This is a genomic window from Paraburkholderia caledonica NBRC 102488 (genome assembly GCF_000685095.1).
Lineage (GTDB): Bacteria > Pseudomonadota > Gammaproteobacteria > Burkholderiales > Burkholderiaceae > Paraburkholderia > Paraburkholderia caledonica.
Map to the genome: position 1 here is coordinate 229,562 of NZ_BAYE01000004.1, position 229,104 is coordinate 458,665.

Annotated in this window: 203 protein-coding genes, 1 tRNA gene, 1 pseudogene and 4 riboswitches; of the genes and pseudogenes, 126 read left to right on the top strand and 79 right to left on the bottom strand. The window is 62.6% G+C overall.

The annotated features are described in order from the left end of the window. Positions 1-55 precede the first annotated feature (55 nt). From mnmE to BCA01S_RS38470, 3 genes are all read left to right on the top strand, one after another. Entirely contained in the window at positions 56-1,450 is a 1,395-nt protein-coding gene (mnmE, locus tag BCA01S_RS10555) for a tRNA uridine-5-carboxymethylaminomethyl(34) synthesis GTPase MnmE (protein ID WP_027776860.1), read from the top strand. A 168-nt stretch (positions 1,451-1,618) separates the two neighbouring features. After that, positions 1,619-2,830 (top strand): tyrosine-type recombinase/integrase, encoded by a 1,212-nt coding sequence (locus tag BCA01S_RS10560; RefSeq protein ID WP_027776861.1) that lies wholly within the window; start codon positions 1,619-1,621, stop codon positions 2,828-2,830. 242 nt (positions 2,831-3,072) lie between these two features. Next, positions 3,073-3,234 carry a hypothetical protein gene (locus tag BCA01S_RS38470; RefSeq protein WP_167455746.1) on the top strand — a complete coding sequence of 54 codons (162 nt, stop codon included), beginning with the start codon at positions 3,073-3,075 and terminating at the stop codon, positions 3,232-3,234. A 90-nt stretch (positions 3,235-3,324) separates the two neighbouring features. On the opposite strand, the gene BCA01S_RS10570 is transcribed toward BCA01S_RS38470, so the two are convergent. Then, positions 3,325-3,669 (bottom strand): hypothetical protein, encoded by a 345-nt coding sequence (locus BCA01S_RS10570; RefSeq protein ID WP_027776862.1) that lies wholly within the window; start codon positions 3,667-3,669, stop codon positions 3,325-3,327. A 114-nt stretch (positions 3,670-3,783) separates the two neighbouring features. Next, positions 3,784-6,519: an alpha-ketoglutarate dehydrogenase gene (gene mdeB, locus BCA01S_RS10575; RefSeq protein ID WP_027776863.1), complete on the bottom strand. Its 2,736-nt coding sequence runs from the start codon at positions 6,517-6,519 to the stop codon at positions 3,784-3,786. 150 nt (positions 6,520-6,669) lie between these two features. Between mdeB and BCA01S_RS10580 the strand changes: the two genes are divergently transcribed. Both BCA01S_RS10580 and BCA01S_RS10585 read left to right on the top strand, forming a co-directional pair. Next, positions 6,670-7,197 carry an Lrp/AsnC family transcriptional regulator gene (locus BCA01S_RS10580; protein WP_027776864.1) on the top strand — a complete coding sequence of 176 codons (528 nt, stop codon included), beginning with the start codon at positions 6,670-6,672 and terminating at the stop codon, positions 7,195-7,197. A 128-nt stretch (positions 7,198-7,325) separates the two neighbouring features. Further along, positions 7,326-7,751 carry an HIT family protein gene (locus BCA01S_RS10585; protein WP_027776865.1) on the top strand — a complete coding sequence of 142 codons (426 nt, stop codon included), beginning with the start codon at positions 7,326-7,328 and terminating at the stop codon, positions 7,749-7,751. Positions 7,752-7,825: 74 nt separating this feature from the next. Here BCA01S_RS10585 and BCA01S_RS10590 read toward each other — a convergent pair whose 3' ends face one another. After that, positions 7,826-8,005 (bottom strand): hypothetical protein, encoded by a 180-nt coding sequence (locus tag BCA01S_RS10590; RefSeq protein ID WP_020067360.1) that lies wholly within the window; start codon positions 8,003-8,005, stop codon positions 7,826-7,828. 502 nt (positions 8,006-8,507) lie between these two features. Between BCA01S_RS10590 and sap1 the strand changes: the two genes are divergently transcribed. Then, positions 8,508-8,846, top strand: a complete 339-nt coding sequence (gene sap1 / locus BCA01S_RS10595; RefSeq protein WP_020067361.1) for a surface attachment protein Sap1 — start codon at positions 8,508-8,510, stop codon at positions 8,844-8,846. Between the two features lie 274 nt (positions 8,847-9,120). On the opposite strand, the gene BCA01S_RS10600 is transcribed toward sap1, so the two are convergent. From BCA01S_RS10600 to BCA01S_RS10620, 5 genes are all read right to left on the bottom strand, one after another. Then, the gene (locus BCA01S_RS10600; RefSeq protein ID WP_020067362.1) at positions 9,121-10,854 is read right to left on the bottom strand and encodes an IlvD/Edd family dehydratase; all 1,734 of its coding nucleotides are present in this window, start codon (positions 10,852-10,854) and stop codon (positions 9,121-9,123) included. 50 nt (positions 10,855-10,904) lie between these two features. Next, positions 10,905-11,909, bottom strand: coding sequence for an L-arabinose ABC transporter permease AraH (gene araH, locus BCA01S_RS10605; RefSeq protein ID WP_020067363.1), 1,005 nt, complete (start codon positions 11,907-11,909; stop codon positions 10,905-10,907). Between the two features lie 104 nt (positions 11,910-12,013). Next, on the bottom strand, positions 12,014-13,576 hold the full coding sequence (gene araG / locus BCA01S_RS10610) for an L-arabinose ABC transporter ATP-binding protein AraG (RefSeq protein ID WP_027776866.1): 1,563 nt from the start codon (positions 13,574-13,576) through the stop codon (positions 12,014-12,016). A 92-nt stretch (positions 13,577-13,668) separates the two neighbouring features. Continuing rightward, complete coding sequence (locus tag BCA01S_RS10615) at positions 13,669-14,673, bottom strand: arabinose ABC transporter substrate-binding protein (RefSeq protein WP_020067365.1); 1,005 nt, start codon at positions 14,671-14,673, stop codon at positions 13,669-13,671. 136 nt (positions 14,674-14,809) lie between these two features. Then, a complete protein-coding gene (locus BCA01S_RS10620) occupies positions 14,810-16,258 on the bottom strand; it encodes an aldehyde dehydrogenase family protein (RefSeq protein ID WP_027776867.1) in 1,449 nt (482 codons plus the stop codon). A 149-nt stretch (positions 16,259-16,407) separates the two neighbouring features. On the opposite strand from BCA01S_RS10620, the gene BCA01S_RS10625 reads away from it, so the two are divergent. Then, entirely contained in the window at positions 16,408-17,385 is a 978-nt protein-coding gene (locus BCA01S_RS10625; RefSeq protein WP_020067367.1) for a LysR family transcriptional regulator, read from the top strand. A 143-nt stretch (positions 17,386-17,528) separates the two neighbouring features. Beyond that, complete coding sequence (locus tag BCA01S_RS10630; RefSeq protein ID WP_027776868.1) at positions 17,529-18,083, top strand: YaeQ family protein; 555 nt, start codon at positions 17,529-17,531, stop codon at positions 18,081-18,083. 37 nt (positions 18,084-18,120) lie between these two features. On the opposite strand, the gene BCA01S_RS10635 is transcribed toward BCA01S_RS10630, so the two are convergent. Then, complete coding sequence (locus BCA01S_RS10635; RefSeq protein WP_027776869.1) at positions 18,121-18,546, bottom strand: VOC family protein; 426 nt, start codon at positions 18,544-18,546, stop codon at positions 18,121-18,123. Positions 18,547-18,941: 395 nt separating this feature from the next. Between BCA01S_RS10635 and ada the strand changes: the two genes are divergently transcribed. The 4 genes from ada to BCA01S_RS10660 all read left to right on the top strand — a co-directional run bounded on the left by ada (position 18,942) and on the right by BCA01S_RS10660 (position 23,730). After that, positions 18,942-20,117 carry a bifunctional DNA-binding transcriptional regulator/O6-methylguanine-DNA methyltransferase Ada gene (ada, locus tag BCA01S_RS10640; protein WP_027776870.1) on the top strand — a complete coding sequence of 392 codons (1,176 nt, stop codon included), beginning with the start codon at positions 18,942-18,944 and terminating at the stop codon, positions 20,115-20,117. After that, complete coding sequence (locus BCA01S_RS10645; protein ID WP_027776871.1) at positions 20,114-21,031, top strand: DNA-3-methyladenine glycosylase family protein; 918 nt, start codon at positions 20,114-20,116, stop codon at positions 21,029-21,031. Before ada ends, BCA01S_RS10645 begins: the two co-directional genes overlap by 4 nt. Positions 21,032-21,372: 341 nt before the next feature. Beyond that, positions 21,373-22,989 carry a glutamate--cysteine ligase gene (gshA, locus tag BCA01S_RS10650; protein ID WP_027776872.1) on the top strand — a complete coding sequence of 539 codons (1,617 nt, stop codon included), beginning with the start codon at positions 21,373-21,375 and terminating at the stop codon, positions 22,987-22,989. A 225-nt stretch (positions 22,990-23,214) separates the two neighbouring features. After that, entirely contained in the window at positions 23,215-23,730 is a 516-nt protein-coding gene (locus BCA01S_RS10660) for a hypothetical protein (protein ID WP_027776873.1), read from the top strand. A gap of 19 nt (positions 23,731-23,749) precedes the next feature. Here BCA01S_RS10660 and BCA01S_RS10665 read toward each other — a convergent pair whose 3' ends face one another. Continuing rightward, entirely contained in the window at positions 23,750-25,336 is a 1,587-nt protein-coding gene (locus BCA01S_RS10665) for a DHA2 family efflux MFS transporter permease subunit (RefSeq protein ID WP_027776874.1), read from the bottom strand. A 137-nt stretch (positions 25,337-25,473) separates the two neighbouring features. Continuing rightward, complete coding sequence (locus BCA01S_RS10670; protein ID WP_027776875.1) at positions 25,474-26,016, bottom strand: MarR family winged helix-turn-helix transcriptional regulator; 543 nt, start codon at positions 26,014-26,016, stop codon at positions 25,474-25,476. A 260-nt stretch (positions 26,017-26,276) separates the two neighbouring features. Here BCA01S_RS10670 and BCA01S_RS10675 point away from each other — a divergent pair, with 260 nt between their 5' ends. Then, positions 26,277-26,648: a hypothetical protein gene (locus tag BCA01S_RS10675; RefSeq protein ID WP_027776876.1), complete on the top strand. Its 372-nt coding sequence runs from the start codon at positions 26,277-26,279 to the stop codon at positions 26,646-26,648. A 212-nt stretch (positions 26,649-26,860) separates the two neighbouring features. Next, positions 26,861-28,462 (top strand): efflux transporter outer membrane subunit, encoded by a 1,602-nt coding sequence (locus BCA01S_RS10680; protein WP_027776877.1) that lies wholly within the window; start codon positions 26,861-26,863, stop codon positions 28,460-28,462. A 33-nt stretch (positions 28,463-28,495) separates the two neighbouring features. On the opposite strand, the gene BCA01S_RS10685 is transcribed toward BCA01S_RS10680, so the two are convergent. Genes BCA01S_RS10685 through gspG form a run of 8 tightly spaced genes read right to left on the bottom strand, consistent with a single transcriptional unit; the run spans position 28,496 to position 34,534 of the window. After that, positions 28,496-29,275: a type II secretion system protein N gene (locus BCA01S_RS10685; RefSeq protein WP_027776878.1), complete on the bottom strand. Its 780-nt coding sequence runs from the start codon at positions 29,273-29,275 to the stop codon at positions 28,496-28,498. Positions 29,276-29,297: 22 nt separating this feature from the next. Then, the gene (locus BCA01S_RS10690) at positions 29,298-29,801 is read right to left on the bottom strand and encodes a type II secretion system protein M (RefSeq protein WP_027776879.1); all 504 of its coding nucleotides are present in this window, start codon (positions 29,799-29,801) and stop codon (positions 29,298-29,300) included. After that, complete coding sequence (gene gspL / locus BCA01S_RS10695; protein WP_027776880.1) at positions 29,798-31,198, bottom strand: type II secretion system protein GspL; 1,401 nt, start codon at positions 31,196-31,198, stop codon at positions 29,798-29,800. Before gspL ends, BCA01S_RS10690 begins: the two co-directional genes overlap by 4 nt. A 28-nt stretch (positions 31,199-31,226) precedes the next feature. Then, positions 31,227-32,417 carry a type II secretion system minor pseudopilin GspK gene (gspK, locus tag BCA01S_RS10700; protein ID WP_027776881.1) on the bottom strand — a complete coding sequence of 397 codons (1,191 nt, stop codon included), beginning with the start codon at positions 32,415-32,417 and terminating at the stop codon, positions 31,227-31,229. 1 nt (position 32,418) lies between these two features. Continuing rightward, on the bottom strand, positions 32,419-33,096 hold the full coding sequence (locus BCA01S_RS10705; RefSeq protein ID WP_027776882.1) for a PulJ/GspJ family protein: 678 nt from the start codon (positions 33,094-33,096) through the stop codon (positions 32,419-32,421). Next, positions 33,074-33,487: a type II secretion system minor pseudopilin GspI gene (gene gspI / locus BCA01S_RS10710; RefSeq protein WP_020067383.1), complete on the bottom strand. Its 414-nt coding sequence runs from the start codon at positions 33,485-33,487 to the stop codon at positions 33,074-33,076. The genes BCA01S_RS10705 and gspI overlap by 23 nt, the downstream gene beginning before the upstream one ends. A gap of 1 nt (position 33,488) precedes the next feature. Further along, on the bottom strand, positions 33,489-34,079 hold the full coding sequence (locus tag BCA01S_RS10715) for a GspH/FimT family pseudopilin (RefSeq protein ID WP_084166853.1): 591 nt from the start codon (positions 34,077-34,079) through the stop codon (positions 33,489-33,491). Then, positions 34,070-34,534 carry a type II secretion system major pseudopilin GspG gene (gene gspG / locus BCA01S_RS10720; RefSeq protein WP_027776884.1) on the bottom strand — a complete coding sequence of 155 codons (465 nt, stop codon included), beginning with the start codon at positions 34,532-34,534 and terminating at the stop codon, positions 34,070-34,072. The genes BCA01S_RS10715 and gspG overlap by 10 nt, the downstream gene beginning before the upstream one ends. A gap of 157 nt (positions 34,535-34,691) precedes the next feature. Between gspG and BCA01S_RS10725 the strand changes: the two genes are divergently transcribed. Further along, on the top strand, positions 34,692-35,105 hold the full coding sequence (locus BCA01S_RS10725; RefSeq protein ID WP_027776885.1) for a type II secretion system protein N: 414 nt from the start codon (positions 34,692-34,694) through the stop codon (positions 35,103-35,105). 94 nt (positions 35,106-35,199) lie between these two features. Here the strand turns inward: BCA01S_RS10725 and gspF are convergent, their stop codons facing one another. Genes gspF through gspD form a run of 3 tightly spaced genes read right to left on the bottom strand, consistent with a single transcriptional unit; the run spans position 35,200 to position 40,329 of the window. Further along, positions 35,200-36,417, bottom strand: a complete 1,218-nt coding sequence (gspF, locus tag BCA01S_RS10730; protein ID WP_027776886.1) for a type II secretion system inner membrane protein GspF — start codon at positions 36,415-36,417, stop codon at positions 35,200-35,202. Between the two features lie 4 nt (positions 36,418-36,421). Continuing rightward, positions 36,422-37,981 (bottom strand): type II secretion system ATPase GspE, encoded by a 1,560-nt coding sequence (gene gspE / locus BCA01S_RS10735; RefSeq protein ID WP_020067388.1) that lies wholly within the window; start codon positions 37,979-37,981, stop codon positions 36,422-36,424. Beyond that, on the bottom strand, positions 37,978-40,329 hold the full coding sequence (gene gspD, locus BCA01S_RS10740) for a type II secretion system secretin GspD (RefSeq protein WP_027776887.1): 2,352 nt from the start codon (positions 40,327-40,329) through the stop codon (positions 37,978-37,980). Before gspD ends, gspE begins: the two co-directional genes overlap by 4 nt. Positions 40,330-40,846: 517 nt before the next feature. Between gspD and BCA01S_RS10745 the strand changes: the two genes are divergently transcribed. Next, positions 40,847-41,293: a lytic transglycosylase domain-containing protein gene (locus BCA01S_RS10745; RefSeq protein ID WP_027776888.1), complete on the top strand. Its 447-nt coding sequence runs from the start codon at positions 40,847-40,849 to the stop codon at positions 41,291-41,293. 194 nt (positions 41,294-41,487) lie between these two features. Continuing rightward, complete coding sequence (locus tag BCA01S_RS10750) at positions 41,488-42,825, top strand: GTP-binding protein (RefSeq protein WP_027776889.1); 1,338 nt, start codon at positions 41,488-41,490, stop codon at positions 42,823-42,825. Positions 42,826-42,965: 140 nt separating this feature from the next. On the opposite strand, the gene BCA01S_RS10755 is transcribed toward BCA01S_RS10750, so the two are convergent. Further along, positions 42,966-43,244: an HU family DNA-binding protein gene (locus BCA01S_RS10755; protein ID WP_006050811.1), complete on the bottom strand. Its 279-nt coding sequence runs from the start codon at positions 43,242-43,244 to the stop codon at positions 42,966-42,968. A 413-nt stretch (positions 43,245-43,657) separates the two neighbouring features. Between BCA01S_RS10755 and mnmC the strand changes: the two genes are divergently transcribed. From mnmC to BCA01S_RS10790, 7 genes are all read left to right on the top strand, one after another. Continuing rightward, the gene (gene mnmC / locus BCA01S_RS10760; protein WP_027776890.1) at positions 43,658-45,637 is read left to right on the top strand and encodes a bifunctional tRNA (5-methylaminomethyl-2-thiouridine)(34)-methyltransferase MnmC2/FAD-dependent 5-carboxymethylaminomethyl-2-thiouridine(34) oxidoreductase MnmC1; all 1,980 of its coding nucleotides are present in this window, start codon (positions 43,658-43,660) and stop codon (positions 45,635-45,637) included. Between the two features lie 864 nt (positions 45,638-46,501). Beyond that, complete coding sequence (locus tag BCA01S_RS10765) at positions 46,502-47,707, top strand: cation:proton antiporter (RefSeq protein WP_027776891.1); 1,206 nt, start codon at positions 46,502-46,504, stop codon at positions 47,705-47,707. A 97-nt stretch (positions 47,708-47,804) separates the two neighbouring features. Beyond that, positions 47,805-48,920, top strand: coding sequence for a YbdK family carboxylate-amine ligase (locus tag BCA01S_RS10770; RefSeq protein ID WP_027776892.1), 1,116 nt, complete (start codon positions 47,805-47,807; stop codon positions 48,918-48,920). A gap of 537 nt (positions 48,921-49,457) precedes the next feature. After that, on the top strand, positions 49,458-50,096 hold the full coding sequence (locus tag BCA01S_RS10775) for a MarR family winged helix-turn-helix transcriptional regulator (protein WP_027776893.1): 639 nt from the start codon (positions 49,458-49,460) through the stop codon (positions 50,094-50,096). A gap of 125 nt (positions 50,097-50,221) precedes the next feature. Beyond that, positions 50,222-50,935 carry a glutamine amidotransferase gene (locus BCA01S_RS10780; protein ID WP_027776894.1) on the top strand — a complete coding sequence of 238 codons (714 nt, stop codon included), beginning with the start codon at positions 50,222-50,224 and terminating at the stop codon, positions 50,933-50,935. 194 nt (positions 50,936-51,129) lie between these two features. Next, positions 51,130-52,242, top strand: coding sequence for an NADH:flavin oxidoreductase/NADH oxidase (locus BCA01S_RS10785; protein WP_027776895.1), 1,113 nt, complete (start codon positions 51,130-51,132; stop codon positions 52,240-52,242). 254 nt (positions 52,243-52,496) lie between these two features. Next, on the top strand, positions 52,497-53,027 hold the full coding sequence (locus BCA01S_RS10790) for an SET domain-containing protein (protein WP_027776896.1): 531 nt from the start codon (positions 52,497-52,499) through the stop codon (positions 53,025-53,027). 63 nt (positions 53,028-53,090) lie between these two features. On the opposite strand, the gene BCA01S_RS10795 is transcribed toward BCA01S_RS10790, so the two are convergent. After that, positions 53,091-54,593 carry a sensor histidine kinase gene (locus BCA01S_RS10795; protein ID WP_027776897.1) on the bottom strand — a complete coding sequence of 501 codons (1,503 nt, stop codon included), beginning with the start codon at positions 54,591-54,593 and terminating at the stop codon, positions 53,091-53,093. 132 nt (positions 54,594-54,725) lie between these two features. Beyond that, positions 54,726-55,412, bottom strand: a complete 687-nt coding sequence (locus BCA01S_RS10800) for a response regulator (protein ID WP_013590077.1) — start codon at positions 55,410-55,412, stop codon at positions 54,726-54,728. Between the two features lie 170 nt (positions 55,413-55,582). Here BCA01S_RS10800 and BCA01S_RS10805 point away from each other — a divergent pair, with 170 nt between their 5' ends. Then, positions 55,583-55,807: a DUF3717 domain-containing protein gene (locus tag BCA01S_RS10805; protein WP_020067401.1), complete on the top strand. Its 225-nt coding sequence runs from the start codon at positions 55,583-55,585 to the stop codon at positions 55,805-55,807. Between the two features lie 92 nt (positions 55,808-55,899). Then, positions 55,900-56,391, top strand: a complete 492-nt coding sequence (locus BCA01S_RS10810; RefSeq protein WP_027776898.1) for an Lrp/AsnC family transcriptional regulator — start codon at positions 55,900-55,902, stop codon at positions 56,389-56,391. 27 nt (positions 56,392-56,418) lie between these two features. Here BCA01S_RS10810 and BCA01S_RS10815 read toward each other — a convergent pair whose 3' ends face one another. Both BCA01S_RS10815 and BCA01S_RS10820 read right to left on the bottom strand, forming a co-directional pair. After that, positions 56,419-56,955, bottom strand: coding sequence for a class IV adenylate cyclase (locus BCA01S_RS10815; protein ID WP_027776899.1), 537 nt, complete (start codon positions 56,953-56,955; stop codon positions 56,419-56,421). Positions 56,956-57,199: 244 nt separating this feature from the next. Further along, a complete protein-coding gene (locus tag BCA01S_RS10820; protein WP_027776900.1) occupies positions 57,200-58,099 on the bottom strand; it encodes a LysR family transcriptional regulator in 900 nt (299 codons plus the stop codon). Positions 58,100-58,239: 140 nt separating this feature from the next. Between BCA01S_RS10820 and BCA01S_RS10825 the strand changes: the two genes are divergently transcribed. The 26 genes from BCA01S_RS10825 to BCA01S_RS10960 all read left to right on the top strand — a co-directional run bounded on the left by BCA01S_RS10825 (position 58,240) and on the right by BCA01S_RS10960 (position 88,675). Then, positions 58,240-59,778, top strand: coding sequence for a CoA-acylating methylmalonate-semialdehyde dehydrogenase (locus BCA01S_RS10825; protein ID WP_027776901.1), 1,539 nt, complete (start codon positions 58,240-58,242; stop codon positions 59,776-59,778). A 101-nt stretch (positions 59,779-59,879) separates the two neighbouring features. Beyond that, on the top strand, positions 59,880-61,592 hold the full coding sequence (locus tag BCA01S_RS10830; protein ID WP_027776902.1) for a GMC family oxidoreductase: 1,713 nt from the start codon (positions 59,880-59,882) through the stop codon (positions 61,590-61,592). 322 nt (positions 61,593-61,914) lie between these two features. After that, the gene (locus BCA01S_RS10835; protein ID WP_027776903.1) at positions 61,915-62,694 is read left to right on the top strand and encodes an ABC transporter ATP-binding protein; all 780 of its coding nucleotides are present in this window, start codon (positions 61,915-61,917) and stop codon (positions 62,692-62,694) included. Continuing rightward, positions 62,691-63,449, top strand: coding sequence for an ABC transporter ATP-binding protein (locus BCA01S_RS10840; RefSeq protein WP_027776904.1), 759 nt, complete (start codon positions 62,691-62,693; stop codon positions 63,447-63,449). The genes BCA01S_RS10835 and BCA01S_RS10840 overlap by 4 nt, the downstream gene beginning before the upstream one ends. Before the next feature lie 55 nt (positions 63,450-63,504). Next, on the top strand, positions 63,505-64,719 hold the full coding sequence (locus BCA01S_RS10845; protein ID WP_027776905.1) for an ABC transporter substrate-binding protein: 1,215 nt from the start codon (positions 63,505-63,507) through the stop codon (positions 64,717-64,719). Positions 64,720-64,885: 166 nt separating this feature from the next. Then, positions 64,886-65,770, top strand: coding sequence for a branched-chain amino acid ABC transporter permease (locus BCA01S_RS10850; protein WP_020067410.1), 885 nt, complete (start codon positions 64,886-64,888; stop codon positions 65,768-65,770). After that, positions 65,770-66,741, top strand: a complete 972-nt coding sequence (locus BCA01S_RS10855; RefSeq protein WP_027776906.1) for a branched-chain amino acid ABC transporter permease — start codon at positions 65,770-65,772, stop codon at positions 66,739-66,741. The genes BCA01S_RS10850 and BCA01S_RS10855 overlap by 1 nt, the downstream gene beginning before the upstream one ends. A gap of 516 nt (positions 66,742-67,257) precedes the next feature. Next, entirely contained in the window at positions 67,258-68,424 is a 1,167-nt protein-coding gene (locus BCA01S_RS10865; RefSeq protein ID WP_027776907.1) for an ABC transporter substrate-binding protein, read from the top strand. Positions 68,425-68,811: 387 nt separating this feature from the next. After that, entirely contained in the window at positions 68,812-69,972 is a 1,161-nt protein-coding gene (locus BCA01S_RS10870) for an ABC transporter substrate-binding protein (protein WP_027776908.1), read from the top strand. Between the two features lie 199 nt (positions 69,973-70,171). Then, positions 70,172-71,227, top strand: coding sequence for a branched-chain amino acid ABC transporter permease (locus BCA01S_RS10875; protein WP_027776909.1), 1,056 nt, complete (start codon positions 70,172-70,174; stop codon positions 71,225-71,227). Positions 71,228-71,231: 4 nt separating this feature from the next. After that, positions 71,232-73,016, top strand: coding sequence for a branched-chain amino acid ABC transporter ATP-binding protein/permease (locus BCA01S_RS10880; RefSeq protein ID WP_052369456.1), 1,785 nt, complete (start codon positions 71,232-71,234; stop codon positions 73,014-73,016). A gap of 11 nt (positions 73,017-73,027) precedes the next feature. Beyond that, the gene (locus BCA01S_RS10885; RefSeq protein WP_174447031.1) at positions 73,028-73,780 is read left to right on the top strand and encodes an ABC transporter ATP-binding protein; all 753 of its coding nucleotides are present in this window, start codon (positions 73,028-73,030) and stop codon (positions 73,778-73,780) included. Between the two features lie 160 nt (positions 73,781-73,940). Next, positions 73,941-75,899, top strand: coding sequence for a tRNA uridine-5-carboxymethylaminomethyl(34) synthesis enzyme MnmG (gene mnmG / locus BCA01S_RS10890; RefSeq protein WP_027776912.1), 1,959 nt, complete (start codon positions 73,941-73,943; stop codon positions 75,897-75,899). Further along, positions 75,896-76,579 carry a 16S rRNA (guanine(527)-N(7))-methyltransferase RsmG gene (gene rsmG / locus BCA01S_RS10895; protein WP_027776913.1) on the top strand — a complete coding sequence of 228 codons (684 nt, stop codon included), beginning with the start codon at positions 75,896-75,898 and terminating at the stop codon, positions 76,577-76,579. The genes mnmG and rsmG overlap by 4 nt, the downstream gene beginning before the upstream one ends. Positions 76,580-76,657: 78 nt before the next feature. Continuing rightward, positions 76,658-77,449 (top strand): ParA family protein, encoded by a 792-nt coding sequence (locus BCA01S_RS10900; RefSeq protein ID WP_020067419.1) that lies wholly within the window; start codon positions 76,658-76,660, stop codon positions 77,447-77,449. Between the two features lie 18 nt (positions 77,450-77,467). Then, positions 77,468-78,355, top strand: coding sequence for a ParB/RepB/Spo0J family partition protein (locus BCA01S_RS10905; RefSeq protein WP_027776914.1), 888 nt, complete (start codon positions 77,468-77,470; stop codon positions 78,353-78,355). Positions 78,356-78,939: 584 nt separating this feature from the next. Further along, positions 78,940-79,479 (top strand): ATP synthase subunit I, encoded by a 540-nt coding sequence (locus BCA01S_RS10915; RefSeq protein WP_027776915.1) that lies wholly within the window; start codon positions 78,940-78,942, stop codon positions 79,477-79,479. Positions 79,480-79,637: 158 nt separating this feature from the next. After that, positions 79,638-80,489 (top strand): F0F1 ATP synthase subunit A, encoded by an 852-nt coding sequence (atpB, locus tag BCA01S_RS10920; protein ID WP_027776916.1) that lies wholly within the window; start codon positions 79,638-79,640, stop codon positions 80,487-80,489. A gap of 81 nt (positions 80,490-80,570) precedes the next feature. Next, positions 80,571-80,840 (top strand): F0F1 ATP synthase subunit C, encoded by a 270-nt coding sequence (gene atpE, locus BCA01S_RS10925; RefSeq protein WP_007180033.1) that lies wholly within the window; start codon positions 80,571-80,573, stop codon positions 80,838-80,840. 138 nt (positions 80,841-80,978) lie between these two features. Beyond that, positions 80,979-81,449: a F0F1 ATP synthase subunit B gene (locus tag BCA01S_RS10930; protein ID WP_027776917.1), complete on the top strand. Its 471-nt coding sequence runs from the start codon at positions 80,979-80,981 to the stop codon at positions 81,447-81,449. A gap of 2 nt (positions 81,450-81,451) precedes the next feature. Further along, positions 81,452-81,991, top strand: a complete 540-nt coding sequence (locus tag BCA01S_RS10935) for a F0F1 ATP synthase subunit delta (RefSeq protein ID WP_027776918.1) — start codon at positions 81,452-81,454, stop codon at positions 81,989-81,991. Positions 81,992-82,049: 58 nt separating this feature from the next. Then, entirely contained in the window at positions 82,050-83,591 is a 1,542-nt protein-coding gene (gene atpA, locus BCA01S_RS10940) for a F0F1 ATP synthase subunit alpha (RefSeq protein ID WP_027776919.1), read from the top strand. Between the two features lie 138 nt (positions 83,592-83,729). Beyond that, positions 83,730-84,614 carry a F0F1 ATP synthase subunit gamma gene (gene atpG / locus BCA01S_RS10945; protein ID WP_027776920.1) on the top strand — a complete coding sequence of 295 codons (885 nt, stop codon included), beginning with the start codon at positions 83,730-83,732 and terminating at the stop codon, positions 84,612-84,614. Positions 84,615-84,729: 115 nt separating this feature from the next. Further along, complete coding sequence (atpD, locus tag BCA01S_RS10950; protein ID WP_020067427.1) at positions 84,730-86,124, top strand: F0F1 ATP synthase subunit beta; 1,395 nt, start codon at positions 84,730-84,732, stop codon at positions 86,122-86,124. A 160-nt stretch (positions 86,125-86,284) separates the two neighbouring features. Beyond that, entirely contained in the window at positions 86,285-86,710 is a 426-nt protein-coding gene (locus BCA01S_RS10955; RefSeq protein ID WP_020067428.1) for a F0F1 ATP synthase subunit epsilon, read from the top strand. A 234-nt stretch (positions 86,711-86,944) separates the two neighbouring features. Beyond that, the gene (locus tag BCA01S_RS10960) at positions 86,945-88,675 is read left to right on the top strand and encodes an AMP-binding protein (RefSeq protein ID WP_027776921.1); all 1,731 of its coding nucleotides are present in this window, start codon (positions 86,945-86,947) and stop codon (positions 88,673-88,675) included. Positions 88,676-89,562: 887 nt separating this feature from the next. On the opposite strand, the gene BCA01S_RS10970 is transcribed toward BCA01S_RS10960, so the two are convergent. After that, a complete protein-coding gene (locus BCA01S_RS10970) occupies positions 89,563-90,360 on the bottom strand; it encodes a transporter substrate-binding domain-containing protein (protein WP_027776922.1) in 798 nt (265 codons plus the stop codon). Between the two features lie 217 nt (positions 90,361-90,577). Here BCA01S_RS10970 and hemE point away from each other — a divergent pair, with 217 nt between their 5' ends. Together hemE and BCA01S_RS10980 are read left to right on the top strand one after the other, a co-directional pair. After that, positions 90,578-91,678, top strand: a complete 1,101-nt coding sequence (hemE, locus tag BCA01S_RS10975; RefSeq protein ID WP_027776923.1) for a uroporphyrinogen decarboxylase — start codon at positions 90,578-90,580, stop codon at positions 91,676-91,678. Positions 91,679-92,153: 475 nt separating this feature from the next. Next, on the top strand, positions 92,154-94,400 hold the full coding sequence (locus tag BCA01S_RS10980; protein WP_027776924.1) for a primosomal protein N': 2,247 nt from the start codon (positions 92,154-92,156) through the stop codon (positions 94,398-94,400). Positions 94,401-94,777: 377 nt separating this feature from the next. On the opposite strand, the gene BCA01S_RS38475 is transcribed toward BCA01S_RS10980, so the two are convergent. After that, a complete protein-coding gene (locus BCA01S_RS38475; RefSeq protein WP_167455745.1) occupies positions 94,778-94,948 on the bottom strand; it encodes a hypothetical protein in 171 nt (56 codons plus the stop codon). A gap of 303 nt (positions 94,949-95,251) precedes the next feature. Between BCA01S_RS38475 and putA the strand changes: the two genes are divergently transcribed. Further along, positions 95,252-99,190 (top strand): trifunctional transcriptional regulator/proline dehydrogenase/L-glutamate gamma-semialdehyde dehydrogenase, encoded by a 3,939-nt coding sequence (gene putA / locus BCA01S_RS10990; RefSeq protein WP_027776925.1) that lies wholly within the window; start codon positions 95,252-95,254, stop codon positions 99,188-99,190. A gap of 170 nt (positions 99,191-99,360) precedes the next feature. After that, positions 99,361-100,509: a branched-chain amino acid ABC transporter substrate-binding protein gene (locus tag BCA01S_RS10995; RefSeq protein ID WP_027776926.1), complete on the top strand. Its 1,149-nt coding sequence runs from the start codon at positions 99,361-99,363 to the stop codon at positions 100,507-100,509. A gap of 98 nt (positions 100,510-100,607) precedes the next feature. On the opposite strand, the gene BCA01S_RS11000 is transcribed toward BCA01S_RS10995, so the two are convergent. The 8 genes from BCA01S_RS11000 to BCA01S_RS11040 form a co-directional block, all read right to left on the bottom strand. After that, entirely contained in the window at positions 100,608-102,326 is a 1,719-nt protein-coding gene (locus BCA01S_RS11000; protein ID WP_027776927.1) for a thiamine pyrophosphate-binding protein, read from the bottom strand. 254 nt (positions 102,327-102,580) lie between these two features. Continuing rightward, a complete protein-coding gene (locus BCA01S_RS11005) occupies positions 102,581-103,969 on the bottom strand; it encodes an L-serine ammonia-lyase (protein ID WP_027776928.1) in 1,389 nt (462 codons plus the stop codon). Between the two features lie 27 nt (positions 103,970-103,996). Further along, complete coding sequence (locus BCA01S_RS11010; protein ID WP_027776929.1) at positions 103,997-105,127, bottom strand: alginate lyase family protein; 1,131 nt, start codon at positions 105,125-105,127, stop codon at positions 103,997-103,999. A 116-nt stretch (positions 105,128-105,243) separates the two neighbouring features. Then, positions 105,244-108,180, bottom strand: coding sequence for an aminomethyl-transferring glycine dehydrogenase (gene gcvP, locus BCA01S_RS11015; protein ID WP_027776930.1), 2,937 nt, complete (start codon positions 108,178-108,180; stop codon positions 105,244-105,246). A gap of 160 nt (positions 108,181-108,340) precedes the next feature. Continuing rightward, a complete protein-coding gene (gene gcvH / locus BCA01S_RS11020) occupies positions 108,341-108,721 on the bottom strand; it encodes a glycine cleavage system protein GcvH (RefSeq protein ID WP_020067442.1) in 381 nt (126 codons plus the stop codon). Positions 108,722-108,799: 78 nt separating this feature from the next. After that, a complete protein-coding gene (gene gcvT, locus BCA01S_RS11025; RefSeq protein ID WP_027776931.1) occupies positions 108,800-109,918 on the bottom strand; it encodes a glycine cleavage system aminomethyltransferase GcvT in 1,119 nt (372 codons plus the stop codon). 80 nt (positions 109,919-109,998) lie between these two features. Continuing rightward, a riboswitch (glycine riboswitch) is annotated at positions 109,999-110,151 on the bottom strand. Positions 110,152-110,193: 42 nt separating this feature from the next. Next, a riboswitch (glycine riboswitch) is annotated at positions 110,194-110,293 on the bottom strand. 81 nt (positions 110,294-110,374) lie between these two features. Next, the gene (locus tag BCA01S_RS11035; protein WP_027776932.1) at positions 110,375-110,725 is read right to left on the bottom strand and encodes a hypothetical protein; all 351 of its coding nucleotides are present in this window, start codon (positions 110,723-110,725) and stop codon (positions 110,375-110,377) included. A gap of 182 nt (positions 110,726-110,907) precedes the next feature. After that, positions 110,908-111,957, bottom strand: coding sequence for an oxidoreductase (locus BCA01S_RS11040; RefSeq protein WP_027776933.1), 1,050 nt, complete (start codon positions 111,955-111,957; stop codon positions 110,908-110,910). A gap of 407 nt (positions 111,958-112,364) precedes the next feature. On the opposite strand from BCA01S_RS11040, the gene BCA01S_RS11045 reads away from it, so the two are divergent. Further along, positions 112,365-114,473, top strand: coding sequence for a UvrD-helicase domain-containing protein (locus BCA01S_RS11045; RefSeq protein ID WP_020067448.1), 2,109 nt, complete (start codon positions 112,365-112,367; stop codon positions 114,471-114,473). Positions 114,474-114,633: 160 nt separating this feature from the next. Beyond that, positions 114,634-115,203, top strand: a complete 570-nt coding sequence (locus BCA01S_RS11050; RefSeq protein WP_027776934.1) for a hypothetical protein — start codon at positions 114,634-114,636, stop codon at positions 115,201-115,203. 122 nt (positions 115,204-115,325) lie between these two features. Here the strand turns inward: BCA01S_RS11050 and BCA01S_RS11055 are convergent, their stop codons facing one another. Continuing rightward, positions 115,326-116,252, bottom strand: a complete 927-nt coding sequence (locus tag BCA01S_RS11055) for a c-type cytochrome (protein WP_027776935.1) — start codon at positions 116,250-116,252, stop codon at positions 115,326-115,328. Between the two features lie 293 nt (positions 116,253-116,545). Here BCA01S_RS11055 and BCA01S_RS11060 point away from each other — a divergent pair. The 4 genes from BCA01S_RS11060 (at position 116,546) to BCA01S_RS11075 (ending at position 119,806) form a co-directional block, all read left to right on the top strand. Further along, positions 116,546-116,621, top strand: a tRNA-Arg gene (locus BCA01S_RS11060). 131 nt (positions 116,622-116,752) lie between these two features. Beyond that, positions 116,753-116,933: riboswitch (yybP-ykoY riboswitch) on the top strand. An 89-nt stretch (positions 116,934-117,022) separates the two neighbouring features. Next, complete coding sequence (locus tag BCA01S_RS11065; protein ID WP_027776936.1) at positions 117,023-118,033, top strand: sodium:calcium antiporter; 1,011 nt, start codon at positions 117,023-117,025, stop codon at positions 118,031-118,033. A gap of 225 nt (positions 118,034-118,258) precedes the next feature. Next, a complete protein-coding gene (locus BCA01S_RS11070; protein ID WP_027776937.1) occupies positions 118,259-118,921 on the top strand; it encodes an acetyltransferase in 663 nt (220 codons plus the stop codon). Between the two features lie 147 nt (positions 118,922-119,068). Next, positions 119,069-119,806 (top strand): LbetaH domain-containing protein, encoded by a 738-nt coding sequence (locus BCA01S_RS11075; protein ID WP_027776938.1) that lies wholly within the window; start codon positions 119,069-119,071, stop codon positions 119,804-119,806. A 97-nt stretch (positions 119,807-119,903) separates the two neighbouring features. Here BCA01S_RS11075 and BCA01S_RS11080 read toward each other — a convergent pair whose 3' ends face one another. From BCA01S_RS11080 to BCA01S_RS11100, 5 genes are all read right to left on the bottom strand, one after another. Then, positions 119,904-121,049: a DegT/DnrJ/EryC1/StrS family aminotransferase gene (locus BCA01S_RS11080; protein ID WP_027776939.1), complete on the bottom strand. Its 1,146-nt coding sequence runs from the start codon at positions 121,047-121,049 to the stop codon at positions 119,904-119,906. A gap of 42 nt (positions 121,050-121,091) precedes the next feature. Then, the gene (locus BCA01S_RS11085; RefSeq protein WP_027776940.1) at positions 121,092-123,467 is read right to left on the bottom strand and encodes a tetratricopeptide repeat protein; all 2,376 of its coding nucleotides are present in this window, start codon (positions 123,465-123,467) and stop codon (positions 121,092-121,094) included. Between the two features lie 355 nt (positions 123,468-123,822). Beyond that, positions 123,823-124,122, bottom strand: a complete 300-nt coding sequence (locus BCA01S_RS11090; RefSeq protein WP_027776941.1) for a flagellar protein FliT — start codon at positions 124,120-124,122, stop codon at positions 123,823-123,825. Between the two features lie 18 nt (positions 124,123-124,140). Beyond that, positions 124,141-125,667: a flagellar filament capping protein FliD gene (gene fliD / locus BCA01S_RS11095; RefSeq protein WP_027776942.1), complete on the bottom strand. Its 1,527-nt coding sequence runs from the start codon at positions 125,665-125,667 to the stop codon at positions 124,141-124,143. Between the two features lie 136 nt (positions 125,668-125,803). Further along, positions 125,804-126,976 (bottom strand): flagellin, encoded by a 1,173-nt coding sequence (locus tag BCA01S_RS11100; RefSeq protein ID WP_027776943.1) that lies wholly within the window; start codon positions 126,974-126,976, stop codon positions 125,804-125,806. 267 nt (positions 126,977-127,243) lie between these two features. On the opposite strand from BCA01S_RS11100, the gene BCA01S_RS11105 reads away from it, so the two are divergent. Further along, entirely contained in the window at positions 127,244-128,185 is a 942-nt protein-coding gene (locus tag BCA01S_RS11105) for an aldo/keto reductase (protein ID WP_027776944.1), read from the top strand. A 357-nt stretch (positions 128,186-128,542) separates the two neighbouring features. Further along, entirely contained in the window at positions 128,543-128,755 is a 213-nt protein-coding gene (gene rpsU, locus BCA01S_RS11110) for a 30S ribosomal protein S21 (protein ID WP_006050883.1), read from the top strand. A 154-nt stretch (positions 128,756-128,909) separates the two neighbouring features. Here the strand turns inward: rpsU and BCA01S_RS11115 are convergent, their stop codons facing one another. Next, positions 128,910-129,335, bottom strand: a complete 426-nt coding sequence (locus tag BCA01S_RS11115) for a hypothetical protein (RefSeq protein WP_027776945.1) — start codon at positions 129,333-129,335, stop codon at positions 128,910-128,912. 352 nt (positions 129,336-129,687) lie between these two features. Then, positions 129,688-130,284: a DNA-3-methyladenine glycosylase I gene (locus tag BCA01S_RS11120; protein ID WP_027776946.1), complete on the bottom strand. Its 597-nt coding sequence runs from the start codon at positions 130,282-130,284 to the stop codon at positions 129,688-129,690. A gap of 136 nt (positions 130,285-130,420) precedes the next feature. Here BCA01S_RS11120 and BCA01S_RS11125 point away from each other — a divergent pair, with 136 nt between their 5' ends. Continuing rightward, the gene (locus BCA01S_RS11125; protein ID WP_027776947.1) at positions 130,421-131,311 is read left to right on the top strand and encodes a glucosamine kinase nucleotide-binding domain-containing protein; all 891 of its coding nucleotides are present in this window, start codon (positions 130,421-130,423) and stop codon (positions 131,309-131,311) included. A gap of 126 nt (positions 131,312-131,437) precedes the next feature. Beyond that, entirely contained in the window at positions 131,438-132,259 is an 822-nt protein-coding gene (locus tag BCA01S_RS11130) for a Cof-type HAD-IIB family hydrolase (protein ID WP_027776948.1), read from the top strand. 115 nt (positions 132,260-132,374) lie between these two features. Here BCA01S_RS11130 and BCA01S_RS11135 read toward each other — a convergent pair whose 3' ends face one another. Next, the gene (locus BCA01S_RS11135) at positions 132,375-132,686 is read right to left on the bottom strand and encodes a PXPV repeat protein (protein WP_027776949.1); all 312 of its coding nucleotides are present in this window, start codon (positions 132,684-132,686) and stop codon (positions 132,375-132,377) included. A gap of 464 nt (positions 132,687-133,150) precedes the next feature. Beyond that, positions 133,151-133,891 carry an aquaporin Z gene (gene aqpZ / locus BCA01S_RS11140; protein WP_027776950.1) on the bottom strand — a complete coding sequence of 247 codons (741 nt, stop codon included), beginning with the start codon at positions 133,889-133,891 and terminating at the stop codon, positions 133,151-133,153. Between the two features lie 294 nt (positions 133,892-134,185). Here aqpZ and BCA01S_RS11145 point away from each other — a divergent pair, with 294 nt between their 5' ends. Further along, positions 134,186-134,488: an H-NS histone family protein gene (locus tag BCA01S_RS11145; RefSeq protein WP_006050891.1), complete on the top strand. Its 303-nt coding sequence runs from the start codon at positions 134,186-134,188 to the stop codon at positions 134,486-134,488. A gap of 313 nt (positions 134,489-134,801) precedes the next feature. Here BCA01S_RS11145 and BCA01S_RS11150 read toward each other — a convergent pair whose 3' ends face one another. Further along, positions 134,802-135,866 (bottom strand): glycosyltransferase family 4 protein, encoded by a 1,065-nt coding sequence (locus BCA01S_RS11150; protein ID WP_020070722.1) that lies wholly within the window; start codon positions 135,864-135,866, stop codon positions 134,802-134,804. A 701-nt stretch (positions 135,867-136,567) separates the two neighbouring features. Here BCA01S_RS11150 and flhD point away from each other — a divergent pair. The 20 genes from flhD to BCA01S_RS11250 all read left to right on the top strand — a co-directional run bounded on the left by flhD (position 136,568) and on the right by BCA01S_RS11250 (position 158,761). Beyond that, positions 136,568-136,888 (top strand): flagellar transcriptional regulator FlhD, encoded by a 321-nt coding sequence (gene flhD / locus BCA01S_RS39025; RefSeq protein WP_013340869.1) that lies wholly within the window; start codon positions 136,568-136,570, stop codon positions 136,886-136,888. 45 nt (positions 136,889-136,933) lie between these two features. Beyond that, positions 136,934-137,494 carry a flagellar transcriptional regulator FlhC gene (flhC, locus tag BCA01S_RS11160; protein ID WP_027776951.1) on the top strand — a complete coding sequence of 187 codons (561 nt, stop codon included), beginning with the start codon at positions 136,934-136,936 and terminating at the stop codon, positions 137,492-137,494. 227 nt (positions 137,495-137,721) lie between these two features. Beyond that, complete coding sequence (motA, locus tag BCA01S_RS11165) at positions 137,722-138,582, top strand: flagellar motor stator protein MotA (protein WP_006050895.1); 861 nt, start codon at positions 137,722-137,724, stop codon at positions 138,580-138,582. A 19-nt stretch (positions 138,583-138,601) separates the two neighbouring features. Continuing rightward, entirely contained in the window at positions 138,602-139,609 is a 1,008-nt protein-coding gene (gene motB / locus BCA01S_RS11170) for a flagellar motor protein MotB (RefSeq protein ID WP_027776952.1), read from the top strand. Positions 139,610-139,694: 85 nt separating this feature from the next. Then, positions 139,695-140,072, top strand: coding sequence for a response regulator (locus BCA01S_RS11175; protein WP_027776953.1), 378 nt, complete (start codon positions 139,695-139,697; stop codon positions 140,070-140,072). An 87-nt stretch (positions 140,073-140,159) separates the two neighbouring features. Next, entirely contained in the window at positions 140,160-142,454 is a 2,295-nt protein-coding gene (gene cheA, locus BCA01S_RS11180) for a chemotaxis protein CheA (RefSeq protein WP_027776954.1), read from the top strand. Positions 142,455-142,517: 63 nt separating this feature from the next. Beyond that, complete coding sequence (locus BCA01S_RS11185) at positions 142,518-143,048, top strand: chemotaxis protein CheW (RefSeq protein WP_020070727.1); 531 nt, start codon at positions 142,518-142,520, stop codon at positions 143,046-143,048. Between the two features lie 42 nt (positions 143,049-143,090). After that, positions 143,091-144,953 (top strand): methyl-accepting chemotaxis protein, encoded by a 1,863-nt coding sequence (locus BCA01S_RS11190; protein WP_027776955.1) that lies wholly within the window; start codon positions 143,091-143,093, stop codon positions 144,951-144,953. A gap of 201 nt (positions 144,954-145,154) precedes the next feature. Further along, positions 145,155-146,087, top strand: coding sequence for a CheR family methyltransferase (locus BCA01S_RS11195; protein WP_027776956.1), 933 nt, complete (start codon positions 145,155-145,157; stop codon positions 146,085-146,087). After that, a complete protein-coding gene (gene cheD / locus BCA01S_RS11200) occupies positions 146,084-146,881 on the top strand; it encodes a chemoreceptor glutamine deamidase CheD (RefSeq protein ID WP_027776957.1) in 798 nt (265 codons plus the stop codon). Before BCA01S_RS11195 ends, cheD begins: the two co-directional genes overlap by 4 nt. A gap of 5 nt (positions 146,882-146,886) precedes the next feature. Further along, complete coding sequence (locus tag BCA01S_RS11205; RefSeq protein WP_027776958.1) at positions 146,887-147,975, top strand: protein-glutamate methylesterase/protein-glutamine glutaminase; 1,089 nt, start codon at positions 146,887-146,889, stop codon at positions 147,973-147,975. Between the two features lie 59 nt (positions 147,976-148,034). Further along, positions 148,035-148,430 (top strand): chemotaxis response regulator CheY, encoded by a 396-nt coding sequence (cheY, locus tag BCA01S_RS11210; RefSeq protein ID WP_027776959.1) that lies wholly within the window; start codon positions 148,035-148,037, stop codon positions 148,428-148,430. Between the two features lies 1 nt (position 148,431). Further along, the gene (cheZ, locus tag BCA01S_RS11215; RefSeq protein ID WP_027776960.1) at positions 148,432-149,142 is read left to right on the top strand and encodes a protein phosphatase CheZ; all 711 of its coding nucleotides are present in this window, start codon (positions 148,432-148,434) and stop codon (positions 149,140-149,142) included. A gap of 261 nt (positions 149,143-149,403) precedes the next feature. Continuing rightward, the gene (locus BCA01S_RS11220) at positions 149,404-149,940 is read left to right on the top strand and encodes a DUF2844 domain-containing protein (RefSeq protein ID WP_027776961.1); all 537 of its coding nucleotides are present in this window, start codon (positions 149,404-149,406) and stop codon (positions 149,938-149,940) included. Between the two features lie 15 nt (positions 149,941-149,955). After that, positions 149,956-151,272 carry a DUF3443 domain-containing protein gene (locus tag BCA01S_RS11225; RefSeq protein WP_027776962.1) on the top strand — a complete coding sequence of 439 codons (1,317 nt, stop codon included), beginning with the start codon at positions 149,956-149,958 and terminating at the stop codon, positions 151,270-151,272. A gap of 217 nt (positions 151,273-151,489) precedes the next feature. Beyond that, a complete protein-coding gene (flhB, locus tag BCA01S_RS11230; protein WP_027776963.1) occupies positions 151,490-152,695 on the top strand; it encodes a flagellar biosynthesis protein FlhB in 1,206 nt (401 codons plus the stop codon). After that, positions 152,692-154,794, top strand: coding sequence for a flagellar biosynthesis protein FlhA (flhA, locus tag BCA01S_RS11235; RefSeq protein ID WP_027776964.1), 2,103 nt, complete (start codon positions 152,692-152,694; stop codon positions 154,792-154,794). Before flhB ends, flhA begins: the two co-directional genes overlap by 4 nt. 359 nt (positions 154,795-155,153) lie before the next feature. Beyond that, positions 155,154-157,136, top strand: a complete 1,983-nt coding sequence (gene flhF, locus BCA01S_RS11240; protein WP_027776965.1) for a flagellar biosynthesis GTPase FlhF — start codon at positions 155,154-155,156, stop codon at positions 157,134-157,136. Then, positions 157,129-157,998: a MinD/ParA family ATP-binding protein gene (locus tag BCA01S_RS11245; protein ID WP_027776966.1), complete on the top strand. Its 870-nt coding sequence runs from the start codon at positions 157,129-157,131 to the stop codon at positions 157,996-157,998. The genes flhF and BCA01S_RS11245 overlap by 8 nt, the downstream gene beginning before the upstream one ends. Positions 157,999-158,026: 28 nt before the next feature. Then, positions 158,027-158,761, top strand: a complete 735-nt coding sequence (locus tag BCA01S_RS11250) for an RNA polymerase sigma factor FliA (RefSeq protein WP_020070741.1) — start codon at positions 158,027-158,029, stop codon at positions 158,759-158,761. Between the two features lie 72 nt (positions 158,762-158,833). On the opposite strand, the gene BCA01S_RS11255 is transcribed toward BCA01S_RS11250, so the two are convergent. From BCA01S_RS11255 to flgA, 5 genes are all read right to left on the bottom strand, one after another. Continuing rightward, positions 158,834-159,244 (bottom strand): type II toxin-antitoxin system HicB family antitoxin, encoded by a 411-nt coding sequence (locus BCA01S_RS11255; RefSeq protein WP_027776967.1) that lies wholly within the window; start codon positions 159,242-159,244, stop codon positions 158,834-158,836. Next, positions 159,241-159,423: a type II toxin-antitoxin system HicA family toxin gene (locus tag BCA01S_RS11260; protein ID WP_027776968.1), complete on the bottom strand. Its 183-nt coding sequence runs from the start codon at positions 159,421-159,423 to the stop codon at positions 159,241-159,243. Before BCA01S_RS11260 ends, BCA01S_RS11255 begins: the two co-directional genes overlap by 4 nt. A 331-nt stretch (positions 159,424-159,754) precedes the next feature. After that, a complete protein-coding gene (locus BCA01S_RS11265; protein ID WP_027776969.1) occupies positions 159,755-160,201 on the bottom strand; it encodes a flagella synthesis protein FlgN in 447 nt (148 codons plus the stop codon). A gap of 94 nt (positions 160,202-160,295) precedes the next feature. Further along, positions 160,296-160,649, bottom strand: a complete 354-nt coding sequence (gene flgM / locus BCA01S_RS11270; protein WP_027776970.1) for a flagellar biosynthesis anti-sigma factor FlgM — start codon at positions 160,647-160,649, stop codon at positions 160,296-160,298. Positions 160,650-160,802: 153 nt separating this feature from the next. Next, positions 160,803-162,359: a flagellar basal body P-ring formation chaperone FlgA gene (gene flgA, locus BCA01S_RS11275; protein WP_027776971.1), complete on the bottom strand. Its 1,557-nt coding sequence runs from the start codon at positions 162,357-162,359 to the stop codon at positions 160,803-160,805. Between the two features lie 216 nt (positions 162,360-162,575). Here flgA and flgB point away from each other — a divergent pair, with 216 nt between their 5' ends. The 12 genes from flgB (at position 162,576) to flgL (ending at position 175,053) form a co-directional block, all read left to right on the top strand. Continuing rightward, a complete protein-coding gene (flgB, locus tag BCA01S_RS11280; protein WP_027776972.1) occupies positions 162,576-163,067 on the top strand; it encodes a flagellar basal body rod protein FlgB in 492 nt (163 codons plus the stop codon). 102 nt (positions 163,068-163,169) lie between these two features. Further along, entirely contained in the window at positions 163,170-163,595 is a 426-nt protein-coding gene (gene flgC, locus BCA01S_RS11285; protein ID WP_027776973.1) for a flagellar basal body rod protein FlgC, read from the top strand. Between the two features lie 10 nt (positions 163,596-163,605). Next, entirely contained in the window at positions 163,606-164,337 is a 732-nt protein-coding gene (gene flgD, locus BCA01S_RS11290) for a flagellar hook assembly protein FlgD (protein WP_027776974.1), read from the top strand. 42 nt (positions 164,338-164,379) lie between these two features. Beyond that, the gene (locus BCA01S_RS11295) at positions 164,380-165,888 is read left to right on the top strand and encodes a flagellar hook protein FlgE (RefSeq protein WP_027776975.1); all 1,509 of its coding nucleotides are present in this window, start codon (positions 164,380-164,382) and stop codon (positions 165,886-165,888) included. Between the two features lie 20 nt (positions 165,889-165,908). After that, positions 165,909-166,667 carry a flagellar basal-body rod protein FlgF gene (flgF, locus tag BCA01S_RS11300; RefSeq protein WP_027776976.1) on the top strand — a complete coding sequence of 253 codons (759 nt, stop codon included), beginning with the start codon at positions 165,909-165,911 and terminating at the stop codon, positions 166,665-166,667. A 141-nt stretch (positions 166,668-166,808) separates the two neighbouring features. Beyond that, entirely contained in the window at positions 166,809-167,597 is a 789-nt protein-coding gene (gene flgG / locus BCA01S_RS11305) for a flagellar basal-body rod protein FlgG (protein WP_020070751.1), read from the top strand. A gap of 49 nt (positions 167,598-167,646) precedes the next feature. Then, entirely contained in the window at positions 167,647-168,345 is a 699-nt protein-coding gene (gene flgH / locus BCA01S_RS11310; protein WP_027776977.1) for a flagellar basal body L-ring protein FlgH, read from the top strand. A 2-nt stretch (positions 168,346-168,347) separates the two neighbouring features. Then, entirely contained in the window at positions 168,348-169,529 is a 1,182-nt protein-coding gene (locus tag BCA01S_RS11315; protein WP_027776978.1) for a flagellar basal body P-ring protein FlgI, read from the top strand. 12 nt (positions 169,530-169,541) lie between these two features. Next, positions 169,542-170,546: a flagellar assembly peptidoglycan hydrolase FlgJ gene (gene flgJ / locus BCA01S_RS11320; protein ID WP_027776979.1), complete on the top strand. Its 1,005-nt coding sequence runs from the start codon at positions 169,542-169,544 to the stop codon at positions 170,544-170,546. Positions 170,547-170,899: 353 nt separating this feature from the next. Beyond that, a complete protein-coding gene (locus BCA01S_RS11325; RefSeq protein ID WP_174447040.1) occupies positions 170,900-171,670 on the top strand; it encodes a flagellar brake protein in 771 nt (256 codons plus the stop codon). A gap of 175 nt (positions 171,671-171,845) precedes the next feature. Then, entirely contained in the window at positions 171,846-173,819 is a 1,974-nt protein-coding gene (gene flgK / locus BCA01S_RS11330; RefSeq protein ID WP_027776981.1) for a flagellar hook-associated protein FlgK, read from the top strand. 10 nt (positions 173,820-173,829) lie between these two features. Continuing rightward, entirely contained in the window at positions 173,830-175,053 is a 1,224-nt protein-coding gene (gene flgL, locus BCA01S_RS11335; protein ID WP_027776982.1) for a flagellar hook-associated protein FlgL, read from the top strand. 230 nt (positions 175,054-175,283) lie between these two features. Here the strand turns inward: flgL and fliR are convergent, their stop codons facing one another. The 13 genes from fliR to fliF form a co-directional block, all read right to left on the bottom strand. After that, complete coding sequence (gene fliR / locus BCA01S_RS11340; RefSeq protein ID WP_020070758.1) at positions 175,284-176,066, bottom strand: flagellar biosynthetic protein FliR; 783 nt, start codon at positions 176,064-176,066, stop codon at positions 175,284-175,286. A 40-nt stretch (positions 176,067-176,106) separates the two neighbouring features. Continuing rightward, complete coding sequence (gene fliQ / locus BCA01S_RS11345; RefSeq protein ID WP_007179938.1) at positions 176,107-176,376, bottom strand: flagellar biosynthesis protein FliQ; 270 nt, start codon at positions 176,374-176,376, stop codon at positions 176,107-176,109. A gap of 58 nt (positions 176,377-176,434) precedes the next feature. Continuing rightward, the gene (fliP, locus tag BCA01S_RS11350; protein ID WP_027776983.1) at positions 176,435-177,268 is read right to left on the bottom strand and encodes a flagellar type III secretion system pore protein FliP; all 834 of its coding nucleotides are present in this window, start codon (positions 177,266-177,268) and stop codon (positions 176,435-176,437) included. Then, the gene (fliO, locus tag BCA01S_RS11355; RefSeq protein WP_027776984.1) at positions 177,268-177,879 is read right to left on the bottom strand and encodes a flagellar biosynthetic protein FliO; all 612 of its coding nucleotides are present in this window, start codon (positions 177,877-177,879) and stop codon (positions 177,268-177,270) included. The genes fliP and fliO overlap by 1 nt, the downstream gene beginning before the upstream one ends. Next, entirely contained in the window at positions 177,876-178,343 is a 468-nt protein-coding gene (gene fliN, locus BCA01S_RS11360) for a flagellar motor switch protein FliN (RefSeq protein WP_027776985.1), read from the bottom strand. The genes fliO and fliN overlap by 4 nt, the downstream gene beginning before the upstream one ends. Continuing rightward, positions 178,336-179,334, bottom strand: coding sequence for a flagellar motor switch protein FliM (gene fliM, locus BCA01S_RS11365; RefSeq protein ID WP_020070762.1), 999 nt, complete (start codon positions 179,332-179,334; stop codon positions 178,336-178,338). Before fliM ends, fliN begins: the two co-directional genes overlap by 8 nt. 64 nt (positions 179,335-179,398) lie before the next feature. Then, entirely contained in the window at positions 179,399-179,896 is a 498-nt protein-coding gene (gene fliL / locus BCA01S_RS11370) for a flagellar basal body-associated protein FliL (RefSeq protein WP_020070763.1), read from the bottom strand. A 244-nt stretch (positions 179,897-180,140) separates the two neighbouring features. Then, on the bottom strand, positions 180,141-181,742 hold the full coding sequence (locus BCA01S_RS11375) for a flagellar hook-length control protein FliK (RefSeq protein ID WP_027776986.1): 1,602 nt from the start codon (positions 181,740-181,742) through the stop codon (positions 180,141-180,143). Positions 181,743-181,802: 60 nt separating this feature from the next. Continuing rightward, entirely contained in the window at positions 181,803-182,252 is a 450-nt protein-coding gene (gene fliJ, locus BCA01S_RS11380) for a flagellar export protein FliJ (protein WP_027776987.1), read from the bottom strand. A 2-nt stretch (positions 182,253-182,254) separates the two neighbouring features. Next, entirely contained in the window at positions 182,255-183,904 is a 1,650-nt protein-coding gene (gene fliI / locus BCA01S_RS11385) for a flagellar protein export ATPase FliI (protein ID WP_027776988.1), read from the bottom strand. After that, a complete protein-coding gene (gene fliH, locus BCA01S_RS11390; RefSeq protein ID WP_027776989.1) occupies positions 183,898-184,581 on the bottom strand; it encodes a flagellar assembly protein FliH in 684 nt (227 codons plus the stop codon). The genes fliI and fliH overlap by 7 nt, the downstream gene beginning before the upstream one ends. Next, complete coding sequence (fliG, locus tag BCA01S_RS11395) at positions 184,568-185,563, bottom strand: flagellar motor switch protein FliG (RefSeq protein ID WP_027776990.1); 996 nt, start codon at positions 185,561-185,563, stop codon at positions 184,568-184,570. The genes fliH and fliG overlap by 14 nt, the downstream gene beginning before the upstream one ends. Continuing rightward, complete coding sequence (gene fliF, locus BCA01S_RS11400; RefSeq protein ID WP_027776991.1) at positions 185,553-187,352, bottom strand: flagellar basal-body MS-ring/collar protein FliF; 1,800 nt, start codon at positions 187,350-187,352, stop codon at positions 185,553-185,555. The genes fliG and fliF overlap by 11 nt, the downstream gene beginning before the upstream one ends. 236 nt (positions 187,353-187,588) lie before the next feature. On the opposite strand from fliF, the gene fliE reads away from it, so the two are divergent. The 5 genes from fliE to BCA01S_RS11425 all read left to right on the top strand — a co-directional run bounded on the left by fliE (position 187,589) and on the right by BCA01S_RS11425 (position 190,834). Beyond that, on the top strand, positions 187,589-187,939 hold the full coding sequence (gene fliE, locus BCA01S_RS11405; RefSeq protein WP_027776992.1) for a flagellar hook-basal body complex protein FliE: 351 nt from the start codon (positions 187,589-187,591) through the stop codon (positions 187,937-187,939). Between the two features lie 238 nt (positions 187,940-188,177). Continuing rightward, entirely contained in the window at positions 188,178-188,612 is a 435-nt protein-coding gene (gene fliS / locus BCA01S_RS11410) for a flagellar export chaperone FliS (protein WP_027776993.1), read from the top strand. Then, positions 188,609-188,935 carry a flagellar protein FliT gene (locus tag BCA01S_RS11415; RefSeq protein ID WP_027776994.1) on the top strand — a complete coding sequence of 109 codons (327 nt, stop codon included), beginning with the start codon at positions 188,609-188,611 and terminating at the stop codon, positions 188,933-188,935. The genes fliS and BCA01S_RS11415 overlap by 4 nt, the downstream gene beginning before the upstream one ends. 67 nt (positions 188,936-189,002) lie before the next feature. Further along, positions 189,003-190,475, top strand: a complete 1,473-nt coding sequence (fliK, locus tag BCA01S_RS11420; protein ID WP_027776995.1) for a flagellar hook-length control protein FliK — start codon at positions 189,003-189,005, stop codon at positions 190,473-190,475. After that, positions 190,475-190,834: an EscU/YscU/HrcU family type III secretion system export apparatus switch protein gene (locus tag BCA01S_RS11425; RefSeq protein ID WP_027776996.1), complete on the top strand. Its 360-nt coding sequence runs from the start codon at positions 190,475-190,477 to the stop codon at positions 190,832-190,834. Before fliK ends, BCA01S_RS11425 begins: the two co-directional genes overlap by 1 nt. A 35-nt stretch (positions 190,835-190,869) precedes the next feature. Here the strand turns inward: BCA01S_RS11425 and BCA01S_RS11430 are convergent, their stop codons facing one another. Further along, a complete protein-coding gene (locus tag BCA01S_RS11430) occupies positions 190,870-192,288 on the bottom strand; it encodes a coniferyl aldehyde dehydrogenase (protein ID WP_027776997.1) in 1,419 nt (472 codons plus the stop codon). A gap of 95 nt (positions 192,289-192,383) precedes the next feature. Next, complete coding sequence (locus BCA01S_RS11435) at positions 192,384-194,093, bottom strand: isovaleryl-CoA dehydrogenase (RefSeq protein ID WP_027776998.1); 1,710 nt, start codon at positions 194,091-194,093, stop codon at positions 192,384-192,386. Between the two features lie 521 nt (positions 194,094-194,614). Between BCA01S_RS11435 and BCA01S_RS11440 the strand changes: the two are divergent. Together BCA01S_RS11440 and BCA01S_RS11445 are read left to right on the top strand one after the other, a co-directional pair. Then, positions 194,615-195,622, top strand: a pseudogene (locus tag BCA01S_RS11440) (GMC family oxidoreductase); the annotation flags it as partial. A gap of 121 nt (positions 195,623-195,743) precedes the next feature. Continuing rightward, positions 195,744-196,097 carry an OmpA family protein gene (locus tag BCA01S_RS11445; RefSeq protein ID WP_425176390.1) on the top strand — a complete coding sequence of 118 codons (354 nt, stop codon included), beginning with the start codon at positions 195,744-195,746 and terminating at the stop codon, positions 196,095-196,097. A gap of 66 nt (positions 196,098-196,163) precedes the next feature. On the opposite strand, the gene BCA01S_RS11450 is transcribed toward BCA01S_RS11445, so the two are convergent. Further along, the gene (locus tag BCA01S_RS11450) at positions 196,164-197,114 is read right to left on the bottom strand and encodes a LysR family transcriptional regulator (protein ID WP_027777001.1); all 951 of its coding nucleotides are present in this window, start codon (positions 197,112-197,114) and stop codon (positions 196,164-196,166) included. Positions 197,115-197,304: 190 nt separating this feature from the next. Between BCA01S_RS11450 and BCA01S_RS11460 the strand changes: the two genes are divergently transcribed. From BCA01S_RS11460 to BCA01S_RS11505, 10 genes are all read left to right on the top strand, one after another. Beyond that, positions 197,305-198,114 (top strand): glycosyltransferase family 2 protein, encoded by an 810-nt coding sequence (locus tag BCA01S_RS11460; protein ID WP_027777003.1) that lies wholly within the window; start codon positions 197,305-197,307, stop codon positions 198,112-198,114. Between the two features lie 154 nt (positions 198,115-198,268). Then, a riboswitch (S-adenosyl-L-homocysteine riboswitch) is annotated at positions 198,269-198,407 on the top strand. Between the two features lie 32 nt (positions 198,408-198,439). Then, a complete protein-coding gene (gene ahcY, locus BCA01S_RS11465) occupies positions 198,440-199,861 on the top strand; it encodes an adenosylhomocysteinase (protein WP_020070781.1) in 1,422 nt (473 codons plus the stop codon). A gap of 147 nt (positions 199,862-200,008) precedes the next feature. Further along, positions 200,009-200,362: a phage holin family protein gene (locus BCA01S_RS11470; protein WP_006052549.1), complete on the top strand. Its 354-nt coding sequence runs from the start codon at positions 200,009-200,011 to the stop codon at positions 200,360-200,362. Between the two features lie 11 nt (positions 200,363-200,373). Continuing rightward, positions 200,374-201,204 carry a methylenetetrahydrofolate reductase [NAD(P)H] gene (gene metF, locus BCA01S_RS11475; RefSeq protein ID WP_027777004.1) on the top strand — a complete coding sequence of 277 codons (831 nt, stop codon included), beginning with the start codon at positions 200,374-200,376 and terminating at the stop codon, positions 201,202-201,204. 343 nt (positions 201,205-201,547) lie between these two features. Continuing rightward, a complete protein-coding gene (locus BCA01S_RS11480; protein ID WP_027777005.1) occupies positions 201,548-203,176 on the top strand; it encodes an ABC transporter substrate-binding protein in 1,629 nt (542 codons plus the stop codon). Positions 203,177-203,326: 150 nt separating this feature from the next. Continuing rightward, positions 203,327-204,337 carry an ABC transporter permease subunit gene (locus tag BCA01S_RS11485; protein WP_006052552.1) on the top strand — a complete coding sequence of 337 codons (1,011 nt, stop codon included), beginning with the start codon at positions 203,327-203,329 and terminating at the stop codon, positions 204,335-204,337. Between the two features lie 6 nt (positions 204,338-204,343). Next, complete coding sequence (locus tag BCA01S_RS11490) at positions 204,344-205,261, top strand: ABC transporter permease subunit (protein WP_027777006.1); 918 nt, start codon at positions 204,344-204,346, stop codon at positions 205,259-205,261. Continuing rightward, positions 205,262-206,266 (top strand): ABC transporter ATP-binding protein, encoded by a 1,005-nt coding sequence (locus tag BCA01S_RS11495; protein ID WP_027777007.1) that lies wholly within the window; start codon positions 205,262-205,264, stop codon positions 206,264-206,266. Continuing rightward, entirely contained in the window at positions 206,263-207,282 is a 1,020-nt protein-coding gene (locus BCA01S_RS11500) for a peptide ABC transporter ATP-binding protein (protein WP_020070787.1), read from the top strand. Before BCA01S_RS11495 ends, BCA01S_RS11500 begins: the two co-directional genes overlap by 4 nt. After that, entirely contained in the window at positions 207,275-208,447 is a 1,173-nt protein-coding gene (locus tag BCA01S_RS11505) for a TraB/GumN family protein (protein WP_027777008.1), read from the top strand. The genes BCA01S_RS11500 and BCA01S_RS11505 overlap by 8 nt, the downstream gene beginning before the upstream one ends. Before the next feature lie 13 nt (positions 208,448-208,460). On the opposite strand, the gene BCA01S_RS11510 is transcribed toward BCA01S_RS11505, so the two are convergent. From BCA01S_RS11510 to pxpB, 6 genes are all read right to left on the bottom strand, one after another. Continuing rightward, entirely contained in the window at positions 208,461-210,275 is a 1,815-nt protein-coding gene (locus tag BCA01S_RS11510; protein ID WP_027777009.1) for a tetratricopeptide repeat protein, read from the bottom strand. 212 nt (positions 210,276-210,487) lie between these two features. After that, positions 210,488-211,444, bottom strand: a complete 957-nt coding sequence (locus BCA01S_RS11515; RefSeq protein WP_027777010.1) for a DUF979 domain-containing protein — start codon at positions 211,442-211,444, stop codon at positions 210,488-210,490. Beyond that, the gene (locus tag BCA01S_RS11520) at positions 211,441-212,190 is read right to left on the bottom strand and encodes a DUF969 domain-containing protein (protein ID WP_027777011.1); all 750 of its coding nucleotides are present in this window, start codon (positions 212,188-212,190) and stop codon (positions 211,441-211,443) included. Before BCA01S_RS11520 ends, BCA01S_RS11515 begins: the two co-directional genes overlap by 4 nt. Before the next feature lie 283 nt (positions 212,191-212,473). Further along, complete coding sequence (pxpA, locus tag BCA01S_RS11525) at positions 212,474-213,226, bottom strand: 5-oxoprolinase subunit PxpA (RefSeq protein WP_020070792.1); 753 nt, start codon at positions 213,224-213,226, stop codon at positions 212,474-212,476. Between the two features lie 97 nt (positions 213,227-213,323). Beyond that, positions 213,324-214,376, bottom strand: coding sequence for a 5-oxoprolinase subunit C family protein (locus tag BCA01S_RS11530; protein WP_027777012.1), 1,053 nt, complete (start codon positions 214,374-214,376; stop codon positions 213,324-213,326). After that, a complete protein-coding gene (pxpB, locus tag BCA01S_RS11535; RefSeq protein WP_027777013.1) occupies positions 214,373-215,026 on the bottom strand; it encodes a 5-oxoprolinase subunit PxpB in 654 nt (217 codons plus the stop codon). Before pxpB ends, BCA01S_RS11530 begins: the two co-directional genes overlap by 4 nt. Positions 215,027-215,225: 199 nt before the next feature. On the opposite strand from pxpB, the gene BCA01S_RS11540 reads away from it, so the two are divergent. Further along, the gene (locus BCA01S_RS11540) at positions 215,226-215,738 is read left to right on the top strand and encodes a winged helix DNA-binding protein (RefSeq protein ID WP_027777014.1); all 513 of its coding nucleotides are present in this window, start codon (positions 215,226-215,228) and stop codon (positions 215,736-215,738) included. A 97-nt stretch (positions 215,739-215,835) separates the two neighbouring features. Here BCA01S_RS11540 and BCA01S_RS11545 read toward each other — a convergent pair whose 3' ends face one another. After that, positions 215,836-216,378, bottom strand: coding sequence for a 5-formyltetrahydrofolate cyclo-ligase (locus BCA01S_RS11545; protein ID WP_027777015.1), 543 nt, complete (start codon positions 216,376-216,378; stop codon positions 215,836-215,838). A 77-nt stretch (positions 216,379-216,455) separates the two neighbouring features. On the opposite strand from BCA01S_RS11545, the gene BCA01S_RS11550 reads away from it, so the two are divergent. The 4 genes from BCA01S_RS11550 (at position 216,456) to BCA01S_RS11565 (ending at position 221,373) form a co-directional block, all read left to right on the top strand. Then, positions 216,456-218,423: a lytic transglycosylase domain-containing protein gene (locus BCA01S_RS11550; RefSeq protein WP_027777016.1), complete on the top strand. Its 1,968-nt coding sequence runs from the start codon at positions 216,456-216,458 to the stop codon at positions 218,421-218,423. Positions 218,424-218,504: 81 nt separating this feature from the next. Next, positions 218,505-219,458: a complex I NDUFA9 subunit family protein gene (locus BCA01S_RS11555; RefSeq protein WP_027777017.1), complete on the top strand. Its 954-nt coding sequence runs from the start codon at positions 218,505-218,507 to the stop codon at positions 219,456-219,458. Between the two features lie 32 nt (positions 219,459-219,490). After that, the gene (locus tag BCA01S_RS11560; protein WP_027777018.1) at positions 219,491-220,144 is read left to right on the top strand and encodes a glutathione S-transferase family protein; all 654 of its coding nucleotides are present in this window, start codon (positions 219,491-219,493) and stop codon (positions 220,142-220,144) included. Then, positions 220,141-221,373: a multifunctional CCA addition/repair protein gene (locus BCA01S_RS11565; protein ID WP_027777019.1), complete on the top strand. Its 1,233-nt coding sequence runs from the start codon at positions 220,141-220,143 to the stop codon at positions 221,371-221,373. The genes BCA01S_RS11560 and BCA01S_RS11565 overlap by 4 nt, the downstream gene beginning before the upstream one ends. 95 nt (positions 221,374-221,468) lie before the next feature. Here the strand turns inward: BCA01S_RS11565 and BCA01S_RS11570 are convergent, their stop codons facing one another. Together BCA01S_RS11570 and BCA01S_RS11575 are read right to left on the bottom strand one after the other, a co-directional pair. Then, on the bottom strand, positions 221,469-221,663 hold the full coding sequence (locus BCA01S_RS11570) for a DUF2905 domain-containing protein (RefSeq protein ID WP_020070801.1): 195 nt from the start codon (positions 221,661-221,663) through the stop codon (positions 221,469-221,471). A gap of 16 nt (positions 221,664-221,679) precedes the next feature. Next, positions 221,680-222,870, bottom strand: a complete 1,191-nt coding sequence (locus BCA01S_RS11575) for a class I SAM-dependent methyltransferase (protein WP_027777020.1) — start codon at positions 222,868-222,870, stop codon at positions 221,680-221,682. A 13-nt stretch (positions 222,871-222,883) separates the two neighbouring features. On the opposite strand from BCA01S_RS11575, the gene BCA01S_RS11580 reads away from it, so the two are divergent. The 5 genes from BCA01S_RS11580 to glmS all read left to right on the top strand — a co-directional run bounded on the left by BCA01S_RS11580 (position 222,884) and on the right by glmS (position 228,512). Continuing rightward, the gene (locus tag BCA01S_RS11580; RefSeq protein ID WP_027777021.1) at positions 222,884-223,702 is read left to right on the top strand and encodes an SDR family oxidoreductase; all 819 of its coding nucleotides are present in this window, start codon (positions 222,884-222,886) and stop codon (positions 223,700-223,702) included. 66 nt (positions 223,703-223,768) lie between these two features. Then, on the top strand, positions 223,769-224,164 hold the full coding sequence (locus BCA01S_RS11585) for a dihydroneopterin aldolase (RefSeq protein ID WP_020070804.1): 396 nt from the start codon (positions 223,769-223,771) through the stop codon (positions 224,162-224,164). 3 nt (positions 224,165-224,167) lie between these two features. Then, entirely contained in the window at positions 224,168-225,142 is a 975-nt protein-coding gene (ttcA, locus tag BCA01S_RS11590) for a tRNA 2-thiocytidine(32) synthetase TtcA (protein ID WP_027777022.1), read from the top strand. A 129-nt stretch (positions 225,143-225,271) separates the two neighbouring features. Continuing rightward, positions 225,272-226,633, top strand: a complete 1,362-nt coding sequence (gene glmU, locus BCA01S_RS11595; protein ID WP_027777023.1) for a bifunctional UDP-N-acetylglucosamine diphosphorylase/glucosamine-1-phosphate N-acetyltransferase GlmU — start codon at positions 225,272-225,274, stop codon at positions 226,631-226,633. Between the two features lie 61 nt (positions 226,634-226,694). Then, positions 226,695-228,512, top strand: coding sequence for a glutamine--fructose-6-phosphate transaminase (isomerizing) (gene glmS / locus BCA01S_RS11600; RefSeq protein WP_027777024.1), 1,818 nt, complete (start codon positions 226,695-226,697; stop codon positions 228,510-228,512). 146 nt (positions 228,513-228,658) lie between these two features. Here the strand turns inward: glmS and BCA01S_RS11605 are convergent, their stop codons facing one another. Further along, positions 228,659-228,919, bottom strand: coding sequence for a DUF6723 family protein (locus BCA01S_RS11605; protein ID WP_027777025.1), 261 nt, complete (start codon positions 228,917-228,919; stop codon positions 228,659-228,661). Positions 228,920-229,104 lie beyond the last annotated feature (185 nt).

Below are 229,104 nucleotides of genomic sequence, written 5' to 3' on the forward strand. Positions count from 1 at the left end.
CCCCGGAAATGTCCGCGCCGCCCTGCCCCACTCTTCCGATTTCGCCGCCTCACTCATGCTGACCACCGATTCCGATCCCATCGTCGCCATTGCCACCGCGCCCGGCCGAGGAGGCATCGGCGTCGTGCGCATTTCATTTGGACGCGCGGGCGAGGCCGCGGCGCAGCCGCTGATGCAGGTGCTGACCGGACAAGCACTCGCGCCTCGTCACGCGAGTTATGTGCCTTTTTTCGACGACGGCGGCAACGCGCTCGATCGCGGCATTGCGCTTTACTTTCCCGCGCCGCATTCGTACACCGGCGAACACGTGCTCGAGTTGCAAGGACATGGCGGCCCGGTCGTGCTGCAACTGTTGCTGCAACGTTGCATCGACGCCGGGCGCGGATTCGGCCTGCGGCTTGCCGAGCCCGGCGAGTTCACCCGCCGCGCGTTTCTGAACGACAAGCTGGACCTCGCGCAGGCCGAAGCGGTGGCCGATCTGATCGAAGCGAGCACCGAGGCCGCCGCGCGCTCCGCAGGTCGTTCGCTCGACGGAACGTTCTCGCGCGACATTCATGCTTTGGTCGAAGAAGTGATCACGCTGCGCATGCTGGTCGAAGCAACGCTCGACTTCCCCGAAGAAGAGATCGATTTCCTCGAAGCTGCCGACGCCCGCGGCAAGCTCACGCGCATTCGCGAGCGCCTCGCGCACGTGCTCGCCGAGGCACGGCAAGGTGCGTTGCTGCGCGACGGATTGTCGGTGGTGCTGGCCGGTCAGCCGAACGTCGGCAAATCTTCGTTGCTCAATGCACTTGCCGGCGCTGAACTCGCCATCGTCACGCCGATTGCGGGCACGACGCGTGACAAGGTCGCACAGACCATCCAGATCGAAGGCATTCCGCTGCACGTAATCGACACCGCCGGCCTGCGCGATACCGAAGACGAAGTCGAGAAAATCGGCATTGCGCGGACATGGAGCGAGATAGAGCGCGCGGACGTGGTGCTGCATCTGCTGGATGCGCGCACGGGCATGACCGTGGAAGACGAAACCATCGCCGGGCGCTTTCCGGCCGGTGTTCCGGTCGTGCGCGTGCTGAACAAGACGGACCTTGTCGGCCTGCCGCCCGAGGCTCGCGCGCTCGATGCCGATCTCGACCTTAGCGAAGTCCGGCTGTCGGCGAAGCAAGGGGACGGCGTGAGCTTGTTGCGCGACGAACTCCTGCGCATCGCCGGTTGGCAGGCAGGCGCCGAGAGCGTTTACCTTGCGCGTGAACGTCATTTGATTGCACTACGCGCCGCGCAGGACCACCTTGCGACGGCCGCCGCGCACGCCGATCAGAACTCGCAGGCGCTCGATCTTTTCGCCGAAGAACTGAGACTCGCGCAGGACCAGCTTAATTCGATCACCGGCGAATTCAGTTCCGACGACCTGTTGGGAGTGATTTTCAGCAGGTTTTGTATCGGCAAGTAGGAGCGGGCATGCAAACCGCCTCAAAATGCTGAAAACCGCGACTCTAGGTCGCTTGAGCGCGGTAAGGCGAGACGGATCAGCGCGCTTTGTAGACCAATAACGCACTTCATCTTGGTACACAAACGCAGACAGTTTAAACTCGCTCTGTCGCGTACCCACCACTACAACATGCCTCGCCTAGCCGCCCCGCTCACCGAATCGCAGATACGCGCACTTGAACCCCGCGCCGCCCGCTACAGCGTCGCCGACGGCAACGGCCTTGTGATCGAAGTGATGACCACAGGCACGAAGGTCTGGCGCTTCCGCTATTCGCTGAACGGCAAGCGCCAGCCGCTTGCGACCATCGGCGATTACCGGATGATTTCGCTGCGCGTTGCCCGAGCGAAGGCGCAGAAGTACGCGGAGCTCGTCGCGCAAGGCATTTCGCCCGTCGCCACTGCGCGCCGCGACCGCGGGGCCGAAGCGAAAGCCGACGTCCTGCGTGAAGCAGCCGAGCTTTATATGGCGACAGAGATGGCCGGGAAGTCGGATGAATATCGACGCACCACGCGCCGCGCGCTCGATAAAGACGTGTTGCCCGCAATCGGCGGCATGCGGGTCAAGGCGGTGACCGCGGAGCACGTCGTCGCCATCTGCGAGGCGATCAAAAGCCGCGGCTCACCGAAGATGGCGCTGCATACCCGCAACGTCATCAAGCGTCTCTACGAGTATCTGATCGCTCGCCAGCTGGCAACCGCGAACCCGGCGGAAGTCGTGCCGGCGCGCTCCATCGCCACCTTCGAGAGCCGCACTCGCGTGCTTTCCGGCGAGGAGATCGGCACGATGCTGCATTCGATCGAAACGTCGAGCATCCGCCAGCCGCTCAAGATGGCGCTGCATCTGCTGGCGCTGACGATGGTACGCAAATCCGACCTCGTGGAGGCGACGTGGGACGAGTTCGATCTCGACCGTGCGCTGTGGCGCATCTCCGCCGCGCGTCTGCATCAAGATTCGGATCGGATCGTCTACCTGCCTCAGCAAGCGGTCGCGATGTTGCAACAGTTGCACCGCACGCGAGCAAGCAAAACCTTCGTCTTTCGGAGCGTAAGGGGCGACGACCGGCCGATTGCAAAGAGCACGCTCAACCAGGCGGTGAAGGCGCTTGGCCTGGAAGTCGAACATTTCGTTCTTCACGACTTCCGTCGAACCGCATGGGCCCATCTGCGCGAGATGACCGGGCATGCACAACAGGACAAAACATCAGCGCAAACGCGACAAAGCGAGTCGCAAGGCAAGCCTGAATCCGATCCGGCCGCGCAGCGGCAAATCGCGCAGCAATGGGCGGATTTCGTCGATGCAGAGCTTGACGCAGCGCGGAAAAGAGCGGTGGGCGCGGGCTGATCGAACGAGCAGGACGCACGTAAAAGCGGAATGCTCGTGGCCTGCAGTTTTAGGTACACAAAGACACGGCGCCCCACTCGAATCTACCTTACCGGAAAGAGACGAGCGTATTTCACGAGGTTACTGATACATCGCCACTAGCACGAAAGCGCCAAGCCATGCCCTCGCTTCACGCGGCGCTTCTCTCCTGCGACTGATCGCCTACACTGGAGCAACGATGCAACCTTTTCGTGGAGGCTGCCATGTCTGAATCGTTGATCGCTTACCTGCTTGGGCCGACCGTGATGCTGCTGGTCGGCGGAGCAATCTGGGCGGCCTCGCGCTACCACCACAAGGCGGGACCGCCAAAGCTCGAGCGCTGGCTCGATACGCATTACGCCGAGTGGCTGCATCACAGGCACTGAAGCCCGCGCCTTGCGGCGTCAAAACAAAAGGCCGTCGCAGTGAGCGACGGCCTTTCTGTCTGCAGCGTGCAGTTACGGCGCGCCTACCATTTACCACCTGGGCGCAGGCTCACCGTATTCGTACTGCTGCTGCGGGGCTCCGCACGCCACATAGCCGCGCTGGTACTGATCGTAGCAGTAGCCCGGGGGCGGGCCCGCATAGGCCGGTGCCGGCTGGTACACCGGCTGTGCATAGACAGGCTGCGCATAGACCGGTTGTTGATAGGCCACCGCGGGCGCAGGATTCAATATCGACGTCACGACCGCGCCGAGCACCGCGCCGCCGATCAGTGCACCCACTACATCGCCGCCGCCACCGCCATGGCCATGAGCCGACGCTTGTCCAGCGACGCTCAAGCTGCCCACCATCACCAATGCCACTGCTAACTTTTTCATTTTTCGCTCCCGCCGTTCAGGCATGGAACGAATTGTCGGCTACGCGCGCAGAAATAGATGCTGCAAGTGGTAACGACACATTACCTGTGTAACCACCACCATCGGCCGGTCAGATCAACGCTCCCACGACGCTGCTTGTACCGGCGCATCGCCGTAGTATTGCTGGCGCGCATCGCTCAGAACATGCCGCTCAAGCACGCCTTCGTCCGTCAACGCTTTGAGCGCGGCCATGACGATCGCCTTGCGATCCACCTCGAAAAATTCGCGCAAAGCCTCGCGTGTATCGCTGCGGCCGAAACCGTCCGTGCCGAGCGTCACGTAGCGGCGCGGCACGTATGCGCGAATCAGCTCGGGCACGGCGCGAACATAATCCGTTGCCGCGACGATCGGCCCCTCTGACTCGCCCAGCACGCGCGCGACGTAAGGCACGGTCGACGACGCATCGCCATAACGCGCAAGCCGCTCTGCTGCCATGCCGTCGCGCTGCAATTCGCTGAAGCTGGTCACGCTCCACACCGCGGCGTCGATCTGCCAGTCGTCCTTCAGCATGCGCTGCGCGGCGATGACTTCGCCAAGAATGGCTCCGGCGCCGAGTAATTGAATTTGCGCCGGCGCGCCCTTCTCCGCACCGACGGCGAACGGGTAAATGCCCTTCAGAATGCCTTCGCGCACTGCACCTACATCGCCGTCCGGTGCACAAGGCTGCGCGTAGTTCTCGTTCATCACCGTGACGTAGTAGAACACGTCGCGCTGGCGCTCGACCATCTCCCGGATCCCTTCGTCGACGATTACCGCGACTTCGTAAGCGAACGCGGGATCGTACGCGCGGCAGTTCGGAATGGTCGATGCCGCCAGATGGCTCGTGCCGTCCTGATGCTGCAAGCCTTCGCCGCCGAGCGTCGTCTTGCCCGACGTCGCACCGATCAGAAACCCGCGTGCGCGCTGGTCAGCCGCCGCCCAGATGAGATCGCCGATCCGCTGAAAACCGAACATCGAGTAGTAGATGTAGAACGGCAGCATTGGCAGGTCGTGCACGCTGTACGACGTCGCTGCCGCGATCCACGACGACACCGCGCCCGCTTCCGAAATGCCCTCCTCCAGAATCTGTCCTTGCGTGTCCTCGCGGTAGTACAGCATCGAGCCCAGGTCTTCCGGCTCGTAAAGCTGACCCAGCGGCGAGTAGATGCCGACCTGGCGAAACATGTTCGCCATGCCGAAGGTGCGCGCCTCGTCGGCGACGATCGGTACGACGCGCGGGCCGAGACCCGCGTCTTTCAGCAGCGCGGTCAGCATGCGAACGAGCGCCATCGTCGTAGACATTTCGCGGCCGTTGCAATCAAGCGCGAACTGGCTCCAGGAGGACATCGGCGGGACGATCAGCCCCTCCGATGCAACTCTCCGCCTTCTGGGCAGATAGCCTCCGAGAGCGGCCCGGCGAGCATGCAGGTACTGCATTTCCGGACTGTCTTCCGCGGGTTTGTAAAACTTCACCTGTTCGACGTCCGCGTCCGTGAGCGGCAAACGGAAGCGGTCGCGAAACGCCTTGAGGTCGTCGAAATCGAGCTTTTTCTGCTGGTGCGTGGTCATGCGGCCCTGGCCTGCCGTGCCCATGCCGAAGCCTTTCATCGTCTTTGCGAGGATCACGGTCGGCTGGCCGCGATGCGCGAGCGCTTTTGCGTAAGCCGCATGCAGCTTGCGCACGTCGTGACCGCCACGCCGCAAGCGGTCGATCTCCTCGTCGCTCAGTTGCGCGGCGAGCGCGGCCAACTCCGGGTTCTGGCCGAAGAAACGCTCGCGGTTGTACGCGCCGTCGTTCGCCGAGAAAGTCTGGAACTGGCCGTCGACCGTATTCGCGAACGCGCGCAGCAAAGCGCCGCTGCGGTCGCGAGAGAACAGCGCGTCCCAGTCCGAGCCCCAGATCACCTTGATCACGTTCCAGCCAGCGCCGACGAAATGCGCCTCCAGTTCGTCGATGATCCGGCCATTGCTGCGCACCGGACCATCCAGGCGCTGCAAGTTGCAGTTGATGACGAACACCAGATTGTCGAGCCCTTCGCGCGCGGCCAGCGACAATGCGCCGGTCGACTCCGGCTCATCCATTTCGCCATCGCCGAAAAAGCCCCACACCTTGCGGCCTTCAGTGGGCGCGAGGCCGCGATTCGCGAGGTAGCGCATGAAGCGCGCTTGATAAATCGCATTGATCGGGCCAATGCCCATCGAGCCAGTGGGAAACTGCCAGAAGTCCGGCATCAGCCACGGATGCGGATACGAACAGAGCCCCGGCCCGCCGATCTCGCGACGGTAATGCCGCAGATTGTCCTCGGAAAGAGAACCTTCCAGATACGCGCGCGCATACACACCCGGCGACGAATGCGGCTGGAAATACACGAGATCGCCCGTGCCCTCGCCCGCTCCCGGCATCGACGCGCGAAAGAAATGGTTGAATCCGACTTCGAACAGATCGGCCGCCGATGCATAACTCGCGATGTGGCCGCCGAGTTCGCCGTACGCCTTGTTCGCGCGCACCACCATCGCGAGCGCGTTCCAGCGCAGCGCGGCGGCGAGCCGCTCCTCCAGTTCGAGATTGCCCGGATAGCGCGGCTGATCTTCGGGCGCGATCGTGTTGCGGTATGGCGTGACGTTGGTACGCGCTGATTCGACGCCGAGTGACACCGCGTGACTGGCCAGCCGGTCGAACAGAAACTGCGCGCGCTCGCGGCCCACGTGTTCGACAACAGCGTCGAGCGCCTCCAGCCACTCCGCTGTTTCCTGCGGATCGGCGTCCGCCGCCTCCGTGCGCTGAACGCCGAGGCTCCGTACCTGCTCACTACCGCTGGACAAATCCGTCATAGCACCACTCCGCATCGTCACGTCGGTTCAAGATCGAGTGAGTCAATGGTACTTACGCGCGTGCAAAATGAGCGTCTCATTTGCTTGCCATCGCGCGCTGCGATAGGCTGTTTATTCCGGATTTCGCCTTGCTTACGGAATATTTCATCTATGACCACACCCACCAGACGGCTCGATCGTATCGACATCGGCATCCTGAGCCAGTTGCAGCAAAACGCGCGCATCACTAACGCCGACCTGGCGCGCTCGGTAAATCTCTCGCCCACGCCGTGCTTCAACCGCGTGCGCGCGCTCGAAAAGCTCGGTCTCTTCAAGCAGCAAGTCACGCTGCTGAACCCCGAGCCGCTCGGGCTACGCATCAACGTGTTCATTCAGGTGAGTCTGGAAAAACAGGTGGAGGACGCGCTGCTGCGTTTCGAGCAGGCCATTTCCGAGCGCCCCGAAGTGATGGAGTGTTATCTGATGACGGGCGACGCCGACTACCTGCTGCGCGTGGTGATGCCCGATATGCAGACTCTGGAGCGCTTCATCGTCGATCATTTGACGAAGATTCCGGGCATTTCCAACATTCGCTCAAGCTTTGCACTCAAGCAGGTGCGATACAAGACGGCGCTGCCGCTGCCGTCGTCTGGATTGACGCTGACCGACCCGGACGACGTGGCGACGGACTGGCGCTGACGCGTCACCGCGCCTCGCTTCGGCTCAAGCGGCGCGTTGCTGTAATAGTGGTGGCCGACAATAGGCACGACGGCGTGCGTCAAACCTTACCCTCGACAAGCGTGCAACAGGAATCAGGAGAAAAAGCGATGAACTACGACGACAGCAATCCCTTCGCGAAGATTCTGCGCGGCGAGCTACCGTGCATCAAGGTCGCGGAAACCGAAGCCGCACTCGCCTTCATGGACCTGATGCCGCAAGCCGACGGCCATTTGCTCGTCGTGCCAAAGGAAGCGGCTGCGGAGATCTTCGACCTGTCGGACGCGGCGACGGTCGCATGCATGCGCATGACGCAAAAGCTTGCCATCGCCGTGCGCGCGGCGTTGCGTCCGGACGGCGTGTTCATCGGGCAGTTCAATGGCGCGGCTGCCGGGCAGACGGTGCCGCATGTGCACTTTCACGTGATTCCGCGCTGGGAAGGTCAGCCGTTACGCATGCACGCGCGCGACGTCGCGGACGCAGACACGCTCGAAGCGCTGGCCAAACGCATTCGCGCGCATTGGCGAGCGGACTGAGCCGCGAGTCTTCGGTCTTCAGTGACAAGCGGCGCGCTCGTAGAGTGCGCTTACCGGAGCGCGCGAGCGCCGCGTTACAGCCGATGCCGCGAGCGGCGCAGCGGATGACGCCAGTCGAGTCGACGCGGTCTCGCTTGCATGGGGCGCGTGTCGTGCAAATGCCGGTGTTCCTGCCACAATTCGTCGGAGAAAAGAAACGCGACGATCAGCAGCGGCAGGACGAGAAAAACGCCCAATATGAGGTTCTCGAGCACGGCGGCCTCCGTTCTCACGTTGCATGGTTTTATTGTAGAGCACCGCACGTACCTGCAATGTCGGCCAGTTGCCGTTCAGGTGCGGCGCATAACGTTGAGCGGTGCCTGGCATCGTTTATCTTCTGCATTTACACCGTTATATCGGCCGCTTTATCGAACCGGTGAAATGACTTTGTGTGCAATGCACCAAGCGCTCCCGAGGTTACTAATAAATCGCTTAAATCGAATATCGCGTTAACGCTAATGCGGCTCGCAAAGCATTACTGGTTAAAGCGGTGCGCGGGCGAAGTCGCTTAGTTATCCCGCGTAATCTTGCGTCTTTGATGCGTCGCCGACCCATCCGTCATATGACGTGCGCGGTGCGACAATCTGCCACTGTTGCGACCGCACACAAGATGTGCTTGTGGTTCTTGCACGTTCTCCTAAAGTGCAAGGTGCGGGCTAGACGATGGAGTTAAATACATAGCTAACCTGAGCATTCGGCCCGCACCCGGAGGAACATATGAAAACTCGACTCGCCCTTGTTTTCGCCGTTGCAAGTCTGGCTGCCGCAAGTGTTCAGGCGCAAGACGTCATGATCAAGCCGCAGCAAACCATTCAGTTCAAAGCCAACTCGTACGGCTGTTTGTCAAAAGACAAGCTCGACGCCGTCAATGAGCACGCGCAAGCCGGTGAACAGCAGAAAATGCAGGAGTTCTTCTCCGGGTATCAATGCGTTTCAACGCCGGAGAATTCGAGCTTCCGCGTCGTGCGTGTCGTCGGTCACGACTTCGAGTTCGTGAATGCGAGTAATAGCGACACGCAAGGCCTCTGGGCGAACGATCGCTTCATCAAGCAATGATCTTATAGAACACTGAATGCGCAGCGTTTCGGCAAGTTGCCGGAACGAAGTGCGCTCCAGTAAATTCTCTGGCTTTAAAAGCCGGAGACTGTGAGCTTGTGCTTAAAAAAATCGGTTGGACATTTTTAAACGTCCAGCCGATTTTTTGTTTTGTGCGACATGCTCGCGACGCGCGAAAAAAAAAGCCGATGCGGTTATGTGGAACCGCATCGGCAGCACGCCTTCTCGCAAAGCGCAGGAACAACCGTTTAACTCTTCAAACGACTCGCGCCGCTCAGTGCGAGTCGCGCGGCACCGGCGCGCCGCTGGAGCCCACCAGGAAGTCGAGATCCGCGCCCTGATCCGCCTGCAGAACGTGCTCGACATAGAGCTTGTAGTAACCGCGCTTCGGCGACTCGGGCGCCTGCCATGCGGCACGCCGGCGCGCGAGTTCGTCGTCGCTTACGTCGAGGTGCAGGCGCCGCGCTTCAACATCCAGCTCGATCATGTCGCCGGTCTGCACGAAAGCCAGCGGACCGCCCGCGGCTGCTTCAGGCGACACGTGCAACACCACCGCGCCGTACGCCGTGCCGCTCATGCGTCCGTCGGAAATACGCACCATGTCGGTAATGCCTTTTTGCAGCACTTTTTTCGGCAACGGCATATTGCCCACTTCGGCGAAGCCCGGATAACCCTTCGGCCCCGCGCCTTTGAGCACCATGATGCAGTTTTCGTCGATGTCGAGCGACTCGTCGTCGATCTTCGCGTGCAGCTCCTCGATGTTTTCGAACACGACCGCGCGGCCTCGGTGCTTCAGCAGTTCCGCAGTGGCCGCCGACGGCTTGATCACCGCGCCGTTCGGCGCCAGGTTGCCCTTGAGGACCGCAATGCCCGCCTTCGGCTTGAACGGCTCGGCGAACGTGGTGATGACTTTCTCGTCGTGGTTCGGCGCGTTGCGCACGTTGTCCCAGATCGTCTTGCCGTTCACGGTGAGCGCCTCGCGATGCAGCAGCCCTTGCTCACCCAGCTGCTTGAGCACCGCCGGCAAACCACCCGCATAGTAGAAGTCTTCCATCAGGTATTCGCCTGACGGTTGCAGATTCACGAGACACGGCACGTTGGAGCCAAGCTCCCAGTCTTCCAGCGAAAGCTCCACGCCAATGCGCTTCGCGAGCGCGATCAGATGCACGACGGCGTTGGTCGAGCCACCAATCGCCGCGTTCGTGCGGATTGCGTTTTCGAAGGCCTGGCGCGTGAGGATCTTGTCCATCGTCAGATCTTCGCGAACCATGTCGACGATGCGCCGGCCGGCCAGATGCGCGAGCACCTGGCGTCGTGCGTCGACTGCGGGAATCGCGGCGTTGTGCGGCAAGCCCATGCCGAGCGATTCGACCATCGAAGCCATCGTCGACGCCGTACCCATCGTCATGCAGTGCCCGCGCGAGCGGTTCATGCACGACTCTGCCTCGGTGAATTCTTCCTGCGTCATCGAACCGGCGCGCACTTCCTCGGACATCTGCCACACGCCGGTGCCCGAGCCGATATGCTTGCCGCGGAACCGGCCGTTCAGCATGGGGCCACCCGAGACCGCGAGCGCGGGCAGGTTGCACGACGCCGCGCCCATCAGCAGCGCAGGCGTGGTCTTGTCGCAGCCGACGAGCAGAATCACGCCGTCCATCGGATTGCCGCGAATCGATTCCTCGACGTCCATCGAAGCGAGGTTGCGAAACAGCATGGCCGTCGGTCGCAAATTGGTCTCGCCGAGCGACATCACCGGAAACTCCAGCGGCAAGCCGCCCGCCTCATGCACGCCTTTTTTCACGTATTCCGCGAGCTCGCGAAAATGCGCGTTGCAGGGCGTCAGTTCCGACCATGTATTGCAGATGCCGATTACCGGACGTCCGTCGAATTCGTCGTGCGGAATGCCCTGGTTTTTCATCCACGAGCGATGCAGAAACCCGTCGCGGTCCTTGAGGCCAAACCACGCCTGGCTGCGCAGCGGCTTTTTTGTCTGGTTCGAATCAGCCATGAAATCTCCTGTTGGCAAACATGTAGGGCAGGGCGCGCGTCATTGCACGCTTAGTGCACGCGCTTGCTGCGACGGAACTGGTCGAACAGCACCGCGAGCAGCAGGATCCCGCCGCGAATCAGGTATTGATAAAAAGTCGGCACGTTCATCAGGCTCATTGCGTCCTGCACGGAACCCATGATCAGCACGCCCACCAGCACGCCGGAAATCGTCGCGACGCCGCCCGTCAGCGACACGCCGCCGAGCACGCACGCGGAGATCACGCCGAGTTCGAGACCGACCGACGTCTTCGGATCGCCGAGACTCATACGCGACGCAAGCATCACGCCCGCAAAGCCGGTGACGAGCCCTTGCAGCACGAACACGGTGATCTTGATGCGCGTGACGGGCAGACCCGCAAGCAGGGCCGCCTCGCTGTTGCCGCCGACCGCCAGCACGTTCTTGCCGAACACGGTTTTCTTCAGCAGAAAACCGAACACCACGAAGCCGATGATGTTGCTCCAGATCGGATACGAAATGCCGAGGAAGGAGCCGCCGCCCAGGTCGAAGAAGCGTTCTTCCGAGATCATCACCGCGTCGCCGCTCGACGTGATGAAGGCGAGGCCGCGCACGACTTCCATCATCGCGAGCGTGACGATCAGGGAATTGATCTTGTAGCGCGCGACAAGCACGCCGTTCACGAGGCCGACCGCGCCGCCTGCAAGCACGCCCGCGGCAACGCCGAGCAGTACGCTATGCGTCACGGTGATCAACGTGGATGCCACGACCCCCGCGAACGCCACGATCGACGCGACCGACAGATCGACCTCGCCGAGCGCGAGCACGAACATCATGGTCACGGAGATCGAGCCGATCAGCGTGACGGAAAGCAGTAGGCCCTGAATGTTTCGTGAACTCAAAAAGTCGGGCACCGTGAACGACAGCACCGCAAACAGGATGATGAATACCATCACGATGCCGGACTTGTTGATCAGATCCCAGGTCCGCGCGGCGCGCGCGCTCAAGCCCGCCGAAGCGACGGCTGGCGTGGAGGGGTCGGTCGATGGTGTGTGCATGATGTGTGTTCCGTTTCAATGCCGCGTGGTTCAATTCGACGGCGCGATTCAGTTGCGTTCGGTTCAGGTGCCTTCATTCGTCTGGCGACCGGCCAGCATGTGTTCTAGCGAGGCAGCGCGAGCTTGATGAGCGCATCGGGTGTCGCCTGTGCTTTCGGCAGATCGCCAACCAGGCGGCCTTCCTTCATTACGATCACGCGGTCAGTCACGCCGATTACTTCGGCAAGATCGCTCGACACCACGATCACCGTGCGTCCCGCGTCCGCGAGCCCATACAGCAGACCGTAAATTTCGCTGCGCGCGCCGACGTCGATGCCGCGCGTGGGTTCGTCCATCAGAAACACGTCGATGTCTTCCGCGAGCCAGCGCGACAGAATCACCTTCTGCTGATTGCCGCCCGAGAGCGTGCCGATCGGCGTCTCGCCGTTGCGCGTCTTGATCGCGAGCTTGCCGATGAACTCTTTCGCGGTCTGCGCTTCCTTGCGTCCGTTGAGCACGTTGAAGCGGCTGAAGTGCCGGCGGCAACTGATGTTGAGGTTGTCCGAAACCGAAGCGATCGAAACGATGCCTTCCTGCTTGCGATCTTCGGGGCACAGCGCGACGCCCGCGCGCACCGCGTCGCGCGGCGTGGCAAAGCGCACCTGCTTGCCTTTGAGCGTGATGTCGCCGGCGGTGGGTTTGACCGCGCCGTAGATGAGCTTCATCAGTTCGGAGCGCCCGGCGCCGACAAGCCCGAAAAAGCCGACGATTTCGCCTTTGCGTGCGGAGAATGTGGCGGGCTCGCGCAGGCCCGGTCCCATCAATCCCTTGACGTCGAGTTGCACGTCGCCGACATCGCGCGTGCGATAGCCGTACACGTCGGCGATCGAACGGCCCACCATGCAGCTGATCAGACGGTCACGGTCGAGGCCTTTGCCTGCGTCGAACGTGTCGATGCGGCGGCCGTCCCGAAACACGGTGACGCGATCGCACAGTTCGTAGACTTCATCCATCCGATGCGTAACGTAGATGATCGCGCGGCCTTCGGCCCGCAACGCGCGAATGATCCGGAACAACTGCGTGGTTTCGCGCGACGACAACGAACTGGTCGGTTCGTCGAATGCAATCACGCGCGCATCGCGCATCAGCGCCTTGCCGATTTCAATCATCTGACGCTGACCGATCGACAGATTTTTCACCTGTTGCGACGGATCGATCTTCTCGCCGAGGCGTTCGAGTTCGCGCACCGCGCGCGCGACGAGCGCCTTTTCGTCCAGCACGCCGAAGCGGTTGGGCAGCGCGCCGAGCATCAGGTTTTCGGCCACCGTCAACTCCGGCACCAGATGCAGTTCCTGATAGATGATTGCGACACCCGCCGCGATTGCCGCCTTCGTCGTGGTGAACTGCTGCTCCACGCCATCGAGCGACAACGTGCCCGCCGCCGGCTGGTTCACGCCGGACAGGACCTTGAGCAGCGTCGATTTGCCGGCGCCGTTTTCGCCCATGAGGCCGTGCACTTCGCCGCGACGCACTTCGAGCGACACCTGGTCGAGCGCGAGCACGCCGGGAAAGCGTACGGTGATGCCGTCGAGTTGCAGATACGGCTCGGTCGAAGCGGGCACAGGCGAGGGCGTCTGTAGCGGCGCGTCGGCACCGCTAAGGGATGTCGCAGTGTGTGAGGACGTCATCAAAAAACCTCAATGGTGGACAAGCTGTGCGGGCCGCTCTCGCGTCAGGCAAATGCGAGGCGCGGCCCGCCGCGTGCGAAGTCGAACGCGGCTTAAATGCCGAGTTCTTTACGCACGTCCTGCCAGTTGCCGCGCACCATCAACTTGCCGGTGGTCTGCGTATCGGCGGGCGGCTGCTTGCCGTCCTTGATCCACTCCACGAGGTTCTCGGTGCTCTCCTTGCCGTGCATCGTCGAGCTGACTGCGATCGTGCCGTAGAAGCCCGTCGGCTCTTTCTTCTGGAATTCGGCAAAAGCCTCGCCCGCACCGTTGATGCCGACACCGATCACGTCCGCTGCCGGAATATGCAGTTGCTCGGTAGCACGCACGCCGCCCAGCACGCTTTCCTCGTTCAGCGCGAAGATCACCCACTTCTTGATGTTCGGATGCTTGGCCAACACCGGCGACGACGCGTTGAAGCCGCCTTCGTCGTCGGTCGTCTTTTGCGGGGCGTCGAAAATGTTTTCCTTCTTGAAGCCGCCGGCGAGCAGCGTTTCGGTCGCGCCGTCGGTGCGCAGTTTCGCGGTCGGCAGTTCGTAGTTCGTGATGCGCAGTGCACCGACTTCCTCGGGCTTCCAGCCGCGGCGTTTCATTTCGTCGCTGATTGCCTGGCCGACCTGGTTGCCGATCTTGAACGCGGACATGCCGAGGTGCGGCACATTGGCGAGCGGCTTGCCGCTGGAATCGACCAGTTGATCGTCGACGGTGACGAACTTCATGTTGTAGCGCTTGGCGCGCGCCTGGATGGCCGGTCCGAGACGCACGTCAGGCGCGCAGATCACGAAGCCCTTTGCGCCTTGGGCGCCGAGATTGTCGATCGCGGACAGCACTTTCTCGCCGTCCGGCGTGCCGATGTTCACCACCGAAAAGCCGTCCTTCTGACCGAGCGCGGTCGCGGCTTTCTGTTCGTTGATAAACCACGCCTGCTCCGGCATCTTCACGAGGAAGCCTACTTTGAGCGGCTGGTCCGCGTGCGCGGAAAGTTGGGCGGCGAACGGCGCGGCGATTGCGGCGGCGGCGATCGCGGTTAGCGTCAAACGGCGAAGCTTGCTGGTCATTTCTGTCTCCTGAGGTTGAGAAGCTGCATTGATTTCGTTTATGTGCAGCGAGGCGATACGCGGCGGCGCTAGCCGGGGCGTAAAAACTTGGCTATGGGATCGAGGCGGGCGGCCGCGCGCAAAAAGGTCTTCACGATCAGCTCGCGACGTACGCCGTTTTCACGGCCGTCCAGAATGCTGCGTCGGTCGAGCCGTACGCGGACGCCTTGCGCCCGCCGCCAGGCGCGTGATGCTCCACGGCCGTGGTTGGCAGATTGATCGTGACCAGGCCGCTATGCACGTGACGGCGGAAATGCCGCGCGCGGCTGAGCGAGCGTGTGCAGATGCCGGCGCATAGACCGTAAGCGGTGTCGTTCGCCAGATGCAGCGCGTGCTCGTAGTCGTCGGCGCGGAGCACGACTGCGAGCGGACCGAAGATTTCCTCGCGCGCAATGCGATGTTCCGGCTCGCCGACAAACAGCGCGGGTTCGAAAAAGTAGCCGCGTGTCGCGCGTTCCAGCTGACGGCCGCCGTGCAGCAATTGCGCGCCTTCCTGCTTGCCGATTTGCACGTAGTCGAGATCGCGTTCGAGTTGCGCGGCGTTCGCTACCGGGCCCATGTCCGCGCCGTGCTTGAGCGCGTGGTCCACGGTGAGCCTGGCGAGCTTCGTCTGCAATGCGTCTACGAACGGCTCGAACATCGAACGTTCGACGATCAACCGCGCCGCCGCCGTGCTGCGCTGGCCGGTCGAGCCGTACGCGCCGGTCAATGCGGCATCGACCGCGCTGTCGAGATCGGCGTCGGCCAGCACGACAAAGGGATTCTTGCCGCCCATTTCCAGTTGCACGCGCGCCTGGCGAGCGGCAGCAGCTTGCAGCACACGCGTGCCGGTTTCCGCCGAACCGCTGAAGCTGATCGCCGCAACGAGCGGATGAGCGACGATTCGCGCGCCGACCTGCCGGCCGCTGCCCATCACGAGATTGAAGACGCCCGCGGGCAAACCGGCGCGGCTCACGATCGACGCGAGCGCCGCTGCGCAAGCCGGCGTGGATTCAGCCGGCTTGTAGACCACGCAATTGCCGTGCGCCAGCGCCGCGCCGATCTTGGCCGCGGCGATTGCGAGCGGCGCGCTCCACGGCGCGATGATGCCGACCACGCCGAGCGGTTCGCGCGTCATGTCGATTTCGACGCCCGCGCGCGCCGACGCAAGCGGTTCGGCATACGCGCGCTGTGCATCGGCGGCGAGCAGCTTGAACGTCTGACCTGCGCGCGTCGCCTCGGCCAACGCCTCGGGCAATGTCTTGCCGACTTCGCGCGCGAGCAGTCGCCCGAGTTCGTCTCGGCGCGCCAGCATTTCGCTGCCGATGGCGTCGAGCGCGTCGGCGCGACGCTGCGCCGAACTGAGCGCCCATTCGCGGAAGGCCGCGCTTGCCGCTTCGATCGCGCTATCGGTTTGCCGGACGTCGGCGCGGACATATTCGCCGACAGGTTCGTCCAGATCCGACGGATTGAGCGAGACGCCCGTGGTCGCACCCGTCTCCCATCCGCCATTGATGTAATGGCGCAGCGGGCTGGCAACGAGCGGGACGAGCGGATCGCGGTTCATCGACGGAAAGGCGCCACATGAGAAGCTTAAAGTCCACGAATGGTATGAGTGCGCGCAATAACTTTCCAATCCCTTTTTGAGCTATCCCGATAACAATTTCGGTATGGCATGATTGAGGCGATTCGAAAAAAATGCTTTGGAGACAGGCAATGACGCGTAGCTATTCGAACTGGTTCGTACGTGCGCGACTCAAGACGCGGCAGTTGCTGCTGCTCGCCGCGATGGAAGAAGAGGGCAACGTGCGGCGCGCCGCCGACGTGCTCGGCATGACGCAGCCGGCGGCTTCCCGCCTGCTGAAAGAACTCGAAGACATGCTCGGCGTGAGCCTCTTCGACCGAACGCCGCACGGCATGCATGCAACGCTGTACGGCGAGGTGATGATCCGTCACGCGCGCATGGTGCTGTCGAATCTCAGCCACGCGCACGACGAAATCTCGGCGCTGCGCGCGGGACTCGCGGGGCAGGTGCGTATCGGCGTGATCGCAGCGGCGGCTGCCACCATGGTGCCGCGCGCCATCGCGAGTGTGAAGGAGCGTTATCCGCAGTTGCAGATCTGGGCGGAAGTTGAAACGTCAGATGTGATGCTGCCGCGGCTTGCCGAAGGTGAACTCGACATCATGATCGGCCGCGTGCTCGAGCGCCAGAACCAGTTCAAAACCGAAGTCCGCTACGAACCGCTCGCCGACGAGCCGCTGTGCGTGGTCGCGCGGCCCGGCCATCCTCTGGAAAACGAAGCGGGCCTGACGCTGCGCGGCATTGTCAACGCGAGCTGGGTATTGCATCCGCCGGGCAGTGTTTTGCGGCATCGCTTTGATCTGATGTTTTCGCAGATCGGCCTGAATCCACCGCAGAACGTGGTGAACACCAACAACTTCCTCGCGATTTCCAGCTTGCTGCTTCAAAGCGACATGTTGGCGGTCTTGCCCGACGAAGTGGCGCGTCAGTACCAACAGTACGGCGTGTTGAAGCGCTTGCCGATCGATTTACCGTGCAGGATGGATACATTCGGTATCATCACGCGCCAGTCGCACCTGCTTTCTCCCGCGGCCTCGGTGGTGCTCGACGCGTTGCGCGAGGCGGCAGGCGAGGTTTATGGCGCTCCCGCAGAGCAGGCCTTGGCTCGTTAAATGCTTCTTCCCGTCTATGTGGTGGCCGGTGGACGGCACGGGAGGGAGGCAAAATGTACAACAAACACGGAAGACGGCAGCGCGCCGTCGACGACTCATTTTCGGTTCGCTCCGCTGGAGCGAGCGTCTGGTTTAGCAACGGCATGGCTCTCAAATCGACGATTTACAAGGCGGAATTGCAGATCGCCAACATGGACCGGCACTATTACGCCGACCATTCGCTCACCATCGCGCGTCATCCATCGGAAACCGACGAACGGATGATGGTCCGCGTCGCCGCGTTCGCGCTCTTTGCGCAGGAACGGCTCGAGTTCTGCAAGGGATTGTCGGATGTCGACGAACCCGATCTGTGGCAAAAAGATCTGACCGGCGCGATCGAAACGTGGATCGAAGTCGGCCAGCCCGACGAGCGGCGCATCGCAAAGGCGAGCGGCCGCTCGAACGACGTGATCGTGATCGCGTACGGCGGACGTACTTCGGATATCTGGTGGCAGGGCGTGCGCAACAAGGTTGAGCGCATGCGCAATGTGACGGTCTGGTCGCTTGGCGAGAACGTCGCGGCAGAGTTGGGTGCGCTTGCCGAGCGCACGATGCGGCTTCAATGCACCGTACAGGACGGCGAAGCGTGGCTCGGCAGCGCGGAAGCCGACGCGGTGAAAATCGAGTGGACGGTGTTGAAGGCGCCCGCCAACGGCTAAGACGTCGGCGACTCGCGGCTGACGCCGGGGCTCACCTTTAGAGCGACGTGACCCGAGCTGCTTCCGGCGGCCCTTTCAGTTCGACCATGTTGCCCTCCGGGTCGAACAGATACAGCGACGGGCCATAGCCGTCCGCGCCGTAGCGAACCGCCTGGTCACCAAGCCGCGCGCCGTGTTCGTTCAGATGCGCCTTGAGCGCGTCGACGTCGAACGGTTCTACGCGCAAACACACGTGATCCATGTTTCGCCCTGCGCCGACCGCGCCGTTTTCCGGGCGGTCGAGCTTCGCGCCCACCTGCAGCAGGTCGATCAGCGAGCGGCCCGCGCGCAACTGCGTGAGACCCAGCTCGCGCTGCTCCTTCTCGAGGCTGCAACCGAGCACCTCGCAGTAGAAGCGCGCCATAACCTCGACATTCGACGCCCGAATCACCACGTGGTCGATCTCGCGAATATGGATTTTCATTTGGAACGTTTCCTCTGACTGGCCTACGGAACGGATGAACCACCAGTTTATGAGAAAGCGGCGGCCATGGAAGACGCGCGGTGAGGGGCCAGATGCGGAACGTACAGACAAAAAAAAAGCCCGCTCTACTTGGAGCGGGCTGAATCCATATCAGGAGGAGACATGGAGGAGACAGGTACTAATATACACACGGGGTTGGTGCGACGCAATAACTTTTTAAGGGAAAACCCGATATCGTGCAAATTTGTCGCACTTTGCGGCGAAACGAGCGCCTGGCGGGGTTTCGATGGCCGTCCGTCAACGCGGAACTGCAATGACACAGCAAGAACCGGAGCGTAGTGTGTCGGCATGCGGCCTACATTGGTGAGCATCGAGAGCACCTATCGGGGACCATCATGAACCGCGCTGCCAAGCCTGTTGACGCTAGCCTTACCGCCGACACCGCCACCTGGAATTCCGACGACGAGCGCTGGGAAGCCGTCACTCGCCGCGATCCGCTCGCCGACGGCGCCTTCTTCTACGGCGTGAAAACGACGGGTGTGTTCTGCCGTCCGTCCTGCGCTTCGCGCCAACCGCGTCGTGAGAATGTCGCCTTCTTCGCAGACGCCGGCGGCGCCCGCGCCGCGGGCTTTCGCGAGTGCAAGCGCTGCCAGCCGGGCGGATTGCCGCGCGAGGTGGAGATCGTGAACCGCGCGTGCGCCGCGCTCGACGCCGATCCGCAGCAACGTCTAACGCTCGCGCAATTGAGCGACGCCGTGCACGTCAGCCCGTTTCACCTTCAGCGGCTGTTCAAGCGCGTGGTAGGCGTGTCGCCGCGTCAGTACCAGGCCGCGCAGCGCGGCGCCGCGTTGCGCGATGCGCTCAAGAGCGGCGCGGACGTCACGCGCGCGACGCTCGACGCCGGCTTCAACTCGCCTTCGCGGATGTACGACAGCGCATCGGCGGAATTGGGCATGGCGCCGTCGGAATATCGCCGCAAGGGTGCGGGACTGACGGTCCGCTACGCGAGCGCGCCGACGTCGCTTGGCTTCGTGCTGGTGGCCGCGACCGACAAAGGCATCTGCAAAATCGGATTCGGCGACGACGCAGCCTTCCTCGTCGACGAACTGCGCGGCGAATTCGCCAATGCGGCCCTGCTCGACGATCCCGAGCGGCTCGCACCATTCATCGCTCAGATCGACGCGTACCTGCGCGGCACACGTCAGGACTTCGACCTGCCGCTCGATATTGCGGCGACCGCCTTCCGGCAGCGTGTCTGGGACGCGCTGCGGCGCATTCCGTATGGCCAGACGCGCAGCTACACGGAGATCGCCGAGGCGGTCGGCGCGCCGCGCGCCGTGCGCGCCGTGGCGAGCGCGTGCGCGACGAACCCGGTTGCGCTCGCCATTCCGTGTCATCGCGTCGTGCAAAAGGGCGGGGCGCTTGCGGGCTATCGCTGGGGCTTGCCGCGCAAGGCTGCTCTTCTGGACAACGAGGCGCAGCACGCGCGCAACGTTTCCGCAGATGAACCCAGCCATTCCCAGACGGGTCCTACTGAAACCGTCGCTACTAAACTGGACCACGCCGCGTGAGCACGCTTGACGAAGTCGCAACCCTGGAACTGCCGTACAAATCGCCGTTCGACTGGCCGCGCCTGCTGCGCTTTTTCGGCGGACGGGCGACGCCCGGCGTCGAGACAGTCGAAGACGGCGCCTATCGCCGCGCAATCGAATGGGACGGCGACAGTGGCACGCTCAGCGTGCGCCAGCATCCACACAAGCGCTGCCTCGTCGCAAGCATCGAGGGACCGGTGAGCCGTCACGCCGACGCGCTTGCAACACCCATCGCGAGGATCTTCGATCTGCACGCGGAGCCGAAGAAGATCGGTGCCGCCCTGGCCGCCGACCCCTGGCTCGCGCCGCTGATCGAAGCGGCGCCGGGTCTGCGCGTACCGGGCGCGTGGTCCGGTTTCGAGCTCGTGGTACGTGCGATCGTCGGCCAGCAGGTCAGCGTGAAGGCCGCGACAACCATCATCGGACGATTGGTACAGCGAGCGGGCGAGCGGATCGAAGGGCATCCGCACGCAAGCACCGCGTGGCGTTTTCCGACGCCAGACGCCCTGGCAACAGTCGATCTCGCGCAAATCGGCATGCCGGGCAAACGCGTCGCGGCGCTGCAGGGTTTCGCGCGCGCCGTCGCGAGCGGCGACGTGCCGCTCGACAGCGCGACCGCCGACGCACACAGCCTGCGCACGGAATTACTCGCCTTGCCGGGCATCGGCCCCTGGACGGTCGAGTACGTCGCGATGCGCGCGTGGCGCGATGCCGACGCGTGGCCCGCGCTCGACCTCGTGCTGATGCAGTCGATCGCTGCGCGCGATCCGTCGCTCGTGCGGGCGACCCAGCAACGCGCACGCACCGACGCATGGCGACCGTGGCGTGCTTACGCCGCGATGCATCTGTGGAATGAAGTAGCGGACCGCGCCGGTGCCGCGCGTGGCGGTTAGCTTTGCTTGCTGGCTCGCGCGGATTTGCCGTTTTGCTGTTGCTCCGTTGCGCCGCATCGACCGCGCGTGCGGCACGCGCCGCCACCCGCTAAAAACCCTACCGCCGCAGTGCCCGCAATACCCGCAATAACCCGGATTCCCGTGGCTAGATGCGCGAATCCGGCGTGAAAACAGTCGGTCAGACCGGCCGGAACAGCCCGCCGAGGCGGCCTCAAGCAGGCGCCGTGGCGAGATGTTAAAGTGCCCGCTACTGAAAATTCCGCCGAACGTTGTCGACCGCACCATGCTGCCAGCGAGCAGCGAAGCGGCACATGGCGGCCGACAACGCCCGACTCGCATCAATGCCAAACACCACACAATCCCGCACGACCGACGCGTTCTCGCACCGCCTGTCCGTGCTGACTTCTGGCCCGCAACGCGATGCGCTGCTGCACGGCCTGCGCGGCATAGAAAGAGAAAGCCTGCGCGTGACGCACAACGGCGAACTCGCGTTGACGCCGCATCCGCGCGCGCTCGGGTCGGCGCTCACGCATCCTTCGCTGACCACCGACTATTCCGAAGCGCTGCTCGAACTGATCACGCCGGCCGAGCAGGACGTCGCGCTGACGCTCGATAAGCTCGACCGGCTGCATCGCTTTGTGTACGCAGAACTCGGCAACGAGATTCTGTGGAACAACTCAATGCCCGGCCTCTTGCCAGATACCGACGACGGCATTCCAATCGCGAACTACGGCACCTCCAATATTGGCAAGCTGAAGTACGTCTATCGGATCGGCCTTGCGCTGCGTTACGGTCGCACGATGCAGTGCATTGCAGGCATCCACTACAACTATTCGCTGAACGAGGAAGTCTGGCGGCTGTTGCATGCGGATCAGCAATCCACCGCGAGCGCCGTTGATTTCCAGTCGGATCGTTACCTAGCGTTGATCCGCAATTTCCGTCGCACAAACTGGCTGCTGATGTATCTGTTCGGCGCGTCGCCGGCGCTAGATCGCCGCTTCTTGCGTGGGCGCAAACATACGCTCGAAATCTTCGACGCAGACACGTTGTACCGTCCGTATGCAACCAGCCTGCGCATGAGCGATCTCGGCTACTCGAACACCACCGCGCAAGCGGCGCTTCATGCCGACTACGACACGCTGCCCGGTTATCTCGACGCACTTGCGAAGGCCGTCAGCCAACCGTATCCGGCATACGAGGCAATTGGTACGCAGCGAAACGGCGAGTGGGTGCAGATCAACACGAACGTGCTGCAGATCGAAAACGAGTTTTACTCGACGATCCGTCCGAAGCGCGTCACGTATCCCGGCGAGCGTCCTTTGCATGCGCTCGCCGCGCGCGGCGTGCAATACGTCGAAGTGCGCTGCATGGATATCGACCCATTCGAGCCGGTCGGTATTTCTCTGGAGACGTCACGCTTTCTCGATGCCTATTTGCTTGTGTGCGCGCTCGACGACAGCGCGCCATTGCCGCCGCAGCCTTACGCGGAGGCCAACCAGAACTTCGCGCGCGTAACGACCGAAGGGCGCAAGCCCGGCCTCGAACTGGTCCGTGACGGCCATCCGCTCGCGATGAGCGAATGGGCCGAAGAGCTATTCGTCAAGATCGAAGCCGCGGCAGCCACGCTCGACGCACTGCAGGGCGGCGACGCGCACGCGCGCTCGGTTGCCATTCAACGGGCGAAACTTGCCGATCCGTCGCTTACGCCATCGGCGCGGGTGTTGCAGACGATGCGCGACAAGCAGCAGGGCTTCCTCGAATTCGGTCTGGAACAAAGCGAAGCGCACGCGGCCTATTTCCGCGCGCGTCCGCTGGAGCCGGGCGAGGCCAACGAGTTTGCAGAACTGGCCAAACAATCGCTCGACGAGCAGGCGAAGCTCGAACGCGAGGAAGTAGGCTCGTTCGATGCATTTGTCGCCGCGTATCGGGCGTATACGTTGAATCGTTTCAGCGTCTGAGCGCACCGGCTCACGTGCGCGAAGCAACGTGCGAAAGCGGCTCGAGTAGCCGCTTTTTTATTGCGCGGTGCATGCTCGGTAACGGCTACGTAATCGACGCGCACAACAGCGGGCGCGTCGGCAAAACCTTCACGACTTCCACGTTTCTCTGACGTAAAGGAAACGCCCTCCGCGCGTAACGGTCCAAACTGTTAGGACACGCTAGCGAGAGGGAGGATCAACGTGATGAAGCAAAGTCTGTTGGCCGCACTGTGCATTGCTACGGCGGCGCTTGCCGCGACCGCATGTTCAACGCAAGGACAAGTCGATCCCGATGTTATGCAGATAGCAACCACGCCCCTGACGTGTTCGAGCAAAGCCGAGTGCGACCTCTGGTGGCAGCGCGCGCAGACGTGGGTGACGAACAACTCAAAATACAAAGTCGAATCCGCAACCGACACGCTGATTCAGACGGCCGGCCCCGATGGCGGGAAACGCGCGCTCGCGTATCAGATCACCCGCACTGCAAATCCCGACGGCACCGCGACGATCGGCTTCGCCGCACATTGCGATGGATCGCTTGGCTGCACGCCGAACCCGTGGGAAGCGGGCGCCGACTTCAAGCAATACGTTCGAGGCACCGCGGCGGGCACACAGAAACCCGATGTGAAGCCGTCGCAGCCCGCACCCACCGCCATGCATCCCGACGCGTTGCAAGGGCAGTCGGTGACGCCAACGACTGGCGAAGCCGTCAGTCAATGAGCGAAGCGTTGCGCGCCGATCAATGTCCCATTGAAGGACCGACGCCTTTACGCGGTTTGGTGATCCACACGAGCACCGCAAGCACAAGGAACGCCGCGCACGATATGCGGAAGAAGTCGTTCGTGGCGAGCATATAAGCCTGCGCAGTCACCACCTGCTCGAGCTGCGCGGTAATGCTGCCACCGGAAAAGCCGACGCCGGCAAGTGCATCGGTGTACGCATTCGTATTCGGCGTGTAGACGTTCACGTTGTCGACCAGCATCACGTGATGGCGGATCGTATCGTTTTCCCAATACGTCGTACTGATCGCCGTGCCGATCGCCCCCGACAAGGTCCGGAAAAAGTTCGATAAACCCGACGCACTCGCAAGCCGTTCGTCGGATACGCTCGATAGCGTGATGGTTGTCATCGGCACAAAGAAGCACGCCACGCCGATGCCCTGCACGATACGCGGCCAGATGACGTGATTAAACGGCACGTCGAGCGTGAAAGTGGAGTTCCAGAACGACACGAACGCGAATACGATGAACGCGAAACTCGCCACCACGCGCAAATTCAACCGATGCATGTTCTTGCCGATCATCGGCGAGAGAAAGAGGGCGAGTAAGCCGACCGGCGCGGTGGCGAGACCGGCGAGGCCCGCGGTATAGCCCATCACGGTTTGCAGCCAGAGCGGGAAAATCACCACCGAGCCGAAGAACGCCATGAAGCCGAACGAGATGATCAGCACGCCAAGCGCGAAGTTGCGGTCCTTGAACAGCGAAAGGTCGACCACGGGTTCTTTCTCGGTCATCTCCCACACGAGCATGAACGCAATCGACACGACCGCGATCACTGCAAGCGTCACGATAAATGTCGAGTTGAACCAGTCGCGGTCCTTGCCGAGGTCGAGCACCATCTGCAGGCACGCCACGCCGATTACGAGCAACGTGAGACCGACTGCGTCGATACGCTGCTGGGTGGTCTTCGTCTCCCGGCCGCGCAGCAGGACGAACGCGCAGCCCGCGGAGAAAAGGCCGATCGGCACATTGATGTAGAAAATCCACGGCCACGTGTAGTTGTCGGTGATATAGCCGCCCATTACCGGCCCGAAGATCGGCGCGCAGATGACGGTCATCGCCCAAAGGCCGAGTGCGAGCCCGCGTTTTTCCGGCGGATACGAGCGCATGAGAATAGTCTGCGAAAGCGGCACCATCGGCCCGGACACAAGGCCTTGAACCAGGCGAAACATGATCAGCGACTCGAAATTCTGCGCAAAACCGCACAGCGCCGAGGCGATCGTAAAGAGCAGAACGGACAACGTGAAAAGCCGCACTTCGCCGACGCGCCGCGCCAGCCATCCGGTGAGCGGCACAGCAATCGCCGAGGCCACCGAATACGACGAGATCACCCACGTGCCCTGGCTGGTCGCGACGCCGAGACTGCCGGAGATGGTCGGCACGGCCACGTTGGCAATCGACGTGTCCAGCACCTCCATGAAGGTGCCGAGCGCGAGGCCCACCGTCAGCAGCGCAAGCGCGCCGCCCGTCAGCGGCGCCGGTTCGGCTGCGGGTGGAGTGGCGGGTCGGGCCGCCGGTCCAGTAGCGTTGGAAGCCGCAGCGTCCATATGTTTTTCTCCTCAGCGCGGAAAAGATTGTTGTGCCACGTTTATCGCGTCGTCTCAGCCGTTGCGCATATATGCACCATCACACTCTGCCCAGACAGAGATATGCGCGCAGTCCAGCTCATAAAGGCACGCTCCGGCTACTGCTTGCGGTCTTCCGGCGATGAATCCTGAAGCGGCTCGTCGGACAGTTCCCCGGTCGAACACAAGCCACACTCGGCGCTCGAATCCGGATCGACGCCATTCGCGATGAAACGGCCAAGCAGATCGATCAGCGTGGCAAGGTCGGCGGCGGTGAAGCCGCGCAACTGTTCGTTCAGCACCGCAGCGCCAATGTCCGGCAACTGGCGCGCCGCGTCGTGACCTCGCGGCGTCAGTTCCAGCTTGATCATGCGTCGATCCGCGTCACTGCGCGTGCGCGACACAAAGCCCTTGTTTTCAAGGCGATCCAGAAGACGCGTCATCGAACCGCTGTCGTACGACATGACGCGAGACAACTCGAAGGGCGTGTTCGCCCGGCCGGCGGCCAGCATCAGAATGACGCCGATCTGCTGGGCGGTCAGCCCAAGCGGCTTCACCGCGCGGTCGGTGCGCTCAACCAGCACGTTGCGAGCCTTCGACAGGTAATAGCCGAGACTGGACTCGAGCCGGATTTCATCTGCTTTGTAGGGGCCGTCTGCCATCTTGTATCCGGAACATCGCTGGGCAAGCGAAGTTTAGCTGCCTAAGCAGGAATATCAATGGCGATTTTCGTAGACCGCCATGCCAAAGCCGCCGAAAAACAACAGCGCACCATCACATCGCGCATCAGTATCTTGAAATTTACTTGCATAGTCAATATTATACAAAGCAACGAGTTACGCGATCCGCGCCACCCGAGACTATGTTCTGACCGCTTTTTTGTCCGCCGTCGAATGCGGCGTGACCCAAGGATGTTCCTCCCATGCTGTACCTCAAAAATACCCTCGGCGGCCTAGGCCGCTCATTGACCGATTCAGCTTTGCATCGCTTCCAGGGCCCGCATCGCTGGTGGAAGCTCGCGCTATTTGCCGTGCTGTTCGTACTGCCCGGCGGGTCGGTGGGGGTCGCGATTCTGGCGTGGGTCGAGCATCGCCGTGGGCGCAAGAGTTCGAGCAGCGCGTCTGTCGAGATCGCGGCGGAGCCGGTGCGACTGGCTGGCACTGCTATGGCCACCACCGCGCACAACGCGGCGAGCGCCTGCCAGTTGCGCGGCGACGCGCCATGCCGGGCAGCCGCGGGCAAGCTCGCGCGCAAGCCGGCATCGGCGGAATCGCGGGTCGACTCGCGGGCGTGACGGGGGTGGCGTCGCCGCTTTCATCGAATACCACGCCGCCCGCCAGTAACGGCGCGTAACCTTCGCGACACCGTCGGTAACACACCTACATCGCTCGCCGCATTAACCTTTCTGTTTGCCGCGCCCAGCGGGCTCTTACGCTAACATGCCGGCAAACCATACCGGCCGGCGCCGTCATCGGCGGCATCGCGGCGTCCAGAAGGAATCAATGCATGCAGTCTGACCGAATCTCGTCCGCGCGGACCTTTGCGCCGCGCGTCCTGACCCTCGCGGTAGCTGTGTCCGTCGCGGGCCTCGTGGCCGCGTGCGCGGTCGGTCCAGATTACAAACGCCCAGACGCCGAGATTCCCGCCTCGTACAAGGAAGCCGCACCCGGCTGGAAAGTCGCGCAACCGTCGGATCAGCAGGATCGCGGCGCATGGTGGACCGTCTATCAGGATCCGCAGCTCGATGCGCTCGAAGAGAAGCTGAACGCCGCGAATCAGACCGTCGCCCAATTTGCCGCTGCGTACCGGCAGGCCCGCGCGCTCGTCGGCGAGGCGCGCGCGGCGTATTTTCCAACCGTCGGCTTGTCGGCGGGCGCTACGCGCTCCGGCAGCGGTGTTTCGTCGAATGCGGTAGCAGCGAGCGGGAGCAACCGCTCGGGCGTCATCAACAGCTACAACCTGCAACTCGACGCCAGCTGGGAACCCGATCTATGGGGCTCGGTGGGTCGTTCCGTGAACGCGCAGAAGGCGGGCCAACAAAGCGCCGCCGCCGATCTGGCCAACGCGCGTCTTTCCGCGCAGGCCACGCTCGCGCAGACGTACTTCGCGCTGCGCTCGCTCGATTCCAACCAGAAGCTGCTCGACGAAACCGTCGCTGCCTATCAACGCTCACTGCAACTCACGCAGAACCAGTACGCCGCGGGCGTGGCCGCGCGCTCGGACGTCATTCAGGCGCAAACGCAGCTGCAATCGGCGCAGGCCTCCGCGATCGACAACGGCGTTCAGCGCGCGCAGGACGAACACGCGATCGCAGTCCTCGTGGGCGAACCGGCTTCCACGTTTTCAATTCCGCCGATGCCGCTCACCGCGACGCCCCCCGCCGTGCCCGCGCAAATGCCGTCCGCGCTGCTGGAGCGGCGGCCCGACATCGCTTCGGCGGAGCGCAAGGCTGCGGCGGCAAACGAGCAGATCGGCATTGCAATTGCCGCCTTCTTCCCGTCGCTCACGTTGTCGGCGAGCGGCGGCTTCCAGAGTTCGTTGTTCTCGCAACTGCTGACCGCGCCGTCGCGCTTCTGGACCGTCGGCCCGCAACTCGCGGCGACCCTGTTCGACGCCGGGCTGCGCCGCGCGCAAACCGAGGCCGCCCGGGCCGCCTATGACCAGAACGTCGCGACCTATCGCCAAACGGTGCTGACCGCGTTCCAGGACGTTGAGGACAACCTCGCGTCGCAGCGCATCCTTGAACAGGAAATCGTGGTGCAGCAGCAGGCCGTGGAATCGGCGCGCCAGGCGCTTGCCATCGTAACGAACGAATACAAAGCCGGCACGGTGGGCTTCGTGAACGTCCTCACCGCGCAAACCACGGCGTTCACGGCCGAACAGAAGCTGCAGACCATCGCAGGTCAGCGGATGGTGTCATCGGTCGGTCTGGTAAAGGCGCTGGGCGGCGGCTGGGACGTCACGCAGATGAACCGCGAAACCGGCGATGTGGCCGCGCCGGCGCCATTGCCGGCGTCATCCACGTCACCGGCAACGCCGGCTGCACGAAGCGATGCCCCGCAAACATCAATGCCCGCTCAGGCGCAGATACAAGCGCAAAGCAAATAGAACTCGCGGGCGCGAGCAAGCGCCACACGGCGCTCAATGAGCGAAAGACAACGTGACGGTGTCCGGTCCGCTCGGTCGTCCCAACAAATTCAGCAGTCCCGCAAGATTGTCGCGAGCCTCGGGCGCGGACGTCGCCGTTCCGTGAAATGACGTGGAAGCCGGCGACACCACACCGCGGCCGTTCAGCATCAGCGGGCCTTTGATTGTGCGCAACTCGATCGTCGACGAGACACCCTCCGCCTGGAACACGAGCTGGTACGAGCCGAGCGGCTTTACCGGCGAGACACGCGAACTCACGTCGCTCAGCGCGACCGTCAACTGGCCGAACGCCTCGCGGTTGAAGCTGCGCCAGTCCGACCACGAAAGCCGCACGTCGCCCTGTAGATCCAGCGTGTTGAAAGGCGCTCCCAGACCGCTTAGCAGCGAAGCAGGGACGCCTATCGTGCCGGGGGTGACGTTGGCGCTGCGCGGGGTTGCGTCGATGGTAATCGGATCGGGCATTGCCTCGCTATGCCGCATGGTCATGCGCACACGGCCGGTGAAGAGCGGCCAGAACGCCGTGCGCCATTCGATCCGCCCCGGCAGCAGCGTCGCGGCGCTCATGTCGGAGCCGGCCGCCAGCATCAGCGTAGCCGAGCCGTGCCAGAGCGAACCGCTCGGGTCGACGAGATTCACATGGCCGCCGCTCTGGCGGGCAAATTGCGGCGTGATCCACGCAGCGGGTAACAGCGCGAGCATCACGGCGGCGTTCGACAGGGCCGCAACCAGCACCCAAGGCAGCACGGCGCGCAGGCGCCGCATCCAGTAAGTCATGCGAGATCCCGTGACAGCGCGGTCATTTCGCCGTGGACGGCTGCAAGGACGCAGTGACATCCACCTGGCCGTCTTCTTTTAGCGCGGTCACGTGCGCCTCGGAGACCTGCACCTTGAACTGACGGCGCACGTCGTCGACCCAAGCCGTCCACACGGGAAACGACGCGTTCTTCATCTGCACCTGCACCGCGTTGCCGATCACCTGCACTTGCGTGGCCGCAAGCCCATGATCGCTCAGCGACGCGGTGAGCGCGTCCTTTAGCGCACCGCCAGTCGGCGCAACGCCCTGTGCCGCCGCCGAAAGCTGGCGCGCTTCGTTGGCCTGCGCGGTCATTTGCGCGAGCTGCCGCTGCAAGGTGGGCAACGATTCACGCAGACGCGCGCGGCCCTCCTGCGCCGGCGCCCACAGCACCGACCACGCGATCACCACTGCGAGCACGCCGCCGCCCCACGTCAGCAACGCTTTTTCGCGGTCGGTTCGCTGGTACCAGAAGCCTGCCCAGGTTTGCGCGAGTTCAGCTTTCATTGTCCGTTCCTGATGGTCCACTTGCCGGTGTTGCTGTCGATCGCGCCGCTCAGTCCGTTGCGCGCAAGGCGTTTGGCGAAATCCGGGTCGAGCTTCACTTCGGGTTTGAAGGTAACGTCGAGACGCCGGTCGTGATAATCCAGCGCGGCGATGCCGTTGACCGGCACAGGCGGGAGCGACCTCGCGAGGCCATCGGCGAGCGACAGAAAATCGCCCGGCGAAAGCTCACCGGCGGCCACCCGCAGCTGCTGCAACTGACGCGACATCTGATCGGGCGCATCGAGCACGACCGTCGTCTTCGGAAAGGTGGTCAGCAGAAGCTCGGTCATCTGCGTGCTGATCGCGTCGCGCTGGCGCGAAAGCATCAACCACTGCACATTTGCACCGACGATGGCGACCACCAGCGCGCCGAGCGCCAGCAGCACCGGCAGGCGCAAACGGCGCAGCGTCGCGCGGTCGAGCCGCCATGGCTGCGACGCAAATTCGAACTGGCAGAGATCGAAGCGGCATGTGAGCGCGCGGCGCGCAAGCTGCTCGAAGGGCAGGGGACTCGCGCCGTGCACGAGCGCGCCGAGACGTGCCGGACTGCTCGCACCAGGACTCGGCTCGTTGCCCGGAACCTCGGTCAGCATATAGAGCAAAACCGGCGTTGCGCCGGCGAGCGCGGCAAGCGTCGCGTTCACCGCATTTGCAGGCACTGCAAGGCCCTCGCCTTGCGCGCCGCGGGCAATCGCCAGCTCCACGCGCGGCATGCCGCCCTCGACGGCGCCTTCCAGCAGCATCGCGGGCGCAGTCTGAACCACGGTGCCGAGCACCGCCGCCACCATCGGCACGACTTCGAGCGCAGCGTCGGTCGCACCCGGCACCGGCGCAGTGTCTGCGAGCGACGCGCCCGCCATGGCCGGCTCGGTCGCGCTCACGGTTTCGGCGACTTCGGCCGGCACGGCGGGCAACGTTGCTTCCGGCAGACAACGCGTGACCGGCACGGCGCGCAGACTCCGGTGGCCAGCTGCGGAGAAAGCCTCGTAGATGAAGCGGAACCACCCACGGTCGATAATCGCCAGCATCTGACGACCGCCCGCGGCCGATTGCGAATCGACGGCGATATGGCAGGTTTGCGGGTCCTGGATCAGTTGATCCTCAACGATATTCGGCAATGCCTGGCGCAGCTTCGGGCCGCGCAGCGGCGGCAGCGTGGCGGGCATCATCAGCAGGTCGCGCGCGGCAACCATCAGCACCGTCGACGTGGCGCGCGGCAGCAGCGCAAGCGCCGAGCGGCCGGCGCGCTGCATGCGTCCCGACTTGTCGAGCAGGACGAATGGCAAGTCCGGCAGTTGCCATTCCTGCGACGGCACCGCCGGATCACGCGGCGGCAATAAGACGATCAGCGTGCTCAAAGGCCACTCTCTTTGGGAAAGGCGTTATTCATAGTTGGTCTTGCACCCGCACGATACGCGTAGTGTGAGTCAAAGCATCGCGATAGACGAGCGTCGTGCGATCCACCTCGGCGCGCTCGTGCTGCACGCGCCCGTGGATCAGAAAGTAGTTCGTATTGACGTCGTACTGATTCGGATCGACCGAGACGATCTGCGCACCCGCGCCGCGCAAAGCAAGCTGCACGTCGCCGGCGTTATGGAAAAACACCGTCTGCCGGCGCGCGACGAATGCCTGCGCGGACGACAGACTCATGCCCGGCACAATCGCGGCGATGACTTCCGCGGAGGCCGTGTTCATGTTGACCGCGGACACCGTAGGCAGCACGGTGACGAAGGGCCGCAAGCGCGCGACCATCTCCGGCGTATAGCCGGGAATGTCGAGCAACGAGTCGACGCTAGTCATTTGCAACGGCGCGTGGGCCGCGCTGTCGTCGCCGTCTTCGATACCGGGCTTGTCGGTAAAGCCGCCGCTCATTGCGCCGCCTTGAATGGGCGCCGTCGCTGTCGTACCGGACGTCGACGTGACAGTCTGAAAACGCGTTGCCGACTGTGCGAGGCTCGCACGCACCTGCGCGGCGGTGTTCCTGGCGAGCTGGCTGCTCAAGCCGAGCGACACGAGCAGACGCTGGTATGCGCCGATCTGTTCCGTGTCCAGTTGCATGACCCCGGGCGCGGGGCTCGCAACCAGGTTGCGAAGATTGAACTTGGCCTGCGCGTCTTCAATCGATCCCGACAGATAGGTGGCGGCGCCCTGCTGAGCCCGGACCTCGCCGATCTGGCCGAGGAAATCGGAGAGTCTCGTCTTTGCGATCGGCACGCCCCACACGCCGCCCAGATACGTGATGCCTGCAGAAGTATCGCCTTCGGAGCGAAGAATCAGACGCGTCCAGTCGAGCGCTCCGCGCGAGACCCATTGGGCCTGCGCGAGCAGGCGCTGATTCTCGATTCGGCGAACCTGAACCTGCTGGCGCCACAGCATGCCGGAGACCAGAATGGCCGACAGCGCCACTACCAGCAACGCGCTGATAATGGCCGCGCCGCGCTGTTGTGCACGTTGTCGTGCACGTCCCTGGCCGCCCTGTCCGCCTCGCTTCGTCCGATGTTGCGCCAAGCCACGCGAGCCATCGATCGAGGCTGAACAAACCGCGGGGCGTCGCGTATGAAGCCAGGAGAACCTCATGTCATTCTCCGATCAGAAAAACGCGAGTGATGGGCCGCGCGAGCGACTTCGCGCCCACGCTCACTTCAAGTCCGGTCACCGAGCGCGGCAACGGCGCATTGCCGAGCTGCGGCACCTTCAGGTTGTTGTCGGCCTCCGTGATCGCGCCCTGCACGTCTTTCATCTGCGTCGTCCAGCCGACTCTCGGCACGTAGAGGCGCGCGGAAATCGCGCCGACGCCGCCCATCAAAGGCAAGCCGGTCCATCCTTCGCTTTCGCCGCCGCGCAGCGCCGAGCGGAGATCGCCGACGCTCGCAAGCGGCGGCGACGCATAGCGAATCACGCGTCCTTCGGTGACGCGGTAACGCACTACCTGCAAACGCGGCGCGGAGCCGGGCAAGGTCAATTGCCGCACGATCTGCAAGCCGCCGCCCGCGAGCGACACCGCGGGTTGGCCGGATTCGTCGTCCGAGGCGGCCTGACGTGCGTCGATACGCATCTGGTCGAACAACTGCGCGAAGACCCGCTCGTCTTCCATAGCATTGGTGATGGTCTGCCGGCCGCGAATGATCTGATCGAGTCCACGCCACGACAACACCGCGATCACCGCCATGATCGCAATCGCGACCAGCAGCTCGATCAGCGTGAAGCCATGCGCACCCGCACGGCGGCGGCGCTCAGAGCGAACGGTTGTTTTCATTCGCGACCACCGTGACCATCTGAGCGAGGTTGCCGGAACGCCCAGGCATCGTCACCATGACTTCCACGCGACGAAACACCGGATTCGGCGTCGACGTCACATGCTCGGTACAGATCAACTGCAAATTGCCTTGCGAACAATCGAAGCTCGTCGAGCCGACGTTCGGCCATGCATGCGTAAGACGCAACTGCGCGAGCGTGTTGTCCGCGCTCCAGCCAGCCAGCAGGCGCCGGTGAAGATCGGCTTCGCCGCTCGCGAGACTGCCTACTGCGCGCAACGATGCGGCGAGAGCCACCGCGATGATCGCGAGCGCAACGAGCACCTCGATCATCGTGAAACCGCGCTGGCGGTTAGCGGCCTTGCGCGCCGCCGTGCTGCTGCAACGACGCATGTCAGTGAACCTCGTAGCGGCCGTTGCCGGTGCCGACGATCGTCGCGCGCCCCGCAGCGGAGAAGAGCGTGATGCGCACCGGAACGTCGATCGCCTCGGTGCCGAATACAACACGGCTCGCTTGCGAACTCGAACCCGGATAGTCGATCGTCACGCCGGTCACGCCGCCTTCCCACTGACGGGGCTTCAGCAGATCGTCGCGCAGCGGACGCCAGCCGTCTTCGGTACGCATGTCGAAACGAAAGCCACCGTCTAATGGTTGCCATGCGATGGGACGCGCGCGCACCTGCGCTTCGTCGCCGGCCGACTCGAACAGCAACGCGAGACGTTGCGCTTCTTCGTTCAGATCGGTGCGCGGATTGCGCGTCATCGTCAATGCGGTCAAGGACACCAGCAAGCCTGCAATCACCAGCACCACCATCATTTCCAGCAGTGTGAAACCCGCCGCATGTCGACGGCCGGCGCTCGCGCTCATTGCGCCTTTTGCGCTCCATGCAGCCGAACGGCGGCAGCCACGCGCGTGCGTAGCGGTACCGGCCGCGGCGAGCGGCGGCTTGATCGTCACGCGTGCTTTGCTGTCGTCTATTGCCACGAGCCCACATCGGCGTCATTGCCTTCGCCGCCCGCCTTGCCGTCTGCGCCGTAGCTGAACACGTCGATCTCGCCGTGCACGCCCGGATTCAGATACTGGTAGCCGTTGCCCCACGGATCATTCGGCAGACGTTCGAGGTAGCCGCCGTCTTTCCAGTTGTTCGGTACCGGATCGGTGGTCGGTTTTTCGATCAATGCGCGCAGGCCCTGCTCCTGAGTCGGATAACGGCCGTTGTCCAAACGATAAAGCTTGAGCGCCTGCATCACGGTGCCGATGTCCTGCTTCGCGGCAACGCGCCGCGCTTCGTCCGGACGGCTCATGATTTTGGGCACGATCAACGCGGCCAGAATGCCGAGAATCGCGATCACGACCATGATTTCGATCAGCGTAAAGCCGCGTTGACGACGGCTGCGCGGACCCGCGATTGCTGTGCGGCGAGTGGTCGACAGTTGCATAGCTTGCTACCTCTTTTCAGGTGAATTTTCGACTGGGCGGGATTCGCGTCCAGCACTTTCGGTGCCATTGAACACGCCCGGCCGGTCATTTTAATGTCATGCAATCGCGGGGTTTCAACCCAACGCAATTTTCACAATAGTCCGTACAATGATGCGCATGAACGCCATCCAAATCCGCCTTCTGTCGCTTGCGCTGTTCGCCGTGTTCTGCGCGACGCTGACCTACTGGATCATCACGCTCACCACGACGTCGGGCGCACCGTTGCCCGCAGCCGCCGCGCACGCGCAGGTCTCGACCGACCAGGCCGCCACGCTGTTCGGCGGCCAGCTCACGCGCACCGCCAACCAGGACGTGCACCTGTTCGGCATTCTTGCTTTGCGTGAAGGCGCCGCGGCCATTGTCAGCGTGGGCGGCGAACCTCCGCGTGCGGTATCGCTCGGCAGCACACTGATGCAAGGCGCCAAACTCTCCGAAGTCCGCGCCCGTTCGATCGTTATCGACCGCAATGGCGCGCATTCCGAAGTATTCCTGCCGGCCAACGCGGCGGGTCCCACGATCTACGTCCGCTAAACGGAGCAGAGCCGGGCGACACGCACGCCGCTTCGCATCGACCCGCAGCACGGCCGCCGCACAAAGGCGCCGCCACGCCACCCTCACGCCGCCCTCACTGCACCAGGTTGTTCAACTCGATGATCGGCAGCATCACCGCCAGCACGATCACCAGCACCACGCCGCCCATCGCCAGAATAAGCAGCGGCTCCAGCAAACTCGTCAGAAACATCGTGCGGCGCTCGAGTTCGCGCGCTTCGCCGTCGGCCGCTCGGTCGAGCATGGTCGTGACGTCGCCGGTCGCTTCGCCCGAGCGGATCAGGTGAACCAGCACCGGCGGAAACGTCTTCGTGTTGCCGAGCGCGCGCGAGAGCGACGTACCTTCGCGAACACGCACGATCGCGTCGTCGATGTTGCCGCGCATGGCCGTATTGCTGAGCGTTTCAGCCGCGGCCTGCAGCGCGCGCAGAATCGGCACGCCGGCCGCCGTCAGAATGCCGAGCGTGCTCGCAAAACGCACGGTGTTGTAGCCGCGCACGAGTTTGCCGAGTAGCGGGGCGGTGAGCAGCCACCGGTCGAACGCGAGGCGCGGGCCGGCTTGTCTGAGCGTCGAACGTACTGCATAAAAGAGAATCGCCACCGCGATCAGCACGGCCCACCACCAGTTCCGCACGAAACCGGACAGCGCCATCATCATGATCGTGAGGAAGGGCAGTTGCTGCTTGGTGCTCGCGAACACGTTGACCACCTGCGGCACCACGTAACTCAACAGAAACGTGACGATGCCGAACGCGATGATCGTGACGATGGTCGGGTAGGTGAACGCGAGCACGATCTTCTGCTTGAGCGCGTTGCGTTGCTCGATGTAGTCGGCAAGCCGCGACAGCACGAGTCCGAGCTTGCCGGTATGTTCGCCGGCCGCAACCAGCGCGCGATAAATCTCTGGAAAGTCTTTCGGATGCTGCGTCAGCGCATTCGCGAGCGAGTGGCCGCCGAGCACTTCCGCGCGAATCGCGGCCATCAGTTCGCGAATGTAGTCGCGCTCCGATTGTTCGGTGAGCACTGAGAGCGCTTCGTCGAGCGGCAGGCCGGCAATCAGCAGGCTGGCCAGCTGACGCGTGAGAATCGCCTGCTCGCGCTGCGACAACCGCCGCCCCAACGACAGACGTTGATTGCGCTCGCCGCGCGTGCGTGTGGCCGCCGGTTCGACTACGAGCGGCGTGAGTCCCTGCGAACGAAGGTTGGTGCGGGCACCGCGCGCGCTGTCGGCGTCGAGCACGCCTTTTTGCGCCTTGCCCGCCGCGTCGATCGCTTCAAAACGAAATGCCGGCATGCGCTTATGCTCCGCCCGTCACGCGGATCACTTCTTCAAGCGACGTGAGCCCAGAAGCGAGCCAGCGCTCCGCGTCCTCGCGCAGTGTGAGCATGCCTTGCGCGCGGCCTGCCGCAAGGATGTCCGCGTCGGACGCGTTGCGGTGAATCAGGGTACGGATTTCGTCGTCGATCAGCAGCAGTTCATACACGCCGCGGCGGCCTGCATAACCGGACTGGCCGCATTTGTCGCAGCCGACCGGATGCCAATGCACGCGACCGTCTTCTTCGACGCGCTTTTCGCGGCACACCGGGCACAAACGCCGCACGAGCCGCTGCGCCAGCACACCGAGCAGCGACGACGCGAGCAGATACGGCTCGACACCCATGTCGGTCAAACGCGTGACGGCGGACGCGGCGTCGTTGGTATGCAGCGTAGCCAGCACGAGGTGGCCGGTGAGCGAAGCCTGCACTGCGATCTGCGCAGTTTCGAGGTCGCGGATTTCACCGATCATGATGATGTCCGGGTCCTGACGCAGAATCGAGCGCAGCGCACGCGCGAAGTTCATGCCGATCCGCTCGTTCACCTGGGTCTGGCCGATGCCCGCCAGGTCGTATTCGATTGGGTCTTCCACCGTCATGATGTTGGTGGTCGCCGTTTCAAGCCGTGACATCGATGCGTATAGCGTGGTCGTCTTGCCCGAGCCGGTCGGGCCCGTTACCAGCACGATGCCGTGCGGCCTGCCGATCAGCTTGTCGAACTTGCCGAGCGTGTCCGCGCCCATGCCGAGTGCTTCGAGATTCAGGCGCGTCGCGTCCTTTTCGAGCAGACGAAGCACCGCGCGTTCGCCGTGGCCTGTCGGCAGAGTCGACACGCGCACGTCGACCGGACGCCCGCCCACGCGCAGCGTGATACGGCCGTCTTGTGGCAGACGTTTCTCGGCGATATCGAGCTGCGCCATGATCTTGATCCGTGAGATCAGCGCGCCATGCAACGCTTTCTTTGGACGCACGACATCGCGCAACGTACCGTCGACGCGAAAACGCACCACCGACGACGTTTCGAACGGCTCGATGTGAATGTCCGACGCCTGTTCGCGCGCCGCCTGCGTGAGCAGCGCGTTGATCATGCGGATGATCGGTGCGTCGTCTTCGGATTCCAGCAGGTCTTCCACCTCGGGAATGTCCTGCATGAGGCGAGACAGATCCACTTCGCCTTCCACTTCGCCGACCACCTGCGCCGCGCTGCCGTCCTGGCGCGCATAGGCCTGGTTGATCGCCTGCGCGAGTTCGTCGGCGGGAATACGCACCACGGACACCGCGCCGAAATTGCGCGCCACTTCGGCGAGCGCGGCTTCACTCGTACGCTCGCTGATCCACACTTCGAGGCTGTCGGCGTGCTGATGCGCGACCAGGATCTGGCCGCTGCGCGCGAAGCCATAGGGCACTAGCCTCGCTGCGATCGCGGACGGCGCCGCGCGCTCCGCATGATCGGCGTGCTCTGTCATTGCCGCCGATGCAACTCCGGCGGCCCGCGACGATGCCGGCGACGTTGAGGCTGACGGCGGCATGGACGGCGTATTCACGGCTGAACTCCTGGCGATGCGGTGGACGGCGCAACCGGCACTGGGTTGCTCTGCACGGCGCCGTTCACCGCGGGGGCAGCGGGCACTGTGTAGGGCGTGCCGGTATTCGGCTGCGGCGCGGACGAACGTGGCTGAGGCGGCTGCATCTGCTGACGGCGCATCTGGTCGAGATCGAACAGATTCAACGGCGATCCGCCCTGGCTCGGGCCGACCGGCATCGGCGGAACCACCGGGTCGTCCTTGTCCTTCATCAGGTTGTTGTCCTGCCGGTAGGCGCCCTGCACACCTTGAATATAGTCGTAACGGTTGGACGTGACAGCCTGCGCGGTGTCGTGATCGCTGATGATCACGGGGCGCAGAAACACCATCAGGTTCGTCTTGTTGCGGTTCTTCTGCTCGGAGCGGAACAGCTGGCCGATCCACGGAATATCGCCAAGCAGCGGCACCTTGCTGTTGCTGACCTGGTAGTTATCCTGCATGAGACCGCCGAGCACGATGATTTCGCCGTTGTCCGCGAGCACCGTCGACTGGATCGAACGCTTGGTGAACTGCGGGCCGGCCGGGTTCGTCGCCGCGTTGGTCGTGCCGTTCACGATCGCCGAGTCTTCCGTGTAGAGCTGCAGCTTGAGAATGCCGCCGTCGGTGATCTGAGGTTTGACGTGCAGCGTCAGGCCCACGTCGACGCGGTCGTACGTGTTGAAGGCCGAGCTTGTATTTCCGCTCGTCAAGTTCGAATACGAACCGGTCTGAATAGGTATGTTCGTACCGACGACGATCTTCGCCTCTTCGTTGTCGAGCGTGATCAGGTTAGGTGTGGACAGCACGTTCGCGTCGGCGGTCTGCGAGAGCGCCTGCAGCAATGCGCCGAGACCCTGCACGCCGAAAATGTTGTGAAGCCAGCCGATGTTCAACCCCTGCTGCACGTTTTGCGCGGCCAGCGCCGTGGCGAGACCGCCTGTGGCTCCAGCCGCCGCGGCCCCAGCCGTCAGGTTGATGATGCTGTTGCTCGAACCAGTTGCGAGGTTGGTCCCGGCGAAAATCGAATTGTTCGCGACCTGCCATTGAATGCCGAGATTGCCGCTCGTGTTCGAATTCAGTTCCACGATCAGCGCTTCGATATAGACCTGCGCGCGGCGCGCGTCGAGCTGGTCGATCACCGTGCGCAGATTGCGGTACACGGGTTCCGACGCGGTGATGATCAACGAGTTGGTGGCGGAGTCCGCCTGAATCATCCCGCCTGGCTGATTGTCGTCGTTCTTGTCCTTGTCGCCGCCGAGCAGCCCGCCCGAAGAACCGCCGCTGTTCGAGCCATAGCCGCCCGCACCGGCGCCGCCCATCGGCGAGGACATGGAACTGCTGTTGAGCCCGCCCGACGGCAGCGGCGGAGTGCCCGATGTGCCCGTCGAATTGTTGCCGCCGAGCCCACCGCCGCCGGTCTGGTTGAAGGCATTCGCTTCATTCGTTCCTCCCGACGAGCCGCTTTCGCCGCCTTTGCCCAGCATGCCGCGCAAGGTCTTCGCGAGCTTGGTCGCCTCGGCGTTGCGCAGCGGCACGACGTGCATGTTTCCGGGCATGCTGGTGGGGGCGTCGAGTTCGCGCGCGAGCGTTTTCGCGGCGGCGAGACGCGCGCCGTTCGACGCGCGGATCAGCAGCGAGTTGGTGCGCGGGTCGGCGGTGATCGACACTTTGAGCGTGGCGTCCGTGCTGCCGATCGCGCCCGGGTCGAGCATCTTGTTCAGTTGCGTGGCAATGTCGAGCGCGTTCGCGTTTTTCAGTTGCACGACCGACACCGACTGGCCGGCCGCCGAATCGACACCGGCGATGATCTGCGCGATGCGCCGCACGTTGTCCGCGTAGTCCGTCACGACAATCGTGTTGTTGGCCGGGTAAGCGGCCACCGTGTTGTTCGGCGAAATCAGCGGGCGAAGCACCGGCAGCAGGTTGTTGGCCGACTCGTTTTTCAGCACGAATACCTGTGTGACGACCTGGTCGCCTCGCGCAGTCGGCGCGTTGCCGACATAGGTCGGAACGCCCTGCAATTTGGCGTCGGCTTCGGGTACGACTTTCAGTACGCCGTGGTCTTGTACCAGCGCGAAGCCTTGCATGCGCAGCGCGGATTGCAACGTCTTCAGCGCCTGGTCCTCGGGCACAGCGTTTTCCGATACGAGATTCAACTGACCTTTGACACGCGGGTCGACGATGATCGTCTTGCCGGTCGCAGCGCCTATCGCTTTGGCCACCTGGTCGATATCGGCGTTGACGAAGTTGAGGGTCACCTGTGCGTCCGCCGTCTGCGCAGTGATCAGTCCAGCCACCAGCAACGCCGTTGCGACGCGACGCAAAGCCATACGATTTCTTCTCATGGAATGTAATGTCGATGCCGGCAGCTCGAGCCGCCGGCGGTCATGCAGCGCGGACATGGGAGCAGAGCGCCGGTCTGTCGGTCTGCTGGCGGGCCAGGTGGGCGGAAACCCGCCCTAAAATGCTGGCCATCCGATGTCCGAAAAAAGTGAACAGTAACAGTTTTTCATGTCGGATTTGTCACAAATGGAAAGGCGCCGAGAGTTTCCTCCAGCATCCAGCCGCTTCGTCGGGACATTGAAAGGCAAACGATACGGACTGAAAACCGCGCCGGAACTTCGTGTTCCGCGCTCTTATGTCTGTTAGCCAACTTGACGGGTATCGGCCTGCCGGTATCATACGAGCCGTTCGAGCCGCCGGTTCGCTGTTGCCAACGCGGGTTTTCCCGGATGTTGCGTCAACGCCCGACCACAGTGCGGTTTCCGGCTTCCTGCGTCTGAACAATGGCCGACGCAATGCATTACGAAGCCTTACCCTTGCGGTTTTGCCAAGTCAGCTTGACCGATGAATCGATCCCTCGTTACCGCCCTGGCAGGAATTACCTTGTTGGCATTAGCCGGGCCGGCGCGCGCCGATTGTTTCGACGAGGCAGCGAAATATCAGAAGGTCAATCCGCTGGTCCTGCGCGCGATCGCGTGGCAGGAGTCGCATAACCGGCCGGACGCACAGCACAAGAACGCGAATGGTTCGACCGACTACGGCGTCATGCAGATCAACTCGATTCACTTGCCCACGCTTGCCCAATACGGCATCTCGCAGGGCACGCTGATGGAGCCTTGCAAGAACGTCTACATCGCGGCCTGGCATCTGCGCCGTCAGATGAACAAGTACGGCAATACGTGGCAAGCGATCGGCGCGTATCACTCCGAGACGCCCTCGTTGCGCGACAAGTACGCGCAACAGATCGCCGCGATTCTGCGCAAGTGGAACCTGATGCCGGCTGCGCGCTGATTAGCCCGCTGCTCCGCCTGCGGAGCAGCCCAGTCCATAGCCGGCTGGCGGGCACCGTCCGCTTCCCATCCCGGATTTGATGCACAATGCGGCTTCGTGCTGCCGTCGGCGCTAGAGTCTCGCCCCCGTTTCGACGCTCATGCAGCAATGCTGCGCCCGGCAAGCTCTCCAATTTCCAGCTTTCCCGTACTGCGATGAACCAGCCGCCATTGCCCGTCACCGTGCTCTCCGGTTTTCTGGGCGCCGGCAAGACCACGCTCCTGAACCACATCCTCGCGAATCGCGCCGGCTTGCGAGTCGCCGTGATCGTCAACGATCTGGCCGCCGTCAATATCGACGCGACGCTGGTACGAGACGCCGCCGCGCTTTCGCATAGCGAAGAGAAGCTGGTCGAATTGTCGAACGGCTGCATCTGCTGCACGCTGCGCGACGATCTTCTGGTCGAGATCAAACGCCTCGCCGCGGAAAAACGCTTCGACGCGATTCTGATCGAGTCGACCGGCGTGGCCGAACCCATGCCGATCGCCGAGACATTCACGTTCATCGACGACGACGGCGCGTCGCTATCCGACGTCGCGCGGCTCGATACGATGGTGACGGTGGTCGATGCATTTAACTTCCTGCGCGATTGCGGCTCGGCGGATGCGCTCGCCGAACGGGGCATTGCCGCCACCGAAGAGGACGACCGCACGCTGGTCGAGTTGCTGGTCGAGCAGGTCGAATTCTGCGACGTGCTCGTGGTGAACAAGGCCGATCTGGTCAGCGCCGACGAACTCACACGTCTGCAACGCATTCTCGCGCGAATCAACCCGCGGGCGGTGCAGGTAGTGAGCCGCTTCGGCGCCGTGCCGCTCGATCAGGTGTTGAACACGGGCCGCTTTGATTTCGACGAGGCGTCGAGCGCGCCTGGCTGGCTTGCGGCGGTTAACAGCCATGAACATGAGCACGCGCAGGGGCATAGCCATCACAGTGAAGCCGACGAGTTCGGCATTGGCAACTTCGTTTATCGCGCGCGTCGTCCGTTTCATCCGGAACGCCTGTGGGCGCTGCTGCATGAGGAGTGGAAGGGCGTGTTGCGCAGCAAAGGGTTTTTCTGGCTCGCGACGCGTAACGATATCGCCGGCTCGCTGTCTCAGGCGGGCGGCGCTTGCCGGCACGGTCCCGCGGGCATGTGGTGGGCGGCCCAGGACCGCAGCGAATGGCCCGAAGCTGACGACGAACTGGCCGCCGAAATTGCCGCCGACTGGTACGGCGCGCCGGACGACCTAAGCATCGGCGACCGTCGGCAGGAGCTGGTGATGATCGGCGTGGGCATCGACCCGGCGCTGTGGTCCGCGAAATTCGACGCGTGCCTTCTTACGGACGCGGAAAACGCGCTGGGACCGCAAGGCTGGCAGCAGTTCGCCGACCCGTTCCCAGCGTGGGATTTCGACGAAGACGATCACGATCACCACCACGGCCATGACCACGGTCACGGTCACGGTCACGGTCACGGTCACAGTCACGGCGAGATTCCACATCGCCACGACTGAGCGGTCTCGGTTATCACAGTGAAAGCCGCGATCCGGGTCGCGGCACAGCATCGCGCCCGTCTCGCGCAACCTTCGCCGGCGGAGCGCAGACGAAAAAAAACCCGCCGTTGGCGGGTGTCAACTGCCTGGCAGTAATCTGCTTAGCGCTTGTTGACTGCGTCTTTGAACGCCTTGCCAGCCGTAAACTTGACGGTCTTTGCGGCCGGAATCTTGATGGTTTCGCCCGTCTTCGGATTGCGACCCGTACGCGCTGCGCGCTTGCCCGAACCAAAGCTACCGAAGCCGATCAACTGGACCGCGTCACCCTTCGACACAGACTTCTTGATCACTTCAAGCAACGTGTCCAGCGTTTCACCGGTTTGAGCCTTGCTGGCGCCCGTCTGTCCTGCGACGGCGTCGATCAGTTCCTGTTTGTTCATTAAGGTTCCTTTCTGAGTTTAGGTTGACACGAACAGCGCGAACGCGCCGATTATACGTGCGCGCGCCACGCCGTCGAGCAGCTGCGGCTCCGGAGCCCCTCCGGATCGAAAGCGCCGGACAGCAAGTGTCCGTCGGCCGTGCTGCCGCTCCTCTCGCGGCGCTTGCTATGATAGCGCAGCGCAAACCCAATCAGGACAAGGGTTTCGAAGAATTACGCGGTTTTAGAACAGATACAGCAAGGAAACGGTACTTTTTGCGTATCTGGCCACACCGCGAGCGTCGAAACCCAGCACGGACGGGGCTTTGCCGTTGGTTTTTGCCAACGCTCAGCGCGTCTTCTTCGCCGCCCGGCGAGGCGCGCGCCGGCGGTAACGTTCGACCCGCTCGTCGCGGGCGTCACTTTGCGTCACGCATGACCGATCCGCTAATCCCCGCCGTCCTCTCGTTCCGGGACAACGGCACACCGTTTTCGCCCCTCTACGACGATATCTATCACAGCGCCGTCGGCGGTCTGGAGCAGGCCGACCATGTGTTTCTGCGCGGAAATGCGCTGCCCGAACGCTGGCAAGGGCGGCGCATCTTCACCGTGCTGGAAACGGGCTTTGGCATGGGCATCAACTTCCTGGTGACCTGGGCCGCGTGGCGCGCAGATCCGTCGCGTTGCGAGCGACTCCATTTCGTATCCACTGAAAAACATCCGTTCACGCTCGCCGATCTGCGCCGGGCCTACGCCGCGACCATCGGCGATCCGGCGATAGCGGCGCTCGCGCAAATGCTCGCAGACGAATGGCCGATGCTCGTGCCAGGCACGCATCGGATCGAGTTCGAAGACGGACGTGTGGTTCTCACGCTGGCTTTTGGCGACGCCCAGCAAAGCTTGCAGACCCTGCGCTTGCGCGCCGACGCGTTCTACCTGGACGGCTTCGCGCCCGCGAAAAACCCCGAACTGTGGACGCCCGCCGTCTTCAAGTCGCTGGCGCGGGTCGCGGGCGAGGGCGCGACTTTCTCGACGTACAGCAGTGCCGGCGACATCAAGCGCGCGCTGACCCAATGCGGCTTCGAGTATCGCAAGGTTGAAGGGTTCGGCTGGAAGCGGGCAATGCTGGTCGGCCACTTCGCGCCGCGATGGCGCGTTCGTCGTCATGAACCGCCGTCGCCGGTCGGACCATTGGCGCCCGACGAGCGGCATGCGGTCGTGATCGGCGCGGGTTTGGCGGGATGCTCGGTGATCGAGCGGCTGGCCGCTCGCGGCTGGCGCGTGACGTCGCTGGAACGGCACGCGTCGGTTGCGCAAGACGCGTCGGGCAACCCGGCCGGCGTGTTCCATCCGATGATTTCGCGCGACGACAGCGTCGCCTCGCGCGTCACACGCGCCGGCTTTCTGTATGCGCTCAGGCGCTGGGCAGCGCTTGAGCGGCTCGGTTACGCGCCGTCACGCGGGGCGCCGGGCCTGCTGCAGATTGCCGAAAGCGACGACGAAGCACGCTCCATGAGCGAAGCCATTGCGGCGTTACGCTACCCGCCGGAATTCGTCACGCCGGTCTCCGCCGCGGATGCGCAACAACTTACTGGCGTGCCGCTCGCGCGGGGCGGCTGGCTGTTTCCGCATTGCGGCTCGATCGACCCGGCATCGCTTTGTGCCGCGCAATGCGCCGCGGCGGGCGATCTGCTCGAACGACGCTTTGGCGTGGATGTAGGAGGCGTCGAGCGTTTGGGCAAACGGTGGAGCGTGTTCGATACCAGCGGTAAAGAACTGGTGCGCGCCTCGGTTGTGATCGTCGCCGGGGCACACGATGCGGCTCGCATCGCCGGGTTGCAGCATGCGCCGACTCGCAGCATACGCGGGCAACTCACTTTGCTGCCCGCGGGCTCGGCGCCGTCGCTCGGGTTGCCTGTGATCGGCGATGGGTATGCGATACCGCTACCCAACGGCGTCACGCTGACGGGCGCCACGTATGAACTCGACGACGCCGATACGTCGCTTCGGCCCAGCGGGCATCTGGAAAATATCGGGCGCGTTGCGCAGATGTTGCCCGCGTTCGCAGATATTGCCGCGAGTGCCGATCCAGCAGCGCTCGCCGGCCGAGTCGCATTTCGCTGCGTGACGAGCGACCGCATGCCGATGGTCGGCAACGTCGCCGATGAAGCGCTCGCCACGCGCGACGCCGAGCGTTTGCGCGGCGCATGGCCGCTAGATTTGCCACGCATGGAAGGCCTGTACAGCGCGTTCGCTTATGGCTCGCGTGGTCTCGTGTGGGCGGCGCTTGGCGCGGAACTGATCGCCTCGCAGATAGAAGGCGAGCCTTGGCCGCTGGAGCGCGATCTCGCGGAAGACATCGACCCCGCGCGCTTTCTGTTGCGTGCGCTGCGGCAGGGAAGCTTCGCCAGTTAACGGTTGTCTGGGTGGGGCCGGTTATCCACCGCGAATTGTGGATAACCGCATTGTTTACCTGCGCAACTCGTGTGGAACCGTTGTGGATGTAAACGGGGTAACTCGACCGCCGTCGAAATCCGCGAAAAGTTACCCTCGTATACGCGCCGCCATCGCACACGCTGTGCTTGCCGTTATGAAATCTGCAAAGCGCTGATTTACTTCAGTAAACACCGGTTATCCACAGAATCCGGGTCAGCTTGTTAACTGTTACTACGTATACATACAGTAAACACGTAAACAGCAAGGCCCGAGCTGATTCACGCGTTGACGCCCGCATCAAACCATCCCGGCGCGGTGTGCGACTATGACTAATCACTGTCCTGAAAAACACATGCCGACAGTGCAAACTTCGTCGGCAGGCGTCGCAAGAACGCCGGCGATGAGTCCAAAGTGAGCAGGGAAAACGGTCGCTTTTTCCACACGTCGGCAAGATAAAGCATGTTTTTACCGTTTTGCCTGCATGTTGGCGTCTTTTCGGTTAAAGCTGAAAAAGCTATGGCACAATCGCCGTTCTTTTCCGCGTGGTGCCTGCTCCCGCAGTACCCGCAGCAACGGAACGGTGCCGTTCAATCAGACTCTGATTCAACGTCGACGGCGTTCTTTCACCGTGCCGTGCTGGTTGCTACGGCCGCACCCCTGAATGCGCCGGCTCCCTGCGACTGCGGCGCGTTCGAATCATCTGCTCGTTGAAAACTCGCAACGCGGATCACGCGAATCGTTTGCGAAAGTGAGCGCCTTGTGCGCGCACCCGCTTGCCGGTGTTCGCGCCGGTTTGCGCCGGTTCGTGTCATCTGCCGTTGCTGCAAAGGAGAACCCATAACGATGAATTCGGCGTTTTCATTTTTCCCCGCCTGGCCGCTCGCACCCGACGCCATTTTCTGGGCGGGGCTCGCATTGCTTGCCGCGGGTTTATGCGGCGAACTCTGTTATCGCGCGTGGCGTTTGCCGCGTATTTCCGGCTATGCGGTCATCGGTCTGATTGCCGGCGCAGCGGGATCCGGTGTGATCGACGCAGAATCGGCCAAGGCCGCGCGGCCGTTGCTCGATGTCGCGCTCGGCTTGCTGCTGTTCGAATTGGGGAGCCGGCTCGATTTGCGCTGGATTCGCCGTAACCCCTGGCTCGTCATGTCGAGCGTCGCCGAAGCGACACTGACTTTCGCGTTGGTTTTGCCTGTGCTGTTGTTCCTGAACGTGCCGCTAATGGTCGCGACCGTGCTCGCCGCAATCGCCATGGCGACGTCGCCGGCAATGGTGATTCAGCTCAAGACCGAGCTGCGCGCGGAAGGTCAGGTCACGCAGCGTTTGCTGACGCTCACTGCGTTGAACAGCATGTATGCGGTGGTAATCGAAAAACTGGTATCGAGCTGGTTGCATCAGGAAGCCTACGGCAACGTCTTTGCGACGATCCTTCAGCCGCTTTATCTGCTTGCCGGCTCGCTGGTGCTCGCGTATCTGCTCGCGCGCACCTGTACGTTCTTTTATCGCCGGATGAACATGCAGGACGAGCATTCGTTCGTCGCGCTGTTCGGCCTCGTGCTGCTCGCGATCGCGGTCGCGCATCTGTTCAAGCTGTCGACGATTCTCGCGCTGCTTGCCGCCGGCATTATCGTGAAAAATCTGGAGGCGCGGCCGCAATTGTGGCCTCAGCATTTCGGCACCGCAGGGTGGCTTCTCACCGTGATTCTGTTCGTGCTGACGCTCACATCGTTTGAGTGGAAAGACATTGCGCTCGGCGGCGTCGCCGCGCTGGGCCTGATTGTTGCGCGTCTTGTCGCGAAACTTGTCGGCGTGCTCGCCTTTGCGAAGCCGAGCGGTCTGAACTGGAAGCAGGGCATCGCGCTCGGTCTGTCGTTGTCGCCGATGTCGGCACTGGCCTATTTGCTGGTCGACGACACGTACAACCTTTATCCGAACTTCGATCCGCAACTCCGGGCGATTGTCATGTGTTCGATCGTCGTGCTGCAAATCCTCGGGCCATGGCTCGTGTATCGCAGCCTTGCGCTGGTCGCCGAACGGCGCGAAGAGTAAGCGTTTCGCGCTTCCGGCCGCGCATTAATCCACATATTGCTCAAATAAACGGCAGGGCACCTGACAACTGCCCGGCCGACCTCACTCAGGGGACGCCATGTCACTCGAACCCTTCATCGATTCGAAGCCGTTTACTTTCGGTGTCGAACTCGAGATGCAGATCGTCAATACGCATGACTATGATCTGACCAAAGCCGGCTCGGATCTGCTGCGCCTCGTCAAGGATCAGAAGATCCCCGGCAATATCACGCCGGAAATCACCGAGAGCATGATCGAGCTGTCTACCGGCATTTGCACGACGCACGAACAGGCGCTCGCCGATCTGCGCAAGATCCGCGATACGCTCGTTTCGGCAGCCGATCATCTGAACGTCGGCCTGTGCGGCGGCGGCACGCACGCTTTCCAGCAATGGAGCGAGCGGCAGATCGTGGATACGCCGCGTTTTCAATATCTTTCGGAGCTGTACGGCTACCTGGCCAAGCAGTTCACGGTGTTCGGCCAGCACGTGCACATTGGCTGCCCCGATCCTGACAGCGCGCTGTTCCTTCTGCATTCGATGTCACGCTTCATCCCGCACTTCATTGCATTGTCGGCATCGTCGCCGTTCGTGCAGGGCGTGGACACCGGCTTTCATTCGGCACGCCTGAATTCCGTGTTCGCTTTTCCGCTCTCGGGCCGCGCGCCGTTCGTGCTGACGTGGGACAGTTTCGAGGAATACTTCTCGAAGATGGTCCATACGGGCGTCGTCAACAGCATGAAAGATTTCTACTGGGACATCCGGCCGAAGCCCGGCTTCGGCACCATCGAAGTACGCGTGATGGACACGCCGCTGTCGGTGGATCGCGCGGCGGCAATTGCGTGCTACATCCAGACGCTCGCGCGCCATCTGTTGCTCGACAAGCCGATCGCTCCGCACGAAGACGACTACCTCGTCTACACGTTCAACCGTTTCGAAGCATGCCGTTTCGGACTTGCGGGCACTTGCATCAATCCGCAGACCGGCGAACGCAAGACGATCGCCGAAGATATTCTGGAAACGCTCGATCTGATCGCACCGCACGGAGAGGCGTTGGCCTCGGGCCACGCGCTGGCCGAGATCGGCACGATTGCGCGCGGCCAGGTCAACGACGCAACGTGGCTCAGAGGCGTGGTCGAAGAGGAAAAGTCGCTGCATGAGGCGGTCCGCCAGCAGTGTCTGAAGTGGCGAGCATAACGAGGCGCGGGGCGCGCTTCGTATTCAACCGTAAGAAACCCGCCGTCGGCGGGTTTTTTTTCGTAATTAAATTTTCCAGTTCGGTGCCCTTAAGGTTTGTCGAATTTGTACGTATACATACGTAGTAGTAGTTAACAAGCATTGCCACGGGCTGTGGACAACTGAATAATTCCCTGCAAAGTCAAGGCGCTGCGTAAACTATAACTAGGCCGTTGGGCAGTGCGCGGGCGGCGGTAAACGAGGACAACTTAAGACCGGTAAACTTGCAGCAGACGCTTATCAAGAATCGGCGCACATGTATTCCCCCATGTTGTCCCATGGTTATCCACAACTTGCATGGGATAACTTAGCTGTACGATTCGCCGCTCTCGCATAGAATGTCGTCTTAACTGCTTTGGCTTGCAAGGCGGTGAATTTTTGAGATAGTCGAATCCGTCTCGTCCTGTTTTGGGCGGGGCTACCCCACACAGGCTACGGGCGTTCCCGGCAAATAAGTCCGGCACCGCACAAAAGCTGTTAATAAACGAATCGAAGATTATGAGCGAAGGCGTATACGGAGAACAGGCAACCGGGCGAGTCACCCACAGTCTCTTGCGACTGAGCACGGCGATGCGAAGCCAGGCTTGGGAGTGGGCGGAGGGCGCGGGTCTCACACCCACGCAGGGCGAAATCCTGGTTCTGTTGATGCAGCGAAAGGGCCCGATGCGGCTCGGAGAAATCGCGCGTGAAACGGCGTTGACCGCCGCTACCACGAGCGACGCGGTCAGCACGCTTGAAACCAAGGGACTTGTCGAAAAGCGCCGCGCACTCGACGACGGCCGCGCGCTCGCCGTCCGCCTGACCGCTCGTGGCCGCACAGCCGCCAAGCGCGCTGCGCAATGGCCGGACTTCCTGGCCAAAGCAGTCGGCACCTTGCGCGACGACGAGCAAGCCATGTTCTACCGCACGCTGCTCAAGACAGTTCATCAACTGGAAGCGCAGGGCCACATTCCGCCCCACCGCATGTGCCTGAGCTGCACGCACTTCGAGCCCAGCAAGAATCCGAAAAAGACGCCGCATCACTGCGCGCTTCTCGATCTGAACATGGCGGATACGGACCTGCGTCTCGATTGCGCGGTGCATGAAACCGCTGACGCCGCTACACAGAAGAAGACCTGGAAGATCTTCGCCCAATAAGGCGGCTGCTTTCCTGACAATCCGCTACACTGCAAAGCCGGCTCCGGCAGGCGGCCTTCGCCGCCCGCCCAGCCGTCGGCGCCGCGTAGCGGCAGGTCTCCAGTCAACCGCGAAGTGAGAGGCTGATGAATCAGGAAGTTCTGGCCATTCGCCACGTGTACTTCGAAGATCTTGGCAGTCTCGAACTGGTGCTCGGCGAGCGTGGGCGTCCGGTCCGTTATCTCGACGTCGGCTTTGCGCGCATTGAAGCGCCGAATCCCGTCTCGCCATCGTTGATGGTGGTACTCGGTGGCCCGATCAGCGCCACCGACGACGCGCTTTATCCCACCCTCGTGCCGCTGCTCTCGATGATCGGAAAACGCATCGAGGCGGGGCTGCCTACACTCGGCATCTGTCTCGGCGCGCAGTTGATCGCGCGTGCGCTTGGGGCGCGGGTCTATCCGGCGGGTCATGTCGAACTGGGCTGGGAGCCGCTTACGCTTACCGATGCCGGACGCGCATCGCCGGTGCGTCATCTCGATGGCGCGCAAACATCCATGCTGCATTGGCATGGCGACACCTTCGATCTGCCGGCCAACGCCACGCGTCTTGCATCCACGAGCGCGTGCGAAAACCAGGCGTTCGCATGGGGCGCCCATGTGCTCGCGTTGCAATGTCATCCCGAGATTCGCGCTGACCGCTTCGAGCCCTGGCTGATCGGCAACGCCGGTGAGCTCGTCGGCCATGGCATCGACGCACGCCAGTTGCGCGCGGAGACTGCGCAGTTCGGTCCGGTTCTGGAAGCCGCCGCTTGCCGCATGTTCGGCGAATGGCTGGATCAGGTGGAACGTAAGCCCTGAGCGGGAGCAGATCTCCGGACTGAAGCTGGCGCCGCGTTGCCATGGCAACGCGGCGGCTTGAGCGTCCGGTCTGTCTGACCGCCTGACGCGATCGGCAGTTGCAACGCCGACTCTTATCGACACCTCGCTGCCTGCAGCAAACGACCTGCGGTGCTATGCTCGTTCGCTCTCGGGTTCTAACTGGGCGGTGATCCATGAGCGCGCTATTTTCTCCACTCACGCTGCGTAGCGTGACGCTTCCGAATCGCATCGTCGTATCGCCGATGTGCCAGTATTCCGCCGAACGCGGCGAGGCGACCGCGTGGCACATGATCCACCTTGGCAGTCTTGCGTTATCCGGTGCCGGCATGTTGTGCATCGAAGCGACGGCCGTCGAGCCGGACGGCCGTATTACGCCGGCGGATCTCGGTTTATGGGACGACGCCACTGAAGCTGCGCTCACGCCGGTGCTCGCCGCGATTCGCAAGCATTCGCATATCAACGTGACGATGCAGCTTTCGCATGCGGGGCGCAAGGCCTCGAGCCAGGCGCCGTGGGAAGGCGGTCAGTTGATTCCCGTATCGCAAGGCGGATGGTTGCCGCATGCGCCTTCGGCGTTGCCGCACAAGGCGGGCGAAGAGCCGCCGCTGGCGCTCGACACGCCGGGGCTGAACCGCATTCGCGAAGCCTTCGCGGCATCGGCCCGCCGCGCGGCGCGCCTCGGTATCGATGCATTGGAAGTGCATGCCGCTCACGGCTACCTGTTGCATCAGTTTCTGTCGCCGCTCGCGAACCAGCGCGACGACGACTACGGCGGTTCGCTCGAAAACCGCATGCGCTTTCCGCTTGAAATCTTCGACATCGTGCGCGCATCGTTTCCCGCCGACAAACCAGTTGGCGTGCGCGTGTCCGCGACGGATTGGGTTGAAGGCGGCTGGTCGCTTGAAGACACGATTGCGTTTGCGCAGGAGTTGAAAAAGCGCGGTTGCGATTGGATCGACGTGTCGTCCGGAGGCGTGTCGCCGTTGCAGAAGATCCCGCTTGAACCCGGCTATCAGATTCCGTTCGCGAAGGCCGTCAAAAAAGCGACGGGCCTCACGACCATTGGCGTCGGACTCATCACAGATCCGCTTCATGCCGAGCAACTGATCGAAGAGGGCGACGCCGATCTGATCGCGCTGGCCCGTGCGCTGCTATATAACCCGCGCTGGCCGTGGCACGCCGCGGCACAACTTGGTGCGACGGTTGAAGCGCCTCCGCAGTACTGGCGTTCGCAACCGCGCGAGCAAAAGGCGCTGTTTGGCGAGATTTCGTTTGGGCAGAGATGAAGCCGCACATCGCCATGACGCGGGCATAACGCGGGCATCATGAGGGCATGACGCGGCCACACGTTTTTGACGGTTGAACGAAGCCGTCTTCAGCGTGTAGGATGCCGGATGTGGCGCATGAGCGTCGCAAGTCGACGCGGCGCTCGCAGGGCGCCGCGTTTGCTATCAGCGCCAGAAAAAATCAGCGCGTCAGACGCGGGCGTTTTCCGACGGCTGCCGGACTTCATCCCCAGTTCTTCACAAGGATTCATTCAATGAGTTCACGCAGGATCGCCGTGCGTCGTTCAGGTGTGCACGGCAAAGGCGTGTTTGCGCTCGAACCGATTGCGGCCGGTGAGCGGCTAATCGAATACAAGGGCGAGCGGATTTCCTGGAAAGAAGCGTTGCGCCGTCATCCGCATAATCCTGACGAACCGAACCACACGTTCTACTTCGCGCTCGACAGCGGCAAGGTGATCGACGGCAAGGTGAACGGCAACAGCGCGCGCTGGATCAACCACTCGTGTGCGCCGAATTGCGAAGCCGAAGAGATCGACGGTCACGTGTATGTGCACGCACTGCGCGACATCGCCGAGGGCGAGGAGATTTTCTACGACTACGGCCTCGTGATCGACGCGCGTCAGACCAAGAAGCTCAAGAAGGAATACGAGTGCCGTTGCGGCTCGCGCAAATGCCGCGGCACGATGCTCGCGCCGCCCGAGAAAGAGAAGGGCGCGGCCAAAACCGCCAAGCCTGCTAAATCGGCGAAATCAACGAAGGTGACGAAGAAGGCCAGGAAGAAGTAGCGCCTGAGTTGCCCCGTTCGTCATGCGAATGACGGCGAGGCAACCCGTTCGCGAGACACACTGCTACAGATCGACCGGCGCTGAATGCGCCGGTTTTTTTTCGTGGCGCTGCATGTCGTCTTTCTTGCCGGCCGGAACGGCGGCATGCACGAGCGGAATACGCACGATGAAACGCGCTCCGCCTTCCAATGCGTCTTCGTAGTGAACGCTGCCGTGATGCAACGCCATGATGTCGTGAACGATCGCGAGGCCGAGACCGGCGCCGCCGTCCACACCGTTATCGCTCTGGCCGTCGCCGCGAAAGAACCGCTTGAACAGATCCGCTTGCTGCGTGTGAGGCACGCCCGCTCCATTGTCTTCGACGACGATTTCGGCCATGCGAACGTCGTCAATTACAGTTTGCGAGACGGTGACCGTGATGCGCCCGCCATCGAAGCGCGACGGCGGCACATACTTCAGCGCGTTATCCAGCAGGTTCGCGATCACTTCGTGAAGCAGAACCGGATTGCCGCGCGCGATCAACGGATGGTCGTTGGTCGGGTCGTCGAGCCGCTGAAAACCCAGGTCGATGTGCGAGGTCAATGCGCGCGGCACCCATTCCGCGCCGGTATCGAACGCGAGCGCGGCCATATCCACATTCACAAAGCGTGCAGCCTGCTCGGCCGGTTCGGCGCGCGCAAGAGACAGCAGCTGATTCGACAGACGCACCGCGCGGTCGGCCGCCGCCCGCAGTTCGCGCACGGCTGCGAGCGTTTGCCGAGGATCGCGGGCGGTAGCCGCCTGCTCCGCATGCAACTTCACGGCAGTGAGCGGCGTGCGCAACTGATGCGCGGCATCGGCGATAAATTTGCGTTGACCGTCGAGCGCGGTTTTCAGCCGGTCAAGCAGCGCGTTCACAGCGCCAGTCAGCGGCCGGATTTCGACGGGCACATAGGTTTCGTCCACCGGTTCCAGCGACGTGTGAGTTTGCCGGTTCAGCGAGTCTGCGAGATCGGTTAGCGGATTAAGCTGTTGATTGACCACTCGCCATACGATCACCCAGCCGGCAAGCAGCAGCAACAGCAGCGGCATCATGATGGCGACGAGGAATTCGGCCGCTATACGAAAACGGTGGTACACCGGCTGCCCAACTTCGACGACGATCGGATTGCCGACCGGCTGATCGACCCGTACTTGGGCGACGCGCACGGTGACGCCCTGGTGCTGGGTTTCGAACACATACGCGTAATGCATGCGCCGAACGCTCGTGCCTTGCAGCGGAAGGCTTTTATCGCCGGCGATTTCGGTTTCGCCATTGCTGATCCGATAGACGAGATGCTCGACCGGATCCGAGAACATGGCCTGCGCGAGCGGCGGCACGGTGATCGGCGCTTCGGGGCCCGCAATCTGGATCTGCTTGGAGATCGCGGTCGCGAGGTCGGCGAGCGAGCGGTCGACCACGTGCTGCGTGTACTGCCACGCGAGCCAGTAGGCGATCAGGCCGCTCATGAGCGCGAGCAGCGAAAGAGGAGCAGCTAGGCGCCGCAGCAGCGTGCGGCGCAGACTATTGGCGGCCGGCTGGGGCATGATCGAACGCGCGGGAAGAGTGCAGGCGCAACGCGCCGTGAAGTTTCGCCGGATGCCGGCGAATCGCGCAAGTAGTGCGCTGCGCCGGCCCGGCGCCGTCGGGCCGCAATCGAATTGCGGCCTTCACGACGATTATGCGGCCTGGCGGATTTCCTGCAACAGATAACCGAAGCCGCGCACCGTGACGATTTCGACACGGCAGTTCTCGAGCTTTTTGCGCACACGGTGCACATAGACCTCGATAGCGGTGTCGCCGAGATCGCCGCCGAAATGCGTGAGGTGGTCTTGCAGTTGCGCCTTGCTGACCACGCGGCCGTGGCGCAGCAGCAGCATTTCGAGCACGGCGAATTCGCGCGGCGACAGCTCGAGCGGCTTGTCGTCGTTGAAAATGCGGCGATCGACGCCCGACAAACGCACGCCGCCCAATGACACTTCCGGACGCGGCATGTCGCCGTGCGGGCCGCTACGGCGCATTACCGCGCGAATACGCGCTTCGAGTTCGGTGGGCTCGAACGGCTTCAGCATGTAGTCGTCGGCACCGGAATTCAGGCCTTGCACACGGTCGTTCAGTTCGTCACGCGCGGTGAGAATGATCACCGGAGTGTGGCGATTGCTCTGACGGAAGCGCGAAAGCAGCGTCATACCGTCGATGCCCGGCAAGCCGAGGTCGAGAATCACCAGTTCGTGCCGGTTTTGCGTGAGGGCCTGTTCGGCGAAAATGCCGTCGTGGACCATGTCGACGGTGAAGCCGGCTTGTTCGAGACTGCTTTGGATGCCGCGCGCGATGGGACGGTCATCTTCGATCAGAAGGAGTCGCATGGATTTCGCTCAAGTACAATGGGTTTAGGCGTTTGGCAAGCGGTTCGCCGGGGCGCCTGCTGCACAGATCTGCTACACGGACCGCGTGTGGTGTGGCTGAGCCCAACTGGCGTAACCGGCCACGAAGCAGTCGTCGAGCAGTCTGCTGGCGCACACCGGTAATCGAAGCCATGTCCGAGATAAGCATTCACGAACTGGAAGCCGCGATCAACTTCTGGCGCGCCCGCTCACCTTCGAGCGGAGACGAACTCGTTCTGTGCAAGGAGGCAAGCGCGCTCTCCAAGCCGTATGCGCTCCTGATTGTACAGCGTCAGAACACGCTCACGCGCGATGGTTTGGACGCGTTTGCGCAGCAAGCGTGGGATTCTTACGTGCGCCTTAAGAATAGCCTGTAGAACTGAAGGTTTGAGCCCCGAGTCGCCTGCAAAGCCCTTTCAATACGACGAATTCTTTAACACGCGGTAATACAGTCGATGAAATTCCCTACATGCTAGAACTCGATCACTTCGATCTTGCACTCCTCGACGTACTGCAGCGCTTCGGGCGCGCAACGCATCAGCAACTGGCGGAACAGGTGCCGCTGTCGCCGTCGCAAATCGGCCGGCGATTGCAGCGGCTGGAACAGATCGGCGTGGTGGACGGTTATCGGGTCGTGTTGCGGCCCGAGAAGCTGGGCCTTGGCGTGACGGCATTTACGAGCCTGAAGCTCAAGCATCATGGCGATTCGATCATCGAGCAATTCCAGCAGCAGATCGACACCTTGCCCGAGGTGCTGGAATGCCATGCGGTGGTAGGCGACGCCGACTATCTGCTGCGCATCGTCGCGCCCGACCTGAACTACCTGTCCACCTTCGTGATGAAAAAGCTGATGCGCGTGCCGGGCGTCGACAGCGTGCGCTCGAACATCGTACTCACCACGTTCAAGCGCAACGGGCCATTGCCGCTTGGCCATCTGTCGCCGGGAACGGCCGGCGCCTGACGCACGCACCGTGGCCGCGCGTGCGGTTTATGCGACTTGCTTCGGCGCGCTGTCCGGGCTCAGCAAATCGACGTAGGCGACCGCAACCAGATCCGATTCCGGAACGCCGAGGCTCGCGAACATTGCGTGCGCTTCGGCCTGACCGTCTTCTTCATTGTCGTCTTGCGCGAGCACCACTTCGAGTTCCACGAAATCGCCGAGACCGTCGACGCGATCCAGATGAATGCGCGTGCGCCCCGCCAGATACACATGCCGTTCCTTGGTCACGATGCCGCGCGTTGTCAGCGCAGTGGCAAGCAGCGCGTGCATGGCTTCGGGGTTCGTCACAGGACTGCGGGTGTAATACGACGCCTTGGGCCCGTCGCGGTCGTCACGCTGATAGAAGATCAGTTCGGCGGGCGTGCCGTCGTCGAACTGGCGCAGCTTGAGGCGCCCGCGCGGCACGTCGTAGAAAAAATCCTGCTGGCGGAAGATTAAAGGCGTGTCCGGCGCGAGCTGCGCCGCGCGCTCGCGCAGTTGCTCGAAATGCTGCGCGCGGGCTTTTATTTCGATGTTGCGTGCCATGTCAGGCTCCTGTCGAAGAATTGAGTGGTCGGCGGTTTGTGCTGTGACCGGCGCCAAGCTGCCGGGAAGGACAGAGTCGGTTGGAACGGAAGCGGTGAGGGCGGCTGCCAACGGCGTGCGCGCGTGAGAGACCCGTCAATCTAACAAAAACTGCGTGACGCCGCGGTTTAAGCCCGCCATGATCCAGCGAAATTCACGTGAACGCTGTCATGAGGACCGCTCATATCGCAGCCGTGTAGCGTGCTCAGCCGGTCCATTGCTGATCGATGAGCTTGAGCGCGGCGGCTATCGCCGGCTCGTCCTTGCGTTCGTCGAGCGTGATGAAGCTCAGTTGCGTAGGCACGGTAATGCCTTCGACGATGGTCAACGCGTGCGCGTGAGCCTCGGCAATCGCAATCGCATCGCGCGCGAGCGTCAGGCCCACGCCGGATTTGACGAGATCCAGCATCGACGGCTCCTGATCCACTTCCGCGACCTTCACCGGTTTCACGCCGGCCTCCCCAAAAGCGCGGGACAGCAGGCGGTTGTGCGCGGAAGCGGGCGGCGTCCAGATCCACGGAAAGGCGGCAAGCGAGCGCCAGTCGCGCGCGCCTTTCACGCGGTCTTTCCAGCCGGCGGGCGCGAGCACGCGGTACTGGAACTGCGTGAGCGTCAATGTGTGGAAGGCGGGCCCATCGCGCGCGTCGTCCTCGGAGGGCACGCCAATGTAGTAGCCGACATCCAGTTCGCCTGCGCGGACCTGATCGAGCACCCAGCCCGACATGCCGTGCCGCAAAGCAGTTTCGATGTGCGGCCACGTCTCCACCAGTTGCTTGAGGAAACCCCCGAGGCGCAGAAACTCGGGGTCGAGAATCGTGCCGATGCGCAGGCGTCCGCGCACTTCCTGGCGCAGCGATTGCGCCGCTCGTTGCACGTCACCCGCCGCGGCCAGCGCACGTTCGGCGTGCGGCAGAAGCGCCTGGCCGTCGCGGGTCAGCGAGAGTCCATGCGAGGTACGCGTGAACAGCGTCACGCCCAGCGTCTCCTGCAAATGCTTGATTTGCAGGCTAACGGCCGGCTGGGTCAAATGTAGTTGCACCGCAGCACGCGTGAGGTTGCCCTCGCGTGCCACGGTGACGAACGCGCGTAGCAGAGTCAGATCCATCCGCTGATATTAACGCCGCTTATGGTCCAGTTGAGCATTACTCATTGGATTTAGCGAGGCGAAGCGCCTTACGCTGGCGTTTGAGCACGCCAGAGTCTCAGCAGCCATCTGGGAATGGCCTACCACCGAGAGGACAGAACATGAGCGAGACATATCAGGAAGAAGGCGTCCGCGCGGACGCCGGCACGCGCGCGCTAACCCATTTCATCAACGGCAAGGCGATTGACGGAACGAGCGGCCGTTTCGGCGACGTCTTCAATCCCGCACTGGGCGACGTCGCCGCGCGTGTGCCGCTTGCAAGCGTCGCGGAAGTGGATGCCGCGGTCGCCGCCGCTTACGCCGCGTTTCCCGCCTGGAGCGAGACCGCGCCGATCAAGCGGGCGCGGGTGCTATTCAAGTTCAAGGAATTGCTGGATCGCCATCACGACGAACTCGCGGAACTGATCACGCGCGAACACGGCAAGGTGTTCTCCGACGCGAAGGGCGAAGTGATGCGCGGCATTGAAGTGGTCGAGTTCGCATGCGGCATCCCGAATCTGTTGAAGACGGACTTCACGGATCAGATCGGCGGTGGCATCGACAACTGGAACCTGCGTCAACCGCTCGGTGTGGTCGCCGGCATTACGCCATTCAATTTTCCGATGATGGTGCCGTGCTGGATGTTCCCGGTCGCGATAGCTTGCGGCAACACGTTCGTGCTGAAGCCGTCGGAGCGCGATCCGTCGGCGTCGAACCGTCTCGCGGAACTATTGAAGGAGGCCGGCTTGCCGGACGGCGTGTTCAACGTAGTGCACGGCGATAAGGTCGCGGTCGATGCGCTGCTCGTGCATCCCGACGTAAGTGCTGTTTCGTTTGTCGGCTCCACGCCGATCGCCGAGTACATCCACACCGAAGGCACGAAGCACGGCAAGCGCGTGCAGGCATTGGGCGGCGCCAAGAATCACCTGGTCGTCATGCCGGATGCCGATCTCGATCAGGCCGTCGACGCTTTGATCGGTGCCGCATACGGATCGGCGGGCGAGCGCTGCATGGCGATTTCCGTCGCCGTTGCGGTGGGTCATATCGCCGATGAACTGATCGAGCGGCTCACGCCTCGCGTAAAAAGCCTGAAGATTATGAACGGCATGGAATCGGCCGCCGAAATGGGACCGTTGGTGACGGCCGTGCATCGCGAGAAAGTGGTCGGCTATATCGAAGCCGGCATCGCGGCTGGCGCGAAGTTGGTGGTCGATGGCCGCGGTCATCGAGTGGACGGCCACGAGAAAGGCTTCTTTCTCGGCGGTACGCTGTTCGACGATGTATCGACTGATATGAAGATCTATCGCGAGGAGATTTTCGGACCAGTGTTATGCGTGGTACGCGTGCCGGACTTTGCGTCTGCGGTGGAATTGATCAATGCCAACGAGTTTGCCAACGGCGTGTCGCTCTTCACGTCGGATGGCGGCATTGCGCGCGCCTTCTCGCGGCAGATTCAGATCGGCATGGTCGGCATCAATGTGCCAATTCCTGTGCCGATGGCGTGGCATTCGTTCGGCGGGTGGAAGAAGTCGCTATTCGGCGATCATCACGCGTATGGCGAGGAAGGCGTGCGGTTCTACACACGCTACAAGAGCATCATGCAGCGCTGGCCTGACAGTATCGCGAAGGGCGCTGAATTCACCATGCCGGTTGCAAAGTAGTTCGAGATGTTCGCCTTCGGCGGCGGCGATCCTGTCGCGCCGAAGGCATCGATAAAACCGGTCCTACATAGGCCCGGGAAAATTGATTAGGAGACGGAACAATGAGCAACGCGCAAGCCGCGTCTTCCGGGCGGCGTCTCGAAGGCGAATTCGACTACATCATCGTCGGCGCTGGGACAGCGGGGTGCGTGCTCGCCAATCGCCTGACCGAAGATCCGGATGTGCAGGTGTTGTTGCTCGAAGCCGGCGGCAAAGACGACTATCACTGGATTCATGTGCCGGTCGGCTATCTGTACTGCATCGGCAATCCGCGTACTGACTGGCTCTATAAAACGCAGGCGGAACCGGGCCTGAACGGCCGCGCGCTTTCGTATCCGCGCGGCCGCGTCCTGGGTGGCAGTTCGTCGATCAACGGAATGATCTACATGCGCGGCCAGCGCGAAGATTATGACGAGTGGGCGCGCGTCACGAACGACGCGTCATGGTCGTGGAATTCCGTGCTGCCGGTTTTCAAACGCAGCGAAGACCACTACTCGGGCGAGAGCGAATCGCATGGCGCCGGGGGACCGTGGCGCGTGGAGAAGCAACGCCTCAAATGGAAGATTCTCGAAGAGTTTTCGAAGGCCGCGCAAGAGACCGGCATTCCCGCCACCGACGACTTCAATCGCGGCGACAACACGGGCGTTGGCTACTTCGACGTCAATCAGAAGCGGGGTATTCGCTGGAATGCTTCTAAAGCATTTTTGCGCCCCGCGATGAAGCGCCAGAATCTCACCATCATCACCGGCGCACACACACGGCGCGTGGTATTCGACGGACGCCGCTGCACGGGCGTCGAATACCGCGGTAACGAAACAGAGTACTTTGCCAAAGCCCGTTGCGAAGTGATCCTGAGCTCAGGGGCCGTCAACTCGCCGCAATTGCTGGAGCTCTCCGGCATAGGTAACAGTGCGCGTTTGCAGAACCTTGGTATCGACGTGGTCAACGACCTGCGCGGCGTCGGCGAAAATCTTCAGGATCATTTGCAATTGCGCATGGCTTATCAGGTCGACGGGGTCCGCACACTCAATACCGCATCCGCGCATTGGTGGGGCAAGCTCATGATCGGCGTGCAGTACGCGCTTTTTCAAAGCGGGCCGATGTCGATGTCGCCGTCGCAACTCGGGGCATTCGCAAAGTCGGACCCCGACGATCGCTCGCTGACGCGCCCGGACCTCGAATATCACGTCCAGCCTCTTTCGCTGGATCGCTTCGGCGAACCGCTGCATCGGTTCAATGCATTCACTGCGTCGGTGTGCCAGTTGCGGCCCACTTCGCGCGGCAGCATTCATATTGAATCGACAGACGCCGCTGCGCCGCCGCTGATCGCGCCGAACTATCTATCCACCGATTACGACCGCCATGTCGCCTCAAACGCACTGCGTCTCACGCGTCGCATTGCCGCGGCACCGGCATTGGCCCGTTATCAGCCCCGGGAAATATTGCCGGGCATCGAATATCAAACCGAGGAAGAACTGCAGCGTGCAGCAGGACTGGTCGGCACGACGATTTTCCATCCGGTCGGCACATGCAGGATGGGCACGACCGACGATCCTGGCGCGGTCGTCGACAACAGGCTACGAGTTATCGGTGTCGACGGACTGCGCGTAGTCGACGCATCGGTCATGCCTACCATCACATCGGGCAATACAAACTCGCCCACCTTGATGATCGCCGAGCGCGCGAGCGACATGATCCGCGAGGATCGGCGTGCGCGCGTGGCCGGCAGCCTTGCTGCGCATGCGGGTCGGGCCGTGTCGATGTCCGCTGTGTGACACGCGTGGTGACGAGCGCGGCATGCTTTGTGTGTCTCGCGTTCCGTGCTTGCGTCGCAGGGTTATCTGCGCGCGCCTGTCTCCAGTTGGAGACAAGGTTCGCAATCGCTCACACGCGTGATCCACTAAGTGCAAATCCCAATGAATGCGCTGCATCATTGGCGCGACAATGGCAGCCATGCTGCGTGTTGCCCCACGGACTACCGTCCGGATTGGTGCACCACGCCAACGAGCGTGCACGGGGTGCCGCCGTCCAAAAAAGTCGCGCAGAGCTTCGCGCGTAAGATCGTAGTGCTTCGCCTTACTCCGTATGGAAGGGAACATGATTCTCGGCGATACGATTCTCGAAACGCGCGGCCTCACTCGTGAGTTCAAAGGCTTCATTGCCGTGAACGGCGTGAACCTGCGCGTGCGCCGTGGCTCGATCCATGCGCTGATTGGTCCAAACGGAGCGGGCAAGACCACGTGCTTCAATCTGCTCACCAAGTTCCTCGAGCCGACGGCGGGCCAGATTGTCTTCAACGGTGTGGACATCACGAATGAGCGGCCGGCGCAGATCGCGCGGCGCGGCATCATCCGCTCCTTTCAGATTTCCGCTGTATTCCCGCATCTGACGGCATTGCAGAATGTGCGCATCGGTTTGCAGCGTTCGCTCGGCACCGCGTTCCATTTCTGGAAGAGCGAGCGCACGCTGCGCCAGCTCGACGACCGCGCAATGGACCTGCTTACGCAGGTCGGCCTGACTGATTTCGCCGACGTGTTGACCGTCGAGCTCTCATACGGCCGCAAGCGCGCGCTGGAAATTGCCACGACGCTCGCGATGGAGCCCGAACTGATGCTGCTCGACGAACCGACGCAAGGCATGGGTCACGAAGACGTCGACCGCGTCACGGCTTTGATCAAAAAAGTATCGAGTGGCCGCACGATCCTGATGGTGGAACACAACATGAATGTGATCGCAGGCATCTCCGACACGATCACTGTTCTGCAACGCGGTGAAGTGCTCGCCGAAGGCAGCTATGCAGAAGTGTCGAAGAATCCGCTCGTGATGCAAGCCTATATGGGCAGTGCCGACGCGGCGCTCGCCGGAGCCCACGCATGAATACAATTGCCGAGCGCGAAAGCCTCGAAGTGAGCGGCACCGCGGCGGGTGCGCCCGCGGTGGAGATCGCGGGTCTGCAGGCGTGGTACGGAGAGTCCCATATTCTGCACGGCGTCGATCTGACGGTGGACCGCGGCGAGGTTGTCACGCTGCTTGGCCGCAACGGCGCGGGGCGCACCACGACATTGCGCGCGATCATGGGCCTGACTGGACGGCGCACGGGTTCGATCCGCATCGGCGGACGTGAAACGATCAACCTGCCCACGCATCGCATCGCACATTGCGGCATTGGCTATTGCCCCGAAGAACGCGGGATTTTTTCGAGCCTGTCGTGCGAAGAAAATCTGCTGCTGCCGCCGCCGGTTGGCGACAAGGCGCACATGATGTCGCTCGAAGAAATCTATTCGATGTTCCCGAACTTGCAGGAGCGTCGCATGAGCCAGGGCACACGGCTCTCCGGCGGCGAACAGCAGATGCTCGCGGTAGCGCGTATCTTGCGCACCGGCGCGAGCCTGCTTCTGCTCGACGAAATATCGGAAGGACTGGCGCCTGTCATCGTGCAGGCGCTTGCGCGCATGATCGTGACGCTCAAGGCGCGCGGCTACACGATCGTCATGGTCGAACAGAATTTCCGCTTTGCCGCGCCGCTTGCCGACCGCTTCTATGTGATGGAGCACGGTGCGATCGTCGAGCACTTCGGGGCAAGTGAACTCGAAAGCAAGATGCCGACACTGCACGATCTACTGGGCGTATAGACAGCGCGCGCCCGATTGCCTCTGATAACCACAAGCGATGAACCAGGAGACAGGAATGAAAAAGAACCCACTCGCGCGGCTTGCTTCAGTTTGTTTCGCGGTCGCCGCCGGCGCCGCTATCACGATGAGCAGCGCGCAAGCGGCTGACGATGCGGTAAAGATCGGCTTCATCACGGATATGTCGGGGTTGTATGCGGATATCGACGGTCAGGGTGGTCTCGAAGCCATTCGCATGGCCGTTGCGGATTTCGGCGGCAAGGTGAACGGCAAGCCGATCACGGTGCTGTATGCGGATCACCAGAACAAGGCGGATATCGCCGCTTCGCGTGCACGCGAATGGTTCGATCGTGAAGGTCTCGATCTGCTGGTCGGCGGCACGAATTCGGCAACGGGTCTTTCGATGAACACCGTCGCCGGCGAGAAGCACAAGGTCTACATCAGCATCGGGGCGGGCGCCGACACGCTGACCAACGAGCAATGCACGCCGTACACGATTCACTATGCGTACGACACCACGGCGCTCGCGAAGGGCACGGGCTCCGCGGTGGTGAAGCAGGGCGGCAAGACGTGGTACTTCCTGACCGCCGACTACGCATTCGGCAAGGCGCTCGAAAAGAACACGTCGGACGTCGTGAAGGCGAGCGGCGGCCAGGTGCTGGGCACGGTGCGCCACCCGTTGTCGGCGTCGGACTTCTCGTCGTTCCTGCTGCAGGCACAGTCGTCGAAGGCGCAGGTTCTCGGTCTCGCCAATGCCGGCGGCGACACGATCAACTCGATCAAGGCCGCGAAAGAATTCGGCATTACGAAGAGCATGAAGCTCGCTGCGTTGCTGATGTTCATCAACGACGTGCATAGCCTCGGTCTCGAAACCACGCAAGGCCTCGTGCTGACGGATAGCTGGTACTGGAACAAGGACGCGAACACGCGCAAGTGGGCACAGCGCTATTTCGACAAAATGCGCAAGATGCCGTCCAGTCTGCAAGCCGCTGACTACTCGGCGACGATGAATTATCTGAAGGCCGTGCAGGCAGTCGGTTCGACGGACCCCGACAAGGTCATGGCGCAATTGAAAAAGACCAAGATCGACGACTTCTACGCGAAGGGCTACATCCGTCAGGACGGCAGCATGATCCACGACATGTACCTGATGCAGGTGAAGACGCCAGCAGAGTCGAAAGAGCCGTGGGACTACTACAAGATCACCGCGACGATTCCCGGCGAGCAGGCGTTCACGACGAAGTCGGAAACCCGCTGCGCGCTGTGGAAATAAACGCGGGTTGAAGAGCTGACTGACGGCTGGCTGTCCGCGCGCGGGCGGGCAGCCGTCCGTTTCGGTTCTTTTCAAATGCCGCGCGCGGCCGGCGTCATGAGCGCTTTTCGCGTGCCGGCCGGATCGTGCACAACCGATCTCACCCTGACGATGGGTTAAGGCTTCAATGGACATCTTTGGCATTCCGCTTCCCGCGATGTTGAGCCAGTTGCTGCTCGGGCTCGTGAACGGCTCGTTCTACGCAATTCTGAGTCTTGGTCTTGCGGTGATCTTCGGCTTGCTGAACGTGATCAACTTCGCGCACGGCGCGTTGTTCATGCTCGGCGCGATGCTCGCGTGGATGGGCTTCTCATACTTCGGCGTGCCTTATTGGGCGATGCTCGTGCTCGCACCGCTGATCGTCGGCCTGTTCGGCGTCGCGATCGAACGCTCGATGCTGCGTTGGCTTTACAAGCTCGACCATCTGTATGGACTGTTGCTTACGTTCGGGCTCACGCTCGTCGTCGAGGGCGTGTTCCGTTCTATCTATGGTTCGTCGGGCCAGCCGTACGACGTGCCGTCCGCGCTGTCGGGCGCGACCAACCTCGGCTTCATGTTCCTTCCAAACTATCGCGCGTGGGTGGTGGTGGCGTCGCTGATTGTTTGCTTTGCGACGTGGTTCGTGATCGAGAAGACCCGGCTGGGCGCCTATCTGCGCGCCGGAACTGAAAACCCCAAGCTCGTCGAGGCGTTCGGCATCAACGTCCCGCTGATGATCACGCTCACTTACGGCTTCGGCGTCGCGCTTGCGGCGTTCGCCGGCGTACTGGCCGCGCCGGTTATCCAGGTTTCGCCGCTGATGGGCCAACCGATGATCATTACCGTGTTCGCCGTAGTGGTGATCGGCGGAATGGGTTCGATCATGGGTTCCATTCTTACCGGACTGATGCTCGGCGTAATCGAAGGACTGACTCGCGTGTTCTATCCGGAAGCGTCGGCGACCGTCGTGTTCGTCATCATGGCGCTCGTGTTGCTCGTGCGTCCGGCGGGTCTCTTCGGCAAGGAAAAATGATGCAGAGAAAAGTACTCTACGGTTTGCTGCTGGTGGTGCTGCTCGCGGTGCCCGTGCTCGGCATCTATCCGCTCTTTGTAATGAAGGTGATGTGCTTTGCGCTTTTCGCGGCGGCGTTCAATCTGTTGATTGGCTACACCGGTTTGCTCTCGTTCGGGCACGCTATGTTTCTAGCCTCGGCCGGCTACATCACCGGCTATGCGATGCAGACGCTCGGCTTCTCGCCCGAGCTCGGTGTGCTTGCCGGCACGGCGTTGGCGACGTTGCTCGGCTTCATTGTCGGCATCTTCGCGATCCGACGTCAGGGCATCTACTTCGCGATGGTGACGCTCGCACTCGCGCAGATGGTCTACTTCGTGTTCCTGCAAGCGCCGTTCACGCATGGAGAAGACGGCCTGCAAGGCGTGCCGCGCGGCAAGCTCTTCGGCGTGCTGGATCTTTCGTCGGATGTGGCGTTGTACTTTGTTGTGCTGGCGGTGATGGTGCTCGCCTTCCTGCTGATCGTGCGGATCGTGGATTCGCCGTTCGGTCAGGTGCTGGTCGCGATCAAGGAGAACGAGGCGCGCGCGGTGTCGCTTGGCTACGACACGGATCGCTTCAAGTTGCTAGCGTTCATCCTGTCGGCCGGACTTGCAGGACTAGCGGGCTCGCTAAAGGTCGTGGTGCAGGGCTTTGAGACCTTGAGCGACGCTTACTGGACCATGTCTGGCCTCGTGGTGCTGATGACGCTTGTCGGCGGCATGGGCACGTTGTTCGGACCGCTGCTCGGCGCGGCACTGATCGTCGCACTCGAGGATCGGCTCGGCGATATCGGTGGCGCGCTCGCGTCGACAACGGGCATCGAATGGTTCCGTTCGCTGGGTGAGTCGGTAACAATCGTGACGGGCGTGATCTTTATTGCGTGCGTGCTCGCGTTCAGGCGCGGGATTGTCGGCGAGATCATCGCGCGGGTGCGGCCGCTGCGCGCGTGAGAAGGCGGTCACACGAATGATTGTTTCGGCGTCCGATCTAATTTCGCTGCTATGCAGTATGACGTCGGCAAACCGCTTGGGCCCTTATTTCTATGCATCGCGCCGTATCGCCGGTTAAAGTTGCCCCAATTCAGTGCCGCAGTGCACCACTAGGGTAATTGCTAGTTGTGGCACGCAGGGTGCTCGGTTAATCTTCATGCAGTTCTGATGCACCACGAATTTGCAGGTGGAGAACGAGGAGACATGAGGCACTAAGTGCCCACACGAAAGCGCTGTTGGATTGATATCCAACAGCGCTTTTTATTTTGTTTTTTTGAATTACCTCGTTCAATTCCTTTCCTAAGTCGGTGATCATTTTATGTCTCCGATAATTGCTCAATTTCCCACGCGGCCACCCTGCAAAGTGCTTGCCGCGTGCGGCTCGCGTCCGCTACACTCCTTATTCACCGACCGCTGGGTCGGGATTTAAATCGCGAATTTAATCTGAATTGTTTTAACGGGGCATAGAGGAGCGGGATGAAGTCGGCATTGCGTTGGATCAGTGCGGCATTGGTCGCCACGGGCATTTCGGCTGCATGGAGCAGCCATGCATTTGCAGATGTGAAAATCGGCGTTACCGTGTCGGCAACCGGCCCGGCCGCATCGCTAGGCATTCCGGAGAAGAACACCGTCGCGCTGCTTCCAAAGGAAGTGGCCGGTCAAAAAATCGAATACATCGTGCTGGACGACGCGACTGATTCGACTCAGGCCGTCAAGAACGCCCGCAAGCTCACGAGCGAAGACCATGTCGACGCGCTGATCGGATCGACTGTCGTGCCGAATTCGCTCGCCATGATAGACGTCGCCGCCGAGAGCACCACGCCGGTGATCTCGCTCGCGGCTGCGGCGAGCATTGTCGAGCCGATGGATGCAAAGCGCGCGTGGGTGTTCAAGACGCCGCAAAACGACATTCTCATGGCTACCGCCATCGCACAGCACATGTCCAACCATGGCGTGAAGACGGTGGCGTTCATCGGCTTCTCCGACGGTTATGGCGAAAGCTGGTTCAAGGAATTCAGCAAGGCCGCAGATCTGGCAAAGATCAAGGTTGTCGCGAACGAGCGCTTTGCGCGTAATGACGCTTCCGTCACCGGCCAGGTGTTGAAGATCGTGTCGCAGAACCCGGACGCGGTGTTGATCGCAGGCGCCGGTACGCCTGCCGCGTTGCCGCAGAAAACGCTCCGCGAGCGCGGCTACAAGGGCAAGTACTATCAGACGCACGGCGTCGCGAATAACGATTTCCTGCGCGTGTGCGGCAAGGATTGCGAGGGCACCTATCTGCCCGCCGGCCCGCTGCTCGTTGCTGAGCAACTGCCCGACTCGAATCCGGTGAAGAAGAGCGCGCTCGCCTATAAGCGGGCGTATGAAGCCGCCTATGGCGCCGGGTCCGTGTCCACTTTCGGCGGTCACGCATGGGACGCTGGCCTGCTGCTGCAACGTGCTATTCCACTCGCTCTGAAGAAGGGCCAGCCCGGCACGCCGGCGTTCCGCGAGGCGCTGCGCGCAGCGCTCGAAGGAACCAAAGAGCTGCCGGCGTCGCACGGTATCTTCAACATGAGCGCGAACGACCATGCCGGTCTCGATCAGCGGGCGCGCGTAATGGTGGAGATTGTCGGCGGCAAGTGGAAGTTGTCCGGCGACTGAGCGAAGGCAAAGCGATACGGGACCTCATAACAAAAGACGCGTGCAGTCCGACGCGTCTTTTTTATTGCCCGCGTCGCACGAGACATGTGGCTATGCGACTTCAGGACAAACCCGCATTTGCGTTGCAGTCTATTGACCGTCAACGATGCACAACGCAATACTACTAACATGTTAGTGTTTTGTGCCCGCTGGTTCGGCGAGGCACTCAGGAATCGCAGCAGCAGGCAGTGACGGCAGGCAGCAGGGAGTGACATAAAAGACGGAGAAGGCTTGCGTGTTCAGCAGGGAAAACCATGCTTGGCACGCCAGGATCCGATAACTAGATTCAGACACCCGGCCCACGAGCCGGATAACAGATACGCGCTTCGCAGCGTTTGGAGACTTGCAATGACAAAGACAAAACAATGGGTACGCACCGGCATCGCGATGGCGTTGATGTGCGGCGCGGGCGCCGCTATCGCCCAGGTGAAGATCGGCGTAACGCTATCCACCACGGGGCCGGCTGCATCGCTCGGGATTCCTGAAAAGAATACGATTGCGTTGCTGCCGAAGGAGATCGGCGGCAAGACGGTGCAGTACATCATCCTCGACGATGCATCGGACACCGGCAAGGCCGTGCAGAACACGCGCAAGCTGATCGACGAAGACCACGTCGACGCGATTATCGGCTCGACAGTCACACCGAATTCTCTCGCCATGCTCGATCCTGCTTCCGAGGGCAAGACGCCGGTGATCTCGCTCGCTGCGTCTGCCGCGATCATTTCGCCAATGGACGCGAAGCGTGCGTGGGCCTTCAAACCGCCGCAGAACGACAGTCTGATGGCCGACGCGATTGCTGATTACATGGAGCATCACGGCGTGAAGACGGTGGGCTTCATCGGCTTCGCGGATGCGTACGGCGACAGCTGGAACAACGTGTTTACCGCCGCGGCGAATGCACACAATTTGAAGATCGTTTCCAACGAGCGATTCAATCGCACGGACGCGTCGGTGACCGGCCAGGTGCTGAAGACAATGGGCGCCAACCCCGACGCAGTGTTGATCGCGGGCTCGGGTACGCCGTCGGCGCTGCCGGCGAAGACGCTTAAGGAGCGCGGCTACAAGGGCAAGGTTTATCAGACGCACGGCGTGGCCAACAACGACTTCCTGCGTGTTTGCGGCAAGGACTGCGAAGGCGAGATTCTGCCGGCTGGTCCGATCCTCGTCGCCGATCAATTGCCCGAATCGAATCCGGTGAAGAAGTCCTCGCTGGCATATAAGGCTGCGTACGAGAAAGCGTATGGCGCGGGTTCGGTCGCGACATTCGGCGGTCACGCATGGGACGCCGGCCAGATGCTGCAGCGTGCGATTCCCGAAGCGCTGAAGACCGCACAGCCGGGCACCGAGGCATTTCGCGTGGCGCTGCGCAGCGCGCTCGAAAGCATCAAGGAACTGCCGGTCTCGCACGGCATCATGAACACGACGACAACCGACCACAACGGCCTCGACAAGCGCGCACGCGTGATCGTGCAGATCGTCGACGGCAAGTGGAAGCTGCAGAACGACTAATACAAAAGCGGTACGCGCCTCTCGCAAAGTGCGGCATATGACGCCGCATTGCCATTGTGTTCAACGACAATGGCACCGACCGCCGCGCCGTGCTCCAGCGCGGCGGTCGTCTTTCAGGCATTGCGGTTCGATGGAGGCTGCGGGTTGCGCCGCCACGACTGTTTCCAGTTTCGATTTCGACGCTTCAGGACGAGGAAGTATGGATCTATCAATTGCGGCGATCCTCGCGCAGGACGGCATCACCACGGGCGCTATCTACGCGTTGCTTGCGCTCGCGCTGGTGCTGGTGTTCTCCGTGACGCGGGTGATCTTTATCCCGCAGGGCGAGTTTGTTTCGTATGGCGCGCTCACGCTCGCCGCGTTGCAAACACAGAAATTTCCGGCCACCTGCTGGCTGCTGATGGCAATGGGGGCTGCGTGCTTCGTGGTCGAAGTGGCGGGGCTCGTACGGCACGCCGAGCGGCGCCGGCATGCGGCTCGCACGCTGGCTCTGCTGGTCGGCAAGTATCTGCTGTTTCCGGTTGCGGTGTACGCGCTCACCCAAGGCGTCTTCCTGCATCCACTGCCGATGATCGCGCAAATCGCGTTGACGCTGCTGATCGTGATTCCGATGGGCCCGTTCGTTTACAGGCTCGCGTATGAGCCGATCGCCGAAGCGACCACGTTGTTGCTTCTCATCGTCGCGGTGGCGGTGCACTTTGCGATGGTCGGTCTTGGCCTCGTGATGTTCGGCGCGGAAGGCTCACGCACCACGGCGTTTTCGGACGCGACGTTCAACGTCGGCAGCCTGTCGATTTCAGGCCAAAGCCTGTGGGTCGTCGGGACAGCGGTTGTACTAATCGGCGCGCTGTATCTGTACTTCGACCGCTCGATTTCAGGCAAGGCGTTGCGTGCGACCTCGGTGAACCGGCTCGGTGCGCGCCTGGTCGGCATCGGCACGACGCAAGCTGGGCGCCTCGCGTTTACGCTCGCAGCGGGCCTCGGCGCGCTGTGCGGCATCCTGGTGGCACCGTTGACCACCATCTACTACGACTCGGGCTTCCTGATCGGTCTGAAGGGCTTCGTGGGGGCGATTATCGGCGGCCTTGTCAGCTATCCGCTGGCGGCGGCGGGCTCGATCCTCGTTGGCCTGCTGGAGTCGTATTCGTCGTTCTGGGCGAGCGCCTATAAGGAAGTGATCGTGTTCACGCTGATTATCCCCGTGCTGCTCTGGCGCAGTCTTGCCAGCCCGCACGCTGAAGAGGACGAGGAGTGAAGCGATGAAACGGATCATCAAAAACAAGTTCTTCTGGCTGTTCCTCGTCGTGCTGTTCGCGTTGCCGGTGCTGCCGCAGCCGATTCACGTGCCCGAGTACTGGGTCACGCTGCTGAACTACATCGGTCTTTATTCGATCGTGGCAATCGGGCTGGTGCTGCTCACCGGCATCGGCGGGATGACGAGTTTCGGGCAGGCCGCGTTTGTCGGCATCGGCGCGTATGCAACTGCGTATCTGACGACGCGCTTCGGTGTCTCGCCCTGGCTTGCGCTGATCGCCGGGGTGCTGGTGACGGCGCTGATCGCCCTGATTCTAGGCCTCGTAACCATGCGCCTCTCCGGCCACTTTTTGCCGCTCGGCACGATCGCCTGGGGACTGTCGCTGTTCTATCTGTTCGGTAACCTGGAGATGCTGGGCAAGTACGACGGCATCAACGGAATTCCAGTGCTGAATGTTTTCGGCATCGATCTCGAGTCCGGCCGTCATATCTATTACCTGATCTGGCTCGTCGTGCTCGGCGCGGTTGTGTCGGTCCAGAATCTGCTGAATAGCCGGCCGGGGCGAGCCATTCGCGCTTTACGCGGCGGCGGCATGATGGCGGAAGCGATGGGTGTGAATACGGCGTGGATGCGCGTCGTCATTTTCGTCTACGCCGCGGTGCTGGCGTCGGTTTCCGGCTTTCTGTATGCGCATTTGCAGCGCGCTGTGAACCCGACGCCGTTCGGACTGAATCACGGCATCGAATTCCTGTTCATGGCCGTGGTGGGCGGCGTGTCGCATGTGTGGGGCGCGGTGCTCGGCGCGGCAATCCTCACCGTACTACAGGACTATCTGCAAACGCTGCTGCCGAAACTGTTGGGCGAAAACGGCAACTTCGAAGTGATCGTGTTCGGCATTTTGATGGTGCTGTTGCTGCAATATGCGCGGCAGGGCGTGTGGCCGTTCGTCGCGCGCTTTTTCCCGCGCGGCCCGCGCGCGCATTTGCCGGACCAGGCGGAAGCTCTGCCGCAGCGCAGCAAGCCGACGGGCGGTGAGAACCTGCTGACGGTCAACAAGGCTCGCAAGCAGTTTGGCGGGTTGGTCGCGGTGAATGACGTTAGCTTCGAGGTCAAAGCAGGGCAGATCATTGGCCTGATCGGACCAAACGGCGCCGGCAAATCAACCACGTTCAATCTCGTGACCGGCGTGCTCCAGGCGACGAGTGGCGAGATCACGTTCCGCGGCGAGCGTATCGACACGCTTAGTTCACGTGAAATCGTCAAACGAGGAATTGGCCGTACCTTCCAGCACGTCAAGCTGCTGCCCGGTATGACGGTATTGGAAAACGTGGCGATTGGCGCGCACTTGCGCGGGCATGCCGGCGTCTGGCGGAGCATCGTGCGTTTGAACAGCGTGGAAGAAGCGCGCTTGATGGCCGAGGCTGCCCGTCAGATCCGGCGCGTCGGCCTTGAACAGCACATGTACGACGAAGCTGGAAGCCTGGCGTTGGGTCAGCAGCGGATTCTGGAAATCGCTCGCGCGCTGTGTTGCGATCCTACTTTGCTGCTGCTGGACGAACCGGCAGCCGGTCTGCGTTATCAGGAAAAGCTGCAACTGGCCGATTTACTTCGCCGGTTGAAGGCGGAAGGCATGAGTGTGTTGCTCGTCGAGCACGACATGGATTTCGTGATGAATCTGACTGATCGACTCGTCGTAATGGAGTTCGGCACGCGTATCGCCGAAGGCTTGCCGCAGGAAGTGCAGCAGGATCCCGCGGTGCTCGAAGCGTACCTTGGCGGAGTGGAGTAATGGAGAACCTCATGAATGCAGCTGAACCCATTCTCGACGTGAACGGCCTGTCTGTCCGATACGGCAAGGTCGAGGCGCTCCACGGCGCTGCCATCACGGTGCGAGCCGGGCAAATTGTGTCGGTAATCGGTCCGAACGGTGCAGGCAAGTCCACGCTGCTGAACGCCATCATGGGCGCCTTGCCGACCACTGGTCATGCTAAGGGCGCGGTCGTGTATCAGGGCGAGGACGTCAGTGCTGTGCCGGTGGAGAAGCGCGTGGCTCGCGGCATGTGCTTGGTGCCTGAGAAGCGTGAGCTTTTCGCGTCGATGAGTGTCGAGGACAACCTGGTCCTCGGCGCCTATCGGCGCAAGCGGGCGGGCGATCGCAACTTTCTTGACCAGATGGAGCCGGTGTTCCAGCTGTTTCCGCGTCTGAAGGAGCGACGCAAGCAGGCAGCCGGAACCTTGTCCGGTGGGGAGCGACAGATGCTGGCGGTCGGGCGCGCTTTGATGGGCAAGCCGGATCTGCTCATGCTGGACGAGCCTAGCTTGGGGCTCGCGCCTCTGATCGTGAAAGAAATTTTCCACATCATCAGCGCTCTGCGTCAGACCGGGGTGGCGACGCTTTTGATCGAACAAAACGCTCGCGCCGCTCTGCAAATTTCAGACTACGGTTACGTTCTTGAGACGGGTGAGTTAGCGCTGGAGGGCGCGGCGTCGGACCTGGCGCAGAATCCTCGAGTTATCGAAACTTATCTGGGTCTGACCAAAAAGGCGGCCTAGTCGAATCTCACGTGCAGTTTTCAGCGGCGTGTTTCACGTGAAACACGCCGTTTTTTGTTGCTTGGCGATTTGGCCTAATTCGGGCCAAAACCGAACCCGTTATAATTCGCCCATACTTTTTCCTTTGAAGGCTCACGCGCGATCTGGCGTGAGATCCGCGATGCTTTTTCCCACAGAATTTGACGTAATCGTCGTCGGCGGCGGCCACGCTGGCACTGAGGCCGCGTTGGCCTCGGCGCGCATGGGCAACAAGACGCTCCTGCTGACTCACAACATCGAAACGCTCGGTCAGATGAGCTGCAATCCGTCCATCGGCGGTATTGGCAAGGGCCATCTGGTGAAGGAAGTCGATGCGCTCGGCGGTGCTATGGCGGCCGCGACGGACGAGGGCGGTATCCAGTTCCGCATCCTTAATTCCTCGAAGGGCCCGGCTGTGCGCGCGACTCGCGCGCAGGCTGACCGGCTGCTCTACAAGCAGGCAATCCGTCACCGGCTCGAGAACCAGCCGAATTTGTGGCTCTTTCAGCAAGCCGTGGACGATCTGATGGTTGAGGGCGACCGCGTGGTCGGCGCGGTGACGCAAGTGGGAATCGGCTTTCGCTCGCGGGCCGTCGTGCTGACGGCGGGGACTTTCCTCGACGGAAAGATTCACGTGGGACTGAACAACTACACCGGCGGTCGCGCTGGCGATCCTGCGGCTGTGTCGTTGTCAGCGCGTCTGAAGGAATTGAAACTGCCGCAAGGGCGCCTGAAGACTGGCACACCGCCGCGAATTGACGGTCGGACCATCGACTTTTCGCAGCTCGAGGAACAGCCCGGCGATCTCGACCCAGTGCCGGTCTTTTCGTTTCTCGGCCGCGCCGAACAGCACCCGCGCCAGATGCCGTGCTGGGTCACGCATACCAACGAGCGAACGCACGACATTATCCGCGGCGGGCTGGATCGGTCGCCTATGTACACGGGCGTAATCGAAGGGGTAGGGCCACGGTATTGCCCTTCCATCGAGGACAAGATTCACCGCTTCGCGTCGAAGGAATCTCACCAGATCTTTTTGGAACCGGAAGGACTGACCACGAACGAGTTCTACCCGAACGGGATCTCAACGAGCCTGCCGTTCGATGTGCAACTCGAACTCGTACGGTCCATGCGCGGCTTGGAGCACGCGCATATCCTCCGTCCTGGCTATGCGATTGAATATGATTACTTCGATCCGCGTGGGCTCAAGGCGTCGCTGGAAACCAAGGTGATCAACGGCTTGTTCTTCGCGGGGCAGATTAACGGCACCACCGGCTATGAAGAGGCCGCGGCGCAAGGCCTGTTGGCCGGTATCAACGCTGGCCTTTCCGTTCAGGGCAAGGAGGCGTGGTGCCCGCGTCGGGATCAAGCCTACCTAGGCGTGCTGGTTGACGATCTCGTGACTCGCGGCGTCTCGGAGCCTTACCGCATGTTCACGAGCCGGGCAGAGTACAGGCTGAGTCTCCGGGAAGACAACGCCGATATGCGGCTGACGGAGATTGGTCGCGAGCTTGGCGTCGTGGACGATGCGCGCTGGGATGCATTTAGCCGCAAGCGTGATGCTGTTTCACGTGAAACAGAGCGGCTCCGCACGACGTGGGTGAACCCGAAAACGCTGTCGGCGGATGAGGCGACGGCCTTGCTGGGCAAGCCAATCGACCATGAATACAGCCTTGCCGACTTGCTGCGCAGACCAGGCGTGACTTACGACGGCGTATCAGCGTTGCGAAACGGCGCCTGCGCTGCGCCGGAGACACTGGCTGGCGATGACGTTCTGCTGGCTCAGATCAAGGAGCAGATCGAGATTGGTATCAAATATCAGGGCTACATCGATCGGCAGGCGGACGAAATAGAGCGCAACGAGGCGCATGAAAGCACGCGGCTCCCGGAAGGTCTGGACTATGCCGAAGTGAGAGGTCTATCGTTCGAGGCCCGGCAGAAACTGATGCAATTCCGTCCCGAAACCATCGGTCAGGCGTCGCGCATCTCCGGGATCACTCCTGCGGCCATTTCTTTGCTAATGGTCCATCTCAAGCGTGGCTTGGGTCGTCGTCCTGCAAAGACGGCCACACCGGACCCGGATAACAAGCCGGTGGTGCAATGACGGTCAAGAGTAGCGGAGCCGACCGGGAAGCGCTGTACCAACTTCTCACCGATGGCGTAGGCGAACTCGGTCTCGAGTTAAGCGATGTGCGAGTCGCCAAGCTGCTTGACTACGTGGCGCTGCTGGCGAAGTGGAATGCCGTCTACAACTTGACGGCCATTCGCGATCCCAGGCAGATGTTGATTCAACACATTCTCGACTCCCTTTCGATCGTGCCGCACCTCGTGCAGCGCAACCCGCGCACGGTGCTGGACGTCGGCTCGGGCGGCGGTTTGCCCGGCATCGTACTGGCGATCGTCCGTCCTGATTGGGGCGTGACCGTGAACGACATCGTTCACAAGAAAACGGCCTTCCAGGCTCAGGCGAAGGCTGAACTTGGTCTGATGAACCTTTCGGTCGTGACCGGGCGTGTGGAAACGCTGCGGCCGGGCGCCGAAGTGTCGGCAAAGTTCGACGTAATCGTCTCTAGAGCATTCGCAGAGCTCGCCGATTTCGTTACACTGGCCCGTCATCTGGTGGCAGAGCAGGGCGCGATTCTCGCGATGAAGGGCGTGCGTCCCGATGACGAAATCGAGCGGTTGCCTGCGGGCGTCTACATGGAGCAGGTCGTCCGCCTCGACGTGCCGTTCCTCGACGCCGAGCGCCACCTCGTCACGGTTCGTGTGGATGAAGGCGGTTAGCCGCCCTCACTCGCGCGCGACGCCATTCCGAATAGACGACGTAATCACTTCTTCAAGCAGCAAAGGGACATTCCAACGATGGCAAAAATTTTCTGCGTTGCGAACCAGAAAGGCGGAGTCGGTAAGACGACGACGGCAGTCAATCTGGCGGCCAGCCTGGCAGCGCAGGGACAGCGAGTCCTTCTTATCGATCTGGACCCGCAGGGCAACGCCACAATGGGCAGCGGCATCGACAAGGCAGCGTGCGCCAACACCGTCTATGAAGTGCTGGTTGACGGGGTCTCGGTGGCTGATGCCCGGATGCGCCCCGAAGCCGTCGGCTATGACGTACTGCCCGCCAACCGAGAACTTGCGGGAGCGGAAGTCGAGTTGGTCAGCGTGCAGAACCGCGAGCGACAGTTGAAGGTCGCGCTTGCGACAGTGGAAAGCGAATACGATTTCGTGTTGATCGACTGTCCGCCCGCATTGTCGCTGCTGACGCTCAATGGCCTCTGCGCGGCGCATGGCGTCGTGATTCCCATGCAGTGCGAGTACTTTGCGCTCGAAGGGCTGTCCGATCTGGTCAATACCATCAAGCAGGTGCATGCGAATCTGAATCGTGACCTGAAAGTGATCGGTTTGTTGCGCGTCATGTTCGACCCGCGGATCACGCTGCAGCAGCAGGTCTCGGATCAATTGAAGGAGCACTTTGGCGACAAGGTGTTCGACGCGGTGATTCCGCGCAACGTGCGCCTCGCCGAGGCGCCCAGCTACGGGCTGCCGGGCGTGGTGTTCGACAGGGCATCGCGCGGCGCGCAAGCCTACGTGCAGTTCGGCGCGGAAATGATTGAGCGGGTGCGCGCACTGAATGACGCGCCCCAAGCATCCTAAATGGATCGAGGAAGCACGATGAACGCAGTAGCAAGAAAGAAGGGATTGGGCCGCGGCCTGGAAGCGTTGCTCGGCGGCAGCGCCGACATCACGGAAGCGGTGGTGATTGAAGGCGCGCCGAACGTGCTGCCGCTCAGCAAAATGCAAGCGGGCAAGTATCAGCCGCGCACGCGCATGGATGAAGGCGCGTTGCAGGAGTTGGCAGCCAGCATACGTGCACAAGGATTGATGCAACCGATCCTCGTGCGGCCGGTGTCGGCGGACAAATACGAGATCATCGCGGGCGAACGGCGTTTCCGCGCGGCTCGACTTGCTGGTCTGGATGAAGTCCCGGTACTCGTGAAGGACGTGCCCGACCAGGCGGCCGCCGCCATGGCGCTGATTGAGAACATCCAGCGTGAAGACCTGAATCCGCTGGAAGAGGCGCAAGGCATTCAGCGTTTGCTCGACGAATTCAACTTCACGCACGAGCAGGCCGCCGAGTCGGTTGGTCGCTCGCGTAGCGCCGTGTCGAACCTGCTGCGCCTGCTCAACCTCGCGACACCGGTTCAAACCATGTTACTTGCCGGCGACCTCGACATGGGGCATGCGCGCGCGCTGCTGGCCGTCGACGCAGCGACGCAGATCACGCTGGCGAATCAAGTCGTGAACAAGCGGATGTCCGTGCGCGAAACCGAGAAACTGGTGACGGCGACCACGAAGGCGGCTCCCGCGGTCAAGGCACGCGCGAACCCGGACGGCGGCCGCGACACGAGACGGCTCGAAGAAGAACTGTCCGATCTGCTGGCAGCAACCGTCAAAATCAAGCTCGGCCGACGCGGCCGCGGTCAGGTAATGGTCGATTTCGGAGATCTGGACGCGCTCGAGGGTATTCTTGTGCGGTTGCGCGGCAACGCCACAGCTTGAGCGCCTGACGGCGGGAGATCCATCGGATGAGCAGCGCGGAAAAGATGGTCGAGCGCCGCTCATTTAGCCTCCCGGACGTTGAGCCGATGGGCTCGGCCGAACGCCGGTTTGGGACAGTGCAGCAGGCGCCGAATATCTGGGAATCCTAACTAATCTCGATCCTTCAACAGGCCACTTGAGCGGCCTATGACAAAGCGCGCGCTCGCCGCGTGAAAGCTGCAGCGCGGCTGTGGCGAACAGTCTGCGAAGGAGGCGGCGCGTCGCGCCGGCTTGGCCGGCTCGTGGTGCTCCGTTGCGTTTTCGACACGGCTGCTCGAACGGTTGCGAGGCCGCTTGACGACAGGAAAAGCGGTCCAACGAACGCGCACATTTTACATTTTCGAGACCGCCTTACAGTTGACAGGCTGACCATTCGTCGGAAGCCTTTTCCGCATCGCGAGGCGTCGTTTCGCACTGTTTATTGAACGGCCTAAAGTCTTGAATTGCCTGCAACTATCGCTTACAATCGCCCGGATTTAACTGCACGGCAACCCCGTAAGCGCAGCGAAAGCTCGCTGACCGGAACGAGACTTCGGAACACTGCGATGGCGGTCAAAACGTCGAATCAAGCGCCAAAAAATGGGCGAGACGGGCACCGCGAGAAACGCAGCGTTTCAGAGGCGTCTACCGCTCAGCAAGTCACGCATGAAGAACCGTGGGACGTCGAGCAGGAAAATATCGTTCCGCTCACGCGGGCCGAGGCTGAAAAGCTGTTTGGTCCCAGTGTGAACCGTCCATCGCGCGTCACCCCTTTAAGGGTCGTGGCAGCGCAAATGGTCTTGTCCCTTGGCGCAACGCTGGTATGGTGGCTGTTCTATGAGCCGCCGGGCGCTGCTGCGCTGTCCGCGTTCCTGGGAGGGGCGATATGCTGGGTGCCGGCCGCATTGTTCGCGGCGCGGCTGAGAACGCTGAGCGGCGCCGAAACAGCAATGAGCTGGATGGTCGGCGAAGCGCTCAAGATGGGGACAACGATCGCGATGTTTGTAGCCATCGCCTTCTGGTATCACGACGTACGCTGGGTTCCGCTGCTCGTGACTTATCTCATCGCGCTCAAGACGTATTGGATCGCTTTGGCGTGGCGCTGAAGAGGCAACAGGTAACAGCACAAGATTCAAAAGCCGGCGCGCGGCGCCGGCGAGAGCGTGCGGATATGACAGGATCCGCACCCGGCGCGTTCCCGCAATAGAGCATTGCGGCGGGGCGGCCTCAGACGATTTTCGACAATTTGGGTGGCTTTAACGATATGGCAGCTAGCGAAGGCACGCGCGCAATGGATCCGTCCGAGTACATCGCGCACCACTTGCAGAACTTTTCCACCGGACACCAGACGTCGATTTTTGACATCCACGTGTGGAATCTGGACACCCTTTTCTGGTCGATCGTTTGCGGTCTGGCCACCATCTTCATCCTGCACATGGCTGCACGCAAGGCAACGTCCGGTGTACCCGGCCGTTTCCAGTGCGCGATCGAAATGCTCGTCGAGATGGTCGAGGATCAATCGAAGTCGATGATCCACGGCACTCGTACTTTCATCGCGCCGCTGGCGCTGACGGTGTTCGTCTGGGTCGCGCTGATGAACGCGCTCGACTTTATTCCTGTCGACCTGCCGGGCCACGTGATCGGCTGGCTTGGTCTGTCCGAAGTCATCCCGCACCACCGCATCGTGCCGACCGCCGACCTGAACGGCACACTCGGCATCGCCCTCGGTGTGTTCGCGCTGATGATTTACTACAACTTCAAGATCAAGGGCGCCGGCGGCTTCGTGCATGAACTGCTGTCCGCTCCGTTCGGCGCGCATCCGCTGCTGTGGATCCCGAACCTTGCACTGAACATCATCGAGTTCGTCGCGAAGACGGTCTCGCTCGGCATGCGGCTGTTCGGCAACATGTACGCGGGCGAACTGTTGTTCCTGCTGATTGCCCTGCTCGGCAGCATCTGGAGCTTCGGCGCGGACACGACGGTGCTTGGCTTCATCGGCCACGTGATCGCCGGCAGCGTGTGGGCAATCTTCCACATCCTGATCGTTCTGCTGCAGGCGTTCATTTTCATGATGCTGACGCTGGTGTACATCGGCCAGGCACACGACACGCACTAAACCGCGCAGTCGTTAAAGAATCGTAGTTTTTCAAATCCCAGTTCCAACCAGTTCTAAAAGACTTTTCACAAAGGAGTGATCATGCAAGCTTTCATCGCCAACATCCAGGGTCTGACCGCCATCGGTATCGGCATCATCATCGGCCTGGGTGCAATCGGCGCCTGTATCGGTATCGGCCTGATGGGTGGCAAGTACATCGAAGCATGTGCTCGTCAGCCGGAACTGATGAACCCGCTGCAAACGAAGATGTTCCTGCTGGCTGGTCTGATCGATGCGGCGTTCCTGATTGGCGTTGGTGTGGCAATGCTGTTTGCGTTCGCGAACCCGCTGCTGTCGAAGCTGGCAGGCTGAGGTTCCTCGGAAGTTTGCGCCTGAGCTATAACTGGTAAAGGCGCAGGGCGGAACGGGCACTTGGGCGCTGATCGAACACAGAATCGATGAGCGCCTTGCCGTTTCACTTTCCGAACTAGCAACGTTTAAGGAAACACCGTGAATCTCAACGCAACCCTGTTTGCGCAAATGGTCGTGTTCCTGATCCTCGCGTGGTTCACGATGAAGTTCGTGTGGCCGCCGCTGATCAACGCCCTCGACGAGCGCTCGAAGAAGATCGCTGACGGTTTGTCGGCTGCAGAAAAGGGCAAGGCAGAACTGGCAGCCGCTCACAAGCGCGTCGACCAGGAACTCGCTCAGGCACGCAACGACGGTCAGCAGCGTATCGCTGACGCCGAAAAACGCGCCGTGGCAGTCGCTGACGAAATCAAGGCTCAAGCACAAGCTGAAGCCGCTCGCATCATCGCGCAAGCGAAGGCCGACGCTGAGCAGCAAGTCGTGAAGGCGCGCGAAACGCTGCGTGGTGAAGTCGCCGCGCTCGCAGTGAAGGGCGCTGAACAGATCCTGAAGCGCGAAGTCGACCAGGCGGCGCATGCTGACCTGCTGAATCAACTGAAAGCCGAGCTCTGATCATGGCCGAACTTGCAACCATCGCCCGTCCGTACGCAGAAGCGCTGTTTGGCGTGGCCGAAGCTGGTGACATCGCCGCCTGGTCCACGCTCGTGCAGGAGCTGGCACAGGTTGCGCGTCTGCCCGAAGTGCTGTCGATCGCCTCGAGCCCGAAAGTAAGCCGCGCCCAGGTCAGCGAACTGCTGCTGGCTGCGGTCAAGTCGCCGCTCAAGGACAACGCGCAAGCGAAGAATCTGGTGCAAATGCTGGTGGACAACCATCGCCTGCAATTGATGCCGGAAATCGCCGTGCAGTTCGAAGAGTTGAAGAACGCCCGCGAAGGGGCGGCCGATGTGCTGATCGTCAGCGCATTCCCGCTCGAGGGCGCGCAGTTGAACGACCTCGTCGCAAGTCTCGAACGCAAGTTCAAACGCAAGCTGAAGCCGACGGTCGAGATCGACTCGTCGTTGATCGGCGGCGTGCGCGTGACAGTCGGCGACGAAGTGCTCGATACCTCGGTCCGCGCGCGGCTTGCCAGCATGCAAACGGCTCTGACGGCCTGAAGCGCCGACGGCGCTGAAGCGGCTGGCACGCAACAGAATTGACTATCAGGAGCGAATAATGCAACTCAATCCCTCTGAGATCAGCGAGCTGATCAAGAGCCGGATCCAGGGCCTTGAAGCGAGCGCAGACGTTCGCAACCAGGGCACCGTGATCTCCGTGACCGACGGTATCGTGCGTATTCACGGCCTGTCGGAAGTGATGCAGGGCGAAATGCTCGAATTCCCGGGCAACACCTTCGGTCTCGCTCTGAACCTCGAGCGCGACTCGGTCGGCGCCGTGATTCTGGGTGAGTACGAGCACATTTCGGAAGGCGACATCGTCAAGACGACGGGCCGCATTCTGGAAGTGCCGGTTGGCCCGGAACTGCTCGGCCGCGTGGTCGATACACTGGGTAACCCGATCGACGGCAAGGGCCCGATCAACGCGAAGAAGACCGACGCCATCGAAAAGATTGCTCCGGGCGTAATCTGGCGTAAGTCGGTTTCGGAGCCGGTCCAGACCGGTCTGAAGTCGATCGACGCGATGGTGCCAATTGGCCGTGGCCAGCGTGAGCTGATCATCGGCGACCGCCAGTGCGGCAAGACCGCAGTCGCGGTGGACGCGATCATCAACCAGAAGGGCAAGAACCTCTTCTGTATCTACGTCGCGATCGGCCAGAAGGCTTCTTCGATCATGAACGTGGTGCGCAAGCTGGAAGAAACCGGCGCGCTGGAATACACGATCGTCGTGGCCGCTTCGGCTTCGGAATCGGCTGCGATGCAGTACCTCGCACCGTATGCCGGCTGCTCGATGGGCGAATACTTCCGCGACCGCGGTCAGGACGCGCTGATCGTCTATGACGACTTGACCAAGCAGGCTTGGGCATACCGTCAGATCTCGCTGCTGCTGCGCCGCCCGCCGGGCCGCGAAGCTTACCCGGGCGACGTGTTCTATCTGCACTCGCGTCTGCTGGAACGTGCTGCTCGCGTCTCGGAAGACTACGTCGAGAAGTTCACCAACGGCGAAGTCAAGGGCAAGAGCGGCTCCCTGACGGCGCTGCCGGTCATTGAAACGCAAGCAGGCGACGTGACTGCATTCGTTCCGACGAACGTGATCTCGATTACCGACGGCCAGATCTTCCTGGAAACCGACCTTTTCAACGCAGGTATCCGCCCGGCAATTAACGCCGGCGTGTCGGTGTCCCGCGTTGGTGGTGCGGCTCAGACGAAGGTCGTGAAGAAGCTGTCGGGCGGTATCCGTACCGACCTGGCGCAGTACCGTGAACTGGCTGCATTCGCGCAGTTCGCATCGGATCTCGACGAAGCGACCCGCAAGCAGCTGGAGCGCGGCCGCCGCGTGACGGAACTGCTGAAGCAGCCCCAATATCAGCCGCTGCAAGTGTGGGAACTGGCCATTTCGCTGTTCGCAGCGAACAACGGCTACCTCGACGACCTCGAAGTCTCGCAAGTCCTGCCGTTCGAAAAGGGCCTGCGCGAATACCTGAAGTCGAGCCACGCTGACCTGGTCAAGCGCATCGAAGATACCAAGGAACTCTCGAAGGACGACGAAGGCCTGTTGCACACGGCCCTCAAAGACTTCAAGAAGTCCGGCGCTTATTGATCCGCGAGTGATCCGCAAGGCATAAACGGACCTTGAAGCGGCGCGGGCCGCATGTGAATGCCCCGTGCCGCTTCGATCGCTTTGCATGGGACCCGGGTAAGCGCTAAAGCGCTAACTCGGGCCGACAAGGAGCAAGCAATGGCTGGAATGAAGGAAATTCGCGGCAAGATCAAGAGCGTGCAAAACACGCGCAAGATCACGAAAGCGATGGAGATGGTGGCCGCATCGAAGATGCGCCGCGCTCAGGAGCGCATGCGCGCTGCTCGCCCGTATGCCGATAAGGTCCGCGACATCGCTGCGCACATGAGCCGTGCGAACCCCGAGTATCGTCACCCGTTCATGGTGGCGAACGAAGGCGCGAAGACGGCGGGCATCATCCTCGTCACGACCGATAAAGGTCTGTGCGGGGGCATGAATACCAACGTGCTGCGTGCAGCGCTGCAGAAGTTCAAGGAACTGGAAGGCCAGGGCAAGACGATCGAAGCAACCGCGATCGGCACCAGGGGTCTGGGTTTCCTGAACCGTCTGCGCGCCAAGGTGGTGTCGAACGTCGTGCAACTGGGCGATACGCCGCATCTGGAAAGGCTGATCGGCGCGGTGAAGGTGCAACTCGACCTGTACTCGGAAGGCAAGGTTTCGGCGGTGTACCTGGCGTACACGCGCTTCGTCAATACGATGAAGCAGGAGCCGGTGATCGAGCAACTGCTGCCGCTGTCGGCGGACCAGTTCGAGCGCAAGGAAGAAGACGGCACGACGCCGAGCACGCAGTGGGACTACATCTACGAGCCGGATGCGCAGGCAGTGGTGGACGAACTGCTAGTGCGTTATGTCGAAGCGCTGGTCTATCAGGCCGTCGCGGAAAACATGGCATCCGAGCAGTCGGCCCGGATGGTCGCGATGAAGGCCGCTTCGGACAACGCGAAGCAGGTCATCAACGAACTGCAGCTCGTGTACAACAAGAGCCGTCAGGCCGCGATCACGAAAGAACTGTCGGAAATCGTCGGTGGCGCGGCGGCGGTCTGACCCTGACGGTCAGTCATGCTGCCACGTGTGCGCCCGTGAGGCGCACCCGTCTAGGCGACCCCATCGAAACAGCGCCTTTGCGCGAGTGAAGAATTGAGTATCTAAAGGAAAAGCGATGAGTACTACTGCTTTGGTAGAAGGCAAGATCGTACAGTGCATCGGCGCCGTTATCGACGTGGAATTCCCGCGTTCGGACATGCCGAAGATTTACGACGCGCTCATTCTGGAAGGTTCGGAACTGACCCTCGAAGTCCAGCAACAACTGGGCGACGGCGTTGTCCGTACCATCTGTCTGGGTGCATCGGACGGTCTGCGTCGTGGCACGGTCGTCAAGAACACCGGCAATCCGATCAGCGTGCCGGTCGGCAAGCCGACGCTCGGCCGCATCATGGACGTTCTCGGTCGTCCGATCGACGAAGCCGGTCCGATCAACTCGGACGTGGTTCGCGGCATTCACCAGAAGGCTCCGGCGTTCGACGAACTGTCGCCGTCGACCGAACTCCTCGAAACGGGCATCAAGGTTATCGACCTGATCTGCCCGTTTGCCAAGGGCGGTAAGGTGGGTCTGTTCGGTGGCGCCGGCGTCGGCAAGACCGTGAACATGATGGAACTGATCAACAACATCGCTAAGGAACACGGTGGTTACTCCGTGTTCGCCGGTGTTGGCGAGCGTACCCGTGAAGGGAACGACTTCTATCACGAAATGAAGGACTCGAACGTTCTGGACAAGGTCGCGCTGGTGTACGGCCAGATGAACGAGCCGCCGGGCAACCGTCTGCGCGTCGCGCTGACCGGCCTGACGATGGCTGAGCACTTCCGTGACGAAGGCCTCGACGTGCTGTTCTTCGTCGACAACATCTACCGTTTCACGCTGGCCGGTACTGAAGTGTCGGCACTGCTCGGCCGTATGCCGTCGGCAGTGGGCTATCAGCCGACTCTGGCTGAAGAAATGGGCAAGCTGCAAGAGCGCATTACGTCGACCAAGACCGGCTCGATCACGTCGGTTCAGGCCGTGTACGTCCCTGCGGATGACTTGACCGACCCGTCGCCGGCTACGACTTTCGGCCACTTGGACGCTACCGTCGTGTTGTCGCGCGACATCGCTTCGCTGGGTATCTACCCGGCAGTGGACCCGCTCGATTCGACCTCGCGTCAGATCGACCCGAACGTGATTGGCGAAGAGCACTACTCGATCACGCGCGGCGTGCAGCAAACGCTGCAGCGCTACAAGGAACTGCGCGACATTATCGCGATTCTGGGCATGGACGAACTCGCGCCGGAAGACAAGCTCGCCGTCGCGCGCGCTCGTAAGATCCAGCGTTTCCTGTCGCAGCCGTTCCACGTTGCTGAAGTGTTTACGGGCTCGCCGGGCAAGTACGTTCCGCTGAAGGAAACGATCCGCGGCTTCAAGATGATTGTTGAAGGCGAGTGCGACCACCTGCCGGAACAAGCCTTCTACATGGTCGGCACGATCGACGAAGCCTTCGAAAAGGCCAAGAAGATCCAGTAAAGGTCGGGTGTAACGAAGCGGGCGCCGGCCTCGCGCGCGATGACTTCCGCACGGTGGTTGTCCGCAAAGCCGGTGCCTCTCACTACGCTTAACCCAGCCTTGCACGGGGCCAGAGCGAGCGCTAAAGCGCTAACCCTGGTCGCCACAGGAGTCGACACTTATGGCAACCATTAAAGTAGACGTCGTCAGCGCGGAAGAGCAGATCTTCTCGGGCCAGGCGAAGTTCGTCGCGCTGCCGGGCGAAGCAGGTGAACTCGGCATTCTGCCGGGCCACACGCCGCTCATCACACGGATCCGTCCGGGCGCAGTGCGCATAGAAGCTGAGAACGGCGAAGAAGAGTTTGTGTTCGTCGCCGGCGGCATCCTCGAAATCCAGCCGGGTGCAGTGACGGTTCTGGCCGACACGGCAATTCGCGGCAAGGATCTCGACGAAGCCAAGGCCGAAGACGCGCGCAAACGTGCGGAAGAAGCGCTGCAGAACACGGGCTCGAACCTCGAATACGCGACCGCCCAGGCGGAACTGGCGTACGCGACGGCTCAGCTTGCTGCGATCCAGCGTCTGCGCAAATTGCGCGGTCAGAGCTAAGCAACACGTATCAGAGAAAAGGCAGCCCGCGGGCTGCTTTTTTTTATCCTTCACTTGACGTTTACGGAAAGGTAAGTGAGATTGTGAGGCCGTCCCGACCACCGCAAAGAATGGACAGCCATCCAATACGCCGGGCCGCTGCGGGTAAGACTTGATGCCGCGCGAGCGACCGCCGGTGGCACAATCGGTTTCAAACTCATTTCAATAGGGCGATTTGCTCACGGAGACAGCACCATGGCGACGCAAGTGTCAGGCAAAGGCGCAATCATAGAACCGAAAGACGGACTCTCGTACGTCCGCGGATCGACAGAGATTCCGTTGAGCGAAGCGACGATCGGCGAGTTTTTGCGCAGCACCGCCGAGCGCTTTCCCGACCGGCCTGCGGTGGTTTTTCGTGAGCAGCAGATCCGGTGGACCTGGAAAGAGTTCGCCGAAGAAGTCGACATATTAGCTGCCGGCTTGCTGGCACTGGGCATCGTGAAGGGCGACCGCGTCGGCATCTGGTCGCCGAACCGGGTTGAGTGGCTGCTGACGCAGTTCGCGACCGCGCGTATCGGTGCGGTGCTGGTCAACATCAACCCGGCTTACCGCCTTGCGGAGTTGGAGTACGCGCTGAACAAGGTGGGCTGCAAGGCGATTGTCGCGGCGGAGCGCTTCAAGACGTCGATGTACCTCGAAATGCTGCAGCAACTCGCGCCCGAGCTTGCTACACACGCGCCCGGCGATCTTCACGCGGCACGACTGCCTGATCTGCGCTACGTGATTCGTATGTGCGACACGGAAACGCCCGGAATGCTCACGTTCTCGGACGTGATCGAGCAGGGGCGCGCCACGCTCGACGTCGTGAAGCTCGACGAGATCGGCGCGACGCTCTCGTGCCACGAGGCGATCAATATCCAGTTCACCAGCGGTACAACGGGCAATCCGAAAGGGGCGACGCTCACGCATAGCAACGTGGTCAACAACGCGCGCTATATCGCGATGGCCATGAACCTGAGCGAGCAGGACGCGCTGTGCATTCCCGTCCCGCTATATCACTGCTTTGGCATGGTGCTCGCCGTTCTCGCGTGCGTCGCGGTGGGCGCGAATATGGTGTTTCCGGGCGAGGCTTTCGACCCCGCCGCGACGCTCGCGGCCGTCGCGCAAGAGCAGTGCACGGCGCTTCATGGCGTGCCTACCATGTTCATAGCTGAACTGGATCACCCGGACTTTGCCTCGTTCGACCTCTCACGCCTGCGCACTGGCATCATGGCGGGTTCGCCGTGCCCGATCGAGACGATGAAGAAAGTCGTGTCGCGGATGCACCTCAACGAAATCACGATCGCTTACGGCATGACAGAGACTAGCCCTGTCTCGTTCCAAAGTTCGACCACCGACCCGCTCGACAAGCGCACCACCACCGTCGGCCGCATTCAGCCGCATCTAGAAGTGAAGATTGTCGATCCGGTAGGCAACATCGTGCCGGTGGGCGAAACCGGGGAGCTATGCACGCGCGGATATTCGGTGATGCAAGGCTATTGGGACGACGAGGCGAAAACGCGTGAAAGTATCGTGGACGGCTGGATGCACACCGGCGACCTCGCTACGCTTGACGCCGAGGGCTATTGCAACATTGTCGGTCGCCTCAAGGACATGCTGATCCGTGGCGGCGAGAACATCTATCCCCGCGAGATCGAGGAGTTTCTTTTCCGGCATCCGAAGATCCAGAGCGTGCAGGTTTTCGGCGTACCGGACAGCCGATACGGCGAAGAGGTGTGCGCGTGGGTAGTGCTACGTCCAGGTGAACAGGCGACAGCTGAAGAGATCCAGCAGTTCTGCAATGGCCAGATAGCGCACTACAAGGTGCCGAAGTACATCCGCTTCGTCGATGAACTACCAATGACGGTGACAGGCAAAGTGCAGAAGTTCGTCATGCGTGAGCGCATGATCAGCGAACTGAAGTTGCAGGAAGGGAAGACGGCCTGACGTGCCCCGGCTAAGCGATAAGTGCGCGATACGCGGTGACCTGCTTCGGGCGGGGCCCGCGCAGTTGGGCGCTGCCGACGCCAACCGCCGTGTACACCGCCAAACAGCAAAGTGCGCTGAAAAGCATGTAAAACATGCCATTTTGCACTGCGCAAACGTTTGGCTAGACGAAAAAAAAGCGGGCCTGGAGCCCGCTAAAAACCACACGCTACGGGGTTAGCGCGAGGAGACCAATGTAGGAACCGACTGAGACGACGACCCGGCGTCGACTACGGTCCCAGCAGGGATGCCCCTTTACAGGGCTTCGGCATACGCCGACCGGCAAGTGCATCGTATCCGCTCACACCATGCACGCAGCCACATCCGTGTTGAAACCGTTGAGGGCATTGTGGGCGAATTACCAAAGGAGCGCCGTAACAAAGTGTTTCAGGTTGTAACGCCCGCCAGATAAGGCTCAGAGGGATTTATTGCGCAATTCAAGGGCGTAAAAAGTAATATATACCGATGACTGCACGGCAATTTAATACGACCGTTTAATGATATTCGCGAAGCATAGCGCCGCATAAAGCGTTAAGTCGATTCCGCATGAAATAGTTGCGTCTTCATCTTTCTGACGATAAACCGTTGTTGTTACAACTGGTTCCCGGCGCGCAAAAAATCGTACCCAGTGACCGGCGGGTTGAGTGCGACGCAATATAGGCCACACAACCTTCAGAAATGTAAGGGCCAGTTCACGAGTTCATCCGGTGCTCACCTATATTTACTTCTTGCCGGGCTTTCCTGAGCAGCCGTTACATGATCCGGCCGGCAAACCGTCGCTATAAAAAGGGGGCGGCCGCCGACCTTCCGTAATCACGCCAGGAGAGAACGCGGCCGAGCGGCACGGCTTACTTGAGCCACTTATCGAGCACAGCCTGATATTCGCCCGTCGCCCGCGCGAAGTGCAGCCACTGATCGACGTACTGTTGGAACGCCACATCGCCGCGGGGCAGCAGCCACGCTTTCTCCCCATATTGGAACGGCTTCTGGGGATGCACGGCGCACAGGCCGGGATTCAGCTTTTGCTGCAGCAGGGTTTCGGACGCGTCGGTCACCATCACGTCGGCCTTGCCGGCGAGGATCTGCTTGAAGATCGTCACGTTGTCCGGATAGACAGTCATCGATGCGTGCGACAAGAACTGCTTTGCGAAACGTTCGTTCGTGCCACCCGGATTGACGATTACACGCGTTCCTGGCTGGTCGATTTGTGCGACGGTCTGGTATTTGTCGACGTCGTCGCATCGGACAATCGGCGTCTTGCCGTCTACCATAAACGGCTGGGTGAAGAAGGCTCGCTTTTGCCGCTCCAGCGTCGGCGAGACGCCGCCCACGCCGATGTCGCACTTGGCCACGAAGTCGTTCATCAGGTTCGACCACGACGTCTTGACGAATTCCGCTTTGACGCCGAGAGACTTAGCCAGCGATTCGGTCATATCGATGTCGATCCCCTCGAACTGACCGTCTGCCCTATAGAACGAATGCGGTTTGTAGTCGCCGGTCGTGCATGCGCGCAACGTGCCGCGGGCGGGGATCTCATCGAGCCGGGACGGTGTCGGGGCCGTGGCCGATGCTTGCGCCTGCGCCGCGCCGATGTGCATGAGAGCGCCCGTCAGGACGCCTAGCAATGCCACTGCTGCCTTATTCATTGAGTCTCCTTAATTGTGCATTGTTATGGTTAGGCCGCTGGATAATAGCCAGGAGAGTTGCGCTTGAACATTGGCCGTTTGACCAGGTTGCGTCGCTCCCCGCCGAACGGGAAAATGCGCTTCAAACCGTCCGCGAATCACAGTTATTGGCCGCATCAGGCAGGATGCGGTGCGCGCTGTCCGGTAAAATGCCCCTTTGCTCCTAGTCGCACGCAACGTGGCCCATAAACTTCTGAACGACACCTTCCTGCGCGCGCTGCTGCGCCAGCCCACTGACTACACGCCTGTCTGGCTGATGCGGCAGGCGGGTCGTTACCTGCCGGAATACAACGCCACGCGGGCTCGCGCTGGCAGCTTCCTCGGGCTGGCCAAGAACCCCGCGTTCGCAACTGAAGTCACGTTGCAGCCCCTCGAGCGCTACCCGCTCGACGCCGCGATTCTGTTTTCCGACATTCTCACCGTGCCCGACGCAATGGGCTTGGGTCTGGAGTTCGTCACGGGCGAGGGGCCGACGTTTGCGCGCCCTGTGCGCACAGAAGACGACGTGGCGCGACTCGCGGTGCCCGACATCGACGCCACATTGCGCTATGTAACCGACGCAGTGCGCGAGATCCGCACGGCGCTGACCGACGCTCAAGGCCGTCAACGCGTGCCGCTGATCGGATTTTCGGGTAGCCCGTGGACGCTGGCGTGCTACATGGTCGAAGGTGGCGGCTCGGCGGACTTCCGCACGGTCAAGTCCATGCTGTACGCCCGTCCTGATCTGATGCATCGCATTCTCGAGATCAACGCGAATTCGGTTGCCGCTTATCTGAATGCACAAATCGAAGCGGGCGCCCAAGCCGTCATGATTTTCGACACGTGGGGCGGTGCGCTCGCGGACGGTACCTATCAGCGCTTCTCCCTGCACTATATTCAGCAGGTCGTCAGTCAATTGAAGCGCGAGCACGACGGCGAAAAAGTGCCGGTGATCACGTTCACGAAGGGCGGCGGACTGTGGCTCGATGAGATCGCGGACATTGGCGTGGACGCCGTCGGTCTCGACTGGACGGTCAACCTGCGTCAGGCGCGCGAACGGGTAGGGGCGAAGGTGGCTTTGCAGGGCAACATCGATCCGTCAGTGTTGTTCGCGCCGCCAGCGGCGATCCGCATGGAAGCGCGCGCCGTGCTGGACAGCTTCGGAAATCACCCGGGCCACGTCTTCAATCTCGGTCATGGCATCTCGCAATTCACGCCGCCAGAAAACGTTGCGGAGCTCGTCGACGAGGTCCATCGTCATAGCCGCGCCATTCGCAGCGGCGCGCACGCACCGGCTTAATGCTGTAATAATTGCCGTTTTATGTTGCGGTGCAGCGCGCTGGGCTCTGCCACTCAGGAAAAATTCGCACCGTGCGGGCCGTCGGATGGCGGTCTCGCAGTTGTCAAGACTTGACTTATACACATTTATCACGCTGCGGCGCGGTAGAAGCTTTAGTCCTGTCCTGACCCTTGCAAAACGCGCATTTATTTGATCTCGGCCTTACGTAGCAAGGGTTTGGCGGCTTCCGGACGAAGTGTGCGGAACCCCACAGAACGCCGCTGCGAAGCGGTTTCCGGGCTTTCAGAGCGAAGTTCTCAACAAAGTTATCCACAGGCAGGCGGGGTCGAGAGCAATTGTTCAGCGGAATCCAAAACTTAGCGGCGAATTTGAAGCTTTACTTTAACTTCGGCGGCGCGCCTCAGAGTGGGGCAATCTCGACTGCCACCTGCGGCGCAATGACGCCATTCGCTCTTGCCAGCATCCGCGCAGCCGCATGAGCGAAGCGTTCGTCCGCGTCGCACTGGACCATCCACTGCCGACCCTGTTCGATTACCGTTGCGATTCGGCTCAGTCGCCCGTACCGGGAACGCTTGTTAGCGTGCCGTTCGGCAAACGCGACGTGGTCGGCCTCGTGTGCGAAGTAACTGGTCACAGTGAGGTTCCCGCCGATCGTCTCCGGTCGGTGAATGGCATTTGCACCGCATGCCCGCCGCTGTCGGCTGAATGGCTCGCGCTTGCTGCCTTTGCTGCCGATTACTATCAACGTGGACTTGGCGAAGTGGCGTTACCGGCGCTGCCGCAAGCGCTGCGCGACGCCTCGCGTTGGTCACGGCTGCTCGCGCCGGAAGAGCGCTACAGGTTTACGTCGGAAGGCCGCACGGCCTTGCCCGACGCCCTGCCCGCGCGCGCGACTGCGCTGCGAAACCTGGCGCAGGCGCTTGCCGCTGGCGAGTTCCTGAGCGCCGCCGACGCCCGCGGGCTGCACCCTAAAGCCATTTCCACGCTCGCCGCATGGCAAGCCGAGGGCTGGGTCGCGCTAGACGTGGTCGATGCCGCCACGGCGCCACCCGCCGCCGCGGCCATGGTGGCGCCTGCGCAGACGCTTCCTACGCTCACAGACGAACAAGCCGCTGCCGTCGAAGCCATTCGCGACGCGCACGGCTTCGCGCCGTTCCTGTTGCATGGCGTGACGGGGAGCGGCAAGACGGAAGTCTATCTACGCGCGCTCGCCGAGATTCTTGCCGCCAATGCAGGCGCGCAAGCGCTCGTGCTGGTGCCCGAAATCAACCTGACGCCGCAGTTCGAAGCGGCTTTCCACGCCCGCTTCGCGGCGCTTGCGGACACAGCCATCGTCACGTTGCACAGCGGTCTTGCCGAGGGAGAACGCGCGCGCAACTGGTTCGCGGCGCATGCGGGCCATGCGCGGATCGTACTGGGCACGCGCCTCGCGGTGCTCGCGTCGCTGCCTCGGCTCGCCATCATCGTCGTGGATGAGGAGCACGATCCGGCTTATAAGCAGCAGGAAGGGCTGCGCTACTCGGCGCGCGACCTGGCCATCTACCGTGCAAAGCAGCTTGGACTGCCGGTCGTGCTGGGATCGGCCACACCGTCGCTCGAAAGCTGGTGGCAGGCGGATCAGGGGCGCTACAAGCGGCTCACGTTGTCGCGCCGCGCGGTCGCCGATGCCGTGTTGCCCACTGTGCGTCTGATCGATCTCGAGGACGAGCGGCGGCGCGGACGCGCTTCAGTGGAAGGATTGTCCGGCCCATTGATTGCCGCGCTGAAGACGCGGCTGGAGCGCGGCGAACAGAGTCTCGTGTTTCTGAATCGCCGGGGCTACGCGCCACAGCTGGCTTGCGATGCCTGCGGATGGGTCGCCGGCTGTCCGCGTTGCAGCGCGTATGTCGTTTTACATAAGCCGGAGCGCGCGCTGCGCTGTCATCACTGCGGTTGGGAGTCGAGAATTCCGCGCGCATGTCCCGAGTGCGGCAATGTTGACATTGCACCCATGGGTCGCGGCACCCAGCGCGTCGAAGAAACGCTCGCGAGCGCGGTGCCCGGCGCCCGCGTGCTGCGCATCGACGCCGACAGCACCCGCCGCAAAGGCAGCGCGCAGGCGCTCTTTTCCGACGTGCATGCGGGCGAAGTCGACATTCTGGTCGGCACGCAGATGATCGCAAAGGGACACGACTTCCAGCGCGTTTCGCTAGTTGGCGTGCTGAACGCCGACACCGCACTGTTTTCCCACGACTTTCGAGCGAGCGAACGCCTCTTCGCGCAACTGATGCAAGTCAGCGGCCGCGCCGGGCGCGCAGGTTTGCCAGGTGAGGTGCTGGTGCAGACGCGTTATCCGCGCCATGCGCTTTATCACGCGCTTGGGCGCCACGATTACGTCGGCTTCGCCAATTCGACGTTGGCCGAGCGGCGCGACGCGCATTTGCCGCCGTTCGTGTATCAGGCGTTGCTGCGTGCGGAAGGCCGCACGCTCGAGGCTGCGCTCGCTTTTCTGCAGCAGGCCGCGGCCGAACTGACGGGCATCGCGGCTGCCGAACGCGTGACCGTCTACGACGCAGTGCCGCTCACCATCGTCAAGGTGATGCACGTCCACCGCGCGCAGTTGCTGATAGAAAGTGCGTCGCGCGCGGCGCTGCAGGCCACGTTGCGCGCGTGGCAGCCGTTGTTGCGCGGTTTGAAGGGCGTGCTTCGCTGGAACCTCGAAGTCGACCCACTTGATATTTGAGCTGGCGTCTCTGCCTCCGGTTTGCGTCGGCGGGACTCGGATCAGCAAACAATGACTATCGACAGCGGCTGCGCGCGCTCCGGGCGCGTGCTCGGACCGTGTTCGAATAGCTTGCGGCGGAATTCGCGGCGCGCGTGGCTGTCCGCGTACCCAACACTGCCGACGCCCGCGACGAAACGTGCGCACCGCGTGCCGCGAGTTGTCGATAGCGTGCGGAAGATCTGTAGTCGCTGGAACAAAGCATGGTGGATCTCACAGTGTTCACTTCTCACTTCCCGGCGGCAACGGCCGGCAGATCTCACAAACGCGCCGCGAACCCGCCCCCGGCAAGCCGGGCATCCGGACACACCACGTAGCTAACCACGTCGCTGCCGCGCTCAATCGTTCAATGCCGCCTGCGCGTCACCGGATGATGCGGCCGACGTCGCACGTCCCCGACCTTCGGACGCATCACGTTTGTCTGAGCCGCCCGTCGCGCCGCGGATAAACAGCACAGCGCAGGTTGCGCACATCGCCCAGATGCCCAATACGACCAGCCACTTTTCCATTTCGCTTGTCCTCACCCCGTACCGTTTTTGTGCGCGCATGACCCCGCGCCCGCTATGTCCTCTATAACGGCGCGCCCGCCGGTTTGATAAGGGCTCGAAGAAAAGAAATAAGGCCAGGGAAAATACCGATCCTTACCGGCCTTCGCGCTCTCACGAAGACTGGACGGAAAGCCCCGCCAGGCAAGGGATTGAGAAAGGTGCAACCGTTTCCATATGTCGGTTGCACCTTTTTATTGGGAGGGGTACGATTCGGCCAACTTTTGTCTTTCGCCAGCATTTAGTCTGGTATCCGAAGAAGGAAACATGGCTAGCACCACCCTTGGCGTCAAGGTCGACGACCTCCTGCGTTCCCGGCTGCGAGATGCCGCCACCCGCCTCGAACGCACTCCGCACTGGCTGATCAAGCAGGCGATTTTCGCGTACCTGGAAAAGATCGAGCAGGGACAACTGCCGCCGGAACTGTCGGGCGTGGCAGGTGCCGCCGACATGGCTGACGGCGCGTCGGTCGAACCGGACGAGGACGGTGCGGCGCACCCGTTCCTCGACTTCGCGCAGAACGTGCAACCGCAATCGGTGTTGCGCGCGGCAATCACCGCGGCATATCGCCGGCCGGAGCCGGAATGCGTGCCGTTCCTGCTGGGTCAGGCGCGCTTGCCGGCCAATCTCGCGGGCGACGTGCAAGCGCTCGCCGCGAAGCTCGTCGAAACGCTGCGCGGCAAGAGTAAGGGCGGCGGCGTCGAGGGGCTGATCCACGAATTCTCGCTGTCGAGCCAGGAAGGTGTCGCACTGATGTGCCTCGCCGAGGCCTTGCTGCGCATTCCCGATCGCGCGACGCGCGACGCGCTGATCCGCGACAAGATCAGCAAGGGCGACTGGAAATCGCACGTCGGTCAGGCGCCGTCGCTGTTCGTCAACGCTGCGACCTGGGGCTTGATGATCACCGGCAAGCTGGTCACGACCAACAGCGAGACGAACCTCTCGTCGGCGCTTACGCGACTGATCGGCAAGGGCGGCGAGCCGCTGATCCGCAAGGGCGTGGACATGGCGATGCGCCTGATGGGCGAGCAGTTCGTCACCGGCGAGAACATTTCGGAAGCGCTGGCGAACAGCCGCAAATACGAAGCGCGCGGTTTCCGCTACTCGTACGACATGCTCGGCGAAGCCGCCACGACCGAAGCGGACGCGCAGCGTTACTACGCGTCGTATGAGCAGGCGATCCACGCGATCGGCAAGGCAGCTGGCGGCCGCGGGATCTACGAAGGTCCGGGCATCTCGATCAAGCTCTCCGCGCTGCATCCGCGTTACTCGCGCTCGCAACAGGAGCGCACGATGAGCGAGTTGCTGCCGCGCGTGCGTTCGCTTGCGATCCTCGCGCGCCGTTACGACATCGGCTTGAATATCGACGCCGAAGAAGCCGACCGCCTCGAAATCTCGCTGGATCTGCTGGAAGCGCTGTGCTTCGATCCGGAGCTCGCCGGTTGGAACGGTATCGGTTTTGTGGTGCAGGCTTATCAGAAGCGCTGCCCGTTCGTGATCGAATACATTGTCGACCTCGCGCGCCGCAGCCGTCATCGCATCATGGTGCGCCTCGTGAAGGGTGCGTACTGGGACACCGAAATCAAGCGAGCGCAAGTGGACGGCCTCGAAGGCTATCCGGTCTACACGCGCAAGATCTATACGGATGTGTCGTATCTCGCGTGCGCGAAGAAGCTGCTCGGCGCGCCCGACGCGGTGTATCCGCAATTCGCCACGCACAATGCGCACACGCTGTCGGCGATCTATCACCTCGCGGGCAACAACTACTATCCCGGTCAGTACGAGTTTCAGTGTCTGCACGGCATGGGCGAGCCGCTTTATGAAGAAGTGACGGGCCCGCTTTCCGCCGGCAAGCTGAACCGTCCGTGCCGCGTGTATGCGCCGGTCGGCACGCACGAAACGCTGCTCGCGTATCTCGTGCGACGTCTGCTGGAAAACGGCGCAAACACGTCGTTCGTCAATCGCATCGCCGATGAAAACGTCGCGATCCAGGATCTGATCGCCGATCCGGTCGAAGAAGCGTCGAAGATCGTTCCACTCGGTGCGCCGCACGCAAAGATTCCGCTGCCGCGCAATCTGTACGGCGCGGAGCGTCTCAACTCGATGGGTCTCGATCTGTCGAACGAGCATCGTCTGGCGTCGCTGTCGTCGGCGTTGCTGGCGAGCGCGAATCATCCGTGGCGCGCCGCGCCGATGCTGGCCGACGATCAGATTGCCTTGGGCAATGCGCGCGACGTGCGCAATCCGGCGGACCATCGCGACCTCGTCGGCACGGTGGTCGAAGCGAGCGCGGAACATGTGAGCGCCGCATTGACGCACGCGGTTGCCGCAGCGCCGATCTGGCAGGCGACGCCGGTAGAAGCGCGTGCCGATTGCCTCGCGCGTGCCGCCGATCTGCTCGAAGCGCAGATGCATACGCTGATGGGCCTGGTGGTGCGCGAAGCGGGCAAATCGCTCGCGAACGCGGTGTCGGAAATTCGCGAAGCGATCGACTTCCTGCGCTACTACTCGACCCAAATTCGCAGCGAATTTTCAAACGACACACATCGTCCGCTCGGACCTGTCGTGTGTATCAGCCCGTGGAATTTCCCGCTCGCGATCTTCATGGGCCAGGTAGCCGCCGCGCTCGCAGCCGGCAACACCGTGCTCGCGAAGCCGGCTGAGCAAACGCCGCTGATCGCCGCCCAGGCCGTGCGCATTCTGCGCGAAGCCGGCGTGCCTGCCGGCGCCGTGCAACTACTGCCGGGCAATGGCGAAACGGTCGGTGCCGCGCTCGTCGCCGACCCGCGCACGCGTGCGGTGATGTTCACCGGTTCGACCGAAGTCGCGCGTCTCATCAACAAAACGCTCTCGGGCCGTCTCGACCCGGAAGGCAAACCGATTCCGCTGATCGCCGAAACCGGTGGTCAGAACGCGATGATCGTCGATTCGTCGGCGCTCGCTGAACAGGTGGTGGCGGACGTGATGCAGTCGTCGTTCGATTCGGCCGGTCAACGTTGTTCGGCGCTGCGCGTTCTCTGTTTGCAGGATGACGTTGCCGACCGCACGCTGGAAATGCTGACGGGGGCGATGCGCGAACTGACGGTGGGCAATCCGGATCGCCTGTCGACCGACGTCGGCCCGGTGATCGACGTTGACGCGAAGCGTGGCATCGACGCGCATATCGCGGCAATGCGTGAGAAGGGCCGCAAGGTCGAGCAACTGCCGATGCCGGAGGGTTGCGCGCAAGGCACGTTCGTGCCGCCGACGCTGATCGAGCTGGACAGCATCGACGAATTGAAGCGCGAAGTGTTCGGGCCCGTGCTGCATGTGGTGCGTTACCGCCGCAGCCAGCTCGACACGCTGCTCGAGCAGATCCGCACGACGGGCTATGGCCTGACGCTCGGTATCCATACGCGCATCGACGAAACCATTGCTCACGTGATCAGCCGCGCGCATGTCGGCAACATCTACGTGAATCGCAACGTGATCGGCGCGGTGGTCGGCGTGCAGCCGTTCGGCGGCGAAGGTTTGTCGGGCACGGGGCCGAAGGCCGGCGGTGCGTTGTATCTGCAGCGTCTGCTCGCGACGCGTCCGGCAGGCTTGCCGAAGTCGCTCGCGCAGGCGCTGATCGTAGATGTACCGCAAGCAGCCGAAAAAGGCGACAATCCGTCCGCCGCGCTGACGGCGTTGCGCGACTGGCTGATTGCCGAGCGCGAGCCTCAACTTGCTGCGCGTTGCGACGGTTATCTGTCGCATATGCCGGCTGGCGCGACTGCGGTGTTGTCGGGGCCGACTGGCGAGCGCAACACTTACACGCTGGGTGCGCGCGGCACGGTGTTGTGTATTGCGTCGACCGCGAGCGGTGCGCGCGCGCAGTTTGCCGCCGTGCTGGCTACGGGAAATCGCGCGTTGTTCGAAGGCGCGGCTGGGGAACAATTGGTGACGCAGTTGCCCGCTTCGCTGAAGTCTTATGCGAGCGTGCGCAAGAACGCGGAGACGCCGTTCGACGCCGTATTGTTCGAAGGCGACAGCGACGAACTGCTGACGCTCGTGAAGGAAGTCGCGAAGCGTCCCGGACCGATTGTGTCGGTGCAAGGCGTCGCGTCGCGCGCGCTGGAGAGCGGCGACGAAGACTACGCGCTCGAACGTCTGTTGACGGAACGCTCGGTCAGCGTGAATACGGCAGCCGCCGGTGGCAATGCGAATTTGATGACGATCGGTTGAGCGAACCTCATCGATTACTGGCAAGAAAACGCCGGGCCGCCCCAAGTTTTCTTGCGCCCCCTCGGGGGGCCTGGCGCGATGCGCCAGGATTTGGGGGCGGTCATTAGAACGGAAGCGGTAACGGCGATCCCGAAAGCCGCTCCATCCACACCTGGTACCAAGGAGAAGATATGCAACACAAGATGACACAGCTGGCAGGCGCAGCGCTGGTTGCGGCGATGTCGCTGGCGGGGACGGCCAACGCTCAATCGACGGACGACGTGAAGATTGGTTTCGCCGGTCCGATGACGGGCGCGCAGGCGCACTACGGCAAAGACTTCCAGAACGGCATCACGCTGGCTGTGGAAGACATGAACGCAACGAAGCCGGTGATCGGCGGCAAGCCGGTTCGCTTCGTGCTCGACTCGGCAGACGACCAGGCTGACCCGCGCACCGGCACCACCGTCGCGCAGAAGCTGGTGGACGACGGCATCAAGGGCATGCTCGGCCACTTCAACTCGGGCACCACGATCCCGGCTTCGCGCATCTACGCGAACGCTGGCATTCCCGAAATCGCGATGGCAACGGCGCCTGAATACACGCAACAAGGTTTCAAGACCACGTTCCGTATGATGACGTCCGACACGCAGCAAGGTTCGGTCGCGGGCACGTTCGCGGTCAAGACGCTTGGCGTGAAGAAGATCGTGATCGTCGACGACCGCACGGCTTACGGCCAGGGTCTGGCGGATCAGTTCGAGAAGGCGGCGAAGGCAGCGGGCGGTACGATCGTCGATCGCGAATACACGAACGACAAGGCCGTGGACTTCAAGTCGATCCTGACCAAGCTGAAGGCGGCCAATCCGGACCTGATCTATTACGGCGGCGCAGATTCGCAAGCGGCACCGATGGTCAAGCAGATGAAGGCGCTCGGCATCAAGGCGCCGCTGATGGGCGGCGAAATGGTTCACACGCCGACGTTCATCCAGATCGCGGGTGACGCGGCGAACGGCACGGTGGCATCGCTTGCCGGCCTGCCGCTGGAAGAAATGCCCGGTGGCAAGGACTACGTCGCCAAGTACAAGAAGCGCTTCAACGAAGACGTGCAAACCTACTCGCCGTACGCTTACGACGGCGCAATGGCCATGTTCGCGGCAATGAAGAAGGCGAACTCGACGGATCCGGCCAAGTACCTGCCGGTGCTCGCGAAGACGTCGATGCCGGCTGTGACGTCGTCGAACCTCTCGTACGACGCGAAGGGTGATCTGAAGAACGGCGGCATCACGCTGTACAAGGTTGTCGACGGCAAGTGGACGACGCTGCAAAGCGTGGGCGGGAAGTAAGCTTTTCCTTGCAGATCGGCTCGATGTTGAGAACCCCGCTTCGGCGGGGTTTTTTTATGGACTTTCGTACCGGGCGCTTTTCCGCCGCACGGTTGCGCTTACTCGCCGCGCAACTTCCTCCCCTGCTCCCGAATCTGCTCCAACGTCGCGCCGGGCGTGCTCGCCTCCTGCGGCATGCGGATCTCGATCACCGCCGCGCATTTCGCCTCCAATGAACGCTGCAACGCCGGTAGAAAATCTTCGGTGCGTTCAACGGTTTCGCCATGCGCGCCGAACGATCGCGCGAATGCCGCGAAGTCCGGATTCGTGAGCCCGGTGCCGTGCACGCGATTCGGATAGTGCCGCTCCTGATGCATGCGGATCGTGCCGAAGTGACCGTTGTTCACGACGATGAACAGCACATGCAGGTCATATTGCATCGCCGTCGCGAGTTCTTGCGCGGCCATCATGAAGCAGCCATCGCCCGCCAGCGCGACCACCGCGCGCTGCGGATACAGCGACTTCGCCGCGATCGCCGCCGGCACGCCGTAGCCCATCGCGCCACTCGTGGGCGCAAGTTGAGAGCGGTATTGACGATACGAAAAATGCCGATGCAACCACGTCGCGTAATTGCCGGCGCCGTTCGTCAGTATTGCGTCATTCGGAAGATGCGCTCGAAGTTGCTGGATCACTTCTCCCATTTGCACGTCGCCGGGAATCGGCCGGGGCTTGCGCCATTCGAGATATGCGCGATGCGCTTCTTCCGCTGCGCCCGCCCAAGTCAGCTTTCCGGCAGACGGTTCCAACGCCGCGAGCGCCGCCGCAAGTTCAGGCATGCCGGAGACGATGGGCAGATCGGCGGCATAAACCCGCCCCAGCTCTTCCGCGCCCTGGTGCACGTGAACCAATGTTTGCTTCGTCTTGGGAATGTCGAGCAACGTATAGCCGTTCGTCGTGGCTTCGCCAAGGCGAGGACCGAGCGCGAGCAGCAGGTCGGCATCGCGGATACGCCCGGCCAGCGCCGGATTGATGCCGAGTCCCACATCGCCGGCATAATTCGGATGCTCGTTGTCGAGCGTGTCCTGGAAGCGGAACGCAAGGCCGACAGGCAATTGCCAGTTCTCGACGAAGCGTTGCAAGTCCGCGCAGGCCGCGGGCGTCCAACCGCTTCCGCCCGCTATCACCATTGGCCGTTGCGCGCTCTCTAGCAATTCGCGCAGCTTACCGATCTGCGCGGTCGACGGCGACGCGGCCACGCGCTGATAACGCGGCGCGCCCGGTACGGCGTCGCATGCATCGCTCAACACGTCTTCGGGCAAAGAAAGCACCACGGGGCCCGGCCGGCCGGAAGTCGCCGTGTAGAACGCATGACTCAGATATTCGGGAATGCGCCTCGGATCGTCGATCTGCGCGACCCATTTCGCCATCTGACCGAACATGCGCCGATAGTCGATCTCCTGGAAAGCCTCGCGATCGAGATGCTCGCGCGCGCATTGCCCAATCAGCAGGATCATCGGCGTGGAGTCCTGAAACGCGGTGTGCACGCCAATCGATGCGTGCGTCGCACCCGGTCCTCGCGTGACGAGCGCGACGCCCGGGCGCCCGGTCAGCTTACCGATCGCTTCCGCCATGTTCGCGGCCGCCGCTTCGTGACGGCAGACAATGGTCTGGATGCGCTCCGTTTCGTCGTGCAATGAATCGAGCACGGCGAGAAAACTCTCGCCGGGCACGCAGAAAACACGTTCGACACCGTGTGTGAGCAAAGCGTCGACAACAAGGCGCGCGCCAGTGGTTCGAGCGGCGGCAGTATCGGAAACGGGAGCATTCGGCTGCGACATTGCGATGAGGCCTCCAGACAGTACATGAGTGCGGTTGCGTCGGCATCGACTGCATGATCGGCCGACCGGCGCCCCGACAGCTTACGCTGGGAGCGCACCCGGTGTCACGGCGCAGCGCAATGCGCGCTCGCACAGCCGGCGCCATCGGCAAACATGCAAATAAAAACGCGGACCCTGGGGCCCGCGTCTCGTCCACTTCGCAATACGCCGCGTTGCCGATCAACGGTCAGCACCGGACATCGTGCAGTCAACCATCAACATTCGACGATGTTCACCGCCAAACCGCCGCGCGACGTTTCCTTGTACTTCGTCTTCATATCCGCGCCGGTTTCGCGCATGGTCTTGATGACCGAATCCAGCGACACGTAATGACTGCCGTCGCCGCGCAGTGCCATGCGCGCCGCGTTGACCGCTTTCACCGACGCCATCGCATTGCGCTCGATGCACGGAATTTGCACCATGCCGCCAACCGGATCGCACGTCAGCCCGAGGTTGTGCTCCATACCGATTTCCGCCGCGTTTTCGACCTGCTTCGGCGTGCCGCCCATTACGGCGGCGAGTGCGCCTGCAGCCATCGAGCAGGCGACGCCTACCTCCCCCTGGCAGCCGACTTCGGCGCCGGAAATCGACGCGTTCAACTTGTACAGAATGCCGATCGCAGCCGCCGTCATCAGGAAGTCGATCACGCCTTGCTGGTTCGAGCCCGGCATGAACCGCGTGTAGTAATGCAGCACCGCGGGAATGATGCCGGCAGCGCCGTTGGTGGGCGCGGTGACGACGCGGCCACCGGCGGCGTTTTCTTCGTTGACCGCGATTGCGTAGAGATTGATCCAGTCGATCATCGACAGCGGATCGCGCAGCGCAAGCTCAGGATTGCCCGATAGCGCCCGATACAACTGCGGCGCGCGGCGCTTCACCTGAAACGGGCCGGGCAAGTTGCCGTCCGCGTCCGGATTGTTGATGCCGCAGCCTCGCGATACGCATGACTGCATCACGTCCCAGATCTTCAGAAGGCCCGCACGGGTCTCTTCTTCCGTGTGCCAGACCCGCTCGTTTTCCCACATCAGTTGCGCGATGCTTTTGCCGGTCGATCCGCACAGCGCGAGCAACTCATTGCCGGTGCGAAACGAGTGCGGCAATTGGTCGACGGCGGCAAGAACCTTGGTGTTCGGTGCGCCGGCCGTCACCACGAAGCCGCCGCCCACCGACAGATACGTCGATTCGCGCAGCGTCTCGCCTTGCGCGTCGAACGCGCGCAGCTTGAGCCCATTCGGATGTTCGGGCAGCGCTTGCCGGTAGAACGAGATGTGATCCTTCTGCACGAACGGCACTTCATGCGTGCCGAGCAGTTCGAGCTTGCGCGTGGTGCGCACGGCTTCGAGCCGTTGCGCGATCGTGTCGGGGTCGACCGTGTCGGGTGCGTCGCCCATCAGGCCGAGCATCACGCCGCGATCCGTGCCGTGCCCTTTGCCTGTTGCGCCGAGCGACCCGTAAAGATCCACTTTCACCGACGCGGTGTTCGGCAGCAGCCCATCGCGTTCGAGCCCTTGGGCGAACATCAGCGCCGCGCGCATCGGCCCGACCGTATGCGAACTTGACGGACCAATGCCGATTTTGAAGAGATCGAACACGCTGACTGCCATTACTGCTCCCTGCTGATGAAAGTTGGTTTAGCGCGCCGGCATCGGCAAACACACGGCGAGCCACGCGGGTGGCGTCGGCGCGAGCCGCAGCGCAATCGGCGTATAGCGTCCGTCGAGACGCGCCGCCAGATGAAACAGTTCCGTCGCGTTCTTCGGATCCCACTGACCCGAATAGCCGGGCAAGCCGGCTTCGCGACGTTTTGCGTCGAATGCGACGCTCGAATGCACGAATTCCTCATGCGTCTTGCTGCCGTCCGCATACGGCGAGAGCCAGTTCAGCGCGGCTTGCAGCGACGCGCCGTTCGCGCCCTTCTCCGGCAGCCAGTTGCGGTTGTGGCGGCGGGCGGCGAGCGCGGCGGTAACGAGCGGCTGCAGATCGTAAGTGACATAGTGCAGCGCGTCGCGTTCGCTGAAGTCGATCGTGGAGCCGTCTGGCTCGATGTTGTCGCCAATATGCTCGGCAAAGAGACGCTGCGCCGCATTGATCATTTTGCGGTTGTCGAGCGTGAAGGCCGCCATGGCTATCAGTTTGATCCGATGACTTTGCCAGTTGTTCCGGTAAGTACCTTTCAAAGGACGCGGCTGGTCGTCGATCTCGGCGATGTAGCCGTTCGCGAGCTTCGTCAGAAAAGCCATCGACGCGTTACGCGTTTTCACAGGCAGCGCACTCGCGGTCATGTCGTACGCGAGGATCAGCCCTTCGAAGTGCGTTTCGTCGATTGGATTGAAACTCGGCTGATAGGTCGTGACCCACGCGTACAGCAAACGGTCGACGAGCTTCAGATACCGGTCGTCGCTGGTGGCGCGCCATGCGAGCGCCGCGTCCCGCAACAGGTCGAGATCCTTCTCGGCTTCGACGCTCTGGTCGTAGATGCCCTCGTGCGGCAGCGTGCCTTCCGTGTGCAGTTTGGCTTGCGCGTGAGGCTTGTCGCCCAGATGCGCGAGCACATTGCTCACCAATGCCTTGACGCCGGGATCGGCATTCGTGCGCTCGCTGGTTTGCCAGGCGGGCGCTGCGCAAAAATTCATTGCCGCCTGTGCATTGCGAAGCGGCAGCAACACGGCGGCGCCGGCAAGCAGGCATGCGCATGCGTGCCGCCACGTTGGGACTCGCGTTGCCCCGGCCGGGCTTTGCATCAATCGCACCTTTCGCACCATGCGAAACTCCTCGTTGGGCTGATTCGGTGTGTGATGTTAGCCGTTTGCGGCCTCCAGCGACAGAACCGCGCACCGCACGCTACAGGCTACGGGCGGCGCGCGGCGACGGCCGGGTGTTACTCGTAATCGGCAACCGGCACGCACGAGCAGAACAGGTTGCGATCGCCATACACGTTGTCCGCGCGGCCGACCGGCGGCCAGTACTTCTTCGCGATCAGCGTGGGCAGCGGATAGGCGGCGGTTTCGCGCGCGTACGCATGCTTCCACTCGTCCGCGATGACGACTGCAGCCGTGTGCGGGGCGTGCTTCAGTGGATTGTCTTCCCGGTCCGAGCGGCCTTCTTCAACAGCACGAATTTCGTCACGGATCGCGATCATCGCTTCGATGAACCGGTCGAGTTCTTCCTTCGATTCCGATTCGGTCGGCTCGACCATCAGCGTGCCCGGCACCGGAAAGCTCATGGTGGGCGCATGGAAACCATAGTCGGCGAGGCGCTTCGCAACGTCGTCTACAGTGATGCCGCTCGTTTCCTTGATCGGACGCAGATCGAGAATGCACTCATGCGCGACGAGTCCGCCCGGGCCCGAGTACAGCACCGGATAGTGCGGCGCGAGTTTCTTCGCGACGTAGTTCGCATTGAGGATCGCGGTCTCGGTCGCGGCGGTGAGATTTTTCGCGCCCATCATCGCGATGTACATCCACGAGATCGGCAGGATCGACGCCGAGCCGTACGGTGCGCCCGACACTGCGCCAATGCCATTGGGCGCGCGTTCGTAGCCCGACGAAATCTGGTTCGGCAGGAACGGCGCGAGATGCGCGCCAACCGCGACCGGACCGACGCCCGGTCCACCGCCGCCGTGCGGAATGCAGAACGTCTTGTGCAGATTCAGGTGCGAGACGTCGCCGCCGAACTGGCCCGGCGCGGTCAACCCGACCATCGCGTTCATGTTCGCGCCGTCCACATAGACCTGACCGCCGCGCGCATGCACGATCTCGCAAATTTCGCGGACGTTCTGTTCGAACACGCCATGCGTGGACGGATACGTGATCATGATCGCCGCGAGCTTGTCGGCGTGCTGGTCGGCCTTCTTCTTCAGGTCTTCGACGTCGACGTTGCCTTGCGCGTCGCACGCGACGACCACGACCTGCATGCCGGCCATTTGCGCCGACGCCGGGTTGGTGCCGTGCGCCGAAGCGGGAATCAGGCAGACGTTGCGATGCGCTTCGCCGCGCGACGCATGATATGCGTGGATGATCAACAGGCCGGCATATTCGCCTTGCGAGCCCGCATTCGGTTGCAGTGAAACCGCTGCGTACCCGGTTGCGGCGACCAGCATCTCTTCGAGCTGATCGATCATTTCGCGGTAGCCGACGGTTTGCTCAGCCGGTGCGAACGGATGAATCTGGCCGAACTCGGGCCACGTGACCGGCAGCATTTCCGACGTCGCGTTCAGCTTCATCGTGCACGAACCGAGCGGGATCATCGACCGGTCGAGCGCGAGATCCTTATCCGACAGGCTGCGCAGATAGCGCAGCATTTCCGTTTCCGAATGATGACGGTTGAATACGTGATGCGTGAGATACGTGCTCGTGCGTTCCAGCGCGGCCGGCACCGAGGCCGCGCCGGACGCCGTGATCGCGGCGTCGAGCGTGTCGACTTGCGGCGCGTCTTTCGCACCTGCGGCTTGGGCGAACACAGCCAGCAGATCGCCAAGATCGCGGCGCGATGTCGTTTCGTCGATCGACACGCCGACCTGCGTGTCGCTCACGCGGCGCAGATTGATGCGCTTCGCTTTGGCCGCGTCGTGCAACGCTTGCGTGCGCGCGCCGGTGTCGAACGTGAGCGTATCGAAGAACGTTTCGTTGACGAGCGTGTAGCCAAGCTGCTTCGCGCCTGCCGCGAGCAACGCGGCGATGCGGTTCACCCGCAACGCGATTGTCTTGAGACCGCGCGGGCCGTGGTACACCGCATACATGCTGGCCATGATCGCGAGCAGCGCTTGCGCCGTACATACGTTCGACGTCGCTTTCTCGCGGCGGATGTGCTGTTCGCGCGTTTGCAGCGCGAGACGCAGCGCGGGATTGCCTTGCGCGTCGACGGTCACCCCGACGAGACGGCCCGGCATCTGGCGCTTGAATTCGTCGCGCACCGCGAGGTAGGCCGCATGCGGGCCGCCGAAGCCGACCGGCACGCCGAAGCGCTGCGTGTTGCCGACGGCCACGTCCGCGCCCCACTCGCCCGGCGGCGTAAGGACGGTCAGCGCGAGCAGGTCGGCGGCGACCACCACGTGGCCGCCCGCTGCGTGGATCGCCTCGGTCAGCGCGCGATAGTCCCGCACGTCGCCGTTCACGCCCGGATATTGCAGCAGCACGCCGAATGCATTTGCGTTCGCGGCTTCCGCTGCGGGACCCACTTTCACTTCGATGCCGACCGGCGTGGCGCGCGTTTTCACCACTTCAATGGTTTGCGGCAGCACGTCGTCGGCGACGAAGAATACGTTCGACTTCGGCTTGCCCACGCGTTGCAGCAGCGTCATTGCTTCAGCTGCGGCGGTGGCTTCGTCCAGCAGCGACGCGTTCGAGATCGCGAGACCTGTCAGGTCGACGATCATTTGCTGGAAGTTCAACAGCGCTTCGAGGCGGCCTTGCGAGATTTCCGGCTGATACGGCGTGTACGCCGTGTACCACGCGGGATTCTCGAGCACGTTACGCAGGATCACCGTCGGCGTGTGGGCGTTGTAGTAACCCTGCCCGATGTACGAGCGGAACACCTGGTTCTTATCCGCGAGTTCGCGCAGCGCGGCGAGCGCTTCTGCTTCGCTCTTAGGCTGTGCGAAGGGGCCGAGCGGCAGCGGTTCGGTGCGGCGGATCGTCTTTGGAATGACGGCGTCGATCAGCGCGGCGCGCGACGTGAAGCCCAAGGCTTCGAGCATCGCTTCCTGGTCGGCCGCATCCGGGCCGATATGCCGTTCAGCGAAGGCGTCATGCACTTCGAGCGCGGCGAGCGAGAGAGGAGTGCGGTTCATCAGACGATCCGGGTGTTCGAGCTTCATGGTGTTCCTGGCGGTGCGGCTGTCCGTGCTGGACCGTTCGAAACCTGGCGCTGTGCGCAAGGTCTCCTGAACGAGCATCCCCAAAGGGATTCTCTTCACGACGCGGTCCTGTATGTTTCAAGAGGGACGCGCCGCACCTGTCGGGTTATATAAAAGTGAATCAGGCGCCGATCGACTTCGAGTACGCGTCCGCGTCGATCAAACGATCCTGTGCTGCGTCCGAGGCCGGCTTGATCTTGAAGAGCCAGCTTTCATACGGGGCGCTGTTGACCGAATCGGGCGTGTCGGCAACGGCGGTGTTCGCTTCGATAATTTCGCCGGAGACCGGCGCGTAAATATCCGAAGCGGCTTTCACCGATTCGATCACGGCGACGGTATCGCCGGCCGTGACGGTCTTGCCCAGTTCCTGTACTTCGAAGAAGACGATGTCGCCAAGCGCTTCCTGCGCGTGGTCGGTGATGCCGACCGTCAGCGTGCCGTCCGCCTCGGTGCGGACCCACTCGTGCGATTCGGTGTATTTCAGATCGGCCGGGATGCTCATCGGATGCTCCTATGCGGTGTGATTCGATATGGACTAAAAACTGGGAAAAGGACGCACGCGCCGGCTGCTAACAATGGTTCAACTCACTGCGAGTACTTTGCCGTTGCGCACGAACGGCAGTTTTACCACGCTTGCGGGCACGGATTTGTCACGAATCTGAACATGAACCGTGTCGCCAGGTTGCACGCCTTTGGGCACCCGCGCGAAGGCGATGGATTCCTGCATGGTCGGGGAGAAGGTGCCGCTGGTGATTTCGCCTTCGCCATGCGGCGTGACGACCTTCTGATGCGCGCGCAGCACGCCTGCGGCCTTGCCGTTCTCCTTCAGCAGGATCAGACCGACGAACGCCGCGCGCGAACCGTCCGCTTCCAGCCGGCTCCTGCCGACGAAGTCGCGCGCGGAGGTCAGGTCGACGGTCCACGCGAGGCCGGCGTCGAGCGGCGAGGTGTTGTCGTCCATATCCTGGCCGTACAGGTTCATGCCGGCTTCGAGACGCAGCGTGTCGCGCGCGCCGAGACCCGCCGGGCGCACGCCTTGTGCTTGCAGCGCATTCCACAACGCGACGACGTGATCGGCCGGGACGATGATCTCGAAGCCGTCTTCGCCGGTGTACCCGGTGCGGGCGACGGTCAATTCGCCGAACGGCGTCGCTTCGACGCGCGCGGCGTTGAAGGGTTTGAGTGTTTCGGTGGCAGAGCGGATGGCCGGCACCGTTCGCCAGACTTTCTCACGCGCGTTCGGGCCTTGCACGGCGACGATCGCGAGATCGCGGCGCGGCGTGATGGTCAGACCAAAGCCGCCTTCGTTGAGTTGCTTGAACCACGCGATGTCTTTGTCGGCGGTGCCCGCGTTGACCACCACGCGGAAATGATCTTCACCGAAGTAGTAGACGATCAGGTCGTCGATTACGCCGCCGTCCCCGTTCAGCAGGCACGAGTAAAGCGCGCGCCCAGGCGTTTGCAGCTTCGCGACGTTGTTGGCGAGCGCATGCTCGAAGAACCCGCGCACGCGTTCCCCGGTGAAGTCGATGACGCACATGTGCGAGACGTCGAACATGCCGGCGTCGGTACGCACGGCGCGGTGTTCGTCGATCTGCGAGCCGTAGTTGACGGGCATATCCCAGCCGCCGAAATCGACCATGCGAGCGTTGAGCGCGCGATGGGTGGCGTTGAGCGGAGTGTGTTTGAGTTCGGTCATGGGGCCTCGGGCGTCTCGCGAAACAAAAAAGGCCATGCAGAGCCGCGCTTCGCGGCCTGCTGGCTGCGAGCGTGGTTCTGCATGGCCCCTCTGTCCTCGATACCTGAGAGATTGCGCTGCCGCGGCGACGTTGATTCGTCACGGCGGAACGCGCGCCCCTTCGGTGGGCAGCTTGCCGGATCTGCACGACATTGCGATGCAGACGGCTACTGCCGCTCTCCAGAGTGCGAAAAACGGCGCCTTGATGTTGCGTGTGTTACGTGGCGGCCGGTCTTTCGACGCGTTCGGTCCTTTTGCCTGAGAGTTTGCGGGTGTGCCCCTTCGGCGGCGCGGCCTGCGAAAATCAGCGGCCCGCGCGCTCTCCCGACGCGTGCGGCGAATGTACGCGAGGGCCGGGGGCTTGTCAAATGGACGGTTTATTCGCCGTTATTCGTCCTCGTTTGCCCTGATTCGCCCTTATTCTCCGATCGCATGCGCCGCGCCGTCCAGTTCCTGGTTCAGCACGCGCTGTTCGTCGGGGGATAAGCCGCCGCCATGTTGCCCCGCCATCTCGTGCGCCTCGCGCCGGATCACATCCAGCCGATGATGCAACGCATCGCCTTGCGGCGGCGGGTAATAACCTTGATTGACGCGATTGTCGATACGGCGGCTCAGATTGTCGATGCGGCCGTCGACCTGATGCAGGCGTTTATCGGCGATCTGTTGCGGGCTTGGGCGCGACGCCGGCTCAGTCTGCGGTGCTACCACACAGGCGGCGAGCGAACTCAGTAATGCGCATGCGGCGAGGGCGCGGATGGGTCGTGACATGAACTCTCCGTGAAGTCGTTGTGGTTTTGCGGTGCTACAGGCGTAGCAACGGATCACGGCAGACGAGCGCTGACCCGGTCGGCCCGCTCTTTTGTAACGTTATATTGCTTTCCGCTTTGTCAGTCTTGCCGGCGCGGCACTTTGCGCCGCGCCGGCAACACCTGAATAGCTGGTAACGCCGTTCAACGAACCCGCTGGAACGGCAGGCGGACGCCTTCGTCGGAACTGCGCGCCGCGAGTTCGATGATGGTCATCACGTCGACGGCATCTTGCGGGCTCACCGGAAATTTCACGCCGTGCTGGACCGCCTCGGCGAGCGCGATGTAGAAGCTCGCATAATCGCCATTGCGCGTCGGCAATTCGCGCTCGACTTCGCGGTCGCCCTCCATCACGCGCAACGTGCCTGCGGCATTGCCGGCCGCGAAGGCCTCGTCGCCCGGACGCAAGCCGGCTTTCAACTGGTCTTCCTGCGTGTCGAGCCCGTACTTCACGTAACTGCCACGCGTGCCGTGAATGGCGAACCTCGGCGCGACGATCGCCGTCAGCGCGCTTGCGTGCAACACGACTTCGAACCCGCCGTAGCCCAACTGGATATGCACGTAGTCGGGCGCGCTCGCGTCATCGCGATGGGTGCGCACGGTCGCCGACACGGTCTGCGGCGCGCCGAACAACGCCAGCGCCTGGTCGATCAGGTGCGGTCCGAGATCGAACAGCAGCCCGCCGCCGCGCGACGCTTCCTCGCGCCAACGCTGACGCACTTCGGGCCGGAACCGGTCGAAATGCGATTCATAGTGGGTGATGCGTCCCAACTCGCCACTCGCGAGCAGATCGCGGACGGTCATGAAATCGCCGTCCCAGCGACGGTTGTGAAACGGCACGAACAGCTTGCCCCGCGCGAGTGCAATGTTGGCGAGCGTGCGAGCGTCGGCGGCGCTGAGCGTGACCGGCTTGTCGACCACCACATGCTTGCCTGCTTCGAGCGTACGTCGCGCGAGATCGAAGTGCGTGTCGTTCGGCGTGGCGATAACCACGCAGTCGATCTCCGGGAGCGCGAGCAACGCGTCGAGATCGGCCACCACTTTCGCGTGCGGATAGTCGGCAAGCGCAGCCTCGGGTCTGCCGGTCGCGATGGCGGCGACGCTGGCGCGACCGCAGTGCTCGATCACCGGCGCATGAAACGTCGCGCCTGCGAATCCGTAACCCATCAATCCAATTTTCAGCGATGCGGACATGCGTGTCTTCCTGCAAAAACGGCGCGCCGCTTTGCCACCGCGGCGGCGGCGCGCAACGCCGTCATTGTGGCATGGGCGGGACCGGGATTGCGTCGGCACGCCAGGCGCCGAAGCTCCGCCCTCTCTCGCGGCGCGGTGGCCGCCGGTTCATCCGCGGGATTCGTCGAGAGAATCTATCCGCCGATTTCATCCGTGTTAACATCGCTCCTCTCGCGCCAACCGAGGCCCGCCGGGCGAGCCTCTCAACGCGTGGCATGTATTCCCCGAGCGCGCGCCGCGCGGCATGCGCCGGCTTCGCGACCGGCAATACTGCGCTGCGGCGCCTCAAGCGCCGCTATCAAACGGCGCGTTCGAGTGCTCCGTCTGAACAGCCGCTTTTCAACCCCGCACTACCCCATCCACAGACGATGTCCGCAGGCCTGAATCCCGCTCAAAATGAAGCGGTCCGTTACCTTGACGGGCCGTGTCTCGTACTCGCCGGCGCAGGGAGCGGCAAGACGCGCGTCATTACGCAGAAAATCGCGCATCTGATCGAGGCAAAGGGCTTCGAGCCGCGCCACATCGCGGCGGTCACGTTCACGAATAAAGCCGCGGCGGAAATGCGCGAGCGCGTGGGAAAACTGCTCGAGGGCAAGACGCTGACCACGCCCGGCAAGGAAGGCCGCAAAGTGCCCGTCAATCAGTTGACGGTGTGCACGTTTCACTCGCTCGGCGTGCAGATTCTGCGGCAGGAAGCGGAACACGTCGGCCTCAAGCCGCAATTCTCGATCATGGATTCCGACGACTGCTTCGGCATGATCCAGGAGCAGGTCGGCTCGACGGACAAGGGCTTTATCCGCAAGATCCAGTCGATCATTTCGCTGTGGAAGAACGGGCTCATCATGCCCGAACAGGCGATCGCGATTGCCGCGAACGAGGACGAGCACCAGGCGGCGATCGTCTATCGCAACTATGTGGCGACGCTGCACGCGTACCAGGCGGTCGATTTCGACGATCTGATCCGCCTGCCCGCCGAACTGTTCGCGAGCAACGAGCAGGTGCGCGACCGCTGGCAAAACAAGCTGCGTTATCTGCTGATCGACGAGTATCAGGACACCAACGCCTGCCAGTATGAATTGCTCAAGCAACTGGCCGGCCCGCGCGCGGCATTCACGGCGGTGGGCGACGACGATCAGGCCATTTACGGCTGGCGCGGCGCGACGCTCGAGAACCTCGCGCAGCTCGGCAAGGATTTCCCGAAGCTGCATGTGATCAAGCTCGAGCAGAACTATCGTTCGACCGTGCGCATTCTTACGGCCGCCAATAACGTGATCGCGAACAACCCGAAGCTCTTCGAAAAGAAGCTGTGGTCCGAGCACGGCATGGGGGATTCGATCACCGTCACGCCGTGCAACGACGAAGAGCACGAAGCAGAGTCGGTAGTGTTTCGTCTGTCCGCGCACAAGTTCGAGCGCCGTGCGAATTTTCGCGACTACGCAATTCTCTATCGCGGCAACTTCCAGGCGCGCATCTTCGAACAGGTGCTGCGCCGCGAGCGGATTCCGTATGTGCTGTCCGGCGGCCAGTCATTCTTCGATAAAGCTGAAATCAAGGACATTTGCGCGTACCTGCGGCTGATTGCGAACGCGAACGACGATCCCGCGTTCATCCGCGCGATCACCACGCCGCGTCGCGGTGTCGGTAACACGACGCTCGAAGCGCTCGGCTCGTTCGCGGGTCAAGCGAAGGTGTCGCTGTTCGAAGCGGTGTATATGGGCGGCATTGAAGCACGCTTGTCGCCGCGTCAGATCGAGCCGATGCGCGTGTTCTGCGACTTCATGCAGCGCCTTACCGACCGCGCAGAAAAGGACGCGGCGGGCACACTGCTCGACGAGTTGATGGACGCGATCCACTACGAAGCGTATCTATACGACGCATTCGACGAACGTCAGGCGCAATCCAAGTGGCAAAACGTTCTGGAGTTCATCGAATGGTTGAAGCGCAAGGGCACGAAGGCCGAGCCGCAAGGCTCGGATGAATCCGCTGGCTCGGGCAACCAGGAGGCAACCGGCTACGACACCGCAGACGGCTTTGGCGACACGGGCAAGAACCTGCTCGGCCTCATCCAGACGGTCGCGTTGATGTCGATGCTCGAAGGCCGCGAAGAAGACCCGGACGCGGTGCGGCTCTCGACCGTGCACGCGTCGAAGGGGCTCGAATATCCGCACGTGTTTCTCGTGGGAGTCGAAGAAGGAATCATGCCGCATAGAGGCGGCGCGGACGACGAGCCGATCGACGACGCGCGCATCGAGGAAGAGCGCCGTCTGATGTATGTCGCGATCACGCGCGCGCAACGCAGTCTGCACCTGAACTGGTGCAAAAAGCGCAAGCGCGCACGGGAGACGGTGGTTTGCGAGCCGTCGCGATTCATTCCCGAAATGCTGCTGGACGACGCGCCGCCGCCGACGCCCGAAGAAGCACCGATGTCGCCGAAAGACCGGCTCGCGAGTCTCAAGGCGCTGCTGCAGAAGCCTTGAAAACTTGGTTAGCGCGTGCGTGGCAAGACCCCGCTGACCTCAGGTGCTTCACCGGTTCTCGTGGAAAGGCGCGCTACAGTGGCGCGGCTGGTCGGTCGCGCGGTCACGTACCTTTGCACATCTTTGCGCACCTTCTAGCATGCCAACTGGAGACCGCCGCATGACCTCGCCGACGCTCGCGCCATACACCAGCGCCCTCGAAGCCTACATCGACGCGAAAGACAACACGCGCGCGCAACGCATGTCGGATGCGTTTGCTCCTGACTGCGAGCTCACCATTTCTCTTGCGACGTCGACAATCACCTTCCCCGCGCGCACGGTCGGCTTGGACGCGATCACGAAGACGCTCGTCACCGATTTCGGCGCGACGTACACGGGGTGCCGCACGTATTACGTGTGCGACTCGCTGAAGGTGCGCGACGGAGCGATCGATGCGCTGCCGTGGCTCGTGCTGATGCGTGAACCCGCCGCCGGCGCATTGCGCGTGGGCCACGGCGTCTACCGATGGACTTTCGATGAGACGCCGGCTGTCGGCCGCTTTCATATCCACATCGGACGCATGGACGTCGTGCCGGATGCGGATGGCGCGTTGCTCGACGCGTTGCAGGAAGGCTTGAGTTATCCGTGGCTTCCGCCGGCGGAATTGCACGCGCGTTTCACCGAGCTTGCGCGCAGAACGCCGGCGCTCTCGTTTGTCGACGCCTTCGCTCGTCCCGTCGACGCGCAATGAGGCGGCACTCGCGCGCAAGAATCCGTCGGGCATGAAAAAATCCCTGCCCGCGTGGCTGCGGTGCAGGGATTGAGTTGTCCGGCAAGCGGCGCGCAACTGTCTTTGCGCGCGATCAATGCGCGCTACTTCGCGGCACTGACCATGTAGTCGACGGCGGCCTTCACGTCGGCGTCCGAGGCGTTTGAGCCGCCTTTGGGCGGCATTGCGCCCTTGCCGTGCAGCGCATAGTTGTAGACGGTGTCCATGGGCTCTTTCAGGCGCGGCGCCCACGCTTCCTTGTCGCCGAACTTGGGTGCGTTGAGCACGCCGGCAGCGTGACATGCCTGGCACACCTGCTGGTACAAGGCCTTGCCCGCTTGCGATGCATCCGCGCTTTGCGTGGCGCCCGATGCCGGAGCCGCGGCTTGCGGGACGCTCGCCATTGCCGCCACTGCGGCGGCGGCTTGTGCCGCGCCCGCGTCGGAAGCGCCGGCGGCAGCCGTTGAGCCAGAAGCGCTGGCCGCGACAGAAGCGACAGCTGCGCCGGACGCAGCCGCCGCGCCCGATGCCGGTTGCGCCGGTTCAGCGAAGCTCGCGCCGGAATTGTTCGCCATGTAGGTCACCGCGCGAGCGATTTCGAAGTCGCTGTAATCGTCCGGGCTCGTGCCGCCGCGCGGCGGCATGGCGCCTTTACCGGCGAGCGCCGTATGCAACAGCGTGTCGAAGCCTTGCGAGATGCGCGGTGCCCAATCCGCAGTATTGGTGAACTTGGGTGCGCCTGCCGCGCCGGACGCGTGACAGGTCGAGCAGACCGCCTTGTAAACCTCTTCGCCGGTCTTGTAGACGCGTGGCGCGTTGGCGTCGCGAATGTCGACTTGGGCGATCGGCTTGATGCGGGCTGTGACCTCGGCTTCGGAGAGACTGTCGGTGCCGGCGCCAGTGCGCGTCGAATTGTCGACGTAATAGGCCAGCAGAACGATGATGATGATCGGCACAGCAAACCCGGCGATGACCGCGGCGATGAGCTGTCCTGGGGTTTTGATTGGGGCTCCGTGTGGTGCTTCGCTCATGCTTGTCTCGTCTCCGTGGGTATGTGAGCGGTACAGCGCGACGGCAACTTCTTGTTCTTGATCGGCCACGGACGATTATAGACGCAAGCTTTCGGCGGCGGCGAGGGCCGCGGCGCGCTGTTCAGCAGGCGTTTACCCGCATCGCGCGAAGTTCTGCAAAGGTGCGCGAAACCACGGGAGAAGGGCCCGAAGGCCGTCCGGTGGACGGTATGGCGGAAACCGGGTATCCTTTCGGTCTTGCTTTGGCGCCGCATCCGCTCAGTTTGCCGCGCTTTCGCGTTTCTTGTGTCAAAGCGCCCGTAGCTCAATGGATAGAGTACTGCCCTCCGAAGGCAGGGGTTGCTGGTTCGATCCCAGCCGGGCGCGCCAATAACATTGGCTCGGAATCAAGGGTTTAGGCAAACAACGCCTAAGCCCTTTTTTATTTCCCGCGCGTTCAATGTTGCGCCATTCGGCGCCTTATCCCCAGGCTTGTCCGCTGCGCTCACTCCCGCTAGAATCCCCCGGTCACTGGGGAGTAGCCTTCCTTCACGCATCGCATGAAGGAGAGCGCGTCAACATACTTGACCTGACGGGTCATGGCGCGTTCGACCGGGTCGGTTTGGCGAGACCATTGGCGCACTGCTTCGTTCTGGTCGGACGGGTGGCGGTGCGTCATTGGTTCGTCTTACGTCCGACCGCGGAGCCGCTGTGAAATCACGTTGTCCCCTACCCAATTTCCTCCTGCACCATGCGCCGCGCCGCGCGCTTCCCGTCGACGGGAGCCGTGCATGACCGGTCTTATCATCGAACTGGCCGTCATGCTGGTCGTCATTCTGGTGGCGGCCGAGCTTTTCACCAACGCGCTCGAACATCTCGGCGAGCGCCTCAAAATTTCGGAAGGCGTCACCGGCTCGCTGTTTGCGGCGGTGGGTACTGCGTTGCCGGAGACCTTGGTGCCGCTGATCGCGATCATCGGCGGCACGGCTGATCACGCCGTCAACGAGGAAATTGGTGTCGGCGCCATCCTCGGTGCGCCGCTGATGCTTTCGACGCTGTCCACCTTCCTCATGACGCTCGCGGTCCTGCGTTCGCGCGGCATCGGCGGACGCGTCGCACCTGAACGCTCAGGCTTCACGCGCGACCTCAACTATTTCCTTTTCGCGTTCCTGCTGGCGGCCGCGGCCATGTATGTGCCGCACGAGCAAAGAATCGTCCGCGCGCTATTCAGCGTTGCGCTCGTGGGCGTCTATGTCGCCTATGTCGTGGCGACCTTCCGCGCGTCGAACAGTCTCGTGGATGCCGGCCACGGCACGGAGGCGCCGGGCAAGATGATGCTCGCGCGCCTCGGCGTGTCGACGAACCTGGCGACGATCGCCATCCAGCTCGCGCTCGCGGTCGCCTTGCTGGTGTGGGGCGCCGAAGGTTTCATCCACGGCGTTCGGGGCGTGTCCGAGGCGTTCGGCGTCTCGCCGCTGCTGCTCTCCCTGTTGATCATCCCGATCGCCACCGAACTGCCGGAGAAGGTGAACAGCATTTTGTGGATTCGCCGCGGCAAGGACACGCTTGCGTTCGGCAATATCACCGGTGCAATGGTGTTCCAGGGCACGTTGCTACCGGCGATCGGCATTCTTCTGACGCCGTGGACGCCGCGGATCGAGGTTGTCACGGGCATCGTCATCACGCTAGCCGCGGCGGCGTGGCTGCGGATCAACGCACGGAAGCGCGGCGCTCCGGTGTGGGCGCTGCTCGTGTGCGGTGCGCTTTATGTGACTTATCTGGCGATTACGCTGAGCCGCTAGACGTTGCGACGCGCCGTCGTTGGAGCGCGTCGATTTAGACGCTTTTCCCCGGTTAACTCTCGGGATCACCCAGTGGAGAGTGACGGCATAATTTCGCAGAATGTTAAGACGCGGATTTCGTGGGGCGCTGCCAATGGCTGCGCCGCCGCGCCGCGCTCTATTTCGCGCATGCCGTGGACGCGTGAAGAGGCACTGAACCAGTTGGGCAAGTCCAAGGAGTGCGGTATGAGCAACATTGTCATAGTCGGATCGCGGGGCCATGCGAAAGTCGTCATCGACATCGTTGAACAGGAAGCGAAGTACAGAATTGCCGGGCTAATCGACGGGTACCGCAACGTAGGTGAGAAGACGCTGAACTATCAGGTGCTCGGCTCTGAAGCCGATCTCCCGCGTCTCGCTGCCGAATATGATTTGAAAGGGGTAATTGTTGCTATCGGCGACAATCTGGTCCGTTCGAAAGTTGCAGCGAAGGTCAGCGAGTATTGCCCCCAACTACCGTTTGTGAATGCCGTTCATCCGCGGGCGACGATCGCTCGCAGCACCACTGTCGGGGCCGGTACCGTATTGATGGCGGGAGCGATAATTAATCCTGACTGTCGGGTCGCCTCGTTCTGCATCTTGAACACGAACTCGTCACTGGACCATGATTCTGTCATGGACGAGTTTTCGAGCCTGGCACCGGGGGCTATAACCGGTGGCAACTGCCGGATCAGCGCGTTCTCCGCGATCGGCATCGGCGCCGTACTTCGCCACGGCATCACGGTCGGCGAACACAGTGTAATTGGCGCGGGTGCCACAGTTCTGAAGGACATCGAAGCATATTCGGTCGCCTACGGCTGCCCTGCCAAAAAGGTCAGCGACAGGGCTCCCGGGGCGCGCTACCTGTGAAGGCAGGCGATGGATTCATCATATCCACGACTTGCTCGCGTCTTTACTCCGAACCTGTCAACGGCTTTAGGGCGCGCGAGAGAAAGCTTCAAGTGAGTGAAACGAATTCACTCACCCGGCAATAACCTGAATGTAAATGGATAAAATATGAACGTTGTTACATCGGACGACAGCGTCGGCGTTGTGCCGACCCATCCGCTCTCGAAGCATTTCATCGTCATTGGCTACCGGGACGGAGCTTACTCAACCATCCCTAACAATTTCTTCAGGAATTGGCTGGACGAAGAGGCCACGCAGGGAACGTTCCATATTGGCCGTTGCTCAATATTGGGCGTGGGTTCGGTAGCGAGGTACGACGGCAATGCGCAAAAACTGGTCATTGGAAAGAACGTCGCCGGTGGTATGGGTCTCAAATTCATTCTGAATGCGCAGCATGAAATGAAGACCATATCGACAACCATGTTTAGCATCTACGGTGAAGGCCTCAACAACGCTGTCATGCCGCAATACGCGGACACTGTTATCCACAACGATGTATGGATTGGAGATGAGGCATTGTTTCTCGGTGGCAGCGTCGTCGAAAGTGGGTGTGTCATTGGCGCGCGCTCCGTGATACCACCGAACTTCCGAAGTGAACCGTACGGCATTTATGTCGGGTCGCCGGCGCGGCTCGTGCGTTTCCGTTTTTCGGAGAGGGTGCGGGAGCGCCTGCTCGATCTGGCGTGGTGGGACATGCCGCTTCAGTGGATCAAGAGGAACAACGACGCTTTCCTCGTCGATCTCACTGCAGATGAGGGGCGTGCACTGGAAGTGCTCGGGGAGCTCCAGCGGGACAAAACTGCCGAACTGGCGAATGCAAACAAGGTTGTCGCGAAGGTGTCCTGACAACTGGCGGTTTTCGCGCTCAATGAAAAAAAGCACTTGATGCAATCCATGCATTAAGTGCTTTGTAGTATGTGACCTAGAAGTGAATGCGCTATTTTTAATAGGCTTTGATGATGTCGACGATCCGTTCTATGTTTCCGGCCGAAAGCCCCGGGTAAATCGGCAGGCACAGCACTTTCCTCGCGGCATCGGCTGCGACCGGGAGGTTCGCAGGACTGGCGCTCACAAGGCCGCGATACATCGGGAAATCCGAAATCAGCGGGTAGAAATAGCGGCGCACGATGATGTTGTGGCTACGGAAGCTCTCAAACAACGCGTCGCGACTACACGGGAAATCGTCTTCCACGAGAATTGGGAAGTACGCGCGATTCGCAATGGGGTTGTCGCAAGCTGGCAGGCAACGGATTCCAGGCACATCGGAAAGCAGTGCGCAATACTGGGAGGCGATTTCACGCCGGCGGGCAAGGGCTTCGTCGATATTCTTCAGCTGCAGAAGCCCGAACGCGGCATTTACTTCGCTCATCTTGCCGTTAATGCCGGGCGCGACGACAGTCGTTTCGTCGACGAAACCAAAGTTCTTCAGGTGATTGACCCGCTGTTTGGTCTTTGCATCTGGACAAATAATTGCGCCACCCTCGAACGTATTGAAGACTTTCGTTGCGTGAAAGCTTAAGACGGAGAGGTCGCCGTGGCGAAGAATGCTCTTGCCTTCGCTGCGCACGCCGAATGCGTGAGCAGCGTCGTAGATAACCTTCAGGTTGTAATTGTCAGCGATCTTCTGAATGGCGTCGGTGTCGCAAGGATAGCCGTAGCAATGCACGGGCAGGATCGCCGTGGTCTGGGGCGTGATCGCTGCCTCGATCTTCCGCGGATCCATATTGAGCGTGTGCGGATCTACGTCGACGAAAACCGGCTTGATTCCATTCCAAAGCAGCGAGTGCGCTGTTGCCACGAACGAATAGGGCGTCGTGATCACCTCACCGGTAATGCGTAGCGCCTGCAATGCAGTGACCAGACCTAACGTGCCATTCGAAAACAGCGCGAGATGTTCAACACCGAGGTACTCCTCGAGCGCCGCCTCGAGTCGTTGGTGAAATGGGCCGCCATTAGTCAATACCTTGCTCTCCCATATCTCGCGGAGATAGGGAATAAAGTCGTCCAGCGGCGACAAATAAGGCTGCGTGACAAAGATGGTTTCCTCTGTCAACGCCGACACTGCTTCTGCAGGTAGGCTTGCGTTCATGATTCGGTTCTTCGCTAGTTAAGGGCGGTGCGTCACGGACGATCAGATCACGGCGTCCGTCGAAAGTGCAGCGAGCGAGGGCGACCAGTCAGCTGGCAATGTCGCCTCAAAGGTCGTCGGCATATCGCCTGCGCACCAACGCTTCCACATGGTGCGTACCGCGATCGAGAAGCCGCTGGCTACTTTTTCTGGCTGGAAAGGAACTGAGTTCAGACATCGTTCGCGCATCCCGATGCGAAGTTCATTCAGAGCATCGAGATCTCGCGTCAGGTCGATGCTCTTGCGGATGAATTCTTCCTTGTTCCGCACAATGAACTGCTCAAGTCCAACGTGCTCGAGCCAGCAAGCGCCTCCGCGGCTCGGCATCGATGTGCCTGGCATCGTGATTGTCGGGACTCCCATCCATAAGGCGTTGAGCGTGGTAGTCGAGCCTGTGTACGGGAAGGTGTCGAGGCAAAGATCGACCTGATGGTGCTGCTGCATGTACACAGGCAGTGACCCGCGAGGGCAAAACGTGAGCCGGTCGGCGGTAATGCCTTCCGCGGCGAACCATTCGAGATATGTCGGCTCATCCAGCTTGCTCGAAATCGCGCCGATCACCATTCGTGACGACGGCTCTGCGCGCAGAATGACGCTCCAGAGTGCGATAACTTCCTGACTCAGCTTGTTGAGCCGGTTGAAACTTCCATAGGTAACGTAGCCCTTGTGCAGTGCAGGCAGCGCGTTCACCGGCGGACAGTTTGGCGGCGGCATGTACGGAGCAATCGCGGGCAACAGGGCCAACTTCTCGACGAACTGGTCTTCAAAATGTTCCGGAGGCGTGATGAAGCGATCGGAGATGTAGTAATCGAATGCGGTCATCCCAGTGGTGGCGGGATAGCCGATCCACGAGGCCTGGATGGGGGCGGGCTTGTGCGCGAGCGCAATGATTCGTGAATGTGCCGTATGCCCGGAAAGGTCTACGACGATATCTATGCCATCACTAGAAATCTTCTTGACCAGTTCCGCATCGCTCAGATTCGCCACGACGTGCCACGAGTCGGCATGAGAGCGAAGTTTCTCAGTGAAATGATCATTGACCCCGAAGTTGTAGTAAAAATGGAGCGATAGATCGGGATCACGGCTCAAATGCTGGACGACAGGCAAAAGATAGTAAGCCGCTGCGTGATTGCAAAAGTCGCCGGAAACAAAGCCAATTCGCAACTTGCGGTCAGGGTCACGCTGATTGGCGTAGCGTCGGTTGGCAACGATGCCGGGAACGCTGTGCACTTCCCCGAACAATCGGTGTTCCTCGAACAGCGCAGCCTTGTCAATCGTACTGCTGTGCGTCAGACAGAACAGCAAATTGGTACGCGCGTTTCCATCTGAGGGCTCGATAGCGAGCGCCGTGCGCAACGCAGTTTCTGCCTCTGCGATGGCGCCGATGCCGAGGTAGACGTTCCCGAGCGAACTGTGTACAGCAGCGGAGTGCGGCGCAAGCTGTGCGGCTCGTGAGCATGATGCAATCGCCTCCGCGCGCCGCCCGAGCGCGACAAGCGTAACACCGAGAATTCGATGTGCCTCCGCGTGATCGGGAGAAATGGCGATGAGTTCGCGCGACTGGCGTTCAGCTTCTTGCAGCGCACCGAGGTGGCGCGATGTATCGGCGAGCAGTAATCGGCAGATCACGTCACCCGGATCCAATTCAACGCCTTTGCGCGACGCTTCCATCACTTCCTGGAATCGATTGGCTTTGTGCAGCGAGATGGCCAGTGCACGCCAACTCTGGATGTCATTCGGATAGCGAGCCGTTAGCTTGCGTGCCAGCTTGATCGCTTCCGTAAAATTCCCTTTGTGCACAAGCGCATTATGCTTTTGGATTTCTACGGTCGACGCGCGCCGATGTTGAGCCACGTTAATCGCCGCGCCCGGATTCTTAGCCGGCTCGTTCGCGGCTTCGCCGATAATCAGGTTCACATCATCTGAGGCTTTCCGGCCATCATGGACCTTGACCGCCAGCCGCTCTTCCGGTTGGGCCAACTGATGAATCAAGCTGTTCAACGCCGGCCCATGAACGCCTTGCTGCTGTGCCAACTCCACCGCCGTCCATCCTGCGGCCACCTGATCGCTTTCGAACAGGGCATTGATATAGGCGACCCAGTACTGGCCGTTGGCCGGACTGCTGCCCAAAGCCACCTCAAAGTGCGGAACAGCCTCAGCCGGATAGCCTGTCTGAACTTTAACGACACCAAGGTTGTAATTCGCGTCCGCGTGATTCGGCATCGCTTCGACGATCGCTTCGAAAAGCGCCCGCGCGTCGTCGACCTCGCCCGCGTGATATTGCTCGATGGCGCTCTGCATGACGAGAGCGATGTCCTGAGCGCGTTGCTGTTCAGGAGAAAGAGGCTGGGGAGCCGAGAGGTCGAATTGGATGGACATGATGCTCGCACGAGGAAGCTGTACGTTGGATTATCAAGTCGGAATTCGCAGCCTGAAGGGTGGAAGTGACGGCAAAATGGCCACCAATTCACCTGATTACGGACGCCGGTGGCGCCGCCATGAAACGCCGCTCGCAGGCCTTTCGGCAATGTGTCGACATGGGTTGCGCGACGCCTTCGCGCCCGGCTTCCAGGGGCGCCGGCCGTCCCCGTGTGCTTCGCTAGAAGCACAAAAAGAAACGCCCGCGCAAGGCGGGCGAGGGTGATGCGTGCGCACCTTTACGCTGGCGCGCGTGTTGTTGTTCTTCTGTTCTGCCGTTCGGCGGTTCGTTCAACCGGCGGGCCGTTCGTAAAGCTTAAAGCTGCGCCGCCTTTTGATACTGATTCGCGACGCTCACGCGGCGCATCGCAGCCGTGTATTCCGCCTGCAATTCCACCTGCGTGGTTTGTGCGTCGGCGACGATCGCGTCGTTGCGCGCGACGATCGAGCGGATCACATCGAGCGAGCCCTGAACCTGCTGGGCGTCGAGCGACATAATGAGCGGCGACCGCAGTTCGGCAAGTCGCGCGGCTTCGGGCCAGTCGGCCAGCGCGGCCGCATGCTCGATTTCGCCGGTCAGTGCCAGCACTTTCTCGATCAGGGCAGATTGCTCCATGTGCGGTTCTCCGTGCTATTACTTGTTGGTCGCGAGCGCGCCGGCGCTGTTCGTGCCGCCGAAGAGCTGCGTCAGGTACGCCGAGTTGTTGCTCGTCGTGGCCATCAGCGTGTTGAGCGCGGTGAACTGCGCCGAGTACTGGCTCGTCAGTTGCGCGATGTAATCGTTCAGGCTCGTCTGCTGCGTCGTGAGACTTTTCAGGTCGGAGTTCAGCGCGCTGGTTCGCGCATCGATCATGCCGCCCGTCTGCGTGAAATTCGTGATGCTGGTGCTGAGCTTCGCGCCGATACCGTTGGTCGAGTTGAAAATCGACGCTACGGTTGTCGAATTGTTCGTCAACGCGTTGTTGAGCGCCGTGCTATCCACCTGCAGCGTGCCGTCGGCCTGCAGCGAGATGCCGATCGAGCCGAGGCTGTTGGTCGTGCTGCCGTCTTTCACACCGCCTGCAATGATCGAAGCCAGCGTGTTCTTGATCGTGTTGAGCGTGGAGTCGCCGAGCAACGGGCCTTGCGTCGTCGCGCCAGACGTGTACTGCGCGAGGGTGCCCATCGTCGTCACGACGGTGTTGTAGAGCGACACGAAATTGTTGATCGTGCTGGCCTGCGTCGCGGTGTCGGTTGCCACGGTCAGCGTCTGCGTGGTCGCCGGAGTCGTAACCGCTGCGGAAGTCAGGTTCAGTGTGACACCCGCGATCGCGCTGGTCACTGCGTTCGTCGAACTGGATGCCGCGATGCCGTTGATGGTGAATTCGGCGTCCTGCGCGGCAGAGCTTTGCGTCCACGCGTTCGAGCCATTCGCCGACACAATAGACGACTGGCCGCCCGTCGTGCTGGCAGTGGACGTCACGCCCAGGCTCGACAGACCGTTATCGCCCGTCACGTTGTTGACTGCGACGCTGATCGTACTCGCCGCGCCGCTCCCGGAAGAGGCGAGCACGAGGTGGGCGCCGTCGGTGCCGTTGACGACCGTCGCGGTAACGCCAGGATTGCCGGTCGCGCCGTTGATCGCAGCGGCGATGCCGGCCACGGTGTTATTGCTGCTGTCGATCGATACATTGAACGACTTGCTGCCAAGTGAAATGGCGAGCGTTCCGGAGCCAAGTGTCTGATTCGCGGTGAATTTGGAAGACGTAAGCGCCTGCGCCGTTGCGATTTGCGAAACGGCGACGCTATAGCTGCCCGCGACCGCGCCCGTTTTGGCCGTCGCGGTGATGCCGGTGCCGCCCGTCATGGTGGCGGTGAAAGTGGATGCAAGCCCGCCGTTGGACAGCGAGCTGAGGCCGGTCTCCAGCGCGCCGAGCGCGGCCGAGAGCGTGCCGAATGCGGAAATCTGGGTGTTGTCGCTGCTTTGCTTGGCTGCCATTGCTGCAACCTGGCCAGCAGTTTTGGAGTTCACGAGCGCCGTGACGAGCGAGTTGACATCCAGCGAGCTGTTGCCGGTCGCGCCGCTGATGACCGACTGCATGGCCTGCTGCAGGGCTGCGTTGTCGGCTGCGACTGTCGCCGAGGCTGCGCTTGCCGCCGATGAACTCGTAATCGTTGACATGGAAATGCTCCGTGCGTCCGTTTTGATTCGTGATTGACGTGACAGAAGTGCAGGATGGAAGGCGAACCTTCCATCGGATAGCTAAAAACCGGACAACGCGCTTGACGCGCGAAGCCCGGTCAAACTTCAGAAGCTATTACTGGAGCAGCTTCAGAACTTGCTGCGGCTGCGAGTTGGCTTGCGCCAGAACCGAGATACCGGCTTGTTGCAGCACTTGAGCCTTCGAGAGGTTAGCAGTTTCCTGCGCGAAGTTCGCGTCGGTGATCTGCGATTGTGCCGACGACAGGTCGGTTGCTTCTGCTTGCTGCGACGTTGCAATCGCAGTGAAGCGGTTCTGAGCTGCACCGAGACTTGCCTGCAGGTTGCTCACAGCGGTCAGTGCGTTGTCGATTGCGACCATTGCCACGTTCGCGCCGCTAACCGTGCTGATGTTGAGGCTCGAAACCGTGGTGTTGGATGCGTTGACTGCACCGATTTGCGCCGTTGCGGCGAGGACCGACGAGTCCAGGGCGGCGTTCGTCTGGTCGTAGGCAGCCGTGTTCATCGTCAGCGTCGTGACCGGCGCACCCGTCGTGGCGTTCGTCTGGGCACCTGCCGAGAAGATCGTGCCAGCAACCGTCGAGCTGATCGCCGAGCCGTTCTGATCGGTGAAGCTGAAGCCACCGTGACCATCCGACAACACGTTGATCGACGTGATGATGTTTGCGCTCGGCGTGGTGGTTGCCGCTGCGCCGGTTGCCTTGTCGATGTCGAGACCGCTGATCGTGCCAGCCAGTTGGCCGGTTGCCAGGGAACCGCTACCCAGGCTAGCTGCCGACATGCTCTTCGACAGGTCGAGGTTGATCGTCTGACCGACGTTCGCGCCAACCTGGAAGCCCACGATACCAGCCGAGCCGTCCAGAATGTTCGTGCCGTTGTACGTCGTTTGCGACGCGATACGGTTCACTTCCTGGATTTGCTGCGCAACTTCTTTCTGCAGTGCTGCCTGGTCCGACGAGGACATCGTGCCCGTCGAAGCTTGCACAGCCAGCGTACGGATACGCTGCAGGCTGGACGTCAGCGAGGACAGCGCGCTCGACGCCGTCTGAATCAGCGACACGCCGTCGTTCGCGTTCGACACGCCCTGGCCCAGACCGTTGATCTGGGTTTGCATACGCGTCGAGATCGCCAGACCTGCTGCATCGTCAGCCGCGCTGTTGATGCGCTTGCCCGACGACAGGCGGGTGATAGCTTGCGACAGGGCGCTTTGCGAGCCGTTGAGGTTTTGCTGTGCAACCAGCGAGTTGATATTGCTATTGATTCCGAGCATGGAAAATCTCCTAAATAAGCCTGAGCCCAATACGCCACGTTGGCATCGGCGGAAGCACTCGTTCATTGCTGGCCGCCTCAGTGAAGGTTGACGGCCCCCCTAAAAAAAACTTGAGGGACTTTCTTTTATCGCGCTTCAATCGCTATCGCGGGCGAGGTTTGTGCGCCCCGCCCGACAAGGGTTTGCGGTGCGATGCATGAGTGCGCTGCACGATTTGAAAAGGCGGCGTATTCTCTTTTTCTCTTGTGAACCAAGCCGGAAGAAATCATGCAAAGACGCCGCATTGGACGCTCGGAATTGCAAGTCGCACCGCTTATGTTCGGCGGCAATGTATTCGGCTGGACCGCCGATGAGGCGACGTCATTTTCGATTCTGGATGCCTTCGTCGACGCCGGCCTGGACTTCATCGATACGGCCGACGTCTATTCGGCCTGGGCGCCCGGCAATCAGGGCGGCGAGTCCGAAACCGTCATCGGAAAGTGGTTCCGGCAGAGCGGCAAGCGCGACAGGATCGTGCTGGCGACGAAAGTGGCGAAGCATCCCCAGCGTAAGGGACTGTCGGCGGCGAACATTCAGGCGGCGGTAGAAGACTCGCTGCGCCGCTTGCAGACCGATTACATCGACGTCTACTTTTCCCACGAAGACGACACCGAAACGCCGCTTGCCGAGTCGCTCGGCGCTTACCAGCGGCTGATCGAAGCCGGTAAGGTGCGAGTTATTGGTGCGTCTAACTACGGCGGTGCGCGCGTCGAGGAGGCGCTTGCCATTTCCCGCCAGCACGGGCTGCCCGAGTATCAGGTATTGCAACCGGAATACAATCTGTACGACCGCGCCGAATATGAGACCGACATCGAGCCGGTCGCGGTGGCCCATCAGTTGGGGGTGGTCGTGTATTGGAGCCTCGCGAGCGGATTCCTCTCGGGAAAGTACCGTTCGCGGGACGATCTTGCCAATAAGGCGCGGGGTAGCCGTGTCGAAAAGTATCTGAACCCACGTGGTTTGCAGATTCTTGCGGCGCTCGACCGAGTTGCGGCGCGGCATGGCAGCACGCCGGCCAGCGTCGCGCTGGCATGGTTGATGGCGCGCCCGAGCGTGACGGCGCCGATTGCGAGCGCGACGTCGCTGCAGCAGCTGGAAAGCCTTGTCGCCGCGGTTCACCTGACGCTCACGAGTACCGACATCCGCGAACTGGACGATGCGAGCGCATGAATCGCCCGGATGGCCTGGCGTAATCCCTAAACCCCTGGTAGCATGGAGAGTTTCCTGATATCATCGGGAGTGAATTGAGATCTTTGCCTGTTTCGTCATCGGTTTTCCGTTGGTGAAAGGTTGGCGAAACGGCAGCAGACGCGGCTTTGCAGTACGTCTGTCCGCGTTCCGCGGTGAGCTCCGCACCTCTCTTTTCCGGCCTCCGTGGCCGCTTTGCCTCTCGTTTCATTCGTGGTTTGGCCGGGTTCTCCCGCGTTTGCCTGTTACTGGCCATGAATCGAAACGACCGGAGGGCCGGCGCGTGAGCGGTCTCCGCCACGCAATCAACCCATATCAAGTGATTGAGTTAGGAATTACATGACGACGATTCTTCTGAAGGAAAACGAGCCGTTCGAAGTGGCGATTCGCCGCTTTCGTCGCGCAATCGAAAAGAACGGCCTGATCGCAGAACTGCGTGAGCGCCAATCGTACGAAAAGCCGACCACGGCACGTAAGCGCAAGAAAGCTGCTGCTGTGAAGCGCCTGCACAAGCGCCTGCGCAGCCAGATGCTGCCGAAGAAGCTGCACTAAGCAAGCTTCTCAGCACGTCAGAACGGCGGTGTGAGCTTCGAAAGAAGCCACACCGCCGTTTTGCTTTGTGGTCGCGTTGACGCGGCTTTACCGTGTTGGAGCAGGCCAGCGCGGCGCCGTGCTCAGGCGTCGCCAAACGACGCCTCGCGCGTGGTTACGCCGCGCTCTTCAACTTGTGCACGGAGAGCCCGAATTGACGCGCGATCGAGTTCAAGCGCTCGTCCCACTCCCACGTGCCGAACACGTCGTGCACGTTTTGCAGGCAACTGAGCAGATCGACGGTGGCCTGATCGTACACATTGATGCGCGACCGCAGCAGCGCTTTCCTCAGCGCTGCCACGCCGACGTCCATATACTCAGGTGCCGCGACGGTCGTCTTGCCGATATAACGCACGGGCACGCCTTCCATAGCCGTCATATAGTCGCGCAGCTTGATGAAGTTGCCGACTGGGCAGCCGCCACAATAGCCGCGATAGGCGCCGCCTCCGCGTGGCAGCAGTGCCGCGCGCTTCTGGGCGAAAAGGTGGCTCACGGCCCGGTCGAAAATGTCCTGATGGGTGAGGAAGGTAAGGGTTTTCATGGTTGGTCTCGCGATGCTGCGCGGTGGTTACTCGTTGATGAGCGTCTGATACCAGTATCCAGCCTGCGTTCGTTGGCCAAGCCCCGACTAGCATGGCGAAAAGCCTTCAATTCCGGGCTTTGCCGCGTGACTCAGGCGGCGCTCAAGCACAGCACAAGCAGGCTCAAGCAGGTTCCAATCGCGATTGGCTGCGGCAAACGCAGCGACGCTCATAACCGTATAACGACCGGCATCCGTGATAAGCGCAGCAGGGCTTTACCGGATAGCGGTTTCGACCGGTGTGCGAGGACCGTGTAGGCAGGCGAGCGCTGCCTCCCACGCGCCCGACACCGTCACCGGATAGTCCCCGCGGCTAACCGGCCTTACGAGCCCGTCCCTTCTTGCCGAGGGCGGCGCAGCGCGCGCGGCACATGCAGGTCACCTCGTGATCGTTCACCATGCCGACCGCCTGCATGAACGCATAACAGATAGTCGAGCCGACGAACTTGCAGCCATAGCGCTTCAACGCTTTGCTGAGCGCATCGGAAACTTCCGTCGATGCCGGCGCGTGCTTGTACGACGCCCACTCGTTCTGAATCGGCGTGTTGTCGACGAAAGACCAGATGAAGTCGGCGAGCGATCCGTGTTCCACCCGGATCTGCTGCACGGCGCGCGCATTGTTGATGGCGGCCTCGATCTTGCCGCGATGGCGCACGATGCCTTCGTCCGCCACGAGCGTGTCGACGTGCTGCGGCGTGAAGCGCGCGACCTTGTCGATATCGAACTCGGCGAACGCGCGCCGGTAACCCGCTCGCTTGTTGAGAATCGTCGACCACGATAGTCCGGCTTGCGCGCCTTCCAGCACGAGCATTTCGAAGAGATGCTCGTCCTCGCGCGACGGCACGCCCCATTCGGTGTCGTGATACTGTGCGAGCGCTTCGCTCGATACCCAATTGCATCGTTGTGTCATGTGGCGCTCCCGGTAGTCATGTCGCTCGCCAGCATAGCGGAACGCCTGGGCGTCGCAAGCTAGCCGTTGGGCCAATTGCCGGATCGAAACAGACCTGCCACGCTATGCACATTTCCCAGGAAACGCACCTCTCCCAATGAACGAAGACCTATTTCTGATCGGCGTTGACGGCGGCGGCACCGGCACACGCATCGTGCTGGCCGACGCGCACGGGCGCGAGTTGGCGCAGTCGGCAAGTGGACCGTCGGGTCTGGGGCTGGGCGTCGAACGTGCGTGGCAAGCGATCGCGGCCGGCTGTGCCGATGCATTCGCGCAGGCGGGCGCCGCGCTCGACTGGTCATGCTGCGTACTGGGTTGCGGTCTCGCGGGCGTGAACAATCGCGACTGGCTGGCGGCATTTCTCGCGCAGGCGCCAGCTTTGGCCGGGCTCGCCGTAGAAAGCGATGCATACACGACATTGCTCGGCGCACATGGCGGCGCGTATGGCGTGATTGTCGCGCTCGGCACGGGCAGCGTCGCGGCGGCGGCCGACCGTGACGACGGCGAATACCGGACCGTCAGCGGTTATGGTTTTCCGTCGGGTGATGAAGCGAGTGGCGCCTGGCTCGGAGTGCGAGCCATTGTTCACGCACAGCACGCGCTCGACGGACGGGGGCCGAACGACGACCTCGCGCAGGCGCTTCTCGCCCACGTCGGCGCACACGATCGCGACGAACTCGTCGTGTGGCTTTGCGAAGCCAATCAGACCGCGTATGCGAGCCTCGCGCGAATCGTGATTGCACACCGCGCGCATCCATTTGCCGCATGGCTACTCGGCGAAGCGGGTGTTCAGATCGGCAAGATGATTGCCGCGCTCGATCCATCTGGGGCATTGCCCATAGCCTTGTGCGGCGGCCTCGGGGCGCCGTTGCGCGAGTATGTGCCGCAGATCTATCAGGCACGTTTGCGCGAACCCTTGTCCGACTCCGCGCATGGGGGCTTGCAGCTGGCGCAGCATGAAGCCGCGCGGCTTGTGGGCAACGCGTGAACCAGTGTCTGACCGGCGTCCGACTTGGGCGCGGGCGCCGCGCGTTCAATGCTGGCGGAAAGCGTTCGAGGCCCATCTCGGCATCGACGGTAAAATAGCGCCTTCCACGCTGCTCGCCTGCTCACTATGTATAAAGTCATCGCCACGGATCTCGACGGCACGCTGCTCAATGCCGACCATCAGGTCGACCCGTTCACGGTCGCCACCGTGCGCAAGCTGGAAAGCGACGGCGTGCAATTCGTGATCGCAACGGGCCGCCATTTCTGCGACGTCGCGGGTATTCGCGACATTCTCGGCATCAAGCCGTACCTGATCACGTCGAACGGCGCGCGTATCCATGCGCCCGACAACACCGTGATCCACGCCGACGACCTGCCGCCCGCTATCGTGCAACGTCTCGTGCAGCCCGGAATTGTCGGTGAGCACGGTCGCGTCATTGTCAATTTGTTCGCCGACCAGGTGTGGCTGATCGACCGTGACGCGCCGGAGCTGTTGAAGTTTCATCAGGATTCCGGCTTCACCTACGAAGTCGCCGAACTGCTCGCGCACGACGGCGTCGATATCGCCAAGGTTCTTTACATCGGCGATCCGGCAGATCTGGCCACGGTGGAGGACAATCTCGCACGCGAGTTCGGCGACGCGCTCTATGTGACGTATTCGCTGCCGGACTGCCTGGAGGTGATGACGTCGAACGTCTCGAAGGGACGCGCGTTGCAAATCGTGCTCGAGCGCGTGGGCGTGGAGGCTGCGCATTGCGTGGCTTTCGGCGACAACATGAACGATATCGACCTGCTCGAAACGGCCGGCCATCCGTTCATGATGAACAACGCGAATCCCGATCTGATCACACGGCTGCCGAACGTGCCGCGTATAGGCAACAATTTCGAAGCGGGCGTCGCGCATCACTTGCGCAAGCTGTTTTCACTCGACGACGAACTGACGGCCTGACGACCGAAGTCCTGAATGCGACCGGCCCGCATCGCACGATGGCAGATGCGGGCCGGTTGACTACATGCCGGAGTCTTTCCGGCTCTCGTTGCGACTTAGCTACTAGTCGTAACCATTAGTCGCGCCATCCGCCACGGCGGTCGCCGTGATCGCGCCGGTCGTCGTGACCCCAACGGCGGTCGTCCCGATTCCAGCCGTGCTCGTAACGGTGGTCGCCGCGATAGTAGTCGCCGCGATCGTAGCGATGGCCCCAGCCGCCGTTGCCGTAGTACACCGGTTGCGGTGCTGCATAGACCGGCGCGGGGCGAGTGTAGACCGGCGCGCCGAGCGACAGCCCGATGTTCAGATCCGTGTGTGCTTGCGCTACACCGCATGCGCCCGCTGCAAGACCTGCGGCAACCAGCAATTGAGTGACGATGCGTTTCATATTGTTCTCCATGCAAGAGCCTGCTGTGAAGCGACGAGTGTTTGTCGCACAGGTTCAATCTACGCATTGCGTCTCATGAGTACTGCGACCAGATGTTACGGACTGCAAGCATCGTCGCAGGGCTTGAAAGCATCCACTCGCGCGTGGTCTGCGTCGGATCGGCGCCACTTATTGAAGGGAAAGCCTGTCGCAGCGGGGCGTTGGGGCGTGCAAGCGGCGCGCGCATCGAATTGGCGGCAACGAAGGCGGGCGTTTGCCGGCATGGCGCGTAATCCCGGCTTACATCTGTATAACGGATTAATCTGGTCCTTTCGACGAATCCGCTGAGATCGCCGGGCGTGAAACGGCCGCGAAGACCCACAATAGATACAGCTTAAGCCGCTGCTCCGCCTCTCCGGCACGCGGTCTTCATAAAGAAACGGGCGCCGTAGCGCCCGCTCGAACCCGCAGCCAACCGTTTCCGGCTAGTCCAGTGCCAGCTTCCGCGCGTTACCGCCGCGGCTTTCCGCGACCAGCGGATACAACACGCCGGCAATGGCGGCGCCGATGATCGGCGCGATCCAGAAGAGCCACAACTGATCCACAGCAGCCCCGCCGACGAAAAGCGCCGGGCCGGTCGAGCGCGCCGGGTTGACCGAGGTGTTGGTCACCGGAATCGAGACAAGGTGAATCAGCGTAAGACACAAGCCGATGGCAATAGGCGCAAAACCGGCCGGCGCGCGTTTGTCAGTCGCTCCGAGGATGACGAAGAGGAAGAAGCCTGTCATTACCGCCTCGCAGACGAACGCCGCGGCGAGCGAGTAGTGGCCCGGCGAGCGCTCGCCATAACCGTTGCACGCGAAACCGCTCGCGACGAGTTCGAAGCCGGGCTTGCCCGAGGCGATCAATGCCAGCACCGCCGCGCCCAGCACGGCACCGACCACCTGCGCCACGATGTAGGGAAGCAGGTCGCGAGCCGGGAAACGGCCGGCCACTGTCAGGCCGACGCTCACCGCCGGGTTCAGATGGCAGCCCGAAATGTGGCCGATGGCGTACGCCATGGTCAGCACCGTCAGCCCGAACGCGAGCGATACGCCGACGAACCCGATGCCGAGTCCATGCACCGGACCGGCGAAATTGGCGGCCAGGACAGCGCTGCCGCAGCCTCCCAGCACAAGCCAGAAGGTGCCGAACAGCTCGGCAGCAAGGCGCTTTGACAACTGCATGATTGGTAATCCTAAAATAGTTGATGCTCTGAAAGCACGGAGTCTGGGCGCACGCTCCGGGCAGGCGCGTGCCTTTGAGCGCCCAATTCTAGGGAAAGATTCGCCAATCGGGTGTCAAGAATTGTCAATGCCGGGCGGCATTACCGATTATTCCGGGATAAAGCTGTTTTGCAATTCATCGTCCTTAATAATTATCAGAAGATACCGTCCTAAACCAGTAATGTTATCCATTGCGAATTTTTATAATTACAGTTAGTCTGCGAAGCGAATGAGATCTAAAAGGGGAGAACCGGAATGTCTCAATATGCAGACCTCAAGGCGCAGATCGCCAAATTGCAGGCACAAGCAGAAGAAGCCCGCCGTACGGAAATCGACAATGTGATAGCCGACATCCGCCAAAAAATCGCCGAATACGGCCTGACTGCACAGGACCTCGGCTTTGCAGTAGCGGCCAAGCGCGGACGCCCGCCCAAGAAGGCGCCGCTGCCGGCTAAATATCAAGACCCGAAAACGGGTAATACCTGGAGCGGCCGCGGAAAACCGCCCAAGTGGATCGTCGGCAAGAACCGTGAACGCTTTTTGATTGGTGCAAGCTGAGTCGTTCGAGAGCGAACGAAAGCGAATTGAAGGATCGGTGCGAGTCCGGGTTTAGTGGGCTGTTCTAATCGGACATGGAAGCGCATCCACATCGCCATTAAAAAAGCCGCCTTTGCGAGGCGGCTTTTCTGTAAATGAAGCGGGATAAGTCCGAGTTACCGTTTGCGCAAACGATTCACGTGGAAAAAATACCTGCATTCCGTGCGTCAATCGAAAAGCGGTTGAGGCATGTGAGCCTGGATGGCGACAGAGTACTGGCCCGTTGAAAGCACCAGTATCCTGGTTGCGCCGCCATCTGCAGGCTCATCACGCTTTAGCCCACCGCAACCTGGCGCAGCATCGGCCGACGCGAAGCCTCGATCAGCGCCGAATATGCGTCAACGTAGTTGCGTGCCATCGTCTTCGAACTGAAACGGCGTTCGAACTGCGCGCGGATTTCGCTGCGCGACAACTCGTCCAGGCGTTGAAGCGCCGCCACCGCGCCCTGCACGTCTTCGACGATGTAGCCGGTCACGCCATGGTCGATCACTTCCGGCACCGAGCCGCGGTTGAACGCGATCACCGGTGTGCCGCATGCCATCGACTCGATCATGACGAGCCCGAACGGCTCGGACCAGTCGATCGGAAACAGCAGCGCCTTCGCACCCGAGAGGAACTCGGGCTTTTGCGCCTCGTTGATCTCGCCGACGAACTCCACATGCGCCTGCGACAACAGCGGCTCGATCTCACGCTTGAAGTAGTCCTGGTCGGCCTTGTCCACCTTGGCCGCGATCTTCAGCGGCAAACCGCTTTGTGCAGCGATCTTGATGGCTGTGTCGACACGCTTTTCCGGACAGATCCGGCCCAGGAACGCGAGGTATTCCGGCTTCTTGTGTGCCTGCGGCGTGAGCAGCTGCTCGGGCAGGCCGTGATAGATCGTGCTCAACCAGTTTGCTTGCGGCAGCGGCAGGCGCTGCGAATCGGAAATAGAAACAACCGGTGCTCCCGAGAACGCATCGAACACGGGCTGCAACTCCGGCAGATCGAGGCGGCCGTGCAGCGTGGTCACGAACGGCGTGTCCATTGTCGAAAACAGCGGGAACGGCATGTAGTCGAGGTGGAAATGCAGCACGTCGAACTCGTGTGCGACCCGGCGCACCTTTTCCATCATCAGGATATGTGGGGCCAGCGCGTCGCGAATCGTCGGATCGAGGCGCAGCGCACGAGGCCAGCACGCGTCGAGCTTCGCGGAAGTCGCCGAGTCGCCGCTCGCAAACAGCGTGACGTCGTGACCGTCGTCCACCAGTGCCTCGGTGAGGTACGACACGACACGTTCGGTGCCACCGTACAATTTCGGCGGGACTGCTTCATACAGCGGCGCAATTTGTGCGATTCGCATGCGTTTCTCCTGTTGAGTACGGCTTCGCACAGCGGCGCTCGGGTAGAGCGAGGAGCGAATGCCTGACGGACGGTTGGGCGCGGTAGCCGCCGCCCGGGGGTGCTCCGAATCTGCATCGGGTTATCCCTTAGCTTCATTATCGGGATCGGCCGCGCCAATTCGAGTTATTTTTCAAACGCTTAACCTTGTTACAGCGCGAAACACGAGACGTTACACAAGCTCAGGCAGGCTTTCGGCGCTTTTAAACTGGTTCTGGCGGGGGATGACGACCGTTCCTCGAACCGCCGCGCTCCCTTGTAGCAAGCGCCGAGCCTGGACCGCAAGGTCGGAGATAATACACAGTGGTGAAAACGTCTTATAATCCGGCTCACCGTTGAACGGTGCGGCTCGACCGCTTAACGTGCTCACCGCTTGGTCCGTTCCCGGGCGGGTTATGATTCACCGCGCATAGCGGCCCGGATCTCCACGTCCGTTAATCTGCTTAAACCGACCCAAAATCACAGCGCTGTAGGAAAAACTCCTACATGAATGACGGATTAATCCGTCAAACAAGCTGGGTGTCTGTCCGATTTCGTTTCGCCCCCCCTTTCGAGACAATGCTTGCAAGACTACAAACGAGCCGACCGGCGCGGTTTGACTGCGCGCGTTCGAGCAAACGTTTCCGTAACGGCCTGACCAGCCAGATACACCCCGGGGGAATCATGAGCGCGACAAGCGAAATGCTCACTGAGATCAGAGAAGTCAACCTGTCTTATCTCCTGCTCGCGCAGCGCCTGCTCCGCGAAGACAAGCCGATGGGCATGTTCCGCATGGGGATTTCGGACCAGTTGGCCGACGTGCTCGCCAACCTTTCGTTGGCGCAGACCGTGAAGCTGGCGGCGTCCAATCAGGTGCTGTGCCGCTTCCGTTTCGACGATCACGCCGTGCTGTCCGCGCTCGCGGACAAGGGCAAATCAAGCGCCGTTGCGCAGGCGCACTCCGCGATCCTGATGGCAAGCCAGCCTGTCGAGCAACTCGGCTGATGGCGGTCCGCACAAGGCAAGCAATCGGGACGGAAACGTAAGCGGATGGCCTATAAAAGTGTGGTGCTCGAAGTCAGGGAAATCACCCTGGCCATCGAACTGATCGAACTCGGCGCGCGTCTGCAACTGCTCGAGGCGGAAACCAGCCTGTCGCGCGACCGGCTCATCAAGCTGTACAAGGAACTGAAAGGGGTCTCGCCGCCCAAGGGCATGCTGCCGTTCTCGACCGACTGGTTCATGACGTGGCAGCCGAACTTTCACTCCTCGCTGTTCTACAACATCTACCGCTTCATGGCCGACCATGGCCGCTGCGCGACGATCCAGTCGATCGTGAAGAGCTACCGGCTTTATCTCGAGCACGTGCAGTTGCACGAAGACGAACCCGTGCTCAGTCTCACGCGCGCATGGACGCTCGTGCGTTTCTTCGATTCGGGGATGCTGCAGATTACGCCCTGCTGCCGCTGCGGCGGGCATTTCGTCGCACACGCGCACGACCCGAAACACGGCTTTATCTGCGGGCTGTGCCAGCCGCCTTCACGCGCCGGTAAGACAAAGAAAGTTGCCGACGCCCGCGCCCGCGAGAGCCTCGCTGCGTTCGCCGCCTGATCGGCAAGCGGGCCGCCGCCGTGCGGCCCTCCTTCATCTCCCCGCCCACTGGGCGCTGCCGCCCGGCTGATTACCGCGCCGGGCCGCGCGCATCGCGTCTCTCACCGGCCGCGCCCGCCTCTGGTTTACACCGGCGCGGCTAGCCGCTTTTCCGTCAAAGTTTTCTGGTGCGTTGCCGTAAACCAGTTTAACGACGGTCACCGTCGCTTCTTTGTGAGGGCTCCGCAGTGCTGATTTTCGTGGGAACACTCGTGACGCTTTTGTCCGTCTTCGGCGGTTACGCGCTGGAAGGCGGCCATCTCGGCGCGCTGTTGCAGCCCGTTGAAGTGCTGATGATCGTCGGCGCTGGCGTAGGCGCGTTCATCCTTGGAAACGGGATGAAGACGATCAAGGCAACGCTGCGCGTCATTCCGACCCTGTTCAAGGGCGCGAAGTACAACAAGGACGTCTATATGGAGCTGATGGCGCTCCTTTACGTCCTGCTTGCCAAAGCGCGCAAGGAAGGCACGCTGACGCTGGAAGCGGACATCGACGATCCGTCGAAGAGTCCGATCTTCACGCAGTACCCGAAGATTCTCGCTGACCATCACATCATCGAGTTTCTGACCGACTACCTGCGCCTGATGGTGGGCGGCAACATGAATGCGTTCGAAATCGAAAGCCTGATGGACGAGGAGATCGAGACGCATCACCAGGAAGGCGAAGCGCCCGCGCATGCGCTGAACAAGGTGGGCGACGCGATGCCGGCGTTCGGTATCGTGGCCGCGGTGATGGGCGTGGTGCACACCATGGCGTCCGCCGACAAACCGCCCGCAGTACTCGGCGAAATGATTGCGCAGGCGCTGGTCGGTACGTTCCTCGGCATTCTGCTTTCGTACGGGCTGATCGGGCCGCTTGCGAGCGTCGCCGAACAGCGCGTGACCGAGTCGACCAAGATGTTCCAGTGCATCAAGGTGACGATTCTCGCGAGCCTGAATGGCTATGCACCCGCGATCGCCGTCGAGTTCGGCCGCAAGGTGCTCTTCTCGACCGAGCGTCCGTCGTTCGCCGAGCTCGAAGAGCACGTGCGCCGCGTGAAGGCCAAGTAAGGGCCCCGGGAACGAACCGATGAGCAAGGACAAAGACCGCGCCATTGTCGTCAAGCGCGCAGCGCCGAAGAAGGCCGGCCACCATGGCGGCGCCTGGAAGCTCGCGTATGCGGACTTCATGACCGCGATGATGGCGTTCTTCCTGCTGATGTGGCTGCTGAGCTCGGCATCCACGGTGCAGTTGAAAGGCATCGCGGAGTACTTCAACCAGCCGTTGAAGATCACGCTGTGGGGCGGCGACCGCAGCGCGGAAGACTCGAGCATTCTGAAGGGCGGCGGCCGCGATATCTCGACCGACGCGCAAGGAGTGACGCGCGCAACGGACGGTACGAACAATCGCGCCGAGCGCACGGTCTCGCACAGCAGCGAAGACTCGATGAAGCAGCTGCAAGGCGAACTGGAGCGACGCGAGCAGGTCCGGTTGCACGATCTGCAAGTGAAGCTGATGGCCGCGATCGAAGCGAATCCCGTGCTGCGCCAGTTCAAGCAGCAGATACGAATCGATTCGACGCTGACCGGCTTGCGCATCGAAATTGTCGACTCGCAAAAGCGGCCGATGTTCGCGACCGCGAGAGATCAGGTCGAGCCGTACATGCGCGACATTCTGCGCGAGATCGGCCACACGCTGAACGATGTGCCGAACCGCATCATCGTCCAAGGACACACCGACGCCGCGCAGTACGCGGGCGGCGAGAAGGGCTACAGCAACTGGGAACTGTCCGCGGACCGCGCGAATGCGTCGCGCCGCGAGCTGATCGCCGGGGGCATGGACGAAGCAAAGGTAATGCGCGTACTCGGCCTCGCGTCGACGCAGAACCTGAACAAGGCGGACGCGATGGATCCGGAAAACCGCCGCATCAGCATCATCGTTCTGAACAGGAAGTCAGAGGAGGCGCTCGACCACGACGACTCCACTACGACGACCTTGTCGGACGATGCAGCCGGCTCGAAGCCGCTGCTGCAAAAACTGGCGCAGCCGGCGACGGCCGCGCCCAAGGTACCGGCGATAGCGCCGGCGGCTCGGTAACAGAAAGGCGGTCGTCCCGCTGCTCCATGCGCCTCACTGGCGCGGACAGCGAGGCGACACGTAGCGTAAGTGCAGCGAGGTTTTCATGATCAGGCATATCCTGGCAATCGACGATTCGGCATCGATGCGGCAGATTCTTTCCGCGACGCTGACGGCCGCCGGCTATGAGGTGACGCTCGCCGCGGACGGCGCGGAAGGGCTCGAAAGCGCGCTCGCCGTGCGGTTCGACCTGGTGTTGACCGATCAGCACATGCCGGGCAAGACCGGCCTCGACCTGATCGCTGAACTGCGCGGCAATCCGGCTTACACGGCGACGCCCATCCTCGTCCTGACGACGGAATCGGGCGAGTCGTTCAAAGCCGCGGCGCGCGAAGCGGGCGCGACCGGCTGGATCGAAAAGCCGCTCGACCCCGACATGCTCACCGAACTGGTGGCGGCGCTGGCCGAGCCATATCAGGCATAAGCATCAACCCTAGACAAGTTATAGAAGCTCTCGACGCTGCGGCACGGTAGCCCAAGCCTAGACAGGAACTCTCGCGGTGACCCAGGCATGACACTCGACATCACTCAGTTCTATCAGACGTTCTTCGACGAAGCGGACGAACTGCTCGCGCAGATGGAGCAGTTGCTGCTCAATCTGGACATCGCGCACCCAGACCCCGAAGACCTCGCGGCAATTTTCCGCGCGGCACATTCGATCAAGGGCGGCGCGGCGACGTTCGGCTTTACCGCCTTGACGGAGACGACCCACATCCTCGAATCGCTGCTCGACCGTGCGCGCAACAACGAACTCGTGCTGCGCAAGGACATGATCGACACGTTCCTCGAAACCAAGGACGTGTTGTCGGGCCAGCTCGCCGACTACCGCGCGAGCGCAGAGCCCGACGCGGCGGTTGCGAAGGCGATCTGCGCGAAGCTCGAACAGTTGCACGCGGAAAGCCGCGGCGTGGCTGCGCCGGCTGCTGCAGCGCCGGTCGAAGTCGCGGTGACCGCGCCGATCGAGGAATTCGCAACAGTAGAAGAAGGCAGTCCGCCGGAACACGTCGTCGAACAGGCGGTGCAGGCGGCGGGCGAATGGAATGACGGCGAACCGGCACAGACCGGGCAAGCCGAAGGAACCGGCGACGCGGACGACGCCGCCGGTCCGCATCTGAAAATTACGCTACGGGGCGTTGATGAGAAGGACCAGGAACTCCTTGCCGAAGAGCTGGGTAACCTGGGCAATATCGTCGGGCAGGTCAAGAGCGGCGGCGATTTGACGCTGTGGCTTCAGACCGATGTTACGTCCGACGACATCATCGCCGTGTGCTGTTTCGTGATCGACGAAAGTCAGATCTCGATCGGCCGCGGAACCGCACCGGCGGACGGTGCTCAGCAAGGCGAACCTGGAACGCCCGACGCTGAGCCTTCGTCCCCGGCGCAAGCAGCACCGGCGGCTTCGGCCGCCACTAATACCGCAGCACCCGTGGCGCCTGCCGCGACGATCGCGCAGTCAGCTCCGGCGCCCGCCGCCGAGCCCGCCAAGGCAGCTCCGGCTCCCGCAGCGGCTCAGGCGCCTGCGGCCAGCGCACCGGCAGCAGCTCCGGCGTCCGCTGGCGCGGCAGCCGGCGAGCAGGACCGCAAGGCCGCACGTCCGGCAGCGGCGGCAGGCGGAGCGGAAGGCAGCTCGATTCGCGTGGGCGTCGAAAAGGTCGATCAGCTGATCAACCTGGTCGGCGAACTGGTGATCACGCAGGCGATGCTTGCGGAAACCACCAGCACGTTCGATCCGGCGCTGCACGATCGCCTGTTCAACGGCATGGCGCAGCTCGAGCGCAACGCGCGCGATCTGCAGGAAGCCGTCATGTCGATCCGCATGATGCCGATGGACTACGTGTTCAGCCGCTTCCCGCGTCTCGTGCGCGATCTCGCGGCCAAACTCGGTAAGGAAGTGGAACTCGTCACCTTCGGTCAGGCGACCGAACTCGACAAGAGCCTGATCGAGCGAATCATCGACCCGTTGACTCACCTCGTGCGCAACAGTCTCGACCACGGCATCGAAACCGTGGAAGCGCGGCGCGCGGCGGGCAAGGCTTCGACCGGTCAGCTCGTGCTGTCGGCGGCGCATCACGGCGGCAACATCGTGATCGAAGTCAGCGACGACGGCGCCGGCCTGCGCCGCGACAAGATTCTCGCGAAAGCTGCAAAGCAGGGCATGCAGGTCAGCGAAACGATGACCGACGAGGAAGTCTGGAACCTGATCTTCCTGCCGGGCTTTTCGACTGCGGAGCAGGTCACGGATGTGTCGGGTCGCGGCGTCGGTATGGACGTGGTGAAGCGAAACATCCAGTCGATGGGCGGTCACGTGGAAATCACGTCGCACGCCGGCAAGGGCAGCACCACCCGCATTGTTCTGCCGCTCACGCTGGCGATTCTCGACGGCATGTCCGTCAAGGTCGGCAACGAGATCTTCATTCTGCCGCTGAACTTCGTGATGGAGTCGCTGCAGCCGCAAGCCGAGGACATTTATACGGTCGCCAACGGCGAGCGCGTGGTGCGCGTGCGCGGTGAATATCTGCCGCTCGTCGCGTTGCACGAAGTGTTCAACGTCGACGGAGCAAAGCAGGAGCCGACTCAGGGCATCGTCACCATCATGCAGACCGAAGGGCGTCGCTTTGCGATGCTGATCGACGAACTGGTGGGACAGCAGCAAGTGGTCGTGAAGAACCTTGAAACGAACTACCGCAAGGTGCGCGGCATTTCCGCAGCGACCATTCTCGGCGACGGCCGCGTCGCACTGATCGTGGACGTGGCGGCGCTGAACCGCGAGTCGCGCAACGCGCATGGCGCAATGAGTCTCGCATGATGTCCGTCAGATTCGTCGTAACACTCACTCAACTTAATTTATCCCAACCGTTTGGGGGCTAACGTGGCAGAAGTTCAATCCATCAATTCGAGCGTCGCGAACGCGACGAATGGTCGCCGCGATGCGCAGCAGGCCGACGCCGGCGGTCAGGAATTCCTCGTCTTTACGCTCGGCGCCGAAGAGTACGGCATCGACATTCTGAAGGTGCAGGAAATCCGCGGCTACGACAACGTGACGCGCATTGCGAATGCGCCCGAGTTCATCAAGGGCGTCATCAATCTGCGCGGCATCATCGTGCCGATCGTCGACATGCGCATCAAGTTCCATCTGGGCCGCGTCGAGTACGACCATCAGACCGTCGTGATCATCCTGAACGTCGCGCATCGCGTGGTCGGCATGGTGGTGGACGGCGTGTCCGACGTGTTGACGCTTGCCATCGACCAGATCATGCCGGCGCCGGAATTCGGCGCGACGCTGACGACCGAATACCTCACGGGTCTCGGCACCGTCGACGGCCGCATGCTGATCCTGATGGACATCGAAAAGCTGATGACGAGCCGCGAGATGGCGCTCATCGAAACGCTCGGCGTCTAACGGCCGCGGCGTTCAGAAAAGTTAGTGACAGGGAGCATTGAGATGCTAAGCAGGTGGTCGATTCGCACATCGCTCACGCTAGTGGGGATCATTCTCGTCGCGCTGACCATGGTGGTCGGCGTGCTTGGGTTGACGGCGCTCGGCAGCGCGAGCAAGTCGCTCGACCGCATCGCGCGCGGCGATCTGGTGGCGATTCATGCGCTCGACGACGCTTCGGCATACCTGCTGCGTTCGCGTGTCTCGCTGGACCGCTTTACCGCGCTGACAGCCGCCGGCGACACTGAAACGGCCAAGAAGGTTTTGGACCGTGCGGTGGAGCTGTACGGGTTCAGCAACAAGAACTGGCAGACCTACGTCGACGCGCCGAAGACCGGCGTCGACCAGGCACAGATGGACGAACTGCTCGCGCGCCGCACAACGCTCGTGCGCGACGGCATGGAGCCGGAGTTCGCGGCGCTGCGCGCAAACGATATGGCCGCGTACCACGCGATCGCCGATACGAAGATCAGCCCGATGTTCGTCTCTTACGACAACGCGGCGTCGCTCGTCATCAAGAGCTTGCAGCAACAGGCAGTGGACCAGCAGGCAGATGCGCAGTCGAACATCTCGCTGATGACGACGCTGATCATCGCGTTTGCCACACTCGCGCTGCTGCTCGTGATCGGTCTGCGGTTCGCGCTGCGTGGCCTCATCGTGCAGCCGCTTCAGGACGCAACCGGATGCTTCGAGCGGATCGCCGCGGGCGATCTGTCGGAGGCGATCGAGGTGAAAAGCCGCAACGAAATCGGCCGCCTCTTTGCCGGCATCAAACGGATGCAGGAAAGCATGGCGTCGATGGTCACCGCGGTTCGCAGCAGCACCGAGTCGATCGACACCGGCGCGCGCGAAATCGCGATGGGCAACACGGATCTGTCGCAACGTACCGAGCAGCAAGCCGCCTCGTTGCAGGAAACCGCGTCGAGCATGGAGCAACTCACGGGGACCGTGCGCCAGAACGCCGAGAATGCGCGCCAGGCAAGCCAGCTTGCTGTGAACGCGTCCGACATCGCGACGCGCGGCGGCGAGGTGGTAAGCCAGGTCGTCACGACGATGCAGGACATCGCGAGCAGTTCGAGCAAGGTTGTCGACATCATCGGCGTGATTGAAGGCATTGCATTCCAGACCAACATTCTGGCGTTGAACGCGGCGGTGGAAGCGGCGCGTGCCGGCGAACAGGGCCGCGGCTTCGCGGTCGTGGCCGGCGAAGTGCGCAGCCTTGCCCAACGCAGCGCGAGTGCCGCGAAGGAAATCAAGGAACTGATCGGCGACTCGACCGACAAGGTGCAAAGCGGTTCGGCACTCGTCGGACGTGCCGGTACGACGATGGACGAGATCGTGCAGGCCGTGCGCCGCGTGACCGACATCATGGGCGAGATCAGCGCGGCGTCCGAGGAGCAATCGGGCGGCATCGAGCAGGTGAATCGCGCGGTCGTGCAGATGGACGAGGTGACGCAGCAGAACGCGGCGCTAGTCGAAGAAGCGGCGGCAGCGGCGGGGTCGCTCGAAGATCAGACGCGTCAGTTGCAAGCGGTGTTGAGCGGTTGGAAAGTCGCCAGCAGCCCCGCTCGCAGTTTCGCCGCGCAGGCCGAGCCGCAGGTGAAGGCGCGGGCAGCGGTGAGCAAGAGCAAGACAGTGGCGAAGAGCGCAACGCGACCGGCGCAGCCCGCAGCAAACGCAGCAGCAACGGCAAATGCAGCAACGGCAAGCGGCAACGCTTCTGCTTCGGGCAATCACGAAGCAGGCGCGGCGCGCGTCGAACCGGCGCTCAAGCCGAAGACGCCGCCTGCGGCATCCGTACCCGCACCACGGCCGGCTGCCGCCAGCGTAGCCTCGGCGGGCTCGGACGCGGACTGGGAAACGTTTTAAGAAATGACGAAGAAACATGCAGTCATTCGGTATCTCGCTCCATCTGGCGCGAATCATCGGAGCACGTTCTTACAGCGTGTCGCGGGCCGACTGCATGGTGGTGGAACTTGCGGGCGGGCGCGACCCCGCAAAAACAATCCCTTGCTCGCCGGCAGTTCCGTCGCGCAAGCGTGATGGCTCGTATCGCAGGCAGGAACTTTCATGATGGCAACGCGCGCACAGCAACGCACCGATCGGGCAGAACCGGTCAGATCCGGCGAACAGGGACGTGATTTCGATTTCACTTCGGCGGACTTCACACGCATTCGCGAACTGATTCACCGCGGCGCCGGCATCTCGCTCTCCGATCACAAGCGCGATATGGCGTATAGCCGTCTCGCCCGGAGGCTGCGCGCCCGCGGCCTCGACTCGTTCAAGCAATACCTCGATCTGCTCGAAGCGGAAAACGATCCCGCCGAGTGGGAAGCATTCACGAATGCGCTCACGACGAACCTGACCGCGTTTTTCCGCGAGGCGCATCACTTTCCGATCCTGGCCGATTTCGTGCCGCGCCGCGCGCAGCCCGTTTCGGTGTGGTGCTCGGCGGCATCGACCGGTGAGGAGCCGTATTCGATCGCCATGACGCTGATCGAAGCGCTCGGCGAGACCGGCGCGCGTCAGGCCACGGTGCTCGCGACCGATATCGACACGCAAGTGCTCGCGAAAGCCGAAGCCGGCATGTACCAGTTCGATCAGGTGAAGCACCTTTCGCCCGAGCGGCTCAAGCGCTTTTTCCTGAAGGGCACGGGCGCGCATGCGGGCATGGTCAAGGTGCGTCCGCAAGTGCGTGCGATGGTGCGCTTCGAGCAATTGAACCTCACCGACCGCGATTACCAGTTGCGCACGCAGTTCGACGCGATCTTCTGCCGCAACGTGATGATCTATTTCGACAAGCCGACGCAAGCTCAGGTGCTGAGCCGCTTCGAGCCGTTGATGAAGTCGGGCGGCCTGCTGTTCGCCGGCCACTCGGAAAACTTCACCTACGTCACGCAGGCTTTCAAGCTGCGCGGTCAGACCGTCTATGAACTGACGCGCGATGCTGCAGGCGCACGCGCACCGGCACGCACGCCGGCGGCGAGCGGGGTGACGGTATGAGCAGCGCCTTGCCTATCGCGACCAATCTCTATTACGACAACCACTTCCAACGCCCAGGCGTGAAGCTGTTGCCGAACGAGTTCTACACCACGCACGACGACATGGTGCTCGTCACCGTGCTCGGTTCGTGCGTCGCGGCCTGCATTCAGGACCGCACGGCCGGCATCGGCGGCATGAATCACTTCATGTTGCCCGACGACGGCGCGGAAGTCGGCCAGGCCGCGTCCGATTCGATGCGCTACGGCGCGTATGCGATGGAAGTGCTGATCAACGAACTCATCAAGGCGGGCGGCCGGCGCGATCGTTTCGAAGCGAAGGTGTTCGGCGGCGGCGCGGTGCTCGCGGGCATGACGACGATCAACATCGGCGATCGCAATTCGGAATTCGTGCGCCGCTATCTCGCGCTCGAAAAGATCCGCATCGTCGCAGAGGATTTGCAGGGCTCGCATCCGCGCAAGGTGGCATTCATGCCGCGCACCGGCCAGGTCATGGTGAAGAAGCTGCGTTTGCAGCAGGACCCGGGTGTGGCCGAGCGCGAACAGGCGCTCGTGCGGCAAACCGCCGAAGCGCGCGCCGAGCGGCTTGCCGCCGCGAGAAAGCGGGTCGAACTGTTTTCAGCGCCAGCCGCCACGAAGCCGAAGATCGAACTGTTTGGCTCAAGCGGTGGCTCGGGCAACGGCTCAGGCAGCACAACAGCGAATGGCGCGGGCACGCCAAGATCGCGCATCGAACTGTTCGGCTCGACCCCGCGCCCGACTAATTCAACAAACGCCAGAACCGCAGAGGAGGCGTGAGCGCTGTGCAAAAGATCAAAGTATTGTGCGTCGACGATTCGGCGCTGATCCGCAGCTTGATGACGGAAATCATCAATAGCCAGCCGGACATGACCGTCGTTGCAACCGCTCCCGACCCGTTGGTCGCGCGCGAGCTCATCAAGCAGCACAACCCCGATGTGTTGACGCTCGACGTCGAAATGCCGCGCATGGACGGTCTCGACTTCCTCGAGAAGCTGATGCGTTTGCGTCCGATGCCGGTCGTGATGGTGTCCTCGCTGACCGAGCGCGGCAATGAAATCACGCTGCGCGCGCTGGAACTCGGCGCGGTCGATTTCGTGACGAAGCCGAAGGTCGGCATTCGCGACGGCATGCTCGACTATTCGGAAAAGCTCGCCGACAAGATCCGCGCCGCGGCGCGCGCTCGTGTGCGCCAGGCCGCGCCGGTGCATCATGCGCCTGCTGCCGCCGGACACGCGCCTGTCGGCGCGGCGCCGCTTTTCAACAATCCGCTGCTGAGTACCGAGAAGCTGATCATCGTCGGCGCGTCGACGGGCGGTACGGAAGCCATCCGCGAAGTGCTCGTGCCGCTGCCGCCGGATGCACCCGCGGTGCTGATTGCACAGCATATGCCGCCGGGCTTCACAAAATCTTTTGCGCAACGCCTCAATGGTTTGTGCCGGATTACCGTTAAAGAGGCAGAGCATGGCGAACGTGTGCTGCCGGGACATGCGTATATCGCCCCAGGCCACGCTCACCTGCTGCTTGCCCGTAGCGGTGCGAACTACATCGCGCATCTGTCGGATGATCCGCCGGTGAACCGGCATCGTCCTTCGGTGGACGTGCTCTTCCGTTCCGCCGCGCAGCACGCGGGCAAAAATGCGGTCGGAGTGATCCTGACAGGAATGGGGCGCGATGGCGCCGCAGGTCTGCTGGATATGAAAAAGGCAGGGGCTTACACCCTTGCGCAGGACGAGGCGAGCTGCATTGTGTTCGGCATGCCGCGCGAAGCGATTGCGCTGGGCGCGGCCGACGAAATTGCGTCGCTGCCGGACATGTGCCGGCGCGTAATGGCGCGGCTTGCGTCGATGGGCGATCGCGTTCAGCGGGTATGATGCGCCGTTCGAATTGAGGCGGTCATACGCCGCACCGTGAATCAAGTAAAGGGAATCAAATGGATAAGGCAATGAAGTTTCTGGTTGTTGACGATTTTCCGACGATGCGCCGGATCGTTCGCAACCTCCTGAAAGAGCTGGGCTACGGCAACGTGGACGAAGCCGAAGACGGCCAGGCCGGTCTCGCCCGTTTGCGCGGCACCACCTACGACTTCGTGATCTCCGACTGGAACATGCCGAACCTCGACGGTCTCGCCATGCTCAAGGAGATCCGCGCCGATGCAAACCTCAAGCACCTGCCGGTGCTGATGGTGACGGCCGAGTCGAAGAAGGAAAACATTATCGCGGCGGCCCAGGCCGGCGCGAGCGGTTATGTCGTAAAGCCGTTCACGGCCGCGACGCTGGACGAGAAGCTCAACAAGATTCTCGAAAAGATGGCCAAGACCGGGAGCTGATGTGAACCTGCCGACCAATGCACCAGGCGCTGAAGCGGTCAACGAGAGCGGCGACTTCGCGTCAGACCGCATTCTTGCCCGCATTGGACAACTGACACGTACGCTGCGTGATTCGATGCGCGAGCTCGGGCTCGACAAGCATGTCGAGCGCGCGGCCGAAGCCGTACCCGACGCGCGCGACCGTCTGAAGTACATCGCGAACATGACCGAGCAGGCCGCCGAGCGCGTGCTGGGGTCGATCGATGTCGCGAAGCCGATCCAGGAGCAGTTGCAGAAAGACGCCGGCGAACTCGACGCGCGTTGGGAGCAATGGTACGCGGCGCCGATCGAACGCGCGGAAGTGCGCGCGCTGATGAACGATACGCGCGAATTCCTGCGCGGCGTGCCCGCAGCAACCACGGCGACCAATTCGCAGCTCATGGAGATCATGCTGGCGCAGGATTTCCAGGATCTGACCGGTCAGGTGATCAAAAAGATCACTGACGTCGTGTACCTGATCGAGCAGCAGTTGCTCGGCGTGCTCGTCGAAAACATCGCGCTCGAGCGGCGCGAGCAGTTCGCGGCGCATGCTGCGGCGCTGGTCGCCGAAGCGTCGCCGACCGGCAGCCCGGAGCATCTGCTGAACGGTCCGCAGATCAATCCGGAAGGCAAGACCGACGTCGTGCAGGACCAGTCGCAGGTCGACGATCTGCTCGCCAGCCTCGGTTTCTGAGCGGCCCGCGCCCTTGCGGCGCGAGGCCAGCCAGTATGAATAGCAAGGCGCGCTCCCGCGCGCGAGTGCTGTCTATCGACACAAACCGCAGGCATACTACGAGGTCAAGCAGCGGCGCGGCCGAAGGTGAACGCTATCACCCGCGGCCTGCACGACGAGGTATTCCTCGGCAATGCGGCCCCGTCCGCGCCCTATGATTTGCCTATTTGCAGCCGGTTGGCATGAGCTTGCGCCGGCTAGCAGCCAGGGAGGAGTCTCGTTATGTGGAGTCGTGTACGTCGCGCCGGTGTGGTTACGGCGCTTGTTTTGCCCTGTTCGTTGTCGGCCGTGCAGTCCGCTCACGCGGCGCTCGGCGGCGCCCCAATGTCGCCTCCGGCAGATGCTTCGGTTTCGTCCCGCAAGTTCCAGCCTGCCGACACCGCGGCGAACGCCGTGATGCGCTCGGCATCCGGCGCGGCTTCTTCGGCTTCGGCTTCCGCGTCCTATACCGTTCGTGAAACCACGCTCGGCAACGGCACGGTGGTGCGCGAGTATCTGGCCGCTGACGGCACCGTATTCGGCATTGCGTGGAGCGGTCCGCAAATGCCCGATCTGAATGAAATGCTCGGTAGTTACTTTCCGCAGTACGTCGCGGGTGTGAAGGCGGCGCGCGCGGCGCGCGGCGGCGCTCGCGGGCCGGTTGCGGTGGATCAGAGCACGCTCGTCGTGCAGTCCGGCGGTCACATGGGCGCTTTTAGCGGCCGTGCATGGCTGCCGCCCGCGCTGCCGGCCGGCGTCAGCGGCTCAGACATCCAGTAACGACGAGGACGAACGATGCGAACCATGCATATTGCGATGAAACTCAAGAACTGGATGCAGGTTGTGGCGACTGTCGCGCTGGTGTCGGCGCTCGCCGCTTGCGGTGGCGGCGGCGACAGCGGCGGCAGTTCCAGCTCCAGTGGCGGCTCGTCAGGCAGTCAGATCAGCGGCTCCTTGCCAGCGAGCCCAACTCAGCAGCCGATTGCCGCTACAGCCGCGAACACCGTGCCGATCACAGTCGCCCACGGCGCCACGGGTGTGATCAACATACCCACGATCAGCGTGACGCTGTGTGCGCCCGGCACCACGACCTGCCAGACCATCAACAACATTCAGGTCGACACGGGCTCGTTCGGCCTGCGCATCGTCGGCGGGGCGCTGAATGCGGCCATGCAAGCCGCATTGCCGGTCACCGCGACCTCGGGCGGCGCTCAGCTTGCCGAATGCGCGACGTTCGCCGACGGCTATACGTGGGGCACCGTGCGTACCGCTGCCGTCACCATCGGCGGCGAAACCACGACATCGGCGGTTCCGATCCAGGTGATCGGCGATAAAGACGCGAGCACCGTGCCGTCAGCCGGTTGCGGCAGCGGCTCGGCGGAAAACACGGCGAGCGACTTGGGCGCGAACGGCATCATCGGCATCGGCACCGCGCTTTATGATTGCGGCTCCACGTGCGCGAATGCCTCCACTGCGTCGACTTACAGCAACTATTTCGCGTGTCCGAACGGCACGTCTTGCGCTCGTACCGCGGTTGCGCTGGCGAATCAGGTGGCCAATCCGGTCGCCAAATTCCCCGTCGACAACAACGGCGTGATCGTGCAGATGCCGCCCATCTCGAACAGCGGCGCGCCGTCGGCCACCGGCACGCTGGTGTTCGGCATCGGCACGCAGTCGAACAATGCGCTCGGATCGGCACAAACCTTCACGACCGATAACTTTGGCGATCTGACCAACAGCGTGTTCAACGGCAACACGGTGACGGCGTTCCTGGATTCGGGCTCGAACGGCTATTTCTTCAGCGATAGCTCGCTCACCTTGTGCGGCAGCAACTTCTCGGGCTTCTACTGCCCGTCTACCGCGCAAACCCGTTCCATCACGCTGGCCGGCCTGAACAACGTGAAGGCGACGGCCAGTATCGGCATCGTCAGTGCGTCGACGCTGTTCGGCAACGGCACCAACTACGCGTTCAACGATCTGGCGGGTCAGGTCGGCGGGCTCGCCGCATTCGACCTCGGTTTGCCGTTCTTCTACGGACGCCACGTGTATCACGGCTTCGACCTGCGGCCGATCGGCGGCACCCAGGCGCCTTTCGTGGCTTACGCAAGCTAACCTGCCGCCACGCAAAGCCTGACGGCTGTCCACAACGCCTGCGCGACCCCGCGCGGGCGTTTCTTTTTTCGGCCTCGCGCGGGTCCACGCCGCGCTTGCCCATCCCCCGAAAAGCCCCCGTTTCCCCTTCCTTATCCGCCGATCGGTGCTTGCGCCGAGCGGGAATAATCGCTCTCACTGGAAAGAGGCGTTGTGCCTCGGCCGACTGGAGAGCTTTGTGGCAGAGGAAAGCGACCTCGAAAAAACCGAATCAGCCACTCCCCGGCGCTTGCAGAAAGCGCGCGAGGAAGGGCAGATCGTGCGTTCGCGGGAGCTATCGACGTTCGCGCTGCTCGCGGCGGGCTTTTTCGGCGTGTGGGGCATGTCCGGCAGCATCGGCGAACATTTGCAGGGCATGCTGCGCGCGGCCTTCACTTTCGATCACGCGTCCGCTTTCGAGACCCGTCGCATGTTGATCGGCGCAGGCGCCGCCAGCCGCGAAGGACTCGCCGCATTGCTGCCGATCCTCGCGATCACGGGCGCCGCGGCCTTGCTCGCGCCAATGGCGCTGGGCGGCTGGCAACTGTCGACGAAAGGGCTCGAGCCCAAGTTCGACCGTCTCAATCCGATTGCCGGCCTCGGCAAGATTTTTTCGATCAACGGGCCTATCCAGCTTGTCATGTCGCTCGCAAAGACGCTGGTGGTGGGCGTGATCGGCGGCACCGCGATCTGGAATCGACGCGAGGAAATTCTCGCATTGGCCACGCAGCCGCTGCACCTGGCGCTTGCGAACACCGTGCATCTGATCGCCGTGTGCTGCGGTATGACGGTGGCCGGCATGTTCGTCGTGGCCGCGATGGATGTGCCGTATCAACTATGGCAGTTCCACAAGAAGCTGCGCATGAGCAAGGAAGAAGTGAAGCGCGAGCATCGCGAAAGCGAAGGCGATCCGCACGTAAAAGGCCGGATTCGCCAGCAGCAGCGCGCGATTGCCCGCCGCCGCATGATGACGCAAGTGCCGAAGGCCGACGTCGTGGTCACGAACCCGACGCACTTTGCGGTCGCGCTGCAATACACGGACGGCGAGATGCGCGCACCGAAGGTGGTCGCCAAGGGCGTGAACCTGGTGGCCGCGCGGATTCGCGAGCTGGCCGCCGAAAACAATGTGCCGCTGCTGGAAGCGCCGCCGCTTGCCCGCGCGCTGTATCACAACGTCGAACTGAATCGCGAGATTCCCGGCCAGCTTTATGGCGCGGTCGCCGAAGTGCTCGCGTGGGTGTACCAGTTGCGGCGCTTCAAAACCGACGGCGGCGACGTGCCGGTCGCACCGACCGAGCTCGACGTGCCCGCTGAACTCGACAAGGGCGGTGTATCGGATGAAGAAGCCGATCAGGAAGCCGCCGACACGCTTAACCCCGCTAACGATAACGGAGCCTCCGCATGAACGCTCGCGCCGGTTTCCTCGCTCGACGGCCCGATGCCTTGAGCGGCACCAATTTACGCGCCCTAGCCGGCCCGGTGCTGATCTGCATGATCCTCGGCATGATGATTCTGCCGTTGCCGCCGTTCCTGCTGGATCTGCTGTTCACCTTCAATATCGCGCTTTCCGTGATGGTGCTGCTCGTCAGCATGTACACGATGAAGCCGCTCGACTTTGCCGCTTTCCCGAGCGTGCTCTTGTTCTCGACCTTGCTGCGGCTGTCGCTGAACGTTGCGTCGACCCGAGTCGTGCTGCTCGAAGGCCACACTGGTCCTGACGCGGCCGGCCAGGTGATCGAGTCGTTCGGCCACTTCCTCGTGGGCGGCAACTTCGCGGTCGGTATCGTCGTCTTCATCATTTTGATGGTCATCAACTTCATGGTGATCACGAAGGGCGCGGGGCGTATCGCGGAAGTGTCCGCGCGCTTTACGCTCGACGCGATGCCCGGCAAGCAGATGGCGATCGACGCCGATCTGAACGCCGGTCTCATCAACGAAGAACAGGCGCGCAAGCGTCGCGCGGAAGTCTCGCAGGAAGCCGAGTTCTACGGTTCCATGGACGGCGCGAGCAAGTTCGTGCGCGGCGATGCGATTGCCGGCCTGCTGATCATGGTGATCAACATCTTCGGCGGGTTGATCGTCGGGATGGTTCAGCACGGCATGGACTTCGCGTCGGCGGGCAAGAACTACACGCTGCTGACCATCGGTGACGGCCTGGTCGCGCAGATTCCGTCGCTCGTGATTTCGACCGCTGCCGGTGTGATCGTGTCGCGTGTCGCGACGAACGAAGACATCGGCACACAGCTCACCGGGCAGCTTTTCACGAACCCGCGCGTGCTGGCGATCACGGGTTGCATTCTCGTGCTGATGGGCCTGATTCCGGGCATGCCGCATTTTGCGTTTCTGATTCTCGGCGGCGGTCTGATCCAGCTCGGCCGCACGATGAAAAAGCGCGCCGAAGAACGCAAGAACACGACCGCGCTCGTGGATGTCGCACCGGCAGCGGTAACGCCGATCGAAAACGCCGAAGCAAGCTGGGACGACGTGACGATGATCGACACGCTCGGCCTCGAAGTGGGCTACCGGCTGATTCCGCTCGTCGACAAGAATTCCGACGGCGAATTGCTCAAGCGGATCAAAAGCATCCGCAAGAAGTTCGCGCAGGAAATCGGCTTCCTGCCGCCTGTCATCCACATCCGCGACAACCTGGAATTGCGTCCGAACGGTTATCGGATCGCGCTCAAGGGCGTGGAAGTGGGCGTGGGCGAGGCGTATCCGGGTCAATGGCTCGCGATCAACCCCGGCCAGGTTTCCGCTGCGCTGCCGGGCACGCCGACACAAGACCCGGCATTCGGTCTGCCGGCCATCTGGATCGACACGAATCTGCGCGAACAGGCGCAGGTGTACGGTTACACGGTGGTCGATTCGAGCACGGTCGTCGCGACGCACCTGAATCACCTGGTGGTCACGCATGCGTCCGAACTGCTCGGTCGCCGGGAAGTGCAGGCGCTGCTCGAGCGGATGCAGAAAGACACGCCGTCGCTCGTCGACGATCTGGTGCCGAAGACGCTGCCGCTCACCACGCTGCAAAAGGTTCTGCAAAACCTGCTGGAAGAAGGCGTTCCGATCCGCGACATGCGCACGATTCTCGAAGCATTGTCCGAACACACGCCGAAGATCACCGATGCACACGATCTCACCGCCGCCGTGCGCCTCGCGCTTGGCCGCGCGATCACGCAGCAGTGGTTCCCAGGCACCGGCGACATGCAGGTGATGGGCCTCGACTCGAATCTCGAACGCGTGCTCTCGCAGGCGCTTTCGACCGGTTCCAACCCGGGTCTCGAGCCTGGCCTCGCGCATACGCTGATGAACGAAACGCAGAAGGCGATGAATCGCCAGCAAAACCTTGGGCTCGCACCGGTGTTGCTCGTGCAACATGCATTGCGGCCGATGCTCGCGCGCTTCCTGCGCCGCAGCCTGCCGCAACTGAAGGTGCTGTCGTATGCGGAAGTGCCCGACACGCGCAACATCAAGGTCGTGAATCTGATCGGCGCGCACGGTTGAAGCACGTTCTAGGAGCGTGACCGCGATCGGGCAAGTGCGTTTGCTTATCGACTCGACTACGACCTGCATATGACCGGCGTCCCAGGGCGCCGGTTTTCATTTCCGCGCCTGACTTTTCGTACCGCCGACGTATTGGCTCGCCCATGCTTCGCCTGCGGGACCCGAAGGCAGTCGTCCGGTGCGCGGGTCATTCGATAGTGCAAGAGCTGCGAATCGCGGCATCCGTCCATCGTTCGAATTACCCGCGTTTAACAGCCCTTATCCACCGATCGTCGGTCGTCACGTTTCGCAATAATGATCTCAATGGGAAGCGGTGTGTTGCCGGTCCGTCAGTCCGTATACCTCATCGGGGGTCCAGCTTGAACATTCGTAAATTTATCGGTGCTACCAGTCGCGACGCACTGCGTCTCGTGCGCGAAGCGCTGGGTGCCGACGCGGTCGTGCTGTCCAATCGAACGATGGACGACGGCAGCGTCGAGATCGTCGCCCTGGCCGACAGCGACCTCGCGGCAATCACGCCGAAGGCTCCGCGCGCAGACGCGAGCGCAGCGCAATTCGCATCGACGAATGCAGCGGCTGCGCAGCCCGCGCTGAATGCGCCGCGCGCAATGTCCGCCGCGCAGCCGATGCAGGCCAATCCGTACGCGAGCGGCATGCCGGACGTATTCTCGTCGGTGTTCGGCGCGAGCCCGGAAGCCGGCACCGAAACGACGGGCAGCTTCGCGAACTCAGCGCTAGCCGCCAGTCACGATGCACAGCCCGCTGCGAAGGTTGTTCCGAGCGCGGCCATGAGTGCCGCGATGAATGCAGCCAAGGCGTCGGCCGGGCAGGCCGACTCGCGCAAGAGCGCATTGCCGGGCGCCCCAGCCATGGCCACGAAGCCCGCGTCGGCGCCGCAATCGCAACAGATCAACGTCGGCCAGCCGAGCGCGCGAGCAGCCGCCGCTCGTTTGAACGAAGACATTCGGGCCGATCTGCTGAAGGCCGCCGGCGTGCCGTCCGGCTCTGCAGCACCGGCCTCTGACCTCCACGCGCCGCGTACGATGGCCGAATCGAATCCCTGGCTGATCGATCACGCTCGACGCATCGCCGCCGACCACGAACCGCAAAGCGAATACAACGCACGTCCCGGCGCGATGACGCCGGCCGCCGCGATGGCCAAGGGTCTTGGCGCCGCTGTGGAACCGGGCAAGGCCGCCGCGTCGCAGGAGGACAACACGCCTGATTGGGCTCGCGAAGCCGCGCAGGTCGCCGCACGGCGCGCCGCGCAAAAAGTTGCACCGACCACGCTGCCGCCGACCGACGACTCGCGCACGCCCGCTGCTGTCGCTGAAGCGATCAAGGCGCGCATGGAGCAGGTCGTCAAAGAAACCGTCATGAACGAGCTTTCTTCGATGCGCGGCATGATGGAAGAACAGTTCGCCGGCCTCATGTGGGGCGATCGTCAGCGCCGGAACCCGGCGCACGCGTCGCTCACCAAGCATCTCTTCGCCGCGGGCTTCTCCGCGCAGCTCGTGCAGATGATGGTCGCAAACCTGCCCGACGAAGTCGACAACATGGACGAGGGCATGGACTGGGTGCGCTCGGTGCTCGCCTCCAATCTGCCGGTCATGGAAGACGAAGACACATTGATGGAACGCGGCGGCGTCTTTGCGCTGATGGGCCCGACGGGCGTCGGCAAGACGACGACCACCGCAAAACTCGCGGCGCGCTGCGTGATGCGTTTCGGCGCCAGCAAAGTGGCGCTGCTCACCACCGATAGTTACCGGATCGGCGGCCACGAACAACTGCGCATCTTCGGCAAGATTCTCGGCGTGTCGGTTCACGCGGTGAAAGACAGCGCCGACCTGCAACTCGCACTCTCCGAATTGCGCAACAAGCACATTGTGCTGATTGACACGATCGGTATGAGCCAACGCGATCGCCTTGTCTCCGAGCAGATCGCGATGCTGAGCCGCGCGGGCCAGCCCGTGCAGCGCCTGTTGCTGCTCAATGCAACGAGTCACGGCGACACGCTCAATGAAGTCGTGCAGGCCTATCAGCGCGGACCGGATCAACAGCCGCTCGCCGGCTGCATTCTGACCAAGCTCGACGAGGCGACCAACCTGGGCGGCGTGCTCGATACGGTGATCCGCTACAAGCTGCCGGTGCACTACGTGTCGACCGGGCAGAAAGTGCCGGAGAACCTCTACGTCGCGACCAAACGTTTTCTGATCAAGAGCGCCTTCTGCATTCCGCGCGATCACTCGCCATTCGTGCCGCATGACGAGGATGTTCCGGCATTGCTGTCCGCGTTGTCCGCGCGCTCGACCGCCGAATTGCACGAGGTCCGCTTTGGATAAGCTCGTCTCCGATCAGGCAGAAGGACTGCGGCGCCTTCTCGCGCGGAGCGGCTCGCGCGTGATTGCCGTGACGGGCGGTTCGCTGGGCGCCGGCTGTACGGCGACAGTGATGAACCTTGCGGTGGCGCTCGCGCAGCAGGGGAAAGATGTGCTCGTGATCGACGAGTGCGTGGGCGACAAGTCAGTGAGCGCGATGCTCGGCAGCGTGCGCGGCGCGGGCAACTTTGCCGCCGTGATGCGCGGCGAGATGACGCTCGACGAAGCCGCTTTGCGCCACGCGCTCGGCTTCTCGGTGCTCGCCGCCTCACGTGCGCATCGCGAAGGCTATAGCGCGGCGCAGTTCGGCGTGGTACTGCACGGTTCGGCCGACATCGTGCTGATCGACGCGCAACTGGATCAGCAAGGCCACCTCTCGGCGCTCGCGATGCAGGCCCATGACGTGATGATCGTCACGCGCATGGCGGCACAGGCGATCACCGACGCGTATGCGTGCATGAAGCGTCTGCACTACGCGCACGCCATCGCACAGTTTCGCGTGCTGGTGAATCACGTGCAGAGCGTGGAAGACGCGCGCACTGCTTTTGCAAACCTGGCCGGCGTGGCCGGGCGTTACCTCGCGGTGGCGCTGGAAGACGCCGGTTGTATTGCCGCGGATCCGCGGATGGCGCGAGCCGAGGAGTTGTCGCGTTGTGTCGTCGACGCATTTCCGTCGACACCGGCAGCGCGCGACTTCCGCCACCTCGCAGCCGAATTGCAGTACTGGCCGATGCGGCCAGCGATGTCGTCGCAATCGCCATGGATGGCGCCTGCGGCAGTTACAGCGGCGCAACACGCCGACCAACCGTCTGCGCAGCACGCCTGAGAGGCGGCACAAGGACAAGGGGAGCACGATGTATAACGCTCAGGGAAAGATTTCCCAAGCCGATGTTTTGACGAAGTACGCACCGCTGGTGCGTCGACTCGGCTTGCAGCTCGTTGCAAAAATGCCGGCCAGCGTCGATCTCGACGATCTGATTCAGGCCGGCATGATTGGCTTGCTGGATGCCGCGAGTCGCTACAAGGAAGATCAGGGCGCGCAGTTCGAAACCTATGCGAGCCAGCGGATTCGCGGCGCGATGCTGGACGAACTACGCAGCAACGACTGGTTGCCGCGCAGCTTGCGACGCACGTCGCGGGAAGTGGAGACGGCGGTGCACAAGGTGGAGCAGAATCTGGGCCGCTCGGCGAGCGAAACCGAGATTGCCGAACACCTGGACATGCCACTCGACGAGTATCAGTCGATGTTGCAGGATCTCCACGGAAGCCAGTTGATCTACTACGAAGACTTCGACCGTTCCGCGGACGACGAGCCGTTTCTCGACCGCTACTGCGTCGATCATTCGGACCCGCTTTCCGCCTTGCTCGACGACAGTCTGCGCTCGGCGCTGGTCGAGGCGATCGACCGCTTGCCGGAACGCGAGAAGTTGCTGATGTCGCTCTACTACGAGCGCGGCATGAACCTGCGTGAAATCGGCGCGGTGATGGAAGTCAGCGAGTCGCGCGTCTGTCAGTTGCACAGTCAGGCGGTAGCGCGTTTGCGCACGCGCTTGCGCGAGATGGCGTGGGCGAATGCCGAGGCAACCTGAGCGGCTTGCCTCGTGAGCTAGCGCTCAGCGGGGCAATGAGTTGTGAAGCGAGGGCGTTACCCGCGCCTTCCGTCATGCGTCCGCCATTTCATGCTCGGCCGCGAGCGCGAGAAAAGCGGAACGCGACATGCCACGCGCCTGCGCGTATTCGTCGATTTCATGCACCAGCGCTTCGGGCAACGAAATGTTGATGCGTACCGCCTTTTTCAGCGCGGGAATATTCCGGGTTGTCACGAAACCCCACGTGAAACCCGCGTAGTCAGGATTACGCCGATGCTCGTCTAGCGTCAGCCTTTCGGGAATCGGCAAGCCTTCATCGAGCAGCGTATCCAGATGCGCCTCGATCGCTTCTTTTGCGTTCGCGTAAGCTTCTTCCAGCGAATCTCCCGCCGAGTGACAGCCCGGAATATCCGGCACGACGACGCCGAACGCGTGCTGTGCGTCGCCCGCTTCGATTGCGATCGGGAAGATCAGATTTTTCATTTCAGCCCTGCCTGTTTCAAGATGCTGTTCAGCGTGCCGGCCGGCAGATCCTTCCTGGGATGGGGGATGGTCACGAGCCCGGCTTTGAATGCGTGCCGAAAATGATGGTGGCTGCCCGTTATGCGGACGAGCCGCCAGCCGTTCGCCAGAATCAGTTTGACGACTTCGGCACTGTACATATTGCACTCCTCGAATCATACACACGATTACACACTCTCGCTAGATGAAGTTAGCTTCAGTTCGCCGCGATGCGTCGGCACGCCCGCTAGCAACGGAAGACTTCGTTAGGGAAAAGAGGAGATTTGATCGTGCGCGACGGATTCGCGCCACTTGGCCGAATGGCTAAGGCAGACGGGGGAGAAGGGCTAGGAGGCAGAAAACAGAAAGGGCTCGTCGAGACGACGAACCCTTCTGTTCACGCGAGGCTGCTTCAGTTGGCTGCCAGCATCGCGATTAGCAGCATTCACAGTAGCGAGCGACGCTGAAGGTGGGCACCAGCGTCATCCGGCATCACACCGCTGCGCGCGCCGGAATGCGTCCGTCGGGGCCATAGAAGTTGGCCTTTTGCGGCAACGCCACCTGCAACGCCGTGAGCGCCCGCTGGTTGTAATCCATGCGCACGCGAATCAGTTCCCCGTTGCTCGTGTTGAAGCGGCGCGCGCGCTCGGCGGCTTTTTGCAGCAGCGACCACTGTGCGGCGAGCCGCTCGTCTGTGCTGGCCGCGAGTTCCATGCCGGCCCAACCGCCCGGAAAACCCATGCCGGCGAGCAGTTCGTCGCGGCGGGTTTCGAGCTGCGCGAGCTCGCCGATCAGTTCGGTTTTCTTGTCGATGACCGGCGGCAGCAGTTCGACCGGCGACAAGGCAGTCAATGCCTTGGTCTCCAGCGTCAAAACGGAGGCGAACGCCTCGACGGCGGAATACTCTTCGATGAGGGTGGCAAGCAGGGCGTCTTTCATCTCAACAACTCGCTGAAAACGACGGCTCGCGGACGATCCGCGAGTCGGGTTTGTCGAACGCCGCCCGGCCATTCACCGTACTTCGATGCGTCGATTAATTGCCGGTCGACGGGGTTTTGCTTTGCAACAGTTCGCGTGCGGTGCTCAGCACGCCGTCGGCGATCTTGCCCGAGTCGATTTGCAGCGTGCCGTCCTTGATGGCCTGCTTGATCGACTCGACATGCGCCGTATCGATGTCGGCCGAGCCGGACGCCGCGAGGCTGCGCAGGTGCTGCGACAGACCCGACAGGCTGACGCTGGCGTCGCCCGAACTGCTGGGAGTGGCTTGCGAGGCGGTGCTCGCGGTCTGCGCGCCGGTGTTGGCCGTCGCCGCGTCGCTTTGTTGCGAGCGGGACACGCCATCTTTCAACGTCGGCAGATTCGAATTGGTTTTGGAATCGACTTTCACGATTGGCTTCCTGAACGATTTGATCCTGATAACGGCAGGCGTCGATCAAAACTTTAGCGCAATCGCTGCTGCTTTTCCCTTGTCTGTCAATACGATCCGGCCCTGAAACGGCGGACGCATGCGGATCGGCCGCCAGCCCGGAAAGCCCGCGGCTCACAGTTGAATCTCCACGGTCGCGCCGTCCTTGACGATGCCCGAGATAACCTGACCGTTGGGCGTCTTCACGCGGACCTGCTGACCCGGCGACGCATTGTTCATCGCGCTGCCTTCCGACGAAATCGCGAATCCTTCACCGGCTGCGACCACGCGCACCGTTTGTCCTATCGACACAGCCGACGCGCTCTTGAGCATATCGCGGCGCAGCGGCATGCCTGCGGAAACGCGCGTCAACGTGACAGAGCCGACTGCTTGCGACGGGTCCGTCACGATGGCCTGCGGCAAGCCCGTCAGATCGCCCTCGCGCGCGACGAGGTCGGCGGCCGTCAGCACCTCGCCCGGCGACATCGCGCGGCCTGCGAGGTAGTAGGTGGCATGCAGCGAGATGCGCGCCTGCAGATAGATGGTCCACGGACGCTGGCCCGCGCAACGCACGCCGACGGTTACGCGGCCCCACAGTCGGGCGCCGCTTGGCATGAACGGCTCCAGCACCATGCAGGCCGCGAGACCGCGTGGAAACGCGGGTGCGACGGTGATGTCCACTTTCCCCGGCAATCCGGCCGACTGCTGCTGCAGGAACGCGAGCGTTGTCGTGCGGATTGCTTCAGGGTCTTGCTGGCCGGGCAGCGGCTCGGGCTGCGCCGGCGCTGCCGCACGCGGATTCTGCTGTGCGGATGCGGGTGCCGGCGCTGCCGCAATGGGCCGCGTCGCGGCCACGCGCGCCGTCGGCGACGCGGCGGTGCCACGAGTTGAATTGGCGAGGGCATTCGAACGCGCCGGGATTGGCTTGCCGTCCGCGCCGAGCTGCGGCGGCTCGCCGCGCGAAGCGAGCGTGTCGAACGAGTCGGTTGCCGATGCTCCCAACGCTTGCGACGCCGCAGCCGCTGCGCGACCCGTCACGCTGGCCGGCGCGTTGGCCGCCACCGGCTGGACGCCGGCGGCCTGACGCACGCCGTTCGCTTGCGGCGCCGGTGTCACGACGACCGGAACGACACGGCGCGAGGCCGGCATTTCATCGAGGCGGGCGGCGTCGGCCGGATTCAGGTTGGTGGCGTTCGTCGCGGCAGAACCGGCACGGCCCGGCGCAGGAATGGTCACGACGCCGTTCGCGTCGGGCTTGAAACTGGTGCGGATCATTTGCGGCGCGGCCGGCGCTTCGCCCGAGCCCGCGATGACGATCGAGCCGCTTGCATTGGCGGCGCGGCTGAAAGGGTCGGCGTCGCGCGTGGCCGAACCGCGCGTCAGCGATTGCGCGGTGGCGGCGGCGAGCGTCGCCGCAGAGCCGGCGCGTTTGACGGGCGCTGCCTGCATATGCTCGGCAAGCTCGGTGAGTGCCGCTGGATCCTTTTCGTTTGGACCGGCAATCACGATGGGACCGTCCGCCTCGCCGGCGTGCGCCGCATTGGCCAACAGCATAGCGGCGGCGCCGACGCCGGACACGCCCAGCGACGAACTGAGCAGGAGCCGCGCGGCGACGCGCAGCGCAGCCGCACACAGGCGATGCGCCGCCGCGCGTTGCGCGCGGCGCGTCGGATCGAAAGTGTGCTGGTCCATTGCGGTTCTCCGTCGAATGCATTTGGTACGCCTTGCATTCTATTGAGAGCCCCCTTCGCGCAAACGTTGAATAGAAGCCCCCTTTCCCGGTTATTCGTCCGATTGCTGCTTGCACTCGGCCCATAAGATGCACCTCATGCAAAAAGGTCTTCCCGCCTGATGCCGTCCTCACGCGAGGCGCACGGGAAGCCTCGGGACCGTTCTCCGGAGATTCTTATGCTGGACAAACTCGATGCCGAATTCGCCTTTGGACGTGAAGCGCTCGATGTGCGCGCCTATCGCCAGGAGCTCCTGTCGTCGAATATCGCCAATGCCGACACGCCCGGCTACAAGGCGCGCGACGTCGACTTCGCTTCGTCGCTCGCGGGCGCGCTGAAAAAGACCGGCGTGGCCGCGCACACGGCGTCGAACACCGCGACGCTGCCGATGGCGCAGCCGGCCGGCGTGACGAGCGGAATGTCGATGGCGTCGACCACGCCGGGCCACATGTCCGGCAAATCGACGCTGAGCCCGGCGGGCGGCAGGCCCGACGACTACGGCAACCTGCAATACCGCGTTCCGACGCAGCCCGCGCTCGACGGCAACACGGTCGACATCGACACCGAGCGCGTTCAGTTCGCGGACAACACGCTGCACTTCGAATCGGGCATGACGATGCTGTCGAGCCAGATCAAGGCGATGTTGTCGGCGATCCAGTCGGGCTCGTAACCGGGTAACGGTCTGCACGCAAAGAAACACGCAGTACGCAAGAACAATCGCTACGGGAACTAACTTGAAGCCGGCTCGAACCGGCGGGAAAGGTCAGCAAACATGCCTTCTTTGATGAACATATTTGGTGTTGCAGGCTCCGCGATGTCCGCGCAGTCGCAACGGCTCAACGTGACGGCGTCGAATCTCGCCAACGCGGACAGCACCACCGGCCCGGACGGCCAGCCGTACAAGGCCAAGCAGGTCGTGTTCGGCGTTGCGCCGCTCGGCGGCGCGCGCACCGGCTCCGGCCAGCAGGTTGGCGGCGTGCAGGTCACCGGCGTGGTCGACGACCCGACGCCGATGAAGACCGCCTACGACCCCGGCAACCCGGCGGCCAACGCTGACGGCTATGTGACGCTGCCCAACGTCGACCCGGTGCAGGAAATGGTGAACATGATTTCGGCGTCGCGCTCGTACCAGGCCAACGTCGAAACCCTGAACACCGCCAAGACCCTGATGCTGAAGACGCTCACGATCGGAACCTGAGGAGAGCCCCTTGACTACTGGCACCACCATCGGCAACAACGGCACGACCGTGTCGCAAACGCTGCTCGATACGATGAACGGCACGAACAGTGCCTCGGGCTCGAGCAGTTCGACGGGCGGCACATCCGGCACGTCGGGCACTTCGGCGACCGATCTGCAAAACACCTTTTTGAGCCTGCTCGTCGCGCAGTTGAAGAACCAGGATCCGACCAATCCGATGGACAGCTCGCAGATGACCTCGCAGCTCGCCCAGATCAACACCGTGTCCGGCATCAGCCAGTTGAACACGACGTTGAGCTCGCTCGCGACGCAGATGTCGGCGGGTCAGCAGTCGCAAGCGGCGCTGCTGATCGGCTCGACCGTGCTCGCGCCGGGCAACTCGGTGTCGGTCGCGAGCGGCAAGGCCGGCGCGTTCGGCGTGCAACTCGCGAACTCGGTGAGCGACCTGCAGGTCGTCGTGAAGAACTCGGCAGGCCAGATCGTCAACACGATCGATCTCGGCAAGCAGTCGGCGGGCACGATTCCGGTGGGCTGGACGCCGACCGACTCGGCCGGCAACGCGCTGCCCGACGGCACGTACACGATCAGCGCGGTCGGCACGATCAACGGCCAGCAAGCCACGGCCACCACGCTCGCAGGCGCAACGGTGCAGAGCGTCGTCATGCAGAACAACGGTACGCCGGGCCTCGTGCTCTCGAACGGCTCGACTGTCGGGCTGACCAGCGTGGCCGCGATCCTCTAATTCGATTCAGTCAGTTACGACTTTCCAGACACGGAGACCGTCATGGGTTACCAACAAGGTTTGAGTGGTTTGTCCGCATCGTCGAGCGATCTCGACGTGATCGGCAACAACATTGCCAACGCGAATACGGTTGGCTTCAAGAGCGGCGCAGCGCAATTCGCCGACATGTACGCCAATTCGGTGGCGACGGCTGTCGGCAACCAGGTCGGTATCGGCACCAAGCTCGCGCAGGTGCAGCAGCAGTTCTCGCAAGGCACGATCACCAGCACGAACCAGGCACTCGACGTCGCCATCAACGGCAACGGCTTTTTCCAGTTGTCGAACAACGGTTCGCTCGTGTACTCGCGCAACGGCGTGTTCCAGCTCGACAAGAACGGCTTCATCACGAACTCGCAAGGCCTGCAACTGATGGGCTACGCGGCGAACAGCTCGGGCATCATCAATACCGCGCAGACCGTGCCGCTTAGCGTGCCGACCGCGAACATCGCGCCGAAGGCGACGACCAATATCGCAGCCGGCCTGAACCTGAACGCGCAAGACCCGCTGATGCTCGGCACGCCGACCGTGACGGCAGGCGGCACCAACACCGGTACGCTCAGCACGACCGGCGCGACGATCACCAACACGGCGTCGGGGACCAACAAGGACAACTACACCGTCTCGTTCACCAGTGCGACGGGATACACGGTGACCGACACCACGCTCGGCACGTCGACGACCGGCACGTACACGGCCGGCTCGCCGATTTCGCTCGGCAACGGCCAGACGATCACGTTCAACGGCGTGCCGGCGACGGGCGACAGCTATAGCGTCACGCCGACCCCTGTGGCGTTCAATCAGAACAGCTCGACGACGTACAACTACTCGACGAGCACCACGGTGTACGACACGCTCGGCGGCTCGCAGACGGTCAACATGTATTTTGCCAAGACGGCCGCCGGCACGTGGGACGTGTATGCAGGCGTTTCCACCGGCACTGCGGCGCTCGTCGGCCATGCGAACTTCAACTCGTCGGGCACGCTGCTCGGCACGACCGACGCTTCCGGCGCGGCGACTGCCACGCCGTTCGTCTTCAATTTCTCGGTGCCGACCACCGACGGTTCGGCAACGCCTCAGAAACTGACGCTGAATATTGGCGGCACTACGCAGTACGGCGGCAAGGACGGCGTGAATTCGCTGCAGCCCGACGGCTATCCGGCCGGCACGCTGACGAGCTTCAGCATCGGCGCCGACGGCACGCTGACCGGCAACTATTCGAACCAGCAGACGGCCGCGCTCGGCCAGATCGCGCTCGCGAACTTCGCGAACCAGAACGGTCTCGTGAACCTCGGCAATAACGAGTTCCAGCAGACCGACGCATCGGGCGCTGCGCAGATTTCGGCGCCGGGCTCGACGAATCACGGCGTGCTGCAAGGCGGCGCCGTGGAAAACTCGAACGTCGATCTGACGAGCCAGCTCGTGGACCTGATCACCGCGCAACGCAACTATCAGGCGAACGCGCAGACGATCAAGACGCAGCAGACCGTCGACCAGACGCTCATCAACCTGTAAGCGAGCAGGACGGACCCATCATGGATCGGCTGATCTACACCGCGATGTCGGGCAGCACGCAAGCGCTCGAACAGCAGGCAATCGTTGCGAACAATCTTGCGAACGCATCGACCACTGGTTTTCGCGCGCAGTTGGCGACTTTCCGCGCCGTGCCGATGTCGTTCGGCGACGGCAGTTCGATCAACGACAACACCACGCGCACTTTCGTGCTGTCGTCGACGCCGGGCGCGGACTACACGCCCGGCCCGATCCAGCAGACGGGCAATCCTCTCGATGTCGCTATCGAAGGTCCGGGCTGGCTGTCGGTGCAGACCACTGACGGCGGCGAGGCCTACACGCGTGCGGGCAATCTGCACATCGACCAGAACGGCCAGCTGGTGAACGCCACGAATCAGGTGGTGCTCGGCAACGGCGGGCCGGTCTCGGTGCCGCCGGGTGCGCAGATCACCATCGGCAGAGACGGCACCGTGTCGGCGCTCACACCGGGTGATCCGCCGACCGCGGTGGTGACGGTCGATCAGCTGAAGCTGGTCAACCCCGATCCGAAAACCATGACGCGCGGCGACGACGGCCTCTTTCGCACCGCCGACGGCAATCCCGCCGACGCCGATCCGGCCGTGACGGTCGCGCCTGCATCGCTCGAAGGGAGCAACGTGAACCCGGTCAGCGCGATGGTCTCGATGATCACGAACGCGCGCCAGTTCCAGATGCAGACCAAGCTGCTGGAAAGCGCCGACAAGAACGATCAGTCGGCTAACCAGTTGCTCAGCTTTAGCTAACGGGCCGCCGGCTTGTGCCGGCTCGCCACCATGTTGCATGGGACCAGAGTAAGTGCCTTGCATGGAACCGGAGTAACGCCTAAGCGCGGACTTCGGGTTCATAGCTGAAGCGCCGACTCCGGTCGACATAGGAGAAGGAATATGAATCGCTCGCTGTATATCGCCGCCACCGGCATGAATGCGCAACAGGCGCAGATGGACGTAATCTCGAACAACCTCGCGAACGTCAGCACCAACGGCTTCAAGGGATCGCGCGCAGTGTTCGAGGATCTGCTGTATCAGACCGTCCGCCAGCCCGGCGCGAACTCGACGCAGCAAACGGAATTGCCGTCGGGCATCCAGCTCGGCACCGGCGTGCAACAGGTCGCCACCGAGCGCCTCTACACGCAGGGCAATCTGCAGCAGACCGGCAACTCGAAAGACGTCGCCATTAACGGCCAGGGCTTTTTCCAGGTGCAGATGCCCGACGGCACGACCGCCTATACGCGCGACGGCTCGTTTCAAACCAACGCGCAGGGCCAGCTCGTGACGTCGAGCGGCTATCAGGTGATCCCGGCCATCACGGTGCCGAACAACGCGACGTCGCTCACCATCGGCAGCGACGGCGTGGTGTCGATTACCGTCGCCGGCTCGACCAACAGCCAGCAGCTCGGCTCGATGCAAGTCGCGACCTTCATCAACCCGGCCGGTCTGGACGCGAAGGGCGAGAACCTGTTCGCGGAAACGGCATCGTCGGGTGCGCCTAACGTCGCACAGCCTGGCCTGAACGGCGCGGGCACGCTCAATCAGGGCTACGTCGAAGCATCGAACGTGAACGTGGTGCAGGAACTGGTGAACATGATCCAGACGCAACGTGCTTACGAAATCAACAGCAAGGCCGTGACGACGTCCGACCAGATGCTGCAGACGCTCAGCCAGATGCAAGTCTGACGCTGAAGTCACTGGTAATTAACAGGCTGTAAATCAGGCGGTAATCAAGATGTCGCACTTCACTCGTAATCCGGTTCATTCGCGTACTGCCGTCGCGCTCGCGCAGCTCACGCTGCTCGTCGCGCTCGGCGGTTGCGGCCTCGTGCCGAAGCAGCCGATCACGCAGCAGCCGATGACGGCGCTGCCGCCGATGCCGCCGCAAGCGCAGTCGCCCGGCTCGATCTACAACCCGGGTTACGCGGGCCGGCCGTTGTTCGAAGATCAGCGTCCGCGCAATGTCGGCGACATCCTGACCATCGTGATCCAGGAAAACGTCAACGCGACGAAGTCCTCGGGTGCGAATGCAAACCGCTCGGGCAGTACCAACCTGGCGGTGCCGACGGCGGGCTTCCTTGCCGGACTGTTCGGCAGGGCGAGCCTGAGCGCCAAAGGCGCGAACGTGTTCAGCGGCACTGGCGGCGCCAACGCGTCGAACACATTCAACGGCACGATCACCGTGACGGTGACCGGTGTACTGCCGAACGGCAACCTGATGGTAAGCGGTGAAAAGCAGATGCTCATCAATCAGGGCAACGAGTTCGTGCGGTTCTCGGGCGTGGTGAATCCGAACACGATCTCCAGTCTGAATGCCGTGTATTCCACGCAGGTGGCCGACGCAAAGATCGAGTATTCCGCAAAAGGCTATCTCGACGAGGCCGAAAACATGGGCTGGCTGCAGCGCTTCTTCCTCAACGTGTCGCCGTGGTGATCATGGGTACTGTTTCTTTCCGCTTTCTCGCGCGAGCCGGCCGGATCGGCCGGGCGCTGGCTTTCGTCGCGCTCGCCTGCGCGGCGCTGCCGGCGGCGACGCCCGCGCACGCCGAGCGCCTGAAGGATCTCGTGCAGATCCAGGGCGTTCGTGACAATCCGCTGATCGGCTACGGCCTCGTCGTCGGTCTCGACGGCACGGGCGACCAGACCACGCAGACCCCGTTCACCACGCAGACGCTCGCCAACATGCTGGCGAACCTCGGCATCTCGATCAACAACCAGGCCGCCGGTTCGAGCAACTCGCAATCGTCGCTGTCGAACGTTCAGTTGAAGAACGTTGCCGCGGTGATGGTGACGGCGGTGCTGCCGCCGTTTGCGCGCCCCGGTGAACAGATCGACGTGACCGTGTCCTCGCTCGGCAATGCGAAGAGCCTGCGCGGCGGCACGCTTCTGCTCACGCCGCTCAAGGGCGCCGACGGCCAGGTGTACGCACTCGGCCAGGGCAATCTCGCCGTTGGCGGCGCTGGCGCGAGCGCCAACGGCAGCAAGGTGCAGGTCAATACGCTTGCTGCCGGCCGTATCGCCGGCGGCGCGATCGTCGAACGCTCAGTGCCAACGTCGGTGTCGCAAGCCGGCACGATGCAGCTCGACCTGAACGAAATGGACTACGACACGACGCAACGCGTGGTGGCGGCAGTGAACAACGCGTTCGGCGGCGGCACGGCCACGGCGCTCGACGGCCGCACGATTCAACTGCGTGCGCCGACCGATCCCGAACAGCAGGTCGCCTTCATGGCGCAACTGCAGAATCTCGACGTCAAGCCGGCGCAGGCCGCAGCGAAGGTGATCCTGAACGCGCGCACCGGCTCGATCGTGATGAACCAGATGGTCACGCTGCAAAACTGCGCGGTCGCGCACGGCAACCTGTCGGTCGTGATCAATACGCAGCCGGTGGTGAGCCAACCGGGCGCGTTCTCGAACGGCCAGACGGTGGTGGCGAAGCAGTCGCAGATTCAGGTGAAGCAGGACAACGGCGCGCTGAAGCTCGTAACCGCCGGCGCGAACCTCGCCGACGTGGTGAAGGCGCTCAACGCATTGGGTGCGACGCCCGCGGATCTGATGTCGATCCTGCAGGCCATGAAAGCGGCGGGCTCGTTGCGCGCCGACCTGGAAATCATCTAAGGACAACAGCAGATGAATTCGGATACGACCAATTCCGCCGCCGCGGCGAACGATCTTAGCCAGCGCTTCGCGCTCGACGTGCAGGGTTTCGCTAAGCTGAGCGCGCAGGCGAAGGCGTCGCCGCAAGCCGGCATGAAGGTGGCTGCGCAGCAGTTCGACGCGGTCTTCACGCAGATGATGCTGAAGAGCATGCGCGATGCGACGCCGCAGGACGGCCCGTTCGACTCGCACGACAGCGCGACGTTCACGTCGATGATGGATCAGCAGTTGTCGCAGCAGATGTCGCAGAAGGGCATCGGTGTGGCCGATGCGATGCTCAAGCAGTTGATGCGCAACCAGGGCATGCAAGTGAGCGGTCCGAATGGAGCCGGCAGCGCGGGCGGACTGGCCGGCATGGCCAACGCGCTCGGCGGCGGCAGCGGCGGCGACGAAGGCCAGACCGCGGCGCTCAACGCGCTTGCCAAGGCCTACGGCAATGCGCAAGCGAACGGCCAGCTCGCGATGGGCAAAGGCTACTCGGCGAACAGCGCGTTGACGCCGCCCTTGAAGGGTGACGGCAGCTCGCCGAAGGTAGACGCTTTCGTCGACAAGCTTGCGGCTCCTGCGCAGGCTGCCAGCGCGGCGACCGGCATTCCGGCGCGCTTCATCATCGGCCAGGCGGCGCTGGAATCGGGCTGGGGCAAGAGCGAGATCAAAAAGGCTGACGGCAGCACCAGCCACAACGTATTCGGCATCAAGGCGACCAAGGATTGGACCGGCAAGACGGTTTCCACGCTCACCACCGAGTATGTGAACGGCAAGCCGCAGCGCGTGGTCGAGAAATTCCGCGCATACGATTCGTATCAGGAAGCCATGACCGACTACGCGAGCATGCTGAAGGGCAATCCGCGCTACGCGCAGGTCATCAATTCCGCGCACGACGTGAAGGGTTTTGCGAACGGCATGCAGCGCGCCGGTTATGCAACGGATCCGCATTACGCGAAGAAACTGATGTCCATCATGCAAAAGATGGGCTGAGCGGGCGTGAATGTGGCCGGGTCGATGCGGATTGGCCACGAGAGGTGGTTTTGCGGGGCGCGTCGAACACGGGACGTACAAGCGACAAACACGCGGCGAAAAAACGGCGGGCGATTTAAAGACGCGTTATCGGCGAGTTACCGGGGCTTTAACGTTTGCGCGAGATCATTCTAAATTTATTATTAGTCGCCCCTAAATTTTGGCTCGATACTGCCGCTAATCCGTTAGACCCCATACCGGAAGCGTTCATGTCCGGTTGAATGTGCGTGCCGCGGCCGGGAATGAGAGACCGCGTGAAAGCCCCGTCAGGAGCTCTGGCACGTACCCGCAAGAACATGCATACCGGCAAGCCCATGGAAACCAATCAGTCGAACGGCCCAACCGACACGCTTCAGCCGCACGTTCCGCTGGACGACAGTGCACTCGATTTTGGCCGCCGCAATCCGCTCGAAATCGGCGTTCAATTGCGCAACCTCGTCAATCGGGGCGATTTTCTTACCGTTCAATATGCCGGCGGCCAGCTCGTTACTCGCCTGCTCGACGTCGACGTGCGCGGACGCACCTTCACGTTCGACTGGGGCGCGTTGTCCGATCAGAACCGCGGTCTGCTTGCGGCGTCGAGCTGTCAGTTCCACGCGGCGCCCGAGGGCGTGCGCATGGAGTTCGTCACCAGCACGCCGCGCGAAACGCGTTACGAGGGAATGCCGGCATTCGAAGCCGACTTTCCGGAAGTGCTGTACTACGTGCAACGCCGTGAGTATTTCCGCGTCGACGCACCGATTCTCGATCCGTACGTGTGCAGCGGTCGTCTGCCGGAAGGCGATTCGTTCCGTTTCGAGGTGCATGACCTCTCGCTGGGCGGCGTCGGCATGCGCACTTCCGACGAACGCGTCGCCGAACTGCCTATGGGCACGCGTCTCGACGATTGCGAATTGTCGCTCGGCGGATTGGGCCGCCTCTCGCTCGATCTGCAACTCGTGTCGCATCGCTCGCTCGCGCTGCCCAACGGCACCCAGCGGTATCAGCTCGGTTTCCGCTTTCTGACGCTGCCCGGCAACGCGGAGAACACGTTGCAGCGTCTCATCACGCAACTCGAAATGAAGCGCCGTTCGCTGGTTCGTTGACAGCGCGCGGACCAGACATGGCGCGCCGGCGAAGGCCCGGCGCATCGGCATCGCAAACGTTGAAACAAACTCTCGCAAGCGTCGTGAATGGCCTCAATTTTCCGTCGCGCAAGCCGTTAAACACTAAGTTCAAGTAACGCGGCGGCATGTGTGGTGTCGCCCTTCAGGATGACGCATGTCCAATCTCATCAATCTCGGCCTCAGCGGACTGAATGCAGCCCAGTGGGGACTCACGACGACCGGCCAGAACATCAGCAACGCGTCGACGCCCGGCTATACCATTGAAACGCCGGTCTTCGCGGAGACGGGTGGGCAGTACACGGGTTCCGGCTATCTGCCGCAAGGCGTCTCGACCGTCACGGTGACTCGCCAATACAGCCAGTATCTGACGACCCAGCTCAATAACGCGCAGTCGTCCAGCAGCTCGCTCGCGACCTACAACACGCTGATCTCGCAACTGAACAATCTGATCGGCAGCCCGACTGCCGGTATTGCCAGCGCGGTCACGAGCTATTTCACGGGCATGCAGAACGTCTCGAACAACGCTTCGAGCCTCGCCACGCGCCAGACGGCGATGAGCGGTGCGCAGACACTCGCGAACCAGATCAACGCCGCCGGCCAGCAATATGACGCGCTGCGCCAGAGCGTCAACACGCAACTGAGCAACACCGTTTCGCAGATCAACAGCTACACGCAGCAGATCGCGCAGTTAAACGGCCAGATTTCCGCCGCGAGCACGCAAGGCCAGCCGCCGAACCAGTTGCTCGATCAGCGCGATCTCGCGGTGTCGAATCTGTCGCAACTGATCGGCGTGCAGGTGGTGAACAGCAATGGCAGCTATGGCGTCTTCATGAGCAATGGCCAGCCGCTTGTGTCGGGTGGCAACAGCTTCAATCTGGGCACTACACCTTCAACGGGCGACTCCAGCGAACTGTCCGTGCAGTATCTCGGCCAGGCGGGCGCAAACCCTGCCGCCGCGCCGCAAGATTTGCCCGACAGCAAGATCGAGGGCGGCACGCTCGGCGGTCTCGTCGCATTCCGCAGCCAGACGCTTGATCCGGCAGAAGGGCAACTCGGCGCGATTGCGGTGAGCTTCGCGTCGCAGGTCAACGCGCAGAACGCGCTCGGCATTACGCTCGCGGGCGTGCAGGGCGGCGCCCTGTTCTCGGTGGGCGGCCCGACCGTCTATGCGAACACGCAGAACACCGGCAATGCGTCGCTCAACGTGTCGTTCGCAAATCCTGCACAGCCGACCACCGGCGACTACACGCTCGCCTTCAACGGCACCACCTATACGTTGACCGACAATTCGACGGGTAGCGTGGTGGGTTCGGCGACGAATCTGAGCCAGCCTATCAACGGCCTGAACTTTTCGACCACGGGCACGATGAACGCGGGTGACTCGTTCACGGTCCAGCCGACCCGCGGCGCGTTGAACAGCTTTGCAACTGCGACGACGGACGCCTCGGCCATCGCGGCCGCAGCGCCCGTTCTCGGCGCGGCAGCGTCGACCAACACCGGCACCGGCGCTATCACGAAGGGCACGGTCACGGCAGGCTACACGATGCCGAACTCGACGACCACGCTGACATACGACGGCACTGGTCTCACTGGCTTCCCGGTCGGCTCGACGGTGACCGTGGCGGGCTCGCCGGCGACCACTTATTCGATTGCGAGCGCGACGACCGTCGTGCCGTATTCGTCGAGCAACGGCGCGAGTCTGACGATCAACAACGCGACCGCCGGCCAGATGAACAATGTGTCGGTGACGATCAGCGGCGTGCCCGCTGCCGGCGACAAGTTCACCATCGGGCCGAACACCGGCGCGAACAACGACGGCCGCAACGCGCTTGCACTGTCGAACCTGTCGACGGCGAAATCGATGAACGGCGGCACGGTCACGCTGACGGGTGCGTACGCGAACTACGTCAACGACATCGGCAACCAGACGAACCAGATTCAGACTTCGAGCACGGCGCAGGCTTCGCTGGTGACGCAGATCACCACCGCGCAGCAGTCCGTCTCGGGCGTCAACATCAACGAGGAAGCAGCCAATCTGCTTCAGTATCAGCAGCTCTATCAGGCGAACAGCAAGGTCATTCAGACCGCGCAGACCCTGTTCCAGACGCTGCTCGGCATCTTCCAGTGAGGCGTTGAACATGCGCATCTCCAGCACGCAGTACTTCACCATGAACGTGGCGACGATGAGCGATCAGCAAGCTCAGTTGTCGCAGCTTTACGCACAGATCTCGAGCGGCGTGAGCCTTGCGACGCCGTCGGACAATCCGCTCGGCGCGGCGCAGGCCGTGCAGTTGAGTTCGACCGCGACGAGCCTCGCGCAGTACACGAGCAACCAGAACACGGCGCTCGCGTCGCTGCAACTCGAAGACACGACGCTCAGCAGCGTCAACGACGTGCTGCAAAGTATCCACACGCTCGTGCTGCACGCCGGCGACGGTTCGCTCAACAATGGCGACCGCGGCTCCATCGCGACGCAACTGCAAAGCTTGCGCAGCCAGTTGATAACGCTCGCGAACTCGACGGACCCGCAGGGCAACTACATGTTCGCCGGCTATCAAAGCAGCGCACAGCCGTACACGACGAGTTCGGCCGGCGTGGTCACGTATTCGGGCGATACCGGCACGCCTGCAGTGCAGATCACCGACTCGCACGTCGTGCAGACCGGCGACACCGGCATTTCGATCTTCAGCAGCGTCGCGCCCATCGGCACGAGCGCGGTTCCTGCGGCGACCACGGGCAATACGGGCACGGGTGTCATCAGCACTGTGAGCCTGAACAACCCGACCGATCCGACGAACGCCGACAAATACGCGATCAACTTTACGTCGTCGACGACTTACACCGTGAGCCAGACGGATCCGGCGACCGGCGCGGTTACGACGAGCGCACCGCAAGCCTTCACGGCAGGTACGGCGATCACGCTCGGCGGCCAGTCGGTGACGATCAGCGGCGCGCCGAACGCGGGCGACAGCTTCTCGGTGACTCCGGCGACCCAAGGCAGCATGGACGTGTTCGCGAACCTGAGCCAGTTGATCAGCACGCTGCAATCGCCGATCTCGGGCGGTGCGTCGACCGCGAGCTTTCAGAGCGCGCTCACGACCAGCATGACTCAGCTCGAGAACACGATGAACAACATCACGACCGCGCAAGCGACTGTGGGCGGCCGCTCACAGGAGGTCAAGGCATTGCAGGCGGTCACGCAGACCAATACGCTGCAAACGGCCAGTAACCTGTCGGACCTGACGCAAACAGACATGATCAAGACGGTCGGCAAATACACGCTGGCGCAGAACGCGTTGCAAGCAGCACAACAGGCGTTCGTGAAGATCCAGAATATGTCGCTGTTTCAGTATCTGAACTGATAGAGCTTCTGCTCGATTAGTTTCGATGGGCAAGCGCGGTAACCGGGGGACTGGTTACCGCGCTTTTGTTTTCTGGGGCGTGCGAAGTATGCGAAGCACATGTTCCATCAACAGATTCAACGGGGAGCACCGCTAGCAACGGTCGCGCTTCCAAACGAAAAAAGCCGACATCAACTGTCGGCTTCAAAGTCACGTCTGATGGCGAGCGGGCAACGGCCCTAATTCCCCCGCTACCTGAATCCCAGCGCGACCCGCCCCATCTGGTCGATGCCCACTGCGAAGAGCCGCCCGAAGAACGGAATCATGTTCGGGATCATCAACTGCAAAAGCAGCATACCGATCAGCATGGTGAGCGGAAAGCCAATCTGAAACACGCCGATCTGCGGCGCCGCGCGGTTGAGAATGCCGAGCGCGAGGTTGGTGATCAGCAGGGCGGCGACGACCGGCAGAGAGAGCAGCAGTCCCGCGGAAAAAATCGTGCTGCCGAAATTGGCGAGCGTGCGCCAGCCCGGCGAGCCGAGAATATTTGCCGAGACGGGCAGCGAATTGAACGACGCGAGCAGGGCGCTGACCATCTGAAGATGCCCGTCGATCACGAGGAACACCAGCATCGCGATCGTGTTCATGTAGCTCGACAGCACCTGGCTCGAGCTGCTCGCCTGCGCGTCGAAGAAAGTGGCAAAGCCAAGGCCCATGCCGAGGCCGACGAAGTCGCCGGTCGCGCTGATCGCCTGAAACACGATCTGCATGGTCATGCCGAGCGCGATGCCGATCAGAAACTGGTTGACGATGATCCACACGCCTTCCGCGGAAAACACCGTGACTTGCGGCAGCGCGCCGAGCGTGGGCGCGACGATGATCGTCACGAAAGCCGCCAGGCCGATCTTCACGCGCAGCGGCAGCGAGCGGTTGCCGAGCACCGGCGCGGTCGCGACGAGCGCGAGAATCCGCACGAACGGCCACAGAAACGCGGTGAGCCAGGCGTTCAGTTGCGCGTAGGTGACGGAAAACATGGCGGCGGCGAGGCTCGATGCAGGGAGGAAATCGCGGCGCTCAGTTGACGAGCGTCGGAATGTTGGTGAGCGTCTGGCGCAGGTAGTCGAGTATGGTAGTGAGCATCCACGGACCGGCGATCACCATCGTGACCGCGATAGCGAGCAGCTTCGGAATGAACGACAGGGTCGATTCATTGATCTGCGTGGCAGCCTGGAAAAGGCTCACCACCAGGCCGACCACCAGCGCCACAAGAAGAAGCGGCGCGGCGAGCAGCAGGCCGACGTACATGGCCTGGTGCGCGAGTGTCATGACGGATTCTTGATTCATGGCGATTCAACCGGAAACTGGCACAACGTTGAAAACACGGACTACCGGGCGAGCACGCTCAGACAAAGCTCTGCGCAAGAGAGCCGAGCAGCAGTTGCCAGCCGTCGACGAGCACGAACAGCATCAGCTTGAACGGCAGCGAAATCGTTGCGGGCGAAACCATCATCATGCCCATCGACATCAGCACGCTCGCCACCACCATGTCGATGATGAGAAACGGGATGAAAATCGTGAAGCCGATCTGGAAGCCTGTCTTCAGTTCGCTCGTGACGAACGAAGGCACGAGCAGCGACAGCGGCACATCTTCCGGGCCTTGCATCGGCGCGGCGTGCGAGATGCGCGCGAACAGTGCGAGATCGCTTTCGCGCGTCTGACGCAGCATGAACGTCTTGAACGGCGCGAGGCCGCGGCTCACCGCCGTCTCCATCGGAACGGTACCTTCGGAGAAGGGCTTGTAGCCGTCGGTGTAAGCCTTGTCGAGCACCGGCGACATCACGAACAGCGTCAAAAAGAGCGCAAGACCGACGAGCACCTGGTTAGGCGGCGTGGTCGTCGTGCCGAGCGCCTGGCGCAGCAGCGACAACACGATGATGATGCGCGTGAAGCTCGTCATCATCAGCACCATCGCAGGCAGGAACGACAGCATCGTGAGCAGCAGCATCGTCTGCACGCTCAGCGAATACGTGGTGCCGCCGTTCGGGCCCGGGCTCGTGTTGAAGGCCGGCAAGCCGGCGGTTTGCGCGAACGAAAGCGTCGGCAGCGCGAGCAAGGCTACGGGCACAACCAGCGACGCGACGGGCGCGGCGCGATGCAAACCGCGAAGCACTGCAGAGGCGGCGCGCGAGGTCCGAATGGAGGGCGCGCCAGGCGCCGATTGAAGACTGAACTGCATTACCGAACCCCGTTGCCTTGCCCGTTGAAACGTTTGCTCACTTCGCCCTTCAGGGCGTCGCGAAAGCGCTGGCCGAAGCTGCCTGGCAATCCGGTGCTGCCTGCCGCGCTGCTACTGCCCGGTACGCCAGGCGTGCCCGCCTGGGTATTGCCGATCGTGTCTACGGCGACCGATCCCGCCGGCATCGTATGAAGCAGGCGCACGTTGCCGGGCGCGGCACCGAGCACGAGCCACATATCGCCGATCTCGACCACCGCGACTCGCTCCTTACCGCCGAGCGACGCGCCGCCAATTGTCTTCACCAGTCCGCTGCGGCTGCCCGGCTGCAAGCCGAAGCGGCGCGCAAGCCACGCGCATCCGAACACCAGACCGATCACGACGACGAGGCCGACGATCGTCTGCAATACCGCGCCGACGCCAAGCGCCGGAACCGCAGTGCCCGCGCCCACGCTCGACGCCATCTTCGCTGCGTTATTGACTGCGTTCATGTCGGCTGCGTGCGCAGCGAACGGTGCGCAGAACGACGCCGTTGCCGACAGCGCTGCGCCAATTGCGCGGGAGAAGACGTGACGCGACGCAGGGAACACGGCGCGGCGGACTGCCGTTTTCATCGATTCAACTTCCGGATACGTTCTGACGGCGTAATGATGTCGGTCAGGCGAATACCGAACTTGTCGTTCACCACCACCACTTCACCCTGGGCGATCAGGCAGCCGTTAACCAGCACGTCCATCGGTTCGCCGGCCATGCCGTCGAGCTCCACCACCGAACCTTGCGCGAGTTGCAGCAGGTTGCGGATCGCGAGCTTGGTGCGGCCGAGTTCGACGGTCATCTGGACAGGAATGTCCAGAATCATTTCGATGTCGTTGCGCGTCGTGGTCGACGCGACTTTCGACAGCGGCTGGAACACGCCGGCCGTGCTGGCGCTGATCTCGCTCGGGTTGTCGTTCTGCTCGGCGAGCGCGCTCGCCCAGTCGGCCAGCGCTGCTTCGTCTTCCGCGCTCGCCGCGTCGGCGGCCACTTGCGCTGCGGCGGCGGTCAGCTCGTCCGCGGGCTTTGCGTTCAGATCACTCATATCCACCTTCCTTCATCGTGTCGGCTGCGCTGATCATCTTTTGCACGCGCAACGCGTATTGACCATTAAAAATTCCGTAGCCGCATTCCATCACCGGCACGCCGTCGACTTTGGCCGTGATGTGCTCGGGAATGTTGATCGGCAGAACATCGCCTTTGCGCATGTTCAGGATTTGTTCGAACGTAATCGGCACCTGCGCGAGGTCGGCCGTCAGTTCGACTTCCGCCGCCTGCACCTGCTGCGACAGCACGCGGACCCAGCGGCGGTCGACTTCGAGCGCCTCGCCCTGAATCGGTGACGACAGAATGTCGCGGATCGGCTCGATCATCGAATACGGCATGCAGATATGCAGCGTGCCGCCCGTCGTGCCGAATTCGATCGAGAACTGCGTGACGATGACGATTTCGTTCGGCGTCGCGACGTTGGCGAACTGCGTGTGCATTTCCGAGCGCATGTACTCGAACTGCAGCGGACGCACGCTTTTCCACGACGCCGCGTAGTGTTCGAACGTCAGGTTGAGCAGCTTCATGATGATGCGCTGCTCGGTCTGCGTGAAATCGCGACCTTCGACACGCGTGTGAAAACGTCCGTCGCCGCCGAACAGGTTGTCGACCACGAAGAACACCAGATTCGGGTCGAACACGAACAGCGACGTGCCGCGTAACGGCTTGACGTGGACCAGGTTCAGGTTGGTCGGGATCGGCAGGTTGCGGGTGAACTCGCTGTACTTCTGCACCTTCACCGGACCGACGGAGATTTCCGCCGAACGCCGCATGAAGTTGAAGATGCCGACGCGCAACAGGCGCGCAAAGCGGTCATTGATGATTTCGAGGCCGGGCATCCGGCCGCGGACGATGCGTTCCTGCGTCGCGATGTTGTAGGGACGTACGCCTACACGTTCGCTCTGCTCGGCTTCAGAGTCGGACTCGCCGGTTACGCCCTTGAGGAGGGCATCGACCTCCTCCTGGGACATGAACTCTTCGTGGCCCATTCCTTATTCCTCGTGCATACCGTGACGGTTGATGATGGCAGTGCGGGATAGCGTCACAACGACGTCACTGCACGACGAATTCGGTGAACAACACGTCCTGGACATGGATCGGCGCCGCACCCTTGTCGGTCGGTTGCTCGATCAGCGTCCGCAGTTCCGTGGAAAGCGCGTGCTTGCCTTCGAGCGGAGCGAGTTCATCCGGATGATGGTTCGACAGTGCAAGCAGGATGCGGCTGCGGATTTCCGGCATGTGTTCGGTGAGTTCCTGCGGCGTCTTCGGATCGGTGAGCTTGAGCGTCAGGCCGATACGCAGGAAGTGCTGCTGGCCGTCGTCCGATTGCAGGTTGACCGTCATCGATTCGAGCGGGAAGAACGTCGGAGCGGGAGCCGGGGCCGGCGCAGCTGCGGTGGCGGCGGCCGGAGCGCGTTTGGACATGAAGAACCACACCCCTGCGCCGGCGCCGCCGGCGGCGACGATAGCGATGAGGGCGATCAGGATGATGCGCTTCAAGGGGCCCGGAGACGCGGGCGCGGCTTGCTGATTTGCGGGAGTGGTAGCCATGAGGTTTGCTTGCTTGCCGTTAGTGCTGGTGATAGTGATTGTTGTTGATTTGCCTGCGGCGCGATGGGTCGAACAGAAGGGTTAATGCGGGCTATCTCTAGTTTTTGGCCTTTCCCTGAAATGAAATCGCGGTGGTCTATTGGCATTGCCCCGCACAAGGGCAGCGCCAATAGAGCACCGCGATATCGAGGAACGGCCAACACCTCGAATCAACCACCAAAAAAGCCGCAACCGGCAAGACCCGTCAGGCAAACGTATCGACCAACCCAACACTGCGCCGCACGCCAACGTCCGCCGCCACGCCGGCACCAGCCGCACCGCCCATGTCGCCTCCACTACCTGCCGTAGAGCGGCTTCCAGAGCCCGAGCGTCCCGACTCGGCATTCTGCTGCTGCCCGCCCTGGCGCCCAAATCCGTCGCTGACGCTCGCGCTGCCGAGTCCGATGCCGTTCGCTTCCATCGCCTCGCGCAATTTCGGCAAAGCTGCCTCGACGGCTTCACGTACCTGCTGGTGCTGCGAAACAAACAACGCGTGCGCATGGTTATCGGCGACCTGCAGCACAACCTGGAGCGGCCCGAGATCCTTCGGGTTCAGCGTCAGCTCGGCGCTCTGCGAATGAGCGTTCGACAGGAACACGACCTTCTGGCTCAGCGCGTCCTCCCAGTCGGTCGTGCCGACCTGCGGTCCCAACGCGTTTGCTGCTGCAGCCGCGCCCGCATTGCCGGTCGTCTGCACGGCGGCCGTCGTGCTGGCTGCGTTCGCGGCTGCCTGCGACGCGGCCAGCGCTGCACTCGCCGCGTCGGCTGCGTTTTTGAACGCCGCCAGATCGTCCGCCTGTGCGCCTGCCGCACCCGCCGATGCCAACGCACCCGCCGCCGCTGCGGAAGCAGCCGACGCAGCCGCCGTCGGGTCCACCACGGTCGCGGTCGTCGTCAATGCGCCGCGGGCGGCTGCGGAGCCCTTGCCGCCACCGGAGAGACCGGCTTCCAGCGTCTTGCCGTCTGTGTCGTTTAGCGACGCGTTCGCGCTTGCGAGTCCGTTCGCCGCCGCAGCTGCGGCCGCGCCGCTTGCCAGCGCCTGCGATGGCACCACGGCCTGGCCGTTCGCGAGCGCCGCCAGAGCCGCCTGCAATGCGTCCTGCAGCGACTTCGGATCGGTCGGCGCCTTCTTGCCGGGCAGGCCAACCGTGGTGGCGTCGGTGGCCGCGCCGGCTGCGGTCGTGCCGGCATCCGGCGCTGCGGGAATGTTCACGTTGGCCGCATCGGCCGCAGCGCTTGCGTCGGCCTGGGCCTGGGCTTGCGCCTGAGCCGCTGCGGCTGCGGCCGCGGTGCTTGCGTCGCTGCTGCTCGCCACGTTGGCGGTGTTGGCCGACTTCGGAGGCGTGGCGCCCGTCTTGTCCGTCGATGCCTGTGGCGGCTTGTCCGCCGGCGCAGACGCCGCCGCGTCTGACGCGGTGCTGTCCTTGGTGTCGCTGCTCGCGTCGTCGGCGTTTTGGGTTGCGGAATCGTCCGACGGCGGCGCGTCGTGCACGCTCGACGACGACGCCTGCGAAGCATCGGCCGGCGTCGGGGAGGGCGTGGGCGCCGCGGCAGACTGGCTCGCGCTCGCGTTGAATTTCGCGGCCGCGCTTGCAGCGGCACTTGCAGCCGCACTTGCAGCCGCACTTGCAGCCGCACTTGCAGCCGCACTTGCAGCCGCACTGTTCTGAAAGCTGATGCTTTGCTGCAGGGTTTGCGAGAACGGTTTCGCGCTTGCGGCGGCGAGCGCCGCGGCGCTGTTCGAACCGTTGGTAGAGGTGCTGCCGGTAGAACCTGGCAGCGAGCCGATCTGTGAAAGAAGCGACATAAGTGTCCTGTCAATCCGTCAAATGGTACGGTGTTCAGTCAGTCGAGGGCGGCGCGGGCGTCAGGCGCCTTCCGCGCGCATCCTCAGAATTCGTGCAGCGTGTTCGTCGGCGTCGCGTTGATCGCGCCGCGCCACGGTCTTGGCCTCGGCCGCTTCGCCGCGCGCCTGCAGCACTTCATACGAGCCGAGCTTTTGCTTCTGACGCTGCCAGTCGGGTTTGGCCGCCTCGACTCGCGCATTGGCCGTCACTAGCAGGTTGCGCTGCTGTTCGATGGCGGCGTCGAGCGTGTCGATGAACGCCTGAAAATTGCGCATGTTGCCGGCGGGCATCCCCGCCTGGGCGGTTGCCGTGAAACGCGCGTGGTATTCGTCGCGGTACTGCACGAGCGACTGAAGCTGCGCCTCCACTTCGTTGCGCTCGCGCTGTGCTCGGCCAAGACGTTGCGCGGCGGCGTCGACATCGTCTTGCGCGAGCCCAATCAACGTCTTGATCGGAAAGTGTTTCGCCATCGTCAGGCTCCTTGGGCAAACAGCGCGTCCAGCATCTCGACACTCGGTTCAAAGTTCGCGCACTCACGAAAGCCTTGCTGCAGGAAGGCTTCCATCCGCGGATAAAGCGCGATCGCGCGGTCGAGCAACGCGTCACGTCCGCTCGAATAAGCACCAACGTTGATCAGATCGCGGTTGCGCTGATAGCGCGACAGCATCTGCTTGAACATACGCGTTTTGTCCAGATGGTTATCGTCGATCAGCGCGGTCATTGCGCGGCTAATCGACGCTTCGATGTCGATTGCCGGATAGTGGCCGGCTTCCGCGAGCGAGCGCGACAGCACGATGTGGCCGTCGAGAATCGCACGCGCCGAGTCCGCAATCGGGTCCTGCTGGTCGTCGCCTTCGGTCAGCACCGTGTAGAACGCGGTGATCGAACCGCCGCCCGCCGGACCGTTGCCAGTTCGCTCGACGAGCGCCGGGAGCTTCGCGAACACAGAAGGCGGGTAGCCTTTCGTCGCGGGCGGCTCGCCGACGGCCAGCGCGATTTCGCGCTGCGCCATCGCGTAGCGGGTCAGCGAATCCATTAGCAGCAACACGTGCTTGCCCTGATCGCGGAAATATTCGGCGAGCGACGTCGAATACGACGCGGCCTGCATCCGCAAAAGCGGTGAGACGTCGGCCGGCGCGGCGATCACGACGGAGCGCGCGAGCCCTTCCTCGCCAAGAATCTGTTCGATGAATTCCTTCACTTCGCGGCCGCGCTCGCCGATCAGGCCGATCACGATCACTTCGGCGCTGGTATAGCGCGCCATCGTGCCGAGCAGCACCGATTTACCGACGCCCGAGCCTGCGAACAGCCCCATGCGCTGGCCGCGTCCCACGGTCAACAGCGCGTTGATCGCGCGCACGCCGACGTCGAGCACCTTGTGAATCGGCTCCCGGTTCAGCGGATTGATGACCGGCGCGGACAGCGGCGCGTCGGCATGCGCGCCCAGTGGGCCGAGTCCGTCGAGCGGGCGGCCGGATGCATCGAGCACGCGGCCAAGCAGTTCCCAGCCGACCGGCAGACGCTTCGCGCCCGCCATCGGATCGGCGATCGGCGCGCTTTCGAGCGGGTAGACGCGCGCGCCGGGCAGCAGGCCGATCACTTCGGTGGTGGGCATCAGGAACAGCTTGTCGCCGGAGAAGCCGACGACTTCCGCTTCAGCCATCGGCAGCGAACTGCCCGGCGGCAGTTCGATCATCACTTCGGCGCCTACCGAAAGGCGCAATCCAACGGCTTCGAGCACGAGACCGGCTGCGCGCGTCAGGCGTCCGCAGGCGCGCATCGGCTTCGCGATCGCGTTGCGCGCGCGCAGTGCGTCGAGCCGGCCGCGCCAGGCTTGCATATGCGGGTTGCTGTCGAGCGCGGGATCGTATGCAGCAGGAGCCGCGGCGCTTGCTGCTTTGGCGACGGCCGGACTCGCACCCATACCAGCGCCCGCAGCCGGCGCCGACTCGCGGCTCGCGGCCGCGCCCGTCACCGGATGAGCATGACCCGGGTCAGCCGCCGTCGCGGCTGTCGAGACTGCGTTCGCGAACGCCTCGGCGCCGAACGACGCCAGCGCCAGCTCGCGTTCGAGCGGCGTCAGGTCGCTTGCGCGGATTTCCTCGAGCGTCGGTTTCACCATGTACTCACTTTGCCGAGCGCCGCGGCAACGCGTTCCCAGCGTGTATCGATGCCGGCGTCCACCTCGCCGCTGCCGGCCTGCGCGCGGCAGCCGCCACGCTCCACGGCCGGATCGGTGCGCACGGTCCAACCGCGTGTTTGCAGTTCTTCCATCAGATACGCTTCGACCACCGGCAGATCGGCGGGGCTCACGATCAACGCGGGCGCGCCGATCAGCGCCGGTTCCGCCGCGAGCACCTCGCGGGCGGCGGCGATCAGCGCGGTCGGGTCGTGCTGCACGTGCTGGCGCACCACCTGTTGCGCGATGTCGAGCGCGAGCGCGACGAGCGTCTCCGAAATGGCGCCTTGCGCGCCGTCGAGCGCGGCCTTGAAGGTTTCGGCGAGCGCGGCGAGTCGCGCAGCTTCCTCGCGCGCTTCGCTTCGGCCCTGTTCAAAGCCTTGCGCGTGGCCCTGGTCGTATCCCGCCTGATAACCGAGCGCCTGGCCGGCCACGTGGCCGGATGCGATGCCCTGCGCGTGCGCGGCTTCGCGCAGGCGCTCAAGCTCGGCTTCGAAAGCCGCTTCGTCGATCTCGGACGTGGGCGGTGCCGGCGGCACCGGATCGAATGAGGCCATCTCCCAGCGCTGGTAGGCCGAGAGGCTTTCCTTTGCCGTGGAGTTGCGATTAGACATATGCATCTTCCGCCTTGCCGCCAATCACGATCTGGCCGCTTTCTGCCAGATTGCGCACGATCTGCAGGATACGGCGCTGTTGCGTCTCGACTTCGGAGACGCGAACCGGGCCGCGCGCGTCGAGGTCTTCCGCGAGCAGCTCGGCTGCACGCTGGGACATGTTCGACAGGAACTTCTGACGCAGTGCAGGCGCTGCGCCCTTCAGCGAGATAATCAGCGCTTCCGATTCGACTTCCTTCAGCAGCAACTGGATCGCGCGGTCTTCCAGGTCGAGCAGGTTCTCGAACACGAACATCTGGTCGACGATCTTCTGCGCGAGTTCCGCGTCGTACTGGCGGACGTTCTCGATGACGCCTTCCTCGTGGTTGCTCGACATGAAGTTGAGGATTTCCGCCGCCGTGCGAATGCCGCCCATCGGGCTGCGCTTCAGGTTGTCGCTGCCCGACAGCAAGTGCGTGAGCACGTCGTCGAGTTCGCGCAGCGCGGCCGGCTGGATACCGTCGAGCGTCGCGATTCGCAACAGCACGTCGTTACGCAGACGCTCCGTGAAACACGCGACGATTTCCGACGCCTGATCGCGGTCGAGGTGAACGAGAATCGTCGCGATGATCTGCGGGTGCTCGTTCTTGATCAGTTCCGCGACGGCCGGCGAGTCCATCCACTTCAGGCCTTCGATACCGCTGGTGTCGCTGCCTTGCAGGATCCGGTCGATGATCGCGCCGGCCTTGTCGTCGCCCAGCGCCTTCGTCAACACCGAACGGATGTACTCGTTCGAGTCCAGCGACATGCCGGTGTGCTTTTCCGCCTCGCGCACGAACTCGTGCAGCACCACGTCGATCTCGTCGCGCGTCACGGCCTTCATGGCGGCCATTGCGACGCCGATCTTCTGAACTTCACGCGGTCCAAGGAACTTGAACACTTGCGCGGCTTCTTCCTCGCCGATCGACATCAGCAGAAGCGCGCTCTTCATTACGCCTTCAGCGCTCATCGGTCACCCAATTTTTGACGACTGTTGCAACGATCTTCGGATCCTGGCGCGCGATGCTGCGTGCGAACTCCAGGTTCCGCTCATATTTGTGTTTCGCGTTTTCCAGCGCCAGCAGTTCGCTGTCGCTGGCGTCGATTTCGACGTTGCCGTTGGCGCGTTCCGCGGTCGGGATGCCGTCGAGCAGGATCGGCTCGTCCGGCGACGGCAGCGCCGCGGCGACGACCGGTTCCGGCGGCGGGAAGGCGCGGCGCAGCGCCGGCTTCACCATCACGAAGTAGAGGAACAGGGCGACGGCGCCAATGCCGAGATACGTCGCGATCTGCTTGTACAGAGCCAGCATGTCGTGCGTGCGCCACCACGGCAGGTCCGCATTCGGGTCCACGTCGGCGGTGAACGGGCTGTTGACCACGTTGACCGAGTCGCCGCGCTGCGCGTCGAAGCCCATCGCGTCCTTCACAAGCTGGTTGACCTGCGCGAGCTTGTCGGCGGTGACCGGCTGCATCGTCGCGTGACCCTTGCCGTCGACCACGCGCAGATAGTTGACCACCACAGCCACCGACAGGCGCTTGATGCCGCCCATCGGCTGCTCGAGGTGACGCACGGTCTTGTCGAGCTCGTAATTCGTGGTCATGTCCTTACGATCGCTGACGGGCGTCGTCGTCACGCCGCCGCTCGCGCCATTGGGCGCATTGATCGGCGCGGAAGCAGGCTGCGGCGGCTGATTCGACAGCGCGCCCGGCACGCCCGACGCGCCGCCTTGCGACATTTCCGTCGCGGTGCTCGATTGCTGGCTGCGGATCGCCGCCTGTTGCGGGTTGCCGTTCGGGCCGTAGTTTTCGGAAGTCTGTTCGGTGCGCGAGAAGTCGATGTCGGCGCTCACCTGCGAATGCGCATTGCCGGCGCCGAAGAGCGGCGCAAGAATCGCGTCGATGCGCTGCTGCGTATTGCGCTCGATCTGCTGGCGATACTTCAGTTGCGACGCGTCGAGACCGCCGCCAACCGACGGCTGCGTCAACAGGTTGCCGTCCTGATCGAGAATGGTCACGCCCTTGACCGGCATTTCCGGCACCGCGGAAGACACCATGTGCGTGATCGCCAGCACCTGGCCTTCGTCGAGCGCGCGGCCCGGATAGAGATTGACGAGCACCGACGCCGACGGCGCTTCCTTGTCGCGGACGAACACGGAGGGCTTCGGAATCGCCAGATGGACGCGCGCCGACTTGACCGACGAAACGGATTCGATCGTGCGTTCGAGCTCGCCTTCCAGCGCGCGCTGATAGTTGATCTGCTCGGCGAACTGGCTGATGCCGAACTTCTGGTTGTCCATCAGTTCGAAGCCGACCGAGCCGCTCTTCGGCAGGCCTTGCGATGCGAGGCGCAACCGCATCTCGTGCACCTGCTCGGCCGGCACGAGGATCGCGCCGCCCGACTCGGAAAACTTGTACGGAATGTTGGCCTGCTGCAGCGCGGTGATGATCGCGCCGCCGTCGCGGTCGGACAAGTTGCTGTAGAGCACCTTGTAGTCCGGGGCACGCGACCACAGGAACAGACCCGCCACCACGGCCACAAGCAGCGCCACCGCGAAAATCAGGGGGGCGCGCGGGTTGCCGCGCATTTGCGTGAGGCCTGACAGGCGCTGGCCGAAATTGCCGCCGAGGCCGCCACCGAGGCCGCCCAGGTCAGCGTTACCGCCGGGCTGACCGGCGCCCGCCGCTGCCGCGCCGGGCTGTGCGCCGGCGAGGCCCATGCGGGCGTCGGGGTTGATCAAAGAGTTGGCTGACGAATCCATGCGTCGGGTTTCTCCGGGAAGCCTTTTGCGTTCTGCCGCTCAACCGCACCGAGGCTCGGCGGGAGTATGGACAGATACTTTCACGACTGAAATTATCCGCACGGCAGGCGCGCCCGATTGCTTGAATAGAGCCGGGTTTCCCCCCTAGTTTCGGGGCTTTCCAGGAAAGCCCGCTGCTATGCTTTCGTCCAGATCGGTACGGTTTGGTCGTGCCGCTCGTTATTCCTGGAGAGAACATGACTTTGCCCGTGAACGCGCTTTCGTCGGCGCTGCAACAATTGCAGTCGATGGCGGCGCAGGCCGCCGGCGGCAGCACCGCCGCTGCCGGCGCTTCGGCAGCAGGTGAGTCCGGTGCGGCTACCGCCGGCGGTTTTGCGTCGGCACTGAAGGCTTCGTTGGACAAGATCAGCGGCGATCAGACCAAGGCGGTCGGCGAATCGCAGGCGTTCGAGCTTGGCGCGTCGAATGTTTCGCTGAACGACGTGATGGTCGACATGCAGAAGGCGAACGTCGGCTTCCAGTTCGGCCTGCAGGTCCGCAACAAGCTGGTGTCCGCCTATAACGACATCATGCAGATGCAGGTCTGATCGAGGCTGCGGCCATGGCGGCAAGAATGTTCCGCCCGCCCGGCTGCAACTGCCCGCGTGACACACGCCGCGCGCCCCTGAGGGCGCGCGCAACCTGCACCCCTTAATCCTCCTTACACCGGCCTAAAGCTTTCTCGCTGCGTATCCGATAACCAGATACAGGCATGAATCGGGGTGCGCTTACGCATCGCGATGGGCTGCCACGACCAACCGTAGTTGCATTTGAGGAGGAGCGCCGATGTTTTCCCCAGGACACTCTGGAGCCAATGCGTATGCACGCGTGGGCGTCGAGACAGGGGTGATGGGCGCGAGTCCGCATCGTCTGATCGTGATGTTGTATCAGGGGGCCCGGCAGGCAATCGCGCAAGCGCGGATGCATTTGCAGCAGGGCAATGTGCCCGGTCGTGGAGAGGCGATCGGCAAGGCGATTCAGATCGTCGAAAGCGGGCTGCAACAGTCGCTCAACCTTGAGGTGGGCGGTGAGATTGCAGAGCGGCTGAACGCGCTATATAGCTATATGTCGCGCCGGCTGCTCGAAGCCAACATAAAAGAGAGCGAGGCAATGCTGGTCGAAGTAGATGGCCTGCTGGCCACGCTCGAAGAGGCATGGATCGGGATTGCCCCGGAGATAGCGCGAATGGCTGCTCAGCCGGTCGCGGAAAGCATGAGATGACATCGAACGCAGAATACTTTGCCCGCTACGAGGCCATTGCAGCGTTGTCCTGCCGCATGCTGATGGCTGCCCGACGCGCCCTGTGGAACGATCTGGTCCACTTGCAGGATGAATACCGGCTGCTCGTCGACACGCTGAAAGAGGCGGAGACGGGCGTCAAACTCGACGAGACGGAACGCCTGCGCAAATACGCGCTGATCCGGCAAATCCTCGCCGACGACGCCGCGATCCGCGACCTGGCCAATCCGAGCCTCGCCAAACTGTCGGCGTTGTTCGGCGGCCGGCCGTCCCGGGTGCTCAAGGAGCTGTACGGGGCGCGCTGAGGGTGGCCGCAAGGCGTCTGATTGTGTGAATTGAGCGCGTTGCCGCCAATGTGATCAAGGAATCGGCATGAACGGAATCGACACGGCCGTCGCATCGCTCCTCGCGACCCGCGTCGACAGCCTGCTCAACATTGCCCCCGGCAGCGCGGCCACCGCCCAGACGGGCGCGGCCGACGTCGAGACCGCGCCGACAACGCCCGCTCCGGCCGCTCCTGTTGCGCCGCAGCCTTCCGCGCAGACCGCGCTGTCCGCCGTCGCACTCACGCTCAACGCGATCGTGCGCTCCGGCGGCGAGGCGACGCCCGCGATCGTCGGGCAGTTACCGATCTGGCCCGCCGCTCCCGCACTCGACGTCGAGCCGGGCGCTTTGCCGCTCTTCGACGCGCCTGCTCCTTCCAATACCGCATCCAGCGCCGCGGCTTCCGCGGCCACGGCCAATGTCGCGGCGGCCCAGGTGCCGGTGGCGGCGCTCGCGGCCGCGCTTTCGCACACGGTCGGCGACAGCGGCCTCTTCTACGAAGCACACCTCGCGCAATGGCTGAGCGGCCAGCGCTCGCCTGAGACACTCGCGGGCGAAGCACAGAACAAGCTCGTCGCCGCCGCCGCGCAATTACCGTTGAACTGGGCAAGCGATGGGGGCGACGCGTCGTCGGCGCAAGCTGCCGCGAGGCAAGGCATGGGCGCCACGCCGCACGCCTCAGGCGGCGCGGCCGATGCGGGCAGCGCGAATGCCGCGAACCCGAATGCAGCTAACACCGCCGGCCGCCCGATGCCGTCGATCGATACCGTGCAGGCCGCGCGCTTCGTCGCCGGTGAAGTGTTGGCAAGTTCCCTTTCCGACCTGAACGGCCAGACGTCCCATGCGGGCCTGCATAACGCGGCCTCGCCAGCGGCTGACGGCGGCTCGCAGCAGAATCCGCAGGCGGCCGCGGTCCATCCCGCGACGGTGCCGCTCGTGCGCCAGCAACTGGATCTGCTCGCAACCGGCCAGTTCCGCTGGACCGGCGAAGCATGGCCCGGCGCGAAGCTCGACTGGACCATCGAGCAGGAAGGCGACGAGTGGGACCGCAGCGGCGGCGGTGCGGATAGCGAGGACGATCAGCCGTGGCGCACGCGCCTGACGCTGTCGCTGCCGACGCTCGGCACCGTCGACGCCGAATTGACGTTGACCGGCATGCGCCTCGTCGCGCGTGTACAGGCGAGTCCCGGCGGCGCGGCGCGTCTCGCGATGCAGGGCGAAAGTTTTCGCCAGCGGCTCGCGGCGGCGGGCCTCCAGCTGAACGGTTTGACGATTCGTGAGATCGGCGGCGGTGCGCCCGCCACCGGCGCGGCGGCAGCGGGCGCCGCGGCTGCGGCTCAGGCAGCGGCTTCCGCGTATGCGCGGTCGGCTTCGGCGGCGAGCCGGGCGGACGCCGCGGCGTCTGCCGCGTCTGCCGCATCGGGGGCGCCGGCAAGTGCCGCCGCCGGAAAAAGCCGTCGCGCGCCGCACGCGTCGAACGCAGCGGCCGCGCCGCTCGACGATTTCGACTGGGACATGTGATGAGCCGCAAACATCGTCGCAGCGCGGCTGCGCTTGTCTACGACGCACAAGGCGGCGATCCGGCGCCACGCGTGATCGCCAAGGGCTACGGCATGCTCGCCGAGATGATCGTGCAGCGCGCCAAGGAAGCCGGCCTTTATGTGCACGAAGCGCCCGAAATGGTCTCGCTGCTGATGCAGGTGGACCTCGACGCGCGCATTCCGCCGCAGCTCTATCAGGCGGTGGCGGAACTGCTCGCGTGGCTGCATCGGCTGGAAAGCGAGCCGGCGCAGCCAGCGCCGGGCGTCGCGCGCACCGGCGCGGACGATGTCACCGACGTGGTCGCGGTCGATATCGAGGGCGCAACAGGCGCGCGCTAGGCACCCGTCGGGTCAAGCCATGCGGTTGGCGTCGCTCAAAACCGCATCATCAGTTTCAGCAGCGCGCTGACGCGCCTGCCATACGGCGGCGCAATCCATGCGCGCGCGTTCAGTCGCGCTTGCGTCAGTACGGGCTTCATCTTCGAGAAAGTCACGAAGCCTTCGTAGCCGTGATACGCGCCCATTCCACTTGCTCCGACGCCGCCAAACGGCAGGCTTTCGCACGCCAGATGCATCAGCGTTTCGTTGACCGCCATGCCGCCCGCAATGGTTTCGTGCGTGACCCGTTCGATGGTGGCTGCGTCGTCCGCATACAGGTAGAGCGCAAGCGGGCGTGGCCGGGCGTTGATCCACGCGATCGCATCGTCGAGCGTGTCGTACGGCACGACAGGTAGTAGCGGGCCGAAGATTTCCTCCTGCATCAGTTCGCAATCCTGCGGCGCGTTTGTGACGGCGATAGGCGGAAAGCGGCGACTCGCGGCGTCGGGCGCGCTGTCGGTCAGCGGATGCAGTTGCGCGCCGGCGGCCTGCGCTCCGTCGGCGAGACGCTGGAGGCGCGCGAAGTGGCGCGGCGAAATGATCGACGTGTAGTCCGGGTTGTGCACGAAGCCGGGATACATCTTCGCCATCCGCTTGCGCGCCCGCTCGACGAACGCCTGCTCCTTGCCGCGCGGCACGAGCACGTAATCCGGCGCCACACAGGTTTGCCCGGCATTGAGCGTCTTGCCGGCGACGAGGTTGTCCACGGCATTGTCGAACCGCGCATGCGTGCCGATGATCGCCGGTGACTTGCCGCCGAGTTCCAGCGTAACCGGCGTCAAATGCTCGGCGGCGGCACGCATCACTTCGTGGCCAATTTTCGTCGAGCCGGTGAAGAGGAGGTGATCGAAGGGCTGCGCGCTAAATGCGGCGGCGAGCGCGGCGTCGCCGTTCACTACAGCAACGTGATCGCGGGCAAAAGTCTGGCCGATCAGCTGCTCGAACAACGCCGACGTGCGCGGCGTCAACTCGGACATCTTGACGATCGCGCGATTGCCGGCGGTCAGCGCGCTGATGAGCGGTCCGGCGGCGAGCAGCACCGGATAATTCCACGGCACGATAATGCCGACCACGCCGAGCGGCTGCGGCACCACTTTCGCGCGGGCCGGCAGCAACCATTTGTTGGTGCTGCGGCGCTGCGGCTTCATCCACCGCTTGCCGTGCCTCAGGGCGGCGTCGATTTCCTCCTTCACCAACAGAAATTCCGCGAGCAGCACTTCCTGTTTCGCGCGATTGCCGAAGTCGGCGCTCATCGCATCGGCGAGCGCGTCGCGGTTGTCGAGCAGGACTTTGCGCAGCGCTTTCAGATGCGCCGCGCGCGTTTCCCAAGACGGATACGGCGCGCGCAACCAGGCGTGACGCTGACCGTGAAGCAACGCCTCCAGCGCGGCGACCTCGGGCAGATCGTTCTTCATTGTTCATCACTCCCTGATGAAAGATGCGCGGTCGCGCCGCGCCTGTTGGTGTCGTTGCCTGCCGTTTGCTGCGGTTCGTCTGCGGCTTCCAGGCATCAGCCTGGAAAAGCCCGCTCGACAATCGCCGCATGATCGAACGTGGCGGGCAGCGTGCCGTAGACCCGGCCGCTTTCGCCGCAGCCGTTGGCCAGACGCGTGGCGATGAAAGCCTCGGCGACAGCAGCGGGCGCATGCTTGACGAGCAACGTGGCCTGAGCGATCAACACGATCTGCTGCGCGATGCGCCGCGCGGAGGCTTCGCGATCTTCGGCGGGACCATTGAGCGTCGCGGCGAGCTTGCCGAGCGCGGCACTCAACGCCGGATGCGCGGCGGCATCCGCTTGCCATTGCGCGAAGAGCGCTTGCGCCGCTTCAGGCTCGCGCTCCATGGCGCGTAGCACGTCGAGGCACATCACGTTGCCCGAGCCTTCCCAGATCGAATTGACGGGCGCTTCCCGGTAAAAGCGCGCCATCGGACCGGTTTCGACATAACCGTTGCCGCCCCACACTTCCATTGCCTCGCCGGTGAATTCGAGCGTGCGCTTGCACACCCAGTATTTTGCCGCGGGCGTCACGATACGCCGCCACGCTCGCTCGGCGGAGGCTTCCGCCGGGTTCGCGGCAGACGTTGCCGAATCCGCATCCGCGGATTGCTCGAACGCGTGGGCGAGCCGCATGAACAGCACGGTCGCCGCTTCTGATTCCAGGCTGAGGTCGGCGAGCACGTTGCGCATCAACGGTTGATCGACGAGATTGCGCCCAAACGCACTGCGATGGCGCGCGTGATGAATGGCCTGCACGAGCGCCGCGCGCATCAGCGCTGCGCTGCCGATCACGCAATCGAGCCGCGTGTAATTCGCCATTTCGATGATGGTCGGCACGCCGCGCCCTTCGTCGCCGATCATGATGCCGAACGCATCGAGGAATTCGACTTCGCTGCTGGCGTTCGAGCGGTTGCCGAGCTTGTCTTTCAGACGCTGGATCTGCACCGCGTTCTTGCTGCCGTCCGGCGCGAAGCGCGGCACGAAGAAGCAGGAAAGACCGGCGTGATCGTGCGTGCGCGCGAGTACGAGATGGGCGTCGCATTGCGGCGCGGAGAAGAACCACTTGTGGCCCACGAGTTCGTAGGCGCCGCCGCGGCCACCGGCGGCGATCGCACGCGCTTGTGTCTGATTGTTACGCACGTCCGAGCCGCCTTGCTTTTCGGTCATGCCCATGCCGATCATCGCTGAGATTTTTTGCGTGAGCGGCAAGTCGCGTGGATCGTGTTCGCGTGCGTAGAGTTTGTCGCGAAGAGTCTCGAACAATTGCGGTTCGCGCTGCAATACCGGAATGCTGGCGAACGTCATGGTCAACGGGCAAAGAGACCCTGATTCGATCTGCGCATGCAGAAAATATCCGGCACAGCGCGCGGCCATCGCGCCGGGCTGCGGATCGGAAAAAGGCAGCGCGTGCAGCCCCTCGCGACGCAGCAGCGATAGCAGCTCATGCCACGCGGGATGAAACTCAAGCGCGTCGATGCGCTCGCCCCGCGGGCTGTGCGTGGAAAGCTCGGGCGTGTGGCGATTGGCAAGTTCGGCGAGCGCGAGTGTGTCGGGCGTGGTGAGCGCCGCGCCGTGCCGCAACAATGCATCGCGATGCCACACGGCGCCGTCGCGTTCGAGCGCGGCTGAGAGCGCGGCGTCGCTCGAAAACAGGTTGTAGTCCGCGAGCGGCGGGACCTGGTTGGTGACCTCGTGGGTCTGGCCGAAGCTATGGCGTTGCATCTGCTGTCTCCGTTCGCCGCGAGTTCGACGGCGGTTTGCCCGTGCCGGGTCATCGCGCGGTCGGTGTCCTTTGCGTTCGCTTGTTCGCGTTCCGCTTAAGCGTCGTCCGCGGCTGATTCACGACTCATGGACGGCTCGTTCGTGGCACGTTTTTGACCTTGCTCTTCGCGACAGGTCGCCGCGTTCGCGGACGGGTCTGCGGCGCAAACCGGCGCTGCGACGTTTGACCGCTGCGTGTATGCCGCGCAGGAAAAGCGCGACGTCCGCGGACGTTGTTTGAATGCCCCGCGCGACCGTCCGGCGGGCGCGTGTGGGACTTCCATCATAGGGTCGCGGCGCCGCCCATGTTTAGAGTAATCGCTCTGACGCGAAGCCGCCGCTTGCCTCCCGACGCTCCCTACAATGCCGGTGAAACACACGTAGACAAGTGTGCACGAGACAGGGTCCGCGAGCAACGCGGGCTATCAGGAGGAGCGATGGAATACGACTACATCATCGTAGGCGCCGGATCGGGCGGGTGCGCGCTCGCGAGCCGTCTTGCGGACGACTGTCCCGACGCGTCGATTGCCCTCGTCGAAGCGGGGCCGCACACGAACCGCAACCTGCTGGTCAATATGCCGGTCGGCGTCGCGGCGGGCGCCTTCAATTCGCCGCAACTGTTGATGTGCTCCGGCGTCGGGCCGGCCGCGCATCTTCAGGCGCATGGCATCGAGGTGTTGCACGATGCGCCGGAAGTCGGGCAGAACCTGATCGATCACGTCGATTTCACCATCAACAAGCGCGTGTCGTCGATCGAGCCGACGGGCTTTTCGGTCCGCGGCATCGCGCGAATGGTGCCGCAGTTCGTCACCTTTATTCGGCATGGACGCGGCATGCTGTCGAGCAATGTCGCGGAGGCGGGCGGTTTTCTGAAGAGCAAGCCGACGCTCGAGCGGCCTGACCTGCAAGTGCATTTCTGCGCGGCGCTCGTCGACGATCACAACCGTCATATGCATTGGGGGCACGGCTATTCGCTACATGTATGCGTGCTGCGACCGTTCAGCCGGGGCACCGTGACGCTCGCGAGCGCGGATGCGCGCACGGCGCCCGTGATCGATCCGCGTTTCTTCAGCGATTCACGCGATCTGGACCTGCTGGTGGAAGGCGTGCAGATGGCGCGGCGCATTCTCGATGCGCCGTCGCTCGCGCTGCACGGCGGTCGCGAGCTTTACACGCGGCCGGGCCAGACCGACGCGCAATTGCGCGAGGCCATCGCACGCCATGCGGACACGATCTATCACCCGGTCGGCACCTGCCGCATGGGCGGCGACGCGGGCTCCGTGGTCGATCCGCAATTGCGCGTGCGAGGGGTCACCGGGCTGCGGATCGTCGATGCATCGGTGATGCCGACGCTGATCGGCGGCAATACGAATGCGCCCACGGTAATGATCGGCGAACGCGCGGCGGAGTTGATCGCGGCAAGCCGTCGAAAGCCGCAGACGGTGACCGTTCAGGCGACCGCCGTGGCGCCTTCGGGCAACGCGGCATGAATCGAACTCCGCGCGCTCTGCCGCCGAAGTCGAACAGCCAGCATCTCCATCCAAAATAGGAGATAAAACGTCGGCGCTTTCGCCGGCAGCGTGCTCGCTCAACTCAAGGCCGTGTCGGCGCATATCGAGCAGCCCACGCCAGCGGCAAAGCCCGCACACGAGCGAGAGCGCGCATGTACCCACGCCGGCAGCGGAAGACTTGAACCAGTTCGCGCGCGTGCTGAACGCGTGTGCGCGCAACGGCCGGGCGGCGAAGCTCGAAGTGGCGGGATACTCTGACAACGTGGGCAGCGAACAGGCCAATCTCCAACTGTCGAAGCAGCGCGCCGAGGCGGTTCGCTCGTACCTCGTTAAAACCGGCGCTCCGGCAGATTCGCTGAGTGCCCAAGGTTACGGCCAGGCGCACCCGATTCAACCCAACGACACCGCAAGCGGACGCTTTGCCAACCGCCGCATCGAGTTCGTTGCACAGTAATGAGTTAGATGCTGCTTGCAAATGCGTTAGCGACACGCCCCCCGCGACGCGCCGGGCGGCGCGTTGTCATTCAGAACGCGGTGTTTGAAGCGGCGCGGCAATGCCGGTCAGACCGAGCATCAGATCGTCGCCGGCCCGACCGGGTAGCGTCTCGCGCGCCACGTCGAGCCACGCGCGCGCAGCATGCGACAAATACCCATTGCGGCGCCAGCCAATCGCCATTTCCCATGGAATTTCCGGTTCGGCGACCGGCCGGCAAGTGAACTGCGCGGCATCCAGTCGCCGGCAATAGGGTGCAGGCAGCAGCGCAATGCCGACGCCAGCCAGCACGAGCGCCGCCATGAAATCCCAATGTCCGCTGCGTCCGACAATAGTTGGCGCGAAGCCCGCACTGCGGCAGGCGCCGAGCACTACGTCGTTGAGCGCGAGGCTTTCGCCGTAGAACACGAACGGTTCGTCCGCGAGTTGGGCGAGCGGCACTACGCGAAGCTCGTCCCACCGGGAGCCGGCGCGCGCGACGAGCCAAAGCAACTGGCGCGTGATCGGCAGCACGTCGATATTGTCGGGGTCCACCGGCTGGAGAACGCCCCCGAGTTCCAGCTCTCCGTTGATCAGCGCGGTCTCGATTGCGCGGGAGCCCTGCTCGAAAAGCTTCAGTTCGATTTTCGGGTAGCGCTGGCGGAACGTGGCGATAGCGGGCGTGAAGAGCGAACCGCCCATCGGCGGAATTCCAATGGTGAGTTCGCCGTGACCGAGCGTGCCGAGGTCGTTGAGTTCGGCTTGCAGCTGCGCGTGCGCTGCAAGCACTTCCTGGCCGCGCTGATAGACGATTCGGCCGGCGTCGGTGAGCACCATCTGCCGGCCGTCGCGCAGCAGCAGCGGGGAGCCGATCTCGTCTTCGAGCGATTTCACCATCTTGCTGATGGTCGGTTGGGTGACGAACATCTGCTCGGCGGCGACAGTGAAGCTCTGCTGACGAACGACTTCGACGAAATAGCGCAGCGCACGCAGTTCCACGATCAGACTCCGGATTCCATATTGGAATGAATCCGGAGATTGTAAGTCATCAAATTTATAGCGGCGAGGGTGATGAAGGTCGCTTGCGGACAGCGCGCATGAAGCCCGCGCGATTTCGAGATGAGCCTTCCGGCGCCCGCGCTACCATCGCCGGTTTTGCCGCGCCCGCCGCCCGCCACGGCTTCTGCCCATGACATCCGCTCACCCCATTTCCGTCGTTATTCCGTGCTACAACGGCGCCTCGACGCTTGCCCGGGCTCTCGAAAGCTGCCGGCTCCAGCCGGAGGCGGCGCAGATCATCGTCGTGGACGACGCCTCCACCGATTCGTCCGCTGAACTCGCCCTTCGGTACGCGGGGACCGACTCGCGCGTGGCGCTGCTGCGCATGCCCTGCAACGGCGGCGCAGCACAGGCGCGCAATTGGGGCGCGCTGCATGCGTCGCACGATCTGCTCGCCTTCCTCGATGCCGACGACGAATATCTGCCCGGCGCATTGGCTGCCGCAAGCGCGTTCCTCGCGCAGAACCCGAAACAGGTGTCGGTGCGCCTCGACGTCGAGTACGTTGGTTTTCCTCGCGAAATCGCCGGTCACCAGGACTTCGCCCAGCATGCGGCAACGCTCAGCAATACGGTGCCGAGCAGTCTCATCGTGCGTCGGGCGGCGTACGCGGCGCTCGGCGGCTTTCCTATGGATGACGCGTTTCGCCGTATCGGCGGCGAGGACGGCGCATTTTCGTGGGCGCTCCGCGAAATTTTCGGCAATCCACGGCTCGCGGACGCGAAGCGCGTGCGCATGCATTACCACTCGGGCATCCACGCTGAGCGCTACTTCCGCGTTGCGTTCGGCTGGCTGACGCCCGATCCCGCCGACGTCGCCGAAGCTTTCCGCTTTTCGCGGCAGTTTCTCGACAGAGCGCGAGCGGGCATCGTCCAGTTGCACGGCGCGCAGATGACCGCCGAAGCTGGCGCGCATGCGGCAGGCGGCGCGGCCGCTGTGTAACCCAGCGCAAACGCCGGCCGCCTGACGCCGCCGCAAAAGACGACCGCAACGCAACGCCGCGGCAACGCCACCCCAAAAAAGCCCGCCCCCAAAAGCCCACCCCAAACCGATCCTCACGCCCCGAAGCCATCTCGATTTGCTACAATCGCCGTTCGTCTTCGAGGAGCGTTGCGACGGGTACCGCGAATCAGCATATATTCGCCGGCCGCCCGCCAGGCTCGAAGGCTTCAATCGGAAGGACCGGATGCGCATTGCGCTTTCCTGTCCACCGCATCGAACCGCGCTCACGTCAAATTTCTAGTCACTACTTAGAAAGGAGGGCGTGATGAACGCCGCAGTTATCGATTCCCAAGCTTCCCAGGATTACATCGTTGCCGACATGTCGCTTGCCGACTGGGGCCGCAAGGAACTCACCATTGCAGAGACGGAAATGCCCGGTCTCATGCAAACGCGTGACGAATACAAGGCGCAGCAGCCGCTGAAGGGCGCGCGAATCGCAGGTTCGTTGCACATGACTATCCAGACCGGCGTGCTGATCGAAACGCTGACCGCGCTCGGCGCGGACGTGCGCTGGGCATCGTGCAATATCTTCTCGACGCAGGATCACGCCGCTGCGGCAATCGCCAAGGCCGGCACGCCGGTGTTCGCGTTCAAGGGCGAGTCGCTCGACGAATACTGGGAGTTCTCGCACCGCATTTTCGAATGGCCGAACGGCGAGTTCGCGAACATGATTCTCGACGACGGCGGCGACGCGACGTTGCTGCTGATCCTCGGCTCGAAGGCGGAGAAAGACCGCTCGGTGATCGCCAAGCCGACCAACGAGGAAGAGGTCGCGCTGTACAAGTCGATCGAGCGTCATCTGGACGCTGACCCGACGTGGTATTCCACGCGTCTCGCTCACATCCAGGGCGTGACGGAAGAGACCACGACCGGCGTGCATCGTCTGTATCAGATGGAAAAAGAAGGCCGCCTGCCGTTCCCGGCGATTAACGTCAACGACTCGGTCACCAAGTCGAAGTTCGACAACCTGTATGGCTGCCGCGAGTCGCTCGTCGATGGCATCAAGCGCGCGACCGACGTGATGATCGCGGGCAAGATCGCCGTGGTGGCCGGTTACGGCGACGTGGGCAAGGGCTGCGCGCAATCGCTGCGCGGTCTCGGCGCAACCGTGTGGGTCACCGAAATCGATCCGATCTGCGCACTGCAGGCTGCGATGGAAGGCTACCGCGTGGTGACGATGGAATACGCGGCGGACAAAGCCGACATCTTCGTCACGGCAACGGGCAACTACCACGTGATCAACCACGATCACATGAAGGCGATGCGCCACAACGCGATCGTCTGCAACATCGGTCACTTCGATTCGGAAATCGACGTGGCCTCGACGCGTCAGTACCAGTGGGACAACATCAAGCCGCAAGTCGACCACATCATTTTCCCGGACGGCAAGCGCGTGATTCTGCTGGCTGAAGGCCGCCTCGTGAACCTGGGCTGCGCGACGGGCCACCCGTCGTTCGTTATGTCGAACTCGTTCACGAACCAGACGCTCGCACAGATCGAGCTGTTCACGCAAGGCAAGAAGTACGAGAACCGCGTGTACGTGCTGCCCAAGCATCTGGACGAGAAGGTCGCGCGTCTGCATCTGGCGCGCATCGGTGCGAACCTGACCGTGTTGTCGGACGCGCAGGCGGGCTACATCGGCGTCGACAAGAACGGTCCGTTCAAGCCGAACCACTACCGCTATTAAGTACGCGTTCCGGTATGCCCTTCGCGCGCAAGCCCGAGGGCAGCCTGAAAACATGATGGTGTGACGACGGGGCGGCGCTTAGGCGCCGCTTTGCTCGCCATGCCTGCCTTTTCGTTCAACGGACATCCTGCCTGCAAGGAGCTTTACATGACCGTTCTGCTGACCTGGCTGATCAATGCACTGGCGCTGCTGATCATCACTTACCTCGTTCCGTCGATTCATATCCGCAGCTTTGGCACCGCGTTGATCGTCGCGGTAGTCCTCGGATTGATCAACACGGTCCTGCGGCCGGTGCTGATTCTGTTGACGCTGCCCGTCACGATCGTCACGCTCGGGCTCTTCATTCTGGTGGTCAATGCGCTGTGCTTCTGGCTGTGCGCGTCGCTGCTGAAGGGCTTCGAAGTGTCGGGTTTCTGGTCGGCGTTCTTCGGCTCGATTCTGTATAGCATCGTGTCATGGCTGCTGTCCGCGCTCATTTTCGGCAACCGCAGTCTCGGTTGACATACTGAACCATGAACCCGATCGAACTTTCATTCGAATTCTTCCCGCCGAAAACGCAGGAAGGCGTCGACAAGCTGCGCGCAACGCGCGCGCAACTCGCTTTACTCAAGCCCAAGTTCGTGTCCGTCACGTTTGGCGCAGGCGGCTCGACGCAGCAGGGCACGCTCGACACCGTCGTCGATATGGCGAAGGAAGGGCTCGAGGCGGCGCCGCATCTGTCGTGCATCGGCTCGTCCAAAGAGAGCTTGCGCGCGATTCTCAACGAGTACCGCGCGCATGGCATTCGCCATATCGTCGCGCTGCGCGGCGACCTGCCGTCCGGCATGGGCGAAGTCGGCGAGTTGCGTTATGCGTCGGAACTGGTGAGCTTTATCCGCGCCGAATTCGGCGACTGGTTCTGGATCGAGGTGGCGGGCTACCCGGAATATCATCCGCAGTCGCGTTCGCCGCGTCACGATCTCGAAAACTTCGCCCGCAAGGTGAAGGCCGGCGCCAATTCCGCGATCACTCAGTACTTCTTCAACGCGGACGCGTATTTCCGTTTTGTCGACGACGCAAGGAAACTCGGCGTCGACGTGCCGATCGTGCCGGGCATCATGCCGATCACGAACTTTTCGCAGCTCATGCGCTTTTCAGAGATGTGCGGCGCGGAAGTGCCGCGCTGGATCGCGCGCCGGCTGGAGAGTTTCGGCGACGACCGCGAGTCGATTCGCGCGTTCGGGCTCGACGTGGTGACGGACCTGTGCAGGCGTCTGATCAGCGCGAAGGTACCGGGTCTGCATTTCTACACGCTTAACGGCGCTGCGGCGACCACGGCGATCTGCGAGCGCCTGGGCGGTTAAACCGCTGACTCGTCGTTGGTGCTGGCCGTTGTTGCTGGCCGTTGTGCTGGCCGTTGTTGCCCATTGTGGTCCAGAGGCCGCCGTGCGGATTCATGCGCGGCGGCTCTGGTGAATTGTCTCTTCCCAGCACTTTTCCCACATTTCCAATCAGAACAACTCGAAACGATTCCACAAGAATCGCTGCGATGGCCTACTCTGAAAGTCATTCGAAAGAGGTCTTGAAATATCCGCGCAGGCGCGCCGGCTGCGGCGTGGCGGATAATTTCCTCTGCTTGTGACACCGGGGAAAGCTCAGTAATATCGCGCTACGCTGGCGTCAGCCAGCCCCGAACCTGGAGGAAACATGAAGCAAAACAACCTGTTGCGCGCCGCGCGTGTTACGACGCTCGTCGCAGCTGCAGCGGCATCGATGGTGGGTGCGCAAAGCGCGCGCGCCGAGATTCCGAACAAGACACTCGTTTACTGCTCAGAAGGCAGCCCTGCGGGTTTCGATCCGGCCCAATACACCACGGGCACCGATTTCACGGCCAATACGTTCACCGTCTATAACCGCCTCGTCGAGTTCGAGCGTGGCGGCACCAAGGTCGAGCCGGGCCTCGCCGAAAAGTGGGATGTCTCCGCGGACGGCAAGACGTACACGTTCCATCTGCGTCACGGCGTGAAGTTCCAGACCACGTCGTTCTTCAAGCCGACGCGCGAATTCAACGCAGATGACGTCATCTTCACCTTCGAGCGCATGCTCGACGCGAACCAGCCGTTCCACAAGGCCTACCCGGTGCAGTTCCCGTACTTCACCGACATGGGTCTGGACAAGCTGATCACGAAGGTCGAAAAGGTCGATCCGTACACGGTCAAGTTCACGCTGAAGGAAGTCAACGCGCCGTTCATCCAGAACCTGGCCATGGAATACGCGTCGGTTCTGTCGGCTGAATACGGCGACCAGTTGCTGAAGGCCGGCAAAGCCGCCGACATCAACCAGTTCCCGGTCGGCACGGGTCCGTTCATCTTCCGCAGCTATACGAAAGACGCGACTATCCGTTTCGACGGCAATCCCGAATACTGGAAGCCGAACGCGGTCAAGATTTCAAAGCTGATCTTCTCGATCACGCCGGACGCCGGCGTGCGCGTGCAGAAACTGAAGCGCGACGAATGCCAGGTGATGAGCTATCCGCGCCCGGCCGATATTGCACCGCTGAAGGCCGAATCGAGTCTCGCGATGCCGTCGCAGCCTGGCTTCAACCTGGGCTACCTCGCGTACAACGTGACGCACAAGCCGGTCGACAAGGTCGAAGTGCGTCAGGCGCTCGACATGGCGATCAACAAGAAGGCGATCGTCGATTCCGTGTACCAGGGCGCAGGCCAGGCCGCCACGAACCCGATGCCGCCGACCCAATGGTCCTACGACAAGAACCTGAAGGGCGCATCGTACGACGCGGACAAGGCCAAGGCGCTGCTTGCAAAGGCCGGTTATCCGAACGGCTTCGACATCACGCTGTGGGCGATGCCGGTGCAACGCGCATATAACCCGAACGCGCGTCTGATGGCGGAAATGATCCAGGCTGACTGGGCCAAGATCGGCGTCAAGGCGAAGATCGTCACGTACGAGTGGGGCGAGTACATCAAGCGCGCCCACGCAGGTGAGGACGACACGATGCTGATCGGCTGGACAGGCGACAATGGCGATCCGGACAACTGGCTCGGCACGCTGCTTGGCTGCGAAGCGGTGAACGGCAACAACTTCTCGAAGTGGTGCTACAAGCCTTTCGACGATCTGATCCAGAAGGGTCGTTCGACGTCCGACCAGGGCGCGCGCACGACGGCATACACGCAGGCGCAGCAGATCTTCGCGCAGCAACTGCCGTTCTCGCCGATCGCTCACTCGACGGTCTACCAGCCTGTTAGCAAGAAGGTGGTCGACATGCGTATCGAGCCGCTCGGCTACGCTCGCTTCGACGGCGTCAGCGTCAAGTAAGGCGCCCGATATTGAGTCAGGCAAGTCGTAAAATTCGCGCAGTACGCTTTTCGCACGGTTAGCAAACTGGTCGAAATGGTCCGGCGACCGGGGTCACAAGCCCTCGTCGCCGGTTGCGTTTTTTCTTCATCAAGACCATAGGGACGAACCATGTTCCGCTTTGTTTTGCGCCGCATCGGCATGGTGATACCGACGTTCATCGGCATCACGATCCTTGCATTCGCGCTGATTCACCTGATACCGGGCGACCCCATCGAAGTGATGATGGGCGAGCGCGGCGTCGATCCGGCGATGCATGCCGCGGCTATGCACCGGCTAGGGCTCGACGAGCCTCTGCCGATGCAATACGTCCACTACATCGGCCGCGCGCTGCACGGCGATCTCGGCACTTCCATCATCACCAACACGAGCGTCATGGGTGAATTTCTCGCCCGCTTCCCCGCCACAGTTGAACTGTCGATTTGCGCGATGCTGTTCGCGCTCATCGTCGGCCTGCCGGCAGGCGTGTTCGCGGCGCTCAGGCGCGGCACGGCCGTCGATCACGGCGTGATGGGTACAGCGCTGACCGGCTATTCAATGCCGATCTTCTGGTGGGGCTTGATCCTCATCATGGTGTTCTCGGTCAAGCTTGGCTGGACGCCGGTGTCAGGCCGCATCGCGGTCGAATACGATATTCCGCACGTGACCGGCTTCATGCTGATCGACGCGATGATGTCCACCGACGAAGGCGCGTTCAAGTCCGCACTCAGCCATCTGATTCTTCCCGCCATCGTGCTCGGAACGATTCCGCTCGCGGTCGTCGCGCGCATGACTCGTTCGTCGATGCTCGAAGTGCTGCGAGAAGACTACATCCGCACCGCGCGCGCGAAGGGTTTATCGCCGGGGCGAGTGATCGTCGTTCATGCATTGCGCAATGCGTTGATTCCGGTGGTGACGGTGATCGGTCTGCAGGTCGGTACGCTGCTTGCGGGCGCGGTACTGACGGAGACACTCTTCTCGTGGCCGGGCATCGGCAAATGGCTGATCGATGCGATTGGCCGCCGCGATTATCCGGTCGTGCAGGGCGGCATCCTGATGATCGCCACACTGGTGATCTTCGTGAACCTCGTCGTCGATCTGTTGTACGGCGTGCTCAACCCGCGCATTCGCCATACGAGGTGATCAAGCATGGCAGACATACAAAACACAGTCCCCACAGCAGTGACGCCGCCCAGCGGCCGCGCGATTGCCGCTCGCGAATTCTGGGCGAATTTCTCGCGCAATCGCGGTGCGGTTGGCGCCGGCATCGTCGTTCTGCTGCTTATCGTCGTGGCGATTTTCGCGCCGCTCATCGCGCCGCATAGCCCGATCGAACAGTACCGCGACTTCGTGAAAATTCCGCCTGCATGGCTCGAAGGCGGCAACTGGCGGTTCGTTCTCGGCACCGATGAAGCCGGCCGCGACATCCTCTCGCGTCTGATGTACGGCGCGCGGCTGTCGTTCTGGATCGGCTTCGTGTCGGTGGTGCTCGCGCTGATTCCGGGCATCGTGCTCGGTCTCATCGCGGCATTCTTCGAGAAGTGGGCCGATACGCCGATCATGCGCGTCATGGACGTGCTGCTCGCATTGCCGTCGCTGCTGCTCGCGGTGGCGGTGGTCGCGATCATCGGTCCGGGCCTCGTCAATACGATGCTGGCGATCGCGATCGTCGCGTTGCCGGGCTACGTGCGTTTGACGCGCGCCTCGGCGCAAGGCGAGTTGCAGAAGGAATACGTGACGGCCTCGCGAGTGGCCGGCGCCGGCACGCTGCGTCTGATGTTCTCGCAAGTGCTGCCCAACTGCACCGCGCCGCTGATCGTGCAGGCAACGCTCGGCTTCTCGTCGGCGATTCTCGATGCGGCCGCGCTCGGCTTCCTCGGCCTCGGCGTACAACCGCCGTCGGCGGAGTGGGGCGCGATGCTGGCCTCGGCGCGTGATTACATCGACAGCGCATGGTGGATCGTCACGATGCCTGGTTTGTCCATCCTGATCTCGGTGCTCGCCATCAATCTGCTCGGCGACGGGCTGCGCGACGCACTCGATCCCAAACTGAAACGGATGGCATAAATGGACAATCTACTGACCATCCGCAATCTGGCGGTCAACTTCAACGGACTACCTGCTGTCGACCGGATCAATCTGGACGTCGCGCCGGGCGAAGTGCTCGGCGTTGTCGGCGAATCGGGTTCGGGCAAGAGCGTGACGATGATGGCGTTGATGGGACTGATCGACGCCCCCGGCAAGGTCACGGCGGACGAAATCACGTTCAACGGCCGCGATCTGCTGAAGGCATCGGCGAAGGAACGCCGCAAGATCATCGGCAAAGATATCGCGATGGTGTTCCAGGACGCGCTCACGAGTCTGAATCCGAGCTATACGGTCGGCTATCAGATCAAGGAAGTGCTGAAGCTGCACGAAGGGCTGCGCGGCGCCGCGCTCGACAAGCGCGCACTCGAACTGCTCGATCAGGTCGGCATTCCGGACGCGAAGAGCCGCATCGGCGCGTTTCCGCATCAGATGTCGGGCGGCATGAACCAGCGCGTGATGATCGCCATGGCCATTGCCTGCAACCCGAAACTGCTGATCGCCGACGAGCCGACCACCGCGCTCGACGTAACGATCCAGGCGCAGATCATGGAACTGCTGATGCGCTTGCAGAAAGAGCGGGGCATGGCGCTCGTGCTGATTTCGCACGATCTCGCGGTGGTGTCCGAGGTCGCGCAGCGCGTCGCGGTCATGTACGCTGGCGAGGTGATCGAGACGAACAAGGTGCCGGACATCTTCGCCGCGCCTCATCATCCGTACACGGAAGCGTTGCTGGCCGCGATTCCCGAGCATAACGTGGGTGCCGTGCGACTCGCTGCTTTGCCGGGCATGGTGCCGGGACGCGACGATCGCCCGAAAGGGTGTCTGTTTGCCCCGCGCTGCAAGTACATGGTCGACGACTGCAACAAGGGACGCCCCGCGCTCGCGCCCATGCAAGGTCACGCCGAAGTAGCGCGCGTGCGTTGCATCAAACCCTTGAACCTGAGCGGCGACGCGAACGTTCACACACATGGAGGCGCACGATGAACGCAGTACCTGAAACGCGGCGCCAGTCGGACCATGCGGGCGATCACGTGCTGGTCGCCGACAAGCTCGCGCGTTATTACACGGTCAAACGCGGCATGTTCGCAACGGGCACGGTGAAGGCGCTCAACGGCGTGTCGTTCGCGCTCGAGCGCGGCAAGACGCTCGCCGTGGTCGGCGAATCCGGTTGCGGCAAGTCGACGCTCGCGCGCCAGCTGACCATGATCGAAGCGCCCAGCGCGGGCCGTTTGCTGATCGACGGTGAAGACGTGGCTGGCGCGGATCACGCGAAAATCGCGGCGCTGCGGCGGCGCGTGCAGATGGTGTTTCAGAACCCGTTTGCGTCGCTCAACCCGCGCAAGACCGTGGAGCAGACGCTCGGCGAACCGCTCGCGATCAACTCCCAACTGAGCGTAACGGAACGCGCGGAACGTATCGCTCAAATGATGCGTACCGTCGGCCTGCGTCCGGAACATGCAAAGCGCTATCCGCATATGTTCTCGGGCGGTCAACGTCAACGCGTGGCAATTGCCCGCGCGATGATTCTGGACCCGCAGATCGTTGTCGCCGACGAACCCGTGTCGGCGCTCGACGTGTCGATCCAGGCGCAGATTCTGAACCTCTTCATGGATCTGCAGCAGGAGTTCAAGACGAGCTATGTGTTCATCTCGCACAATCTGTCAGTGGTCGAGCATATTGCCGACGACGTGATGGTGATGTACTTCGGCGGCGTGGCCGAACTCGGCGACAAGAAGCGGATTTTCTCGAAGCCGCGGCATCCCTATACGCGCGCGTTGATGTCGGCGACGCCGTCGATCTTCGAGGCGGATCGCACGATCAAGATCAAGCTGCAAGGCGAGATGCCTTCGCCGCTGAATCCGCCTTCGGGCTGCACGTTTCATCAGCGCTGCCCCTATGTGATCGACCGTTGCCGCAGCGAAGAGCCGAAGCTGCGTGAAGTGGATGGCCGTCAGGTGTCGTGTCACCGCGCCGAGGAGGTGGGGGACGTGGATGCCTGATGCGTTGGCGGCGCGTCGTCTTGCGCGCCGCTCGCGTGAAGGCGGCCGCCGCGCTGCCTTCATGCGAAGCTTGCGGGCGCGTGCACTGACCGGTGCCGCGCTCGTCGGCGTATGTTCCGTTCTGTATTTCTCCGCGGCACTGATCGGCCGCGCGCACGCTGCCGGCGCCGCGGCCAATACACCCACGGCTGGCGTCAATTCAACCACGCAAGGTGCGCGTCCCGCATTGCCGGTACCGCACGTGCCGTCGGAGCCACGCGCCGCGCTGCCGGGCCTCAATCCGCCACCCGCCACACCCGGTACGACCGCGAGCGGACCCGTGCGCCTGCAACCGGCGCGTATGCCGTTCTACGTCGCGACTCGCGGTGCTACCACCATCTACGTGCTGGGTACGCTGCATGTGGGCGATCCCGCCGATTACCCGCCGGCTCAGCCGTTTCGTCCGCCGATCATGGGCGCGCTGGCGGCTTCGCCGACGCTTGCGCTCGAACTTTCGCCGGACGAGCTACTCGTTTCGCAAGACGATGTTTCCAGGTACGGCGTGTGCCGCCGCGACTGCCTTCCCGGCCTCTTGCCGGAGCCGCTGTGGCGCAAGCTCGCGTTTCGTCTGCGCGGCAATCCCGCGGCGTTGAACGAAATCAAAAAGATGCGCCCGTGGCTCGCCTCGCTGCTGGTCGAAACCTACGACTCGCTCAGCGCCGGCTTGCAGACCGAGTACGGCACTGAAGCGCAGTTGCAGAACGTATATCTGCGCACACGTGGCAAGATCATCGGCCTCGAAACCTTGCCGCAGCAAATGCGCGCCTTCACCGGGCTCACGCTCGCCCAGCAACGCGAGATGCTCGCGCAGGATCTGATGCAGACGCCCGCGCAAAACGTCGAGGACGTGCGGACCTTGCACCGCCTGTGGCGTGTTGGCGATGCCGATGCAATCGCCGCCTGGGAGGCCGCGAAAACCGAAAAGCTGGCGCGCGACAAGCAGGTGTCCAACTCGATAGACGACAGGATCGTGTACGCGCGCAATCGGCGCTTCGTCTCGCGGATGCTGCAGATCGCCGCGCCGAACAAGCCGGCGTTCGTGGCGATTGGCGCGTTGCATCTGGGTGGCCGCAAAGGCGTTCTGCAGCTTTTGCGACAACGTGGGTTCGTGGTGGACGCGGGGTGAAGCGATGCGCGATCTACGGCGCGGGATCGATTGCGCTGATCACTTCCTTCACCGCCTCGGCCCATTCGCCGAGTACCTTCTGCCGGAACAGCCGCATGCCCGGATACCACGGCGAGTCGCTCCGTTCTTCAAGCCAGCGCCAGTCTGAATTGGCCGGCAGCAGCAGCCACACCGGCTTGCCGAGCGCGCCGGCCAGATGCGCGACGGCGGTGTCGACGGCGATCACCAGATCGAGGTTCATGATCAGCGCGGCCGTGTCTTCAAAGTCGTTCAACTCGCCGCTGAAATCGTTCGCCCGAAAGGCTGGTGGGGCAGAGGAGAGTTGCGCGTGCGCCGCACCCTTCTGCAACGGATACCAGTCCACATTGGCGACATCGGCGAGCGCGTGCAGGTCGGCAAGCGCCATTGACCGATAGCGGTCGTTGCCGAACGCCGGACTGCCTGCCCACACGAGGCCCGCTCTGCGCTTCGCATCGCCGGTTTTCTTCAGTTTCTTGCGCCAGGCTTTGACCTTGGCGTGGTCCGCGAACAGATACGGCACTTCGGCTGGGATGGTGGACAACTCAGTGCCGACGCATGAAGGCACGCTCGTCATGGGCACCCAGAAGTCGTAGTTCTGCTCCGCGTAGCTCTGCTCCGGTTTACCGCTAAACGCGTTATGTACCCCCGGCACGCGTTGAACAAGACTCAGCAATGGCTCGCGAACGCAGACGTCTACTGTCGCGCCGCGTTCGTGCAGCAAGCGCGCAAAACGCAGGAACTGGAAATGATCCCCGAAACCCTGCTCGCCGACGATCAACAGACGACGCCCGTTGAGCGGTTCGCCGCGCCATTCGGCCACGCCCGGAATCGCGAGCGCTTCGTAATCGCTCTTACGCCAGCGCAGCGCAAACTCGGCCCAACCCTGCTTGAAATCGCCGCGCTTGAGCAGCAGCCAGGCAAGGTTCTGATGGGCGTCGGCGTAATGCGGATCGCGGGCAAGCGCCTCGCGATAGAACGTCTCCTCTTCGTCAAGCCGGCCCTGCGCGCCGAGCGAGCCGCCCAGGCACACGAGGTTGGTCGGATTCGGCGCGATTGCAACCGCGCGACGGTAATGCGACTCCGCGCCCGCATAGTCGCCATGCTTGCCGATCGCGCTACCCAGGTTGATGTGCGCCTCGGCGTAATCCGGGCGCAACGCGAGCGCGCGCTCAAAGCTCGCGACGGCCGCCTCGTGCTCGCCTTGCGCTGTGTAGGCATTGCCCGCGTTGAAGTGCGCTTCCGCTGAAGCCGGATCGACTCGCAACGCGTCGCGATAGCACGCCAGGGCTTCCGCGAAACGCCCGAGTTTGCCGAGCGCCGTGCCCAGATTCAGATGGGCATCTACCAGTGAGGGGTTCGACTCGATTGCAAGCCGATATTGTTCGACCGCTTCGTTCAACGCGCCCTGAGCCTGCAAAGCGGTGCCGAAGTTGTTGCGCGCGTCGGCGAAATCGGGTTGTAGCTGCAACGCCTGGTCGTAGCAGATCGTGGCTTCCTCGAGATGGCCGAGCGCGGCGGCGGCGAGTCCGCGGTTGCTCCAGCAGGCGGCGTCGTGACGGTCGTATTTGAGCGCGTGGCTCATTAGTGCGGCGGCCTCTGCGTATTGCCCGCGCTGATAATGCAGTACCCCGAAGTAATGCAAAGTCTGCGAATTCGTCGGCGCGAGCGTCAGGATCTCGCGGTAGATGGAGTCGGCGGTGTCGAGCCGGCCGGCCTGATGCGCGTCGAGCGCGGCCTTCACGAGCGAAGTAACGCTGGATGACGGCGGCGCGGTATGCGCGCCGGCGCGCTGGGATTGACGTTCCATGGAAACCTGCGGGAAAGGCTCCGGCGGCGCGCGTTGCACGCGCCGGCGCGTGTGGATGGGAGATGGCCCAGCATCTTATGGTCGGCATCATGGGCCGACGATCGGACGCATCCTATTTCCCTTGCAGGTTTTTCCTGTTTGAGGTGCTTCGCCGATGTGCCGCGGAAACGTCGCGCGACACATCGGAAACTGCTGCTCTTTACGGCACGCTGTTACATGAACATCAGGAAGTTGAGCAGGAAGATGTTCACGACCAGCAAGGTCAGCGCGGTAGGTATCTGGACCTTGATAACGGCATTCTTATCCGGCAGTTCCAGCAAGGCCGCCGGCACCATGTTGAAGTTCGCGGCCATCGGCGTCATCAGCGTGCCGCAGTAGCCCGAGAACATGCCGATTGCCACCATCACGGCCGGATTGCCATGGAACACGCCGACGAGAATCGGCACGCCGACGCCGCCCGTCATTACCGGAAACGCAGCGAAGCCGTTGCCCATGACCATCGTGAAGAGCGCCATGCCGATGCAATACACGGCCACTGCGATAAACCGGTAGTCGAGGCTGATATACGCGGTGGTCACGTGAGCGACAGCTTTGCCGACACCCGCGTCCGAGAACACGAGGCCGAGCATGCCGAGCATTTGCGGCAACACCGCGGCCCAGGAGAGCGCGTCGACGAGGCGGCGCGTTTCCTTCATCGACTGCCCGACGGTGTCGCGTGTCAGCACGCACGCAATCGCGAGCGCGATCACGCAGCCGATGCCGAAGCCGATCAACGTGACGTTGGCCTTCTCGATCAGCGGAACGCCGCCGAACACGAGGTGGCTCGCCGACAATGTGATGATCACGGTGATCACGGGAATCGTCAGCGCGGGCACGAACAGCTTGTTGCCAAGGCGCGCGGCGCTCGCCTTGCGCGCTTCGAGCGACAGCACTCTCGGCTTGCCGGCAGTGACCCCGCCGAAGCCGGCAATCAGCGCCATCACGATCACCGCGACGCCGACCACTGCGGGCGGCAGTTTGTCGCCGATCAGAAAGATCAGCGCATAAAGAATCCAGAAGCCGCCGGCCGTCAGGCGGCGCGGATGTTCCTTGTCCGTGACGATCATGCCGCCGACGATCAGCAGCACCACGCCCAACAGCCAGAAGAGATAGGTAATCGAGAGCGTCATGCTTTGTCTCCTGCAGCGGATTGCGTCGACGATACGGCGGCATTGCCCGCGTGGGCGTTGCCGCGCAATTCGCGGTCGAGCTTGCGGTCAAGCAGATACAGGCGGAAGCCGTGAATCAGGAATGCGCAGATTGCAGTGGGAATGCCCCAGACCGCGACGTGGATCGGCTCGACGATAATGCCTGCCTCTTTCAGGAAGGTAGTCATCAGCACGATCGCACCGAACGCAACGAAAATGTCTTCGCCGAAGAAGAGGCCCACGTTATCCGTTGCCGCTGAAAACGCCCGCAGCTTGAAACGCACGGCGTCGCTGATCTTGCCGAAGCGGGTTTCGGTTGCACCTTCGGCCATCGGCGCGATGAGCGGGCGCACCATCTGCGGATGCCCGCCGAGCCCGGTCAGTCCGACTGCCGCAGTCAGTTCGCGCACGAGCAGATAAACGATCAGGAGGCGCCCGGCCGTGGCTGCCTTGATGCCGCTGATCCACGTCTGCGCGCGTTCGCGCAGGCCATGCCGTTCCAGCAGGCCGATTACCGCGAGCGGCAGAAGAATGATCAACGGAATGTTGCGCGTCTTGATGAAGCCAGTGCCGATTTCGGCGAGGATTTTCTCGACCGGAAAATGCGCGGCCAGACCGGTAATGATCGCGGCGACTGCCACGATCAGCATCGGATTGAACCGCAATAAAAAGCCAACGATGATGACGGCCACGCCGATGAGCGGCCATAGACTGACTGTTGTCTGCATCTGGATCTCCAAACAGGTTTCAACGTCGCCGCTTGTGACGGCTAACATGGGCCGGCGCGTGGCGATCCGCGCGCCGTTTTATTTCCGCGGCTCTTGATGGCCGCGTTGCTACGCACTGCAATTGCACCTGCACCTGCACCTGCACCTGCACCTGCATTCACTGCGATGAATCGACTGCGGATACTGCAAATCTCTGCATAGCCTCTCGCACCTGGCGAACGCCCCGCATGTAGCGGGGCGTTCGGGGCGTTCAGGACATGACCAGGATGCGGCGGCACGTACTTCAGACGCTTGCTGCGCCGGCCGCGTGCACCTCGATACCGGCCTGTTGGAGCGCGCTGCGGATGCGCCGCGCGAACGCGAGCGCATGCGGGCCGTCGCCGTGCAGACAAATGGTCTGCGCGTTGAGCGGCACCCATTGACCGTCGACGGCGCGCACCCGCTGCTCGCGCACCATCGCAAGCGTGCGTTCGAGCACTTCGTCTTCATCTTCGAGGAGCGCGCCGGGCTCCTTGCGCGGCACGAGCGAGCCGTCGGCGCGATAGCCGCGATCGGCGAACACTTCTTCGATGGCGGTCAGCCCCGCGTTGCGCGCGGCCGTCACGAGACCGCTGTTGGCAAGCGCGAAAACCGCGACCGACGGATCGAAGTCATGCACGGCCGAGACGATCGCGTCGGCGATCTTCGCGTCGCGCGCGGCCTGGTTGTAAAGAGCGCCATGCGGTTTCACGTGCGCGATGCGCCCGCCCTCGGCCTGCGCGATTGCCGACAGCGCGCCGAGTTGATAAAGCACGCCCGCGTAAATGTCGGCCGCCGGCAAGTCCATCTCCTTGCGGCCGAAATTCTCCGGATCGTTGAAGCTCGGATGCGCCCCGATCGACACGCCTTTTTGCACCGCCCATCGCACGCAGTCACGCATGGCGTTGGCGCCGCCCGCGTGCCAGCCGCACGCGATATTCGCGGAGCTGACGAGGTCGAGCAGCGCCTCGTCGGAGCCGCAGCCTTCGCCGAGGTCGGCGTTCAGATCGATTTCCATGATGTTCCTCTACTCTCAAGAAAACGCCGGGCCGCCCCAAGTTTTCTTGCCCCTCGAAAGGCCGGGCGCGACGCGCCAGGCTTGGGGGCGGTCATTGTCACAACGCTGCGGCGGCCATCTGCCGTGCGCAACGTTCTTCGTGCATTGCTATGGCGGCGTCGATTTGCCGCAAATAGGTGCGCTCTTCCAGTAAAGCGTGGCGCGCTTCGTAGGTTGTGGTCGGAATGAAGCGGACGGCCGCATTCAGCCGCACCTGGGCGAGCTTCCACAAGTCGGCCTGAATGACCGCGCCGATCTTCGGATAGCCACCGGTAGTCTGCGCGTCGCTCATCAGCACGATCGGTTGGCCGTTCGGCGGCACTTGGATCGTGCCCGGCAGCACCGCGTGCGACAGCAGATCCGCTTTGACTTTGCGCTTCAGTTCCGTGCCGGCGAGCCGGTAGCCCATGCGGTTGCTGTTCGGCGTGACCAGCCACTCGTCGGACCAGAAAGACTCGTGTGCTTCGTCGGTGAAACTTTCGTACTCGGGGCCGCGCAGCACCCGAATGGGGACCGCCCAAGGCACGCCGGTCGGATGACGGCCGCGCCGCAGCGGTTCGTCCACGAGCACGAACTTGCACCACGCAGGCGCTTTGACGCCGAACTCCGGCGCCTCGGGAGAGAAGCCGACGTGAGCGCGCTGCGGCGGCGCGCCGACCGGCAGGCGGTCGCCGTCGCGCAGCGCCCGGCCCCCGAGACCGCCGAAGTGACCGGCAAGGTCGGTGCTGCGCGAGCCGAGCATCGGCAATACGTCGATGCCGCCCGCGACGCACACGTAGCCGCGCATGCCGCGCTTCGCCGCGTTCAGTACCAGCTCCTGGCCTGCCTTCACTGGCAGGCTCCACCACGAGTAGACCGGCTTGCCGTCGAGCGTCGCGCCGAATTCAGTGCCGGTGATGGCCACTCGCGTCGCGCGCAGGAAGCGCAGCACGGTCGGGCCAAAGGTGATTTCGAGACCTGCGGCGTCGGGCCGGTTACCGACGAGCCGGTTGCCGACTTCCAGCGACAGGCGGTCGAGCGCCCCGCCCATCGCGACGCCCAGATGCCGGTAGCCGTGACGGCCGAGATCCTGAATCGTGGTCAGCAGACCTGCGCGAATCACGTCGATCATGCGTGTATCCCCGCAATCGTGAAGCGCACCCGGTCGCCCGGCTGCAACAAGGTGGGCGGGCGGCGCGTTGGGTCGAACAGCGGCAGTTCGGTGCGGCCGATCAGTTGCCAGCCGCCGGGCGACGTGGCCGGGTAAATGCCCGTCTGCTCCCCGCCGATGCCGACCGACCCGGCCGGCACTTCGAGTCGCGGCGATGCGCGGCGCGGCGTATGCAGCGCCTCTTCCAGTCCGCCCATATAGGCGAAGCCCGGCTGGAAGCCGAGGAAAAAGACCACGTACTCGCCACCCGAATGCCGCTCGATCACCTCGCGCACGCTTAGACCGGTGTGGTTCGCCACTGCACCCAGGTCGGGGCCGAACTCTCCGCCGTACTGAACCGGGACTTCGACTTCTCGACCCGGCGCGGGCGCTGCGCTGACCGCTTGCCAGGCGTCCTGCAGCCGGGTCGTCAGCGCGTCGCGGTCGGCTTCGACGGGATCGAACACGAGCGTCAGGTTGTTCATGCCCGGCACGACTTCGAGCACATGAGGCCAGTGCTGCGCCATTTCGGCAGCCGCCCACACGCGGCGCTGGCAGTCCAGCGTCGCGGGCGGGGGCACCTCGCAGACAAGCGCGGCGTCGCCGAGCGGAAAAATTCTGGGTTGGCTCATGGCTTGAAGACCCGAAGAAGTCGAAGAGTTCTGCGTTGAACGCCGTCAGAAACCATGGGACAGGTTATGCGACGTTGAAGAATACATTGTCAATAAAATATCAACAATTTCTCAATAAGAGTTTTCGCCAGGCTCGCCGCGGTGAGCCGCTCGTCGTACACTCCCGACACTCTCCATCCCGTTTTCCTGAGAAATTCACATGTCGCGGCATCCCACCAAGATCGTCTCGTCCGAACATCTCGTGTCGGACACGAGCGCGGAACTGTCCGAGCTCGAGTACGCGCTCATCATGGCCGGCAACGCATTCAACCGATGGATGGTGCGCTGCATGTCGGCGGCCGGGGAAAAGGACATGACCGCAATCGAGGTCTCGCTGCTGCATCACGTGAGTCATCGCGAGCGTCGCAAAAAACTGGCCGACATCTGCTTCGTGCTCAACATAGAAGATACGCACGTCGCGACCTATGCGTTAAAGAAGCTCGTAGCTAGAGGGTATGTAAAAAGCGAAAAGACCGGCAAGGAAGTGTTTTTTTCGGCGACGGAAGCGGGCCGTGCGCTGTGCCTGAAATATCGCGAGGTGCGCGAGAGTTGCCTCATCTCGACGCTGAAGGAAAGCGGCCTCACCAACGAACAGATCGGCGACGCGGCGCAATTGATGAGAAACGCGTCCGGGATGTACGACACAGCCGCGCGCGCGGCGGCGTCGTTATGAATGGGAGGCGCTGAGACGCGCGCCAGCGGGGCATGAGTTTCCTGGCTGCGTGCAAGCCGCGCTAAACGGTGTGTTGCCGGTCGCTTTCCAGACGGATCTAGCCGACGGTCCGCGCATGAAGTCCCGTCTCGGTCACGATCATGTCGAGCGGCATGTCGTGCACCTCGCGCTCCAGTGCAGAGGTGCGGCATGCTTCATATGCCACACCCACCGTGATCGGCCGCTTCGCGCCGGGCCAGCCGGCGAGCGTGCGGTCGTAGTAGCCGCCGCCATAACCGAGCCGGTAGCCGTCGGCATCGAAACCCACGCAGGGAACGAGCAGTAGCTCGGGCGTCACCATTCGCCCTGTGGTGGGCTCTGCGATCTTGTGGTGGCCGATCTTCATTGGCGTATCCGGCGACCATGCGTGGAACTCGAGCGGCAGCCCGCGTTCCTTGATGATCGGCAGGCTGGCTTCGCGTTGCGGGCTGCCCGCGAGCCAAATGGAGATCGCTGCGCGCGCATCGAATTCGCCCGCGAGCGGCCAGTAGAACCCCACGCTTTGCACGTCGAAATGCTTGAGCGCATCGAGAACGCAGCGTCCGAGCGCGGCATTGTTCGTCGGCTCGGAAGCCGCTTGTAGCCTTGCTTCCAATAGCATTCGACGCAGCGCCTTTTTCGATTCCGCGACAGGGTTGCATGCTATGCTTGGGTTCAATTCGCGCTCCAGAAACAACGATGTCAAAAAGTCTTTATCGAGTATATCGCGCGGCAGGCATGGCGTTAGCCGCAGCGGCGCTCGTCGCATGTAGCACGGCGTCAGCCGTCAAGCCTCTTCCCATTTCGCAGCTCAACAACGACGATCAGATTTTCGTCCAGTTGCGCGAGGCCGCCCGCAATAACGACGCGGCTCGTGCGGTGCAGTTGGCGAGCATGATCCCGAGCTATCCGGCGCCTTCGTATCTGGAGTACTTCCAGATCAAGCCGCAACTCTTCGACTCCGGCGGTCATGCGCGCGTCGACGCGCCAGACGCGCCGGTGCTCGCGTTCCTGCAGAAGTACGACGGCCAGGCGATCGCCGACCGCATGCGCAACGACTACCTCACGGTGCTCGGCACGCGGCATGATTGGCGCAACTTCGACCAGCAATATGCGCGCTTCGTGCTGAACGACGATACGCAGGTCAAGTGCTACGCGCTCGAATCGCGTGCGTCGCGCGGCGAGAATGTCGCGGACGCGGCGCGCGCGCTGCTAGTCGATCCGAAATGGTACGGCGACGGCTGCGTCGATCTGATCACGGTGCTCGGCGTGAACAAGCAGTTCAGCACCGACGACATCTGGCAACAAATCCGTCTCGCTTACGAACAGAACTATCCGAATACCGGCAGCAAACTGGTCGACGCGCTGGGCGACCAGGCGCCCGATCCGGTGCTGTTTGGCCAGGCTACCAGTACGCCGCCGTTGTTGCTCGCGCGCGGTGTCAGTCCCGACGCCCAATCGCATCAACTCGCGCTGCTCGCCATCACGCGCATGGCCCGCAACGATCCGGCCATGGCTGCTGCCACGTTCGCGTCTGTCGCGCCGTCGCTGAATTCGCCCGAACGCGCGATCGGCTGGGGCACCATTGCCTATCAGGCGGCAGCCAAGCAGATGCCGAGCGCCACCGACTGGTACAGGTTGTCGGCAAACGCGCCGCTCTCGAATCCCGCGTATGAATGGCGCACGCGCACCGCGCTCCTCGCCGGAGACTGGAACATGGTGCGCTGGTCGATCGAGCAGATGCCGGCGGCGCTGCGCAATCAGCCGTCGTGGGTCTATTGGCATGCCCGCGCGCTCAAGCAGGCGGGCGACACGACCGCGGCCAACCAGGAATTCGAGTCGATCTCGCAGGGTTTCAACTTCTACGGGCAACTGGCCGCTGAAGAACTCGGGCAGAAGATTTCGGTGCCGCCGAAAACCATGGTGACCGATTCCGAAGTCCAGCAGGCCGGCAACACGCCTGGTTTCGATCTGGCGCAGCGCTTCTACGCGCTGAACTTGCGGCTCGAAGGCAATCGCGAATGGAACTGGCCGCTGCGCACCATGAGCGACCGTCAGTTGCTTGCCGCCGCCGAATACGCGCGCCGTATCCAGCTGTATGACCGCACCGTCAACACCGCCGACCGCACGAAAACCGAACACGATTTCTCGCTGCGTTATTTGTCGCCGTTCCGCGATATCGTCGAGCGGGATGCGCAGTCGAGCGGCCTGGACGTTGAATGGGCGTACGGGCTGATCCGCCAGGAATCGCGTTTCATCATCAATGCGCGCTCCGAAGTCGGCGCGGGCGGCTTGATGCAGCTGATGCCCGGCACCGCGCAACTCGTCGCAAAGAAGATCGGCCTTGGCCCGATTTCGCGCGAGCAGATGAACGACATCAACACCAACATCCTGCTGGGCACGAACTACCTGTCGATGATCTACAATCAGTTCGATGGTTCCGCCGTGCTGGCCACCGCGGGGTACAACGCCGGGCCGGGCCGTCCGCGTAACTGGCGGCAGACGTTGCAGCATCCGGTTGAAGGCGCGATCTTCGCTGAAGCGATTCCCTTCCAGGAAACGCGTGACTACGTGAAGAATGTGTTGTCCAACACGGTCTACTACGCGGCATTGTTCGAAGGCCGTCCGCAATCGCTGAAGGCGCGTCTGGGTTACATCGCACCGTAAGCGCCGTGCCGCCGCTGCCTCGGTGTGAGGCAGCGGTGCGCCACGCCAGCCGTTGCCGCGGCTTCCACCAGGGAGTCGAAAATGCGACACAAAGCCATTGCGATCATTGGCGGTTCCGGTTTCATCGGAAGCCATCTCGTCAACGCCCTCGTTGAAATGGGCAAAGACGTGCGCATCGCCACACGGCGACGCTATAACGCGCGCCACCTCACGCTGCTTCCTATCGACGTGATCGAGACCGACGTCTTCGATCCCGTTCAACTTGCTCGCTTTGTCGAGGAAACCGACTGTGTGATCAATCTCGTCGGCACTCTGCATGGCAAGCGCCGCACACCATACGGTCCGGAATTCGCGCGCGCTCACGTCGAGCTGCCGACCAGAATTGCGGCGGCTTGCGAAGGCAAGGGCGTGCATCGGCTAATTCATCTGAGCGCGCTCGGCGCCGACTCGAACGGCCCGAGCATGTACGCGCGCTCGAAGGGCGACGGCGAGAAAGCCGTGCACGCGTCGAATCTTGCGTGGACGGTTTTCCGGCCATCCGTCGTGTTCGGTCCGGAAGACCAGTTTCTCAACAAGTTCGCTTTCTTGCAGCGCATTTTTCCGGTGATTCCGCTCGCAATGCCGGACGCGAAATTCCAGCCGGTCTATGTCGGCGACGTCGCCAAGGCGATCGTGAACGTGCTCGATCTCGATGCGGCCAGCGGCAAGACCTACGAGCTTGGCGGCCCGAGCGTCTATTCGCTCGAAGAGCTCGTTAAATATTGCGGCGATGTGATCGGCCGGCACGCGAGCATCATCCGCTTGCCGCAAATGCTGGCGCGCATGCAGGCAATGACCTTCGAACTGGCACCCGGTGAACCTGTCCTCACACGCGACAATCTCGACTCGATGAAAGTCGATAACGTGCTGAGCCGGCCGCTCGCACCCGAGCTTGGTCTTGAGCCGGCCAGCCTCGAAACCATCGCGCCGGTCTATCTGAGCGGTGCGTCGTCACGCTCGCGTTTCGATGCGTTTCGCGCGAGCGCGGGGCGCTGAACCTTTTTACTTTCTTCCTCATACGAACCTGCATGAAGCTGCTTATTGGTGACAAGAACTATTCGTCGTGGTCGATGCGTCCGTGGCTGCTGTTCAAGCATTTTGGCATTGCGTTCGACGAAGTCCTGATTCATCTGGACCAGCCCGGCACCAACGCTGCCGTGCTGGCTCGTGCGCCGAAGGGCCCAGGCAAGATTCCCTGTTTGATCGACGACGCGGGCCTTGCCGTCTGGGATTCTCTGGCAATTGCCGAGACGCTGGCCGAGCGCTTTCCTCAGCACGCACTCTGGCCGCGCGACCCGGCGGCGCGTGCGCATGCTCGAAGCGTGAGCGCCGAGATGCATTCCGGCTTTGGCGAATTGCGCTCGCATATGTGGATGAACATTCGCGCGTCGTTCCCCGGCAAGAACGCAACGCCGGGTGTGCTGGCCGACATCGCGCGTATCGAGGCGATCTGGCGCGACTGTCTGGACACATATGGCGGCCCTTTCCTGTTCGGCGAGTTCACCATTGCAGACGCAATGTACGCGCCGGTGGCTATGCGCTTCAACACTTGGCAGCCGACGTTGTCCGAGACGTCGTCGGCGTATATGCGACGGGTCATGGCCGTGCCCGCCGTGAAAGCCTGGATCGACGACGCGCTCAGCGAGACGCACGCCGTTGCGTATCTAGACGAATGCCCATGAACATCTATGCAGTGGGCGGCGCCATTCGCGACGAATTGCTGGGCGTGCCGGTTCAGGATCGCGATTACGTGGTGGTCGGCGCAACACCCGAGCAGATGGTCGCGCAGGGCTACCGCCCGGTCGGCAAGGACTTCCCCGTGTTTCTGCATCCGCAGACGCACGAGGAGTACGCGCTCGCGCGTACAGAGCGAAAAACCGCGGCGGGCTATCACGGCTTCCAGTTCTTCTACGCGCCAGACGTGACGCTCGAAGAAGACCTTGCGCGCCGCGACCTGACGATCAACGCAATGGCTCGCGGGGTGCGTCCGGGAGGCGAACTCACGGGCCCGGTGATCGATCCGTTCGGCGGTCAGCGCGACTTGCAGGCAAAGCTCTTCCGCCACGTCAGCGACGCGTTTCTTGAAGATCCGGTGCGTATCTTGCGGATCGCACGCTTCGCCGCGCGTTTCGCTGATTTCACCGTCGCGCCTGAGACACTCGCGCTGATGCGCAAAATGGTGGCGGACGGCGAAGTGGACGCCCTCGTCGCCGAACGCGTGTGGCAGGAGGTGTCGCGCGGTTTGATGGAGAAGAAGCCGTCGCGCATGTTCGAAGTACTGCGCGATTGCGGCGCATTGGTGCGGATTCTGCCGGAGATCGACGCGCTGTTCGGCGTGCCGCAGCGCGCCGACTATCACCCCGAAGTCGATACGGGCGTGCACGTGATGATGGTGCTCGACCACGCCGCGCAGCAGGGCTATGCGCTGCCCGTGCGGTTTGCCGCGCTCACGCATGACCTCGGCAAAGCCACTACGCCCGAAGATATTTTGCCGCGGCATATCGGCCACGAAGGACGCAGCGTGGATCTGCTCAAGCCTCTCTGCGAGCGCTTACGTGTTCCGAACGAATGTCGCGACCTCGCGGTGCTGGTGGCGCGCGAACACGGCAACATTCATCGCGTGATTGAAATGGGCGCCGCTGCGCTCGTGAGGCTGCTCGAGCGCTGCGACGCGATACGCAAGCCTTCGCGTTTCGCGGAAGCGCTGCAGGCGTGCGAGGCCGACGCGCGCGGCCGGCTTGGTTTCGAAGCGCGGGAGTATCCGCAAGCGGAGCGTTTGCGAGTTGCGCTCGTCGCAGCGCGGGGCGTGGATGCAGGCGCCGTCGCCAAGCGGCTCGCCGATACGCCGACCGGGATCAAGGACGCCGTGCATCAAGAACGCGTGCGTGCTGTGGCCGCGGCGCTCGAGTGAGCGAAGTGGGGCGGTAGTGCACCGACCGTCTTTCGTGAAAGAGCTTTCCGAGCTGTCGCTGTCGCGATCAACCTCGCGATCACCGCGCGGCGGCTTTACAGGAGCCTCGCGATAAGCGACAGCAACATCGACAGCAACAACGTCGACATAAACGGAAAGTGATATTCGCGTCCGAACAGACGCACGCTGACGTCGCCGGGCATTCGTCCAATGCCGAGCTTTCGAAGCCACGGCCAGCAAGCCGACAGCACCGCGAGGGCAACGAAAGTAGTCAACAGCCAGCGGATCATCGTGCGGACCCCGGCATTACAGCGTGTGCGACCGGTCGCCGCTGGAAAACGCCTGAAGCGTGTCTTCCAGTCCGCGCGAGAACGCGATCACCTTGAATAGCTCGCCCATTTCGGCCTCCGACAACAGCTTTTGCACCGCGTTCGCCGCGGGCAAAAAGCGCGCTGCGTCGTCGGGATCGATTTCGGATAACGCATCGGTAATGCCCGCGTTCAGTAGGAAACGCGCATGCGACGTGAAGCCCAGCAGATCTGCTCCGGTTTCAACGCCCGCTTCGGCGATACCCGTGAATTCCACGTGCGCGGTGATGTCCTGCAAGCCAGGATAGACAAAGGGATCGCCATGCGCGCGATGCCGGTAGTGGCACATCAGCGTGCCCTGCGCGCGCTGCGCATGGTAGTACTCGTGGCGCGGGAAACCGTAGTCGATGAAAAACGCCGCGCCGCGTGCGAGCATCGCGCAGATGGTGCGCGTGAAGGCGCGTGCGGCGTCGTGCGTTTCGGCGAGGTAGTCGCCGCCGGTCGTGTCCATTTCGGACAGCAATGCCATGTCGGCGGATGCGGAAACCGGGCGGTCTTCGAATGCGAACCACCCGTCGCGCCATGCAACGCCGCGTTCCCGCCAGGCGCCGTCAACGAAAGCAAAAAGCCGCACCGGCATCGCGTCCAACACTTCATTGCCGATTACCACGCCCTCGAAGCGCTCCGGCAATGCGTCCAGCCAGCGCACTTTGCCCGCGAGTAAAGGCGCGGCGGCTTCGATCGTTTCACGCTGACGCTCGCGCAATTCTCCCGACAGATCGACGATCGAATAGCTGTCGAATTCAGCACCGAGCGCGGCGAGCGCGTTCAGCAATCCTGCCGCCAGTTTGCCGGTGCCGGCGCCGAACTCCATCACGTTGCGTGTACCGCTTGCGTGCAGCGCTTCGGCGACAGGACGCGCCAGCGTTTTCGCGAAGAGCGGCGATAGTTCGGGCGCCGTGACGAAGTCGCTACCGTCGTCGCCACGCAAGCCGAACTTTCGGGCGCCGCCGCTGTAGTAGCCGAGTCCGGGCGCGTACAGCGCGCGCTCCATATAGCGGTCGAACGGCAACCAGCCGCCGGCCTCTTCAAGCTCCGCTCGAATGAGCGCGACGAGCGCTTCGGACTGCGCGAGCGCGGTCGGGCCGGGAGCAGGTAAACTATCGGGTTGGTGAGCTTTCGGATTCATTCCCGCATTGTAAATGACCGCTTCTATCGACACCGCCGCCCCCCGCGAGCCTGAAACGCCGCGTGTCGTCCTGATTACCGGCGCCGCGCGCCGCATCGGACGTTCGCTCGCGCTCGGCTTCGCCGCGCGGGGCTGGGATGTGGCCGTCCATTACGGCGCGTCGCGCGGGGAAGCTGAAGAAGTGGTCGCCGAAATCGCGGGCATGGGCCGCCGCGCGGTGGCCTTGCATGCGGAACTGAGCGACGAGGCCCAGGTCGCGGCCCTGTTGCCGGCCTGCATCGAGGCGCTCGGCCGGCCGGCTTGCATCGTCAACAATGCGTCGAGTTTCGAGGAAGACACGGCTCGCAACGTCGGCTACGAACTGCTGCTGAAGCTGACCGCGATCAACCTCGGCGCGCCGCTCGTGCTGGCTCGCATGCTGTTCGACGCGACGCCGCAAGCCGCGCTTGTCGACGAAACGCAGCGCAGCGTCGTGATCAATGTGCTGGACCAGAAGCTGTACAACATGAATCCGGACTACCTGTCGTATACGCTTTCGAAGGCTGCATTGCAGACAGCCACGATCGCGCTCGCGCAGGCGTTGGCGCCGAACGTGCGCGTAGTCGGACTCGCGCCCGGTCTGACGATGCAATCCGCCGATCAAACAGCGGAGAGCTTCGCGGCCGCTCACCGGGTTACGCCTTTGGGCCGTGCGTCGCGGCCGGAGGATATTGTGGCCGCCGCACTGTATCTCGCGGACGCAACCGGCGTCACAGGAACGACGCTGGTGGTCGACGGCGGGCAGCACCTCGTGCCGCTGCCGCGCGACGTGATGTTTCTAACGGGTTTTTAATGGGTTTCCAATGGGCGCCTGAAGTGCCCTTTGCGTGCCCCCACGCTCTTTTGGACTGGAACGAACATGTTTGCCGCTCTTTCGCATCCCCGGCTCGCCGACTGCCGCCGGCTCTTTCTGCGCAATTACGAAGTGCACATCAACATTGGCGTGCACGACTTCGAGAAGCGCGGCGAACAGCGCGTCGTCATCAACGTCGAACTGTTCGTGCCGCTCGCGCTTTCCACACCGGTGCAGGACAAGCTGGATGAAGTGGTCGATTACGACTTCATGCGTTCGACCATTTCGCGCCGCGTCGAGCAAGGCCATATTCACTTGCAGGAAACGCTGTGCGACGACCTCGTCAAGGCCATGCTCGAGCATCCGCAAGTGCGGGCTGCGCGCGTTTCGACAGAAAAACCAGATGTTTATCCAGACTGCGACGCGGTGGGCGTCGAAGTTTTCCGTATCAAAGAGGATTGAGCCATGAATGCTCCGGAAATCATTGACGACACCACGCCCGCGACCCGTCAGAAGTCGCCCCTCACGCGCCGCGAGCAGAAGGAAGCGTACGAGAACAACAAGCTCTTCAAGCGGCTTGCGCGCCAGGTCGGCGAGGCGATCGGCGACTTCAACATGATCGAGGATGGCGACAAGGTGATGGTCTGCCTGTCGGGCGGCAAGGACAGCTATGCAATGCTCGACGTGCTGATGCGGCTGCGCGAACGCGCACCGATCAACTTCGACATCGTTGCGGTGAATCTGGACCAGAAGCAGCCCGGCTTTCCCGAGCACGTGTTGCCCGAGTATCTGACGCAGCTCGACATACCGTTTCACATCGAAAATCAGGACACGTATAGCATCGTCAAGCGGCTCGTGCCCGAGGGCAAGACCACCTGCTCGCTGTGTTCGCGGCTGCGGCGCGGCATTCTCTATCGTGTGGCGGGCGAACTGGGCGCGACCAAAATCGCGCTCGGCCATCATCGCGACGACATTCTGCAAACGTTGCTGCTGAACATGTTCTACGGCGGCAAGCTGAAGGGCATGCCGCCCAAGCTGCAATCGGACGATGGCAAGAACATCGTGATCCGTCCGCTCGCCTACGTGAAGGAAACCGATCTGGAAAAGTACGCGCAATTGCGCGAATTTCCGATCATTCCGTGCAATCTGTGCGGCAGCCAGCCGAATCTGAAACGCGCTGAGATGAAGGCGCTGATTCGCGATTGGGAAAAGCGCTTTCCGGGGCGCATCGAGAATATGTTCAACGCGTTGTCGAATGTCGTGCCGTCGCACTTGATGGATCACAAGCTGTTTCCGTTCGCGGGCCTGCGCGCGACCGGCGAGGCCGATCCGCAAGGCGACATCGCGTTCGACGAAGAACCTTGCTCGACCGACGCCGATAATGGCGCGCCGCTTGGCGCCGCGCGGCCAATCTCGATCGTCCAGTTCGACGATCTTTGATTCGAAGGCTCGCAAAAAAGGCGTCTGTGAGCGGTCTTTCGCTCGCAAAATGGCCGCTTTCGCGGTCATTTTGACAAGAGCGTGCGTGATAGAATCGACGGCTCCAAACTCCGTCTATATGCCGACGCCATGAACATCGTGATTTTGGCGGCAGGCACCGGCAAGCGCATGCGGTCCGCGCTTCCCAAGGTGCTCCATCCCCTGGCCGGCCGGCCGCTCCTCGCTCATGTCATCGAGACTGCACGCATACTGAAGCCCACGCGGCTCGTCGTGGTGATCGGTCATGGCGCGGAATTGGTCCGAGAAACCGTTGCCGCGCCCGACGTGCAGTTCGCCGTGCAGGAACAGCAACTCGGAACGGGCCACGCGGTGCAGCAGGCTTTGCCGCTTCTCGATCCGTCCGTGCCCACGCTCGTGCTCTACGGCGACGTGCCGCTCACGCGTGCAAACACGCTGCGTGCGCTGGTAGAACGCGCCGGCCAGCATGGCTACGGCGTCCTCACGGTGACGCTTGCCGACCCGAGCGGCTACGGCCGCATCGTGCGCGATTCGCAGGGCAAGGTGTCCCGCATCGTCGAGCAGAAAGACGCGAACGCCGACCAGCTTCTGATTGCCGAGATCAACACGGGCATTATCGTTGCGCCCACCGAGCGTCTTGCGGGTTGGCTCGCCGCGCTGAAGAACGACAACGCGCAAGGCGAGTTCTATCTGACCGACGCGGTCGAAATGGCAATCGAAGCGGGCCTCGAAGTCGTCACCACGCAGCCTCAGGACGAATGGGAAACCTTGGGCGTGAACAGCAAGCAGCAGCTTGCCGAGCTGGAACGCATTCATCAGCGCAACGTGGCTGACGCACTGCTCGTGTCCGGCGTGACGCTTGCCGATCCGGCGCGCGTGGACGTGCGCGGCACGCTGGAGTGCGGCCGCGACGTGTCGATCGACGTGAACTGCGTGTTCGAGGGTCGCGTAACGCTGGCTGATAACGTGACGGTCGGGCCGAACTGCGTGATCCGCAACGCGACCATCGGCGCGGGTACGCGGGTCGATGCGTTCACGCATATCGAAGGCGCGGAAGTCGGCGCGAATGTCGTGCTGGGGCCTTATGCGCGGTTGCGCCCGGGCGCGTCGTTGCACGACGAATCGCATGTCGGCAATTTCGTCGAGGTGAAAAACGCGGTGCTCGGTCGTGGCTCGAAAGCCAATCACCTCACGTATATCGGCGACTCGGATATCGGCGCGCGAGTGAACATCGGCGCGGGCACCATCACGTGCAATTACGATGGCGCGAACAAATTCCGCACGATCATCGAAGACGACGTTTTCGTCGGTTCAGACACGCAACTGGTTGCGCCGGTGCGTGTGAAGCGGGGCGCGACGATCGCGGCGGGCACCACCGTCTGGAAGGACGTCGAGGCGGACTCGCTGGTCCTGAACGACAAGACGCAAACAAGCAAGACGGGCTACGTACGCCCGACTAAAAAGAAGAGTTGATGGAACGGCCGCGGGGCGACGTGCGCCCTGCAAGCTTCCAGCACTTAACGAGGAACAGACCATGTGCGGCATTGTTGGCGCGGCAGCGCAACGTAATATCGTCCCCGTCCTGATCGAAGGACTGCGGCGCCTCGAATATCGCGGCTACGACTCATGCGGCGTGGCCGTGCTGGGCGAAGGCGGCCCGGCGCGCGCTCGCAGCGTGGCGCGCGTCGCCGATCTCGACGATCAGGTACGCGACAGCCACCTGGGCGGCATCACCGGTATTGCCCATACGCGCTGGGCCACGCATGGCGCGCCGGTCACCGACAACGCTCACCCGATCTTTTCGAAAGATGCGCTCGCGTTGGTACACAATGGCATTATCGAAAACTACGAATCGCTGCGGGAAGCATTGCGTGACAAGGGTTACACGTTCGTCTCGCAGACCGACACAGAGGTTATCGCGCATCTGATTCACAGCCTTTATCGGGGCGATCTGTTTGCCGCTGTGCGCGAAGCGGTCGCGCAACTGCACGGCGCCTACGCGATCGCCGTGCTGCATAAGGACCAGCCGCACACCGTGGTGGGCGCGCGGCAGGGCTCGCCGCTCGTGGTGGGACTCGGCGAAGGCGAGAACTTCCTTGCGTCCGACGCGCTTGCGCTCGCGGGCAGCACGGAGCGCTTCATTTTTCTTGAAGAAGGCGATGTCTGCGAATTGACGCTCGAGGGCGTGCGTATCGCCGACCGCGAGGGCAACGAAGTGCGCCGCGAGGTGCGTCAGGTCGCGGCATACGGCGGCGCGGTGGAACTTGGCCCGTACCGTCACTTCATGCAAAAGGAGATCTTCGAGCAGCCGCGCGCGATCTCCGACACGATCCCGCAATCGGATTCGTTCGAAGCCTCGCTGTTCGGCGAAAGTGCCGGGAACGTGTTCGCGGATATCGACAATCTGCTGATCCTCGCGTGCGGCACGAGCTACTACTCGGGGCTCACCGCGAAATACTGGCTCGAGTCGATCGCCAAGATCCCGACGCAGGTGGAAATTGCCAGCGAGTATCGCTACCGCGAGTCGGTGCCTAATCCCAGGTCGCTCGTGGTCGTCATATCGCAGTCCGGCGAAACCGCGGACACGCTTGCAGCGCTAAAGCATGCGCAAGCGCTTGGGCATCGGCATACGCTCGCCGTGTGTAACGTCGGCACCAGCGCGATGGTGCGCCAAACGGAATTGGCGTTCCTCACGCATGCGGGCCGCGAGATCGGCGTTGCGTCGACCAAGGCCTTCACGACGCAACTGGTCGCGCTGTTCGTGCTGGCCGTCACGCTCGCGAAACAGCGCGGGCGCGTGAGCGCGGAGCAGGAAGCCGAATACTTGCGGCAGCTTCGCCATTTGCCCGCGGCGTTAAACAGCGTGCTGGCGCTCGAGCCGCAGATCATCGCGTGGTCGGAAGAGTTTTCGCGTAAGGAGCACGCGCTATTCCTCGGCCGCGGCATGCATTACCCGATCGCGCTCGAAGGTGCATTGAAGCTGAAGGAAATTTCCTACATTCACGCCGAGGCTTATCCGGCTGGCGAACTGAAGCATGGACCGCTTGCCCTCGTCACCGAGGCAATGCCCGTCGTGACCGTCGCACCAAACGACGCGTTGCTCGAGAAGCTCAAGTCGAATATCCAGGAAGTGCGTGCGCGTGGCGGCCAGCTATATGTTTTCGCCGACGCGGATACGAAGATCGTCAACGACGAGGGTATCCATGTAATCCGGATGCCGGAGCACTACGGTCTGTTGTCGCCGATTCTGCACGTGGTGCCGCTGCAGTTGCTGGCGTATCACACGGCTTGCGCGCGTGGCACCGACGTGGATAAGCCGCGGAACCTGGCGAAGTCGGTGACGGTGGAGTAAGAGGGTTTGCCTGGGGGCTTTGTTGTTGTTGTAGATTTAGATAGCGCACCAGACAAAAGCGCCGGCTATATAGCCGGCGCTTTTTCGTTTGTACAGCGTCTGCCCTTGATGGCTACCTGCGAGGCTCGTCACTGCCCCGTTTGGACTCACAGCTCTGGCCGGGCGAGGTCGGACAACGCGATGTGTTCACCGTAGACCTGCGCGGCCGCGACTGCCTCCAGCTTCGTTGGATACGGGCCGAGCTCCGGTGCGCCATCGAACGGGAACAGCACACGGCCGTCGGTCGTTCGAACGACTTTCAATACGCCGTAGAAACGCCGGTAGCCCGCTAGCTTGGACTTCGCCGATATTTCGAAATCGTCCTCCGATGCTGCGGGGACGCTGGGAATAAATGCGGTCTTGCTCATGCTGAGGACATCTCGTGTTCGATTAACCTGCGATTGTCGCGGACGGAAGATCGCCGGCGACCGTCATTGTCTCAAATCCGCGGAAGCGAGGCTGTTTCACGTTCCAACGTGCGCGGAGAGGAGCACACAGGTGTCGCTAGTTGCAACTAACGAAGCACCTTCTACTGCTAGACACACAGTGTGCA

Excerpts from the sequence above, each read along its gene's own strand:
- mnmE (WP_027776860.1), top strand. The coding sequence starts at position 56 with ATGCTGACCACCGATTCCGATCCCATCGTCGCCATTGCCACCGCGCCC.
- BCA01S_RS10560 (WP_027776861.1), top strand. The coding sequence starts at position 1,619 with ATGCCTCGCCTAGCCGCCCCGCTCACCGAATCGCAGATACGCGCACTT.
- BCA01S_RS38470 (WP_167455746.1), top strand. The coding sequence starts at position 3,073 with ATGTCTGAATCGTTGATCGCTTACCTGCTTGGGCCGACCGTGATGCTG.
- BCA01S_RS10570 (WP_027776862.1), bottom strand. The coding sequence starts at position 3,669 with ATGAAAAAGTTAGCAGTGGCATTGGTGATGGTGGGCAGCTTGAGCGTC.
- mdeB (WP_027776863.1), bottom strand. The coding sequence starts at position 6,519 with ATGACGGATTTGTCCAGCGGTAGTGAGCAGGTACGGAGCCTCGGCGTT.
- BCA01S_RS10580 (WP_027776864.1), top strand. The coding sequence starts at position 6,670 with ATGACCACACCCACCAGACGGCTCGATCGTATCGACATCGGCATCCTG.
- BCA01S_RS10585 (WP_027776865.1), top strand. The coding sequence starts at position 7,326 with ATGAACTACGACGACAGCAATCCCTTCGCGAAGATTCTGCGCGGCGAG.
- sap1 (WP_020067361.1), top strand. The coding sequence starts at position 8,508 with ATGAAAACTCGACTCGCCCTTGTTTTCGCCGTTGCAAGTCTGGCTGCC.
- BCA01S_RS10600 (WP_020067362.1), bottom strand. The coding sequence starts at position 10,854 with ATGGCTGATTCGAACCAGACAAAAAAGCCGCTGCGCAGCCAGGCGTGG.
- araH (WP_020067363.1), bottom strand. The coding sequence starts at position 11,909 with ATGCACACACCATCGACCGACCCCTCCACGCCAGCCGTCGCTTCGGCG.
- araG (WP_027776866.1), bottom strand. The coding sequence starts at position 13,576 with ATGACGTCCTCACACACTGCGACATCCCTTAGCGGTGCCGACGCGCCG.
- BCA01S_RS10615 (WP_020067365.1), bottom strand. The coding sequence starts at position 14,673 with ATGACCAGCAAGCTTCGCCGTTTGACGCTAACCGCGATCGCCGCCGCC.
- BCA01S_RS10620 (WP_027776867.1), bottom strand. The coding sequence starts at position 16,258 with ATGAACCGCGATCCGCTCGTCCCGCTCGTTGCCAGCCCGCTGCGCCAT.
- BCA01S_RS10625 (WP_020067367.1), top strand. The coding sequence starts at position 16,408 with ATGACGCGTAGCTATTCGAACTGGTTCGTACGTGCGCGACTCAAGACG.
- BCA01S_RS10630 (WP_027776868.1), top strand. The coding sequence starts at position 17,529 with ATGGCTCTCAAATCGACGATTTACAAGGCGGAATTGCAGATCGCCAAC.
- BCA01S_RS10635 (WP_027776869.1), bottom strand. The coding sequence starts at position 18,546 with ATGAAAATCCATATTCGCGAGATCGACCACGTGGTGATTCGGGCGTCG.
- ada (WP_027776870.1), top strand. The coding sequence starts at position 18,942 with ATGAACCGCGCTGCCAAGCCTGTTGACGCTAGCCTTACCGCCGACACC.
- gshA (WP_027776872.1), top strand. The coding sequence starts at position 21,373 with ATGCCAAACACCACACAATCCCGCACGACCGACGCGTTCTCGCACCGC.
- BCA01S_RS10660 (WP_027776873.1), top strand. The coding sequence starts at position 23,215 with ATGAAGCAAAGTCTGTTGGCCGCACTGTGCATTGCTACGGCGGCGCTT.
- BCA01S_RS10665 (WP_027776874.1), bottom strand. The coding sequence starts at position 25,336 with ATGGACGCTGCGGCTTCCAACGCTACTGGACCGGCGGCCCGACCCGCC.
- BCA01S_RS10670 (WP_027776875.1), bottom strand. The coding sequence starts at position 26,016 with ATGGCAGACGGCCCCTACAAAGCAGATGAAATCCGGCTCGAGTCCAGT.
- BCA01S_RS10675 (WP_027776876.1), top strand. The coding sequence starts at position 26,277 with ATGCTGTACCTCAAAAATACCCTCGGCGGCCTAGGCCGCTCATTGACC.
- BCA01S_RS10680 (WP_027776877.1), top strand. The coding sequence starts at position 26,861 with ATGCAGTCTGACCGAATCTCGTCCGCGCGGACCTTTGCGCCGCGCGTC.
- BCA01S_RS10685 (WP_027776878.1), bottom strand. The coding sequence starts at position 29,275 with ATGACTTACTGGATGCGGCGCCTGCGCGCCGTGCTGCCTTGGGTGCTG.
- BCA01S_RS10690 (WP_027776879.1), bottom strand. The coding sequence starts at position 29,801 with ATGAAAGCTGAACTCGCGCAAACCTGGGCAGGCTTCTGGTACCAGCGA.
- gspK (WP_027776881.1), bottom strand. The coding sequence starts at position 32,417 with ATGAGGTTCTCCTGGCTTCATACGCGACGCCCCGCGGTTTGTTCAGCC.
- BCA01S_RS10705 (WP_027776882.1), bottom strand. The coding sequence starts at position 33,096 with ATGAAAACAACCGTTCGCTCTGAGCGCCGCCGCCGTGCGGGTGCGCAT.
- gspI (WP_020067383.1), bottom strand. The coding sequence starts at position 33,487 with ATGCGTCGTTGCAGCAGCACGGCGGCGCGCAAGGCCGCTAACCGCCAG.
- gspG (WP_027776884.1), bottom strand. The coding sequence starts at position 34,534 with ATGCAACTGTCGACCACTCGCCGCACAGCAATCGCGGGTCCGCGCAGC.
- BCA01S_RS10725 (WP_027776885.1), top strand. The coding sequence starts at position 34,692 with ATGAACGCCATCCAAATCCGCCTTCTGTCGCTTGCGCTGTTCGCCGTG.
- gspF (WP_027776886.1), bottom strand. The coding sequence starts at position 36,417 with ATGCCGGCATTTCGTTTTGAAGCGATCGACGCGGCGGGCAAGGCGCAA.
- gspD (WP_027776887.1), bottom strand. The coding sequence starts at position 40,329 with ATGGCTTTGCGTCGCGTCGCAACGGCGTTGCTGGTGGCTGGACTGATC.
- BCA01S_RS10745 (WP_027776888.1), top strand. The coding sequence starts at position 40,847 with ATGAATCGATCCCTCGTTACCGCCCTGGCAGGAATTACCTTGTTGGCA.
- BCA01S_RS10750 (WP_027776889.1), top strand. The coding sequence starts at position 41,488 with ATGAACCAGCCGCCATTGCCCGTCACCGTGCTCTCCGGTTTTCTGGGC.
- BCA01S_RS10755 (WP_006050811.1), bottom strand. The coding sequence starts at position 43,244 with ATGAACAAACAGGAACTGATCGACGCCGTCGCAGGACAGACGGGCGCC.
- mnmC (WP_027776890.1), top strand. The coding sequence starts at position 43,658 with ATGACCGATCCGCTAATCCCCGCCGTCCTCTCGTTCCGGGACAACGGC.
- BCA01S_RS10765 (WP_027776891.1), top strand. The coding sequence starts at position 46,502 with ATGAATTCGGCGTTTTCATTTTTCCCCGCCTGGCCGCTCGCACCCGAC.
- BCA01S_RS10770 (WP_027776892.1), top strand. The coding sequence starts at position 47,805 with ATGTCACTCGAACCCTTCATCGATTCGAAGCCGTTTACTTTCGGTGTC.
- BCA01S_RS10775 (WP_027776893.1), top strand. The coding sequence starts at position 49,458 with ATGAGCGAAGGCGTATACGGAGAACAGGCAACCGGGCGAGTCACCCAC.
- BCA01S_RS10780 (WP_027776894.1), top strand. The coding sequence starts at position 50,222 with ATGAATCAGGAAGTTCTGGCCATTCGCCACGTGTACTTCGAAGATCTT.
- BCA01S_RS10785 (WP_027776895.1), top strand. The coding sequence starts at position 51,130 with ATGAGCGCGCTATTTTCTCCACTCACGCTGCGTAGCGTGACGCTTCCG.
- BCA01S_RS10790 (WP_027776896.1), top strand. The coding sequence starts at position 52,497 with ATGAGTTCACGCAGGATCGCCGTGCGTCGTTCAGGTGTGCACGGCAAA.
- BCA01S_RS10795 (WP_027776897.1), bottom strand. The coding sequence starts at position 54,593 with ATGCCCCAGCCGGCCGCCAATAGTCTGCGCCGCACGCTGCTGCGGCGC.
- BCA01S_RS10800 (WP_013590077.1), bottom strand. The coding sequence starts at position 55,412 with ATGCGACTCCTTCTGATCGAAGATGACCGTCCCATCGCGCGCGGCATC.
- BCA01S_RS10805 (WP_020067401.1), top strand. The coding sequence starts at position 55,583 with ATGTCCGAGATAAGCATTCACGAACTGGAAGCCGCGATCAACTTCTGG.
- BCA01S_RS10810 (WP_027776898.1), top strand. The coding sequence starts at position 55,900 with ATGCTAGAACTCGATCACTTCGATCTTGCACTCCTCGACGTACTGCAG.
- BCA01S_RS10815 (WP_027776899.1), bottom strand. The coding sequence starts at position 56,955 with ATGGCACGCAACATCGAAATAAAAGCCCGCGCGCAGCATTTCGAGCAA.
- BCA01S_RS10820 (WP_027776900.1), bottom strand. The coding sequence starts at position 58,099 with ATGGATCTGACTCTGCTACGCGCGTTCGTCACCGTGGCACGCGAGGGC.
- BCA01S_RS10825 (WP_027776901.1), top strand. The coding sequence starts at position 58,240 with ATGAGCGAGACATATCAGGAAGAAGGCGTCCGCGCGGACGCCGGCACG.
- BCA01S_RS10830 (WP_027776902.1), top strand. The coding sequence starts at position 59,880 with ATGAGCAACGCGCAAGCCGCGTCTTCCGGGCGGCGTCTCGAAGGCGAA.
- BCA01S_RS10835 (WP_027776903.1), top strand. The coding sequence starts at position 61,915 with ATGATTCTCGGCGATACGATTCTCGAAACGCGCGGCCTCACTCGTGAG.
- BCA01S_RS10840 (WP_027776904.1), top strand. The coding sequence starts at position 62,691 with ATGAATACAATTGCCGAGCGCGAAAGCCTCGAAGTGAGCGGCACCGCG.
- BCA01S_RS10845 (WP_027776905.1), top strand. The coding sequence starts at position 63,505 with ATGAAAAAGAACCCACTCGCGCGGCTTGCTTCAGTTTGTTTCGCGGTC.
- BCA01S_RS10850 (WP_020067410.1), top strand. The coding sequence starts at position 64,886 with ATGGACATCTTTGGCATTCCGCTTCCCGCGATGTTGAGCCAGTTGCTG.
- BCA01S_RS10855 (WP_027776906.1), top strand. The coding sequence starts at position 65,770 with ATGCAGAGAAAAGTACTCTACGGTTTGCTGCTGGTGGTGCTGCTCGCG.
- BCA01S_RS10865 (WP_027776907.1), top strand. The coding sequence starts at position 67,258 with ATGAAGTCGGCATTGCGTTGGATCAGTGCGGCATTGGTCGCCACGGGC.
- BCA01S_RS10870 (WP_027776908.1), top strand. The coding sequence starts at position 68,812 with ATGACAAAGACAAAACAATGGGTACGCACCGGCATCGCGATGGCGTTG.
- BCA01S_RS10875 (WP_027776909.1), top strand. The coding sequence starts at position 70,172 with ATGGATCTATCAATTGCGGCGATCCTCGCGCAGGACGGCATCACCACG.
- BCA01S_RS10880 (WP_052369456.1), top strand. The coding sequence starts at position 71,232 with ATGAAACGGATCATCAAAAACAAGTTCTTCTGGCTGTTCCTCGTCGTG.
- BCA01S_RS10885 (WP_174447031.1), top strand. The coding sequence starts at position 73,028 with ATGAATGCAGCTGAACCCATTCTCGACGTGAACGGCCTGTCTGTCCGA.
- mnmG (WP_027776912.1), top strand. The coding sequence starts at position 73,941 with ATGCTTTTTCCCACAGAATTTGACGTAATCGTCGTCGGCGGCGGCCAC.
- rsmG (WP_027776913.1), top strand. The coding sequence starts at position 75,896 with ATGACGGTCAAGAGTAGCGGAGCCGACCGGGAAGCGCTGTACCAACTT.
- BCA01S_RS10900 (WP_020067419.1), top strand. The coding sequence starts at position 76,658 with ATGGCAAAAATTTTCTGCGTTGCGAACCAGAAAGGCGGAGTCGGTAAG.
- BCA01S_RS10905 (WP_027776914.1), top strand. The coding sequence starts at position 77,468 with ATGAACGCAGTAGCAAGAAAGAAGGGATTGGGCCGCGGCCTGGAAGCG.
- BCA01S_RS10915 (WP_027776915.1), top strand. The coding sequence starts at position 78,940 with ATGGCGGTCAAAACGTCGAATCAAGCGCCAAAAAATGGGCGAGACGGG.
- atpB (WP_027776916.1), top strand. The coding sequence starts at position 79,638 with ATGGCAGCTAGCGAAGGCACGCGCGCAATGGATCCGTCCGAGTACATC.
- atpE (WP_007180033.1), top strand. The coding sequence starts at position 80,571 with ATGCAAGCTTTCATCGCCAACATCCAGGGTCTGACCGCCATCGGTATC.
- BCA01S_RS10935 (WP_027776918.1), top strand. The coding sequence starts at position 81,452 with ATGGCCGAACTTGCAACCATCGCCCGTCCGTACGCAGAAGCGCTGTTT.
- atpA (WP_027776919.1), top strand. The coding sequence starts at position 82,050 with ATGCAACTCAATCCCTCTGAGATCAGCGAGCTGATCAAGAGCCGGATC.
- atpG (WP_027776920.1), top strand. The coding sequence starts at position 83,730 with ATGGCTGGAATGAAGGAAATTCGCGGCAAGATCAAGAGCGTGCAAAAC.
- atpD (WP_020067427.1), top strand. The coding sequence starts at position 84,730 with ATGAGTACTACTGCTTTGGTAGAAGGCAAGATCGTACAGTGCATCGGC.
- BCA01S_RS10955 (WP_020067428.1), top strand. The coding sequence starts at position 86,285 with ATGGCAACCATTAAAGTAGACGTCGTCAGCGCGGAAGAGCAGATCTTC.
- BCA01S_RS10960 (WP_027776921.1), top strand. The coding sequence starts at position 86,945 with ATGGCGACGCAAGTGTCAGGCAAAGGCGCAATCATAGAACCGAAAGAC.
- BCA01S_RS10970 (WP_027776922.1), bottom strand. The coding sequence starts at position 90,360 with ATGAATAAGGCAGCAGTGGCATTGCTAGGCGTCCTGACGGGCGCTCTC.
- BCA01S_RS10980 (WP_027776924.1), top strand. The coding sequence starts at position 92,154 with ATGAGCGAAGCGTTCGTCCGCGTCGCACTGGACCATCCACTGCCGACC.
- BCA01S_RS38475 (WP_167455745.1), bottom strand. The coding sequence starts at position 94,948 with ATGGAAAAGTGGCTGGTCGTATTGGGCATCTGGGCGATGTGCGCAACC.
- putA (WP_027776925.1), top strand. The coding sequence starts at position 95,252 with ATGGCTAGCACCACCCTTGGCGTCAAGGTCGACGACCTCCTGCGTTCC.
- BCA01S_RS10995 (WP_027776926.1), top strand. The coding sequence starts at position 99,361 with ATGCAACACAAGATGACACAGCTGGCAGGCGCAGCGCTGGTTGCGGCG.
- BCA01S_RS11000 (WP_027776927.1), bottom strand. The coding sequence starts at position 102,326 with ATGTCGCAGCCGAATGCTCCCGTTTCCGATACTGCCGCCGCTCGAACC.
- BCA01S_RS11005 (WP_027776928.1), bottom strand. The coding sequence starts at position 103,969 with ATGGCAGTCAGCGTGTTCGATCTCTTCAAAATCGGCATTGGTCCGTCA.
- BCA01S_RS11010 (WP_027776929.1), bottom strand. The coding sequence starts at position 105,127 with ATGGTGCGAAAGGTGCGATTGATGCAAAGCCCGGCCGGGGCAACGCGA.
- gcvP (WP_027776930.1), bottom strand. The coding sequence starts at position 108,180 with ATGAAGCTCGAACACCCGGATCGTCTGATGAACCGCACTCCTCTCTCG.
- gcvH (WP_020067442.1), bottom strand. The coding sequence starts at position 108,721 with ATGAGCATCCCGGCCGATCTGAAATACACCGAATCGCACGAGTGGGTC.
- gcvT (WP_027776931.1), bottom strand. The coding sequence starts at position 109,918 with ATGACCGAACTCAAACACACTCCGCTCAACGCCACCCATCGCGCGCTC.
- BCA01S_RS11035 (WP_027776932.1), bottom strand. The coding sequence starts at position 110,725 with ATGTCACGACCCATCCGCGCCCTCGCCGCATGCGCATTACTGAGTTCG.
- BCA01S_RS11040 (WP_027776933.1), bottom strand. The coding sequence starts at position 111,957 with ATGTCCGCATCGCTGAAAATTGGATTGATGGGTTACGGATTCGCAGGC.
- BCA01S_RS11045 (WP_020067448.1), top strand. The coding sequence starts at position 112,365 with ATGTCCGCAGGCCTGAATCCCGCTCAAAATGAAGCGGTCCGTTACCTT.
- BCA01S_RS11050 (WP_027776934.1), top strand. The coding sequence starts at position 114,634 with ATGACCTCGCCGACGCTCGCGCCATACACCAGCGCCCTCGAAGCCTAC.
- BCA01S_RS11055 (WP_027776935.1), bottom strand. The coding sequence starts at position 116,252 with ATGAGCGAAGCACCACACGGAGCCCCAATCAAAACCCCAGGACAGCTC.
- BCA01S_RS11065 (WP_027776936.1), top strand. The coding sequence starts at position 117,023 with ATGACCGGTCTTATCATCGAACTGGCCGTCATGCTGGTCGTCATTCTG.
- BCA01S_RS11070 (WP_027776937.1), top strand. The coding sequence starts at position 118,259 with ATGAGCAACATTGTCATAGTCGGATCGCGGGGCCATGCGAAAGTCGTC.
- BCA01S_RS11075 (WP_027776938.1), top strand. The coding sequence starts at position 119,069 with ATGAACGTTGTTACATCGGACGACAGCGTCGGCGTTGTGCCGACCCAT.
- BCA01S_RS11080 (WP_027776939.1), bottom strand. The coding sequence starts at position 121,049 with ATGAACGCAAGCCTACCTGCAGAAGCAGTGTCGGCGTTGACAGAGGAA.
- BCA01S_RS11085 (WP_027776940.1), bottom strand. The coding sequence starts at position 123,467 with ATGTCCATCCAATTCGACCTCTCGGCTCCCCAGCCTCTTTCTCCTGAA.
- BCA01S_RS11090 (WP_027776941.1), bottom strand. The coding sequence starts at position 124,122 with ATGGAGCAATCTGCCCTGATCGAGAAAGTGCTGGCACTGACCGGCGAA.
- fliD (WP_027776942.1), bottom strand. The coding sequence starts at position 125,667 with ATGTCAACGATTACGAGTTCATCGGCGGCAAGCGCAGCCTCGGCGACA.
- BCA01S_RS11100 (WP_027776943.1), bottom strand. The coding sequence starts at position 126,976 with ATGCTCGGAATCAATAGCAATATCAACTCGCTGGTTGCACAGCAAAAC.
- BCA01S_RS11105 (WP_027776944.1), top strand. The coding sequence starts at position 127,244 with ATGCAAAGACGCCGCATTGGACGCTCGGAATTGCAAGTCGCACCGCTT.
- rpsU (WP_006050883.1), top strand. The coding sequence starts at position 128,543 with ATGACGACGATTCTTCTGAAGGAAAACGAGCCGTTCGAAGTGGCGATT.
- BCA01S_RS11115 (WP_027776945.1), bottom strand. The coding sequence starts at position 129,335 with ATGAAAACCCTTACCTTCCTCACCCATCAGGACATTTTCGACCGGGCC.
- BCA01S_RS11120 (WP_027776946.1), bottom strand. The coding sequence starts at position 130,284 with ATGACACAACGATGCAATTGGGTATCGAGCGAAGCGCTCGCACAGTAT.
- BCA01S_RS11125 (WP_027776947.1), top strand. The coding sequence starts at position 130,421 with ATGAACGAAGACCTATTTCTGATCGGCGTTGACGGCGGCGGCACCGGC.
- BCA01S_RS11130 (WP_027776948.1), top strand. The coding sequence starts at position 131,438 with ATGTATAAAGTCATCGCCACGGATCTCGACGGCACGCTGCTCAATGCC.
- BCA01S_RS11135 (WP_027776949.1), bottom strand. The coding sequence starts at position 132,686 with ATGAAACGCATCGTCACTCAATTGCTGGTTGCCGCAGGTCTTGCAGCG.
- aqpZ (WP_027776950.1), bottom strand. The coding sequence starts at position 133,891 with ATGCAGTTGTCAAAGCGCCTTGCTGCCGAGCTGTTCGGCACCTTCTGG.
- BCA01S_RS11145 (WP_006050891.1), top strand. The coding sequence starts at position 134,186 with ATGTCTCAATATGCAGACCTCAAGGCGCAGATCGCCAAATTGCAGGCA.
- BCA01S_RS11150 (WP_020070722.1), bottom strand. The coding sequence starts at position 135,866 with ATGCGAATCGCACAAATTGCGCCGCTGTATGAAGCAGTCCCGCCGAAA.
- flhD (WP_013340869.1), top strand. The coding sequence starts at position 136,568 with ATGAGCGCGACAAGCGAAATGCTCACTGAGATCAGAGAAGTCAACCTG.
- flhC (WP_027776951.1), top strand. The coding sequence starts at position 136,934 with ATGGCCTATAAAAGTGTGGTGCTCGAAGTCAGGGAAATCACCCTGGCC.
- motB (WP_027776952.1), top strand. The coding sequence starts at position 138,602 with ATGAGCAAGGACAAAGACCGCGCCATTGTCGTCAAGCGCGCAGCGCCG.
- BCA01S_RS11175 (WP_027776953.1), top strand. The coding sequence starts at position 139,695 with ATGATCAGGCATATCCTGGCAATCGACGATTCGGCATCGATGCGGCAG.
- cheA (WP_027776954.1), top strand. The coding sequence starts at position 140,160 with ATGACACTCGACATCACTCAGTTCTATCAGACGTTCTTCGACGAAGCG.
- BCA01S_RS11190 (WP_027776955.1), top strand. The coding sequence starts at position 143,091 with ATGCTAAGCAGGTGGTCGATTCGCACATCGCTCACGCTAGTGGGGATC.
- BCA01S_RS11195 (WP_027776956.1), top strand. The coding sequence starts at position 145,155 with ATGATGGCAACGCGCGCACAGCAACGCACCGATCGGGCAGAACCGGTC.
- cheD (WP_027776957.1), top strand. The coding sequence starts at position 146,084 with ATGAGCAGCGCCTTGCCTATCGCGACCAATCTCTATTACGACAACCAC.
- cheY (WP_027776959.1), top strand. The coding sequence starts at position 148,035 with ATGGATAAGGCAATGAAGTTTCTGGTTGTTGACGATTTTCCGACGATG.
- BCA01S_RS11220 (WP_027776961.1), top strand. The coding sequence starts at position 149,404 with ATGTGGAGTCGTGTACGTCGCGCCGGTGTGGTTACGGCGCTTGTTTTG.
- BCA01S_RS11225 (WP_027776962.1), top strand. The coding sequence starts at position 149,956 with ATGCGAACCATGCATATTGCGATGAAACTCAAGAACTGGATGCAGGTT.
- flhA (WP_027776964.1), top strand. The coding sequence starts at position 152,692 with ATGAACGCTCGCGCCGGTTTCCTCGCTCGACGGCCCGATGCCTTGAGC.
- BCA01S_RS11250 (WP_020070741.1), top strand. The coding sequence starts at position 158,027 with ATGTATAACGCTCAGGGAAAGATTTCCCAAGCCGATGTTTTGACGAAG.
- BCA01S_RS11255 (WP_027776967.1), bottom strand. The coding sequence starts at position 159,244 with ATGAAAAATCTGATCTTCCCGATCGCAATCGAAGCGGGCGACGCACAG.
- BCA01S_RS11260 (WP_027776968.1), bottom strand. The coding sequence starts at position 159,423 with ATGTACAGTGCCGAAGTCGTCAAACTGATTCTGGCGAACGGCTGGCGG.
- BCA01S_RS11265 (WP_027776969.1), bottom strand. The coding sequence starts at position 160,201 with ATGAAAGACGCCCTGCTTGCCACCCTCATCGAAGAGTATTCCGCCGTC.
- flgA (WP_027776971.1), bottom strand. The coding sequence starts at position 162,359 with ATGGACCAGCACACTTTCGATCCGACGCGCCGCGCGCAACGCGCGGCG.
- flgB (WP_027776972.1), top strand. The coding sequence starts at position 162,576 with ATGCTGGACAAACTCGATGCCGAATTCGCCTTTGGACGTGAAGCGCTC.
- flgC (WP_027776973.1), top strand. The coding sequence starts at position 163,170 with ATGCCTTCTTTGATGAACATATTTGGTGTTGCAGGCTCCGCGATGTCC.
- BCA01S_RS11295 (WP_027776975.1), top strand. The coding sequence starts at position 164,380 with ATGGGTTACCAACAAGGTTTGAGTGGTTTGTCCGCATCGTCGAGCGAT.
- flgF (WP_027776976.1), top strand. The coding sequence starts at position 165,909 with ATGGATCGGCTGATCTACACCGCGATGTCGGGCAGCACGCAAGCGCTC.
- flgG (WP_020070751.1), top strand. The coding sequence starts at position 166,809 with ATGAATCGCTCGCTGTATATCGCCGCCACCGGCATGAATGCGCAACAG.
- flgH (WP_027776977.1), top strand. The coding sequence starts at position 167,647 with ATGTCGCACTTCACTCGTAATCCGGTTCATTCGCGTACTGCCGTCGCG.
- BCA01S_RS11315 (WP_027776978.1), top strand. The coding sequence starts at position 168,348 with ATGGGTACTGTTTCTTTCCGCTTTCTCGCGCGAGCCGGCCGGATCGGC.
- flgJ (WP_027776979.1), top strand. The coding sequence starts at position 169,542 with ATGAATTCGGATACGACCAATTCCGCCGCCGCGGCGAACGATCTTAGC.
- BCA01S_RS11325 (WP_174447040.1), top strand. The coding sequence starts at position 170,900 with ATGGAAACCAATCAGTCGAACGGCCCAACCGACACGCTTCAGCCGCAC.
- flgK (WP_027776981.1), top strand. The coding sequence starts at position 171,846 with ATGTCCAATCTCATCAATCTCGGCCTCAGCGGACTGAATGCAGCCCAG.
- flgL (WP_027776982.1), top strand. The coding sequence starts at position 173,830 with ATGCGCATCTCCAGCACGCAGTACTTCACCATGAACGTGGCGACGATG.
- fliR (WP_020070758.1), bottom strand. The coding sequence starts at position 176,066 with ATGTTTTCCGTCACCTACGCGCAACTGAACGCCTGGCTCACCGCGTTT.
- fliQ (WP_007179938.1), bottom strand. The coding sequence starts at position 176,376 with ATGAATCAAGAATCCGTCATGACACTCGCGCACCAGGCCATGTACGTC.
- fliP (WP_027776983.1), bottom strand. The coding sequence starts at position 177,268 with ATGCAGTTCAGTCTTCAATCGGCGCCTGGCGCGCCCTCCATTCGGACC.
- fliO (WP_027776984.1), bottom strand. The coding sequence starts at position 177,879 with ATGAAAACGGCAGTCCGCCGCGCCGTGTTCCCTGCGTCGCGTCACGTC.
- fliN (WP_027776985.1), bottom strand. The coding sequence starts at position 178,343 with ATGAGTGATCTGAACGCAAAGCCCGCGGACGAGCTGACCGCCGCCGCA.
- fliM (WP_020070762.1), bottom strand. The coding sequence starts at position 179,334 with ATGGGCCACGAAGAGTTCATGTCCCAGGAGGAGGTCGATGCCCTCCTC.
- fliL (WP_020070763.1), bottom strand. The coding sequence starts at position 179,896 with ATGGCTACCACTCCCGCAAATCAGCAAGCCGCGCCCGCGTCTCCGGGC.
- BCA01S_RS11375 (WP_027776986.1), bottom strand. The coding sequence starts at position 181,742 with ATGTCGCTTCTTTCACAGATCGGCTCGCTGCCAGGTTCTACCGGCAGC.
- fliJ (WP_027776987.1), bottom strand. The coding sequence starts at position 182,252 with ATGGCGAAACACTTTCCGATCAAGACGTTGATTGGGCTCGCGCAAGAC.
- fliI (WP_027776988.1), bottom strand. The coding sequence starts at position 183,904 with ATGGTGAAACCGACGCTCGAGGAAATCCGCGCAAGCGACCTGACGCCG.
- fliH (WP_027776989.1), bottom strand. The coding sequence starts at position 184,581 with ATGCATATGTCTAATCGCAACTCCACGGCAAAGGAAAGCCTCTCGGCC.
- fliG (WP_027776990.1), bottom strand. The coding sequence starts at position 185,563 with ATGAGCGCTGAAGGCGTAATGAAGAGCGCGCTTCTGCTGATGTCGATC.
- fliF (WP_027776991.1), bottom strand. The coding sequence starts at position 187,352 with ATGGATTCGTCAGCCAACTCTTTGATCAACCCCGACGCCCGCATGGGC.
- fliE (WP_027776992.1), top strand. The coding sequence starts at position 187,589 with ATGACTTTGCCCGTGAACGCGCTTTCGTCGGCGCTGCAACAATTGCAG.
- fliS (WP_027776993.1), top strand. The coding sequence starts at position 188,178 with ATGTTTTCCCCAGGACACTCTGGAGCCAATGCGTATGCACGCGTGGGC.
- BCA01S_RS11415 (WP_027776994.1), top strand. The coding sequence starts at position 188,609 with ATGACATCGAACGCAGAATACTTTGCCCGCTACGAGGCCATTGCAGCG.
- fliK (WP_027776995.1), top strand. The coding sequence starts at position 189,003 with ATGAACGGAATCGACACGGCCGTCGCATCGCTCCTCGCGACCCGCGTC.
- BCA01S_RS11425 (WP_027776996.1), top strand. The coding sequence starts at position 190,475 with ATGAGCCGCAAACATCGTCGCAGCGCGGCTGCGCTTGTCTACGACGCA.
- BCA01S_RS11430 (WP_027776997.1), bottom strand. The coding sequence starts at position 192,288 with ATGAAGAACGATCTGCCCGAGGTCGCCGCGCTGGAGGCGTTGCTTCAC.
- BCA01S_RS11435 (WP_027776998.1), bottom strand. The coding sequence starts at position 194,093 with ATGCAACGCCATAGCTTCGGCCAGACCCACGAGGTCACCAACCAGGTC.
- BCA01S_RS11460 (WP_027777003.1), top strand. The coding sequence starts at position 197,305 with ATGACATCCGCTCACCCCATTTCCGTCGTTATTCCGTGCTACAACGGC.
- ahcY (WP_020070781.1), top strand. The coding sequence starts at position 198,440 with ATGAACGCCGCAGTTATCGATTCCCAAGCTTCCCAGGATTACATCGTT.
- BCA01S_RS11470 (WP_006052549.1), top strand. The coding sequence starts at position 200,009 with ATGACCGTTCTGCTGACCTGGCTGATCAATGCACTGGCGCTGCTGATC.
- metF (WP_027777004.1), top strand. The coding sequence starts at position 200,374 with ATGAACCCGATCGAACTTTCATTCGAATTCTTCCCGCCGAAAACGCAG.
- BCA01S_RS11480 (WP_027777005.1), top strand. The coding sequence starts at position 201,548 with ATGAAGCAAAACAACCTGTTGCGCGCCGCGCGTGTTACGACGCTCGTC.
- BCA01S_RS11485 (WP_006052552.1), top strand. The coding sequence starts at position 203,327 with ATGTTCCGCTTTGTTTTGCGCCGCATCGGCATGGTGATACCGACGTTC.
- BCA01S_RS11490 (WP_027777006.1), top strand. The coding sequence starts at position 204,344 with ATGGCAGACATACAAAACACAGTCCCCACAGCAGTGACGCCGCCCAGC.
- BCA01S_RS11495 (WP_027777007.1), top strand. The coding sequence starts at position 205,262 with ATGGACAATCTACTGACCATCCGCAATCTGGCGGTCAACTTCAACGGA.
- BCA01S_RS11500 (WP_020070787.1), top strand. The coding sequence starts at position 206,263 with ATGAACGCAGTACCTGAAACGCGGCGCCAGTCGGACCATGCGGGCGAT.
- BCA01S_RS11505 (WP_027777008.1), top strand. The coding sequence starts at position 207,275 with ATGCCTGATGCGTTGGCGGCGCGTCGTCTTGCGCGCCGCTCGCGTGAA.
- BCA01S_RS11510 (WP_027777009.1), bottom strand. The coding sequence starts at position 210,275 with ATGGAACGTCAATCCCAGCGCGCCGGCGCGCATACCGCGCCGCCGTCA.
- BCA01S_RS11515 (WP_027777010.1), bottom strand. The coding sequence starts at position 211,444 with ATGACGCTCTCGATTACCTATCTCTTCTGGCTGTTGGGCGTGGTGCTG.
- BCA01S_RS11520 (WP_027777011.1), bottom strand. The coding sequence starts at position 212,190 with ATGCAGACAACAGTCAGTCTATGGCCGCTCATCGGCGTGGCCGTCATC.
- pxpA (WP_020070792.1), bottom strand. The coding sequence starts at position 213,226 with ATGGAAATCGATCTGAACGCCGACCTCGGCGAAGGCTGCGGCTCCGAC.
- BCA01S_RS11530 (WP_027777012.1), bottom strand. The coding sequence starts at position 214,376 with ATGATCGACGTGATTCGCGCAGGTCTGCTGACCACGATTCAGGATCTC.
- pxpB (WP_027777013.1), bottom strand. The coding sequence starts at position 215,026 with ATGAGCCAACCCAGAATTTTTCCGCTCGGCGACGCCGCGCTTGTCTGC.
- BCA01S_RS11540 (WP_027777014.1), top strand. The coding sequence starts at position 215,226 with ATGTCGCGGCATCCCACCAAGATCGTCTCGTCCGAACATCTCGTGTCG.
- BCA01S_RS11545 (WP_027777015.1), bottom strand. The coding sequence starts at position 216,378 with ATGCTATTGGAAGCAAGGCTACAAGCGGCTTCCGAGCCGACGAACAAT.
- BCA01S_RS11550 (WP_027777016.1), top strand. The coding sequence starts at position 216,456 with ATGTCAAAAAGTCTTTATCGAGTATATCGCGCGGCAGGCATGGCGTTA.
- BCA01S_RS11555 (WP_027777017.1), top strand. The coding sequence starts at position 218,505 with ATGCGACACAAAGCCATTGCGATCATTGGCGGTTCCGGTTTCATCGGA.
- BCA01S_RS11560 (WP_027777018.1), top strand. The coding sequence starts at position 219,491 with ATGAAGCTGCTTATTGGTGACAAGAACTATTCGTCGTGGTCGATGCGT.
- BCA01S_RS11565 (WP_027777019.1), top strand. The coding sequence starts at position 220,141 with ATGAACATCTATGCAGTGGGCGGCGCCATTCGCGACGAATTGCTGGGC.
- BCA01S_RS11570 (WP_020070801.1), bottom strand. The coding sequence starts at position 221,663 with ATGATCCGCTGGCTGTTGACTACTTTCGTTGCCCTCGCGGTGCTGTCG.
- BCA01S_RS11575 (WP_027777020.1), bottom strand. The coding sequence starts at position 222,870 with ATGAATCCGAAAGCTCACCAACCCGATAGTTTACCTGCTCCCGGCCCG.
- BCA01S_RS11580 (WP_027777021.1), top strand. The coding sequence starts at position 222,884 with ATGACCGCTTCTATCGACACCGCCGCCCCCCGCGAGCCTGAAACGCCG.
- BCA01S_RS11585 (WP_020070804.1), top strand. The coding sequence starts at position 223,769 with ATGTTTGCCGCTCTTTCGCATCCCCGGCTCGCCGACTGCCGCCGGCTC.
- ttcA (WP_027777022.1), top strand. The coding sequence starts at position 224,168 with ATGAATGCTCCGGAAATCATTGACGACACCACGCCCGCGACCCGTCAG.
- glmU (WP_027777023.1), top strand. The coding sequence starts at position 225,272 with ATGAACATCGTGATTTTGGCGGCAGGCACCGGCAAGCGCATGCGGTCC.
- glmS (WP_027777024.1), top strand. The coding sequence starts at position 226,695 with ATGTGCGGCATTGTTGGCGCGGCAGCGCAACGTAATATCGTCCCCGTC.
- BCA01S_RS11605 (WP_027777025.1), bottom strand. The coding sequence starts at position 228,919 with ATGAGCAAGACCGCATTTATTCCCAGCGTCCCCGCAGCATCGGAGGAC.